Origin of the sequence: Saccharothrix violaceirubra (genome assembly GCF_014203755.1) — a bacterium.
GTDB lineage: Bacteria > Actinomycetota > Actinomycetes > Mycobacteriales > Pseudonocardiaceae > Actinosynnema > Actinosynnema violaceirubrum.
Window position 1 is genome coordinate 56,402 of the sequence record NZ_JACHJS010000001.1, and the last position, 226,657, is coordinate 283,058.

The 226,657-nt window shown below is 70.6% G+C and carries 232 protein-coding genes, 7 tRNA genes, 1 pseudogene and 1 CRISPR repeat array (1 of these 241 only partly in view); of the genes and pseudogenes, 167 read left to right on the plus strand and 73 right to left on the minus strand.

Annotated elements, in window-relative coordinates; all coding sequences use genetic code 11:
• Positions 1-73: 73 nt before the first annotated feature.
• From F4559_RS34675 to F4559_RS00305, 6 genes are all read left to right on the plus strand, one after another.
• On the plus strand, positions 74-322 hold the full coding sequence (locus tag F4559_RS34675) for a hypothetical protein (protein WP_246445023.1): 249 nt from the start codon (positions 74-76) through the stop codon (positions 320-322).
• A 213-nt stretch (positions 323-535) separates the two neighbouring features.
• Positions 536-608: transfer RNA gene (locus F4559_RS00285), tRNA-Glu, on the plus strand.
• A gap of 22 nt (positions 609-630) precedes the next feature.
• Positions 631-704 (plus strand) — tRNA-Asp (locus F4559_RS00290).
• Between the two features lie 35 nt (positions 705-739).
• Positions 740-816: transfer RNA gene (locus tag F4559_RS00295), tRNA-Phe, on the plus strand.
• Positions 817-1,035: 219 nt separating this feature from the next.
• On the plus strand, positions 1,036-1,248 hold the full coding sequence (locus F4559_RS00300) for a helix-turn-helix domain-containing protein (RefSeq protein WP_184665588.1): 213 nt from the start codon (positions 1,036-1,038) through the stop codon (positions 1,246-1,248).
• Positions 1,245-1,778 (plus strand): Clp protease N-terminal domain-containing protein, encoded by a 534-nt coding sequence (locus F4559_RS00305; RefSeq protein WP_184665589.1) that lies wholly within the window; start codon positions 1,245-1,247, stop codon positions 1,776-1,778. The genes F4559_RS00300 and F4559_RS00305 overlap by 4 nt, the downstream gene beginning before the upstream one ends.
• Here F4559_RS00305 and yczE read toward each other — a convergent pair.
• The gene (yczE, locus tag F4559_RS00310; protein WP_184665590.1) at positions 1,747-2,376 is read right to left on the minus strand and encodes a membrane protein YczE; all 630 of its coding nucleotides are present in this window, start codon (positions 2,374-2,376) and stop codon (positions 1,747-1,749) included. The genes F4559_RS00305 and yczE overlap by 32 nt on opposite strands.
• A gap of 61 nt (positions 2,377-2,437) precedes the next feature.
• On the opposite strand from yczE, the gene yczR reads away from it, so the two are divergent.
• Positions 2,438-3,901, plus strand: coding sequence for a MocR-like transcription factor YczR (yczR, locus tag F4559_RS00315; protein ID WP_184665591.1), 1,464 nt, complete (start codon positions 2,438-2,440; stop codon positions 3,899-3,901).
• A gap of 242 nt (positions 3,902-4,143) precedes the next feature.
• Here yczR and F4559_RS00320 read toward each other — a convergent pair whose 3' ends face one another.
• The 7 genes from F4559_RS00320 to F4559_RS00350 all read right to left on the minus strand — a co-directional run bounded on the left by F4559_RS00320 (position 4,144) and on the right by F4559_RS00350 (position 12,358).
• On the minus strand, positions 4,144-4,923 hold the full coding sequence (locus F4559_RS00320) for a hypothetical protein (RefSeq protein WP_184665592.1): 780 nt from the start codon (positions 4,921-4,923) through the stop codon (positions 4,144-4,146).
• Positions 4,924-5,400: 477 nt separating this feature from the next.
• The gene (locus tag F4559_RS00325) at positions 5,401-5,772 is read right to left on the minus strand and encodes a hypothetical protein (RefSeq protein ID WP_184665593.1); all 372 of its coding nucleotides are present in this window, start codon (positions 5,770-5,772) and stop codon (positions 5,401-5,403) included.
• Positions 5,769-6,320 carry an RNA polymerase sigma factor gene (locus tag F4559_RS00330; RefSeq protein ID WP_184665594.1) on the minus strand — a complete coding sequence of 184 codons (552 nt, stop codon included), beginning with the start codon at positions 6,318-6,320 and terminating at the stop codon, positions 5,769-5,771. The genes F4559_RS00325 and F4559_RS00330 overlap by 4 nt, the downstream gene beginning before the upstream one ends.
• 233 nt (positions 6,321-6,553) lie before the next feature.
• The gene (locus tag F4559_RS00335) at positions 6,554-8,734 is read right to left on the minus strand and encodes an FtsX-like permease family protein (RefSeq protein ID WP_184665595.1); all 2,181 of its coding nucleotides are present in this window, start codon (positions 8,732-8,734) and stop codon (positions 6,554-6,556) included.
• A gap of 161 nt (positions 8,735-8,895) precedes the next feature.
• The gene (locus F4559_RS00340; RefSeq protein ID WP_184665596.1) at positions 8,896-11,163 is read right to left on the minus strand and encodes an FtsX-like permease family protein; all 2,268 of its coding nucleotides are present in this window, start codon (positions 11,161-11,163) and stop codon (positions 8,896-8,898) included.
• Positions 11,160-11,837, minus strand: coding sequence for an ABC transporter ATP-binding protein (locus F4559_RS00345; protein WP_184665597.1), 678 nt, complete (start codon positions 11,835-11,837; stop codon positions 11,160-11,162). Before F4559_RS00345 ends, F4559_RS00340 begins: the two co-directional genes overlap by 4 nt.
• Positions 11,834-12,358 carry a PadR family transcriptional regulator gene (locus F4559_RS00350; protein WP_184665598.1) on the minus strand — a complete coding sequence of 175 codons (525 nt, stop codon included), beginning with the start codon at positions 12,356-12,358 and terminating at the stop codon, positions 11,834-11,836. The genes F4559_RS00345 and F4559_RS00350 overlap by 4 nt, the downstream gene beginning before the upstream one ends.
• A gap of 140 nt (positions 12,359-12,498) precedes the next feature.
• On the opposite strand from F4559_RS00350, the gene F4559_RS00355 reads away from it, so the two are divergent.
• Complete coding sequence (locus tag F4559_RS00355; protein ID WP_184665599.1) at positions 12,499-13,035, plus strand: CGNR zinc finger domain-containing protein; 537 nt, start codon at positions 12,499-12,501, stop codon at positions 13,033-13,035.
• Between the two features lie 9 nt (positions 13,036-13,044).
• Here the strand turns inward: F4559_RS00355 and F4559_RS00360 are convergent, their stop codons facing one another.
• A complete protein-coding gene (locus F4559_RS00360; RefSeq protein ID WP_376774613.1) occupies positions 13,045-14,301 on the minus strand; it encodes a DUF445 domain-containing protein in 1,257 nt (418 codons plus the stop codon).
• A gap of 29 nt (positions 14,302-14,330) precedes the next feature.
• Between F4559_RS00360 and F4559_RS00365 the strand changes: the two genes are divergently transcribed.
• Positions 14,331-15,500: a pyridoxal phosphate-dependent aminotransferase gene (locus F4559_RS00365; protein ID WP_184665600.1), complete on the plus strand. Its 1,170-nt coding sequence runs from the start codon at positions 14,331-14,333 to the stop codon at positions 15,498-15,500.
• Here F4559_RS00365 and F4559_RS00370 read toward each other — a convergent pair.
• Positions 15,480-17,405 carry an NACHT domain-containing protein gene (locus F4559_RS00370; RefSeq protein WP_312865410.1) on the minus strand — a complete coding sequence of 642 codons (1,926 nt, stop codon included), beginning with the start codon at positions 17,403-17,405 and terminating at the stop codon, positions 15,480-15,482. The two genes, F4559_RS00365 and F4559_RS00370, sit on opposite strands and share 21 nt — an antisense overlap.
• A gap of 73 nt (positions 17,406-17,478) precedes the next feature.
• Here F4559_RS00370 and F4559_RS00375 point away from each other — a divergent pair, with 73 nt between their 5' ends.
• Positions 17,479-17,829, plus strand: a complete 351-nt coding sequence (locus tag F4559_RS00375) for a TFIIB-type zinc ribbon-containing protein (RefSeq protein ID WP_184665602.1) — start codon at positions 17,479-17,481, stop codon at positions 17,827-17,829.
• Positions 17,830-17,835: 6 nt separating this feature from the next.
• Here the strand turns inward: F4559_RS00375 and F4559_RS00380 are convergent, their stop codons facing one another.
• Positions 17,836-18,939 carry a methyltransferase domain-containing protein gene (locus tag F4559_RS00380; protein WP_184665603.1) on the minus strand — a complete coding sequence of 368 codons (1,104 nt, stop codon included), beginning with the start codon at positions 18,937-18,939 and terminating at the stop codon, positions 17,836-17,838.
• 101 nt (positions 18,940-19,040) lie between these two features.
• Between F4559_RS00380 and F4559_RS00385 the strand changes: the two genes are divergently transcribed.
• From F4559_RS00385 to F4559_RS00400, 4 genes are all read left to right on the plus strand, one after another.
• Complete coding sequence (locus tag F4559_RS00385) at positions 19,041-19,403, plus strand: helix-turn-helix domain-containing protein (RefSeq protein WP_184665604.1); 363 nt, start codon at positions 19,041-19,043, stop codon at positions 19,401-19,403.
• Between the two features lie 5 nt (positions 19,404-19,408).
• Positions 19,409-19,981: a hypothetical protein gene (locus F4559_RS00390; RefSeq protein WP_184665605.1), complete on the plus strand. Its 573-nt coding sequence runs from the start codon at positions 19,409-19,411 to the stop codon at positions 19,979-19,981.
• Positions 19,982-20,242: 261 nt separating this feature from the next.
• The gene (locus tag F4559_RS00395) at positions 20,243-20,521 is read left to right on the plus strand and encodes a DUF2516 family protein (RefSeq protein WP_281386463.1); all 279 of its coding nucleotides are present in this window, start codon (positions 20,243-20,245) and stop codon (positions 20,519-20,521) included.
• Positions 20,518-21,198, plus strand: coding sequence for an alpha/beta fold hydrolase (locus F4559_RS00400; RefSeq protein WP_184665606.1), 681 nt, complete (start codon positions 20,518-20,520; stop codon positions 21,196-21,198). Before F4559_RS00395 ends, F4559_RS00400 begins: the two co-directional genes overlap by 4 nt.
• A gap of 38 nt (positions 21,199-21,236) precedes the next feature.
• Here the strand turns inward: F4559_RS00400 and F4559_RS00405 are convergent, their stop codons facing one another.
• Positions 21,237-21,995 carry a MerR family transcriptional regulator gene (locus tag F4559_RS00405; RefSeq protein ID WP_184665607.1) on the minus strand — a complete coding sequence of 253 codons (759 nt, stop codon included), beginning with the start codon at positions 21,993-21,995 and terminating at the stop codon, positions 21,237-21,239.
• Between the two features lie 67 nt (positions 21,996-22,062).
• Between F4559_RS00405 and F4559_RS00410 the strand changes: the two genes are divergently transcribed.
• Entirely contained in the window at positions 22,063-22,611 is a 549-nt protein-coding gene (locus tag F4559_RS00410; protein ID WP_376774614.1) for a YbaK/EbsC family protein, read from the plus strand.
• Between the two features lie 4 nt (positions 22,612-22,615).
• Here F4559_RS00410 and F4559_RS00415 read toward each other — a convergent pair whose 3' ends face one another.
• From F4559_RS00415 to F4559_RS00445, 7 genes are all read right to left on the minus strand, one after another.
• Entirely contained in the window at positions 22,616-23,167 is a 552-nt protein-coding gene (locus F4559_RS00415) for an Imm1 family immunity protein (RefSeq protein ID WP_184665609.1), read from the minus strand.
• 492 nt (positions 23,168-23,659) lie between these two features.
• Entirely contained in the window at positions 23,660-24,727 is a 1,068-nt protein-coding gene (locus F4559_RS00420) for an LOG family protein (RefSeq protein ID WP_184665610.1), read from the minus strand.
• Positions 24,728-24,756: 29 nt separating this feature from the next.
• Positions 24,757-25,653: a hypothetical protein gene (locus F4559_RS00425; protein ID WP_184665611.1), complete on the minus strand. Its 897-nt coding sequence runs from the start codon at positions 25,651-25,653 to the stop codon at positions 24,757-24,759.
• A gap of 82 nt (positions 25,654-25,735) precedes the next feature.
• Positions 25,736-26,611 carry a formyltetrahydrofolate deformylase gene (gene purU / locus F4559_RS00430; protein ID WP_184665612.1) on the minus strand — a complete coding sequence of 292 codons (876 nt, stop codon included), beginning with the start codon at positions 26,609-26,611 and terminating at the stop codon, positions 25,736-25,738.
• Positions 26,612-26,629: 18 nt separating this feature from the next.
• Positions 26,630-27,361, minus strand: coding sequence for a maleylpyruvate isomerase family mycothiol-dependent enzyme (locus F4559_RS00435; protein WP_312865411.1), 732 nt, complete (start codon positions 27,359-27,361; stop codon positions 26,630-26,632).
• A 10-nt stretch (positions 27,362-27,371) separates the two neighbouring features.
• Positions 27,372-28,178: a class I SAM-dependent methyltransferase gene (locus F4559_RS00440; RefSeq protein WP_184665614.1), complete on the minus strand. Its 807-nt coding sequence runs from the start codon at positions 28,176-28,178 to the stop codon at positions 27,372-27,374.
• Positions 28,178-28,672, minus strand: a complete 495-nt coding sequence (locus F4559_RS00445; protein ID WP_184665615.1) for a DUF2505 domain-containing protein — start codon at positions 28,670-28,672, stop codon at positions 28,178-28,180. Before F4559_RS00445 ends, F4559_RS00440 begins: the two co-directional genes overlap by 1 nt.
• On the opposite strand from F4559_RS00445, the gene F4559_RS00450 reads away from it, so the two are divergent.
• Together F4559_RS00450 and F4559_RS00455 are read left to right on the plus strand one after the other, a co-directional pair.
• Positions 28,671-29,774 (plus strand): UDP-N-acetylmuramate dehydrogenase, encoded by a 1,104-nt coding sequence (locus F4559_RS00450; RefSeq protein WP_246445029.1) that lies wholly within the window; start codon positions 28,671-28,673, stop codon positions 29,772-29,774. The two genes, F4559_RS00445 and F4559_RS00450, sit on opposite strands and share 2 nt — an antisense overlap.
• A gap of 166 nt (positions 29,775-29,940) precedes the next feature.
• Positions 29,941-30,927 carry a chymotrypsin family serine protease gene (locus tag F4559_RS00455; RefSeq protein WP_184665617.1) on the plus strand — a complete coding sequence of 329 codons (987 nt, stop codon included), beginning with the start codon at positions 29,941-29,943 and terminating at the stop codon, positions 30,925-30,927.
• On the opposite strand, the gene F4559_RS00460 is transcribed toward F4559_RS00455, so the two are convergent.
• Positions 30,878-31,615: an SDR family NAD(P)-dependent oxidoreductase gene (locus F4559_RS00460; RefSeq protein WP_184665618.1), complete on the minus strand. Its 738-nt coding sequence runs from the start codon at positions 31,613-31,615 to the stop codon at positions 30,878-30,880. The genes F4559_RS00455 and F4559_RS00460 overlap by 50 nt on opposite strands.
• Positions 31,616-31,697: 82 nt before the next feature.
• Here F4559_RS00460 and F4559_RS00465 point away from each other — a divergent pair, with 82 nt between their 5' ends.
• The 5 genes from F4559_RS00465 (at position 31,698) to F4559_RS00485 (ending at position 37,482) form a co-directional block, all read left to right on the plus strand.
• Positions 31,698-32,843, plus strand: coding sequence for a L,D-transpeptidase (locus F4559_RS00465; RefSeq protein ID WP_184665619.1), 1,146 nt, complete (start codon positions 31,698-31,700; stop codon positions 32,841-32,843).
• Positions 32,844-32,953: 110 nt separating this feature from the next.
• On the plus strand, positions 32,954-34,207 hold the full coding sequence (gene mshA, locus F4559_RS00470; protein WP_184665620.1) for a D-inositol-3-phosphate glycosyltransferase: 1,254 nt from the start codon (positions 32,954-32,956) through the stop codon (positions 34,205-34,207).
• The gene (locus F4559_RS00475) at positions 34,204-34,683 is read left to right on the plus strand and encodes a type III secretion system chaperone family protein (RefSeq protein WP_184665621.1); all 480 of its coding nucleotides are present in this window, start codon (positions 34,204-34,206) and stop codon (positions 34,681-34,683) included. The genes mshA and F4559_RS00475 overlap by 4 nt, the downstream gene beginning before the upstream one ends.
• Positions 34,684-34,752: 69 nt before the next feature.
• Positions 34,753-35,625: a DUF4349 domain-containing protein gene (locus tag F4559_RS00480; protein ID WP_184665622.1), complete on the plus strand. Its 873-nt coding sequence runs from the start codon at positions 34,753-34,755 to the stop codon at positions 35,623-35,625.
• A 360-nt stretch (positions 35,626-35,985) separates the two neighbouring features.
• The gene (locus F4559_RS00485; RefSeq protein WP_184665623.1) at positions 35,986-37,482 is read left to right on the plus strand and encodes an AMP-binding protein; all 1,497 of its coding nucleotides are present in this window, start codon (positions 35,986-35,988) and stop codon (positions 37,480-37,482) included.
• Positions 37,483-37,512: 30 nt separating this feature from the next.
• Here F4559_RS00485 and F4559_RS00490 read toward each other — a convergent pair whose 3' ends face one another.
• The 3 genes from F4559_RS00490 to F4559_RS00500 all read right to left on the minus strand — a co-directional run bounded on the left by F4559_RS00490 (position 37,513) and on the right by F4559_RS00500 (position 38,967).
• Complete coding sequence (locus tag F4559_RS00490; RefSeq protein ID WP_184665624.1) at positions 37,513-37,899, minus strand: PIN-like domain-containing protein; 387 nt, start codon at positions 37,897-37,899, stop codon at positions 37,513-37,515.
• Positions 37,889-38,539 (minus strand): DUF433 domain-containing protein, encoded by a 651-nt coding sequence (locus F4559_RS00495; RefSeq protein WP_184665625.1) that lies wholly within the window; start codon positions 38,537-38,539, stop codon positions 37,889-37,891. Before F4559_RS00495 ends, F4559_RS00490 begins: the two co-directional genes overlap by 11 nt.
• A 98-nt stretch (positions 38,540-38,637) precedes the next feature.
• A complete protein-coding gene (locus tag F4559_RS00500) occupies positions 38,638-38,967 on the minus strand; it encodes a hypothetical protein (RefSeq protein WP_184665626.1) in 330 nt (109 codons plus the stop codon).
• 250 nt (positions 38,968-39,217) lie between these two features.
• Here F4559_RS00500 and F4559_RS00505 point away from each other — a divergent pair, with 250 nt between their 5' ends.
• On the plus strand, positions 39,218-40,585 hold the full coding sequence (locus F4559_RS00505) for a helix-turn-helix domain-containing protein (protein ID WP_184665627.1): 1,368 nt from the start codon (positions 39,218-39,220) through the stop codon (positions 40,583-40,585).
• Positions 40,586-40,657: 72 nt separating this feature from the next.
• A CRISPR array of direct repeats spans positions 40,658-41,847; the repeat unit is 28 nt; unit sequence GTCCTCCCCGCGCATGCGGGGGTGTTCC.
• A 207-nt stretch (positions 41,848-42,054) separates the two neighbouring features.
• On the plus strand, positions 42,055-42,495 hold the full coding sequence (locus tag F4559_RS00510; protein WP_184665628.1) for an Imm1 family immunity protein: 441 nt from the start codon (positions 42,055-42,057) through the stop codon (positions 42,493-42,495).
• Positions 42,496-42,533: 38 nt separating this feature from the next.
• On the opposite strand, the gene F4559_RS00515 is transcribed toward F4559_RS00510, so the two are convergent.
• Positions 42,534-43,361, minus strand: a complete 828-nt coding sequence (locus F4559_RS00515; protein WP_312865412.1) for an alpha/beta fold hydrolase — start codon at positions 43,359-43,361, stop codon at positions 42,534-42,536.
• Between the two features lie 44 nt (positions 43,362-43,405).
• Between F4559_RS00515 and F4559_RS00520 the strand changes: the two genes are divergently transcribed.
• The 14 genes from F4559_RS00520 to F4559_RS00585 all read left to right on the plus strand — a co-directional run bounded on the left by F4559_RS00520 (position 43,406) and on the right by F4559_RS00585 (position 55,135).
• Entirely contained in the window at positions 43,406-43,603 is a 198-nt protein-coding gene (locus F4559_RS00520) for a hypothetical protein (protein WP_184665630.1), read from the plus strand.
• 103 nt (positions 43,604-43,706) lie between these two features.
• Positions 43,707-44,453, plus strand: a complete 747-nt coding sequence (locus F4559_RS00525; protein WP_184665631.1) for a phosphoglyceromutase — start codon at positions 43,707-43,709, stop codon at positions 44,451-44,453.
• Positions 44,454-44,768: 315 nt separating this feature from the next.
• The gene (locus F4559_RS00530; RefSeq protein ID WP_312865413.1) at positions 44,769-45,944 is read left to right on the plus strand and encodes a sensor histidine kinase; all 1,176 of its coding nucleotides are present in this window, start codon (positions 44,769-44,771) and stop codon (positions 45,942-45,944) included.
• Positions 45,941-46,621 (plus strand): response regulator, encoded by a 681-nt coding sequence (locus F4559_RS00535; RefSeq protein ID WP_184665632.1) that lies wholly within the window; start codon positions 45,941-45,943, stop codon positions 46,619-46,621. Before F4559_RS00530 ends, F4559_RS00535 begins: the two co-directional genes overlap by 4 nt.
• A gap of 26 nt (positions 46,622-46,647) precedes the next feature.
• On the plus strand, positions 46,648-47,658 hold the full coding sequence (locus tag F4559_RS00540; protein WP_184665633.1) for a Ppx/GppA phosphatase family protein: 1,011 nt from the start codon (positions 46,648-46,650) through the stop codon (positions 47,656-47,658).
• The gene (locus F4559_RS00545; RefSeq protein ID WP_184665634.1) at positions 47,658-49,082 is read left to right on the plus strand and encodes an Rv0497 family membrane protein; all 1,425 of its coding nucleotides are present in this window, start codon (positions 47,658-47,660) and stop codon (positions 49,080-49,082) included. The genes F4559_RS00540 and F4559_RS00545 overlap by 1 nt, the downstream gene beginning before the upstream one ends.
• Positions 49,079-49,867 carry a sugar phosphate isomerase/epimerase family protein gene (locus F4559_RS00550; protein WP_184665635.1) on the plus strand — a complete coding sequence of 263 codons (789 nt, stop codon included), beginning with the start codon at positions 49,079-49,081 and terminating at the stop codon, positions 49,865-49,867. The genes F4559_RS00545 and F4559_RS00550 overlap by 4 nt, the downstream gene beginning before the upstream one ends.
• A gap of 38 nt (positions 49,868-49,905) precedes the next feature.
• Positions 49,906-50,502, plus strand: coding sequence for a hypothetical protein (locus F4559_RS00555; RefSeq protein WP_184665636.1), 597 nt, complete (start codon positions 49,906-49,908; stop codon positions 50,500-50,502).
• The gene (locus F4559_RS00560) at positions 50,499-51,308 is read left to right on the plus strand and encodes a thioesterase family protein (protein WP_184665637.1); all 810 of its coding nucleotides are present in this window, start codon (positions 50,499-50,501) and stop codon (positions 51,306-51,308) included. Before F4559_RS00555 ends, F4559_RS00560 begins: the two co-directional genes overlap by 4 nt.
• 486 nt (positions 51,309-51,794) lie before the next feature.
• Positions 51,795-52,607 carry a pyrroline-5-carboxylate reductase gene (gene proC, locus F4559_RS00565; RefSeq protein WP_184665638.1) on the plus strand — a complete coding sequence of 271 codons (813 nt, stop codon included), beginning with the start codon at positions 51,795-51,797 and terminating at the stop codon, positions 52,605-52,607.
• A 116-nt stretch (positions 52,608-52,723) separates the two neighbouring features.
• Positions 52,724-52,933 (plus strand): helix-turn-helix domain-containing protein, encoded by a 210-nt coding sequence (locus F4559_RS00570; protein ID WP_221447104.1) that lies wholly within the window; start codon positions 52,724-52,726, stop codon positions 52,931-52,933.
• Between the two features lie 126 nt (positions 52,934-53,059).
• On the plus strand, positions 53,060-53,161 hold the full coding sequence (locus F4559_RS00575; protein WP_015105422.1) for a 30S ribosomal protein bS22: 102 nt from the start codon (positions 53,060-53,062) through the stop codon (positions 53,159-53,161).
• 79 nt (positions 53,162-53,240) lie between these two features.
• The gene (locus F4559_RS36165; RefSeq protein WP_184665639.1) at positions 53,241-54,290 is read left to right on the plus strand and encodes an NAD-dependent epimerase/dehydratase family protein; all 1,050 of its coding nucleotides are present in this window, start codon (positions 53,241-53,243) and stop codon (positions 54,288-54,290) included.
• Positions 54,266-55,135 (plus strand): lysophospholipid acyltransferase family protein, encoded by an 870-nt coding sequence (locus F4559_RS00585; RefSeq protein ID WP_312865414.1) that lies wholly within the window; start codon positions 54,266-54,268, stop codon positions 55,133-55,135. Before F4559_RS36165 ends, F4559_RS00585 begins: the two co-directional genes overlap by 25 nt.
• A gap of 104 nt (positions 55,136-55,239) precedes the next feature.
• Here the strand turns inward: F4559_RS00585 and F4559_RS00590 are convergent, their stop codons facing one another.
• The 3 genes from F4559_RS00590 to F4559_RS00600 form a co-directional block, all read right to left on the minus strand.
• A complete protein-coding gene (locus tag F4559_RS00590) occupies positions 55,240-56,124 on the minus strand; it encodes an HAD family hydrolase (protein ID WP_184665640.1) in 885 nt (294 codons plus the stop codon).
• Positions 56,125-56,165: 41 nt separating this feature from the next.
• Positions 56,166-57,536, minus strand: a complete 1,371-nt coding sequence (locus F4559_RS00595; protein WP_184665641.1) for a DUF5667 domain-containing protein — start codon at positions 57,534-57,536, stop codon at positions 56,166-56,168.
• Positions 57,537-57,606: 70 nt separating this feature from the next.
• Positions 57,607-58,263 (minus strand): sigma-70 family RNA polymerase sigma factor, encoded by a 657-nt coding sequence (locus F4559_RS00600; RefSeq protein ID WP_184665642.1) that lies wholly within the window; start codon positions 58,261-58,263, stop codon positions 57,607-57,609.
• A 136-nt stretch (positions 58,264-58,399) separates the two neighbouring features.
• Between F4559_RS00600 and F4559_RS00605 the strand changes: the two genes are divergently transcribed.
• The 21 genes from F4559_RS00605 to F4559_RS00705 all read left to right on the plus strand — a co-directional run bounded on the left by F4559_RS00605 (position 58,400) and on the right by F4559_RS00705 (position 78,091).
• Positions 58,400-59,839, plus strand: coding sequence for a class I adenylate-forming enzyme family protein (locus F4559_RS00605; protein ID WP_184665643.1), 1,440 nt, complete (start codon positions 58,400-58,402; stop codon positions 59,837-59,839).
• 8 nt (positions 59,840-59,847) lie between these two features.
• Complete coding sequence (locus F4559_RS00610) at positions 59,848-60,084, plus strand: glutaredoxin family protein (RefSeq protein WP_184665644.1); 237 nt, start codon at positions 59,848-59,850, stop codon at positions 60,082-60,084.
• A gap of 74 nt (positions 60,085-60,158) precedes the next feature.
• On the plus strand, positions 60,159-61,643 hold the full coding sequence (locus F4559_RS00615; protein ID WP_184665645.1) for a molybdopterin-dependent oxidoreductase: 1,485 nt from the start codon (positions 60,159-60,161) through the stop codon (positions 61,641-61,643).
• 75 nt (positions 61,644-61,718) lie between these two features.
• Positions 61,719-62,369, plus strand: a complete 651-nt coding sequence (locus F4559_RS00620) for a fasciclin domain-containing protein (protein ID WP_376774615.1) — start codon at positions 61,719-61,721, stop codon at positions 62,367-62,369.
• A gap of 242 nt (positions 62,370-62,611) precedes the next feature.
• Positions 62,612-63,382: a redox-sensing transcriptional repressor Rex gene (locus F4559_RS00625; RefSeq protein WP_184665646.1), complete on the plus strand. Its 771-nt coding sequence runs from the start codon at positions 62,612-62,614 to the stop codon at positions 63,380-63,382.
• A 34-nt stretch (positions 63,383-63,416) separates the two neighbouring features.
• Positions 63,417-64,739, plus strand: a complete 1,323-nt coding sequence (locus F4559_RS00630; RefSeq protein ID WP_184665647.1) for a glutamyl-tRNA reductase — start codon at positions 63,417-63,419, stop codon at positions 64,737-64,739.
• The gene (gene hemC / locus F4559_RS00635; RefSeq protein ID WP_184665648.1) at positions 64,736-65,677 is read left to right on the plus strand and encodes a hydroxymethylbilane synthase; all 942 of its coding nucleotides are present in this window, start codon (positions 64,736-64,738) and stop codon (positions 65,675-65,677) included. The genes F4559_RS00630 and hemC overlap by 4 nt, the downstream gene beginning before the upstream one ends.
• Positions 65,678-65,691: 14 nt before the next feature.
• Complete coding sequence (locus F4559_RS00640) at positions 65,692-67,224, plus strand: bifunctional uroporphyrinogen-III C-methyltransferase/uroporphyrinogen-III synthase (RefSeq protein ID WP_184665649.1); 1,533 nt, start codon at positions 65,692-65,694, stop codon at positions 67,222-67,224.
• 54 nt (positions 67,225-67,278) lie between these two features.
• The gene (gene hemB / locus F4559_RS00645) at positions 67,279-68,256 is read left to right on the plus strand and encodes a porphobilinogen synthase (protein ID WP_184665650.1); all 978 of its coding nucleotides are present in this window, start codon (positions 67,279-67,281) and stop codon (positions 68,254-68,256) included.
• The gene (locus F4559_RS00650) at positions 68,253-68,750 is read left to right on the plus strand and encodes a hypothetical protein (RefSeq protein WP_184665651.1); all 498 of its coding nucleotides are present in this window, start codon (positions 68,253-68,255) and stop codon (positions 68,748-68,750) included. Before hemB ends, F4559_RS00650 begins: the two co-directional genes overlap by 4 nt.
• 39 nt (positions 68,751-68,789) lie before the next feature.
• Positions 68,790-69,254 (plus strand): hypothetical protein, encoded by a 465-nt coding sequence (locus F4559_RS00655; protein ID WP_184665652.1) that lies wholly within the window; start codon positions 68,790-68,792, stop codon positions 69,252-69,254.
• 176 nt (positions 69,255-69,430) lie between these two features.
• On the plus strand, positions 69,431-69,871 hold the full coding sequence (locus F4559_RS00660; protein WP_184665653.1) for a hypothetical protein: 441 nt from the start codon (positions 69,431-69,433) through the stop codon (positions 69,869-69,871).
• Positions 69,872-70,309: a transport-regulating membrane protein Mce1N gene (gene mce1N / locus F4559_RS00665; RefSeq protein ID WP_184665654.1), complete on the plus strand. Its 438-nt coding sequence runs from the start codon at positions 69,872-69,874 to the stop codon at positions 70,307-70,309.
• 13 nt (positions 70,310-70,322) lie between these two features.
• A complete protein-coding gene (locus F4559_RS00670; RefSeq protein WP_184665655.1) occupies positions 70,323-70,625 on the plus strand; it encodes a hypothetical protein in 303 nt (100 codons plus the stop codon).
• Between the two features lie 10 nt (positions 70,626-70,635).
• The gene (hemL, locus tag F4559_RS00675) at positions 70,636-71,925 is read left to right on the plus strand and encodes a glutamate-1-semialdehyde 2,1-aminomutase (protein ID WP_312865415.1); all 1,290 of its coding nucleotides are present in this window, start codon (positions 70,636-70,638) and stop codon (positions 71,923-71,925) included.
• The gene (locus F4559_RS00680) at positions 71,922-72,551 is read left to right on the plus strand and encodes a histidine phosphatase family protein (RefSeq protein WP_184665657.1); all 630 of its coding nucleotides are present in this window, start codon (positions 71,922-71,924) and stop codon (positions 72,549-72,551) included. The genes hemL and F4559_RS00680 overlap by 4 nt, the downstream gene beginning before the upstream one ends.
• On the plus strand, positions 72,548-73,120 hold the full coding sequence (locus F4559_RS00685; protein ID WP_184665658.1) for a TlpA disulfide reductase family protein: 573 nt from the start codon (positions 72,548-72,550) through the stop codon (positions 73,118-73,120). The genes F4559_RS00680 and F4559_RS00685 overlap by 4 nt, the downstream gene beginning before the upstream one ends.
• A gap of 64 nt (positions 73,121-73,184) precedes the next feature.
• Positions 73,185-73,964 (plus strand): cytochrome c biogenesis CcdA family protein, encoded by a 780-nt coding sequence (locus tag F4559_RS00690; protein WP_184665659.1) that lies wholly within the window; start codon positions 73,185-73,187, stop codon positions 73,962-73,964.
• Positions 73,965-74,029: 65 nt separating this feature from the next.
• Positions 74,030-75,517: a cytochrome c biogenesis protein ResB gene (resB, locus tag F4559_RS00695; protein ID WP_184675321.1), complete on the plus strand. Its 1,488-nt coding sequence runs from the start codon at positions 74,030-74,032 to the stop codon at positions 75,515-75,517.
• Positions 75,517-76,461 carry a c-type cytochrome biogenesis protein CcsB gene (gene ccsB, locus F4559_RS00700; RefSeq protein WP_184665660.1) on the plus strand — a complete coding sequence of 315 codons (945 nt, stop codon included), beginning with the start codon at positions 75,517-75,519 and terminating at the stop codon, positions 76,459-76,461. Before resB ends, ccsB begins: the two co-directional genes overlap by 1 nt.
• 160 nt (positions 76,462-76,621) lie before the next feature.
• Positions 76,622-78,091 (plus strand): MinD/ParA family ATP-binding protein, encoded by a 1,470-nt coding sequence (locus F4559_RS00705; RefSeq protein WP_425567944.1) that lies wholly within the window; start codon positions 76,622-76,624, stop codon positions 78,089-78,091.
• 40 nt (positions 78,092-78,131) lie between these two features.
• On the opposite strand, the gene F4559_RS00710 is transcribed toward F4559_RS00705, so the two are convergent.
• On the minus strand, positions 78,132-78,326 hold the full coding sequence (locus F4559_RS00710; RefSeq protein WP_184676536.1) for a hypothetical protein: 195 nt from the start codon (positions 78,324-78,326) through the stop codon (positions 78,132-78,134).
• Positions 78,327-78,357: 31 nt separating this feature from the next.
• The gene (locus F4559_RS00715) at positions 78,358-78,576 is read right to left on the minus strand and encodes a BldC family transcriptional regulator (protein WP_312865416.1); all 219 of its coding nucleotides are present in this window, start codon (positions 78,574-78,576) and stop codon (positions 78,358-78,360) included.
• A gap of 148 nt (positions 78,577-78,724) precedes the next feature.
• On the opposite strand from F4559_RS00715, the gene F4559_RS00720 reads away from it, so the two are divergent.
• Both F4559_RS00720 and F4559_RS00725 read left to right on the plus strand, forming a co-directional pair.
• A complete protein-coding gene (locus F4559_RS00720; protein ID WP_184665663.1) occupies positions 78,725-79,186 on the plus strand; it encodes an Lrp/AsnC family transcriptional regulator in 462 nt (153 codons plus the stop codon).
• Between the two features lie 11 nt (positions 79,187-79,197).
• Positions 79,198-79,455 carry a DUF4229 domain-containing protein gene (locus F4559_RS00725; RefSeq protein ID WP_312865417.1) on the plus strand — a complete coding sequence of 86 codons (258 nt, stop codon included), beginning with the start codon at positions 79,198-79,200 and terminating at the stop codon, positions 79,453-79,455.
• A gap of 186 nt (positions 79,456-79,641) precedes the next feature.
• On the opposite strand, the gene F4559_RS00730 is transcribed toward F4559_RS00725, so the two are convergent.
• On the minus strand, positions 79,642-80,634 hold the full coding sequence (locus tag F4559_RS00730; protein ID WP_184665664.1) for an ADP-ribosylglycohydrolase family protein: 993 nt from the start codon (positions 80,632-80,634) through the stop codon (positions 79,642-79,644).
• Positions 80,635-80,658: 24 nt separating this feature from the next.
• Here F4559_RS00730 and cds1 point away from each other — a divergent pair, with 24 nt between their 5' ends.
• Complete coding sequence (cds1, locus tag F4559_RS00735; protein WP_312865418.1) at positions 80,659-81,753, plus strand: L-cysteine desulfhydrase Cds1; 1,095 nt, start codon at positions 80,659-80,661, stop codon at positions 81,751-81,753.
• 83 nt (positions 81,754-81,836) lie between these two features.
• Positions 81,837-82,235: a hypothetical protein gene (locus tag F4559_RS00740; protein WP_184665665.1), complete on the plus strand. Its 399-nt coding sequence runs from the start codon at positions 81,837-81,839 to the stop codon at positions 82,233-82,235.
• A gap of 24 nt (positions 82,236-82,259) precedes the next feature.
• Here F4559_RS00740 and F4559_RS00745 read toward each other — a convergent pair.
• The 5 genes and pseudogenes from F4559_RS00745 to F4559_RS00765 all read right to left on the minus strand — a co-directional run bounded on the left by F4559_RS00745 (position 82,260) and on the right by F4559_RS00765 (position 87,032).
• Positions 82,260-83,281: pseudogene (locus tag F4559_RS00745) on the minus strand (IS5 family transposase).
• Positions 83,282-83,347: 66 nt separating this feature from the next.
• Positions 83,348-84,220, minus strand: a complete 873-nt coding sequence (locus F4559_RS00750) for a 1,4-dihydroxy-2-naphthoate polyprenyltransferase (RefSeq protein ID WP_184665666.1) — start codon at positions 84,218-84,220, stop codon at positions 83,348-83,350.
• A gap of 46 nt (positions 84,221-84,266) precedes the next feature.
• Positions 84,267-85,022 (minus strand): DUF8814 domain-containing protein, encoded by a 756-nt coding sequence (locus F4559_RS00755; protein ID WP_184665667.1) that lies wholly within the window; start codon positions 85,020-85,022, stop codon positions 84,267-84,269.
• A gap of 61 nt (positions 85,023-85,083) precedes the next feature.
• Entirely contained in the window at positions 85,084-86,121 is a 1,038-nt protein-coding gene (gene menE, locus F4559_RS00760; protein WP_184665668.1) for an o-succinylbenzoate--CoA ligase, read from the minus strand.
• Positions 86,121-87,032 (minus strand): 1,4-dihydroxy-2-naphthoyl-CoA synthase, encoded by a 912-nt coding sequence (locus tag F4559_RS00765; RefSeq protein WP_184665669.1) that lies wholly within the window; start codon positions 87,030-87,032, stop codon positions 86,121-86,123. The genes menE and F4559_RS00765 overlap by 1 nt, the downstream gene beginning before the upstream one ends.
• A 74-nt stretch (positions 87,033-87,106) precedes the next feature.
• On the opposite strand from F4559_RS00765, the gene menD reads away from it, so the two are divergent.
• The 3 genes from menD (at position 87,107) to F4559_RS00780 (ending at position 91,106) form a co-directional block, all read left to right on the plus strand.
• Complete coding sequence (menD, locus tag F4559_RS00770) at positions 87,107-88,732, plus strand: 2-succinyl-5-enolpyruvyl-6-hydroxy-3-cyclohexene-1-carboxylic-acid synthase (protein WP_184665670.1); 1,626 nt, start codon at positions 87,107-87,109, stop codon at positions 88,730-88,732.
• A 57-nt stretch (positions 88,733-88,789) separates the two neighbouring features.
• Positions 88,790-90,280: a M1 family metallopeptidase gene (locus F4559_RS00775; RefSeq protein ID WP_184665671.1), complete on the plus strand. Its 1,491-nt coding sequence runs from the start codon at positions 88,790-88,792 to the stop codon at positions 90,278-90,280.
• A gap of 73 nt (positions 90,281-90,353) precedes the next feature.
• A complete protein-coding gene (locus F4559_RS00780) occupies positions 90,354-91,106 on the plus strand; it encodes an NAD(P)-binding domain-containing protein (protein ID WP_184665672.1) in 753 nt (250 codons plus the stop codon).
• On the opposite strand, the gene F4559_RS00785 is transcribed toward F4559_RS00780, so the two are convergent.
• Positions 91,103-92,323 (minus strand): isochorismate synthase, encoded by a 1,221-nt coding sequence (locus tag F4559_RS00785; RefSeq protein WP_184665673.1) that lies wholly within the window; start codon positions 92,321-92,323, stop codon positions 91,103-91,105. The two genes, F4559_RS00780 and F4559_RS00785, sit on opposite strands and share 4 nt — an antisense overlap.
• Before the next feature lie 63 nt (positions 92,324-92,386).
• Between F4559_RS00785 and F4559_RS00790 the strand changes: the two genes are divergently transcribed.
• The 6 genes from F4559_RS00790 to F4559_RS00815 are packed head-to-tail and all read left to right on the plus strand — an operon-like array spanning position 92,387 to position 96,378.
• Entirely contained in the window at positions 92,387-92,821 is a 435-nt protein-coding gene (locus F4559_RS00790; RefSeq protein ID WP_312865419.1) for a DUF3592 domain-containing protein, read from the plus strand.
• 42 nt (positions 92,822-92,863) lie between these two features.
• Entirely contained in the window at positions 92,864-93,787 is a 924-nt protein-coding gene (gene paaA / locus F4559_RS00795) for a 1,2-phenylacetyl-CoA epoxidase subunit PaaA (RefSeq protein ID WP_184665675.1), read from the plus strand.
• A complete protein-coding gene (gene paaB / locus F4559_RS00800) occupies positions 93,784-94,068 on the plus strand; it encodes a 1,2-phenylacetyl-CoA epoxidase subunit PaaB (protein WP_184665676.1) in 285 nt (94 codons plus the stop codon). The genes paaA and paaB overlap by 4 nt, the downstream gene beginning before the upstream one ends.
• On the plus strand, positions 94,065-94,916 hold the full coding sequence (gene paaC, locus F4559_RS00805) for a 1,2-phenylacetyl-CoA epoxidase subunit PaaC (protein WP_184665677.1): 852 nt from the start codon (positions 94,065-94,067) through the stop codon (positions 94,914-94,916). Before paaB ends, paaC begins: the two co-directional genes overlap by 4 nt.
• Positions 94,910-95,386 carry a 1,2-phenylacetyl-CoA epoxidase subunit PaaD gene (gene paaD, locus F4559_RS00810; protein ID WP_184665678.1) on the plus strand — a complete coding sequence of 159 codons (477 nt, stop codon included), beginning with the start codon at positions 94,910-94,912 and terminating at the stop codon, positions 95,384-95,386. Before paaC ends, paaD begins: the two co-directional genes overlap by 7 nt.
• A complete protein-coding gene (locus F4559_RS00815; protein ID WP_184665679.1) occupies positions 95,386-96,378 on the plus strand; it encodes a 2Fe-2S iron-sulfur cluster-binding protein in 993 nt (330 codons plus the stop codon). The genes paaD and F4559_RS00815 overlap by 1 nt, the downstream gene beginning before the upstream one ends.
• Here F4559_RS00815 and F4559_RS00820 read toward each other — a convergent pair.
• Complete coding sequence (locus F4559_RS00820; protein ID WP_184665680.1) at positions 96,375-96,899, minus strand: hypothetical protein; 525 nt, start codon at positions 96,897-96,899, stop codon at positions 96,375-96,377. The genes F4559_RS00815 and F4559_RS00820 overlap by 4 nt on opposite strands.
• A 347-nt stretch (positions 96,900-97,246) precedes the next feature.
• On the opposite strand from F4559_RS00820, the gene F4559_RS00825 reads away from it, so the two are divergent.
• On the plus strand, positions 97,247-97,561 hold the full coding sequence (locus F4559_RS00825) for a hypothetical protein (protein WP_184665681.1): 315 nt from the start codon (positions 97,247-97,249) through the stop codon (positions 97,559-97,561).
• A gap of 113 nt (positions 97,562-97,674) precedes the next feature.
• Here F4559_RS00825 and F4559_RS00830 read toward each other — a convergent pair whose 3' ends face one another.
• Complete coding sequence (locus F4559_RS00830; RefSeq protein WP_184665682.1) at positions 97,675-98,499, minus strand: inositol monophosphatase family protein; 825 nt, start codon at positions 98,497-98,499, stop codon at positions 97,675-97,677.
• Between the two features lie 155 nt (positions 98,500-98,654).
• On the opposite strand from F4559_RS00830, the gene F4559_RS00835 reads away from it, so the two are divergent.
• The 20 genes from F4559_RS00835 to F4559_RS00930 all read left to right on the plus strand — a co-directional run bounded on the left by F4559_RS00835 (position 98,655) and on the right by F4559_RS00930 (position 120,048).
• The gene (locus tag F4559_RS00835; RefSeq protein WP_312865420.1) at positions 98,655-99,758 is read left to right on the plus strand and encodes a glycosyltransferase family 4 protein; all 1,104 of its coding nucleotides are present in this window, start codon (positions 98,655-98,657) and stop codon (positions 99,756-99,758) included.
• A complete protein-coding gene (locus F4559_RS00840; protein WP_184665684.1) occupies positions 99,755-100,861 on the plus strand; it encodes a glycosyltransferase in 1,107 nt (368 codons plus the stop codon). The genes F4559_RS00835 and F4559_RS00840 overlap by 4 nt, the downstream gene beginning before the upstream one ends.
• Positions 100,862-100,871: 10 nt before the next feature.
• Positions 100,872-101,561, plus strand: a complete 690-nt coding sequence (locus tag F4559_RS00845; protein ID WP_184665685.1) for a demethylmenaquinone methyltransferase — start codon at positions 100,872-100,874, stop codon at positions 101,559-101,561.
• 66 nt (positions 101,562-101,627) lie between these two features.
• Complete coding sequence (locus F4559_RS00850; RefSeq protein ID WP_184665686.1) at positions 101,628-102,908, plus strand: geranylgeranyl reductase family protein; 1,281 nt, start codon at positions 101,628-101,630, stop codon at positions 102,906-102,908.
• A gap of 349 nt (positions 102,909-103,257) precedes the next feature.
• On the plus strand, positions 103,258-103,623 hold the full coding sequence (locus F4559_RS00855) for an NADH-quinone oxidoreductase subunit A (protein ID WP_184665687.1): 366 nt from the start codon (positions 103,258-103,260) through the stop codon (positions 103,621-103,623).
• 12 nt (positions 103,624-103,635) lie between these two features.
• A complete protein-coding gene (locus F4559_RS00860; protein ID WP_184665688.1) occupies positions 103,636-104,184 on the plus strand; it encodes a NuoB/complex I 20 kDa subunit family protein in 549 nt (182 codons plus the stop codon).
• 6 nt (positions 104,185-104,190) lie between these two features.
• A complete protein-coding gene (locus F4559_RS00865; RefSeq protein ID WP_184665689.1) occupies positions 104,191-104,931 on the plus strand; it encodes an NADH-quinone oxidoreductase subunit C in 741 nt (246 codons plus the stop codon).
• Positions 104,928-106,298 carry an NADH-quinone oxidoreductase subunit D gene (locus F4559_RS00870; RefSeq protein ID WP_184665690.1) on the plus strand — a complete coding sequence of 457 codons (1,371 nt, stop codon included), beginning with the start codon at positions 104,928-104,930 and terminating at the stop codon, positions 106,296-106,298. The genes F4559_RS00865 and F4559_RS00870 overlap by 4 nt, the downstream gene beginning before the upstream one ends.
• Positions 106,295-107,032, plus strand: coding sequence for an NADH-quinone oxidoreductase subunit NuoE (gene nuoE, locus F4559_RS00875; RefSeq protein ID WP_184665691.1), 738 nt, complete (start codon positions 106,295-106,297; stop codon positions 107,030-107,032). The genes F4559_RS00870 and nuoE overlap by 4 nt, the downstream gene beginning before the upstream one ends.
• Positions 107,033-107,045: 13 nt before the next feature.
• Positions 107,046-108,341, plus strand: a complete 1,296-nt coding sequence (gene nuoF / locus F4559_RS00880) for an NADH-quinone oxidoreductase subunit NuoF (protein ID WP_184665692.1) — start codon at positions 107,046-107,048, stop codon at positions 108,339-108,341.
• Positions 108,338-110,815 carry an NADH-quinone oxidoreductase subunit G gene (locus F4559_RS00885; RefSeq protein WP_184665693.1) on the plus strand — a complete coding sequence of 826 codons (2,478 nt, stop codon included), beginning with the start codon at positions 108,338-108,340 and terminating at the stop codon, positions 110,813-110,815. The genes nuoF and F4559_RS00885 overlap by 4 nt, the downstream gene beginning before the upstream one ends.
• Positions 110,812-112,125, plus strand: a complete 1,314-nt coding sequence (gene nuoH, locus F4559_RS00890; protein ID WP_184665694.1) for an NADH-quinone oxidoreductase subunit NuoH — start codon at positions 110,812-110,814, stop codon at positions 112,123-112,125. The genes F4559_RS00885 and nuoH overlap by 4 nt, the downstream gene beginning before the upstream one ends.
• The gene (gene nuoI, locus F4559_RS00895; protein WP_184665695.1) at positions 112,112-112,633 is read left to right on the plus strand and encodes an NADH-quinone oxidoreductase subunit NuoI; all 522 of its coding nucleotides are present in this window, start codon (positions 112,112-112,114) and stop codon (positions 112,631-112,633) included. Before nuoH ends, nuoI begins: the two co-directional genes overlap by 14 nt.
• On the plus strand, positions 112,630-113,463 hold the full coding sequence (locus tag F4559_RS00900) for an NADH-quinone oxidoreductase subunit J (RefSeq protein WP_312865421.1): 834 nt from the start codon (positions 112,630-112,632) through the stop codon (positions 113,461-113,463). The genes nuoI and F4559_RS00900 overlap by 4 nt, the downstream gene beginning before the upstream one ends.
• Positions 113,460-113,618: a hypothetical protein gene (locus F4559_RS00905; protein WP_184665696.1), complete on the plus strand. Its 159-nt coding sequence runs from the start codon at positions 113,460-113,462 to the stop codon at positions 113,616-113,618. The genes F4559_RS00900 and F4559_RS00905 overlap by 4 nt, the downstream gene beginning before the upstream one ends.
• Positions 113,615-113,914, plus strand: a complete 300-nt coding sequence (gene nuoK / locus F4559_RS00910; RefSeq protein ID WP_184665697.1) for an NADH-quinone oxidoreductase subunit NuoK — start codon at positions 113,615-113,617, stop codon at positions 113,912-113,914. Before F4559_RS00905 ends, nuoK begins: the two co-directional genes overlap by 4 nt.
• A 10-nt stretch (positions 113,915-113,924) precedes the next feature.
• Entirely contained in the window at positions 113,925-115,859 is a 1,935-nt protein-coding gene (gene nuoL, locus F4559_RS00915) for an NADH-quinone oxidoreductase subunit L (protein ID WP_376774616.1), read from the plus strand.
• Positions 115,860-115,893: 34 nt separating this feature from the next.
• Positions 115,894-117,453: an NADH-quinone oxidoreductase subunit M gene (locus tag F4559_RS00920; RefSeq protein ID WP_184665698.1), complete on the plus strand. Its 1,560-nt coding sequence runs from the start codon at positions 115,894-115,896 to the stop codon at positions 117,451-117,453.
• Position 117,454: 1 nt separating this feature from the next.
• Positions 117,455-119,026, plus strand: a complete 1,572-nt coding sequence (gene nuoN, locus F4559_RS00925) for an NADH-quinone oxidoreductase subunit NuoN (RefSeq protein ID WP_184665699.1) — start codon at positions 117,455-117,457, stop codon at positions 119,024-119,026.
• Positions 118,996-120,048, plus strand: a complete 1,053-nt coding sequence (locus tag F4559_RS00930; protein ID WP_184675331.1) for a polyprenyl synthetase family protein — start codon at positions 118,996-118,998, stop codon at positions 120,046-120,048. The genes nuoN and F4559_RS00930 overlap by 31 nt, the downstream gene beginning before the upstream one ends.
• 192 nt (positions 120,049-120,240) lie before the next feature.
• On the opposite strand, the gene F4559_RS00935 is transcribed toward F4559_RS00930, so the two are convergent.
• Positions 120,241-121,851: a sunset domain-containing protein gene (locus F4559_RS00935; protein ID WP_184665700.1), complete on the minus strand. Its 1,611-nt coding sequence runs from the start codon at positions 121,849-121,851 to the stop codon at positions 120,241-120,243.
• Between the two features lie 130 nt (positions 121,852-121,981).
• Here F4559_RS00935 and rarD point away from each other — a divergent pair, with 130 nt between their 5' ends.
• Positions 121,982-122,902, plus strand: coding sequence for an EamA family transporter RarD (rarD, locus tag F4559_RS00940; RefSeq protein ID WP_184665701.1), 921 nt, complete (start codon positions 121,982-121,984; stop codon positions 122,900-122,902).
• Positions 122,903-122,949: 47 nt separating this feature from the next.
• Here the strand turns inward: rarD and F4559_RS00945 are convergent, their stop codons facing one another.
• From F4559_RS00945 to F4559_RS00960, 4 genes are all read right to left on the minus strand, one after another.
• The gene (locus F4559_RS00945; RefSeq protein ID WP_184665702.1) at positions 122,950-123,999 is read right to left on the minus strand and encodes a 2-oxoacid:ferredoxin oxidoreductase subunit beta; all 1,050 of its coding nucleotides are present in this window, start codon (positions 123,997-123,999) and stop codon (positions 122,950-122,952) included.
• Positions 123,996-125,882 carry a 2-oxoacid:acceptor oxidoreductase subunit alpha gene (locus tag F4559_RS00950; protein ID WP_184665703.1) on the minus strand — a complete coding sequence of 629 codons (1,887 nt, stop codon included), beginning with the start codon at positions 125,880-125,882 and terminating at the stop codon, positions 123,996-123,998. The genes F4559_RS00945 and F4559_RS00950 overlap by 4 nt, the downstream gene beginning before the upstream one ends.
• Positions 125,883-126,053: 171 nt before the next feature.
• Positions 126,054-126,803, minus strand: a complete 750-nt coding sequence (locus F4559_RS00955; RefSeq protein WP_184665704.1) for an enoyl-CoA hydratase — start codon at positions 126,801-126,803, stop codon at positions 126,054-126,056.
• Positions 126,804-126,813: 10 nt separating this feature from the next.
• Positions 126,814-127,254, minus strand: a complete 441-nt coding sequence (locus tag F4559_RS00960) for an Lrp/AsnC family transcriptional regulator (RefSeq protein ID WP_184665705.1) — start codon at positions 127,252-127,254, stop codon at positions 126,814-126,816.
• 75 nt (positions 127,255-127,329) lie between these two features.
• On the opposite strand from F4559_RS00960, the gene ddaH reads away from it, so the two are divergent.
• Positions 127,330-128,199, plus strand: coding sequence for a dimethylargininase (gene ddaH, locus F4559_RS00965; RefSeq protein ID WP_184665706.1), 870 nt, complete (start codon positions 127,330-127,332; stop codon positions 128,197-128,199).
• 4 nt (positions 128,200-128,203) lie between these two features.
• Here ddaH and F4559_RS00970 read toward each other — a convergent pair whose 3' ends face one another.
• From F4559_RS00970 to F4559_RS01000, 7 genes are all read right to left on the minus strand, one after another.
• Entirely contained in the window at positions 128,204-128,431 is a 228-nt protein-coding gene (locus tag F4559_RS00970; RefSeq protein ID WP_312865423.1) for a transcriptional regulator, read from the minus strand.
• Positions 128,428-128,784 carry a hypothetical protein gene (locus tag F4559_RS00975; RefSeq protein ID WP_184665707.1) on the minus strand — a complete coding sequence of 119 codons (357 nt, stop codon included), beginning with the start codon at positions 128,782-128,784 and terminating at the stop codon, positions 128,428-128,430. The genes F4559_RS00970 and F4559_RS00975 overlap by 4 nt, the downstream gene beginning before the upstream one ends.
• A gap of 119 nt (positions 128,785-128,903) precedes the next feature.
• A complete protein-coding gene (locus F4559_RS00980) occupies positions 128,904-129,668 on the minus strand; it encodes a GntR family transcriptional regulator (RefSeq protein WP_184665708.1) in 765 nt (254 codons plus the stop codon).
• A gap of 196 nt (positions 129,669-129,864) precedes the next feature.
• Positions 129,865-130,362 carry a GNAT family N-acetyltransferase gene (locus F4559_RS00985; protein ID WP_184675335.1) on the minus strand — a complete coding sequence of 166 codons (498 nt, stop codon included), beginning with the start codon at positions 130,360-130,362 and terminating at the stop codon, positions 129,865-129,867.
• Positions 130,362-130,631, minus strand: coding sequence for a type II toxin-antitoxin system TacA family antitoxin (locus F4559_RS00990; protein ID WP_184665709.1), 270 nt, complete (start codon positions 130,629-130,631; stop codon positions 130,362-130,364). The genes F4559_RS00985 and F4559_RS00990 overlap by 1 nt, the downstream gene beginning before the upstream one ends.
• 180 nt (positions 130,632-130,811) lie before the next feature.
• Positions 130,812-131,147 (minus strand): hypothetical protein, encoded by a 336-nt coding sequence (locus F4559_RS00995; protein ID WP_184665710.1) that lies wholly within the window; start codon positions 131,145-131,147, stop codon positions 130,812-130,814.
• The gene (locus tag F4559_RS01000; RefSeq protein ID WP_184665711.1) at positions 131,144-131,665 is read right to left on the minus strand and encodes a DUF6232 family protein; all 522 of its coding nucleotides are present in this window, start codon (positions 131,663-131,665) and stop codon (positions 131,144-131,146) included. Before F4559_RS01000 ends, F4559_RS00995 begins: the two co-directional genes overlap by 4 nt.
• 253 nt (positions 131,666-131,918) lie before the next feature.
• Between F4559_RS01000 and F4559_RS01005 the strand changes: the two genes are divergently transcribed.
• Positions 131,919-132,056 carry a hypothetical protein gene (locus F4559_RS01005; RefSeq protein WP_184665712.1) on the plus strand — a complete coding sequence of 46 codons (138 nt, stop codon included), beginning with the start codon at positions 131,919-131,921 and terminating at the stop codon, positions 132,054-132,056.
• Here F4559_RS01005 and F4559_RS01010 read toward each other — a convergent pair.
• Positions 132,053-133,093 carry a LysR family transcriptional regulator gene (locus F4559_RS01010; RefSeq protein ID WP_184665713.1) on the minus strand — a complete coding sequence of 347 codons (1,041 nt, stop codon included), beginning with the start codon at positions 133,091-133,093 and terminating at the stop codon, positions 132,053-132,055. The genes F4559_RS01005 and F4559_RS01010 overlap by 4 nt on opposite strands.
• A gap of 245 nt (positions 133,094-133,338) precedes the next feature.
• Between F4559_RS01010 and F4559_RS01015 the strand changes: the two genes are divergently transcribed.
• From F4559_RS01015 to htpX, 4 genes are read left to right on the plus strand one after another with little or no spacing between them, the layout of a single operon-like run.
• Positions 133,339-133,752: an NADH-quinone oxidoreductase subunit B gene (locus tag F4559_RS01015; RefSeq protein WP_184665714.1), complete on the plus strand. Its 414-nt coding sequence runs from the start codon at positions 133,339-133,341 to the stop codon at positions 133,750-133,752.
• Entirely contained in the window at positions 133,749-134,294 is a 546-nt protein-coding gene (locus F4559_RS01020) for an NADH-quinone oxidoreductase subunit C (protein WP_184665715.1), read from the plus strand. The genes F4559_RS01015 and F4559_RS01020 overlap by 4 nt, the downstream gene beginning before the upstream one ends.
• Positions 134,291-134,764, plus strand: coding sequence for a 4Fe-4S binding protein (locus F4559_RS01025; RefSeq protein WP_312865424.1), 474 nt, complete (start codon positions 134,291-134,293; stop codon positions 134,762-134,764). Before F4559_RS01020 ends, F4559_RS01025 begins: the two co-directional genes overlap by 4 nt.
• 18 nt (positions 134,765-134,782) lie before the next feature.
• A complete protein-coding gene (gene htpX, locus F4559_RS01030) occupies positions 134,783-135,649 on the plus strand; it encodes a zinc metalloprotease HtpX (RefSeq protein ID WP_184665716.1) in 867 nt (288 codons plus the stop codon).
• On the opposite strand, the gene rfbA is transcribed toward htpX, so the two are convergent.
• Both rfbA and F4559_RS01040 read right to left on the minus strand, forming a co-directional pair.
• Positions 135,646-136,518 carry a glucose-1-phosphate thymidylyltransferase RfbA gene (gene rfbA / locus F4559_RS01035; RefSeq protein ID WP_184665717.1) on the minus strand — a complete coding sequence of 291 codons (873 nt, stop codon included), beginning with the start codon at positions 136,516-136,518 and terminating at the stop codon, positions 135,646-135,648. The genes htpX and rfbA overlap by 4 nt on opposite strands.
• Positions 136,515-137,006, minus strand: a complete 492-nt coding sequence (locus F4559_RS01040; RefSeq protein WP_184665718.1) for a YajQ family cyclic di-GMP-binding protein — start codon at positions 137,004-137,006, stop codon at positions 136,515-136,517. The genes rfbA and F4559_RS01040 overlap by 4 nt, the downstream gene beginning before the upstream one ends.
• 124 nt (positions 137,007-137,130) lie before the next feature.
• On the opposite strand from F4559_RS01040, the gene F4559_RS01045 reads away from it, so the two are divergent.
• Positions 137,131-137,212: transfer RNA gene (locus F4559_RS01045), tRNA-Tyr, on the plus strand.
• 70 nt (positions 137,213-137,282) lie between these two features.
• Here F4559_RS01045 and F4559_RS01050 read toward each other — a convergent pair.
• Both F4559_RS01050 and F4559_RS01055 read right to left on the minus strand, forming a co-directional pair.
• Positions 137,283-137,579 (minus strand): hypothetical protein, encoded by a 297-nt coding sequence (locus F4559_RS01050; RefSeq protein ID WP_184665719.1) that lies wholly within the window; start codon positions 137,577-137,579, stop codon positions 137,283-137,285.
• A gap of 253 nt (positions 137,580-137,832) precedes the next feature.
• On the minus strand, positions 137,833-138,069 hold the full coding sequence (locus F4559_RS01055; protein ID WP_184665720.1) for a hypothetical protein: 237 nt from the start codon (positions 138,067-138,069) through the stop codon (positions 137,833-137,835).
• 483 nt (positions 138,070-138,552) lie between these two features.
• Between F4559_RS01055 and F4559_RS01060 the strand changes: the two genes are divergently transcribed.
• The 6 genes from F4559_RS01060 (at position 138,553) to F4559_RS01085 (ending at position 142,870) form a co-directional block, all read left to right on the plus strand.
• On the plus strand, positions 138,553-141,165 hold the full coding sequence (locus F4559_RS01060; RefSeq protein ID WP_184665721.1) for a putative bifunctional diguanylate cyclase/phosphodiesterase: 2,613 nt from the start codon (positions 138,553-138,555) through the stop codon (positions 141,163-141,165).
• A gap of 72 nt (positions 141,166-141,237) precedes the next feature.
• Positions 141,238-141,313, plus strand: a tRNA-Thr gene (locus F4559_RS01065).
• Positions 141,314-141,355: 42 nt separating this feature from the next.
• Positions 141,356-141,428: transfer RNA gene (locus tag F4559_RS01070), tRNA-Met, on the plus strand.
• Between the two features lie 286 nt (positions 141,429-141,714).
• The gene (gene rpmG / locus F4559_RS01075; RefSeq protein ID WP_015805323.1) at positions 141,715-141,879 is read left to right on the plus strand and encodes a 50S ribosomal protein L33; all 165 of its coding nucleotides are present in this window, start codon (positions 141,715-141,717) and stop codon (positions 141,877-141,879) included.
• Between the two features lie 122 nt (positions 141,880-142,001).
• On the plus strand, positions 142,002-142,448 hold the full coding sequence (locus F4559_RS01080) for a MaoC family dehydratase N-terminal domain-containing protein (protein ID WP_184665722.1): 447 nt from the start codon (positions 142,002-142,004) through the stop codon (positions 142,446-142,448).
• The gene (locus F4559_RS01085; protein WP_184665723.1) at positions 142,448-142,870 is read left to right on the plus strand and encodes a MaoC family dehydratase; all 423 of its coding nucleotides are present in this window, start codon (positions 142,448-142,450) and stop codon (positions 142,868-142,870) included. Before F4559_RS01080 ends, F4559_RS01085 begins: the two co-directional genes overlap by 1 nt.
• Here the strand turns inward: F4559_RS01085 and F4559_RS01090 are convergent.
• Both F4559_RS01090 and F4559_RS01095 read right to left on the minus strand, forming a co-directional pair.
• Positions 142,867-143,301, minus strand: a complete 435-nt coding sequence (locus F4559_RS01090; protein ID WP_184665724.1) for an MmpS family transport accessory protein — start codon at positions 143,299-143,301, stop codon at positions 142,867-142,869. The genes F4559_RS01085 and F4559_RS01090 overlap by 4 nt on opposite strands.
• Positions 143,302-143,518: 217 nt before the next feature.
• Positions 143,519-144,760, minus strand: coding sequence for a pyridoxal phosphate-dependent aminotransferase (locus tag F4559_RS01095; RefSeq protein ID WP_184665725.1), 1,242 nt, complete (start codon positions 144,758-144,760; stop codon positions 143,519-143,521).
• A gap of 200 nt (positions 144,761-144,960) precedes the next feature.
• On the opposite strand from F4559_RS01095, the gene F4559_RS01100 reads away from it, so the two are divergent.
• The 5 genes from F4559_RS01100 (at position 144,961) to rplA (ending at position 147,859) form a co-directional block, all read left to right on the plus strand.
• Positions 144,961-145,033 (plus strand) — tRNA-Trp (locus F4559_RS01100).
• Between the two features lie 32 nt (positions 145,034-145,065).
• Complete coding sequence (gene secE / locus F4559_RS01105) at positions 145,066-145,479, plus strand: preprotein translocase subunit SecE (RefSeq protein WP_184665726.1); 414 nt, start codon at positions 145,066-145,068, stop codon at positions 145,477-145,479.
• Between the two features lie 67 nt (positions 145,480-145,546).
• A complete protein-coding gene (gene nusG, locus F4559_RS01110) occupies positions 145,547-146,314 on the plus strand; it encodes a transcription termination/antitermination protein NusG (protein WP_184665727.1) in 768 nt (255 codons plus the stop codon).
• Between the two features lie 169 nt (positions 146,315-146,483).
• The gene (gene rplK / locus F4559_RS01115; RefSeq protein WP_184665728.1) at positions 146,484-146,918 is read left to right on the plus strand and encodes a 50S ribosomal protein L11; all 435 of its coding nucleotides are present in this window, start codon (positions 146,484-146,486) and stop codon (positions 146,916-146,918) included.
• Between the two features lie 224 nt (positions 146,919-147,142).
• The gene (rplA, locus tag F4559_RS01120; protein WP_184665729.1) at positions 147,143-147,859 is read left to right on the plus strand and encodes a 50S ribosomal protein L1; all 717 of its coding nucleotides are present in this window, start codon (positions 147,143-147,145) and stop codon (positions 147,857-147,859) included.
• A 53-nt stretch (positions 147,860-147,912) separates the two neighbouring features.
• On the opposite strand, the gene F4559_RS01125 is transcribed toward rplA, so the two are convergent.
• Positions 147,913-148,665, minus strand: a complete 753-nt coding sequence (locus F4559_RS01125; RefSeq protein ID WP_184665730.1) for a hypothetical protein — start codon at positions 148,663-148,665, stop codon at positions 147,913-147,915.
• 262 nt (positions 148,666-148,927) lie between these two features.
• On the opposite strand from F4559_RS01125, the gene rplJ reads away from it, so the two are divergent.
• The 4 genes from rplJ to F4559_RS01145 all read left to right on the plus strand — a co-directional run bounded on the left by rplJ (position 148,928) and on the right by F4559_RS01145 (position 157,904).
• Positions 148,928-149,473, plus strand: a complete 546-nt coding sequence (gene rplJ, locus F4559_RS01130; protein WP_184665731.1) for a 50S ribosomal protein L10 — start codon at positions 148,928-148,930, stop codon at positions 149,471-149,473.
• Between the two features lie 55 nt (positions 149,474-149,528).
• On the plus strand, positions 149,529-149,918 hold the full coding sequence (gene rplL, locus F4559_RS01135) for a 50S ribosomal protein L7/L12 (protein WP_184665732.1): 390 nt from the start codon (positions 149,529-149,531) through the stop codon (positions 149,916-149,918).
• Positions 149,919-150,415: 497 nt separating this feature from the next.
• The gene (gene rpoB, locus F4559_RS01140; RefSeq protein WP_184665733.1) at positions 150,416-153,898 is read left to right on the plus strand and encodes a DNA-directed RNA polymerase subunit beta; all 3,483 of its coding nucleotides are present in this window, start codon (positions 150,416-150,418) and stop codon (positions 153,896-153,898) included.
• A gap of 109 nt (positions 153,899-154,007) precedes the next feature.
• The gene (locus tag F4559_RS01145) at positions 154,008-157,904 is read left to right on the plus strand and encodes a DNA-directed RNA polymerase subunit beta' (protein ID WP_184665734.1); all 3,897 of its coding nucleotides are present in this window, start codon (positions 154,008-154,010) and stop codon (positions 157,902-157,904) included.
• Between the two features lie 207 nt (positions 157,905-158,111).
• Here F4559_RS01145 and F4559_RS01150 read toward each other — a convergent pair whose 3' ends face one another.
• The 9 genes from F4559_RS01150 to F4559_RS01190 form a co-directional block, all read right to left on the minus strand.
• Positions 158,112-158,429, minus strand: a complete 318-nt coding sequence (locus F4559_RS01150; protein WP_184665735.1) for a hypothetical protein — start codon at positions 158,427-158,429, stop codon at positions 158,112-158,114.
• 104 nt (positions 158,430-158,533) lie between these two features.
• Complete coding sequence (locus F4559_RS01155; protein WP_184665736.1) at positions 158,534-158,989, minus strand: hypothetical protein; 456 nt, start codon at positions 158,987-158,989, stop codon at positions 158,534-158,536.
• A gap of 94 nt (positions 158,990-159,083) precedes the next feature.
• Positions 159,084-159,374: a TFIIB-type zinc ribbon-containing protein gene (locus tag F4559_RS01160; RefSeq protein ID WP_184665737.1), complete on the minus strand. Its 291-nt coding sequence runs from the start codon at positions 159,372-159,374 to the stop codon at positions 159,084-159,086.
• A 38-nt stretch (positions 159,375-159,412) separates the two neighbouring features.
• Positions 159,413-160,261: a phosphotransferase family protein gene (locus F4559_RS01165; protein ID WP_312865425.1), complete on the minus strand. Its 849-nt coding sequence runs from the start codon at positions 160,259-160,261 to the stop codon at positions 159,413-159,415.
• Between the two features lie 2 nt (positions 160,262-160,263).
• Complete coding sequence (locus F4559_RS01170) at positions 160,264-161,859, minus strand: hypothetical protein (RefSeq protein WP_184665738.1); 1,596 nt, start codon at positions 161,857-161,859, stop codon at positions 160,264-160,266.
• Entirely contained in the window at positions 161,856-162,401 is a 546-nt protein-coding gene (locus tag F4559_RS01175; protein ID WP_184665739.1) for a hypothetical protein, read from the minus strand. The genes F4559_RS01170 and F4559_RS01175 overlap by 4 nt, the downstream gene beginning before the upstream one ends.
• Positions 162,398-167,470, minus strand: coding sequence for a WXG100-like domain-containing protein (locus tag F4559_RS01180; protein WP_184665740.1), 5,073 nt, complete (start codon positions 167,468-167,470; stop codon positions 162,398-162,400). The genes F4559_RS01175 and F4559_RS01180 overlap by 4 nt, the downstream gene beginning before the upstream one ends.
• Positions 167,470-167,787, minus strand: a complete 318-nt coding sequence (locus tag F4559_RS01185) for a WXG100 family type VII secretion target (RefSeq protein ID WP_184665741.1) — start codon at positions 167,785-167,787, stop codon at positions 167,470-167,472. Before F4559_RS01185 ends, F4559_RS01180 begins: the two co-directional genes overlap by 1 nt.
• Positions 167,784-168,341: a YbaB/EbfC family nucleoid-associated protein gene (locus tag F4559_RS01190; protein ID WP_184665742.1), complete on the minus strand. Its 558-nt coding sequence runs from the start codon at positions 168,339-168,341 to the stop codon at positions 167,784-167,786. Before F4559_RS01190 ends, F4559_RS01185 begins: the two co-directional genes overlap by 4 nt.
• Positions 168,342-168,850: 509 nt before the next feature.
• Here F4559_RS01190 and rpsL point away from each other — a divergent pair.
• From rpsL to truA, 37 genes are all read left to right on the plus strand, one after another.
• A complete protein-coding gene (gene rpsL, locus F4559_RS01195; RefSeq protein ID WP_030473471.1) occupies positions 168,851-169,225 on the plus strand; it encodes a 30S ribosomal protein S12 in 375 nt (124 codons plus the stop codon).
• Entirely contained in the window at positions 169,225-169,695 is a 471-nt protein-coding gene (rpsG, locus tag F4559_RS01200) for a 30S ribosomal protein S7 (protein ID WP_073885923.1), read from the plus strand. The genes rpsL and rpsG overlap by 1 nt, the downstream gene beginning before the upstream one ends.
• A gap of 92 nt (positions 169,696-169,787) precedes the next feature.
• The gene (gene fusA / locus F4559_RS01205; RefSeq protein ID WP_184665743.1) at positions 169,788-171,890 is read left to right on the plus strand and encodes an elongation factor G; all 2,103 of its coding nucleotides are present in this window, start codon (positions 169,788-169,790) and stop codon (positions 171,888-171,890) included.
• Between the two features lie 139 nt (positions 171,891-172,029).
• On the plus strand, positions 172,030-173,223 hold the full coding sequence (gene tuf / locus F4559_RS01210) for an elongation factor Tu (protein WP_184665744.1): 1,194 nt from the start codon (positions 172,030-172,032) through the stop codon (positions 173,221-173,223).
• Between the two features lie 321 nt (positions 173,224-173,544).
• Positions 173,545-173,850, plus strand: coding sequence for a 30S ribosomal protein S10 (gene rpsJ / locus F4559_RS01215; protein ID WP_003938093.1), 306 nt, complete (start codon positions 173,545-173,547; stop codon positions 173,848-173,850).
• Positions 173,851-173,901: 51 nt separating this feature from the next.
• On the plus strand, positions 173,902-174,552 hold the full coding sequence (gene rplC / locus F4559_RS01220) for a 50S ribosomal protein L3 (protein ID WP_184665745.1): 651 nt from the start codon (positions 173,902-173,904) through the stop codon (positions 174,550-174,552).
• Positions 174,553-174,554: 2 nt separating this feature from the next.
• The gene (gene rplD, locus F4559_RS01225; protein WP_184665746.1) at positions 174,555-175,244 is read left to right on the plus strand and encodes a 50S ribosomal protein L4; all 690 of its coding nucleotides are present in this window, start codon (positions 174,555-174,557) and stop codon (positions 175,242-175,244) included.
• The gene (gene rplW / locus F4559_RS01230; RefSeq protein WP_184665747.1) at positions 175,241-175,540 is read left to right on the plus strand and encodes a 50S ribosomal protein L23; all 300 of its coding nucleotides are present in this window, start codon (positions 175,241-175,243) and stop codon (positions 175,538-175,540) included. The genes rplD and rplW overlap by 4 nt, the downstream gene beginning before the upstream one ends.
• A gap of 22 nt (positions 175,541-175,562) precedes the next feature.
• Entirely contained in the window at positions 175,563-176,396 is an 834-nt protein-coding gene (gene rplB, locus F4559_RS01235; RefSeq protein ID WP_184665748.1) for a 50S ribosomal protein L2, read from the plus strand.
• Between the two features lie 18 nt (positions 176,397-176,414).
• A complete protein-coding gene (gene rpsS / locus F4559_RS01240) occupies positions 176,415-176,696 on the plus strand; it encodes a 30S ribosomal protein S19 (protein ID WP_121009855.1) in 282 nt (93 codons plus the stop codon).
• Between the two features lie 35 nt (positions 176,697-176,731).
• Positions 176,732-177,133, plus strand: a complete 402-nt coding sequence (gene rplV / locus F4559_RS01245) for a 50S ribosomal protein L22 (RefSeq protein ID WP_184665749.1) — start codon at positions 176,732-176,734, stop codon at positions 177,131-177,133.
• The gene (gene rpsC / locus F4559_RS01250; protein WP_184665750.1) at positions 177,133-177,951 is read left to right on the plus strand and encodes a 30S ribosomal protein S3; all 819 of its coding nucleotides are present in this window, start codon (positions 177,133-177,135) and stop codon (positions 177,949-177,951) included. The genes rplV and rpsC overlap by 1 nt, the downstream gene beginning before the upstream one ends.
• A gap of 3 nt (positions 177,952-177,954) precedes the next feature.
• On the plus strand, positions 177,955-178,374 hold the full coding sequence (gene rplP, locus F4559_RS01255) for a 50S ribosomal protein L16 (RefSeq protein WP_184665751.1): 420 nt from the start codon (positions 177,955-177,957) through the stop codon (positions 178,372-178,374).
• Positions 178,374-178,619 carry a 50S ribosomal protein L29 gene (gene rpmC / locus F4559_RS01260; RefSeq protein WP_184665752.1) on the plus strand — a complete coding sequence of 82 codons (246 nt, stop codon included), beginning with the start codon at positions 178,374-178,376 and terminating at the stop codon, positions 178,617-178,619. Before rplP ends, rpmC begins: the two co-directional genes overlap by 1 nt.
• A complete protein-coding gene (gene rpsQ / locus F4559_RS01265; protein WP_184665753.1) occupies positions 178,616-178,900 on the plus strand; it encodes a 30S ribosomal protein S17 in 285 nt (94 codons plus the stop codon). The genes rpmC and rpsQ overlap by 4 nt, the downstream gene beginning before the upstream one ends.
• An 86-nt stretch (positions 178,901-178,986) precedes the next feature.
• Positions 178,987-179,355 (plus strand): 50S ribosomal protein L14, encoded by a 369-nt coding sequence (gene rplN, locus F4559_RS01270; protein WP_015805282.1) that lies wholly within the window; start codon positions 178,987-178,989, stop codon positions 179,353-179,355.
• A gap of 2 nt (positions 179,356-179,357) precedes the next feature.
• Positions 179,358-179,672 (plus strand): 50S ribosomal protein L24, encoded by a 315-nt coding sequence (gene rplX / locus F4559_RS01275; RefSeq protein ID WP_184665754.1) that lies wholly within the window; start codon positions 179,358-179,360, stop codon positions 179,670-179,672.
• Positions 179,672-180,235, plus strand: a complete 564-nt coding sequence (gene rplE, locus F4559_RS01280; RefSeq protein ID WP_184665755.1) for a 50S ribosomal protein L5 — start codon at positions 179,672-179,674, stop codon at positions 180,233-180,235. The genes rplX and rplE overlap by 1 nt, the downstream gene beginning before the upstream one ends.
• Before the next feature lies 1 nt (position 180,236).
• The gene (locus F4559_RS01285; protein ID WP_053715226.1) at positions 180,237-180,422 is read left to right on the plus strand and encodes a type Z 30S ribosomal protein S14; all 186 of its coding nucleotides are present in this window, start codon (positions 180,237-180,239) and stop codon (positions 180,420-180,422) included.
• Positions 180,423-180,542: 120 nt separating this feature from the next.
• Positions 180,543-180,941: a 30S ribosomal protein S8 gene (gene rpsH, locus F4559_RS01290; RefSeq protein ID WP_184665756.1), complete on the plus strand. Its 399-nt coding sequence runs from the start codon at positions 180,543-180,545 to the stop codon at positions 180,939-180,941.
• An 18-nt stretch (positions 180,942-180,959) separates the two neighbouring features.
• Entirely contained in the window at positions 180,960-181,499 is a 540-nt protein-coding gene (gene rplF / locus F4559_RS01295; protein ID WP_184665757.1) for a 50S ribosomal protein L6, read from the plus strand.
• A gap of 1 nt (position 181,500) precedes the next feature.
• Entirely contained in the window at positions 181,501-181,899 is a 399-nt protein-coding gene (rplR, locus tag F4559_RS01300) for a 50S ribosomal protein L18 (RefSeq protein WP_221447110.1), read from the plus strand.
• 35 nt (positions 181,900-181,934) lie between these two features.
• A complete protein-coding gene (gene rpsE, locus F4559_RS01305; protein WP_121224926.1) occupies positions 181,935-182,540 on the plus strand; it encodes a 30S ribosomal protein S5 in 606 nt (201 codons plus the stop codon).
• A gap of 2 nt (positions 182,541-182,542) precedes the next feature.
• On the plus strand, positions 182,543-182,728 hold the full coding sequence (gene rpmD, locus F4559_RS01310) for a 50S ribosomal protein L30 (RefSeq protein ID WP_184665758.1): 186 nt from the start codon (positions 182,543-182,545) through the stop codon (positions 182,726-182,728).
• A complete protein-coding gene (rplO, locus tag F4559_RS01315; RefSeq protein ID WP_184665759.1) occupies positions 182,725-183,168 on the plus strand; it encodes a 50S ribosomal protein L15 in 444 nt (147 codons plus the stop codon). The genes rpmD and rplO overlap by 4 nt, the downstream gene beginning before the upstream one ends.
• A gap of 543 nt (positions 183,169-183,711) precedes the next feature.
• Positions 183,712-185,022: a preprotein translocase subunit SecY gene (gene secY / locus F4559_RS01320; protein WP_184665760.1), complete on the plus strand. Its 1,311-nt coding sequence runs from the start codon at positions 183,712-183,714 to the stop codon at positions 185,020-185,022.
• Positions 185,022-185,573 carry an adenylate kinase gene (locus tag F4559_RS01325; protein ID WP_184665761.1) on the plus strand — a complete coding sequence of 184 codons (552 nt, stop codon included), beginning with the start codon at positions 185,022-185,024 and terminating at the stop codon, positions 185,571-185,573. Before secY ends, F4559_RS01325 begins: the two co-directional genes overlap by 1 nt.
• Positions 185,574-185,626: 53 nt before the next feature.
• Positions 185,627-186,400, plus strand: a complete 774-nt coding sequence (gene map / locus F4559_RS01330) for a type I methionyl aminopeptidase (RefSeq protein WP_184675341.1) — start codon at positions 185,627-185,629, stop codon at positions 186,398-186,400.
• Positions 186,401-186,482: 82 nt separating this feature from the next.
• Positions 186,483-186,926 carry a DUF1707 SHOCT-like domain-containing protein gene (locus F4559_RS01335; RefSeq protein ID WP_184665762.1) on the plus strand — a complete coding sequence of 148 codons (444 nt, stop codon included), beginning with the start codon at positions 186,483-186,485 and terminating at the stop codon, positions 186,924-186,926.
• A gap of 189 nt (positions 186,927-187,115) precedes the next feature.
• Positions 187,116-187,337 (plus strand): translation initiation factor IF-1, encoded by a 222-nt coding sequence (infA, locus tag F4559_RS01340; protein ID WP_005166804.1) that lies wholly within the window; start codon positions 187,116-187,118, stop codon positions 187,335-187,337.
• A 22-nt stretch (positions 187,338-187,359) separates the two neighbouring features.
• Positions 187,360-187,473 (plus strand): 50S ribosomal protein L36, encoded by a 114-nt coding sequence (gene rpmJ, locus F4559_RS01345; RefSeq protein ID WP_010148647.1) that lies wholly within the window; start codon positions 187,360-187,362, stop codon positions 187,471-187,473.
• 208 nt (positions 187,474-187,681) lie between these two features.
• Positions 187,682-188,062, plus strand: coding sequence for a 30S ribosomal protein S13 (gene rpsM, locus F4559_RS01350; RefSeq protein ID WP_184665763.1), 381 nt, complete (start codon positions 187,682-187,684; stop codon positions 188,060-188,062).
• Between the two features lie 33 nt (positions 188,063-188,095).
• Complete coding sequence (gene rpsK, locus F4559_RS01355) at positions 188,096-188,503, plus strand: 30S ribosomal protein S11 (RefSeq protein ID WP_184665764.1); 408 nt, start codon at positions 188,096-188,098, stop codon at positions 188,501-188,503.
• Between the two features lie 20 nt (positions 188,504-188,523).
• Positions 188,524-189,129 carry a 30S ribosomal protein S4 gene (gene rpsD, locus F4559_RS01360; RefSeq protein ID WP_184665765.1) on the plus strand — a complete coding sequence of 202 codons (606 nt, stop codon included), beginning with the start codon at positions 188,524-188,526 and terminating at the stop codon, positions 189,127-189,129.
• Between the two features lie 145 nt (positions 189,130-189,274).
• Positions 189,275-190,327 (plus strand): DNA-directed RNA polymerase subunit alpha, encoded by a 1,053-nt coding sequence (locus tag F4559_RS01365; RefSeq protein WP_184665766.1) that lies wholly within the window; start codon positions 189,275-189,277, stop codon positions 190,325-190,327.
• Positions 190,328-190,384: 57 nt separating this feature from the next.
• Complete coding sequence (rplQ, locus tag F4559_RS01370) at positions 190,385-190,912, plus strand: 50S ribosomal protein L17 (protein WP_184665767.1); 528 nt, start codon at positions 190,385-190,387, stop codon at positions 190,910-190,912.
• 65 nt (positions 190,913-190,977) lie between these two features.
• The gene (gene truA / locus F4559_RS01375; protein WP_184665768.1) at positions 190,978-191,769 is read left to right on the plus strand and encodes a tRNA pseudouridine(38-40) synthase TruA; all 792 of its coding nucleotides are present in this window, start codon (positions 190,978-190,980) and stop codon (positions 191,767-191,769) included.
• 115 nt (positions 191,770-191,884) lie between these two features.
• On the opposite strand, the gene F4559_RS35735 is transcribed toward truA, so the two are convergent.
• Positions 191,885-193,003, minus strand: a complete 1,119-nt coding sequence (locus F4559_RS35735; protein WP_184665769.1) for a lytic transglycosylase domain-containing protein — start codon at positions 193,001-193,003, stop codon at positions 191,885-191,887.
• A gap of 311 nt (positions 193,004-193,314) precedes the next feature.
• Here F4559_RS35735 and F4559_RS01385 point away from each other — a divergent pair, with 311 nt between their 5' ends.
• Complete coding sequence (locus F4559_RS01385; RefSeq protein WP_184665770.1) at positions 193,315-200,793, plus strand: SdrD B-like domain-containing protein; 7,479 nt, start codon at positions 193,315-193,317, stop codon at positions 200,791-200,793.
• Positions 200,794-200,848: 55 nt separating this feature from the next.
• On the opposite strand, the gene F4559_RS01390 is transcribed toward F4559_RS01385, so the two are convergent.
• The 3 genes from F4559_RS01390 to eccE form a co-directional block, all read right to left on the minus strand.
• Positions 200,849-202,324 (minus strand): S8 family peptidase, encoded by a 1,476-nt coding sequence (locus tag F4559_RS01390; protein ID WP_184665771.1) that lies wholly within the window; start codon positions 202,322-202,324, stop codon positions 200,849-200,851.
• A gap of 589 nt (positions 202,325-202,913) precedes the next feature.
• Positions 202,914-203,642 carry a hypothetical protein gene (locus F4559_RS01395; protein WP_184665772.1) on the minus strand — a complete coding sequence of 243 codons (729 nt, stop codon included), beginning with the start codon at positions 203,640-203,642 and terminating at the stop codon, positions 202,914-202,916.
• Positions 203,639-204,973: a type VII secretion protein EccE gene (gene eccE / locus F4559_RS01400; protein ID WP_184665773.1), complete on the minus strand. Its 1,335-nt coding sequence runs from the start codon at positions 204,971-204,973 to the stop codon at positions 203,639-203,641. The genes F4559_RS01395 and eccE overlap by 4 nt, the downstream gene beginning before the upstream one ends.
• Before the next feature lie 131 nt (positions 204,974-205,104).
• On the opposite strand from eccE, the gene eccB reads away from it, so the two are divergent.
• The 3 genes from eccB to F4559_RS01415 all read left to right on the plus strand — a co-directional run bounded on the left by eccB (position 205,105) and on the right by F4559_RS01415 (position 208,285).
• On the plus strand, positions 205,105-206,733 hold the full coding sequence (eccB, locus tag F4559_RS01405) for a type VII secretion protein EccB (protein WP_184665774.1): 1,629 nt from the start codon (positions 205,105-205,107) through the stop codon (positions 206,731-206,733).
• Positions 206,734-206,894: 161 nt separating this feature from the next.
• On the plus strand, positions 206,895-207,215 hold the full coding sequence (locus tag F4559_RS01410; RefSeq protein WP_184665775.1) for a hypothetical protein: 321 nt from the start codon (positions 206,895-206,897) through the stop codon (positions 207,213-207,215).
• Positions 207,212-208,285: a WXG100 family type VII secretion target gene (locus F4559_RS01415; protein ID WP_312865426.1), complete on the plus strand. Its 1,074-nt coding sequence runs from the start codon at positions 207,212-207,214 to the stop codon at positions 208,283-208,285. The genes F4559_RS01410 and F4559_RS01415 overlap by 4 nt, the downstream gene beginning before the upstream one ends.
• A gap of 177 nt (positions 208,286-208,462) precedes the next feature.
• Here the strand turns inward: F4559_RS01415 and mycP are convergent, their stop codons facing one another.
• The gene (gene mycP, locus F4559_RS01420) at positions 208,463-209,890 is read right to left on the minus strand and encodes a type VII secretion-associated serine protease mycosin (RefSeq protein ID WP_184665776.1); all 1,428 of its coding nucleotides are present in this window, start codon (positions 209,888-209,890) and stop codon (positions 208,463-208,465) included.
• A gap of 7 nt (positions 209,891-209,897) precedes the next feature.
• Positions 209,898-211,292 (minus strand): type VII secretion integral membrane protein EccD, encoded by a 1,395-nt coding sequence (eccD, locus tag F4559_RS01425; protein WP_184665777.1) that lies wholly within the window; start codon positions 211,290-211,292, stop codon positions 209,898-209,900.
• A 249-nt stretch (positions 211,293-211,541) separates the two neighbouring features.
• Here eccD and eccCa point away from each other — a divergent pair, with 249 nt between their 5' ends.
• From eccCa to F4559_RS01475, 10 genes are all read left to right on the plus strand, one after another.
• Positions 211,542-215,540 (plus strand): type VII secretion protein EccCa, encoded by a 3,999-nt coding sequence (gene eccCa, locus F4559_RS01430; protein ID WP_184665778.1) that lies wholly within the window; start codon positions 211,542-211,544, stop codon positions 215,538-215,540.
• Between the two features lie 887 nt (positions 215,541-216,427).
• Positions 216,428-219,271, plus strand: coding sequence for an AfsR/SARP family transcriptional regulator (locus F4559_RS01435; protein WP_184665779.1), 2,844 nt, complete (start codon positions 216,428-216,430; stop codon positions 219,269-219,271).
• Positions 219,272-219,334: 63 nt separating this feature from the next.
• A complete protein-coding gene (locus tag F4559_RS01440) occupies positions 219,335-221,119 on the plus strand; it encodes a type VII secretion-associated protein (RefSeq protein WP_221447112.1) in 1,785 nt (594 codons plus the stop codon).
• Between the two features lie 535 nt (positions 221,120-221,654).
• Complete coding sequence (locus tag F4559_RS01445; RefSeq protein ID WP_184665780.1) at positions 221,655-221,969, plus strand: WXG100 family type VII secretion target; 315 nt, start codon at positions 221,655-221,657, stop codon at positions 221,967-221,969.
• 59 nt (positions 221,970-222,028) lie between these two features.
• On the plus strand, positions 222,029-222,316 hold the full coding sequence (locus F4559_RS01450) for a WXG100 family type VII secretion target (RefSeq protein ID WP_184665781.1): 288 nt from the start codon (positions 222,029-222,031) through the stop codon (positions 222,314-222,316).
• A gap of 262 nt (positions 222,317-222,578) precedes the next feature.
• On the plus strand, positions 222,579-223,022 hold the full coding sequence (gene rplM, locus F4559_RS01455; RefSeq protein WP_184665782.1) for a 50S ribosomal protein L13: 444 nt from the start codon (positions 222,579-222,581) through the stop codon (positions 223,020-223,022).
• Positions 223,019-223,666, plus strand: coding sequence for a 30S ribosomal protein S9 (rpsI, locus tag F4559_RS35740; protein WP_312865427.1), 648 nt, complete (start codon positions 223,019-223,021; stop codon positions 223,664-223,666). The genes rplM and rpsI overlap by 4 nt, the downstream gene beginning before the upstream one ends.
• A 123-nt stretch (positions 223,667-223,789) precedes the next feature.
• A complete protein-coding gene (gene glmM / locus F4559_RS01465; protein ID WP_184675349.1) occupies positions 223,790-225,127 on the plus strand; it encodes a phosphoglucosamine mutase in 1,338 nt (445 codons plus the stop codon).
• Between the two features lie 127 nt (positions 225,128-225,254).
• Complete coding sequence (locus F4559_RS01470; RefSeq protein ID WP_184665783.1) at positions 225,255-225,548, plus strand: WXG100 family type VII secretion target; 294 nt, start codon at positions 225,255-225,257, stop codon at positions 225,546-225,548.
• A gap of 4 nt (positions 225,549-225,552) precedes the next feature.
• Positions 225,553-226,657 carry the beginning of a hypothetical protein gene (locus F4559_RS01475; RefSeq protein ID WP_184676539.1) on the plus strand. It continues 1,709 nt past the right edge of the window, so only the first 1,105 of its 2,814 coding nucleotides appear in the window; it begins with the start codon at positions 225,553-225,555; the stop codon falls past the right edge of the window.

A 226,657-nucleotide genomic window follows, 5' to 3' on the forward strand; every position in this document is an offset into this window, starting at 1 on the left:
TCACTCTGCGGGGGGCTGCGGCGGTTCGAGCGGCTCGCTTAGCCTCGCGCCAACCTCAAGTCGGGGAGGCGTCATGAGCGGGTCGATCGAAGTACGTCAGTTCCTGTGGAACCAGGACGACACGATGTCGAGGCCGGGAGCCGGAGGAGTGCCCGCACCGCGCAGCGGTGCGGAGCCGTCGCGGGTCTCCGACGACCAGGTCCACCGGGCGCGCTTGTCGGTCGCGCGGGGCGCCACGAGCGCCGAGGACTGCCGGTTGTTGCTCGACATGCTGGGGCTGTCACCGGGTGAGGACGGGGGCTCACCGCCCGTTCAGCGGTAACGAACCGTGCCGGGGCGTGCGTTCTCTGGGGGCGCGCGTCCCGGCGTCGACCACCTCCCCGCCTGGTCGAGTCTGGAAATCGCAGGTCAAAGAGTTGTCCGACCCCCGTTTTGGAAGTGCGGGCGGTCATGTCCTATGCTTACGATGCTTCCACCGGACAGCGTGGAGGGCCTGGGAAGATGGTGGCCCACAAGGGCTGGTCGGTCGGAACGGGTCCCCATCGTCTAGCGGCCTAGGACCCCGCCCTTTCAAGGCGGTAGCGCGGGTTCGAATCCCGTTGGGGGCACGTAGTACAGTAAGAGAAGCAAGGCCCAGTGGCGCAGTTGGTTAGCGCGTCGCCCTGTCACGGCGAAGGTCGCGGGTTCGAGTCCCGTCTGGGTCGCAAGGCAGTTCGGCTCCACGGCCGGGCCGCTACCTGGCCAGGTAGCTCAGTTGGTACGAGCGACCGCCTGAAAAGCGGTAGGTCGGCGGTTCGACCCCGCCCCTGGCCACCAATCCACCGAAAGCCCCGATTCCTCTGAGTCGGGGCTTTCGTGCATTCGCGGACAAATACCTCCACTGTGACGAGGCTCATCTTTCCTCGCACACATTTCGCGAGTCCTCCGCTCGGACACCCCGGAACACGCACTCAGGCACCCCGAAACACGCGTTCGCGCGCCCCTTGGCGTCAACCGAGGTTGACAAGTGGCGCACTGTCAACCAAAGTTGACGGCATGACTGAGGCGACGGCATTGGCCTCGGCGGCGGGAGACCGGGACCCGCGCGTCGGGCTGCGAGCGGTCAGCGCGTTGCGCAGGCTGCTCGAACAGCTCGAAGCGGTCCAGGTGCGCAACGCCCGCTTGTCGGGGTGGTCCTGGCAGGAGATCGCGGCCGAACTGGGGGTCAGCCGGCAGGCGGTCCACAAGAAGCACGGGGGCGGACGATGATCGGGGAGCGGTTGACCAAGGACGCGCGCAAAGCCGTGCGCGACGCGCTCGACGAGGCCCGTCGGGCGCGGGCGTCGTCGATCGAGCCGGAACACCTGCTGCTGGCGCTGCTCGACGACCCGGTGCTGACCTCGTTCCAGGTGGTCCGCGCGGACGTCGAGGCGGCGTTCGCGGCGGCCCGGCGCAAAGGCGGGCTGAGCGCCGCGGACACGGAAGCGTTGCGGGGCTTGGGAATCGACGTCGACCGGATCGTGGCGTCCGTCGAGCAGACCATGGGCGAGGGCGCGTTGGCCGTCGGACCGCCGAGGCGTCGGCGGTGGCCGCGCGGCAGCCTGCCGTTCGCGGCCGGCGCGCGGGACGTGCTGGAACGCGCGTTGCGGGAGGCCCGGGACCTGGGCCAGCGCCCGTTGCGCAGCGAGCACCTCCTGCTGTCCCTGCTCGCCGGTGGCGGGCTGGTCGAGGAGGTGCTCGCGGAACGCGGCGTGACCTACGGCGGGATCAGGCGTCTGGTGTCGACTCGACCCACGTGACCAGGGGCAGGAACGCCTGGGTCAGCGGGCCGATCGTCACCGCGTACAGGACGGTGCCGAGGCCGATCGTGCCGCCGAGCAGCCAGCCGATCGCCAGCACGGTCACCTCGACCACCGTCCTGACCAGGCGCAACGAGATCCCGGTCCGCCGGCAGAAACCGGTCGTGAGCCCGTCGCGCGGACCGGGCCCGAGCCGGGCGCCGATGTAGACGGCGGCGGCCAGGCCGTTGAGCACGATGCCCGTGACCAGGAAGACGGCGCGGAGCACGATGCCCTCGGGTGTCGGCAGGACCATGAGTGTGACGTCGACCGCGACACCGATCACGAGCACGTTGGCGACCGTGCCGACGCCCGGTCTCTGCCGCAACGGGATCCAGCACAGCAGCACGACGACGCCGACCAGGGCGGTGATCGTGCCGAAGCTCAGGCCGGTGAGCTTGGTGAGGCCCTCGTGCAGCACGTCCCACGGGTCCAGGCCCAGGGTCGCGCGGATCTGGAGTGCCATGCACGCGCCGTAGAGCCACAGGCCCGCGATGAGTTGGGGCAGTCGGCGGACGGGGCGGACGGTGACGGGAACCTGGGTGAGGGCTGCGAGCATGTGGCCATGTTCTGTGGCCATTGGCCTTGTTTTCCAGAGCCAATGTTCAATAATTGGCCTTATGAACATGGATGTCCCACCTGGTGGACGTATATCCGGGTTCCGGTTGGCCCAGCTCCTCGGGGAGTGGCGGCGTAGGGGCGCACGGCAGGGCTCGGCGGACCTGGCCGCCGCGATCCGCATGCTCGTGCTCGACGGCCGCCTGCCCGCCGGCACCCGGCTGCCCGCCGAACGGGAGCTGGCCGAGGCGCTGCCGGTCAGCCGCACGATGATCACCGCCGCGCTCGACCACCTGCGGTCCGAAGGGCTGGTCGCGTCACGGCGCGGCGCGGGGACGTGGATCAGCCTCCCGTCCGGCGGGTCCCTCGGCGGCGTGCCGGACACCCCGCTGGTCGGCACGTCCATGGTCGACCTGGCCCGCGCCGCGCCGCCCGCGCTGCCCGGCCTGCTGGCCGCGTTCGACGCCGTGCGGGTCCGGCTGCCCGAGCAGCTGGCCGACCACGGGTACTACGAACACGGCTGGCCCGAGCTGCGCCGGCAGATCGCCCTGCGGTACGAGGCACGCGGCGTGCCCACGTCACCGGACCAGATCGTGATCACCAGCGGCGCCCAGCACGCGCTGGCGATGACGTTGCGGCTGTTCACCGGCCCCGGCGACCGGGTCCTGGTCGAGCAGCCCACCTACCCGAACGCCCTGGACGCGATCAAGGCCGTGTCCGCGATCCCCGTGCCGGTCGCGATGACCGCCGGCGGCTGGGACCTGACGGGCCTGGCCGCGGCCCTGCGCCAGGCCGCGCCGCGCATGGCCTACCTCGTACCGGACTTCCAGAACCCGACCGCGCACCGGATGTCCGCCGAGGCACGGGCGCGGCTCGCGGACATCGCCCGGCGGGCCCGCACCCCGTTGGTGATCGACGAGACGAGCGTCGAACTGGACCTCGACGGCGACCCGCTCGACGGGCCACCGCCGATGGCCGCGTTCGGCGACGAACTGGTCGTGACGATCGGCTCGGCCAGCAAGTCCCACTGGGGCGGGCTGCGGACCGGGTGGATCCGCGCGTCGACCGAGATCGTCCACCGGCTCGTGTCGTCGCGGACGGCGCTCGACCTGGGCTCGGCCCTGGTCGACCAGATGGTCCTGGCCGAGATGATCGCAGACCCGGCGCACAGCCTGAGATCCCGGCGGGCCCTGCTGGCGGTCCAGCGCGACGCGCTGCTGGACGGGATTCGCGAGCACTGCCCCGGGTGGCGGTTCGACGTGCCGTCCGGCGGCCTGAGCGTGTGGTGCGAACTCGACGCGCCCGTGAGCACCAGGATCGCGGTGGTGGCGCAGAACCACGGAATCCGCCTGGCGCCCGGGTCGCGGTTCGGGGTGCACGGCGGGTTCGAGCGGTGGTTGCGGCTGCCGTTCGTGCTGTCGCCGGAGCTGCTCCGCGACGCCGCCCGTCGGTTGGGGCTGGTGGCCGCCTCCGTGTCGGGTCTCGCCGTGCCGACCGACCCGCCGGCCGACGTCCCCGTGGCGTGATCACGGGTGGACCTGCGGCGGGGGACGCTCCAGGGAAGGACGTCCCCCGCCGCAGGCTCCCGTGGCGGTCCCGGCCGGCACAGGGGCAGCGTGACGGCGGGACCTTGCCCGTTCCTGCCGGGGCGCGGTCGGCAGGACGGGAGTCCTGAGAGGGTGTACGGGGTGGTGGGGCAAATCGACTACGACTGACCGAAGGTGCGAGACCGGAACGTTCCCGGGGCACACGGGTGCCGTGCGGCGGGTCAGTCGGGCGAGGCGCTCGGCAGGCCCTGGGTCCGGCCGGCGGACGGCCAGTCCTCGCGGCGTTCGACGCGCCACGACGGGACCGGCCGGAGGGGGAACTGGTTGGCCACCACGGCGGACACGCCGGCGCGGTGGCTGTTCGACGTGTCCTGGGCACCGGCCGACGTGCCGCACGTGGGCGTGCCGGGGGACTGCTTCGGAGCGGGCGCGGGTGCCGGTGCTTCCGGCTTGTGCCACGTCACGTCGACGACCTGGACGGGTGAGGGTTCGGGAGCGGCCTCGGGGAGGGGTTCGGTCTCGGTCGGGGGCGTCCACGCGTACCCGGGTGGCGTGGGGGGTGCCTCGACGACCGGTGCGGTCTCGGGGGGCGGCGGCGGGGCCTCGTGCTGCTCGACCACGGGCGCCGGCGGCGCGGCGGGCGTGGGAGTCGGCACGGTGTTCGACACCGAACCCGTCAGCGTGGTCGGCGTCGTGCTCGTGGTCGAGCCCGAGTAGTCGGCTTCGGACTGCCGGTCGTCCTTCGTGGTGGACGCGGTGCCGGCGGTGGACGTCGACTGCGCCGGCGCCTTGTTCTCGACCAGGCCGGTGAGCAGGGTGACGTTGGCCGCGTGCTGCTGCTCCATCACCTGGAGCACGGTCTCGCGGGTCGTGGCACCGTCCTCCTCGGACGCTCCCGCGACGCCGTGGCCCAACAGCCACGCCACGGTCGCGACACCGCCCACCGCGAGCGTCCTGAGCAGCAGCGATCCACCGCGGCGGACGGAGTCCGGCACTGCCACGGGATCATCACCACCGTTCCGGTTTCGCGAACGCGGACAAGCCGTCCGAAGGTCGGCGTCGGGCTATGTGTAGCACCGAGCCCGGCGTTTTCGCACTGTTCGGCGACGAACCCACTCGGAAGGGCGGTCGTGTGCGGCTGTCCGGGTTGCCGGCCGGCCGGTCGGACACCGTCAGTCGTGTTCAGCGCATCGGGTGACGATCGCTCGCGTCCACTCCGGACCGCCGCCAGGGTGTCCGGAGTGGACGTCCACGACGGCGGTCCGCTGGCTGATCCGGCCGCGCGACGACGGTCCGACCGGTCGTCGGCGGTGCGTCGAGGGCCTCGCGCGGCTGTCGGGGATCTAGTTCTTCCGGGTGAATCGCGGGACGGCCGGAACGACGCGTCGACCGCACTCCGCGGGCTGCGTCGGTGGGTCGACCGAGTGGATGAACGTGGTGACGACACGTAGGGACGCGGGCTCGATCCGGGTCGGTTTTCACGCGATGAACCACGGCGTGGCGACGTCGTCCACCACGGCCTTGACCGGGCCGCGCGGCACGGGGTCGACGTGGAACCAGCCGTCGACGACCGGCACGGTGCGCGTGCGGCCGGGGTGGTGCAGGACGGCGTGGGTGCCGGTCGTGACCAGGCCGGTGAGCGCGAAACCGCCGCGGGTCGGGTCGAGGTGCAGGTCGAGGCCTGCGAAGCGCAGGGTCCGGGCGCCGTGGCGGGTGGAGTCGTGCCACAGGGTCGCCGCGTGTTCGTCGTGGCGTGCGCGCAACGCCTGCGTGGCCCGGAGCGCCAAGTCGCGTGGCATGGGGTCGACCTGGTCGAGCAGGGCGGCGAGCGCCGCGAGGAGGTCGGTCACCGGGCCGCCTCGGGCGTGATGCGTCGACGCAACACCTGGAGGCACCGGCCGCGGGTGGGGCCCAGGCTGCCGGGCGGGATGCCGACGGCGGTCGCGACCTGGGTGAACGTGAGGTCGGGTGCGTAGGCGACCAGGCGCAGGATCTCGCGGCAGCGGTCCGTGAGCGAGGTGAAGGCGTGCCAGAGCAGGCGGCCGGTGTCGGTGTCGATCGCGGCTTCTTCGGGCGACGGGCGGTCGTCGCGGGGATTCCAGTCGTCGAGGGGTTCTTCCTTGCCGCGTAGGCGCAACACGCGCAGGGCTTCGCGGCGTGCGGTCGTGACGAGCCACGCGCCGAGGCGGTCGGGGTGGTCGATGCGGGTGAGGTGCTCGGACAGCAGGAGCCAGGTGGTCTGGCTGACGTCGGCGGCGTCGTGGGGCGTGAGGCGGAGCGATCGGGGGACCGACCAGACCAGGCGGCCGTAACGGTGGACGAGCACGGTCCAGGCTCGTTGGTCGCCTTGTCGGGCAAGGGTCAGCAGTTCTTCGTTGGGCGCGTTCTCCATGTCCATGTGAGAAAGATTCGTCTTCGTCGGCTCCCGGGTCCGCCGGAACCGGTGAACGCGGGAACCGGTCGCGAGGTGCGGTAGTCCCAGCGGATTCGGCGCTTGGACGCAACGGTTCGGGTGCCCCGTCGTCCGGCTCGCGGTGCCGGAACGCACAACTCGTGGTGTCGGAACGCACATTTCGCGGTGTCCGAACGTATAACTCGCGCGGCAGGGGTGCCTGGGTGGAGGACTCGCGGCTATTCGGTGCGGAGGGTGGTGGGGTGCGTGACGGTGCGCAGGGCCGGGAGGGTGGTCAGGGAAGCGGTCAGCACCACGGCCGCCGCGGCGCCCACCGTCGTCGCGAGGTCCGCCCAGTCGACGTGGAACCGGTCGGCCGGGACGATCAGCCACGCGGTGACCAGGCCGACCGGCACGGCCAGGGCCAGGGCCGCCGCGGCGGGAATCGTCGACTGCCACCACCGCGCGCCGACCAGCACCCGCCGGGGCACGCCGTTGGCCGCCAGCACGGCGACCGGCCGTCGTTGTTCCCACGCCTGGTCCACGGCCGCGGCCACCAGTCCGATCATGGCCAGCAGGGTGAGCAGCACCGAGCCGCCGATCACGCCCCCGCGCAGGGACGTGAACAGCTCCACCTGACCCGCCTCGACGGCGACGTCCGGCTCCACCGCGCGGTCCACGCGCCCGGTCGCGGCGAGCAGCCGGTCGCCGAAAGCCGGCTCGGGGCTGCCGCGCACCACCAGGCGCACCGGCGGCAGCGACGCCAGGAGCGGATCGGTGCCGGTCGCCACGGTGAGCGCGCCCCAGCCCCTGACCCGCCCGCCGAGGTCGCGGTACGGCGGCACGGTCCACGGTTTGCCGTCCAACGTCGTCCTTGTCCCGGCGTCGGGCAGGCCGACGCCGGTCCGGTACGCCGCGCCGGGCACGCAGTCGGACACGCCGAGGCGTTCGGCGATCTCCACGCAGTCCGAGCTGACCACCTCGAACCCGCTGCCGGTCCGCGCCGAGCGCACCTCGCTGACCCGCCGGACACCGCCGACCAGGGAGACGGCCTCCTCCAACGACCGCACCGGCGTGTGGTCGGACATGCCGAGCACCCAGCGGTCCGGCGCGTCGCGGGGCACGGTGGTCTCGGTGATCCGGGCGGCGACGCCGAGCAGCACCTGGAGGGCCAGCGAACCGGCCAGCACCACCGCCACGCCGGCCAGCACGCGGGGCGTGCCCACGTCGGACCGCAGTCCGCGCAACGCCAGCATCACCGCGATCCGGTCCGGGTCGAAGCGCCGGGCCACCACGCCGACCAGCCACGGCAGCACGGCGCCCGTGCCGGCCAGCACCAGCGCGACGCCCAAGGCCAGACCCGTCGCCACGACCGGGTCGGCCAGCGCCTCCGAGTACGTGCCCACCCACGAGATCGTGACCAGCAGCGCGGCGCCGACGCCGAGCAGCGCGAACCGCCACCACGGCCGCCGCGCCGGCACCTCGGCCGTCGGGTCGAGTCCCAGGGGGCCGACCTCGAGTCGGCGTGACGCGGCCAACGACGCCGCGACCGCGGTCACCGGCACGCCGACGGCGATCAACGTGGCCACCAGCGGGTCGGGCACGAGATCGGTCGGGAAGAAGCCGACGCCCTCCACCTCGATGAAGCGCGTGAGCGGACGTGCCGCGAAGAACAGCGCCACACCGACCAGCAGGCCCAGCACCGAACCGGCCAGGGTCCCGCCGCCCGCGATCCACCGCGCCTGCGCGCGCGTGGCGCCGACCAGGCGGATCGCGGCCAGCCGCCGGCCCCGCCCGGACGCGCCGAGCCGCGTGGCCACCAGCGTGAAGATCCCCAACGGCACCAGCAGGGCGCCGATCGCCGCGATGGTCAGCACCCGGTACGCGGGCAGCAGGGTGGCCGGTACGCCGGCGCCGCCGAACCCGCCGACGGGTCGGGCGTCCGCCCGCAGCGACTCGGGCAGTCCGGCGTAGAACAGCAGCGACTTCGGCCGGGGCAGGCCGACGTCCCCGATCACGCCGACGACGCGTTCGGGGAACCTGGCCCGCAGCGAGTCGTCGCCCATGAGGTCGAGCAGTTCGGGCGACACCAGCACCTCGCCCGGTCCGGGCAGTCGCGCGACGCCCGGCGGCGGCGTGCCCTGCCCGGCGAACTCGGTGCCGGTGATCACCCGGCCCCGCCACGTCACGGTCACCTGTCGGGCGAGCAGGTCCGACGAGATCGCGGTCTCCGGCGTCGCGTCCCGTACCCGCAGGGACTTCGCCTCGCGGGCCGGGCCGATCGACGCGGCGAGCAGCAGTACCGCGACGCCCAACCCGATCGCCACGGCGGTGAGCGCCAACCTGGCCCACGACGTCCGGCCACCCCCGACGGACAGTCGGACGCCGAGGACCAGGTCGTCCACCCACCTCGTCGGCACGCGACGGGGTGTGGGAGCGGGGTGGAGCGAAGTGCGCAGCATGCGGGACCGTCCCGATCAACGAGGACGGCAGCCGCGCGGGACCCCCACCCCTTGTGTGCAATCTTCTCGCACAGACATGACGCACAGGAACCGGTTGGTGTTGTCCGCGCGCCGCCGATTCATTCGGCCCGCAGGCCCAGCGCCCCCGTCGCCCGGTTCAGCGCGGGCAGCGTCGCCGCCGTCACGCCGAGCACGACCACGACCGACGCGGCGGACAGCAGGCCGACACCGGCCCAGTCCAGTGCGAACGGCTCGTCGATGATTCCCAGCAGCAGGGCGGAGACCCCGCTGCCGACCCCGATGCCGACCAGCAGGGCGGGCACGAGCGGCAGGGCGTTCTGCACCAGCAACGACCGGGCCAGGACCGCCTTCGGGACGCCGCTCGCGGCGAGCACGGCCAGCGGGCGGCGGCGTTCGCGCAGCTGCTCGGCGGACTGCACGAGCAGACTGGCGCCCGCGAGCAGCAGGGTCAGGATCGAACCGGCGAGCAGCGCGCGCTGCAGACCGGCGAACCTGTCCTCGCGTGCCGACCGGCCCGTCTCGCCGGTGTACCCGACGGCGACCCGCCACTCGAGCGGCGCGGCGGTGTTGCGGATCTCGTCGATCAGGCCCGGCTTGGCGGGGTCGACCTCGGCCAGCAGCCTGAGGCCGCCGTCGTTCGGCACGGTGAGGCCGTCGAGGGCGCCGAGTGTGATGAACAGCCCGTCCCGGGCGGGGGAGCCGTCCGGAAGTCGGACGACCTCGTAGTCGGGCACCCGCCAGGACTGCCCGTCCAGGTCGAGGGTGGTGCCGGGCCGGGGCACTGGGCGGGAGGCCTCACCCGCGTAGCGGACGTCGTAGACGCGGCCGTCGACACAGGACGGCAGTGCGGTCCGGCGGAGCAGGCCCTCGCAGTCGCCGACGATCGCCGGCACGGTCTTCTCCGAACCCTCGTCGAACTGGATGTTCCTCGCCGATTCGACCGAGCGGACGCCGTCGAGCCGCGGCAGTTCCGCGGCCAGCCGGTCGGTGGCGGCGGGGTCGCCGGGCTCGATGTAGACGGTCACCGCGCCCTGGTCGGTGGTCGGCGGCGGGGACGTGACCACGCGGCTCGCCGTGCCGATCAGCATCGACTGGAGCGCGACCACGCCGGCCAGCACGACCGCCACGCCGCCGACCACGCGTGCGGCCGTCCCGCTGTCGAGTTGGAGCCGTCGCACGGCCAGTTGCCACGCGGGCGGACCGCCGCTGACCTTGAGCACCATCCGCTCGATCACCCACGCGAGCACCAGCGGACCGCCGATGAGCATCCCGGAGATCCCCAGGAGCAGCGCCATGGTGGAGACCGTGCCGTCGTCTTCCGCGAGCAGGCCGGTCTGGGTCGCCAGCAGCGCCACCCCGAGGGCGATGGGCAGGAGCCGCCACCACAGCCGCTTGCGCGCGGGAGTGCCGCGGCGGACCACGCCCAGCGGCTCGACGACCGTACGGCGCATGGCGACCAGCGCCGTCACGACGGCCGCCGCGGGCACGCCGAGCACGACCGGGACGACGAGCCACGGCGACGGCCACAGGTCGGAGGCGAACACGGTCAGGCCGAGCAGATCGATCTTCTCGACGACCGTGCGGCTGAGCAGGAAGAACCCGAAGCCCGCCACCAGGCCGCCCAACGAGCCGACGAGCGTCTCGCCGGCGGCGATCATCCTGGTCCGGTGGGCGGCGGTGCCGATCAGCCGCAACGCGGCCAGGCGCCGGTCGCGGTCGGCGCCGCCGGTCCGGGCCGCGGTCGCGACGAACACCAGCACCGGCGCCAGCAGCACGACCAGCCCGACCACGACCAGCATGGTCAGGATCGGGTCCGGACTCGCCGGTTCCTCTTCGCGCCCGCCGAAGCCGTGGAACGCGTTGTACTTGTCGTCCGGCACGCTCGCGCTGCCGGCGACGAACCTGAGGTCGTCGGGTGCGACCACGCCCGCCTCGCCGAGCGTGCCGACGACCTTCTGGGGGAACCGCGGGCGCAGCTCGGCGCCTTCGGGCGAGGCGAGCAGGTCGGCGAGCGCGGGCGACAGGTAGATCTCGCCGTCGCGCGGCAGCGCGGGCACGCCGGGTGGCAGGGCAGGGTCGCCCTCGCCCGGACGGACGAAGCGCCCGACGACCGCCTGCGACCGGTAGTCGGTGTTCCAGTCGACGAAGTAGATCCGGGGCGGTTCGTCCGCCTTCACGTACGGGAAGTTGTCCGAGGCCCGCTGCTCGCGGGCCTGGACGGCGGTCGGCAGCGAGGCGCCGACCAGGAGCAGGCCCACGCCGATGCCGATGCCGAGCGCGGTCAGGCCCATCCGCCACCACGAGGTGCGTCCGCCGGAGAGCGAGAGGCGTGCGCCCAGCAGCAGGTCGGACAGCGCGCGCTTCATCGGACGATCTCGACTTCGCGTGATCGCCCGTCGCGCACGACCACCTCGCGGTCGGAGTAGGCGGCGACGCGGGCCTCGTGGGTCACCAGGACGACGGCGGCGTCGGTCTCGCGCGCGGCCGTGACGAGCAGGCGCAGCACGCGTTCGCCGTTGAGGGAGTCCAGCGCGCCGGTCGGTTCGTCGGCGAACACCACGCGCGGGCCGGTGACCAGCGCGCGGGCCACCGCGACCCGTTGGCCCTGGCCGCCGGAGGTCTCGCCGGGTCGTTTCGCGGCGACATCGGCGACCTCCAGGCGTTCGAGCCATTCGGTGGCGCGGGCCTGCGCCTCGCGCCGCTTGAGGCCACTGAGGCGCAACGGGAGGGCGACGTTCTCCAGGCAGCTCAGTTCGGGCACGAGCTGGCCGAACTGGAACACGAACCCGAAGTCGGTGCGGCGCAGTTCGCTGCGTTTGGCGTCGGGCATCGAGCTGAGTTCGACGTCGCGGTAGCGGACCGTGCCCGCGTCGGGCTTGAGGATGCCCGCGAGGCAGTGCAGCAGCGTCGACTTGCCGGAGCCGGACGGCCCCATGATCGCGACGATCTCGCCCGCGTCGACCCTGAGCCCGGCGCCGTCGAGCGCCGGGGTGGGGCCGAACGCCTTGCGCAGCTTGACGGCTTCGAGCAGTGCGGTCACGGGTTCACCTTCTCGCGCAGGTCGCCGAGGCGGGCGGCGGTCAGTTCCAGCCAGCGCAGGTCGGCTTCGAGGTGGAACAGGGCGTGGTCGCAGATGAGCTGGTCGGCCAGGTCGCCGGCGGCTTTGCGCCGGGTCAGCTCGCGCATGGCGGCCAGGTGCGCGGAGCGCTGGAGGTCGAGTACGTCGTCGGCCGGCCGTCCGGACAGCAGGGCGAGCACGACCTTGGTGTAGAGCGTGTTCTGGAGGTACGGCTCTGGTGGTTCGGGCGTGGCCAGCCACTGTTCGACGTCGGTCACGCCGGCGTCGGTGATCGAGTAGCGCTTGCGGTCCGGTCCGTCGCCGGCCTCGACGCCCGCTTCCTCGACGAGTCCGTTGCGCAGCAGTCGGGACAGGGTGGTGTAGACCTGCCCGTAGTGCAGGGGACGGTCCTGACCGAAGCGAGCGTCGTAGGCGCGCTTGAGGTCGTAGCCGTGCCGCGGACCGCCTTCCAGCAGGCCGAGGAGTGTGTGACCGATGGACATGGCGCCACTATAACCACGGTGTATACACATGGCGAATAGCCGGACTGTCCGACGGCTGAACGGGCGAATGGCGTAACCAGTGAAAAGCACTTGACGGTTACTTCGCCACATGGGCACCTGCCGGCGCCTACAGTGGAGGAGTGACTGGTCTGGCAGCCGGCTGGGACCACGCGGCTTTCGCGCACGGTCGAGCCGGCGATGCGGAACACGATGTGGAGCTGCTGCTCGCTTTCCTGAACACCCGAGATCTCGAACTCGGCACCGACGTGCTCGACGACGTCGCGACGTGGCGGGCGTGGGTCACCGAGCGCGGACTGGGCCGGGTCGGCGACCTGGCCGAAGCCCTGAGCGTCCGCGACTCGCTGCGGTCCTCACTCGGTGAACGTCGGGCCGAACCCGGACCGCCACCCACGGCGGGACTCATCCGCGTGGACCTGAGCCACGGCGTGCCGACGATGTCCAGCGCGGACGCCGTCGGCGCCGTCCTGGGCGCGGCGGCGCGGCTCGCGGTCCTCGGCTCGTGGGAGCGGTTCAAGATCTGTCAGGCCGACGGCTGTCGTCGGGCCTTCTTCGACCGCTCGCGCAACCGGTCGCGAACCTGGTGCTCCATGCAGGTGTGCGGCAACCGCGAGAAGGCCCGCAACTGGCGGGAACGCCGTGCGCTCAGCGTGACCTGAGCGCGGGCGTCACACGACGAGCTGCCCGAGGGTGTAGATCACGAGTCCGGCGAGCGCGCCGACCACGGTGCCGTTGATCCGGATGAACTGGAGATCGCGCCCGACCTGCAACTCGATCTTGCGGGACGTCTCCTCGGCGTCCCAGCGCTCGACCGTGTCCGTGATCAGCGTGGTGATCTCGTCGCGGTAGTTCGTCACGACGTGCGCGGCGGCACCCTCCAGCCACCCGTCCACCTTGGTGCGCATCGCCTCGTCCGACCCGAGCCGCGCGCCGAACGACAGCAGGCCGTCGCGGACCCGTTTCCGCAGTTCGGACGACGGGTCCTCGGCGGCCGTCAGCAGCATGCCCTTGGCCGTGCCCCACGCCGAACCGATCACCTGCCGCACGGCCGGGTGGTCGACGACCTGCTGCTTGACCTGGTCGGCGCGCGCCATCGTGGCCGGGTCGGTCTGGAGGTCGCCGGAGAACTCCACCAGGAACTGGTCCAAGGCCTGCCGCATCGGGTGGTTCACGTCCGTCTTGACCGCCCACGCGAAGTTCAGCAGCTCGGCGTAGACCTTGTCGCCCAGCATGGAGTCCACGAACCGGGGCGACCACGTCGGCGCGCGGTCGGACACCACGTTCATGACCTTGTCGTGGTTGTCCCGCACCCAGTCGTAGGCGCGGTCGCACATCAGGTCCACGAGCTTGTGGTGCGCGCCGTCGGTCAGCACCTGCCCCAGCAGGCGGCCCAGCGGCGGGCCCCACTGCTGCTCGGTCAGCCGCCGCACGACCGCGTGCTCGACCACGGCCTGCACGTCGTCGTCACGCAGCACGGTCACCGCGCCCTTGATCACGTTCGACAGCTCGGCCGTGACGCGCTCGGCGTGCGCCTCGTCGGACAGCCACTCGCCCACCCGCCGGGCGATGCCCACCCGCCGCAGCTTGTCCCGCACCACGGCCTCGGACAGGAAGTTCGTGCCCACGAACGACCCGAGCGCGTCGCCGAACGCCTTCTTGCGGGTCGGGATGATCGCCGTGTGCGGGATCGGCAGGCCCAACGGCCGGCGGAACAGCGCCGTCACCGCGAACCAGTCGGCCAGCGCGCCGACCATGCCCGCCTCGGCGGCGGCCCGCACGTACCCGACCCAGGCCGGTCCGCCCTCCTCGAACAGCAGCGCCCCGAGGAAGATCGCGGACGCGGCGAGGAAGAACCCGGTCGCGACCAGCTTCATCCTGCGCAGATCCCGACGCTTGAGCTGGTCGGCGGCCGTCAGTTGCTCCACGGGGTCATTGTCCGTGAAGATCTGGGCTTGTGCGGGTACCAGCGCTAGTCACCAGGTTGCGGCCGTTCTCGTCGACGATCTTCGCGGAGATGACCGCGCTCGCGACCCGGCACGGTGCCGTGAACCTCGGCCAGGGCTTCCCGGACACCGACGGCCCGGTCTCCATGCTCGACGCGGCCAAGACGGCGATCGACTCGGGCGTCAACCAGTACCCGCCCGGTCCCGGCGTCCCCGAGCTGCGCCAGGCGATCGCCGAGCACCGCTCGCGGTACGGCACGGAGTACGACCCGGACACGGAAGTGCTGGTCACGGTAGGTGCGACCGAGGCGATCGCGGCGTCGCTGCTCGGCCTGGTCGAGCCCGGCGACGAGGTCGTGCTGATCGAGCCGTACTACGACTCGTACGCGGCGTCGGTCGCGTTGGCCGGTGCGACGCGGCGCACGGTCGGTCTCGTCGAGGACGCGTCGGGGCGGCTCGGGCTCGATGTGGCCGCGTTGACGGCCGCGATCGGACCCCGCACGCGGGCGTTGCTGGTCAACACGCCGCACAACCCGACCGGCACCGTGTTCACGCGAAGCGAACTCGACGCGATCGCGCGGCTGGCCGTCGAGCACGACCTCGTGGTGATCACCGACGAGGTGTACGAGCACCTGGTGTTCGACGACGCGTCGCACGTCCCGCTGGCCGCGTTGCCCGGCATGCGCGAGCGGACCGTGACGATCTCCAGCGCGGGCAAGACGTTCAACGTCACCGGCTGGAAGATCGGCTGGGCGTGCGCGCCGGCCGAGCTGCTCGGCGCGGTGCGCGCGGCCAAGCAGTTCCTCACGTTCGTGGGCGGAGCGCCGTTCCAGCCGGCCGTGGCGCACGCGTTGCGCACGGAGCTGGAGTGGGTCGAGAAGCTGCGGATCTCGTTGCAGGACAAGCGGTCCAGGCTCGCGGACGGGCTGCGCGCCGCCGGGTTCGAGGTGCGCTCCAGCGAGGGCACGTACTTCATCACGGCCGACGTGCGCCCGCTCGGCTTCACCGACGGCGCGGACTTCTGCCGTGCCCTGCCCGAACGGGCGGGCGTCGCGGCCGTGCCCGTGCAGGTGTTCACCGACCACCCCGAGCAGTGGAAGCACCTGGTCAGGTTCGCGTTCTGCAAGCGCGACGAGGTGCTCGACGAGGCGATCCGGCGGCTACGCGGGCTGTCCGGCTGACGTCCTCGGCCCGGCCAGCCGGTCCTGCACCAGGGCGTGGCGGAACTGGTAGCACGCGCCGGACTGGCGCAGCACGCCCAGCTTGCGGGCGTCGTCGAGGAACACCATCAGCTCCCACGGCACCTTGCGGCGCAACGCCAGCCACACGCGTGCCACCGTGAACCACCACCACCGCAGGTGCAGCACGGACAACGCGAACCCGAGCAGCAACCCGCACGCCAGGCCGAGACCGACCATGCCCGACTGGTGCGCGCCGAACACCAGCCCGCCGGCCGTGCCGAACGTGACCGACAGGACCAGCGAACCGGTCAGCACCGCGATCCGGTCGCGCGCCATCGTCCACTTCGGACTCGACGGGTGGGTCAGCTCGGCGTTGTCGGCCAACGCGAACCGCAGCGCGCTGGCCACGGCCAGGCCCAGGCCCACGACGAGGCCCGCCGACGGGCCGTACAGCGCGCCGAACACCAGGCCGACGGCCAACCCGAGTACGCCGCTGACCACCACCAGGCTGCGCCAGATCCCCGGTTTCGGCTTCGGCGACCGACGTCCGGAGGCGCGCAGCGCGGCGACCGCGACCGCGATCCCGGCCGCCAGTCCCGTGATCGGCGCGAGCTTCGGCGTGCTCGCGTACGCCATGAGCCACGCCACGCCGAAACCGCCGATCGTGCCCAGGACCAGCGCGCCCAGGACGGCCAGCCACTGCCGGCCCACCGACCGGCGCAGCTCCCACCAGGCCAGCTCGCGGACGCCCCGGCCGTGGAGTTCGCGGGCCAGGAACGTGAGCCAGCGGTGCGCGTCCGCACGGGACCACACCTGGCTGGCCCGGGCGTGGTGGGCCACGGCCCGGTCGCCGAACGCGGTCGTGACCAGCATGTCCACCAGGTGGTCCTCGACGGACGCGCGGTCGGGGAACCGGGCGCGGTCGAGCAGTTCGCTCGGCTCGCCGTCCGCGTAGACGGTGCCCGCGAGCCACACCGCCAGCGGCGTGGACAGGGCGTCGGCGAGCCGGTCGTCCGGCTCGGCGCGCAGGTGCAGGAAGATCGGCTCCCAGCGGGCGGCGATCACCGGGTCGGCGTGGGCGCGCAGGTAGCCCGCGATCTCCTCGTGGTCGAGCGGGTGGAGTTCGACCACGCCCGCGCCGGGCACGTGGCAGCCCGCGAACCCGTCCGTCCGGGACGTCAGGACCAGCGGCGTGGACGGGGGGAACGCGCGGTTGATCCGCTCCAGCGCGCCGGGGTGGCGGGCCACCTGGTCGAAGCCGTCGAGGATCGGCAGGACCAGGCGTTGTTCGACGAGGAGTTCGGCCGCGTAGCTGCCGTACAGCTCGGTGTTGCGCAGCGCCGGGTGGTCCTCGTAGAGGCGGCGGGTCAACCACGTGCGGACGTCCTCGACGTCCGGGTCCCACGTGGACAGCGGCAGGAGGATCGGGACCGGACCGGCGGTGTGCCGGTCGAGCAGGCCGAGCGTGAGCATCAACGCGGTCGTGCTCTTGCCCGCGCCGGGCTCGCCGAGCAGGACCAGGCGGTGGTCGGGTTGGCGTTCGAACGCGCCGACCACGGCGTCGCCGCGGCCCGGCGGCGCACTGCCGTCCGGCGAACTCCAGTGCAGGTCGAGCGGCGCGTCGTCGAGTCCGCGCGACCGGCTCTCCTCGATCCACTGGGCCTTGAGCGCCACGACCAGGTCGCGGGCCGCCGCCGCGAGCTGGTCCCCGGTGGACAGGCCCGCCGCCCGGCGTCGGTGCACCCACGGGTCGAGCGCGGCGAGCAGCAGCAGGAACCCGGCCGCGACGGCGACCAGCCACAGGTCCGGGTCGATGCCGTAGTCGGTGACGAACAGGCCCGCCGCCGTGAGCAGGGCGGCGAGCACGCAGCCGACGAGGACGGCTCGCTGACGCAATCTCGACACCCCGGCATCATGTCCCACCTGTCACCATCGGTGGCGAGGCGGTCACCCCTGTGGCGTGCGTACTCTCGATGACGTGATCTGCCCCAAGTGTTCGGACCTCATGAAGACGATCACTCGCGGTGCCGTCCACATCGAGCAGTGCGAGAACTGCAAGGGCGTGTTCCTCGACGGTGGCGAGTTGGATCAGATCGTGGCCGCGGAACGTGACCACTACGCGTCGCCGCCACCGTCGGTCGGGTCGGCGCCGGTCGGGTCGCCGGTGGGTTCGCCGGTCGGGTCGCCGCCGCCCTATCAGCCGCCGCCTCCGTACCAGCCGCCGCCCGGTACGGTGCCCGGTCCGCCGCCACCGCCCTCGCCGGGGTACTACGACTACGGCCACCACCAGCGGCGTCGGCGCAGTTTCCTGGAGGAGCTGTTCGACTGATCGGGGTCAGGCCGGCCACGTGCGGCCGGTCGGCGGGTGCGTGAAGTACGCCTCGGTGGGTGTGGCCGTGTAGGTGAACGCGGCACGGCGGGGGCGGCGGTACGAAAGCCACGTGCGGTAGGCGGCTTCGACTTCGTCCCACAGGCGGCGGTCGCCGGACTGGGCGACGCCGGCGCCGTTCTGGCGTGCCCACGAGCCGTCCGGCGCGACCAGGCGGACCGGATCCAGCCCCGCGACCACGCCGGGCAGGCACACTCCCGCGAAGAACTCGAACCCGGCGGTGGGGTCGACGACCGTGGAACCGGGCAGTTCGGTGAGGCGGACGTCCCCGCCCTCCCGTGCCTCGGCGAGCAGGGCGTCGGCCCAGGTCGGGGTGTGGGCGCGCAGGGGCATGAAGCGGCCGTCGTCGGCAAGGACCGGTCCGGTGCCCACGCCGTCGTGGACGGCCAGGCGGACCAGGCCGGCGCCGAGCGAGCGGTTGAGGGTCGTGACCACGACACCGCCGGGGGCGGCCTGGGCCAGCCATGCGGGTGGGACGCGGTCGACCGCGCATGTGCCGAGGATGTGGGTGTAAGGCGCGTCGGGCGGGTGACCCTGTTCGCCGTCGCCGAGCACGCATCGGGGTGCGTGGCCCGCCAGTGCGAGTGATTCGGTGGCGTGGGTGAGAACTTCGGGGTCGACGTCCACCGATGTCACGGCCTTGTCGTCGAGCGCCTGGGCGAGCAGGGCCGCGTTGTAGCCCGTGCCGGTGCCGATCTCCAGCACGCGGGCGCCCGGTTCGGGGGCCAGTGCCTCCAGCATGATCGCCATGATCACGGGCATCGAGGACGAGCTGGTGGGGGTGCCGCGCGCCCGGTGCGCTTGCCAGGCGGTGGTCGTGCCGCCGAGCTGGGTCACGAGGACGTTGTCGGCGTAGACCAGGTCGAGGTGGTCGGGGTGCTCGTCGGTGACCGCCGACCACGAGCCGTCGTCGTGGCGGACGAAGAACGCGCGCAGGAAGACGTGCCTCGGGACCTGGCGAAACGCGTCGACCCAGCGGGGTGTGCGCAGGGCGCCGACGGAGACGAGGTGGTCGACCAGCTCGTGCCGCAGGCGGGTGGCGCGGTCCATCGCCACACGGTAGCGCTGTGCGCGGGCACACGTCCGCTCCGCTAGCAGAGTGCTTGCAGGAGCTAGCATCCGCGCGTACCGTCGGAAGTGGAGGTGCCGCGGTGGACAAGTCGATCGACGAGGCGGTCGCCGACATCGGCGACTACATCCGCCGTCAGCGCAACACGGCGAAGATCTCGCTGCGGCAGCTGGCGAAACTCGCCGGCGTCTCGAACCCGTACCTAAGCCAGATCGAACGAGGGCTGCGCAAACCCAGCGCGGAGATCCTCAAGCAGATCGCCAAGGGGCTGCGGATCTCCGCCGAGGCGTTGTACGTCGAGGCGGGAATCCTCCAGGAACGCGCCGGAGGCGCCCTGGCCGACGCCATCGTCGCGGCCCCCGACCTGACCGAGCGGCAGAAACAGGTGCTGCTCGACGTCTACGAGTCTTTCCGGCGGGAGAACACCGCCGGTCCGGAGGAGTGATCTTCATGTCGAAGCTGCCCAACGCGGAAGAACTGCGCAAGGCCGGCGAGCAGGTCGCCGCCGCGGCACGGACCCCGTTGCTCGCCGCCCTGGGCGCGGGTGACCTGGCCGCCAAGGCCGTGATCGACGCTTTGGGGAAGGCGCGTGAGCGGGTGGAGTCCACCCAGGCCACCGACCTGCGCGACAAGTTCGACCCGGCGGAGTTGCGCAAGGTCGTGGACGCCTACACCCAGTCGGCGGTGAACCTGTTCCAGTTCCTGGCCGAGCAGGGGGAACAGACTTTGGAGAAGTTGAAGAACCGGCCTGAGCTGCAGAAGGCGATCAGCCAGGTCGAGGAGGTGGTGGGGACGGTGCAGAAGCGCACCGAGGAGGCCGCTTCCGAGGCTCGTGACCTGGCCGACGACGTGCTCGGCAAGGTGACGCGGCGTACTCGGGAGGCCGGGGAGAAGGTGGCCGACGACGTGGACACCGTGTCCGAGCGGGTGGCGGAGGCTGTGGTGGACGCCGGGGGTGAGGTGGCCGAGGAGGTGCGTACCACTGCTCGGCGGGCTACCCGGTCGCGTAAGGCTGCCGAGTAGGCGGGTTGTGTGTCCTCCACCCGGACACCCCGAAACACGCGCTCAGGCACCCCCGATCGGGTGTCAAGGCCCTCGCCAACGCGCGAGTTATACATTCGGACACCGCGAGTTGTGCGTTCAGGCACCGTGAAATGTGCGTTCAGGCACCATGAGCCGAGGTGCTCGGCGGGTTGCTTCGGCTGTACCGGGTCGGCTTGGCGCACGTAGGCTTGGCCTGTGCTGTCCATCCATCTACCACCGTTCTCACCCCTCTACCTCGACCTGTGGGTGTTGCTGATCTTGCAGTCGGTGGCGCTGGTCATGGGTCTGTTCGCGTTCGGCCACGCGCTGACGCAGCGGGCGGAGGCGTTCCAGGCCGCGGAGCGGATGACCAAGCCTGCCTGGCTGGGCATCACCGGCGGCGGCACGTTCGCGCTGATCCTCTTCGAGCTGCTCGGCGCCGGCAGCATCTTCTGGGTTGCCGGGTTCGTCGCGGTGTCGGTCTACCTCGTGGACGTTCGTCCTCGGCTGATCGAGATCCAACGCGGCCCGAGGTGGTGACCTACCGGAGCCACGGCTCCGGGGCGCCGGTCACTCTCATCGGGCACGGTCTGGGCGCCACGCCCGGCGAGGCCCGCATTCCCGCGTCCGGAGTACGCGGCACGCGGGTCGTCGTCACGCTGCCCGGGCACGGGGACGAGCCGGACGCCCCCGACGACTACTGGAACTACTCGCGCATTGCCGCCGACCTGCGTGAAGTCGCCCGTGAGGTGGGTGCCACGCGGGCCATCGGCGTGTCGTTGACCGCCGCTGCCCTGGTCGCGTTGCTCGCCGCGGAACCCGACGCGTTCGAACGGGTCGCCCTGCTGCTGCCCGCCGTGTTGGACGAGCCGCGTCCCCGGTTGTCCCGCGAGTCGATGATCACGTCGGTGGACGGGCCGGCCGACTACTTCGAGCAGCGGCGTTGGGCGTTCCGGCGGCTCGACGGGGCATTGGCCGCGTTGCCCGGACAGGTCGCGGTCACCGATCTTTCGCCGTTGAGGCGGGTTGTGGCGCCTGTGCTCGTGGTCGGCGCGGAGAACGATCCGCTGCACCCGGTGACCGTCGCGGCCCGGACCGCCGCGGCGTTCCCGAACGGGCGGCTGGAGATCGTTCCGTCGTGGCCGGACGCGCGACCGAGCGTGCGCGGGTGGTTGGCCGACCTGGTGTCGGACCGCCCGGTGCCCAGCCCGAGGTGACCGGTGTGGTCGGGGTCCATGGCCCCCGACCACACCGGTCAGAGGCGGGTCTGCGCGTAGACCGCGATGGCGTCGCGGACGTACTCGGCGAAACCCTCGGCGTGCGCGTCGAACTGGACCTTGAAGTCCTCGGCGTCGACGTAGAGCTGCCCGAGCCCGGTGTAGGACTCGCGGTTGGGCGTCCAGCTCCGCAGGATCCACCGGTAGTGGCGGTCGGTCACGTCCTGCACGCGCTGGTCGTCGGGTGCGACACCCGCGTCGAACGCGGCGGCGAACGCCTTGCCGATCTCTTCCCACTCGGCCATGAAGTCCGCGGCGTCGGCCTTGGACCAGCCCTTCATGCGGGCCTTGCTGTCCTCGATGTGCTCGGTGACGCCCTCGCCGTAGCGCTCGACGAGGTCGGCCTCGTAGCGGGCTTGGCGCTCGGCGTCGAAGCCCTCGAAAAGTTCTTCCATCTTCACCTCGGGTCCTCCTTCCAGTTCGGCGATCGTCTTGGCGACGGAGCGGGCGAGCGTGGCCAGGCGTTCCCGCTCGGCGCGGATCTGGCGCTCGTGGTGGCGCAGCACGTCGACCGCCCGATGCCGGCCGGCGAGCACCTCCGCGACGGTGTCGAGCGCCAGACCGAGGTCCCGCAGCAACAGGATCTGCTGCAACCTCAGCACTTGCTCACGCTCGTAGTAGCGGTAGCCGTTGTCGCCGGTCCACGCGGGCGTGAGCAGTCCGATCGAGTCGTAATGCCGCAACGTCCGCGAGGTCACCTTGGACATCCGTGCCACCTGTGCGATCGACCAGGCCATGTCCCGTCCCTCCCGTGCTCACCACGGTAGAGGTTGACGTAACGTCAAGGTCAAGCCGGCCGGCAGGATGGGGTGGATGTGGACGATCGCCGGAACCCTGAACCCCGTACCCGCCCCCGACCGGCCGGACCTCGTCGCGCCGCCGGTTGCCGCCCTGTTGGGCGCGTTCCCCGATGCCGCCCGGTTGGGTGTCGCCGAAATCGACCCGACGCTGGCCGACACGGCCGAGTTCTGCGCCCACTACGGGTCGCCTTTGGAGGCGTCCGCGAACTGCGTGATCGTCGCGGGACGGCGTGGAGACGTGACGCGTTACGCGGCTTGCGTCGTGCTGGCCACCACGCGTGCCGACGTGAACGGCGTGGTGCGTCGACTGCTCGACGCGCGTAAGGCGTCGTTCGCGCCCATGGACGACGCGGTCTCCCTGACGGGCATGGAGTACGGCGGCATCACGCCCGTCGGCCTGCCCGCGGAATGGCCGATCCTGCTGTCGCCCGAGGTGGCCGCCGCGCCGGAACTGGTGATCGGCAGCGGCATCCGCGGCAGCAAACTCCTCGTGCCCGGCGAGGTGCTGGCCAAACTGCCGGGCGCCCAGGTGGTGGAGGATTTGGCGCGGTAGGTGTTCAGAGTGTGACGTGGAGGTCGGCGAAGTCCTCGGGGATGGTCCCGTCGTGGTGCATGTAGGCGGCGAGGACTTCGCGCACGATGGCGAGCGGGACCTCGTGCCGTCGCGGGATCGGTTCGCCGTGTCCCTGGAAGTCGTACGTGGTTTCGCCGACGGCGTCGGCATCGCCGACGGTGCGGATGGACGTCCGACTGCCGATCCGCACATAGGCCCGTTCGGCACCGATCCCGGCGTTCAAGGACGGATGCCCGTACGGATCGCCGGCCACGTACATGCTTACGATCGAGGGGCACGGTTGGGTCGCGGATTTCGCGCTCACCCTGTCCACCAAGGCCGCCGGCTCCGCCTCGGTGCCGACGATGATCGCCGGGTCGCCTGGGCCGAAGTCGTTCTCGGGCATCTGGTCGTACCAGACCTCCAGCGTTGCCACGGCGCGCGCATCCCTCCGGTAAAGGTCTTCTGGTATCTCGGTCCGTAGACCCTGAGAGTGGACCCCGAGGTGATCGGAGGTCCGGGCGCGGGGAAGTCGATGGCTCGCAACATCCGCCACGCGTCCTGTCCCACTCCGGACCGCACTGTCGCCGGCAACTCCTTGCGAAGGTTCTCGATGTGTTCCGGTGAACCGCCTTTCGGCGACTGGCCCGGTAGTGGACCGTGCTCCGGGGTAAGTGGAATTCCCGCCCGATCGGTGTATTCGCGGATCGCGGCGAGTCGTGCGCCGATGCCGGTCGGCGGGTCGGTGATCCCGTCGACCACCGTGTCGAACCGCGCATGGGTCTGGGCGAAGTCCGCCTGGTCCGATCCCGCCCCGGCCGCGCTGATCAGGTCCTGGGCGTCCTTGGCGGGGTCAGCCGCGTGGTGTGCGGCACGGATGGCCTCGCCGAGTCGTGCCGCCGCGTTGACGAGGTGTTGTCCGACTTCTCGCAGTGAGGCCATCACGCTCCCCTCGGTCCACCGATGGTCGCACTGATCGGTGGCGACGTTCGGTGGAGCGCGGGGGCCTGGCGGGGCGCGGCGATTCCGTCGTGTAGCCGGTGAATGCTCAGCCGGCGGCGTAATCGCTCAAAAACTCGGTCGCCTCGGCGATGTCGTCGGTCACGAGAATCCAGCGCTCCGCCTCACGCCCGCGCGCCAGGTGCCGCACCAACGGTGCCGCCGGGATCTCCGTCGTCCAGAACTCCCGGCCCAAGAAGATCATCGGGGCCGGTGGGCCCACGGACGCGTAATGGTTCTGCGTGTAGTCCTGGAAGACTTCCTGCACCGTGCCGGCGCTGCCCGGCGTGTACACGATCCCCCCGGTCGCCACGGTGAGCAGGCCCTCTTCCCGCACCGAGTTGGCGAAGTACTTCGCGTGCAGTTCGCACGCCGGGTTCGGGGGTTCGTGACCGTAGAACCAGGTCGGGATGCCGATGGTGCGTGGACCATCCGTCTTCGGCAGTTCCGGGAACGCCGCCAGCCACCGGCCGATCGACTCGGGCGAGTCGCCGAACTTCGGCGCCTTCGCCAGTTCCTTCAGGACGATCTCGTCCACGCCCACCCGCACGCCCAGCGGCACGGCCTCCATGGCGCCCGGACCGCCTCCGGTCAGGACCGTGAAGCCCGCCCGGCCCAGGGCGTCGCCCAGTTCGACGGCACGCCGGTAGCCGGCGGTGTCACGCCCCAGGGCGTGACCTCCCATGACGGCCACCGGCGCACCGGTCAGGACCTCGTTCAACGCCTCGGTGATGGCGTGGTCGTGCAATCGTTCGGCCAACGCGTGCAACGGGTCCGGGTGGTGTCCCTGCTGCCTGCTGTGCCGGTAGACCCGGGCGTCCGGCGTGTCCGCGTAGGACTCCGGCCGGTCGGGGTCGAAGTCCGCGAACAGTTCGGCCGGGGTGTACAGGTGCGAGCGGTAGACCTCGTACGGGAGGTCCGGGATGTGCGGGAAGACCAGGGCGCCCGCCGCGTCGGCCCGGCGCTGTGTCGCCGGGGACAGCACGCAGCCGAGGAACAGGGCGCCGTCGAGCGGCACGCGCAGGTCGACGGCGGTCAGGTCGAGGCCGGTCAGCACGGCGCCACGCAGGTCCGCGGCGGCACGTGCCCCCTCGACGGTTCTGATCTCGGTGCGCACGTCCGCAGCCTACGTCCGCCGGCCGGACGTCAGGAGAAGAACAGGGATTTCGGCAGGAAGCCCACCGTGCCCAGGTCCGCCACGTCCTCGCTCACGACGACCGAACGCCCCTTGCACTTCGGCTCGGACCACAGCTTCACCGAGCCCGCTGTGGACAGCGACCGGAACTCGCCGCGCACGTCCTGGCACCCCGGACCGGCGATGCCGGTGGCGAAGTTGTTCCCGCTGGTGTCGTCGAAGTTCTTGCCGGTGAACAGCGTGACGGAGGTCGCGGGCTTCGCGGCCGGGTCGGGGGCCGGCGCGGGCCGGTCGGCCGGCGTACCCGCCTTGCGACCGTCGGGCGTGACGCCGAACCACGTGCCGCCGACGCCCTGGCCGAGCGTGTCGCCGGGTTTGGTGTCCTTGGCGAACCGGTAGACCGGCCACCCCTTGATCGTGAGCTGGGTGCGGCCGTCGTCGCGGCGGACGGAACCGACGTCGGCCTTGCGCACACCGGCCACGAACACCTTGCCCCCCTTGGCGATCGTGACCGGCGGCCACGTCTTCGCGCAGTCGCCCGAGCACGTGGACCGCGAGGGGCTCGCGGAGTCCTTGTCGAAGCGGTAGAGGGTCAGGCCGGCGCCGTTGACGACGACGGGGTCCAGGTCGCCGGCGCGCGACGCCCGCAGCTGGACCCACTTGTCGCGCACGTCCTGCGACGCGTCCGGGGGTGCGAGGTCGCCGGTCGTCTCGTCGGCCTTGTTGGAACGCGCGGTGCCGGCCAGGAACGAGACCTCGGACGGGTCGCCCTGCGGCTGCTGCTCGGCGGCGGGCGCGGGGGCGGGGGCCGGTGCGGGAGCCGGTTCGGCGGCGGGCTGCCCGCCGCACGCGGTCAGCGTGAACGCTGTCACGAGGGCGGCAAGGGACGCGACATGCTTGCGACGCATGGGGATTCTCCGGATTCGGAAAGCGGATCGGGCGTGACGCACCAAGGCACGTACGCCACGCCCGATCGGTTCACCGGAGTCCTCAGAAGATGACGGTCTGGTTCCCGTGCACCAGCACCCGGTCCTCCAGGTGCCAGCGCAACCCCCTGGCCAACACGACCTTCTCGATGTCCCGCCCCTTGCGGACCATGTCGCCGATCGAGTCCTTGTGGTCGACCCGGATCACGTCCTGCTCGACGATCGGCCCCTGGTCGAGGTCGGCCGTCACGTAGTGGCAGGTCGCGCCGACCAGCTTCACGCCCCGGCTGTGCGCCTGGTGGTACGGCCGGGCGCCGATGAACGACGGCAGGAAGCTGTGGTGGATGTTCAGCGCGCGTCCCGACCAGTCCGCGCACAGCTCGGGCGGCAGGATCTGCATGAACCTGGCCAGCACGACGGCGTGCGGCTTGTGCACGTCGACGAGCTGGCGCAACTGGGCGAACGCGGCCTGCTTGCCGTCCGGGTCGTTGGCCGGGAAGGGCACGTGGTGGAACGGGATGCCGTGCGCCCGCGTGATGCCCGCCAGGTCCGGGTGGTTGCCGATCACCGACGCCACGTCGACGTCGAGTTCGCGGGACGCCACCCGGCCCAGCAGGTCGTACAGGCAGTGCCCTTCCTTGGACACCAGCAGCACGACGCGGCGCCGTTCGCCGGTGTCGGTGACCCGCCAGTTGGCGTTGGCGCCCAGTTCGCGGGCGATCGCGCCGAACCGTTCGCGCAGCTCCTCCACTCCGAAGGGCAGCGAGTCCGCGCGCACCTCCTGGCGGGTGAAGAACCAGTTGGTGACCGGGTCGGTGTGGTAGGCGGCCTCGACGATCCAGCCGCCGTACTCGGTCAGGAACGAGGAGATCCTGGCCACGATGCCGGTCCGGTCCGGGCAGCCGAAGGTGATCACGTAGCGACGTTCTGGCGAAGGCACCCGCCGAGTATCCAGGATCTACGGCCGGGGAAGGCCGTCGAAGAGCCGTCGGTCACCCGACACGATGGCGCCGCCCGGTCGACCCCAGACCGCCCGGTACACCGCGTCGGCGGTGCCCGCGACCGTGGCGTCCGCGTCGGTGCCCGAACCGGTGACGGCGTGCACGGACGGCTTCCGGTCCGGTCCGACCACGACCTCCCAGGTGCGGCCGGCGTCGGCCGCGTGCAGGAGCACCCGGCCCTCGACCTCGATCGGGATCCGCTCGGCCGCGAGCGGCAGGATCCAGGTGAGGTACTCGTCCACGCCGTCGGCCGCGAATTCCGGGTCGAACAGCAGCGCCGGGGCTTCGGCGTCCCGCGCGGACAACGCGTCCAGATGGTGGATGCCGGTCTCGTGCGCCTGCCGCCGCGCCCACACGCCGGACTTCTTCTCCGGCACGAACGTCCACGCGGGCGCGTCCGGCCCGAGCCGCTCCAGGGTGTCCGCCAGTTCGGCGAACTTCCCCTCCCACCACGGCACGAGGTCGTCCCACGCGTCCGGCCGGTCCGGGATCGCGGGCCAGGCGCCGTCCGGCGGCGTCGACAGCGCGGTCAACGCCCACGAGTGCGTGCCGGCGAGATGCTTCACGAGGTCGAATACCGTCCACTGAGGACAGTTGGGCACGGGTGCGACCGGGTCGTTCGTCACGAGTGCCGCGTGTGCCGCCGTGTACTGGGTCTTCAGATGTGCCACGTAATCCGCGTGTTCCACTCGTCCCAGCCTAGGGACGGACGGCATCCCACCGCAGCGTGAATTCACCGAGTCGCCACCGCTTCCGGTCGTCGAGCAGCGGCCAGCCGCGTCCGGCGAGCGACCGCACGGCCTCGACCCAGCGCGCACGCGGCCCGAACGGTGCGAAAGGCGCTGCCGCGGCCCAACAAGCGTCCAGGTCGAGGAGCAACGCGTGCACGCGTTCACCCGGGACGTTGCGGTGGATCAGCGCTTTGGGCAGCCGTTCGGCCAGATCCCCCGGCGTTTCCAGGTCGGCGGGCAGGCACGACAACGTGAACGTCTGCGGTCCGTCCGAGGTCACGGTCACCCAAGAGCACCGTCGGCCGATCTCGTCGCACGTGCCCTCGACCAGCACGCCGCCGGGCGCGAGCCGGGACACCATGGTCGTCCACGCCTGCGTCGCCTGCTCCTCGGTGTACTGCCGCAGCACGTTGAACGCCCGCAGCACGTGGGGTCGCCGTCCGGCCAGCTCGAACCCGCCGCGTCGGAAGTCCAGCCGGGGCGGGTCGGCCGCGAGCCGGCCCGCCTCGACGCGCTCGGCGTCCAGTTCCAGCCCGAGCACGCGCAGGTCCGGGTTGAGCGGTCGGAGCCGGTGCGCCAGTTCGACCGTGGTGATCGGCGACGAGCCGTAGCCGAGGTCGACGACGAGCGGTTCGGCCGTGTCCCGCAGCAGGTCGCGGAAGCGGTGCGCCACGAACCGGTCCACGCGGCGCAGCCGGTTGGGGTTGGTGGTGCCCCGGGTCGGCAGCCCGAGCGCGCGGGCGCGGCCGGCCGCCAGCCGGGGAGTGCGTGCCATCAGGACCGGCGGTCGAGCCAGCCGTCGGTGAACGCGGTCTCGCGGTCGAGCAGCTCCACGACCTGGTCGGCGATCAACGACTCCAGCTTGCCGCCCAGCAGCGGGATGGACACCTTCACCTGGCCGGTCAGGGCGAGCTTCGTTCCGGTGCCGTCTTCCGACAGCGTGATCGTGCCGTCCACCTGGCCGGGCACACCGCCGACGGTGACCTCGACCGTCCCGGTGCGACCGGCGGCGGTCCACGCCTCGGCGCGGTCGATCACCAGGTCGCCGCCGAGCACGCCGCGCGCCACCGACGGGAGCTTCGACGCGTCCACGCCCTGGCGCAGCCGGTAGGACGTGGTGGCGCCGTCCGACGTGAACGCCAGCACCTCGCCGCCCTTGCCGCCCAACGCGCCCAGCCGGTCGCGCAGGTGGCCTTCGTCGACCAGCGCGGAGTACACCTCCCCGACGGGGTGTGCGAACGACGTCAGGTGCTCGATGCGGCGTGCCATGTCGCGGAGGCTACCGTTGACGGCCGTGACCACCCCGCTGTCCGGCACCGGAGTGCCCTTGTCGCAGTGCACGACGCTCCGACTCGGCGGCCCGGCGACCCGCTTCGTCCGCGCGACCGCGGCGGCCGATCTCGTCGAGGCCGTCCGCGATCTCGACGCGTCCGGCGACCCGCTGCTGCTCATCGGCGGCGGCTCCAACCTGGTCGTCGCCGACGAGGGTTTCGCGGGCACCGCCGTGCAGGTCGGCACGCTCGGTCGTCGGCTCGATCCGCTGGGCGACGGCCTGGTGCAGCTCACCGTCGAGGCGGGCGAGGTGTGGGACGACGTCGTGGCCGAGGCCGTCGCACAGGGACTGGGCGGACTGGAGTGCCTGTCGGGCATCCCCGGCCTGGTCGGCGCGACGCCGGTGCAGAACGTCGGCGCGTACGGCGTGGAGATCTCGCAGGTGCTGGACTCGGTCGACCTGCTGGACCGGCGGACCGGACGGGTGCACCAGTTGCCCGCGTCCGCGTTGGGCCTGGCCTACCGCACGTCGGTGTTGAAGGGCACGGACGCCGCGGTCGTGCTGCGCGCCCGGTACACGTTGACCTCCGGCGGCCTGTCCGCGCCGATCCGCTACGCCGAACTGGCCCGCGTGCTCGGTGTCGGCGCGGGCGACCGGGTGCCGGCGGACGCCGCGCGGAAGGCCGTGCTGGAACTGCGGCGCGGCAAGGGGATGGTGCTCGACCCGACCGACCACGACACGTGGAGCGCGGGCTCGTTCTTCACCAACCCGCTGCTCGACGACTCCACGTTCACCGGCGTGCTGATCCGGATCGCCGAACGCCTCGGCGCGGACGTCGACGTGCCCTCGTACCCGGCGGGTCCGGGGTACCGCAAGCTGTCGGCCGCGTGGCTGATCGAGCGCGCCGGGTTCGCCAAGGGGTACCGGGGCCACCGGGTCGCACTGTCCACCCGCCACACGCTCGCGCTGACCAACCGGGGCGGCGCGTCGACGCGTGATCTCCTCGGGCTGGCAAGGGAGGTGCGCGACGGCGTGCGCGCGGCTTTCGGCGTCGAACTCACGCCCGAACCGGTGCTTGTGGGCTGCGACCTGGGTTGACCGTCCGATACCGCCGCGTCGACCGCGGTTCGCCCGACGGCCACTACGGGGCCGACGACCCGTTTTCGGCGCGCGCAAGAGCCTGACCGGCCGAACGGGTGACTCCCTGTGACGAAGCCTCACGCCACGCGTTTCATGGAGGTAGGGGTATCTCCGGGAGGCCGTCATGGACCATCTGGACATCGTGCGGGCCGCGGTCAGGCCGGTCAAGAAGCTGGTCGAGGGCGACTTCCTGGCCCGCCCCGGGGTCGTCGGCGTCGACATCGGGCACAAGGTCGTGCGCGGGCGGCGTACGGGACGCCTGGCGATCGTGGTGTACGTGCGGCGCAAGCGCCCTTCGGGGCACCTGACGATCCCGTCCGATGTGCTCGGTGTGCTGACCGACGTCGTGCAGGACACGTTCGTGCCGCACCACACCGTGGCCCGGCCGGAGGGCGTGAGCGGCGCCGAACGGCACGAGCTGCTCCAGGGCGGGATCGGCGTCGGGCCGTGCCGGGCCGTGCGGCTGGTGCCGCCGGACGTGCCGTCGATCGGCGACTACCTGGTGGCCGGGACCATGGGCGCGTTCGTCACGCCGAGGGACAAGCGCAGCGTGATGGGCCTGACCGCGTTCCACGTGGCCTGTGTGGACGACGCCTGGGCGATCGGCGACCCCATGGTCCACCCTTCCCGAGTGGACGGCGGCCATCCGGTGCGCGACCGGTTCGGGACTCTCGCGCGCTGCGCGCTGAGCGGCCGGGTCGACGCCGCCGCGATCCAGCTCACCACGCCGCACTGGCGGGCGGAGGTCGTGGGCGCCGGGCCGATCGACGGCCACGCCGCGGCACACGAGCACCAGCGCGTGCGCAAACGGGGGCGCACCACCGCGCTCACCGCCGGCGAAGTCGCCTCCACCGACGCGGTGATCACGCTGGACTTCGGCCAGGGGCTGGGCGTGCGCACGTTGCGCGACCAGATCAGGGTCGAGGGCCCCTTCGGCGACCACGGCGATTCGGGCGCCGTGCTGCTCGACGACGCCAACCGCGTGGTCGGGCTCTACTGCGGCGGCAGCGCGCTGCGCGCGTTCGCCAACCCGATCGGACCGGTCCTCGACCAGCTCGACGTCAGCCTGCTCGGTGGATCCGTGCCGCCGCAGCCTGGTCACGCGGCTTGAGGTCGATCCGGTCCAGGTTCACGTGCGAGGGCCTGGTGACGGCGAACGCGATCACGTCCGCCACGTCGTCGGCGGTCAACGGCGTCAGGCCCCGGTACACCGCGTCCGCGCGGTCCGCGTCCCCCTCGAAGCGGTTGAGCGAGAAGTCCGTTTCCACCATGCCGGGCAGCACCTCGGTGAACCGCACCGGCTGCCCGAGCAGTTCCCCGCGCAACGTCCGGTGCAGCGCCGACTGGGCGTGCTTGGCCGAGGTGTAGCCGGAGCCGTTGTCGTACGCCTCGACGGCCGCGACCGACGTGACGGTGACGACGTGCCCGTCACCGGAGGCGATCAGGGCGGGCAGCAGACCCTTGGTGATCCGCAACGTGCCGAGCACGTTGGTCTCCCACATCCACCGCCAGTTGTCCTCGTCGGCCTGGTCGACGCGTTCGAGTCCGCGCGCGCCGCCCGCGTTGTTCACGAGCACGCGCACCTGGTCCGGCACGGCCGCGAGGAACGCGGCGACGGAGTCCGCGTCGGTGACGTCGAGCGCCAGCGCGGTACCCCCGATCTCGTCCGCGATAGCCTCGAGGAGGTCCAGCCGACGGGCGCCGAGCACCACGTGGAAGCCCTCCGCCGCGAGCCGGCGGGCGGTGGCCTCGCCGATGCCCGCGCTCGCTCCGGTCACGATCGCGACAGGTCGGTTCACACCGGCGATCCTAGGGTTGTGACGGGTATCACCCGCACCGCGAGGTCCGGTGGCACGTCCTTTGCGGCAGGAGGTCGAAATCGTGCTCAGGAAGTTGACGGCGCTGCTCCTCGGCGGTGCCCTGCTGGTCGGTTGCTCGTCCGGGACCGAGCAGGGGACGCCGAAGTCCGAGGGCAAGGACGCCGCACCGGTGGCCAAGTTCGTCGCGGAACCCGCGTCCGGCGCCGCGGACGTGCCCGTGACCACACCGGTGAAGGTGACGGTCTCCGACGGCACGATCGACCAGGTCACGCTGACCAACCCCGAGGGCGCGGCGGTGGCGGGCAAGCTGGCCGACGACAAGAAGTCGTGGCAGACCACCGAACCCCTCGGCTTCGGCAAGGCGTACACGTACGCGGGCAAGGCCACCGGCACCGACGGCAAGTCCGTCGAGCTGACCGGGTCGTTCACGACCTCCACCCCGACGAGCCAGGTCCGCGCCACCCTGTTCCCCGGCGACGACCAGCAGGTCGGCGTCGCCGTGCCGATCATGGTCAAACTCGACCAGGAGCCCGCGGACCGGGCGACCGTGGAGAAGGCGCTGATCGTCACCAACTCGGCCGGGATCAAGGGCAGCTGGGCGTGGCTGAGCGGTACCGAGGTCCACTACCGGCCGGAGAAGTACTGGCCCGCCGACACCAAGATCCACGTCGAGGCGAAGCTGTACGGCGTCGACTACGGCAACGGCGCGGTCGGCCGCGCGGACGTGACCAGCGACTTCACCATCGGCCGCAACCAGGTCGTCAAGATCGACACCCCGACGCACCAGCTCGTCGTGCAGCGCGACGGCCAGACCGTGGCCACCTACCCGGCGTCGTTCGGCAAGGACGACGACGCGGAGCTGACCACGCCCAACGGCACGTTCGTGGTCATGCAGAAGGACCCGCAGTTCAGCTTCGACAACCCGCGTTACGGCTACACCAACGTGCTCAAGAAGTGGGCCGTCCGGTTCTCCAACCACGGCGAGTTCATCCACGAGAACAACGACAACGCGGCCAACATCGGCAAGGTCAACTCGTCCCACGGGTGCGCCAACCTGCTCGAAGCCGACGCCAAGGCGTACTACGACAGCGCGCTGGTCGGCGACCCGGTCGAGGTCACCGGCTCGATCACCACGCTGCCCGCCCAGTTCGACTGGTACGACTGGCAGATCCCGTGGTCCCAGTGGGTGACGATGTCGGCCCTGTAACACGTCCGACGTTGTGACGTTCGCGGTTATCGGACGTTCACGGGAAGGTACGTGCGGGTAGGGCTGTTGAGTGACGGCGTGAACACCACTCACGTCGCCGGGGTCCACCGGTGAAGCGCGTCGCGATCCTGTCGGTGCACACGTCGCCGCTGGAGCAGCCCGGCACCGGTGACGCGGGCGGCATGAACGTGTACATCGTGCAGACCGCGACCCGGATGGCGCGGCTCGGCGTCCAAGTGGAGATCTTCACCCGGGCCACGTCGTCGGACCTGCCACCGGTCGCGGAACTCGCGCCGGGCGTGAAGGTGCGCCACGTCGTGGCCGGGCCGTTCGAAGGCCTGGACAAGAACGAGCTGCCCGGCCAGCTCTGCGCGTTCACGGCCGGCGTGCTGCGGGCCGAGGCCCGGCACGAACCCGGCTACTACGACGTCGTGCACTCGCACTACTGGCTGTCCGGCCAGGTCGGGTGGCTCGCGCGAGAGCGCTGGGCCGTGCCGCTCGTGCACACCGCGCACACCCTGGCCAAGGTCAAGAACCAGGCGCTGGCCGCGTGCGACGCGCCCGAACCCCGGACCAGGGTGATCGGCGAGGAGCAGGTCGTCGCCGAGGCGGACCGGCTCGTCGCCAACACCGACGTGGAGGCCGCCGAGCTGGTCGACCTGTACACGGCCGACCCGGCGAAGGTGCTGGTCGTGCCGCCGGGCGTCGACCTGGAGCGGTTCGTGCCCGGCGACCGGGCCGCCGACCGGGCCGCGCTGGGGCTGCCCGCCGACGCCGTCGTGCTCACGTTCGTGGGCCGCATCCAGCCGTTGAAGTCGCCCGACATGCTGATCCGGGCCGCCGCCGAGATGGTGGTGCGCGACCCGGGCCTGCGGTCGCGGCTGGTCGTGCTCGTCGTGGGCGGGCCGTCCGGTACGGGCATGAAGATGCTCGACGAGCTGCGCGATCTCGCCGCCGGCCTGGGCGTCGCGGACCTCGTGCGGTTCATGCCCCCGCAGAGCGGTGCGGCGCTCGCCCGGGTGTTCAGGGCGTCGGACGTGGTGGGCGTGCCCAGCCACAACGAGTCGTTCGGGCTCGTGGCGCTGGAGGCGCAGGCGTGCGGCACGCCCGTCGTGGCGTCGGCCGTCGGCGGCCTGCCCGTGGCCGTGCGGGACGGGGTGTCCGGCGCACTGGTCGCCGGGCACGAACCCACCGCGTGGGCGCGTGCGCTCGAAGCGATCGCGTTGAACCCCGCCTACCGTGGTGAACTGGCGGGCAACGCCGTCGAGCACGCGCACCGGTTCTCGTGGGAACGCACCACGCGGTCCCTGCTCGACGGCTACGAGCAGGCCCGTGACACGTTCCGCGAGGAGGTGTTCGCTTGACCGTCTCCGTGATCAGGTCGGCGTTGGACGAACGCGGACTGGACTACGAGGAGCCCGAACCCGGGCGGTTCTTCGTGACCCTGCCCGGCACGCACAAGCAGCGGACCAACTGCTGGCTGGTGGTCGGGCGGCACGCCCTGCTCGTGGAGGCGTTCGTGTGCCGCCGGCCCGACGAGGCGTTCGAGGACGTGTACCGGTTCCTGTTGCGGCGCAACGCGAAGCTGTACGGCGTGCACTACACGATCGACCAGGCCGGCGACATCCACCTGATCGGCCGAATCGGGCTGCACGCCGTGACACCCGACGAACTCGACCGCGTGCTCGGGCAGGTGCTGGAGGCGGCGGACGGCGACTTCGACACGTTGCTGGAGATCGGCTTCGCGGGCGCGATCCGGCGCGAGTGGGCCTGGCGGGTGTCGCGCGGCGAGTCGGTGGCCAACCTCCAGGCGTTCCGGCACCTGGTGACTGAATCGTGATCACACGCTGAGCAACTGCTCTTCGGTGCTCCTCCGTCCAACGAGTGAACTCGGAACTCGGGAGGGGCAATGCGAAGACTGGTCGCGGCGGGGTTCTTGGTCATGGCGACACTGGTCGCGGGGTGCTCGACGGACCTCCAGTCGGCGTCCGCCCCGGCCGTGGACGCGGCGTCACCGCCCGAACCGAATGCCGGCCAGGCCAAGGGGGAGGGCCAACCGGAACCGGCGCAGCAGCCCGCGGAACGGCAGGTCGTGCGCACCGCGGAGATCGACCTGCGCACGTCCGACGTGCCCGGGACCCTCGGCCGGGTCAAGGAGGTCGCCACCCGGTCCGAGGGGTTCGTGGCCACCGAGACCTCCCGTGAGTCGTCCGGGTCGCTCACCCTGCGCGTGCCCGCGGCCAAACTGGACGCGGTGCTCAAGGCGTTCGGCGACCTGCCCGACGTGAAGGTCGGCCGGCGCGAGGTCCGGTCCGAGGACGTGACCGGGCAGTTGATCGACGTGGACACCCGCACCGCGAACCAGCGGGCCAGCGTCGAGCGGCTGCGGGCGTTGCTCGACCGGGCCGGCACGACCGCCGAGATCGCCCAGATCGAGGGCGAACTGACCCGGCGGCAGACCGACCTTGAGTCGTCCTTGCGGCGGCAGGAGGCGTTGCGCGACCAGGTCGCGCTGTCGACCGTGCAGGTGGGCGTGACGAGGTCGGACTCGTCTGTCCCGGTCGCGGAGGAGGACGCGGGCTTCCTGGACGGACTGGCCGGCGGCTGGGGCGCGTTGCGCGACACCGTGGCGTGGCTGCTGATGGCGTTGGGCGCGGCACTGCCGTGGCTGGCCGCGCTCGGCATCGTCCTGTTCCTGGGCGCCCGGATCCGGCGTTGGTGGCGCAACCTCGGGCAGACGCCCGCACCGGCCGGTGCGGTGGTGGAGACCGAGGAGAAGTGAGGCGCGGGGCGGCTTGGGAGAGAGGGGGAGTCAATGCTCAAGCCGCCCCGCGTCGGTTTTCCCGCCTCTTGGGGACGCGGGCGGGGGGAGCCCGGCATCCGGAGCGGGCCCGCGGTTCGACGGGGGGATTGCGACCGCGGGACATGCCCGCCGGGACGTGTGGAGTGCGTGGGAGCCGACCCGACGAGCCCTGTCAACTTGGCAGATCGCCGCCGATTACCACAAGGTTTTGCGCTACTCCATTCGTGTGCACTTGGTGATTGGTGGTAACGCCGAGGTCGCGACGCGCGAACGGCTTGACCACGGTTGCCGGCGGCACCACGATGACCGGATCGCCGCCGCCGGATAGTGAGGCCACGTATGGTCTTCCGCAGTCCGTTCCCCGATGTCGCCGTACCGGACGTCACCCTCCACGACTTCCTGTTCCGCGACCGCACTTCGACCCGGGTCGCCCTGGTCGACGGAGTGGGCGGGCGGTCCCTCACCTACGCGGAGTTGGCCGAGGCGGTCGAGCGGCTCGCTTTCCTGCTCGTGTCGCGGGGAATCGGACGCGGTGACGTGGTGGGCATTCTTGCGCCGAACGACCCGTATTACGCGGTGGTGTTCCACGGCATTCTGCGGGCCGGTGCCACCGCGACCACGATCAACACCCTGTACACGGACGCGGACGTCGCTTTCCAATTGCGTGACGCGGGCGTGAAACTCCTTTTCTCGGCGCGTCCGGTGGATTTCCCGGACACGATCCCGTTCTCGGACCTGCCGGAACTCCTGATGCCCGGTGCCGCGCCGGAGGTCCCGGTGTCGCCCGACGACGTGGCCGTGCTGCCGTACTCGTCGGGCACCACGGGCCGGGCCAAGGGCGTGATGCTGACCCACCGGAACCTGGTGGCGAACATCGTGCAGTGCGGGCCGTTGTTGAAGGTGGAGTCCGACAGCCGGATCCTGGCCGTGCTGCCGTTCTTCCACATCTACGGCATGCAGGTGCTGATGAACCTCGGCCTGCACATGGGTGCGACCGTCGTGACGCTGCCGAAGTTCGACCTGGCGGAATTCCTGCGCGTGATCCAGGACCACCGGACCGACCGCGTGTACATCGCGCCGCCGGTGGCCGTGGCGTTGGCCAAACACCCACTGGTCGACCAGTACGACCTGTCGGCCGTCGACACGGTGTTCTCGGGCGCGGCACCGTTGGACGTCGAACTGGCCGAAGCCGTGGCCCGACGCCTGGACTGCCACGTGCGGCAGGGCTACGGGATGACGGAAATGAGCCCGGTGAGCCACGCCATCCCGGACGGGCGCGACGACATCCCGGTGGGGACGGTCGGGTTCATCGCACCGAACATGGAATGCCGCTTCGTCGACCCGGCCTCCGGCGCGGATGTCGGCGTCGGGGAACGCGGCGAACTCTGGTGCCGCGGCCCGAACGTGATGAAGGGGTATCTGAACGACCCGGAGGCCACGGCCGTGACCCTGGACTCCGAGGGTTGGCTGCACACGGGTGATGTGGCGGTGATCGACTCCGCGGGTGCGGTGACCATCGTCGACCGCGTGAAAGAGTTGATCAAGTACAAGGGCTACCAGGTCCCGCCGGCGGAACTGGAGGCTCTGTTGCTGACCCATCCGGCGGTCGTGGACGCGGCGGTCGTCGGCGTGCAGGTGGCCGACGTCGGCGAGGTGCCGAAGGCTTTCGTGGTGCGGGCGGACAATTCCTTGACGGAGGCCGACGTGATCGCCTTCGTGGCCGAGCACGTTGCCCCGTACAAGAAGGTCCGTCAGGTCGAGTTCATTTCCGCGATCCCGAAGTCCGCGTCCGGGAAGATCCTGCGGAAGGACCTCCGGGGTCGGGACGTCGTCTGACCCGCTGCCGGCGTCCAGCCCGGGACGAGTTCAGGGCCAGGTGCGTCGGATTCCGTCGGAACCCACCGCGTAGGCCGCCGGTCCGCCACGGTGGGCCGCGCGGTAGATGCGCTGCTGCGCATCGTGGAAACGTCGGACCATCTCGGCGCGGACCAGCCGTTGGTTGTCGAGGTAGAAAAGCACGGCCGCGTGGACCTCCAGAGGTGCACGTTCGGCCTCGCGTCCTTTGATACGGCCGTCCTTGCACAACGGACTCCAGCCGTGCTCAAGTCCGTAGGCGAGCCAGACCTCGTCGCTGATGTGCTGGGCGTCGTTCGGAAAGTGCTCTGCGGCGCGGTGGACCATCCAGCCCAATGCGGTCAGACTTTCCGCGACGCCACGTCCCAAGCCCCGGTCGAGGAAGAACTCAGGCCGCATTGGCGACCCGGCAGATGGACTCCACCTGCTCTCGTGTCATGTCGTACTCGTACGCGACGTCGTCCAAGCTCTCACCGGCTCGCCAGAGGTCGACCACCGCGTGGACGGGCACCTTGGTGGACTCCACCACCGGTGTGCCCCAGCCGAACTGGGGGTCGATGATCACCGGCGCGACATCGGGGTACTGGCGCAGTCGGAGTCGAGCGGGGAAATCATCCCCGTTCTCCCAGGTGATGAACTTCAGGTAGTCGTCGATCACTTCTCGTATCGGGCGTTGCCCGTCCCCCGCCCGTGCGAGCTGATCGTCGGCGTAGTGGATGAAAATGTCGATGCCGTCGGTCGCTATACGTCTCGTGGCAAGGCCGTACGGTGTGCCGAATTCCCTGCGGACCGCGGCGGCGGTATCCCGGATCTTGGCTTTGGTGAGGCCGAGTGCGCGAAGCGAGCGGAGGACGTACGCTTCGACGACGGCGACGAATGGAACTGACGGCCGCCCGCGTTTCGCCTCGTTCACCTGATGGACGAGTGGAGACCCATTGGCCTGCTCGTGCAGCCAGTAGTACATGGTCGTGTGAGGGATCTGGAGATGCCGTGCGGCTTCTTTGGGGGTCATCAGCGGGTCGGTGAACCTGTCGACCATGCGTCCTCCCTGTTCCCGTCCACGATCCCACATGCTTTCCGGTCGGAACAGTAGCCCATTCGACACGAGTTGCCCTCGACGCGCGCCGAGGAGATGTGTCACCACCAGGCGGATCCTTCTTCGGGGTGGTCGAAGCCGTCGATGTCGCTCAGTCGTTCGTTGACGGCGGGCAGCCAGACCACGGTGGCCGTGAGGTGCTCCTCGGGTGCCGTGAAGGCGCGGGTGATGCTTTCGGTGTCGCGGAGACTCAGGTGCAGGCTGCCCTCGGTGGAGACGGCTTCGACGTGGCCCGGGAACGCCATGCCCCAGGCGGCGATCCGGCCGTCGGCGTGGTCGCCGTAGATCTGCACTACCGCGAACAGCCGGGGTGCGGTGTCGCGGACCATTCCGTCGACCACTTCGGCGAACCGTTCCTTGATGTCGCTCATGCGCAACGCCTTTCCGTTGTCGTTTCGCCGGTCAATCTGTTCGTCGGGATCGACGGTGTCCATACCGGTCGGCGATGGGGTATCGGGTTCGCCGTTATTGGTGGTGCTGCGGCTACACTCTGTTCAAGGCTCGGAAAGGTCGACTATGCGAAACCGCCGCTGTCGCGTGTGCTCAACCCGGCTGGCCGCCGACAACAAAGGCTACGAGTGTTCGCGTTGTGCTGCCGGTTTCGTGTCGGGTGCGCCGGTCGTGCCCGCCGATTTCTGGCTGCGCCCCGCACTCGCGGATGCGTTGCATTCACGCAACATAGGCCGGGTGTTCCTGGCCTATCGCAAGTCCTGGAATCCCTGGATCTCCCAGACCCGGCTCGCCGAATGGCTGGACCTGACCCAGGGCCGCATCAGCGAACTGGAACGGTCCCGCCGGGCGGTCACGGACCTCGACCGGCTGGAGCGGTGGTGCGACGTGCTGCGCGTACCGCCCCGGCTGCGGTGGTTCGCGAGTCGGTCCGACACGGCCAATTCCGGCCCGGAGTACGCCGAGGGTCTCCCCGCTACCGTGGCCGTGGTGGCCGTTTTGGGGAGGCAGGACATGGAGCGCAGGGCGTTCCTGGCCGGGGCGCTGTTCAGCGTCGCCGCGTCCGTGGGGCCGAGCCGCGACTGGCTGGTGGCGACCCTCGACGGGACCGGTGCGGGACGGTCTGTCGGAGGTGAGCAGGTCGCCGAGATCCGGCGGACGTTCGCCGTGTTCCAGGAGCTGGACGTGATGCGCGGGGGCGGGCACGCGCGTGAGCAACTGTCGAAGTACCTGACCTCCCAGGTCGTGCCGTTGTTGAGGGAGAACGACCCGGCTTCGGACAGCGGGCGTGCTTTGTTCGAGGCGGCGGCCGAGCAGTTGTACCTGTTGGGGTGGATGGGGTTCGACAACGGTGAGCATTCGTCGGCGCAGCGGTACCTGGTGCAGGCCCTGAGGTTGGCCGAGGCCGCCGGCAGTCCTGAGTTGGGGGCGCACGTGCTGGCCGGCTTGTCGGATCAGGCGACGTTGACCGGGCACCCGGACCACGGCGTGCAGTTGGCGCGGGCGGGCAGAGTCGGTTTGGCGCAAGGACATTCGAACGCGTGCGCGGCCAGGTTGTGGGCGTTGCAGGCCAAAGCCGAAGGTGCGATGGGCGACGCGGGCGCGGTGGTCCGCAGCGTGGGCCAGGCTGAAGCCGCCTTCGGCAACATCGACTTGGACGACGAACCCGAATGGGCGAGGTTCATCGACGCCGCATACGTGAACGGCGAGTTCGCCCACGCCTTCCGCGATCTGGCCTGCCCCGAGGAAGCCACCCGATACGCGACGGTGTCCGCCACCGAATCCGAACGCCTCAACCGCGCCCGCCGGGGAGCCATGGCCCAGGCCACTTTGGCACGGGCGGCTTTGGACAGCCACGACCTGGAAGCCGCCGCTACCGCCGGAAGCACCGCCGTGAAACTCGCCGCGACCGTGACGTCGACCCGCTCGACAGCCGCGATCCACGACCTCCGAACCCGTTTGATGCCGCATCGGGCCGCACGCGTGGTCCGGGAGTTCTTCAGCCTGTCGACGGCGCTGCTGCCCGCCGCAGGGGTCTGAGCAGGATTCCGAGACTCGGGTGAACCGAATGAAAATCGGGCTGTCGGCCACTAGAGTCCCTGGTCAGCAAGTGTCCTCCCCGCGCATGCGGGGGTGTTCCCGGGGTTGTCCACAGGTGCGGGGGGCGTTTGACGTCCTCCCCGCGCATGCGGGGGTGTTCCCGCGACAACCGGCCCGTCGGCCCACGTGCCGGTGTCCTCCCCGCGCATGCGGGGGTGTTCCCACGGTCGTCATCGTGGGCCTGGCCCTCGGTGTGTCCTCCCCGCGCATGCGGGGGTGTTCCGGAGGTGCGAACAATGGCGGCTAGGAAGACCACGGTCCTCCCCGCGCATGCGGGGGTGTTCCCCGGCATGCTCGCGGACCACCGACCGAGCGCTAGGTCCTCCCCGCGCATGCGGGGGTGTTCCGAGTGCGAGCTGGACGGCTGCGGCCGGCCACGAGTCCTCCCCGCGCATGCGGGGGTGTTCCCACGCGGGTCGCCGCGTCGGAACCGCGTTTCGTGTCCTCCCCGCGCATGCGGGGGTGTTCCTCCGTTGACGCCGATCGACGCGACCAGGTCCTCGTCCTCCCCGCGCATGCGGGGGTGTTCCCATCCGCAACACTCGGCACCACCAGCACCACCCGTCCTCCCCGCGCATGCGGGGGTGTTCCCGCGATCTGGGTTCCGACGTTCACCGTGCACCGGTCCTCCCCGCGCATGCGGGGGTGTTCCGAAGCCGGCCACGCGCTGCGTCGTGGCGACGGTGTCCTCCCCGCGCATGCGGGGGTGTTCCCGTCGTCGCCGAGCAGAGCCGCCAAGCGCGGCCGTCCTCCCCGCGCATGCGGGGGTGTTCCCGGACCCTGACACCCTTCGCACGTCCCGACCGGGTCCTCCCCGCGCATGCGGGGGTGTTCCGACCACCAACGGCCAACCCTCGCGCCGAACCCCGTCCTCCCCGCGCATGCGGGGGTGTTCCCCGCGCGCAACTCGCCCCGCACTACGCGACCGCGTCCTCCCCGCGCATGCGGGGGTGTTCCCCCGCCCCGCGCACCGAAGGCCGGGCGTCGCGGGTCCTCCCCGCGCATGCGGGGGTGTTCCGAGTTGGTGCCCACCCACGCCTCGCGGCTGGCTGTCCTCCCCGCACACGCGGGGGTGTTCCGCGGCAGCCGACCTCGACCGCCACATCCAGGAGAGTCCTCCCCGCACACGCGGGGGTGTTCCGTGGAAGAGCGCCGGACGTCGCGTCGGCGGTCCGTCCTCCCCGCACACGCGGGGGTGTTCCTCGGTCGGTGAAGGCTTCGGTCTCCTCGCGGTGGTCTTCCCTGCACAGGCGATGGTGTTCTGACCTGCGTGTTCGCATAGACGGGCGTCCGTGCGACGCGAGCCGGTGGTCGTGTAACCGTGTGCTGCGGGTCGTGCTCGCACCCGGCCAACGGCTGACCGTGCACTGGCCTGGCGGATCACGGACCTACATCGGACGAGAGGAGCGGTGACTGTGGGATACGTGCTCGACGTCGCCTACCGACACGGCCAACCCGTGACCCACCTACGCACGGACGCCGACGTCGACGCGTTCGTCGACCTGCTGCTCGACCCCGACCTCGACCCGCGCTACCGCGCGGCCACCGCCTACGCGGTCGATGAACGGACTGACACCGAAGGCCTCAAGCACGAACTGCTCATCGGCGTGAATCCCGCGACCGGACGTGGCGCGGTGCGCTATACCGGGGACGAGGGCACCTGGTACATCGCCGGCGGCGACGTCGACCCCGTCGGTGCCGTGGTGTTCCCCTATTTCGGCGTCCCGGCCGAGTTTCCCGCCGACGCCGAGGTCCCGGTCGACCTCGTCCGTCGTGCCCTGCGCGGTCTGCTCGCCGGCTGCGGGGCGCGACCCGAGGCCGACGGTCTGGTCTGGGTCGAGACGGACTGAAATGCAGCCAGAGGAACGCGGGGGCGTCTTCGAAGCTGCTACGCCGGGTCCAGGAAGGCGCCTACGGCAGCCTCGAACTCGTCCGGCACCTCCAGCCAAGGGATGTGGCCCGCGTCCTCCAGCACGACCCGCTTTGCCGACGGCAAGGTCTCGAACAACGAGTCCACCGACCACCGTGGCCGCAGGTCCTGGGCGCCATCGATGATCAGGGTCGGGACCTCCAACTGTCGGCACTCCGTGAAAGCCGAGGGCCACGTTTCCTTGCCCAGCACGGCATTGCACTCGTAGTTGATCTCGAACCAAGGGTTCGCCATGCGTTCCGCGTAGCCCCTCGCCTTCGACCGGTCCGCGAAGTCGGCTGACCACTGCAGCACGGCGAGTTCCCGTTCTTCATCCTCGGTCCGACGGCGTGACCTCAATTCCCGCCACCGTTCCCACTCGTCCCCCAGTCGCGCGGTGAAGTTCGCCCTGAACTCCTCCTCCCACCCCTCGTCCAACCCCGTGCCCGACACGTACACCAGCTTCTCGACCCGGTCCGGGTGGGCCACCGCGTACCTCAACGCCAAAGTCGCGCCCCACGAGTGGCCCAGCAGGGACACCCGCGCAAGCCCGTAGCGCCTGCGTACGGCGTCCAAGTCCGCGATCATCCGCTCGACCGTGTACGGGCCCCGGCGTTCCGACCTTCCGCCTCCGCGCTGGTCCCAGCGGATCGCCGGCATTCGGAGGTCCCCGAACATGTCCCACAGGCCCGGTCCGCCGTGGCAGAGGATCAAGGGGCCGCTTCCCGTCGTCCACAGCCGGCAGTCATCCACATGATCGAGTATCACCTGGACGAGTGGCTCGGCTGGCCTTTCGACACCAGGCACAAGAGCATTCGCGTGCCAATCCCCGATTCAAGCGGAGTTGTTCCATGCGCATTCTTGGCAAGGTCGCGCTCGCCCTCGGCATGCCGGCCGTCGCCCTTCTCGCCGCCTCGCCCGCCGCCAGTGCGGCCGACGAGTCCGCCCACGGCGGCGCCGGCCTCCTGTTCCGGGACGTCGTCGAGGTCCACGACAGCCTCATCAAGGCCGAGGTGCTGCCGATCCACACCGGCGGGGCGCTCAACTGAAGTCGTGGGGCCGGTCCGGACAGTGGGCCGGCCCTACAACGATTCAGTCGGCATGAGCAGGGACACGTCCGCTCCTCTCACCCCATCTGGCAGGCTGACGGCCATGGCTGTGGGAACCCTGGTGCTGCTCCGTCACGGCGAGAGCGTGTGGAACGCCGAGAACCTCTTCACGGGCTGGGTGGACGTCGCCCTCTCCGAGAAGGGCGTCGGCGAGGCGAAGCGTGGCGGCGTCCTCCTCCGCGACGCCGGACTGCTGCCGGACGTGCTGCACACGTCCCTGCTACGCCGCGCGATCCATACCGCGAACCTCGCCCTCGACGCCGCCGACCGCCACTGGATTCCGGTCAAGCGGGACTGGCGGCTCAACGAGCGCCACTACGGCGCTCTCCAGGGCAAGAACAAGAAGCAGACCCTCGCGGAGTTCGGCGAAGAGCAGTTCCAGCTCTGGCGCCGGTCCTACGACACGCCCCCGCCGGTGATCGAGCGCGGCTCCGAGTTCAGCCAGGACGCCGACCCGCGCTACGCGGGCCTGGGCGACGACCTGCCGCTGACCGAATGCCTGCTCGACGTCGTCAAGCGCATCCTCCCGTACTGGGACGAGGAGATCGTCCCCGACCTGCGCGCGGGCAAGACCGTCCTCGTCGCGGCGCACGGCAACTCGCTGCGCGCCCTCGTCAAGCACCTCGACGGGATCTCCGACACGGACATCGCCGGTCTGAACATCCCCACCGGCATCCCGCTGCGCTACGACCTCGACGACGACCTGAAGCCCACCAACCCGGGCGGCACCTACCTCGACCCGGACGCGGCGGCCGACGCGATCAAGGCCGTGGCCAACCAGGGTCGCTAGGACCGGTCGGAACGGGGCGGTACGCGCACGCGTACCGCCCCGTTCCCGTCTCCGCAACCCGCCAGTATGGACATAACGGGCATACGTCTACCGACAGTGGTAGTGGTCCACCACACGTCCACGGCAAGTCCTCCGCATGTCACCTGGAAGAGACCCAGGCTGCGGCCGTCCGAACAGGACATGGCGGGTTTGGACACGACTGGGTGAACTGCAAACGGCGTACGAGAAAACATCGGAGCCAGACGGTGTCGGCGGCGTCACGAACCACGCCTGTGGTCTAGGCCGGACCCCGTCTGAGCTGCTTACGATGCGCTCGTGACCGCAACGGGTTACCTCGTCCTGTCGATCGGCGCTCTGCTGATCGGCGGCGGGGCTTTTCTCGCGGGGCGGGCCACCGCCCGCCCCAGGACCGAACGCCCGGCCGGCCTGACCGTGGCCGACCTGATGGGCATGGTCGTCCAATCCGCCCATGACGGGATCGTCGTCCTCAACGGTTTCGGCGACGTCGTCCTGCACAACCCGCGTGCCGCCGACCTCGGCGTGGTGCGCAACAACCGCGTGGACGACCGCGCCCGCCGGGCCGCCGAACTCGCCCGCGAGACGCACGAGGTCGTCCCCGTCGACCTGTCCTCACTGGAGGTCAAGGGCCGCCAGCCCGAGGCCGTCCACGCGCAGGTCAAGGTCCTCGTGGACGGGTTCGTCGTCGTGCACGCCTCCGACGAGTCCGACGCCGTGCGGCTGGAGGCCACCCGGCGCGACTTCGTGGCCAACGTCAGCCACGAGCTGAAGACACCGGTGGGCGCCCTCGCCCTGCTCGCCGAGGCCGTCCTCGACGCCTCCGACGACCAGGAGGAGGTCCGGCGGTTCAGCGCCAAGATCATGCAGGAGGCCACCCGCCTGGGCACCCTGGTCACCGAGTTGATCGCGCTGTCGCGGCTGCAGGGCGCCGAGAAGCTGCCCGAGCTGAACCGGGTGGACGTCGACGTCGTGATCAGCGAGGCGCTGGGCCGCTCGCGCCTGGCCGCCGAGGCCGTCGACATCGAGATCACCACCGACGACCCCTCCGGCCTCGGCGTCGAGGGCGACCGCACGCTGCTGGTCACCGCGTTGAGCAACCTGCTCGACAACGCTGTCGCCTACTCGCCGCCGGGCAGTCCCGTGTCGGTCAGCCGCCGCGAGGTGGCGGGTTTCGTCGAGATCGCCGTCACCGACCGGGGCATCGGCATCGCCGAGGACCAGCAGACCCGCGTGTTCGAGCGGTTCTACCGCGTGGACAAGGCGCGGTCGCGGGCCAACGGCGGCACCGGGCTCGGGCTCGCGATCGTCAAGCACATCGCCGCGAACCACGGCGGCGAGGTGAAGCTGTGGAGCCTGCCGGGCACCGGCTCGACCTTCACGCTGCGCATCCCGGCGCACCAGACCGGGGAAGGCCATACCGCCGACCCGTCCCCATCGGAACTCGCCACGACGCGACTCGGAGGAGAGCTGTGACCAGGGTGCTCATCGTTGAGGACGAGGAGTCCTTCGCCGATCCGCTCGCCTTCCTGCTGCGCAAGGAGGGCTTCACCGCCGCCCTCGCCGGCACCGGCCAGGAGGCACTGGAGGAGTTCGACCGCAACGGCGCCGACATCGTGCTCCTCGACCTCATGCTGCCCGGCATGAGCGGCACGGACGTGTGCAAGCAGTTGCGCCAGCGCTCAGCCGTCCCGGTGATCATGGTGACCGCGCGGGACAGCGAGATCGACAAGGTCGTGGGCCTCGAACTGGGCGCCGACGACTACGTGACGAAGCCCTACTCGGCGCGCGAGCTGATCGCCCGCATCCGCGCCGTGCTGCGCCGGGGCGGCGAGTCCGAGGAGCTGCTGCCCCAGGTGCTCGAGGCCGGACCCGTCCGGATGGACGTCGAACGGCACGTCGTGACGGTCGACGGCGGCGAGGTCAGCCTGCCGCTCAAGGAGTTCGACCTCCTGGAGTACCTGCTGCGCAACGTCGGCCGCGTGCTGACCCGCGGCCAGCTCATCGACCGGGTGTGGGGCGCGGACTACGTCGGGGACACCAAGACCCTGGACGTGCACGTCAAACGCCTGCGTTCGAAGATCGAACCGGACCCGTCCGCGCCCCGCCACCTGGTGACGGTGCGTGGTTTGGGTTACAAGTTCGAGAGCTGACCCCGTCGCCGGGTACGGTGCACCGCGTGCGCCTCGGGGTGCTTGACGTCGGGTCCAACACCGTCCACCTCTTGGTGGTGGACGCTCATCGTGGTGCCCACCCGACGCCCATGAGTTCGGAGAAGGCCGTCCTGCGGCTGGCCGAGCAGCTCGACGACGCCGGAATGCTCACGCGCGACGGTGCGGACCAGCTCGTCCGCACCGTCGCCGCGATGAAGGCGACCGCCGTGCAGCTCGGCTGCGCCGACCTGATGGCGTTCGCGACGTCGGCCGTGCGCGAGGCGGCCAACTCCGCGGAGGTCCTGGACCGGGTCCGCGCCGAGACCGGCGTCGACCTCAAGGTCCTCTCCGGCGCCGACGAGGCCCGGTACACGTTCCTCGCGGTCCGCCGCTGGTACGGGTGGTCCGCCGGGCGGCTGCTGAGCCTGGACATCGGCGGCGGCTCGCTGGAACTGGCCGTCGGCCAGGACGAGGAGCCCGAGGAGGCGATCTCGGTCCCCCTGGGCGCCGGCCGCCTCACCCGCACCCGCTTCCACCACGACCCGCCGACCAGGGCCGAGGTCCGCGAGACCACCGAGTGGCTCGCCGAGCAGCTCGCACCCGTGGCGAAGAAGCTGCTCAAGGGCGGCACCCCGGACCGGGTCGTGGCCACGTCCAAGACGTTCCGCACGCTGGCCAGGCTCACCGGCGCGGCGCCGTCCTCGGCCGGACCGCGGGCACGACGCGTGCTCACCGACGCCGGCCTGCGCCAGCTGATCGCGTTCATCTCCCGGATGAACGCGGCCGACCTCGCCGAACTGGAGGGCGTGAGCCCCAGTCGATCCCACCAATTGGTCGCCGGTGCCCTGGTCGCGGAGGCGTCCATGCGGGCGCTCTCGCTCCACGAGTTGGAGATTTGTCCCTGGGCCCTGCGGGAAGGTGTCATCCTTCGTCGGCTGGACCACACTAATGGATCGGACCAGGAGACCCCCCCGGCTCGCGCCCGGCGGTCGGGTGAGACTGGACGGAACGGCCGCCACGGGGCACGGTGGAGTTGATGAGTCGAGAGAGCGAGTCGGAGCAGACCACGCGTACCGTCGCGGAGTTGCTCGCCCAGTACGGCGGCGCCTCCGGTGACGCACAGCCGCGTCGACGACGGCGCCGTGCCGCCGAGGACGCGTCGGACACCGCTCCACAGTCGATCATCGACCGGGTCAACTCCGACAGTGGGCGGCTGCTGCCGATCCGCGACGAGCCGCCGCCGGCCGCCACTCCGCCGCCGGTCGCACCGCCTCCGATCACGCCGCCACCGGCCGCGCCACCGCCACCTCCGGCATCGAAACGCGGCCGGTCCTCCCCGCCGCGCCGACCCGAACCCGAACGCACCACCTACGCACCGCCCGTGCGGACCGACCCGGCGCCGACCTCCCGGATGGACCCGGTCGACCTGCCGCGCCGCACCGGCGAACCGCAGCGCCACGAACCGCAGCGCCACGACCCGTTCGGTGCCGAGACCTTCGCGGGCGGCGACCCGTTCGACGGCCCCGAGACCGGCCCGTCCCGGCGGGCCGAACCCGGCGCCGCGCGGCCGTTCGGCGGCCCGGAGACCTCGTCCTCGCGCCTGGACCCGATGGTCGGCCCGGAAGCGAGTTCGCCGCGCCTGGACCGGCGTGCGGAGACGTCCTCGTCCCGGCTGGACCCGGTCCGGCGTGCGGAGACGTCCTCGTCCCGGCTGGACCCGGTCCGGCGTGCGGAGACCTCGTCGTCCCGGCTCGACCCGTTCGCCGGGGCGCCCCGGCGCGGCGTGCCCGAGGACGCGGCCGAGCGGACCAGCGTCGTGCCGCCGATCGTCGACGACTTCGAACCCCCGCGCCGACCCGGTCCGCCGCCGCTTCCCGCGCGCGAGCCCGTGACCGAGGTCATGCCCCGCATCGACGAGCGGCCCGACCTGCCCCTGGAGGCCCGGCCGACCGAGTCCGTGCTGATCGTCCCGCCCGCGCCGGCGCGCATGCCCGACCCGATCCCCGGCCAGTCGCCCGAGGACTGGTTCGGCGACGACGAGCCGCAGCCGCGCCGCGAGGGGATCGAGCAGGAGGGCACCCAGTTCCACCCGTACGTCGACCTTGACGAGGAGGACGACCGCGGCCCCGCCGGGCTCGACGACGAGAAGCCCGCCGGGCTCGCGGACGACGACGAGGAGGACGCGCCCGCCCGCCGCTCGCCCGGCAAGGAATGGGCGCTCATGATCGGCCAGCTCGCGATCGGCATCGTCGGCGGCGCGGCCCTGTGGCTCGGCTTCAGCTTCCTCTGGCGGACGCTCGCGCCGGCCGCCCTGGTCGTCGCACTGGCCGTCACCGTCGGACTCGTCCTGATGGTGCGCAAGATCCGCCGCGCGGACGACCTCCAGACCACGGTGCTCGCCGTGCTGGTCGGCCTGATCGTCACGGTCTCACCGGCGGCCATGCTGCTGGTGAAATCTTGATCCCGGTCGGACTCTCCACCGCGGCCGTGTGGCCGCAACCCGCCGGTGCCGCGTTCGAGGCCGCCGCCGAACTCGGCTACGACGGCGTCGAGGTCATGGTCTGGGCCGACCCGATCAGCCAGGACGTGCGCGCCCTGCAACGGCTGTCGAACCGCAGCGGCATGCCCGTGCTCGCCGTGCACGCGCCGTGCCTGCTGATCAGCCAGCGCATCTGGTCGCCCGACCCGGTCGAACGGCTGCGCCGCAGCGTTCGCGCCGCCGGTGAACTGGGTGCGCGCACCGTCGTGCTGCACCCGCCGTTCATCTGGCAGCGCCGCTACGCCGAAGGCTTCGCCGAGCTGGTCGCGGGCCTGGAGGACGAGAGCGGGATCGCGATCGCGGTCGAGAACATGTTCCCCGTGCGGCGTGGTCTGGGACGTGGTCGTGCCGTGCAGGTCACGGCGTTCCGGCCGTCGATCGACCCGACCGACGTCGGCCACCGCAACTACACGCTCGACCTGTCGCACGCGTCCGCCGCCGGCATGGACGCCCTGGAGCTGTACAAGCGCATGGGCGACGGGCTGACCCACGTGCACCTCGCGGACGGCAGCGGACTGCCGAAGGACGAACACCTCGTGCCCGGCCGGGGCAGCCAGCCGTGCGCCGCGCTGTGCGAATCGCTGGCCGGGTCGGGATTCGCAGGCCAGGTCGTGTTGGAGGTCAACACGCGCCGGGCGCGCACCGCCGCCGCGCGCCGCGAACTGCTCGCCGAGTCACTCCGGTTCGCCCGCCGCCACCTCGGCTGAGACGGCCTTCCAGTCGATCACCGGTTAGGGTCACGACCGTGCACCCGCTCGCCGCCGCGGTCCGTCGCCTCACCCTGCCCGTCGTCCGGCGCTTCACCGCCGGACGGACCGTCTCCGATGCCGTCGACGCGGCGGAAACCCTGGTGGACCAGGGGTTTCGGGTGACATTGGCCGGTGGGGGTGTCGACGGGGAGTCGTACCTGCGGCTGGTGGAGGAACTGGCGGCCGGGGGGCTGCTGGAGGACACCGACCTCGAACCCGAGGTGGACGCCGACCGGGTGCGGGCCTTGGGTGCCCGTGTGGTGCGGCGGGTACCGGCGTCGGACCGGTTGGCTGTCGAGTCCGACCGTGTGCACTTGGCGGAACGTGGGCCTTCCCATGCGGCCAAGCTCGACTACGTGCGGTGCGTGAACGCCTTGCTGGCGGCGCCCGGTGAGCCGGTCTTCTCCACCGGGGACCGGCGCTTGGTGGAGATCATCGGTGAGCGTGCCCGGTGGTACGACCGGCCGCCGGGGTCGTTCGAGTACGAGGTGCCGTTGGGGGCGCGTGGGCGGCACGCGTTGTCGGCGTTGGGGCACACGGTGCGGGTACGGGTGCCCTTCGGGCCCCGCTGGTACGCCGTCGGTCGCCGATGAACGCCGGATTCTCCGCCGCGAGCGCGGTCCGGTCGCTCGGGGACGGGACGTACACGGCTTCGTTGCCTGTCGAGTGGACCGTGGGGCCCAAGCCGCACGGTGGGTTTCTGCTCGCGGTGCTCGCGCGTGCCGCTGTGCATGCCGTGGGGTCGCGAGTCGCCTCCGACGAATTGGCGCCCCTGGTCGTCTCCGGGCAGTTCTTGCGGTCGCCCGAGGTGGGGCCGGTGTTGGTGCGGACGGACGTGCGACGGGTCGGGCGGACCGCGAGCGTGGTCAACGCCGTTCTCGAGCAGCGTGGTCGGTCCTGTGTCGAGGTGAGCGTGACCGTGGGGGTGCTGCCTTCTTCCGTGCCCGAGTATTCGGCTCTGCCCGAGATGGAGGGGGAGCCGCCGGCGGATGCGGTGGATCTGGCTTCGTCGACCCCGCGTGGGGTGTTCAACCTGTCTTCCGTGTGCGATGTGCGGCTTGATCCCCGTACGGCCGGATTCCTGTTCGGGCGGGTGGGGGATCCGTTGGAGTTGACGTTGTGGGCCCGGCCTCGGGGGGAGCGGCCCGATCCCTACTTCGCTTTGGTGGTCGGGGACATCTCGATGCCGGTGACGTTCAACCTGGGACGATTCGGGTGGTCGCCTACGGTGCAGCTCACGGCTTTGGTGCGGGGGGTGCCGGCGGTGGGTTGGTTGCGGGCCCGGTTCTCTTGTTCTTCCGTGGCGGGGCGGTGGTTCGACGAGGACGCGGTCATTCTCGACTCTTCCGGGGCTCTGGTGTGTCAGGCCCGTCAGTTGGCCTTGACCCCTGCCGACTGACCCGCGAGTCCTCCACTCGGACACTCCGAAACACGCACTCAGGCACCTTCGTCCGGGTGATCCCGCCCCTCTACCGCGCGAGTTATACGTTCGGACACCGCGAGTTGTGCACTCAGGCACCCCGAGTTGTGCGTTCGGGCACCGAAAGGTGGGCGGCTCGCGTTCGGGGCTTGGACCGGCGGGTGGTGGTTGGTCCGGGGCTGTTTGCCGGTGTGCGGTGGGTGTCGTTCGGGGTTGGTTCGGGGAAGCGTGAAGGGCGACGCTCGCCGCTGGGCAGACCACCAGAAAGGGGCACTCAGGGGGACTTCGCCTCCGACTGCTGCCGTCGTGGGTCGCTTGCCTTCCTCTTCGCGAACGCGCGAGTCCGCCACTCGGACACCCCGAAACACGCACTCGGGCACCTTCGATCGGGTGGTGGTTGTGGTTGCTTGTGCAACTGCGGGAGTGGTCCGAACGGGGGCGTGTGGGGCGTAGGAGGATTGGGCCATGACGACGATCGCGGTGCTTGGGGCTGGGAAGATCGGTGAGGCGTTGTTGTCCGGGTTGCTCGACGGGGGGCGGCCTGCCGGTGACCTGTTGTTCACCGAGAAGCATGCGAAGCGGTCCGCCGAGTTGACCGGGCGGTACGGGGTCGAAGGGGTTTCCGTCGGGGAGGCGGCCAAGCGGGCCGACGTGTTGGTCGTCGCGGTCAAGCCGCAGGACATCGAGCCCTTGTTGGATCAGCTTGTCGGGGATCTCGCGCCCGGGACGTTGGTCGTGTCGCTGTGCGCCGGGTTGCCCACCGCGCTCTTCGAACGTCGTCTACCCGCCGGTACGCCGGTCGTCCGGGTCATGCCGAACACCCCGATGCTGGTCGGCGAGGCGATGAGCGCGATCTCCGCCGGTCGGCACGCCGGGGAGGAGCACCTCGACCTCGTCGAGGAGCTGCTCGGCACGGTGGGCAAGGTCGTGCGGGTGCCCGAGTCCCAGCAGGACGCGGTCACGGCACTGTCCGGCTCGGGGCCCGCGTACTTCTTCTACCTGGTCGAAGCCATGATCGACGCCGGGATCCTGCTCGGCATCCCGCGTGAACTCGCCGGCAGTCTGATCATCCAGTCCGCGGTGGGTGCGGCGACCATGCTCGCCGAGGGCGGGCAGCACCCGGTCATCCTGCGCGAAGCCGTCACGTCGCCCGCCGGCACCACGATCATGGCCATCCGCGAACTGGAGAAGCACGGCGTGCGCGCGGCGTTGCTGGCCGCTATCGAAGCCGCTCGCGACCGGTCCGTCGAGCTGGGCAACGCGCACGAGAAGGGCTGATCGCGCCATTGGCCGTCGCACCAGCCCCACCCGTCCCGTTACCCTCAGGGCAGCACGTGCGTGTCGAACCGTCGGTGGGGAAGCCGACGGCACGACGCGTGTCGAAGGACGCGGTGATGTCGATGACTGCGGAGGAGAAGCCGATCGTCGGGGTGAAGTTCCTGACGGTCGCCGAGGTCGCGCTGGTGATGCGCGTGTCGAAGATGACGGTCTACCGGCTCGTGCACTCGGGCGAACTGCCCGCCGTGCGGGTCGGCAAGTCGTTCCGGGTCCCGGAGAAGGCGGTGCACGACTACCTGCGCAACGCCTACTTCGACGCCGGGTGAGAGCGGTGCGTGGCCAGCGGGTAAAGTGGTAGGCCGTTCGTGCCTGCTGGTCGGCGTGCCCCGTTGACGGGTGTCTCCACCGGCGCATGGAGACCCACCAAGACGTCTAGTAGTTAAGGAACCCGCATGGGCTCGGTCATCAAGAAGCGCCGCAAGCGCATGTCGAAGAAGAAGCACCGCAAGCTTCTGCGCAAGACTCGGGTGCAGCGCAGGAAGCGCGGCAAGTAGACCTCTGCGGGTTTCCGGTGCCGCCCGCGTTCGCCCTCCGGGGAGGAACGCGGGCGGTCCCGTCCGTAGCATCGTGGTGATGGCGCCCAAGGTCGTTCTCGTCACCGGATGCAGCCGCTTCCTCGGCGGCCACCTCGCCGCGCGCCTCGCGGCGGATCCCGCCGTCGACCGGGTGCTGGCCGTCGACACCGAACAGCCCTCGCGCGATCTGCGCCGACGGATGGGCCGCGCCGAGTTCGTGCGCGCCGACATCCGCAACCCCCTCATCGCCAAGGTCGTCGCCACCGCCCAGGTGGACACCGTCGTGCACGCCTCCGTCACGGCGAACCCCGCCGGGCCGACCGGGCGGACCGCGATGAAGGAGATGAACGTCCTCGGCACGATGCAGCTCCTCGCCGCCTGCCAGCAGTCGCCCCACGTGCGCAAACTCGTCGTCAAGTCGACCACGGCCGTGTACGGCGCGTCATCGCGTGACCCGGCCGTGTTCACTGAGGAGATGGGTCCCAAGGACCTCCCGTCACGCGGGTACGCCAAGGACGCCGTCGAGGTCGAAGGTTTCGTGCGCTCGTTCTCCCGCCGCCGGCCCGACGTGGACGTGACCGTGCTGCGGTTCGCCAACTTCATCGGCCCACGCATCGACACCGTTCTGACCAGGTACTTCGCCCTGCCGGTCGTGCCGACCGTGCTCGGCTACGACGCGCGCGTGCAACTTCTGCACGCCGAGGACGCGCTGGCCGTGCTCGACCGCGCGGTCCGCCACGACCTGCCCGGCGTGTTCAACGTCGGCGGGGACGGGGTGCTGATGCTCTCCCAGGCCATCCGCCGCGCGGGCCGGGTCAACCTGCCCGTGCCGAGCCCGGCCGTGCCGCTGACCGGACGCGTGTTCCGGGGCGCGCGGCTCGTCGACTTCTCACCCGACCAGATGCGGTTCCTCAACTGGGGCCGGGTCGTGGACACCACGCCGCTCAAGGAGCGGTTCGGGTTCACGCCCCGGTGGACCACGCTCCAAGCGTTCGACGACTACGTCAGCGGTCGCGGCCTGCGGCCGGTCGTGGACCGCGACCTGGTGGCCTCCGTGGAGCACCGTGCGCTGGATCTGGTCTCGTGGCTGCGCGGGGACGGGCGATGAGCGGGGACTGGGAGCGGCGGCTGGCCGACCTGTTCGCGTTCGCGCGCCGGCGGCTGGAGGGCGAGTACGAGATCGACGAGTTCGGCTTCGACCGCGACCTCACCGCGAACGTGCTGATGCCGCCGTTGAAACCGCTGTACGAGAAGTGGTTCCGGGTCGAGACGATCGGGCTGCACCACGTACCGGCCGAAGGCGGGGCGCTGCTCGTGGCCAACCACTCGGGCACGTTGCCGCTGGACGCCCTGATGACCGCGTACGGCGTGCACGTCGACCACCCCGCGCACCGGCACCTGCGCATGCTCGGCGCCGACCTGGTGTTCCGCACGCCCGTGCTCGGCGCGTTGGCGCGCAAGTCCGGGCAGACGCTGGCGTGCCACCCGGACGCGGAACGGCTCCTGCGCTCCGGAGAACTGGTGGGCGTGTGGCCGGAGGGGTTCAAGGGCATCGGCAAGCCGTTCAAGGACCGGTACAAGCTCCAGCGGTTCGGGCGCGGCGGGTTCGTGTCGGCGGCGTTGAAGGCCGGGGTGCCGATCGTGCCGTGCGCGATCGTGGGCGCGGAGGAGATCTACCCGAAGATCGGGGATATCAAGCCGTTGGCCAGGCTGTTCGGGTTCCCCTACTTCCCGGTGACGCCGACGTTCCCGTGGCTGGGGCCGTTGGGCGCGGTGCCGTTGCCGTCGAAGTGGTACATCGAGTTCGGCGAGCCGATCCGGACGGACGGGCACGGTGAGCACGCGGCGGACGACCCGATGCTCGTGTTCAACCTGACCGACCAGGTGCGGGAGACCATCCAGCAGACCCTGTACCGGCTGCTCACGCAGCGGCGCAACGTGTTCCTGGGCTGAGAGCGCATTCCGTGCTGCCCGAGTGCGTATTTCGCGGTGCCTGAGTGCGTGTTTCGTACTGTCCGAGTGCGTGTTTCAGGGTGCCTGAGCGGAGGACTCGCGGGTCACTGGCGGCGGCGGTAGGCGAGGCCGGCGGCCACGGCCACGGCGCCGGCGCCCAGCACCGACGGGACGCCGATCTTGGCCGCCTTGCGGCCGGTGCGGAAGTCGCGGATCTCCCACGCCCGTTTGCGGGCCACCTCGCGCAGGCCCGAGTCCGGGTTGACCGCCACCGCCGTGCCCACGACCGACAGCATGGGCACGTCGTTGACCGAGTCCGAGTACGCGGTGCAGCGCCGCAGGTCCAGGCCTTCCTTCGCGGCCAGCGCGCGGACCGCGTGCGCCTTGGCCCGGCCGTGCAGCAGGTCGCCGACGAGCTTGCCGGTGTAGATGCCGTCCTCGGACTCGGACACGGTGCCCAGCGCGCCGGTCAGCCCCAGCCTGCGGGCGATGATCCGGGCCAGCTCCACCGGGGTGGCGGTGACCAGCCACACCCGCTGGCCCGCGTCCAGGTGCATCTTCGCCAGGGCCTGGGTGCCGGTCCAGATCTTGTCGGCCATCAGCTCGTCGTAGATCTCCTCGCCGAGCGCGACGAGTTCGGCCACCGACCGGCCGGCCACGAACGACAACGCCTGCTCACGGGACGCCTTGACGCTCTGCGGGTCCTCCCGGCCGCCGACCCGGAACTTGATCTGCTGCCAGGCGAACCCCATCAGGTCGGAGTTCTTGAAGTACTTGCGCGCGGCCAGGCCGCGGGCGAAGTGGAAGATCGACGCGCCCATCATCATGGTGTTGTCCACGTCGAAGAACGCCGCCGCGGTCAGGTCCGTCGCAGCCGCCGTCTCCAGGCCGGGACCGACGGCGAGCGCGGCCTCGGCCGAGGCCTGACCGGCCAGTTCGGCGAGCCGTTCGCGCTCTGCCGTGCCTTCCACCACCCGCCTCCTCACCACGTCGACGCCTCCCGTTGATCCGATGGGGTCAAGGGTAGCGATCAGCCGCTGAGACCGGGCAGCGGCAACGGAAGCGGCAGCGTCAAGGGCAGGCCGGACGTCGTCGGCACGGTCGTCGCGGGCGGCACGGGCAACTGCGCGGAGGGCACGCCGGGACCGCCGGTCACCGTGCCGGCGGGCGGTGCGGCGGTGCCGCCGGGAGTCGTGGCCGTGACGGCGCCGCCCGGAGTGGTCGGCGCGGGCTGTCCGGGAGTGGTCGGGTTCTGCCGGGTGCCGGGCGTGCACGCTTCGGCGGCCGGGAGCGGACCGACCTCGTCGACCCCGCCCGACGTGATCACCGCGCAGCCGACGCGGGTGGCCAGGTCAGCGGCCCGCCGCGCGATCCGGCCGAGCAGGTCCAGCGACGCGTCCGCGCGCGACCCGGCCTCGGCCGGCAGGTCCGGGCGCAGCCGGGCCAGCCGGTCGGCCTGCGCGTTCGCCCACTCGGTCAACGCGGTGAGCGTGCTCGGGTCGGTGGTCGCGGCCAGGGACCGTGCGCCCGCCGCCGCGTCGGAGTCGAAGTCGGTCAGCGCGGTGAGATAACCGCCGAGCGGCCCGCCGCCGTCCGGGTTGCGGTCGGTGAGCGTGGTCAGCTCGTCGACGCGCGCGGTCGCGAACTCCAGGCGTTTGTAGCCCTTGTCCTCCTCGTCGAAGGTCAGGCCGAGGGACGCCGATTCGGCGGTGCGCTTGAAGCCGTAGAGCGCGTCGCCGGGCAGCGCGTCGCGGCTGAGGAGAAGGCTCGTGCCCGCGAGCGAGAGGACGAGCAGCAACCCGGCCGCGGCGGCGACCGCGATCCGGCCACGCGTCCCGGCGCGGGAGCGGCGGCGGTCAAGCCGGGTGGGAGGGGGTGGCGTCGGCTCCCGGTTCCCCTGGGGCGCGGTCGGGTCGGAGTCGCGGAGGCCGGTCGGGTCGGCGGAGTGCGTGCGGGGTCGGGGTACCGGGGTGGGGTGGCGGGTGTCGTTGCCGGCCGCCGTCGGGTTGGTCACCATCGGGTCGGCGGCGGCTTGGACCGCCGTGCCCGGTGCGTCGCCCCGGGGCGCAGGCTCGGAGATCGCGTCGGTGTCGGGCGGGTTGCCGCCGGCGGGGGTACTGCCGGAAGAAGGGCTGCCGGCGTCCGGCGTCGTCAGGTCCGGGGTGGTCAGGCCGGTCAGGATGCGGGCACGCATGCGGGAACGGGCGGCCTCGTCGGGGCCGGGGGTGGTGGGGTCCAGGGCCGCGGCCAAGGCTGCGGAGTCCCGCAATCCGGCCACGACGGCGAGTTCGGCCGCGAACGGCGACCCGGGGTCCACCTCGCCGGGCTGTGCGTCGACGGCGCGGGCGAATCGCTCGCGCTCCCTGCGACGCCCAAGAGGCGTGATCCCTCTGCCCACCATTTCCGCAACCGTCCCGCCGGGTTCCTGCACCGGTAACGACCCGATGTCGACCCGGGTTACGCGCCGGTCCTCACCGCAGCCACGACGGCAGCATCCTCGCCAATCGGCGCACCGCACGGTGTTGCAGGGCCTTGATGGCGCCTTCGTTGCGTCCCATCCTCGCGGCCGTTTCGGCTACGGACAAGCCCTGGATGAAACGGAGGGTGATGCATTCCCGCTGGTCGGCACCCAATTGGGCGACGCAGCGGTGCAGTTCGGCGTTGGCCGCGTCGGTCAACACCTCCTGTTCGGGACCGTCCGCGACCTCGCGGTTGTCCGCCAGTTCCGCGGTGGTGACCTCCAGTCGGTACCGGCTGGACTTCACGTGGTCGAACACGATGTTGCGGGCGATCGTCACGAACCACGCGCCCACGTCACGGCCCTGGTAGCTGATCGACCCGATGCCCCGCAGCGCGCGCAGGAACGTCTCGCTGGTCACGTCCTCCGCCAGCGTGCGGTCACCCACCCGGAACAGCACGTATCGGTAGACGATGTCCACGTACCGGTCGTAGAGCACGCCGAACGCGTCCGTGTCGCCCTTCTGAGCGGCACGGACGAGGTCCCACGGCTCCTCGGCCGCGTCGGTGTCCACGCTCTCGATCGTGCTGGCCCGCCCTCCCGTGCTCCAAAGCGTACGGAGCGTCCGGTTCGGTCGGGAGGCGCCCTCGGAGGCCGCCTGTGCGGTCATCTGCCCGAGACATCCCTACGGCTTGCTACTCCCGGGTAGGGGTCGCCTGGTCGCCCGTGGTGCAAATGCGCTGCGTGACGACGGCGACACGTGGAAGACTGCGGACGAGGTCCGTCGTGGTCCCCAGGAGGTCGCCTTGACCACTCCCGCACGCAACGTCGCCGACCTGGTCCGCGGTGCCGCACACCGTGGACCCAAGCACGTCGCACTGGTCGATGTCACGAGTGGCCTCTCGCTCACGTGGAGCGAGATCGACGCGCTCGCCGACGCCGAGGCGCACCGCCTGGTCGCGGCGGGCGTCGAACCCGGCGACCGGGTGCTGGTGCGCCTGCCCACCGGACCGGCGTTCGCGGTCGCGGTGTTCGGTGCGTTGCGCGCGGGCGCGGTGCTCGTACCCGTGGGACCGAACCACCCCGAGGCCGAGACCCGCCGCGCGCTCGCGGACAGCGGCGCCCGGCTCGTCGTCGACGCCGGGCACCCGCCCGCCGACGCGCCCGGCGAGCCGTTCGAGACCCGGGGCGGCGGCGAGGACCTGGCCGTGCTCGCCTACACGTCGGGCACGTCCGGCGTGCCGCGCGGCGCGATGCTGACCCACCGCGCGCTGCTGGCCAACATCACGCAGTGCGCGACGCTGCGCCCGGCACCGGTCACGGCCGGGGACCGCGTGCTGCTGGCGTTGCCGCTGTTCCACGTCTACGGCCTGGGCCCCGGCCTGTTCCAGGTCGCCGGCGCGGGTGCCACGGCCGTGCTGCTCGAACGCTTCGACGCGGACAGCGCGCTGACCGCGATCGCCGAGCACCGGGTGACCACCGTCGTCGGCGTTCCCCCGATGTACCAGGCGATCCTGGCCGAACCGGTCGAGCGGCTGCGCACCGACCTGGCCACGGTCCGCCTGTTCACCTCCGGCGCCGCGCCGCTCTCGCCCGGTCTGCTCGTCGAGCTGTGGCAGGCGGTCGGCCTGCCCGTGTTCGAGGGCTACGGCCTGACCGAGACCGGCCCGGTGCTCACGACCACGCTCGGCGGCGCACCCAAGCCCGGCTCGGTCGGCCGGCCGCTGCCCGGTGTGGACGTGCGCCTGGTCGACTCGGACGGCCGCCCGATCGGCGAGGACGACGAGAACGGCACGGGCCTGGTCGCCGCCCGCGGCGACAACCTGTTCAGCGGTTACTGGCCCGACGGCGTGGACGGCCCGGACGCCGACGGCTGGTTCCGCACCGGCGACGTCGGCTACCTCGACGGCGAGGGCGACCTGCACCTCGTGGACCGCGCGGGCGATCTGATCATCGTCAACGGCTTCAACGTCTACCCGCACGAGGTCGAACGCGTGCTCTGCCAGCTCGACGGCGTCGTGGAGGCGGCGGCGGTCGGCGTGCGGGACGAGCGGACCGGCGAGACGGTCAAGGCCGTGCTCGTGCCCGCCGAAGGCGTGACGCTGACCGAGGACGCGGTCAAGGAGCACTGCGCGACGCGGCTGGCCAAGTTCAAGGTGCCGACCGTGGTCGAGTTCGCCACCGCGCTGCCGCACTCGCCGACCGGCAAGCTGGCCCGCTCACGCCTGCGGCTGCCGCTGGGATGATGGCCGCCATGAGCCATCGCGTCACCCTGCTCGGCCGCGTCGACTGCCACGCCTGCGACCAGGCCAAGGCCGATCTGGACCGGATCTGCGGCGAACTCGGCGTGCCGTGGGAGGTGGTCGACGTCGACACCGACCGTGAACTGCGTGCCGAGTACGGCGACCGCGTGCCGGTGATCCTCGTCGACGGAGACGAGCACGGGTACTGGTCGGTCGAAGAGGACCGGTTGCGCGCCGCGCTGCGCTGAAACGCCGACACCGGTCACCCGATCCACCCGCGTCGACAGGCGAACCGGACCGGGCCCGGTGTCGAATCCCCGGTATGAAGCGTTGGACCGCCGCACTGATCGGTGTCCTGGCCGTCGCCGCCGCGCTCGCCGCCGGACACCTCGTCGCGGGTCTGGTCGGCACGGGCGCGTCGCCGTACCTGGCCGTCGGCAACACCGCGATCGATTTCACGCCGTCGTTCCTGAAGGACTTCGCCGTCCGCACGTTCGGCACCTACGACAAGCTCGTCCTGCTGCTGGGCATGGCCCTGGTGATCGCGGGTCTGGCCGTGCTCGCCGGACTGCTGTCCCGGCGGTCGCCGTTGCCGGGCACGGTGTTCGCCGTGGTGCTCGGGCTGGTGGGCGTCGGCGCCGTGCTCTACCGGCCGGACACGGACGCGTTGGGCGTGCTCGCGCCGATCGCGAGCCTGGCGGTCGGGGTCGCGGTGTTCCGGTGGCTGCACCGCACCGGACCGCTCGACGGTCCGGGCCGGCGTAACTTCCTGCTGGTCGCGGGCGCGGCCGTGCTCGCGGCGGGTGCGGGCCGGCTGCTCGGCGACCGCGTCGACGTCGAGGAGTCGCGGCGCGCGGTCGGCGACCTGACGCCCCGCACGAAGGCGCCGGCCATCCCGGTCGACGCGGATTTCCAGGGCGAGGGCACGCCGTCGTTCATCACGTCGAACGCCGACTTCTACCGCGTGGACACGGCGTTGACCGTGCCACGCGTGCGGGCCGAGGACTGGAGCCTGCGCGTGCACGGCCTGGTCGACCGCGAGCTGAACCTGCGCTTCGAGGACCTGCGCCGCCGTGACCTGGTCGAGCGCACGATCACCATGACGTGCGTGTCCAACGAGGTCGGTGGGCCGTACACGTCCACCGCGAACTTCGTGGGCGTGCCGTTGCGGGACGTGCTGCTGGAGGCGGGGGTGAAGCCCGGTGCCGACCAGTTGTTCTCCACGAGCGTCGACGGCTGGACGGCGGGCAGCCCGATCGACGTCGTGCTGGAGGAGGAGCGCGGCGCGCTGATCGCGTTGGGCATGAACGGCGAACCGCTGCCGCCCGAGCACGGCTTCCCGGCGCGGTTGGTCGTGCCCGGCCTCTACGGCTACGTGTCCGCGACCAAGTGGGTCGTCGACCTGGAGATCACCACATTCGCGGCGAAAAAAGCCTATTGGCTGAACCGGGGTTGGGGTGAGCGCGGGCCGATCAAGCCCATGTCGCGCATCGACCGGCCGCTGGGGCTGTCGACGGTGAAGGGGTCGAAGGTCGTGGTCACGGGTGTCGCGTGGGCGCAACCCGTGGGCGTGGCCAAGGTCGAGTTGCGGGTCGACGGCGGGCCGTGGCAGCAGACCACGCTGGCCGCCCATGTGAACGCGGTGACGTGGCGGATGTGGCGGATCGCGCTCGATCTCCCCAACGGGGGACACACGGTCGAAGTGCGCGCTACGGACAAGAACGGTTTCACCCAGCCCCAGGAGCGGGTCGAGCCCATTCCGGATGGCGCGACCGGGTGGCACTCGATTTTCTTCACCGTTGAGTAGAACCGGATCGGGCGCTGCTTCGAACGTCTTAGTGACCACCGAAGCCGGTTAAGAAATCTTGAGGAGTGATCCGCAGTGCGGAAGACCATGATCGCCGCCGTCGCCGCCCTGGCCGCCGCGTCCCTCACGCTGACCGCGTGCAGCTCGGACGACACGGCCTCGACGTCGTCGAGCACCACGTCGGCCGCGGCGGGGACGTCGTCGACCGCGATGGCCGCGTCGGACGGCGTCACCAAGACGTCGGACGTGTTCGGCCCCGGATGTGCGAGCGTCCCGCAGGACCCGTCGAACAAGGGCTCGCTGGAGGGCATGGTGACCGACCCGGTCGCCACGGCCGCGAGCAACAACCCGCTGCTCACGAAGCTCGTCGCGGCCGTCAAGGCGGCGAACCTGGTCGACACGCTCAACTCGCAGGCGTCGCTGACCGTGTTCGCGCCCGCCGACCCCGCGTTCGCCGAGCTTGGCGACGCCAAGTTCGCCGAGCTGGCCGCCGACCCGGCCGCGCTGGGCAAGATCCTCCAGTACCACGTCGTGGCCAAGCGCTACGACGCCGCCGGTCTCAAGGCCGCCGGCACCGTGAAGTCCCTCACCAACCAGGAGCTGAAGATCGCGGGCTCGGGCGACTCGCTGACCGTCGACGGCGCGCCCGTGCTGTGCGGCAACATCCCGACCAAGAACGCCACCGTGTTCGTCATCGGCAAGGTGCTCACGCCGCCCGCCGCCTGATCCGCTCCCCGTTTTCACCTGAAGGTGGGTCGTCCCCGCGTATCCGCGCCGGGGGGCGGCCCACCTTTCGTGTGGGGGGTTCGAACATGGGGGAGCACTGCATCGTTCATGCAGGTGCACGTGCACGCGAGGGCTGTCGGCGCCGACTTTGTGCATGCGTTCACAAGCGGTACGGTGGAATCATCACTCCGCTGGTGAAGGTGCCCGGCGGGTCAGTGCGTCCGACGTCGAGGAGTACCAGCGTGGCGGCTCAGCGGGGCGAAGGTGACGAGGTCGTGACCAGCCCGGCGACGACCACACCCGAGCCGGCCGCCGACGTCCGCGAACGCGCCCGCGCCATACCCGAGGCGGCCGTCGCGCGACTCGCGGTCTACCTGCGGGTGCTGTCCGGACTCGGCGACCAGGGCGTGACGACCATCTCCAGCGAGGAGCTGGCGGGCGCGGCCGGGGTCAACTCGGCGAAGCTGCGCAAGGACCTGTCCTACATCGGCTCGTACGGCACGCGGGGCGTCGGCTACGACGTCGAGGTCCTCGTCGGCCACATCGAGCGCATCCTCGGACTGACGCGCAAGCACTCCGTCGCGGTCGTCGGGATCGGTAATCTTGGTCACGCGCTGGCCAATTACGGCGGCTTCGGCAGCCGGGGTTTCCCGGTCGCCGCGCTGTTCGACATCGACGACGACCTCACCGGTGTGCCGGTAGGCGGCATCCCGGTGCACCACATCGACGACATCGTGACCGTCTGCACCGAGCGCGAGATCTCCATCGGCGTCATCGCCACGCCGCCGCAGGCGGCCCAGGCCGTCTGCGACCGTTTGGTATCCGCCGGAGTCCAGTGCATCCTGAACTTCGCACCCGTCGTCCTCCAAGTGCCGGACAACGTCGAGGTGCGGAAGGTCGACCTGGCGGTCGAGATGCAGATCCTGTCGTTCCACGTCGCGAGGCGGGCCGACGAGGCCGCCGGGGACGTGGTCAACGGCGTCGGTGTGGACGGGGTGGTGATTCGCCCGTGATCGTGCGGGTTGTGATTCGGGACGCGGTGACGGCATGAGCGTGCTCGTCGTCGGTCTGTCCCACCGCACCACGCCGGTACCCGTGCTGGAGCGCGCCGCCATCGCGGACGCCGACCTGGGCAAGGTCCTCGACCAGCTCATCAAGGCGCCGAGCGTGTCCGAGGCCGTGCTCCTGTCGACCTGCAACCGGGTCGAGGTCTACGCCGTCGTCGAGACGTTCCACGGCGGCATGAACGAGGTCGTCGAGGTGCTCGCCCGGCAGGCCGGCGCCGAGCCCCCCGACCTCTTCGAACACCTGTACGTGCACTACTCGGCGGCGGCCGTCGAGCACCTGTTCTCCGTCGCGGGCGGCCTGGACTCCATGGTCGTCGGCGAGTCCCAGATCCTCGGCCAGCTCCGCGCCGCGTACGGCGCCGCGGACCGGGTCGGTGCGGTCGGACGCACGCTGCACGAACTCGTGCAGCAGGCGCTGCGGGCCGGCAAGCGGGTGCACAGCGAGACCGGCATCGACCAGTCCGGCGCGAGCGTCGTCTCCGAGGCGCTCGACGACGCGGCGACCGTGCTCGGCGGGCTCGCCGGCCGTTCGGCGCTGATCGTCGGCGCGGGCGCCATGGGCGGGCTGGCAGCCGCCCACCTGCGCCGGGCCGGCATCGGCGAGGTCGTCGTCGCCAACCGCACCGCCGCCAACGGCGCCCGGCTGGCCGCCGCGCTGGTCGCGGACGGCATCACGGCCCGCTCCAGTGGTCTGGACGACCTGGTCACCCAGGTGGCCCGCGCCGACGTGCTGTTCGCGTGCACCGGCTCGGTGGACACCGTCGTCGGCGCCGAGCACATCGGCGACCGCGAACCCGGGCGTCCGCTGGTCGTCTGCGACCTCGGCCTGCCCAAGGACGTCGACCCCGCCGCCGCGCTGCTGGCCGGCGTGCGCGTGGTCGACCTGGAGACCCTGCAGCGCAGGCTGTCCGACGCCCCGACCGGGCAGGACGCCCTGCGCGCCGCGGAGATCGTGGCCGAGGAGGTCCGGGCCTACCTGGCCGGGCAGCGCTCGGCCGGCGTCACGCCGACCGTCACGGCACTGCGCAAACGCGCCGCCGAGGTGGTCGACGCCGAACTGCTCCGGCTCGACTCCCGGCTGCCCGCCCTGGACGGCACCGTGCGCGCGGAACTGGCCAAGACCGTGCGCCGGGTCGTCGACAAGCTCCTGCACACGCCGACCGTCCGGGTCAAGGAACTGGCGGCGGCGCCCGGCGGCGACGGCTACGCCGACGCGCTGCGCGAGCTGTTCGGCCTCGACCCGCAGATGCCCTCGGCGGTCAGCTCCCCCCACACGACGCGACCCAAAGGTGAACCGCGGTGAACCGCACCCTGAGGATCGGCACGCGCGGCAGTGCGCTCGCACTCGCGCAGACCGGTCACGTGGCCGACGCGTTGCGCGCGGCCGGCGCCGAGATCGAGATCGTCACGGTCTCCACGCCCGGCGACCGCTCGTCCGCGCCCATCGCCGAGATCGGGATCGGGGTGTTCACCTCGGCCCTGCGCGACGCGCTGGCCGACGGCGAGGTCGACATCGCCGTCCACTCCTACAAGGACCTGCCGACGGCACCGGACCCGCGGCTGTCGCTCGCGGCCGTGCCGCCGCGCGAGGACCCGCGCGACGCGCTCGTCGCCCGCGACGGGTTGACGCTGGGCGAACTGCCCGCCGGCGCCAAGGTCGGCACGGGTTCGCCCCGTCGGGCCGCGCAGCTCGAAGCGCTCGGCCTCGGCCTCGACGTGGTGCCGTTGCGCGGCAACGTCGATTCGCGCATCCGCCGCGTGGCCGACGGCGAACTGGACGCCGTCGTGCTCGCCCGCGCGGGCATCTTCCGTCTCGGCCGCACCGCCGAGATCACCGAGACCCTGGAGCCGATCCAGATGCTCCCGGCGCCCGCACAGGGCGCGCTGGCGGTGGAATGCCGGGTCGACGACGTCGACACCGAGCACCTGCTCCAGTCCACTCTGGACGATTCGGCCAGTCGGGCCGCTGTCGCCGCCGAGCGCGCCATGCTGGCCGCGCTCGAAGCGGGGTGCAGCGCGCCGGTCGGCGCACTGGCCGATGTGGTGGAAGACCTCGACGACAACGGCGCGGTGGTCCTGCGCCTGTCGTTGCGCGGGGTCGTGGCCGCGGCGGACGGCGACCTTTTCCGCGCGTCCGCCACCGGTGACTTGACCGCAGCAGAGGAACTCGGCCGCGCGCTGGCCGCCGAGTTGCTCGACCTCTCCGGCAGTGCCGCAGTGCGGCCGGCGGGGCGTAGTTGATGGGGAGTGCCCAGATGAACCGCGCACGCAAGACCCCCGGACGAGTCGCGTTCGTCGGCTCCGGCCCGGGAGACACCGGGTTGCTCACGGTTCGAGCCCGCGACCTGCTCGCCAAGGCCGACCTGGTGGTGACGGACCCGGACGTGCCCTCCGACGTGGTGGCGCTCGTACCGTCCGGAGTGGAGGTCAGGCCCGCCGTCGGCGACCCCGCCGACGTCGCCAAGGACCTGGTCGCCGAGGCGAAGAACGGCAGCGCGGTGGTCCGGTTGGTCGCCGGCGACCCGCTGACGCTCGATTCCGTGGTGAAGGAGGCCAACGCGGTCTCCAAGACCACGATCGCGTTCGACGTGGTGCCCGGCGTCCCGGCGGGCACGGCCGTGCCCGCCTACGCCGGCGTCGCGCTCGGCGCCGTGCACACCGAGGCCGACGTCCGCGGCGTGGAGGACTGGGCCGGCCTGGCCGCCGCGCCCGGCACGCTCGTGCTGCACGCCACCGGCAGCCACCTCGCCGAGGCGGCGTCGTCGTTGGTGGAGAACGGCCTCGCGCCGCAGACCCCGGTCGCGGTGACGGTCGACGGCACCGGCTTCGGGCAGCGGACCGTGGACACCACGCTGGCCTCGCTCGCGGCCGACGCGGGCGAGTTGGCCGGACCGCTCGTGGTCACGGTCGGCAGCGCGGTCGCCAACCGCACCAGGCTGTCCTGGTGGGAGTCCCGCGCCCTGTACGGCTGGCGGGTGCTCGTGCCGCGCACCAAGGAGCAGGCGGGCGCGATGAGCGACCGGCTGCACGCGCACGGCGCGATCCCCGTGGAGGTGCCGACCATCTCGGTCGAGCCGCCGCGCAGCCCGGCGCAGATGGAGCGTTCGGTCAAGGGCCTGGTCGACGGCCGCTACCAGTGGGTGGTGTTCACGTCGACCAACGCCGTCCGTGCGGTGTGGGAGAAGTTCCGCGAGTTCGGGTTGGACGCCCGCGCGTTCTCCGGCGTGAAGATCGCCTGCGTCGGCGAGGCCACGGCGGCGAAGGTGCGCGGCTTCGGCATCATCCCCGAACTGGTCCCGTCCGGCGAGCAGTCGTCCGAGGGCCTGCTGGCGGACTTCCCGCCGTACGACGACATCCTCGACCCGGTGGACCGCGTGCTGCTGCCCCGGGCCGACATCGCCACCGAGACGCTCGCGGCGGGTCTGCGCGAACGCGGCTGGGAGATCGACGACGTGACCGCGTACCGCACGGTCCGCGCCGCTCCGCCGCCCGCCGACACCCGCGAGATGATCAAGTCGGGCGGGTTCGACGCGGTGTGCTTCACCTCGTCGTCCACGGTCCGCAACCTGGTCGGCATCGCGGGCAAGCCGCACGCCCGCACGCTCGTGGCGTGCATCGGCCCGCAGACGGCCGAGACCGCCCGCGAGTTCGGCCTCCGGGTCGACGTGCAGCCCGAGGACGCCAACGTGCCCGCGCTGGTCGACGCGCTGGCGCAGCACGCGGCCCGGCTGCGCGCGGAGGGCGCGTTGCCCCCGCCGCGCAAGACCAAGCGTTTGCGTCGTTCGTGAACTGATCGGGGCCGCTGCGAGGCGGCCCCGATCTCGTTTCCCAGGGAGTTGGACGTGTTCCCCGCACACCGCCCACGCCGGTTGCGCACCACGGCCGCGTTGCGCCGCCTCGTCAGCGAGACGACCGTCCGGCCGCGCCAGCTCGTGCTGCCGATGTTCGTCAAGGAGGGCGCGTCGGCGCCCGTGGAGATCAAGAGCATGCCGGGCGTGCTCCAGCACACCCGCGATTCGCTGCGCAAGGCCGCCGTCGAGGCGGTTCGGGCGGGCGTCGGCGGGCTGATGCTGTTCGGCGTCCCGGCCGAGCGGGACGCGGTCGGCTCCGGCGCGACCGACCCGGACGGCATCCTCAACGTGGCGTTGGAGGACCTGCGCGCCGAACTCGGCGACGACACGGTGCTGATGTCCGACTGCTGCCTCGACGAGTTCACCGACCACGGCCACTGCGGCGTGCTCACGCCGACCGGCCAGGTGGACAACGACGCCACGTTGGAGGTCTACGGCGAGATGGCCGTCGCGCAGGCGCGCGCGGGCGCCCACGTCGTCGGGCCGAGCGGGATGATGGACGGGCAGATCGGCTTCATCCGGTCCGCCCTGGACGAAGCCGGGTTCGCCGACACCGGGATCCTGGCCTACTCGGCCAAGTACGCGTCGGCGTTGTACGGGCCGTTCCGCGACGCGGTCGAGTCGCAGCTCCAAGGCGACCGCAAGACCTACCAGCAGGACCCGGCCAACGGGCGCGAGGCGTTGCGCGAGGTCGAGTTGGACCTCGCCGAGGGCGCGGACATGGTCATGGTCAAGCCCGCCCTGCCGTACCTGGACGTGCTGGCCGAGGTGGCGCGACTGTCCACTGTGCCGGTCGCGGCGTACCAGATCTCCGGCGAGTACGCGATGGTCGAGGCCGCCGCCGCGAACGGCTGGATCGACCGGCGGAGGACCGTGCTGGAGACGTTGACGTCGATCCGCCGCGCCGGTGCGGACATCGTGCTGACGTACTGGGCGGCCGAGGCCGCCGGCTGGCTGGACCGGGAATGACCCCGCCCAGGGTCCTGGAGATCTCGCGGCTGCTGTGGGTGGCCAGCGCGCTGGTCGGGATGCTGCGGTTCGTCGTGCAGCTCGCGGACCGGGACATGCTGATCGACGAGCTGCTGCGGCAGAACCCCGGCCTCGGCCAGGACGAGATCGACCTGACCGTCAACGGCAGCATCGTGGTCGGCCTGCTGTTCGGTGGCCTGCTGGTGCTCGTGTACGCGTTGCTGTCCAGGCGGATGCTCTCCGGGCGCAACTGGGCGCGTGTCGTGCTGACGGTGTTCGGTGCGATCGGCGTCTTCGTCGGGCTGGGGCGGTCCCTGTTGGTGGTGAGCGGTGCCGCCGCTGCCGCCGGGGTGGCGGTGACCGCCGTGGACGTGGTCGCCGGGTTGGTGACGGCGGCGCTCGACGGCACGGCCGCGGTGCTGATGTACCGGAGTGCTTCGTCGGCGTACTTCGCCGCGGTGACGCGCGCACGTGCCGTCGGCGGCGTGGTCTGAGGTGGACACGATCCGGTCGGCCGATCTAGCGTCAGCGCCGTGACCAGCACCGAGGATTCCTCGCCCGCCACGCTGCCCGTGCCGACCGAGGTGCGCGCCGCGTACTGGATCTGGATCGTCGTCGCGGTGGTGTCGGGGGCGAGCGCGCTGTTCCTGCCCACCCAGCGGGCCGTGCTGGAGCAGGCGATCCGCGAGTCCGACTTCGGCCGGACGCTGACGCCGGAGCAGCTCGACGTCGTCGTGACGACGAACATCGTCGTGCCGGTCGTGTTCTACCTGCTGATCGCGGTGCTCGGGGCGTTCTTCGCCTTCCAGGCCCGGCGTGGGCGCAACTGGGCCCGGATCTCGCTGGCGGCGTTGACCGTGCTGTCGATCCTGTACGTGTTCGGCAACCGGTCGGTGATCGGGCTGGCGGTGACGTTCCTCGCGGTGGTGGCCGTGGTGCTGCTGTTCATGGGCAAGCCGAACGCGTTCTACCTCGCGCACAAGCGCCCGAAGTTCTGATCCTCGGGATTCCGCGCGCCCGGTGAGGCACAGTGGACGCATGACCGCTGTCGGTCGGGGCTGTGCCGTCTGCCTGGTTGCCGCTGGTGGGCCGGACTGCTCGTCCTGGTGACGATCGCGGCCGTCGTGCCGATGTTCTCCCGGGAGACCGGTCTCTACCTGAACGCGGAGGGGCGATGACGACACCGGGTGGGATGCGCGGGATCGACCAGAACCTGGCGCCCGTGCCGCGCCGGCCGGCGATGATCCACCTGGCGTTCGCGCTGTGGCTGGCGACCGCCCTGCTGTGGCCGCTGGGCACGGTGCTCATCGTGGTCGCCGAGCCCGGCTTCGACCCCGTCGGACTGGCGATGCCGCTCTTCGCCTCGGTGTGCGTCGCCGTGGCGATCGGGTGGGGTGCGTTCCTGGTCCGGGCGGGCAGCCGGTCCGGGCGGATCGGGGTCAGCCTGGGTGTGCTCCTGCTCGGCTTCATCCTCGTCGGGCAGATCGTCGGCGCCGCGCGCGGCGACTCCGTCGCGGTCGAGTGGATCGTGCTGCCGACCCGGCTGCTGCTGTCGATCGCGGCCGTCGTGGCGAGCTTCGGTCCCGGCACGCGCGACTGGTACCGGGAGGCGTGAGTGGAGCAGCCGACCCTGTACGCGGAGTCCGGCGGTTCGTGGTGGCCGGTACTGGTGGCACCGGCGCTGACCCTGCTCGGGGTGCTCGTCGACGCGCTGTCCGACGGCCTGGCGAACGTGACCCTGTGGCTGTTCGTCGGCCTGGCCCTGCTGCTCGCGACGGCGGTGTGGGTCAACGGGCGGCGACGGGCCAGGGCCGTGCGGCTCACGCCCAAGGCACTGCACCTCGGGCGTGAGGAGCTGTCGGTGGCCGAGATCGCGTCGGCGGTCGCCGAACCACGTGCGGGCGCACGCGTGCTCGGCGGCGGGTGGGCGTTGCCCCGAGGGGTGACCGAGGTGCCGTTGCGGCTGACCGACGGCACGGTGGTCAGCGCGTGGGCCGCCGATCCGGCCGGGCTCCAGGCCGCACTCGTCAAGCTGCTCGCGCTCCGGGCGTGAGATGCTGGCCGGCGTGACGACCGTCGAACCCGCTCTGCACCAACCGAAGCGGACGCTGATCGCGGGCGCCGAGGTGATCGTCGTCGTACTGCTCGGCTTCGCCGTCGTCTGGTGCTGGCAGCGTGGCGTGCGGCACCTGAGCTTCCCGGTCGCCGACCACGCGCCGCTGGAGTCGACGCGCTACCTGGGCAACTGGATCGGCGCCGCAATCGCGCTGTCCACGGTCGCGGGCGTGCTCGTGCTCGATGCCGTGCGGCAGACCGTGCTCGGCGTGCGCACCCGTGGTCGGAGGAAGGCCGAACCGGCAGACATGTGAGACTGGCTCCGTGACAGCGACGCGATCCCAGGCTCTGTTCGAGCGCGCGGCTGAGGCGATCCCCGGCGGCGTGAACTCGCCGGTCCGGGCCTTCCACTCGGTCGGCGGAACGCCCCGGTTCATGGTCCGCGGCGACGGTCCCCACCTGTGGGACGCCGACGGGAACCGGTACGTCGACCTCGTGGCCTCGTGGGGGCCGATGATCCTCGGGCACGCGCACCCCGACGTCGTCGAGGCGGTCCGCGCGGCGGCCGGGAACGGCCTGTCGTTCGGCACGCCCACCGAGGGCGAGATCGACCTGGCCGAGGAGATCATCGCCCGGGTCGCGCCGGTCGAGCGCGTCCGCCTGGTCAACTCGGGCACCGAGGCCACGATGAGCGCCATCCGGTTGGCCCGGGGCTTCACCGGGCGCCGCAAGGTGATCAAGTTCGCGGGCTGCTACCACGGCCACGTCGACGCGCTGCTCGCCCAGGCCGGCTCCGGCGTCGCCACGCTCGGACTGCCCACGTCGCCCGGTGTCACCGGCGCCCAGGCCGCCGACACGATCGTGTTGCCCTACAACGACGTCGAGGCCGTGCGGCAGGCGTTCGCGGAGAACGCGGGCGAGATCGCCTGCGTGATCACCGAGGCCGCCGCCGGCAACATGGGAGCGGTCGCACCGAAGTACAACGCCGAGCTGCGCGAGGTCGCGCACGAGCACGGCGCGCTGCTGGTCATGGACGAGGTCATGACCGGGTTCCGGGTCTCGCGGTCGGGCTGGTTCGGCCTGGAGGCCGTGCCCGGCGACCTGTACACGTTCGGCAAGGTCATGTCCGGCGGTCTGCCCGCCGCCGCGTTCGGCGGGCGCGCGGACGTCATGGCCCGCCTCGCGCCGGCCGGTCCCGTCTACCAGGCGGGCACGCTGTCCGGTAACCCCGTCGCCGTCGCGGCCGGGCTCGCCACGTTGCGCGCGGCCGACGACGAGGTCTACCGCAAGCTCGACGCCAACGCGTCCCGACTCGGCGCGCTGTTCACCGCCGCGCTCACCGAAGCGGGTGTCGCGCACCGCGTGCAGTTCGCGGGCAACCTGGTCAGCGTGTTCTTCACCGACGACGAGGTCGTCGACTACGCGGGGGCCCAGGCCGCGCAGACCTGGCGCTTCCCGCCGTTCTTCCACGCCCTGCTCGACCGGGGCGTGTACCCGCCGCCGAGCGCGTTCGAGGCGTGGTTCGTCAACGCGGCCATGACCGACGAGGACTTCGCGCTGATCGCCGACGCCCTCCCGCACGCCGCCCGTGCCGCAGCGGAGGCCCGTCCGTGACCCGTACCGTCGTCCACCTGCTCCGTCACGGCGAGGTGCACAACCCGACCGGCATCCTCTACGGCCGCCTGCCCGGCTTCCGGCTGTCCGACCGGGGCCGCCGCCAGGCGCTGACCGTCGCGGAGCACCTGCGCGACCACGACATCGCGCACGTCGTGGCGTCCCCGCTCGACCGCGCCCAGCAGACCGCCGCGCCGATCGCCGACTCGCACCGGCTGGAACTGGCCACCGACGACCGGCTGATCGAGGCCGACAACCGGTTCGAGGGCCTGAAGGTCGCGGTCGGCGACGGCGCGCTGCGCTCGCCCAAGCACTGGCCCAAGCTGGTCAACCCGTTCAAGCCGTCGTGGGGCGAGCCCTACCTGGAGATCGCGCACCGCATGTACGGCGCCGTGCAGCGGGCACGTCTGGCCGCCGAGGGCCACGAAGCCGTGTGCGTGTCGCACCAGTTGCCGATCTGGACGCTGCGCCGGTTCGTCGAGGGCCGCCGCATGTGGCACGACCCGCGTCGGCGCGAGTGCTCGCTCGCGTCGCTGACCAGCCTGGTCTTCCAGGGCGAAGAGCTGGTGCGCGTGGTCTACACCGAACCCGTCGGCGCGACCAACCCGAGGGTGACGGGCGCGTGAGGAGACTCCTGCCCGTCCTGCTCCTGCTGCTCACGACGGCGTGCGCCACCGGCGACGACGCCGTGGTCGCGGGCGCCGAGTTCCAGTTCGTCGCGCCCGACGGCCAGGTGCGGCTGCGCTACGAGGGCGACGAGCGCAAGCCGATCAAGGGATTGAGCGGCCCGAGCCTGATGGAGGAGGGCCGCACGATCTCGCTCTCGGACTACGAGGGCAAGGTCGTCGTGGTCAACATCTGGGGCGCGTGGTGCCCGCCGTGCCGCACCGAGGCGCCCGAGATGCAGAAGGTGCAGGACGAGACGGGCCCGCTGGGCGTGCAGGTGCTCGGCCTGGACGTGAAGGAGCCCTCGCCCGAACCGGGCCGCGACTTCATCCGCAACCGGAAGCTGACCTACCCGTCGATCTACGACGAGTCGGGCCGCACGCTGCTGGCGTTCCGGGGCTACCCGCCCAACGTCGTGCCGTCCACGATCGTGCTCGACAAGCGGCACCGGGTCGCGGCCGTGTTCCTGGAGGGCCTGATCGCGACGGACCTGGTTCCGCTGGTCAAGGAACTGGCCGCCGAGCAGTGAGCACGGTCTCTCCAAGCACCCCTCGGTCACGGGCCCTCAGGTCCGGCTACCTACCCTGTCGTCCGTGAACCCGATCACCGACCTGGCCGTCAACGGCCCGCTGGTGCTCGCCACCGGGCTGGCCCTGGTCGCCGGGATCGTGTCGTTCGCGTCGCCGTGCGTCGTGCCGCTGGTGCCCGGCTACCTCGCCTACCTGGCGGGGCTGGTCGGTGCCGAGGCGCCGGCCGTGCGCGCGGACGAGGACGCCAAGAAGGGCCGGTTCCGGGTCGCGGGCGCGGCTTTGCTGTTCGTCCTCGGATTCACGGTCGTCTTCTCGCTCGCGTCGTTCGCCGTGCTCGGCGCGACCGACGTGCTGTGGTTCAACGAGGACGTGTTCCAGCGGGTCGGCGGCGTGATCACGATCGCCATGGGCCTGGTGTTCATCGGTCTGATCCCGGCGTTGCAGAAGGACGTGCGGCTGCACCGCCGGCCGCGCGCCGGGCTGCTCGGCGCGCCGCTGCTGGGCGGTGTGTTCGCGCTGGGCTGGACGCCGTGCGTCGGCCCGACGCTGGCCGGGGTGCTCGCGTTGGCGCGCAGCACCGAGGTCGGTTCGGCCACCACGCGCGGCGCCGTGCTCGTGCTCGCGTACTGCCTGGGCCTGGGACTGCCGTTCGTGCTGATCGCGCTGGGCGCGCGGTGGGCCGTGCGGGTCACGGGGTGGCTGCGCAAGCACACCCGGCACGTGCAGATCTTCGGCGGCGTGCTGCTGATCCTGGTCGGCATCGCGCTGGTGACGGGCGTGTGGGGCGAATTCGTGGGCTGGCTGCGCGACGCCGTGGTCAACGACCTGAAGCTGCCGTTGTAGTGGCCACCCGGAACCTCGCCGCCGGTCTGGCGTTCCTGCGCAACACGTGGCGCGGTCTCACGGCCATGCGCACCGCGTTGACGCTGCTGTTCCTGCTCGCGCTCGGCGCCATGCCCGGCGCCCTGCTGCCGCAGCGGTCGCTCAACGCGCAGAAGGTCACCGAGCACATCGCGGCGAACGGCTGGTGGGGACGCTTCCTCGACGACCTCCAGTTCTACGACGTGTACGCGAGCTTCTGGTTCTCGGCCGTGTACGTGCTGCTGTTCGTGTCGCTGGTCGGCTGCCTCGTGCCGCGCATGTGGGAGTACTTCAAGCAGATGCGGGCCAAGCCCGTGCTGACCCCGCGCAACCTGTCCCGGCTGCCGCACCACGCCACCGCGGACACGGTGGAGGACGTGGCCGAGGTCCTGGCCCGTGCCCGCAAGCGGTTGCGCGGCTGGCGGCAGGTCGAACGCGAGGAGGCCGACGGCGCCCGCTCGATCAGCGCCGAGCGCGGCTACCTGCGCGAGACCGGCAACCTGGTCTTCCACTTCGCGCTGCTGGGCCTGCTGATCGCGTTCGCGCTGGGCAAGATGTTCGGCTACGAGGGCCAGGTCATCGTGCAGGCGAACGGCGGCCAGTTCTGCAACTCCGGCGTGTTCAACTACGACACGTTCCGGCCCGGCCTGCGGGTCGACGGCACGGACCTGTCGCCGTTCTGCGTGAAAGTCGACAAGTTCACCGCGAGCTACCTGCACAACGGCCAGGCCGACAAGTTCCTCGCCGACATCGGCTACCAGACCGGCGACGACCTGGAGACGAACACCTGGCGGCCGTACCCGCTCCAGGTCAACAGCCCGCTGCGCACCGCGGGCGACCGCGTCTACCTGCTCGGCCACGGGTACACGCCGCTGTTCACCGTCACCTTCCCCAACGGGGAGACGCGCACGGGCGCGACCCAGTGGCGGCCGGTGAACACGGTGACGCTGGCGTCCGAGGGCGCGACCAAGTTCGACCCGCCCGACACCCCCGACGCCGAGCAGCGGCGGCGCTCCCAGTTGGCGATCACCGGGCTGCTCGCGCCGACGGCCGCGTTCCGGGGTGAACTGCTCGACTCGATGTTCCCCGAGGCCCGCGACCCGGCCGTGGCGATCGACGTCTACCGGGGCGACCTGGGCACCGACTCGGGGCGCGGGCAGTCGATCTTCTCCATCGACCAGCAGATGGTCACCGACGGCAAGCTCGCCAAGGTCGCCCGGCAGAACCTGCGCCAGGGCGAGTCGCTGACGCTGGACGACGGCACGGTCATCCGCTTCGACGGCGTGCGCGACTGGGTGTCGTTGCAGATCTCCCACGACCCGACGCAGGCGTGGGTGCTGGCGTTCTCGGTGCTGGTCATCGTGGGTCTGGCGACCTCGCTGAGCATCAAGCGCCGCCGGGTGTGGGTACGCGCGGCACCCGGACCGGACGGGCGTACGGTAATCGAGGTCGGCGGGCTCGCCCGGACCGATCAGGCGGGGTACGGCGAGGAGTTCACGCCGTTGTCCCGGGACCTGCTCAAGGAGGACGGCTGATGCCGGTCAACAGCACACTGGCGACGTTCAGCGACTGGACTTACGGCGCGACCGTGGTCGTCTACTGGTTCGCCGTCATCCTCTACCTGTGCGAGCTGGCGTTCGGCCGGACCAAGGCCGAGGTCCGCGAGCGCGAGATGGCGATCGCCGGCGGCAGCCGCGAGGACGGCACGTGGACGCCGGGCCTCGTCGTCGAGGCGCCCCGGCGGTCGCGTGCGGAGAAGCTCGGCCGCATGGGCATGGCGCTGACCTACCTCGGCGCGTTCCTGCACCTGTCCGCCCTGGTGCTGCGCGGTGTCGCGACCTCGCGTGCGCCGTGGGGCAACATGTACGAGTACGTGGCGTTGCTGACCCTGGCCGCGGTGATCGGCTGGATCGTGCTGATGCGCATGTTCCCGGTGCGCAAGCTCGGCGGGTTCGTGCTCGTGCCGATCGTGACGTTGATGTTCCTCGGCGGCACCGTGCTGTACGCCGACGCCGCGCCCGTGCCGCCGCCGCTGCGCTCGTACTGGCTCGTGGTGCACGTTTCGGTGATCTCGGTGTCGTCCGGGCTGTTCCTGCTGCCCGGTGTGGCGAGCGTGCTCTACCTGCTCAAGAACAGCGGTCGGGCGCGATTCTCCCGACTGCCCGACGCCGACGTGCTCGACCGGCTCGCGTACCGCAGCACGGTGTTCGCGTTCCCGCTCTTCACGATCGGGATCATCTGCGGCGCGATCTGGGCCGAGGCCGCGTGGGGCCGTTTCTGGGGTTGGGACCCGAAGGAGACGGTGTCGTTCGTGGCGTGGGTCGTCTACGCGGCGTACCTGCACGCACGGGCGACCGCCGGCTGGCGCGGAAAGCCGGCCGCATGGGTGAACACCGTCGGCTTCGCGCTCACTGTTTTCAACCTTTTCTTCATCAACCTGGTCACGACCGGATTGCATTCGTACGCCGGAGTGAGCTGATCCGCACCCACTGTCGTGGAACCGCTCGGCGCCCACTACCGTCGGAAACGTGGGGCCGGGGAGGTCCCGATCAGAATCGCGCCCAGGGAGGACCCCAGCGGTGACCGGTCGCTACGAGAATCCTGAACCGTCGTGGCAACCGCCGGCCGGTGCCGAGGGTGTGAACGAGAACCGGAACGTCGACCCGCGGACGGTGTACCTGGACCCGCTGCCCGTCGAGGGCTCGCCGGCCGGGTTCCCGACCGCCGGTGGCGCCTACCCCGCGGCCGGCCAGGCCGACCCGCAGCAGGTCGCCGGCACGTCGGGCGCCTACCCGGTGGCGGGCCAGAACGGTCCGAACCAGGCGGGCGGCGGCGCTTCGGGCGCCTACCCCGTCGCGGGCCAGAGCGGTCCGCACCCGGTGGGCGGCGGCCCGTCGGGCGCGTACCCGGTGGCGGGTCAGAGCGGTCCGTACCAGGTGGGCGGCGGCCCGTCGGGCGCGTACCCGGTGGCGGGTCAGAGCGGTCCGTACCAGGTCGGCGGTGGTGCTTCGGGCGCCTACCCGGTCGCCGGGCAGAGCGGTTCCCACCCCGTCGCGGGGCAGAGCGGGCCGTACGCGGTGGGCGGGCAGTCCGGCCCCCACCCGGCCCAGCAGCACCAGCACCAGCAGTCCTACCCCGGCGGGTTCCCGAACAACTTCCCGCAGAGCGTCCAGCCGCAGCGCCCGCCCACCACCGCGCACGACGTGTCGTCCCAGCAGTTGATCAAGAAGTCGAAGCGCCCGCCGCAGTCCGGGTGGCGCAAGGCGGTCCACTCGATCACCGGCGGCCTGGTCAACCTCGGCGAGAGCCCGGCCGACCTGCGTCGGCGCGAGCTGATCTCGCGGATCAACCAGCCGCTGCGCGGGTGCTACAAGATCGCGATGCTCAGCCTCAAGGGCGGCGTCGGCAAGACCACGACCACGACCACGCTCGGCTCGACGTTCTCGTCGTTGCGCGGCGACCGGGTCATCGCCGTGGACGCCAACCCCGACCGCGGCACGCTCGCGCTCAAGGTGCCGCGCGAGACCACGGCGACCGTCCGCCACCTGATCCGGGACGCTTCGCGGATCACCAAGTACAGCGACGTGCGCGCGTACACGTCCCAGTCGCCCAGCCGGCTGGAGGTGCTGGCGTCCGAACAGGACCCGGCGGCCTCGGAGGCGTTCAGCGACCAGGACTACCTGCGCACGGTCGGCCTGCTCGAACTCTTCTACAACATCGTCCTGACCGACTGCGGCACCGGCCTGATGCACTCGGCCATGCGCGGCGTGCTCGACCAGGCGAACTCGCTGGTGCTGGTCTCGTCCGGCTCGGTCGACGGCGCGCAGACCTCGGCGGCCACGCTGGACTGGCTGGAGGCCCACGGGTACCGGGACCTGGTCGCGCGGTCCGTCGCGGTGATCAACTCGGTGCGGCCCGGATCGGGCAAGGTCGACCTGGACAAGTTGTCCGCGCACTTCGCGCAGCGGTGCCGGGCGGTCGTGCGCATCCCGTTCGACGCGCACCTGGAGGAGGGCGCCGAGATCGAGCTGGACAAGCTCGCCCCGGACACCCGCCTCGCGTTGCTCGAACTGGCGGCGACCGTCGCCGACGACTTCCCGAACCACTGACCGTCGTGGTGGGGACGTCCCGCGTCCCCACCACCCGGTGTCACTCCTCGTCCGGCTTCTTCCGGCTCTGCTCACCGAGCTTGCGCAGGAACTCCGGGTCGTCGTCGGGCGCGACGAAACGGGTGGGGGCGGTCTCGACCCGATCGGGTCCGAACGCACGCCACAGCAGCACGGCGATGGTGAGCGCACCGATCACCGCGAGCAGGTAGAGCATGGTCGCCACCTCCTTTGCCACGAGATTACCCGCGTCAACGAGGTGTACGGGCCTACTGCCGGACGGGTTCGGTCGCCTCCGTCGTCAACTGCGACAACAGCGCCTGGACCTCGGATTCCCGGAAGCGGCGGTGGCCGCCTGGCGTGCGGATCGACCCGATGCGGCCGGCGGTGGCCCAGCGCGTCACCGTCTTGGGATCGACGCGGAACAGGTTGGCGACCTCGCCGGGCGTCAGCAGTCGTTCCCCGGCGTGATGCTGGATCGCTGTCACGGTGTCCTCCCCGATCGCGAACAGACGTACCGGACGCATGGTGGCATCCCACCCGTCGGGTACTCGAACGCTTGCCTGATGGTAAAGAGGTAGTAAGGGGCAAATCGCGCGGTTCGGACATCGCGGTGGTGGGGATTAAAGTGGCGCGGTGGACGCTCTTGATCGGCAGATCATCGCCGCGCTCCGGGAGAACGGACGCGCCACCTACGCCGACCTGGGCCGCAAGGTCGGGTTGTCGGCTTCGGCCGTGCACGAGCGCGTGGGCAAGCTCGAAGCCACCGGCGTCATCGTCGGCTATCACGCGGTGGTCGACCCCAGCGCCGTCGGCCTGGGGGTGACCGCCCTGGTCGGGGTGCACCCGACCGACACGGCCGACGACGACGAGGTGGCCGACTCGCTGGGCGAACTCGTCGAGGTGGAGTCGTGCTACCGGGTCGCCGGCGACGAGTCGTTCATCGTGAAGGTGCGGGTGGCGACCGTGGACGACCTCGAACGGGCCCTGGGCCGGTTGCGCCGCATCCCGGGCGTGGCGCGCACGCGGACGACCGTGGTGCTGTCGACCCGGTTCGAGGGGCGTCCTAACAACACCGGCACGGAGGACGGCGCGTAGCCTGGGTAGCCGTGCACCTCGGACGTGATGTGACGCTCTACGTCGGCGCTCGGCTGAGCATGGTCGCGGTGGTGACCCTGGTGTTGCTGATGCTCAACGTGCCGCTGCTGGTGGCGCTGGCGGTGGGGGTCGTCGTGGCCCTGCCCCTGTCGTTGTTCCTGTTCAAGGGACTGCGGGAACGGGTGGCCGCCGGTCTGGCCGTGAAGCAGGACCGGCGCCGCACCGAACGCGAGAAGCTCCGCGCCGAACTGCGCGGCGACACCGCCTGATCGCGAGTCCTCCACCCGGACACCCCGAAACACGCACTCAGGCACCCTGAGCCGCGAGTTATGCACTCAGGCACCGCGAGTCGTGCGTTCAGGCACCCTGAGCCGTGCGTCCAGGTGCCCTGAACCGTGTTCGGGCACCACGACCGACACCGCTGATGCCGTCGGGATGCCGCCGGCCCGCTGCCCTCAGCCCCGCACCAACGTCAACGCGGCCACGGCCCGACGCGCCGACTCGGCGATGGCGTCCCGCAGCTCCAACCGCTCGAGCCAGTGGCGCGGGATGGCCTGCTCCCCGGCCACGGCCCCGAGGATGTTGCCCGCGATCACCCCGGTCGAGTCGCTGTCCCCGGAGTGGTTCACGGCCAAAAGCAAAGCGTCCCCCAAGTCCCGGGCCGCCAACGCCGCGTGCAGGCCGATCGCCAACGCCTCCTCGCCGACCCAGCCGCCGCCGAAGTTCTGCTCGATGAACTCCGGCGAAGGCCTGGTCCCGGCCAGGTTCACGGCCCGGTCCAGCAGCACGAGCTGCTCCTCGTGGTCGGGCCGCAGGACCAGTTCCGCACGGGCCGTCGCCACGGCTTCCCGAAGCTGCCGTCCGGCCAGCAACTGCTGCACGATCACCGCCAGCACCCCCGCCGACAGGTACCCGCTCGGGTGACCGTGGGTCAGCGCCCCGGTCGCCGCCGCCAGCGCGAACACCTGCGCCGGGTCGTCGGACCACAGCGCCACGGGTGCCGCCCGCATCACCGCGCCGCACCCCTTGGAGTCGTTCAACGGGTTCGTGATGGTCCCGGCCTTGCCCGAGCGCAACGCCACCAGGCACGTGTTGCCCGGCGCGCGCAGGTCGTGGATGTCCTCGTGGTCGAGCAGCCACCCGTCCTTGGGCACGTTCGCGGCGGGCCCCTGGATGCCCTGCGTGGACAGCCACCGCAGGTACGCGGCGTGCACGGACTCGACCGGGTTCAGGCCGCGTTCCCGGGCCAGGACCAGACCCTCCAGGGTGAACAGGGCCATCTGGGTGTCGTCGGTGATCGCGCCGAGCTTGCCGTACGCGGGCGCGTAGTCGGTGAGCCCGGAGGGCCCGTACCTGGCACGGATCTTGTCGATCGACTCGAACTCGATCGAGGCGCCGAGGGCGTCCCCGACCGCACCTGCCAGCAAAGATCCGGAGAATGAAGTCACGGACAAGAAGTTATCGTGCGAGCCGTGACCGCTTACGTCGATCGTTGCAGTTCGCGCACCCGCGAATGGGTGTGCGAAGCCGTCCGGATCATCGAGGCCGACGCGAACCGCAGCGCGGACACGCACCTGCTGCACTTCCCGCTCCCGGCGGAGTGGGGGATCGACCTGTACCTCAAGGACGAGTCGACGCACCCGACCGGTTCGCTCAAGCACCGGCTCGCCCGCAGCCTCTTCCTGCACGCCATCTGCAACGGCTGGGTCGTCGGCGGCACGCCGGTCATCGAGGCGTCGTCGGGCTCGACGGCCGTCTCCGAGGCGTACTTCGCCCGCCTGCTCGGCCTGCCGTTCATCGCGGTCATGCCCCGGTCGACCAGCCGGGAGAAGGTGGCGCTGATCGAGCGGCAGGGCGGCCGATGTCATTTCGTCGACGACCCGCGCGCGATCTACGACGAGTCCCGCCGGCTCGCGACCGAGTTGAACGGTCACTTCATGGACCAGTTCACCTACGCCGAGCGCGCCACGGACTGGCGCGGCAACAACAACATCGCCGAGTCGATCTTCGATCAGATGGGCCTGGAGTCCGCGCCCGAGCCCGAGTGGGTCGTGGTCGGCGCGGGCACGGGCGGCACGAGCGCGACCATCGGCCGCTACGTCCACTACCGCAAGCTGCGCACCCGGCTGGCCGTGGTCGACCCCGAGCACTCGGTCTTCTTCGACGCCTGGTGCTCGAACGACACCGACCTCGTCGGCACGCGGGGTTCGGGGATCGAGGGCATCGGCCGCCCGCGCGTCGAGCCGTCGTTCGTGCCGCAGGTGATCGACCGGATGTTCAAGGTGCCCGACGCCGCGTCGATCGCGACCGTGCGGCACGTCGAGGAGGTGCTCGGCCGCCGCGTGGGCGGGTCGACCGGCACGAACCTGTGGGGCGCGTTCCAGCTCATCGCGGAGATGCGGGCGTCACGTCAGCGCGGCAGCCTCGTGACCCTGCTGTGCGACGGCGGCGAGCGTTACGCCAACACGTACTACGACGACGACTGGGTGGCGGCACAGGGTTTCGACCTGTCGCCGTACCTGGCGACCCTGGTCCGGTTCCGCTCTTCGGGTGTCTGGGCGACGTGACCGGGAAATCCGGTGGAACGCCGGGCACCCCGGGCGCGTCGCAGCGTGACGGGTCCGTGTGTCGTCCGGTCGGAGGTGTGGGGATGGGGCACGCGTGGCGCACGCCGGAGGTGCGCACGGCCGAGGAGGTGCTCGGCAGGACGATCGCCGAGGCCGACCGGTCGATGCGGGAGGCGGCGAAGGTCCGGCCCGGCCGCGAGCCGTCGGCTGAGGACGTCCGCCGGGTCATGGCCTACGCCAAGTCGCCCGACGCGTCGCCGGAACTCCAGGCGGTGCAGCGCCGGGTGGCGCGGGGCGATCTGAGTTGGCGGCAGATACTGCTCGGCGAGGCTTCGGGCGATCGCGGTGTGCGGGCGGCATTGGAGGCCGAACGGACCACGCTGGCGGCGTTGTGCCGGGGCGAGGACCCGAGGCCGGCGCCGCGGCGCCCGGTCCGTACCGAGGACGACGAGCCGACGAGCTTCACCGAGGACGCGTGGTGAGCTAGGAGCTGTTTGGGGTTGGGATCATGTGGTTGGGGTAAGGGTCTTCAACCACACGATGGCTCCTCGTAGATGCAGTCCGGCCTCGTAGCTTTGTGGTGTCTTGTCGTAGCGGGTGGCCAGTCCGCGCCATGTCTTGATCTTCTGGAAGAGGCGTTCGACGGTGTTGCGCCGCCGGTAGCGCACGGGATCGAAGGACACAGGCCGCCCGCCGGCGGAGCCCTTGTTCCTGCGGTTGGCCCGCTGGTCGGTCTTCTCCGGGATCACAGCCGTGATCCGGCGGCGGCGTAGGTAGGCCCGGTTGGCTTTGGAGGAGTACGCCTTGTCCGCGGCCACCGCGTCCGGACGGGTGCGCGGCCTTCCGACCGGGCCGGGAACCCGGATCCGGTCCAGCACCGTCCGGAATTGCGGGCTGTCCCCGGCCTGGCCAGGGGTGAGCACGAACGCCAACGGCAGCCCGGCGGCGTCGACCGCGGTGTGGACCTTGCTGCTCAGCCCGCCCCGGGACCGGCCGAGCCCGGCCGCCGCAGCCCGCGCCTTCCGACGGCGCCTACGGGCGGCACGGTCCCGACCGGCAGATGTGCCCGCGTCGGTCGTGTCCGGCGCGGACCGCGACGCACCACCCGCAGCACGCTCCGCTGGACGGGCAACGGAGCCCCTTTTTCCCCGGTCAACGCCTGTTCCAGCGCGTCAAGGGTCTCCCCGGTCACCGCGAGTCCGGCCGATTCGTGGTGTGCCCGCACGATCGTGGAGTCCACGCTCACCAGTTCCAGGTCGACCTGTCCGCGGGAGGCGGCCTCGGCGATCAGCGCCTCCATCAGCGTCTGGAACACTCCGGTCTTCGCCCAGGTGTTGAACCGGGAGTAGACGGTGGACCAGGGACCGTACCGTTCGGGCACGTCACGCCAGCCTGACCCGGTGCGGAACCGCCACAGGATCCCGTTGAACTGCTCCCGCACCCGACGTGGCAACGGCCCGGTGGCCGCCACCGGCATATGCGGCTCGATCAACGCCCACTCGGCATCGGTCAGATCAAAACGCGCCACATCCGTGTTCTACCAGCCCAACCAGCACACCACCGGGCCCACCTAGATCCGAACTTCAAACAGCTCCTAGGACGCGAACAGGGCCACCGTGACCGTCACGCCCCACACGAGCATGGCCAGTCCGGTGTCCCGCAGTACGGGGATCAGCGCGAGACCCGTCGCGCCGCCCGCGACCCGCCGCACGCCCGGGATCACCAGCGGCACGGCGAGGAAGCCGACGAGCGTCCACGGCACGACGACCGACAGTGCGATCGTCACCGGGAACGGCAGGGTCACCAGCGTCAGGTAGAGCCGCCGCGCGCCCGCGTCGCCCAGTCGGTTGGCCAGGGTCCGCTTGCCCGCCTCCAGGTCGGTGGGGATGTCGCGCAGGCTGTTCGCGATCATGACGCCGGTGGAGAACGCGCCCATCGCGACCGCGCCGGCCACGCCGACCCAACCGATCCGCCCGGACTGCACGTACAGGGTGCCCAGCACGGCCGCCGGTCCGAAGAACACGAACACCGCGAACTCGCCGAGACCCGAGTAGCCGTACGGCTTGCGCCCGCCGGTGTAGAACCACGCCCCGGCCAGGCACACCGCGCCGAACGCGATCATCCAGTACCGGCCGGTCGACAGGACCAGCACGAGTCCGACCACGGCCGCGAGGCCCAACGCGGCGAACGCGGCGTTGCGCACCGCCACCGGCTCGGCCGCACCGGACCCGACCAGCCGGAACGGCCCCACCCGGTGCTCGTCGGTGCCCCGGATGCCGTCGGAGTAGTCGTTGGCGAAGTTCACGCCGACCTGGAGCGACACCGACACCACGAGCGCGAGTGCCGACCAGAGCGCGGAGAACGCGCCGAGGTGGTGGGCCGCGCCCGCGCCGACCAGCACGGGCGCGATCGAGTTCGGCAGTGTGCGGGGTCGGGTGCCCGAGATCCACTGTGCGGCTGTGGCCATGCCGGACATCCTCCCCACCGGGCGACGGGCGGGGACGGGCGGGTGGTCAGCAGGCGTTCACGGTGGGCGCGTCGACCAGGTAGGTCCTGCTGACGAACATGCCCGACGCGATCCGGTACCAGATCGCGGACGTGCCCTGCGCGCCGGTGATCTTCTGGCCGGTGGTCTGGCATTCCAGGCGCAGCTGCGCGTAGTTGGCGGCGAGACCGACCTGGGACGCGGTGACCGAGGGCGCGGACCGCACGTTGAGCGGGCCGCCCTCCGTGCGCACGTAGGCGACCGGGGCGGTGCCGGTCCACTCGAAGGTCACGGTCACCCACGCGTTGTCGGTGAGCTTGAGGCCGTCCCAGAACACGCCGTCGGCGAGGTCGATCCCGGCCGGGTTGGACACCGTGCGGCCGAACTGGTCTTTGCCGCCGTTGTACTTGTCCTGGTAGGCGGCCTGCGCCTCGGGCTTGCCCTGGGGCAGGCCGGTCCACGTCTGCCGGGTCGCGTTCCAGTAGTCGTCCTTGGTGTTCCACGGGCCGACGTCCCACACCGGCGCCCACTCGCAACGACCGTTGGACGCGCACACCTTGACGCTGTACGTGCCGGTGCCCTTGGGCGACAGGCCCAGGCGCGACGGCAGCGCCACGAAGTGGTCCCGGTCGGTGATCACGTGCCCGTTCGCGGTCGTGCCGCCGACCAGGCCCTCGCGCGTGGCGAACACCCGGTACTCCAGGCCGGCCGAAGGCGCGGCCGTCGCCGGCACCGCGAGGGCGATCATCAGGACCAACGCGGCGAGCGGTGCGAAGCGGCGCATGGGACGACTCCTCCGGTGCGGGATCTCTTCGGAGAAATCGACCGGCGGTGCACCGACCTGCCTACTCGAAGGTGTGAGCCACCGCCGTCCGGTCGACCTTGCCCGGACCACGCAGCGGCAGGGCGTCCGCGAACGCCACCCGCTTGGGCACCGCGAACCGGCCGACCTCGGCGCGCACGGCCGCGGCCAGCCCCTCGACCGCCGGCGGGTCCGCCGGGTCGACCGCCACGACGACCGCCACGACGACCTGACCCCATTCCGCGTCCGGCACGCCCACCACGCACGCCTCCAGCACGCCGGGCCGGGCCGCGAGCACCCGTTCCACCGCGGCCGGGTCGACCTTCTCGCCGCCCGTGACGATCACGTCGTCGGCCCGGCCCAGCACCCGCAACACGCCGTCGTCGAGCACGCCGAGGTCGTCCGTGCGGAACCACTCGCCGAACCGCTCACCACCCCGGTAGCCCAGCGCCAGCGTCGGACCGGCCAGCTCGACCCGGCCGTCCACGATCCGCACCCGCACACCGTCCAGCGGCACGCCGTCGTACACGCACCCGCCGGCCGTCTCGCTCATCCCGTACGTGGTCACCAGTCGCACGCCCAGCTCACGGCCGCGCGCCAGCAGGTGCGGCGGCGTGGCCGCGCCGCCGACGAGCACCGCGTCGAACCCGCGCACCGCCGCCAGCCCCGGACCGTCGGCCGCGATCAGCCGGGCCAACTGCGTGGGCACCAGCGCGGTGTAGTGCGGACCCGGCTCGGCGAGCACGGGACGTGCGGCGGCGGCGAACCCCGAGGCGCGGAACCCGGCCGACAGGTCCGTGCGCCCCGGCTCGGTGCCGGCCACGACCGACCGGACCAGCACCTGCACGCCCGCGATGTGCGTGGGCGGCAACGCGAGCAGCCACGTGCCCGGCCCGCCCAGCCGCGCGTGCGTGGCCTCGGCGGACACGACCAGCGCCTCCGCCGACAGCAGCACGGTCTTGGGTCCGCCGGTCGACCCGGACGTGGGCACGGCCAGCAGCGCGTCCGCCTCCCAGCCCGGCCCGCCGTCGGTCAGCAGGCCGGGGTCGAGCACGTCGGCGAGCGCGTCCCGCAGCTTCATCAGTAGTGGTACGGGTAGTCGGACCAGTCGGGCGCGCGCTTCTCCAGGAACGCGTCGCGGCCCTCCACGGCCTCGTCGGTCATGTACGCCAAGCGCGTGGTCTCGCCCGCGAAGAGCTGCTGGCCGACGAGCCCGTCGTCGATCAGGTTGAACGCGTACTTCAGCATCCGCTGCGCGGTCGGCGACTTGCCGTTGATCTCGCGCGCCCACTCCAGCGCGGTCGCCTCCAACTCGGCGTGCGGCACGACCGCGTTGACCGCGCCCATCCGGAACATGTCGTCGGCACTGTAGGTGCGGCCCAGGAAGAAGATCTCGCGGGCGAACTTCTGGCCCACCTGACGGGCCAGGTACGCCGAGCCGTAGCCCGCGTCGAAGCTGCCGACGTCCGCGTCGGTCTGCTTGAACTTGGCGTGCTCGGCGCTGGCCAACGTCAGGTCGCACGTCACGTGCAGGCTGTGCCCGCCGCCGGCCGCCCAGCCGGGCACGACCGCGATCACGACCTTGGGCATGAACCGGATCAGCCGCTGCACCTCCAGGATGTGCAGCCGGCCCGCGCGCGCCGGGTCGACCGTGTCGGCGGTCTCGCCCTCCGCGTACTGGTAGCCGCTGCGCCCGCGGATCCGCTGGTCGCCGCCGGAGCAGAACGCCCAGCCGCCGTCCCTCGCGGACGGGCCGTTGCCGGTGATCAGCACCGTGCCGACGTCGGACGACATCCGCGCGTGGTCGAGCGCCCGGTACAGCTCGTCGACCGTGTGCGGGCGGAACGCGTTGCGCACCTCCGGCCGGTCGAACGCGATGCGCACCGTGCCCTGGTCCACCGCCCGGTGGTAGGTGATGTCGGTGAAGTCGAAGCCCTCGACCCGCTTCCAGCGCGTGGGGTCGAACAGCTCGGAAACGCTCTGGTCTGCCACTCCGCGACTGTATGCCCGGCCACCGCTCTCAGCTTCGGCCGGGGCCGCCCGCCACGCTGGGCGACAATGGGCCGGTGAACCCGTCCACCGCGCAGGCCGAGGTGCTTGTCGACGAACTGATCCGCAACGGCGTGAGGCACGTGGTGCTCAGCCCCGGATCGCGCAACGCACCCCTGTCGTTCGCCCTGGAACGAGCCGCGTCCGCCGGGCGCCTCGCCTTGCACGTGCGCATCGACGAGCGCTCCGCCGGGTTCCTGGCGCTGGGCCTGGCCCGCGGCGGCGGCGAGGTCACGGCCGTGACCTGCACGTCCGGCACGGCGGTTGCCAACCTGCACCCGGCCGTGCTCGAAGCGCGGTACGCGGGCGTGCCGCTGATCGCGCTGACCGCGGACCGGCCGGTCGAGTTGTACCGGACCGGCGCCAGCCAGACCGTGGACCAGCACGGGCTGTTCGGCCTGGACACGCTCCAGTTCCCGATCGCCGAGCGGCGGGCCGGGCAGAACGGGCTGTGGCGGTCGCTGGTGTGCCGGGCCGTGGCGACCGCGCGTGATGGCGGGCCGGTGCACGTGAACGTGCCGTTCCGGGAACCGCTCGTGCCGGACGGGTCGGCGTGGGACCTCGAAGACCTGGACGGCCGACCGTTCGACCAGCCGTGGACGCGGGTGGCGCCGCGCACCACCACGTCCGTGCACAGCGCCGACCACCTCGGGCCGCGCACGCTGGTGATCGTGGGCGACGGCGCCGACCCGGCGGTCCTCGACCTCGCCGAGCGGGCCGGGTGGCCGGTCGTCGCCGAGCCGACCGCGTGCGGGCTGCGGCACGGGTCGTTGCTGCTCAACGCCGACACGCTGCCGCCCGAACTGACCCCGGACGCGGTGGTCGTCGCCGGGCGGGCGACGTTGTCGCGCGGCGTGCTCGCGGTGATCGGGCTCGCGCGCGTCGTGCACGCGGTCAGCGCGCACCCCGAGTGGCCGGACCCGCGGTTCGCGGTGACGCACACGTCCACACACCTGGTGCTGGGCGAGCACGAGGTGGACCCGGAGTGGCTGACCGCGTGGCAGCACGCGGACAAGGCGGCGGCGGACGTGGTGTCCGAACTGCTCGCCGCGCAGCCGTGGCCGACCGGGCTGCACGTGGCACGCGACCTGCTGCGCAGCCTGCCGTCCGGGACGAACCTGTTCCTCGGCTCGTCGAACCCCGTGCGGGACGTGGACCTGGTGGCCGTGCCGCGCCCGGACGTGACCGTGCACGCGAACCGGGGCGTGGCGGGCATCGACGGCAGCGTGTCCACGGCGGCGGGCATCGCGTTGAGCGCGGGTCCGACCGTGGCGCTGCTCGGCGACCTGACGTTCCTGCACGACTCGGGCGGGCTGCTGGTCGGGCCGCTGGAGGAGCGGCCGGACCTGACCGTGGTCGTGCTCAACGACGACGGCGGCGGGATCTTCACCCTCCTGGAGCAGGGTGCGCCCGAGCACGCGGCTGGTTTCGAACGCGTCTTCGGCACCCCGCACGGCGTGGACCTGGCGCACCTGTGTGCCGCCCACCACGTTCCGCACGTACTCGTGGGAAGTCCGGACGAATTGAGACGCGAGGTGTCGTCCGTTCGCGGGGTGAAAGTCGTGGAAATCCGGGCGGAACGGGCGGAATTGCGCGAACTCCATGCCCGGCTCAAGGGTGCCGTGTCAATGGGGTTCCAATAGTCAGGAGCCTGCGCTTGGGGGTACAGCGCGTGGTGCCGCGTCGATAGCTTCAGCCGCATGTCCCTTCGAGCGAAGCTCACCATCGGCACCGCCACCGCGGCGTCACTGTTGTTGCTCGCCGGAACCGCGTCCGCCGCGACACCGGGCGCACCGGGTATCGGCGACCCGTACTACCCGAACGCGGGCAACGGCGGCTACGACGTTTCGCACTACGACGTCAGACTCAACTACCGGCCCTCCGACGACAACCTTTCCGGAACCACCACGATCACCGCGAAGGCCACCCAGGACCTGACCGGGTTCAACCTGGACTTCGTGCTGAACGTGAGTTCCGTGCGGGTCAACAACCGCGTCGCGTCCTTCAAGACCGAGAAGGGCGAATTGGTCGTCGACCCGAAGGCGACCCTGCGCAAGGGCGCCGACCTGACGATCGTCGTGACCTATTCGGACGCGCCCTCGAAGCGTTCGGTGGACGGCTACACGGCCTGGCGCCGCACGGCCGACGGCGCGCTGGCGATCGACGAGCCGGACGCCGCCCCGTGGTGGTACCCGAGCAACAACCACCCGACGGACAAGGCGACGTTCGACGTGTCGGTGTCCGTGCCGGACGGCTTGGAGGTGGTTTCCAACGGCACGTTCGCGGGCACGGTCAAGCAGATCAACGGCTGGACCCGGTGGCGCTGGCGCAGTGTGAAGCCGCAGGCCACGTACCTGACGTTCGTGGCGATCGGCCAGTTCGAGGTGCGCCACCAGGTCGCGCCCAACGGGCAGCCGTTCGTCACCGCGTACTCGTTGAGCAGCGACAGCGCCGACGACGAGGCGGCCAAGGCCAGCGTCGAGCGCACGCCCGAGATCGTCGAGTTCCTTGAGGGCAGCTTCGGGCCCTATCCGTTCGAGGCGCAGGGCGGCGTCGTGACGCCGGGCATCAACTTCGCGCTGGAGAACCAGACGCGGTCGACCTACGGCACCGCCTTCTTCCGGCGTGGCGCGAACACCTACGTCGTGGCGCACGAGAACGCCCACCAGTGGTGGGGCGACTCGGTGTCCGTGCACGCGTGGCGCAACATCTGGCTGAACGAGGGGTTCGCCAGCTACGCGGAATTCCTGTGGTCGGAGTACATCGGCGAGGGAACGGCTCAGGAGAACGCGCAGTTCACCTACGACCTGTACCCGGCCGACAGCCCGTTCTGGCAGGTGCTGCCCGGTGACCCGGGTGCCGACAAGCAGTTCGACGGCGCGGTTTACGACCGCGGCGCGTTGGCCGTGCACGCGTTGCGCGTGGCAGTCGGCGACCAGCACTTCTTCGAGATCCTGAAGACCTGGCTGGCCAAGAAGAAGTACGGCGACGCGACCATCGAGGAATTCGTGGCGCACGCCGAGAAGATTTCCGGCAAGCCGCTCGTCGAGCTTTTCCAGACCTGGTTGTTCACCAAGGGCAAGCCGGCCGCCGCGCCGGGCGGCCAGGTCGGCATCGCGGCGAAGTCCGTCGCCAAGCCGAAGTCGTTCGACCAGATCCGTGAGACCCACCGGATCCTGTCGCAGTCGTAATCCGCGTGGAATGACGCCACCCCGTCCGGGAAGATCGCCGGACGGGGTGGTTTCCGCGTTCGGGAGGCGTGTGATGGGTGGGTACGGGTTCGTCGGCACGGGTGCGATCACGGCGGCGGTCGTCGAGGGTCTGGGCGGCGGGGAGATCCACCTGTCGCCGCGTGGCCGCGAGGTCGGGCGCGTGCTGGCCGACCGGTTCCCCGGCGTCCGGGTGTGCGCGACCAACCAGGAGGTGCTCGACCGCGCGGACGTCGTCGTGCTCGCCGTCCGCCCGCCGGTGGCCCCCGACGTGCTGCCCGGCCTGGAGTTCCGGCCCGACCACGTCGTGGTCAGCGCGATCGCCGGCCTGGAGATCGCCCGGTTGCGGGACTGGACCGGGCCGGTGGCCGCGATCGTCCGGTCGATCCCGCTGCCCGGTGCCGCCCGCGGCCGCAGCCTCACCGCCCTGTACCCCGACCACCCGGTGGCCCGGGACCTGTTCGAGCGGGTGGGCGGCGTGGTCGTGCCGGAGGAGGAGCGGACGCTGGACGCGTTCAGCACGGTGACCGGGACCTTCGCCGCCTACCTCGAGTACCTGACGACGATCACGCGCTGGCTCGCCGACCAGGGGGTGGCGGCCGGTACCGCGAGCGCGTACCTCCGCCACATCCACGGCACGCTCGGCGAGTCGCTGCCGGCCGCGGAGTCCCTGACCGCCCTGTCCGCCGAGTTCACCACGCCGGGCGGGCTCAACGAGCGGTTCGCGACCACGCTGCGCGCGGCGGGTGTGCCGGACACCGTCCGCCGGACCCTGGACGAACTCCTGGCCGGGCTGCGCGACCGCTAGGAGAGGGCCTCGCGCAGCGGGCGCATCTTGGCGTGCGCCTCGCGGACCTCGGTGTCGGGGTCGGAGGAGGCGACCAGGCCGCAGCCGGCGAACAGGCGGGCGGTGCGGCCCTCGACGTCGGCGCAGCGCAGCGCGATGCCCAGTTCGCCGTCGCCGCTGCCGTCGATCCAGCCCACCGGACCGGCGTAGCGACCGCGGTCCATCCGCTCCAGGTCGGCGATCATGGCCAGAGCGGCGGCGCGGGGCGTGCCGCCCACGGCGGCGGTCGGGTGCACGGCCGCGCCCAGGCCCAGCAGCGAGGGCGAGTCGCGCAGCGTGCCGACGACGTCGCTGGACAGGTGCGACACGTTGGGCAGGTGCAGTACGGCCGGCCCGTCCACCGACAGCGAGGAGCAGTACGGCCGCAACGCGTCGGCCAGGGATCGCACGGCGTACCGGTGCTCGTCCAGGTCCTTCTCCGACGTCAGCAGCGCCGAGGCGAGTTCGGCGTCGGACAGCCCGTCACGCGGCCAGGTCGTGCCGGCCAGCACCCGGGAGTCCACCACCTGGCCGGTGCGGCGCAGCAGCAGTTCGGGGGTCGCGCCGATCAGGCCGTCGACCGCGTAGGCCCAGCAGTCGGGGTAGCGGCGGGCCAGGACCGACAGCAGGTGGCGCTGGTCGATGTCCTCGTCGGCCACGGCCAGCAGGTCGTGGGCGAGCACGACCTTGGCCGCCTCGCCCGCCCGCATCCGGTCCACCGCCGTGCGGACCGCCTCGCGGTACGCCGGGACCGGCAGTCGGCCGTCGAGGTACCGCACTCCGGTCGGCCGCCGAACAGCCGTCACGGGCAGTTCCGGGTCGGTGCCGATCGTGGTCACCCACGAGTGGTTCCCACGCCGGCCGACGATCACCTCGGGCACGATCAGCACCGAGCGGTCCTCGTCGCCGAACGCCAGCGAGACGAACGCCACCGGCCCGCTGCCGGGCACGCCCACCTCGTCCACCACGTCCAGCGACGCCGTGAACTCCGCCCACCACCGGTCGGCCAGCGCGAACCGGTCCGGCCCGGAGATCTCGAACCGGGCGGCCTCACCCCATCCGACCAGGCCCGATCCGTTCCGCACCCAGGCCAGCGCGCCGATGGGCGCGGGCAGCGCGGCGAGGAGTCCGGTGTCCCCGGCACGCCTGGTCAGGACGCCGAGCCGGGTTCCGGTCCGCGAGGCAGGGGCAGTCGTCACGCAGTCGAGGGTATGGAGTCGACCCTGAGATTCCCCGCCCGCCCGGCCCTAGACTCCTGCGCTGTGGTGGACGACGCAGTGGTGACCCGTGCTCGCCCGAAGGGACGACTCCTCGTCGGCCGGGCCCTGCTCGTCCTCGGGCTGCTCGTGACGCTGATCGGGCTCGTGCTGGTGGGCGCGTGCTTCAAGGACGACCTGGCGATCGAGAAACGCACAGGTCATGTGACGGCCGAGGTGGTCTCGGTCTCGTTCCAGCGCACGGTCGTCCGGTTCGCGACGCCCGACGGCGCGGTGTACAGCCCGTCGCAGGGCGTGCTCTACCCGGACGGCCTCGAACCCGGGCAGCTCGTCCGCGTCGAGTACGACACCGCGAACCCGGAGCTGGCCCGTGTGCAGGGCCGCACGTACACGCTCGCGTTGCTGCCAGTGGGCACGTTCCTGCTCGCCGTGTGGGCCGTGCTCGCGGTGCCGGTCTGGTGGCTTCGCCGACGCGTGTGACACCTCTCCCCGAAAATGGGCTTCGTATGTAACATCGGTCGCATGGACCTCGAAGCCCGGTTCGAGCGCACGATCGCGTCCGAGCAGCGCGTCGAGCCCCGGGACTGGATGCCCGAGGGCTACCGGAAGACGCTGGTCAGGCAGATCGCCCAGCACGCGCACTCCGAGATCATCGGCATGCAGCCCGAGGGGAACTGGATCACCCGCGCGCCGTCGCTGCGCCGCAAGGCGATCCTGCTCGCCAAGGTCCAGGACGAGGCCGGCCACGGGCTCTACCTGTACGCCGCCACCGAGACCCTCGGCGCCGACCGCGCCGACCTCACCGAGAAGCTGATCACCGGTCGGCAGAAGTACTCGTCGATCTTCAACTACCCCACGCCCTCGTACGCCGACGTCGGCGTGATCGGCTGGCTGGTCGACGGCGCCGCGATCTGCAACCAGGTCCCGCTGTGCCGCACCTCCTACGGCCCGTACGCGCGGGCCATGATCCGCATCTGCAAGGAGGAGTCCTTCCATCAGCGCCAGGGCTACGAGCTGCTGCTGACGATGATGGCCGGCACCGACGCCCAGCGCGCCATGGTCCAGGAGTCCGTCGACCGCTTCTGGTGGCCCGCGCTGATGATGTTCGGCCCGCCCGACGCCGAGAGCACCAACTCCGAGCAGTCGCTGGCGTGGCGGATCAAACGCGACACCAACGACGAGCTGCGCCAGAAGTTCGTGGACATGACCGTGCCGCAGGCCGAGAAGCTCGGCGTGACGCTGCCCGATCCGGAGCTGCGCTGGAACGCCGAACGCGGCCACCACGACTTCGGGCAGCCCGACTGGGACGAGTTCTGGCAGGTCGTGAAGGGCAACGGACCGGCCGGCGCCCAACGCCTCGCCCACCGGCGCAAGGCGCACGAAGACGGCGAGTGGGTGCGTGAGGCCGCACGTGTGCACTCGGAGAAGAAGCGGGGTGTCGAATGAGCGCGTCGTGGCCGCTGTGGGAGGTCTTCGTCCGGGGCAAGCGCGGGCTCAACCACGTGCACGTCGGCTCGCTGCACGCGCCCGACGCCGAGATGGCCGTGCGCAACGCCCGTGACGTCTACACCCGGCGCAACGAGGGCGTGTCGATCTGGGTCGTGCCCGCCGCCGCGATCACCGCGTCGTCGCCGGACGAGAAGGACCCGTTCTTCGCGCCCAGCGGCGACAAGGTCTACCGGCACCCGACGTTCTACGAGATCCCCGAGGACGTGCCGCACCTGTGAACGCCTACGAGGACCTTCTCGACCACGAGGACGCGCACTGGGCGTTCGGCACCGGGTTCGCCGATCCGCTGACGGGTGTGGACCGCGCCGTTCCATCCGATGTGGACGGACTGTTCGAGGGTTGCCTGGCGTTGGGCGACGACGCGCTGGTGCTGGCCCAGAGGTTGGCGCAGTGGTGCTCGCGGGCGCCCGAGCTGGAGGAGGACGTGGCGCTGGCCAACATCGCGCTCGACCTGCTCGGCCAGGCCCGGCTGCTGCTGACCCGCGCGGGCGAGGTCGAGGGCGCGGGGCGGGGCGAGGACGCGCTGGCCTACCTGCGCGACGAGCGCGAGTTCCGCAACGTGCACCTGGTCGAGATCGAGTGCGGGCCGCTGGTCGGCGGTGACTTCGCCACGACGATCGCGCGGTTGCTGGTGTTCTCGTCGTGGCGGCTGGCCGTGTTCACGCGACTGTGCGGGCACGCCGATCCGGTGTTGGCGGCGATCGCGGCCAAGGGCGTGAAGGAGTTGGCGTACCACCGGGACCACGCGGCGCAGTGGGTCGTCCGGCTGGGTGACGGCACGGAGGAGTCGCATCGGCGGATGACGGCCGGGTTCGAGCGGGTGTGGCCTTACGTGCCGGAGCTGTTCGATGCCGACCCGATGGTCGACATGGCCGACGTGCGGTCCGAAGTGGACAGTGTGGTGGACGCGGTGTTCGGGGCGGCCGGGCTCGAACGGCCCTCGGTCGGACCCGCCTCGCGCGTGAACGGACGGGCCGGACGCGCGGGCGTGCACACCGAGGCCATGGGCTACCTGCTCGCCGAGATGCAGTACGTGCACCGGTCGTTGCCGGGTGCGCGATGGTGACCGCGTACGAGGTCGCGTCGGCCGTGCGGGACCCGGAGCTGCCGGTGCTGACGCTGGCCGAGCTGGGCGTGCTGCGGGACGTGACCGAGGAGGACGGGCGGGTCCGGGTGACGATCACGCCCACCTACTCGGGGTGCCCGGCGGTGGCCGAGATGGGCGCCGACCTGCGGCGGTCGCTGCTGGCTGCCGGGTACGGCGAGGTCGAGGTGCGAACCGTGCTGGCGCCGGCGTGGACCACGGACTGGATCACCGCCGACGGGCGGCGCAAGCTGGCCGAGGCGGGGATCGCGCCGCCCGGTCGGGTCGGGCCGGTGGTGTTGAACCTGGTGCCGCCGACGCGTCGCGTCGCCTGTCCCCGGTGCGGCTCTTCGTCCACCCGTGAGCTGTCCCGGTTCGGGTCCACGGCGTGCAAGGCGTTGTGGCGGTGTTCGGATTGCGCCGAGCCCTTCGAGTACCTCAAGGAGCTGTGATGCGGTTCCACAAGCTTCCGATCGTGTCGGTGGACCGGTTGTGCGCGGATGCCGTGGCGGTGACGTTCGACGCCGACTTCGGGTTCCTGGCCGGGCAGCACGTGACGTTGCGGCTGGGCGAGGAGCGGCGGCAGTACTCGATCTGCGCCGCGGTCGGCTCGCCGTTGCGCATCGGGGTGCGGTGGGTGGACGGCGGCGTGTTCTCCACGTACCTGGTCGATCAGGCCCGGCCCGGGGACGTGATGGAGGTGTCCGAGCCGCAGGGGAAGTTCACGCCCGCGCGGCGGGGGCACCACGGGTTGATCGTGGCCGGGTCCGGGATCACGCCCGCGTTGTCGATCGCGGCGACCGAGCTGGCGGCGGGGTCGCGGGTCACCCTGCTGTACGGGAACCGGCGTACGGACACGGTGATGTTCGTCGACGAGTTGGCGGATCTGAAGGACCGGTACCCGACGCGGTTCCAGTTGGTGCACGTGCTGTCCCGTGAGCCGCGTGACGTGGAGTTGTTCACCGGGCGGTTGGACGCGGTGAAGCTGCGGGAGCTGTTCTCGACCGTGGTGCCGGCCGCGGACATTGACGAGTGGTGGTTGTGCGGGCCGTACGAAATGGTGCGGGCCGCCCGTGAGGTGTTGGGCGACCGGGTGCCCGTGCACCACGAGCTGTTCTACGTCGACGAGCCGCCGCCTCCGGTGCGGCGGGTGGCGGAGCCGGTCGAGGGCGGGGTCGGGACGGTGGTCCTGGACGGGCGGACGACCTCGGTGCCGCTGCCCGCCGGGGTGTCGATCCTGGACGCGGCCCAGCGGGTGCGCGCGGACCTGCCGTTCGCGTGCAAGGGCGGGGTTTGTGGCACCTGCCGGGCGCGGGTCGTGGCCGGGCGGGTGGAGATGCGGCGCAACTACGCGTTGGACGAGGACGAGGTGGCGGCCGGGTTCGTGCTGACGTGCCAGGCTGTGGCGTGCACGCCTGCCGTGACGGTGGACTACGACGCTTAAGGGCGTGGTTCGAGCACGGCGATGCGGGTGACGTCCTCGAGCAGGCGGTCGTCGGGCTGCCCGGTCAGGGGTTCGGCCTCGGCGGTGACGGTCGTGGTGCCGTTGATCGTCGAGTCGTAGTGGTGGGCGGTGAAGCGGACGTCCGCGATGCCGATCGTCGCGCCCGGCAGCGGGGACACGTCGCCGGTGCCGTGGATGTCCTCGATCCGCTTGAACTCCCGGGCGCCGGCGCGCGTGCCGTACTCGACCCAGGCGATGTGGACGACGATCGTGGTGCCCTTGTCGTCGGCCAGGGTCATCAGGGTCCGGCTGAGCGAGACGCAGGGCATGGTGGCCATGAGCTGGTTGACCTCGCCGAACGTGTGGGGTGGGCACGCGGGGTCGTGGTGCGAGGCCTTCCGGACGATCTTGAGGCCGAGGCCCTGCCAGGCGTCGTCCACCGATCCGGGTTGGCTGTTGCCGGTGCCGACGGCGACCGCGCCGACCACTGCCGCGGTGGCTATCACGCCGAGGAGTTTCACGGGCCCACCTCCTCCCGGCTCGTTCCCCGTGGAGCGATGGTCCCAAACCAGGGGCCTGCCGGCACGTGGTCGGGACCTATTGACGGAATTCGCCCGAATACGCCGGTCCGGGATCGGGTTGGGATCATCCCGCCATGTCCTGGCACAGTTTCCTCGACGAATCCCGTCGAGGGCCGGTTTACCTGCTCGCCGTGGTCACCATTCGCTCAGGTCGTCTCGCCACGACCCGGACGGCACTGCGGTCGTTGGTGAAACCTGGTCAACGCCGCCTCCATTTTGCCTAGGAGGGCGATGCCCGGCGGCGGGAGGCGATCGCGCGGCTGTCCGGCCTGGACCTGAGCGGCAGGGTGTGGCTGTGTCGGGAGTCCGACGACCTCGTCGCCCGCCGGGCGTGCCTGACCGCGGTCGTCCGGACCGTGCTCGACCTGGGTGTCGTCCGGTTGTCGCTGGAGAGCGCCCAGCACCAGGACGCCCGCGACCGCCGGACCATCGCCGCGGTCGTCGGCAAGGCCGCCGATTTCGGTTACGACCATTTCCGGTCGTCGGAAGAGCCTCTGCTGTGGGCCGCCGACGCGTTGGCGTGGTGTTTCGGCGCGGGAGGCGAATGGAGGCGTCGGGTGGAACCCTTTGTCGACGAAGTGTTCCACCTCGACGCCCCGTGAAGATCGCGACGCCCGGCAACCAACCGTCCGGATGGTGAACCGGGCTCACTTCCGACCCCTATTGGGGAAGGCGACGACCGGATTCTACGAGCAGGACCCGAACCCGGGCAACCTCACCGCACCATCGACGACTGCCACCAGCCGAGGACCTCCTCCGCCGAGTCGGGCATCGCGACCAGCAGGCCGTCGACCGGCAGCGACACGTCGTCGCCCCGGCGGTCCAGGACCGTGGCACCCGACTCGACCGCCAGCGCCACCGCGCCGGCGACGTCCCACTCGTGGTAGCTGTCCAGTACCGCCGCCGCCGCGTGGCCCAACGCCACCTGCGCCACGGCCAAGGCCTTCGAACCCAGCATCCGCACACCCGTACCGGCCGACGCCGCCCGCGTGATGAAGTCGCCCATGCCCGGCCACGGGCCGGTGCGGGTCAGTTCCGTGCACACGATCGGGCTCACCGGCTGTTCACCCAACCGCACCGGGCGGCCGTTGGCGCGCATTCCTCTTCCCCGGGCCGCCGCGTAGATCTGAGCCCGGTACGGATCGGCGACCACGCCGACCACCGGTCCCCACCGGTCGACCAGGGCCAGGCTGTACGCGCACCACGGCATGCCCGCCACGTAGTTCGCGGTGCCGTCCACCGGGTCGACGACCCAGCGGTACTCGGCGTCGCTCACCGTGTGCGCGTCGGTGTCCTCGCAGAACACGGGGATGTCCGGGAACTCCGAGGCCAGGACCCTGCGCGTGTGCCTTTCGAGGGTCCGGTCCGTATCCGTCACCCAGTCGAACGGGTACGGGTCGTCGTCGGGACGGGCGCCCCGTCCGGCCGTGGCCACGATGACGTCGGACGCGTCGTTGGCCAGGCGCCCCGCGATCTCCAGCGCTATCGACACCAGGCCGGGGTCGACGGGCTGCGCGGGTCGGGACGGCAAGACGGTCATGCCGCACTAGTTTCACCGCACCGGGTGTCCGCGAGCCGTCTACGAGGTGAAGCGGCGACGATCTCCCGCCCAACGTCAACCGCGACGCGAGGAGTTCGACGGAGGTTCCGCAATCCGTCACGCCCCCGTGTCCTTCGCACCGCAAGGTGATCCAGGTGCGCGTAGCGATCGTCACCGAGAGCTTCCTGCCCCAGGTCAACGGCGTCACGAACTCCGTGCTGCGGGTGCTGGAGCACCTCGCCGCCCGGGGGCACAAAGCCCTGGTCGTGGCACCGGGCGCCGGTGACGACCGCCACGGCGACACGCCCGTGGTCCGCGTGCCCGCCGTGGACCTGCCCAGGTTCAGCTCGCTGCCGGTGGGCGTGCCCACCCGCCGCGTGCTCACCGCGCTGGAGATGTGGCGTCCCGACGTGGTCCACCTGGCCAGCCCGTTCATCGTCGGCGCCAAGGGCCTGTCGGCCGCGCGCCGCCTGGGCGTGCCGACGGTCGCGGTCTACCAGACCGACGTGGCCGGGTTCGCCGGTCACTACGGCCTGGGCCTCACCGCCCGCGCCGCCTGGCGGTGGACGCGCAGGCTGCACAGCCAGGCCGACCGCACGCTCGCCCCGTCGTCGTGGGCGGTCGACGCCCTGCGCGACCACGGCGTCCCGCGCGTGCACCGCTGGGGGAGGGGCGTGGACGTCGAGCTGTTCCACCCTGGTCGACGGGACGACGCCCTGCGCCGGAGCCTCGCGCCGGACGGGGAACTCCTCGTCGGCTACGTGGGCCGGCTGTCGCCGGAGAAGCAGGTGCACCGGCTCGCCGTGCTGCGCGACATCCCCGGCGTGAAGCTGGTCGTCGTGGGCGAAGGACCGGAGGAAGGGGCCCTGCGCCGGGAACTGCCCGACGCGGCGTTCCTCGGTTTCCGGGCCGGCCGGGATCTCGCCGCCGCCTACGCGAGCCTCGACGTGTTCGTCCACACCGGACCGCACGAGACGTTCTGCCAGGCCGTGCAGGAGGCCATGGCCAGCGGTCTGCCCGTGGTGGCGCCGGACGCCGGCGGTCCGCGCGACCTCGTCCACCCCGACACCGGCCACCTGGTCACGACCGACGCCGGGCTGCGCGCCGCCGTGACCGGCCTCAAGGACCCGCTGCACCGCCGCCGGCTCGGCCAGGCCGCCCGCCGCCGGGTCCGGGGCCGCACGTGGTCGGCCGTGTGCGACGAGCTGCTCGACCACTACGCCGCCGTCCTGGACCTGCCCGAACGCCGGGCCGCATGAGGATCGTGCAGCTCGCCAACTTCTACGGCCCGCGTTCGGGTGGCCTGCGCACCGCCCTGCACCACCTGGGCGCGGGCTACGCGGCCGGTGGGCACGAGGTCACGCTGGTCGTCCCCGGCCCGGCGCACGCCGACGAACGCCTCGGCCGGGTCCGCCGGATCACGCTGCCGGCACCGCGCCTGCCCGGCACCGGCGGCTACCGGGCCGTCGACCCGTGGCGGGTGCGGCGGCTGCTGGACCACCTGCGCCCGGATCGCCTGGAGGTGTCCGACCGGCTGACCCTGCGCGGCATGGGGCACTGGGCGGCGGACAACGGCGTGCCCAGCGTCGTGATCTCCCACGAACGCCTCGACCGGCTGCTGGAGCAGTTCCTCTTCCCCGCGGCGCTGGCCAGGCGGGGCGCGGACTGGGCCAACGCCCGGATGGCCGCCTCCTACGACACGGTCGTCTGCACGACCGGGTTCGCGAAGGAGGAGTTCGACCGGATCGGCGCGCGCAACGTCGCCCGCGTGCCGCTGGGCGTCGACCTGAGGACGTTCACGCCGACCCGGCACGACCGCGCCCTGAAGGCCGAGCTGGCCCGGGGCGCCGACGCCCTGCTGGTCCACTGCGGCCGGCTCTCGCCCGAGAAGCACGTCGAACGCAGCGTCGACACGGCGGCGGCCCTGCACGAGGCGGGGCACGACGTCCGCCTGGTGATCGCCGGCGACGGTCCGCGCCGGGAGGCGTTGGAGAGGCGGGCCGCCGGCCTGCCGGTGACGTTCCTCGGTTTCGTCGGCGAGCGCACGGCCGTCGCGACCCTGCTGGCCAGCGCGGACGTGTCGCTGGCGCCCGGACCGCACGAGACGTTCGGCCTGGCCGCGCTGGAGGCGCTGGCCTCGGGCACTCCGGTGGTCGTCTCGGCCAGCTCCGCGCTCAAGGAGATCGTCCGGCCGGGCTGCGGCGTGGCCGTGCCCGACCACGCGCCGGCGTTCGCGGGCGCGGTGAACGCCCTGCTGGACGACCCCGAGCCCGCCCGGCGGCTGGCCGCGCGGACCCGGGCCGAGGAGTACCCCTGGCAGGCGGCGGTGGACGGGATGCTGGCCGCGCTGCGCGTCACTTAGTCTCTAGGCCATGGCGCGTGCAGGTCTGGACAAGAACCCCCGCGAGGTCGCCGAGATGTTCGACGGCGTGGCCCAGGGCTACGACCGCACGAACTCGGTCATGACGCTGGGCTTCGACCGCCGGTGGCGCGAGTGGAGCCGCCGGGTGCTCGACGCCCGCGCGGGCGAGAAGGTCCTGGACCTGGCCGCCGGCACGGCCGTGTCCACGGTGGAGTTCGCCGCCCAGGGCGCGTGGTGCGTGGCCGCCGACTTCTCCCTGGGCATGCTCCGGGGAGGCGGGCACCGGCCGGTGCCCAAGGTCGCCGCGGACGCCCTGAACCTGCCGTTCGCCGACGACGCGTTCGACGCCGTGACGGTGTCGTTCGGCCTGCGCAACTTCAACGACACGGAAGCCGCCCTGAAGGAGATGTCCCGGGTCGTGCGGCCGGGTGGCCGGCTGATGATCTGCGAGGCGAGCACGCCGGTGTTCGGGCCGTTCCGCTGGGTCTACAAGAAGCACCTGCTCAAGATCCTGCCGTTCGTCGCGAAGTTCGTCTCGTCCAACCCCGAGGCGTACCACTACCTGGCCGAGTCGATGCGGGAGTGGCCCGACCAGCGCACACTCGCGGAGAAGATCGCGCGGTCGGGCTGGGAGGACGTCGCCTGGTTCAACCTGACCGGCGGTCTCGTGGCCCTGCACCGGGCGACCAAACCGCTCTGAGCGGACCTTCAGGAGCCCGCAAGTAGACTCGGACCGGCTTTGTGAACTCAGGCACAAGGAGCGGTCATGACGACTCCCCGCAGGCGACAAGCGACCGATGACGCCGATGTCATCGTGGTCGGGGCAGGGCCTGCCGGGTCGACCGCGGCCACGTACCTGGCGCGTGCCGGGCTGGACGTCCTCCTGCTGGAGAAGAGCGTCTTCCCGCGCGAGAAGGTGTGCGGCGACGGGCTCACGCCCCGCGGCGTCAAGCAGCTCATCGACCTGGGCATCGACACCCGCGAGGAAGCCGGGTGGCTGCACAACCGCGGCCTGCGCGTCGTGGGCGGCGGCGTGACCCTGGAGCTGGACTGGCCGGACCTGTCGACGTTCCCGCCCTACGGCGTGGTCCGCCCGCGGCAGGACTTCGACGAGCTGCTCGCGAACACCGCGAAGCAGGCCGGCGCCCGGCTCGTCGAGCACACCACGGTCACCGGCGCGATCGTCCACAACGGACGCGTCGTGGGCGTGGAGGGCAAGCAGGGCAAGGAGAAGGCGCCGGTCTCGTACCGGGCGCCGCTCGTGCTGGGCTGCGACGGCGTGAGCGCGCGGCTGGCGCTGTCCGTGGGCATCCAGAAGGACGACGCCAAGCCGATGGGCGTGGCCGTGCGGCGGTACTACGACAGCCCGCGCACGAAGGACGACTTCCTGGAGTCGCACCTGGAGTTGTGGGACCGCGCGAACGACGTGCTCCTGCCCGGCTACGGCTGGATCTTCGGCATGGGCGACGGCACGGTGAACGTCGGCCTGGGCATCCTCAGCACGTCCAAGGCGTACGGCACGACCGACTACCGGGCGTTGTTGCGCTCGTGGCTGGACGGCACGCCCGAGGAGTGGGGTTTCCGCGAGGAGAACGCCACGGGCCGGATCGGCGGTGCCGCGCTGCCCATGGGCCTGAACCGCAAACCCCATTACCGCAACGGTTTGCTGCTCGTGGGCGACGCGGGCGGCATGGTCAACCCGTTCAACGGCGAGGGCATCGGGTACGCCATGGAGTCGGCGCGGATCGCGGCCGAGTCCGTCGTGCAGGCCCTGGCCCGGCCGGAGGGTCCGAGCCGGGAGCGCGCGCTGCACGCGTACCCGGTCCGCATCGAGCAGGCGCTGGGCAGCTACTACCGCCTGGGCAACGTGTTCTCGAAGCTCATCGGGAACCCGACGGTCATGCGCACGGCGACCAAGTACGGGTTGCCGCGCAAGACGCTGATGAAGCTGGTGCTGAAGCTTCTCGCCGGTCTCTACGACCCCAAGGACGGCGATTCTTTCGACCGTCTCATCACGGCGGCCACGAAACTCACTCCAACGGCGTAATCGCCGGGCACAAACGGACGCGGCATCGGCTACAAGTCGGTGCCGTTTCGTTTTGGTGTGGCCCCGTTCACTCGGGGTTCCGCAAAGCGTCGCCCGGATGGGGATATTCGCTGGTCAGAGGCATTGTGGGGGTGCCGTCAACGCCACACTGTGACGTTCTACACTGGCCCCCGGGTCTTGTGAATCACTTCACAACCGGCTGTGATGCCTTGTGAAGTGTTTCACAAGCGACCCGCGGAACGTTAGGTACGCCTAACTTCCGTGGGCCGGTCGAACACCCCTTAGGGTGCGAAACGCCTCGGCCGTACACCACCACGTGCGGCCGAACGCGAGGAAAGGACGACGGAGAGTGCTGCAGCCCTACCTCCCCCTCGTATTGATGTTCGCCCTCGCCGCGGCGTTCGCCCTGTTCTCGGTGACGGCCGCGCCCTACATCGGCCCCCGCCGCTACAACAAGGCGAAGCTCGACGCCTACGAGTGCGGCATCGAGCCGAGCCCGCAGCCCGTGGTCGGCGGTGGCCGCATGCCGGTCGCGTACTACCTCACCGCGATGCTGTTCATCCTGTTCGACATCGAAATGGTGTTCCTCTACCCGTTCGCGGTGTCCGCGGACCGGCTGGGCCTGTTCGGCCTGGTGGAGATCGCCCTGTTCGTCGCCACGGTCGGGTTCGCGTACGCCTACGTCTGGCGGCGCGGCGGCCTCGACTGGAACTGAGGGGGAAGACCCGTGGGTCTCGAAGAGAAGCTCCCGAACGGCATCCTGCTCGCCAGCGTGGAGAAGCTGGTCAACTGGACCCGCAAGTCCTCGCTGTGGCCGGCGACGTTCGGCCTCGCGTGCTGCGCGATCGAGATGATGACCACCGGCGGTCCGCGCTACGACCTCGCGCGGTTCGGCATGGAGGTCTTCCGCGCCTCGCCGCGCCAGGCCGACCTGATGATCGTGGCGGGCCGGGTGACCAACAAGATGGCGCCGGTGCTGCGCCAGATCTACGACCAGATGCCCGAGCCCCGCTGGGTGCTGGCCATGGGCGTGTGCGCGTCCAGCGGCGGCATGTTCAACAACTACGCGGTCGTGCAGGGCGTGGACCACGTCGTCCCGGTCGACATGTACCTGCCGGGCTGCCCGCCCCGACCGGAGATGCTGATCGACGCGATCCTCAAGATCCACGCGAAGATCATGGACGAGCCCCTCGGGCCGACCAGGGCCGCGCTGCTCGCCGAGAGCGGCAAGACGACGGACCTGATCCCGTCCTCCCAGCGCTTTGCGAAGAAGTGAGCACCGATGGCTGACGAGAAGAACCCCGAGGCCCTGTCCTCGGCGGACCTGACCCCCGCCGAGGCCGCCGAACACCAGGCGCACGGCGGCGTCGTCGCCGGTCGCGCCCGCCAGGGCATGTTCGGCATCTCCGGTTCCGGCGACACCTCGGGCTTCGGCGGCCTGCGGCTGCCCGCGCACGTCGCGGCCCGGTCCGAGCGGCCCTACGGCGGCTGGTTCGACGAGGTCGCGGACGAGCTGGCCGCCGCGATCCGGGAGAAGGGCCTGCCCGACGACACCGTCCAGCAGGTCACCGTCGCCCACGGCGAGATCACGTTCTACCTGCGCCGCGAACACCTGGTCGACACCGCCCGCATCCTGCGCGACGACCCGGCCCTGCGGTTCGAGCTGTGCAGCTCGGTGTCCGGTGTGGACTACGGCGCCGACGCGCCGCAGCGGCTGCACTCGGTCTACCACCTGACCTCCATGACCTACCGCCGGCGCATCCGCCTCGAGGTCGCGGTGGACGTCGACGACGCGCGCATCCCCAGCGTGGTCTCCGTCTACCCGACGGCCGACTGGCAGGAGCGCGAGGCGTGGGACATGTTCGGGATCGTCTACGAAGGACACCCGGGCCTGACCCGAATCCTCATGCCGGACGACTGGGACGGCCACCCGCAGCGCAAGGACTACCCGCTCGGCGGCATCCCGGTGGAGTACAAGGGCGCGGAGATCCCCCCGCCGGACCAGAGGCGGTCTTACTCATGACTGAGCAGCGAGTTTCCGACTACACCACGGGCACCGACACCAGCGCCGAGGGTCGGGCGAGCGACGCGTACGCCGGGTCGCGCCAGACCACCGAGGGCACCGTCTACACGGTCACCGGTGGCGACTGGGACGACGTGCTCGCGGACGCCGCGGGCGAAGAGCGCATCGTCATGAACCTCGGCCCGCAGCACCCGTCCACGCACGGCGTGCTGCGGCTGGTGCTGGAGCTGGAGGGCGAGACCGTCACCCAGGCCCGCAGCGTCATCGGCTACCTGCACACCGGCATCGAGAAGAACGTCGAGTACCGGAACTGGACCCAGGGCGTCACGTTCGTGACGCGCACGGACTACCTCGCGCCGCTGCACCACGAGACCGCGTACTGCCTGGCCGTGGAGAAGCTGCTGGGCGTCGAGGTCCCGTACCGCGCCCAGGTCGCCCGTGTGATCCTCATGGAGCTGAACCGGATCAGCTCCCACCTGGTCGCGCTGGCCACCGGCGGCATGGAGCTGGGCGCGCTCACCGGCATGACGGCGGGCTTCCGCGAACGCGAGGAGGTCCTGCACCTGCTCGAGTTCCTGACCGGTCTGCGGATGAACCACGCGTACATCCGGCCCGGCGGCCTCGCCCAGGACTTCCCGCAGGGCGCCGAGAACCGCATCCGCGAGTTCCTCAAGGTCATGGACTCCCGCCTGCCCGACTACGACAAGCTGCTCACCGGCCAGCCGATCTGGCGCAACCGGTTGCAGGGCATCGGCTACCTGCCCGTCGACGCGTGCCTCGCGCTGGGCATCACCGGTCCGATCCTGCGGTCGGCCGGCCTGCCCTGGGACCTGCGCAAGATCGAGCCGTACTCGGGCTACGAGCACTACAAGTTCGACGTGCCGACCTCGAACGAGGCCGACTCGTTCGCCCGCTACCGGCTGCGGGTCGAGGAGATGCACCAGTCCCTCAAGATCATCAAGCAGGGCGTGGACTTCCTCCAGCCCGGCCCGGTCATGGTCGAGGACGCCAAGATCGCCTGGCCCGCGCAGCTCACCATCGGCGCCGACGGCATGGGCAACTCCCTGGAGCACGTCCGCAAGATCATGGGCCAGTCCATGGAGTCCCTGATCCACCACTTCAAGCTGGTGACCGAGGGCTTCCAGGTGCCGGCCGGTCAGGTGTACGTGCCGGTCGAGTCGCCGCGCGGCGAACTGGGCTACCACGTGGTCTCCGACGGCGGTACGCGCCCGCTGCGCGTCCACATGCGTGAACCCAGTTTCGTGAACCTCCAGTCGATGCCCGCGATGTGCGAGGGCAGCATGGTCGCCGACGTCATCGCGTCCGTGGCCTCCATCGACCCGGTGATGGGCGGTTGTGACCGATGACCCAGACGCAAGAGCCCGTGATCTTCGACCAGGGCACCGTCGACCGCGCGAACGCGCTCGTCGCCCGCTACCCGGTGCCGCGCTCGGCGTTGCTGCCGATGCTGCACCTGGTGCAGTCGGTCGAGGGGTACGTGAGCCAGGCGGGCATCGCGTTCTGCGCGGAACGCCTCGACCTGACCACCGCCGAGGTCAGCGCGGTCGCGACCTTCTACACCATGTACAAGCGCCGCCCGTGCGGCGAGCACCTGGTGAGCGTCTGCACGAACACGCTGTGCGCGGCGCTCGGCGGTGACGCCATCTACGCGAAGCTGCGCGAGCACCTCGGTTCCGAGGGTCGCCCGCTGGGCCACGAGGAGACCTCGGGCGAGCCGGGCACGCCGGGCTCGATCACGTTGGAGCACGCCGAGTGCCTCGCCGCGTGCGACCTCGGTCCCGTGCTCCAGGTGAACTACGAGTTCTACGACAACCAGACGCCGGAGAAGGCGCTGGAACTGGTGCAGCGGCTCCAGACCGGCGAGAAGCCCGCGCCCACGCGCGGCGCGGCGCTGACCGACTTCCGCCAGGCCGAACTCCAGCTCGCCGGCTTCTTCGAGGGCCGCGACGCCGCCGACCTCGACGGGCCGTCGGCCGCACCCGAGACCGTGCGCGGGGCGAAGATCGCCGCCGACCGCGGCTTCACCGCGCCCGCGATGCCGGACAACGCGGAGTTCCCGCCGCTGCCGGAAAAGAAGTAGGGGGAGGCACGCAGTGGTCGACCAACTCACGCCCGTCCTCACCAAGCGCTGGCTGTCGCCGCGCTCGTGGACGCTGAAGACCTACGAGCAGCTCGAGGGCTACACGGCGCTGCGCAAGGCGCTGACCGCCCACCCGGACCAGCTCATCCAGCAGTGCAAGGACTCCGGCCTGCGCGGTCGCGGCGGCGCCGGCTTCCCGACCGGGCTCAAGTGGGGCTTCATCCCGCAGAACGACGGCAAGCCGCACTACCTCGTCATCAACGCCGACGAGGGCGAGCCGGGCACCTGCAAGGACGTCCCGCTGATGATGGCGGACCCGCACTCGCTCATCGAGGGCATCATCATCACCTCGTACGCGATCCGCGCGAACTTCGCCGCGATCTACGTGCGCGGCGAGGTGCTGCACTGCATCCGCCGCCTCAACGCGGCCGTGCGCGAGGCGTACGAGGCGGGCTACCTGGGCAAGGACATCCTGGGTTCCGGGTTCGACCTCGACCTCGTCGTGCACGCCGGCGCCGGCGCGTACATCTGCGGCGAGGAGACGGCCCTGCTCGACTCCCTGGAGGGTCGGCGCGGCCAGCCCCGGCTCAAGCCCCCCTTCCCGGCGACCTCGGGGCTCTACGCGTCGCCCACTGTGGTGAACAACGTCGAGACGATCGCGTCGGTTCCCTACATCGTCAACGGCGGCGCGGACTGGTTCCGGTCGATGGGCCGCGAGCGCTCGCCCGGCCCGAAGATCTACTCGCTGTCGGGCCACGTGGAGCGCCCCGGCCAGTACGAGGCCCCGATGGGCATCACGCTGCGCGAGCTGCTCGACCTCGCGGGCGGCATGAAGGACGGCATCCCGCTGAAGTTCTGGACGCCGGGCGGCTCGTCCACCCCGCTGTTCACCGCCGAGCACCTCGATGTCCCCCTGGACTTCGAGGGCGCGGCGGAGGCCGGGTCCATGCTGGGCACGACCGCGTTGCAGATCTTCAACACCACGGTGTCCGTGCCGTGGGCGGTCATGAAGTGGACCGAGTTCTACAAGCACGAGTCGTGCGGCAAGTGCACGCCGTGCCGCGAGGGCACGTACTGGCTGGTCCAGATCCTCCAGCGGATGGTGCGCGGCGAGGGCACGGCGGGCGACATCGACACGCTGCTCGACGTCTGCGACAACATCCTCGGCCGGTCGTTCTGCGCGCTCGGCGACGGTGCGGTCAGCCCGATCACCAGTGGCATCAAGTACTTCAAGCAGGAGTTCCTCGACCTGTGCGACCGGAATTCGGCCGCCCGGTACGAGGAGACGTTGGCAGGAGCAGGCGCATGACGATCGCCCCTGACAAGAGCACCGAGCTGGTCGTGCCGGAAGGCCACGTCAAGCTCGTGATCGACGGCCTGGAAGTGGTGGCGCCCAAGGGCGAACTGCTCATCCGCACGGCCGAGCGCCTGGGCATCGTGGTGCCCCGCTTCTGCGACCACCCGCTGCTCGACCCGGCCGGCGCCTGCCGGCAGTGCCTGGTCGAGGTGGAGATGGGCGGGCGGCCCATGCCCAAGCCGCAGGCGTCCTGCACGATGACGGTCGCCGACGGCATGGTCGTGAAGACCCAGCTCTCCTCGCCGGTCGCGGACAAGGCGCAGCAGGGCGTGATGGAGCTGCTGCTCATCAACCACCCGCTGGACTGCCCGATCTGCGACAAGGGTGGCGAGTGCCCGTTGCAGAACCAGGCCATGAAGCACGGCCGCGCGGACTCCCGCTTCCACGAGCACAAGCGGACGTTCCCCAAGCCGATCGCGGTCAGCGCCCAGGTGCTGCTCGACCGCGAGCGCTGCGTGCTGTGCCAGCGGTGCACCCGGTTCTCCAAGGAGATCGCGGGTGACCACCACTTCCTGGACCTGCTCGAACGCGGCGCCCAGCAGCAGATCGGCACGGCCGAGACCGCCCGCATCGAGGGTGCCGAGGCCGACCGCAACCAGTCGTACTTCTCCGGCAACACCATCCAGATCTGCCCGGTCGGCGCGCTGACCAGCGCGGCCTACCGGTTCCGCGCCCGGCCGTTCGACCTGGTCTCCACGCCGGGCGTGTGCGAGCACTGCTCGTCGGGCTGCGCCGAGCGCACCGACTGGCGGCGCGGCAAGGTGCAGCGCAAGCTCGCCGCCGACGACCCCGAGGTGAACGAGGAGTGGCTCTGCGACAAGGGCCGGTTCGCGTTCCGCCACGTCACGTCGACCGACCGGATCACCCGGCCGCTCATCCGCGACGAGGCCACGGGCGAGCTGCGCGACGCGTCGTGGACCGAGGCGCTGCGGCACGCGGCCGAGGGCCTGGCCAAGGCCCGTGACGGCAAGGGCGTCGGCGTGCTGGCGGGCGGCCGGTTGACGGTCGAGGACGCGTACGCGTACTCGAAGTTCGCCCGGATCGCGGTGCGCACCAACGACGTCGACTTCCGCGCCCGGCCGCACTCCGACGAGGAGACGGCGTTCCTCACCGCCGAGGTACTGGGCCGCACGCCCGAGACCGGCGGCGTGACCTTCCGGGGCATCGAGCAGGCGCCGGCCGCGCTGCTGGTGGCGTTCGAGCCCGAGGAGGAGGCGCCGATCGTCTTCCTGCGGCTGCGCAAGGCCGCGCGCCGCAACCGGACCCGCGTCTACCACGTCGGCCAGTTCACGACCCCGGCCGTGGAGAAGACGTTCGGCACGCTGCTGGCCTGCGTGCCCGGCGGCGAGCCGGCCGCGCTCAACGCACTGCCCGAGCACGCCTCGGACGTCGTCGAGGACCTGGCCAAGCCCGGCTCGGTGATCCTGGTCGGCGAACGTGCCGCCGAGGTGCCGGGCCTGTTCTCGGCGGTCTCCGCGCTGGCCGCGCGCACCGGCGCCCGCGTCGCGTGGATCCCGCGCCGGGCGGGCGAACGCGGTGCCCTGGAAGCGGGTCTGCTGCCCACGCTGCTGCCCGGCGGTCGCCTGGTGACCGACGCGGACGCGCGGGCGCACGTCGAGCGCACGTGGGGCCTGGCCGAGGGTGCGCTGCCCGCGACCCCCGGCCGCGACTCCACCGGCATCCTCACCACCGCGGCGAGCGGCGGCCTGGACGCCCTCGTGGTCGGCGGCGTCGACCCGTACGACCTGCCGGACCCCGGTCTGGCGCTGCGCGCCCTGGAGCTGGCCGGGTTCGTGGTCAGCCTGGAGCAGCGGCACAGCGCGGTCACCGAGCACGCCGACGTGGTGCTGCCGGTCGCGCCGGCCGTCGAGAAGGCGGGCTCGTTCCTCAACTGGGAGGGCCGCCGCCGGACGTTCGGCACCACGCTGGAGGGCACGGGCACGCTGCCCGACAGCCGCGTGCTCGACACGCTGGCCGTCGAGATGGACGCGGACCTGTTCACCCAGACCCCGGCCGCCGCGTGGGCGGACTTCGAGCGGCTGGGCTCGGCGCCCGCCGCCGCGACCGCGCCGAGCGTGGTCGCGCCGCTGCCGACCCCGCCCCGCGCGGGTCAGGCGGTGCTCGCCACGTGGCGCCGGCTGCTGGACAACGGGACGCTCCAGGCCGACGAGCCGCACCTGGCGGCCACCGCCCGCGCGCTCGTCGCCAAGCTGTCGGTCGCGACCGCCGAGCACCTCGGCGTCGAACTCGGCGGCGACATCGTCGTCTCGACCGACCGGGGCGGGGTGACGCTGCCGGTGGAGGCGGCCGACCTGCCCGACGGCGTCGTGTGGCTGCCCGCAAACTCGGGCGAGGTCACCGTACGGCGCACCCTCGTCGCCGGCCACGGATCAGTGGTGGCCGTCTCCCGCGGAGGCAACGCATGAACACCGCGCAGCTCCTCGCCGACGACCCGTTGTGGCTGATCATCGTCAAGGTGGTCGGGATCTTCGCGTTCCTCGTGGTCATGACCCTGTTCATGATCAACTGGGAGCGCAAGGTCGTCGCGCGCATGCAGCAGCGGCCCGGACCCAACCGGGTCGGTCCCGGCGGCTGGCTCCAGTCGCTCGCGGACGGCCTGAAACTGGCGTTCAAGGAGGACATCCGCCCTGTCCTGGCGGACAAGTGGGTGTTCTTCCTCGCGCCGGTGATCTCCTGCATCCCCGCGTTCGTCGCCTTCTCGGTGATCCCGCTGGGCGGCAAGGTCACGATCTTCGGCGAGGAGACCGCGCTCCAGCTCGTCGACCTGCCGGTCGGCGTCCTGGTCGTGCTCGCCTGCTCCTCGCTGGGCGTCTACGGCATCGTGCTGTCGGGCTGGGCCTCCGGCTCGCCCTACCCGCTGCTGGGCGCGCTGCGCTCGGCCGCGCAGGTGATCTCCTACGAGATCGCCATGGGCCTGTCGATCGTCGCGGTCGTCATGCACTCGCACTCGCTGTCCACCTCGGACATCGTGAAGTCGCAGGGCAGCGGCTGGTACTTCTACCTGCTGCCGGTCAGCTTCGTGATCTACGTGATCTCCATGGTCGGCGAGACCAACCGCGCGCCGTTCGACCTGCCCGAGGCCGAGTCCGAGCTGGTCGGCGGCTTCCACACCGAGTACAGCTCGCTGAAGTTCGCGCTGTTCTTCCTCGCCGAGTACGTGAACATGGTGACCGTCTCGGCGCTGGCGACCACGCTGTTCCTCGGCGGCTACCGGTTCCCGTTCGTCGGCGACGACCACCTGCTCAACAGCGGCTGGTTCGGCCTGCTGTGGTTCGTGGTCAAGACGCTCGGGTTCCTGTTCCTGTTCATCTGGCTGCGCGGCACGCTGCCCCGCCTGCGCTACGACCAGTTCATGCGTCTGGGCTGGAAGTTCCTGGTCCCGATCGCGCTGGTCTGGTTCGTGGCCGTGGCGTTCGCCCGCTACGTGCGCCGGGAGATCGAGCAGGGCGCCTTGGAGACGAGCACCGCACTGGTCGTGATCGGCGTCGTGCTGGTCGCCGTGCTGCTGATCGCCTTCATGCTGCCGGACCGCCGGGCCCGCGTGGACCCGAACGCGGTGCCGGTGACCGGGGGCGGCTACCCCCTCCCGCCGCTGGACCTCGAAGTGCCGAAGTCGCCGCCGCGTCGCCGCCAGGTGCCCGTCGCGCAGCTACCGGCGAAGGAGAACACCGCGGTCACCGTGTCTGCAAAGGAGGTCGGCAATGGGGATGCTTGATCCCGTCAAGGGCTTCGGCGTGACCTTCGGGACGATGTTCAAGAAGGTCGTCACCGAGGAGTACCCCGAGGTCCAGAAGGTCACCGCACCCCGGTTCCACGGCCGCCACCAGCTCAACCGGCACCCGGACGGCCTGGAGAAGTGCGTCGGCTGCGAGCTGTGCGCGTGGGCGTGCCCGGCGGACGCGATCTTCGTGGAGGGCGGCGACAACACCGAGGACGAGCGCTACTCGCCCGGTGAGCGCTACGGCGCCGACTACCAGATCAACTACCTGCGGTGCATCGGCTGCGGCCTGTGCATCGAGGCGTGTCCGACCCGCTCGCTCACCATGACCAACGAGTTCGAGCTGGCCGACGACAACCGGCAGAAGCTGATCTTCACCAAGGAGGACCTGCTCGCGCCCCTGCTGCCCGGCATGCAGCAGCCGCCGCACAAGATGCTGCTGGGCGAGAACGAGCAGGACTACTACGTGAACGGCCCGGCCCTGGCGAAGGAGGCCGGCCAGTGATCGGCGCCCTCCTCGCCCAGATCGAAGAGCCCGTGCAGCAGGCGGTCGACACCGTCACCACCGGCGAGGCCGTCGCGTTCTGGGTGCTCGGCCCGCTGGCCCTGGCCGGCGCGCTGGGCATGCTCTTCGCCCGCAACGCCGTGCACTCGGCGCTGTGGCTGGTGCTCACCATGCTCAGCCTCGGCGTGCTCTACATGGTCCAGCAGGCGCCGTTCCTCGGCTTCGTGCAGATCATCGTCTACACCGGCGCGATCATGATGCTGTTCCTGTTCGTGCTCATGCTCGTGGGCCGGGACAGCTCCGACTCGGTCGTGGAAGTGCTGCGCGGACAGCGGTTCGCCGCGACCGTCCTGGGTATCGGCTTCGCCGGCCTTGTCGTCGGCTCGCTCGCCCGCGCGCTCACCGACGTGAAGCCGGTCGGCCTGGCGCAGCCCAACGCCGAGGGCGGCAACGTCGCCTCGATCGGCGAGCAGCTGTTCACCACCTACCTGTTCCCGTTCGAGCTGACCTCCGCGCTGCTGATCACGGCGGCGGTCGGCGCGATGGTGCTGGCCTTCACGTCCAAGTCCGGCGAGACCAAGAAGACCCAGCGCGAACTGGTCGAGGAGCGCTTCCGCGGCGACCGCGTCGGCTCGCTGCCCGGCCCCGGCGTGTTCGCCACGGCCAACTCGGTCGCGACGCCCGCCCTGCTGCCCGACGGCTCGGTCGCGCAGGAGTCGCTGTCCGCGCTGATCGAGACGACCGCGAAGGAGACCCTCGCCGACGACGTCGCCGAGGTCGCCGGCACCGGGCACCAGCCCGACGCGCACGCCCTGAAGGGGGAGTCGTGACCCCGCCGTCCGCGCTGCCCGGACGCACGCCGTCCGCGCCGCCCTCGTCGATCGGGCGACTGCCCGTCCGGGTCTCCCGCCGCGCGCCGTTCGCCTCCGCGTGGACCGCCCTCGTGGTGCCGGACCCGCGCGTGTCCAAGGGAGCGTCGTCATGACCCCTACGTACTACCTGCTGCTGTCCGCGCTGCTGTTCAGCCTCGGCGCGGTCGGCGTGCTGGTGCGGCGCAACGCCATCGTCGTGTTCATGTGCGTCGAGCTGATGCTCAACGCGGTGAACCTCAGCCTGGTCACGTTCGCCCGGATCAACGGGCAACTCGACGGCCAGGTGATGGCGTTCTTCGTGATGGTCGTCGCGGCGGCCGAGGTCGTCGTCGGCCTGACGATCATCATGGCGATCTTCAAGACGCGTCGCTCGGCCTCCGTCGACGACACCAACCTGCTGAAGTACTGAGAGGTCACCGGTGACGGAACCTGTTGCCGCCAGCGGGATCGGCGGTCTCGCCTGGCTGTTGCTCGCACTGCCCGCGTTCGGCGCGGCCGTGCTGCTGCTCGGTGGCAAGCGCACCGACAAGTGGGGTCACCTGCTCGGCACCGCGACGGTCGTCGGCGCGTTCGCGTACGGCCTGGTGCTGTTCTTCGACACCCTGGGCCTGGACCCCGAGAAGCGGACGTCCGAGCTGCACCTGTTCGACTGGGTGCCGGTCGAGGCGTTGGACGTGGAGTTCGGGCTGCGCCTGGACCCGCTGTCGCTGACGTTCGTGCTGCTGATCACCGGCGTCGGGTCGCTGATCCACGTCTACTCGATCGGCTACATGGCCCACGAGGCCGGGCGGCGCAGGTTCTTCGCCTACCTGAACCTCTTCGTCGCGGCGATGCTCCTGCTGGTGCTGGGCAACGGGTTCGTGACGCTCTACTTCGGCTGGGAGGGCGTCGGTCTCGCGTCCTACCTGCTCATCGGCTGGTACCAGTACAAGCCGGAGGCCGCGTCCGCGGCGAAGAAGGCGTTCCTGATGAACCGGGTCGGCGACCTGGGTCTGGCGATCGCGATCTTCATCCTGTTCAAGGAGCTGGGCACGACCCAGTACACCGAGGTGTTCGCCCGGGTCGGCGAGCTGTCCGCCGCCGAGGTCACGGCGGTGACGCTGCTGCTCCTGCTCGGCGCGTGCGGCAAGTCCGGCCAGTTCCCGCTCCAGGCGTGGCTCCCGGACGCCATGGCCGGTCCCACGCCGGTGTCCGCGCTCATCCACGCGGCCACGATGGTCACCGCCGGCGTCTACCTGATCGCCCGCTCGAACCCGCTCTACAACCTCAGCGCGGACGGCCGCCTGGTCGTCATGTGCATCGGCGGGTTCACGCTGCTGATCGGCTGCCTCATCGGCTGCGCCTACGACGACTTCAAGAAGGTGCTGGCCTACTCGACGGTCAGCCAGATCGGCTACATGATCCTGGCCGTCGGCCTCGGACCGGTCGGCTACGCGCTGGGCATCATGCACCTGCTCACGCACGGCTTCTTCAAGGCCGGGCTGTTCCTCGGCGCCGGTTCGGTCATGCACGGCATGAACGACGAGGGCGACATCCGGCGGATGGGCGGCCTGGCCCGCAAGATGCCGATCACCTTCGTCACGTGGACGCTGGGCTACCTGGCCCTGATCGGCTTCCCGTTCCTGTCCGGCTACTTCTCCAAGGACGCCATCATCGCGGCGGCGTTCTCCGAGCACGGCTGGCGCGGCTGGGTGTTCGGCGGCGTGGCGGCCCTGGGCGCGGCCATCACCGCGTTCTACATGACCCGCCTGCTGATCCTGGTCTTCCTGGGCAAGGCCCGCTGGACGGACCTGAAGTCGGCCGACGGTCGCGACTACCACCCGCACGAGTCCCCGGCGTCGATGACCGTGCCGATGATCGTGCTGGCGTTCGGCTCGGTGGCCGCGGGCTTCCTGTTCTCCACCGGCGACAACCTCGCCGGCTGGCTGGAGCCCTCGCTCGGCGCGCTCCAGGAGCAGCACGGCGTGCTCGACCACACCGCGGTCAACTTCCTCGTGCTCGGCCTGTCCGCGCTCGGTGTCGTCGTCGCCTGGCTGGTCTTCGGCCGCCGGCCGCAGCCGGTGCAGCGCCCGCTGCGGGTGTCGTTCCCGGTCCGCGCCGCGCGCGCCGACCTGTACGGCAACGCGCTCAACGAGGTCCTGTTCGCGCGGCCCGGCACGTGGCTCACCCGCGCGCTGGTGTTCGTGGACAACAAGGGCGTCGACGGTCTGGTGAACGGCACGGCGGCCCTGCTCGGCGGCAGCTCCGGCCGCCTGCGCAGGCTCCAGACCGGGTTCGTGCGCTCCTACGCGCTCTCGATGCTGCTCGGCACGATCTTCGTGCTCGGCGCCCTGCTGGCGGTGAGGTTCTCGTGACCACCGCCGGACTGTTCCCCGCGGAGGCGGCGAAATGAACTGGACCCTGATCGTGCTCCTGGTGCTGCCGCTCGTCGGCAGCGTCGTGGTGGGGCTGCTGCGGCGCAACGACGCGGTCGCCAAGGCGATCGCGCTCACGGTGGCGCTGCTCGAACTCGTCGTCGCCGGGTTCGCCTGGGTCGGCTACGACCCCGACGGTGCCCGGCTGCAGCTGACGTCGTCGGCGGACTGGATCCCGAAGTTCGGCGTGCACCTGTCGTTCGGCGTCGACGGCATCGCGCTGGTGATGATCGCGCTGATCGCAGTGCTGGTGCCGATCGTCATCGGCGGCTCGTGGGCCGACCGGCTGCCCGAGGGCCGCAGTGCCGGCGGGTTCTTCGCGCTGCTGCTGGCGATGGAGACCGGCATGGTCGGCGTCTTCGCCGCCACCGACGTCTTCCTGTTCTACGTGTTCTTCGAGGCCGTGCTGGTCCCGATGTACTTCGTGATCGGCCGGTTCGGCGGGCCCAACCGCCAGTACGCGGCGATGAAGTTCTTCCTGTACTCGCTGCTCGGCGGCCTGGTCATGCTGGCTTCGGTGATCGGCGTGTACGTGGCCGCCGCCGACAAGCTCGGCGCGGGCACGTTCGACTGGGCCACGCTGGTCACGGTCACCCGTGACCTGCCGCTGGAGCACCAGATCTGGCTGTTCCTGGGCTTCTTCGTGGCGTTCGCGATCAAGGCGCCGCTCGTGCCGCTGCACACGTGGCTGCCCGACGCCGGCGCCGAGGCGCCGGTCGGCGCGGGCGTGCTGCTGGTCGGCATCCTGGACAAGATCGGCACGTTCGGGTTCCTGCGCTACTGCCTGCCGCTGTTCCCCTTGGCCAGCAAGGAACTCACGCCGGTGGTCATGGTGCTCGCGGTCGCGGGCATCCTGTACGGCTCGCTGCTCGCCGTCGGCCAGTCCGACCTCAAGCGGTTCGTGGCGTACACGTCGATCGCGCACTTCGGCTTCATCGCGCTGGGCATCTTCGCGTTCAGCTCGCAGGCCGGCACCGGTGCCGTGCTCTACATGGTCAACCACGGCATCTCGACCGGCATGCTCTTCCTGGTCGTGGGCATGGTCATGGCCCGCGGCGGCTCCCGTCTGATCGACGACTACGGCGGCATGGCCAAGCTGACGCCGGTCCTCGGCGGCCTGTTCTTCCTGGCCGGCCTGTCCTCGCTGGCGCTGCCCGGCACGAACTCGTTCGTGAGCGAGTTCCTGGTGCTGATCGGCTCGTACCCGAACCAGCCCGTGTACACGATCCTGGCGGCCGTCGGCATGGTCCTGGCCGCGCTGTACGTCCTCTGGCTCTACCAGCGGGTGTTCCAGGGGCCGGTGCGCGGCACCGCGCTCGTCGGCGCGACCGGTGGGCCCGGTGCGGTGGTCGATCCGGAGAAGGCGACGATCGCCGACCTCGGCAAGCGCGAGATCGCCGTGCTGGCACCCCTGGTGGTGCTGGTCGTGCTGCTCGGCTTCTACCCGAAGCCGGTGCTGGATGTGATCACGCCGTCCGTCGGGGCGACGCTCACCGAGGTCGGCGTGGTCGACCCAGTGCAGGAAGGCAAGTGACGTGCTGACGTTCCTGGCACAGCAGGGGCAGGAGTTGCAGGCCCCGCCGATCGACTACGGCGCCGTCTCACCGATTCTCATCGTGCTCGGCGCGGCGTGCCTGAGCGTGCTGGTCGAGGCGTTCCTGCCCAAGGCCCAGCGGTGGAGCAGCCAGGTCGTGCTGACCCTGCTCACGCTGGCCCTCGCGGCGACCGGGCTCATCGCGTACGCGAACTCGGGCTCGGCGCCCAAGGAGGGCAAGCTGACGTTCGCCGGCGCCATCGCCGTCGACCAGCCCGTGCTGTTCCTGTGGGGGACGTTGCTGCTGCTCGGGTTCGGCGCGGTCCTGCTCATCGCGGACCGCTCGGTCGAGCCCGGCGGCGCGTTCGTCGCCGAGGCGTCGGTGCTGCCCGGCACCATCAAGGACCGGGCGCAGGCCAACCGGCTGGGCATGCAGACCGAGGTGTTCCCGCTGACGCTGTTCGCGCTCGGCGGCATGATGGTCTTCGTCGCGGCCAACGACCTGCTGACGATGTTCATCGCGCTGGAAGTGCTGTCCCTGCCGCTGTACCTGATGTGCGGCCTGGCCCGCCGTCGCCGCCTGCTCTCGCAGGAGGCCGCGGTGAAGTACTTCCTGCTCGGCGCGTTCGCGTCCGCGTTCTTCCTCTACGGCGTGGCCCTGCTCTACGGCTACGCGGGCTCGGTCAAGCTCGCCGACATCGCCACCGCGACCGCCGGCACCGACCGGTCCGACACGCTGCTGTACGCGGGCTTCGGCCTGCTGGTGGTGGGTCTGCTGTTCAAGGCGTCCGTCGGCCCGTTCCACGCGTGGACCCCGGACGTCTACCAGGGTTCGCCGACGCCGATCACCGCGTTCATGGGCGCGTGCACCAAGGTCGCCGCGTTCGGCGGCATCCTGCGCGTGCTGTTCGTGGCGTTCGAGAAGTCGAGCTGGGAGTGGAACTACGTCCTGTGGGGCGTGGCCATCGTGTCGATGGTGATCGGTGCCGTGCTCGGCCTGACCCAGACCGACGTGAAGCGCATGATCGCGTACTCGTCGGTGGCGCACGCGGGCTTCCTGCTCGTCGGGTCGATCTCGCTGTCGGCCGAGGGCCTGTCCGGCACGATGTTCTACCTGCTGGCGTACGGCTTCACGACGATCGCCGCGTTCGGCGTGGTGTCGTTGGTGCGCAACGCGGACGGCGAGGCGACGCACCTGTCGCAGTGGGCCGGCTTGGCGAAGCGCTCGCCGGTCACCGCGCACGTGTTCACGTTCCTGCTGCTCGCCCTGGCCGGTATTCCGCTGACCAGCGGGTTCATCGGCAAGTTCGTCGTGTTCGCGGCGGCGTTGCAGAGCGGCATGGCGCCGCTGGTCGTGGTCGCGCTGGTGGCCTCGGCCGTCGCCGCGTTCTTCTACCTGCGGGTGATCGTGCTGATGTACTTCAGCGAGCCGGCGGCCGACGGTCCCACGGTGAGCGTCCCGGGTGCCTTCACCACGGTGGCGATCACCCTGGGTGCCGCGATCACGCTGGTGCTGGGCGTGTGGCCCGCGTTCGCCCTCGAATGGGCGGGTGCCGGCGGGTTCGCCTTCTAGTGGTACGTAGGCTCACGGGCGTGACCAGTAGCGAGCAGGCGGGGGCGGGGTTCCGGTTCGCGGACCCCGTGCTCGCGGACGTGGTGCAGGGCGGCCTGACCGAGGTGGAGGAGCTGCTGCGCAAAGTCGTGCAGAGCGAGTTCCACCCGGTCATGGAGACCGCACTGCACCTGGTTGAGGCGGGCGGCAAGAGAATCCGGCCGCTGTTCACGATCCTGTCCGCCCAGTTCGGGTCGACGTGGGATCGCGAGAGCGTCGTCAAGGCCGCCGCGGTGGTCGAGCTGACCCACCTGGCCACGCTGTACCACGACGACGTGATGGACGAGGCGACGATGCGGCGGGGCGCCGCGTCGGCCAATGCCAAGTGGGACAACAGCATCGCGATCCTCACCGGCGACTACCTGTTCGCGCACGCGTCCGCTCTGGTCGCGGACCTGGGCACCGCCGCCGCCCGGATCATCGCGGAGACGTTCTCCGAGCTGGTGACCGGGCAGATGCGCGAGACCGTGGGGCCGCGGCCCGGCGAGGACCCGGTCGAGCACTACCTGACGACGATCGCGGAGAAGACCGGGTCGCTGATCGCGACGGCCGCGCGGTTCGGGGCGATGTTCTCGGACGCCTCTCCCGCGCAGGTCGCCGCGTTGCAGGCGTACGGGGACGTCATCGGGGCGGCGTTCCAGATCTCCGACGACGTCATCGACATCGCCTCGCCGTCGTCCGAGTCGGGGAAGACGCCCGGTACGGACCTGCGGGAGGGCGTGAAGACCCTGCCGATGCTGTACGCGTTGGCGGACGAGCCTTCCTCCCGGTTGGCTTCTCTTCTTGCCGGGCCGATCGCGTCGGACGAGCTGGTGGTCGAGGCCCTGGAGTTGTTGCGGTCGTCTTCGGGGTTGGTGCGGGCTCGGGCCACTTTGGACGAGTACGCGGCACGGGCGCGGGCTCATCTCGACGCCCTGCCCGCCGGTACGGCCCGGGACGCTCTGGCTTCCGTCAGCGACTACGTGGTCACCCGCACGCGCTGACTTCCGCCCGCCCCCAAACCGGACCGCCAGTCAGCTTCACCCCCGCAAACGCGCGAGTCATGCGTTCAGACACTACGAAATGTGCACTCGTGCACCCCTCAGTCCGCGAGTCCTCCACTCGGACCCCCTGAAATACGCACTCAGGCACCCCGAACGTGTATCCCGGGGTGCCTGAGTGGTCTTCGAGAGCCCTCACGGGGACTGGCGGAAGCCTGCCTTCACCGCGTCGGCGACCGTGCGGAACCAGACGTCGGCACGGGTGTCGCGGAAGTTCGCGCTTTCCGCCGTGAAGTAGCGGCGGCCGGTCAGCGTGGCCTTCACCTCGAACTCCGGCGCGGGGGCCTTGCCGTCCGAGCGCGGCAGGACGGAGCCCGGACCGAACGGCGAACGCGGGTTGAAGCCCTCCGGCTGCTGGTAACGGGCCGACGGGGTGGCCGGCTCCGCACCGGTGCTCGGGCTGAACCCCACGGGCCGGGGGCGTTGCGGCAACGCGTTGTTGCCGGTCGCCGGACGCGTGGGCAGCGGCTGCTCCGGGGTGCCCATCGACGCGAGCAGCTCCGGTGCCAGGGTCGGCACGAACGGCTGGTCGATGACCGGCTTCGACGACGCCGGCCTGGGGGTCTCCAGCTCCTTGCCGTCCTCCGGGTCGGTCAGCGGCTCGAACAGCGAACGCGGGCGCGCGGGCTCGTCCGGCTCCGCCGCGGTGGGCGCGAACGGCTCGAAGGTCTCCTTCGGCGCGGCGAACGGGTCGAACTTCGGCGGCTCGGGCGCGGGCGGGAGCGGCTCGTAGTCGTCCGGGTCCGGCTCGGTGAACGGGTCGAAGGCGGTCGGTTCCTCGGAACCCGGCTCGCTGAACGGTCGGTACGACTCGGGCTCGACCGGCTGGGACACCTCGGGCTGCTCCTCCTCGTCGACGACCGGCTCCAGGAAGGTGGTCTCCTCGGCCGGGGTCTCCTCGGCGACGACCGGCTCGGGTTCCTCGACGACCTCGAACGTCGTCGTCTCCTCGGCCGCCACCGGCTCGAAGCGGCCGGTCATGTCGTGCTCGGGCCACGCCTGGCCGTCGTCCTCCGCCGGTCGGGAGTCGACTTCGGCGATCGCCTGGGCCAACGCCGTGGCCGGGATCAACGTGGTGGCCTCGGCGGCGGACGGGCGCTCCGGCTCGTCCTCCTCGTCCCGGTGCGGACCGGCGACGGGCTCGGGCGCGTCGTCGGCGTACATGCCGTCCCACGGCTCGATCAACGCCGTCCGCTCGGTGCCCTCCTCCAGCCGGCGCAGCTCGTCGACGGGCTCGTGGTCCCGCACCGGCGGCGTCTCCGGGAACACCCGGATCGGCTCGGACAACGGCACGAGGCCCTGGTCGAGCGCGTCCTCGTAGGCACGGCGGCTGTCCGGGTCCACGGGGTCGAGCGGTGCCTCCACCGCCGGGTCGAACGGCGTGCGCACGATCTCGTCCGGCTCGGACTGCGGGTAGGACGGCTCGGACTGCGGGTAGGACTGCGGGTAGGCCGGCTCGGCGCGGTCGTCCGCCAGCTCCGGGTGGTCCTCGAAGCGGCGCTCGTCCTCGGCCACGTGCCGCGGCTGCTCGACACCCACGGGCACGGGCCAGTCGTCGAAGTCGTCACGCGCCGCCGGCGGCGGTGCCTGCGGGGTCCGTGAGCGCAGCGCCTGGACCTCCTGCTTGAGGGGCCGGACCAGGACCAGCCAGGTGAGCAGGACACCCGCCACGAACGACAGCAGGCTCCACAGCCACACCTGCCCGAATATCCACACGGGAAGACCCTCCCACTGCCGCTCGACCACCCGACACGTCCGCGTCGCAGCGCGGAGCGCTGCAAAACTACCCCGACGGTCCAACCTCGGGGTGGTTGCCCGGCCCACGGTCGGGCAAAACCGGCTGACCTGCTCAAACGTGCGGCGTACAGTGACGTTCGTGCCGCCGTTGACCAGTTCTCCCGCTGTTTCGTCAACTGTTGACCAAACGAAACGCGGCATCGCCTACAGCGCCGGCGCCTACGTGCTCTGGGGCGTGGTCCCGGCGTTCTGGCCGTTGCTCGTCCCCGCCGCGCCGACGGAGATCCTCGCGCACCGCATCGTCTGGTCGTTGGTCGTCATGGCCGCGATCACGACCGCGGTGCGCGGCTGGCGGGTGCTACGCGCGCTGCCGGCGAAGGGCTGGCTGCTGGTGACGGCCGCGTCCGCGCTGATCGCGGTCAACTGGGGCGTCTACATCCACGCGGTCAACACCGGCCACGTCGTCGAGTCCGCCCTGGGCTACTTCATCAACCCGCTGGTCAGCGTCCTGCTCGGCGTCCTGGTGCTGCGCGAACGCCTGCGCCTGCCACAGTACGCCGCGATCGCCGTCGCGGTGGCGGCCGTGGTCGTGCTGGCCGTGGACTACGGCCGGCTGCCGTGGATCTCGCTGGTGCTCGCCGGGTCGTTCGGCGTCTACGGCCTGATCAAGAAGACGATCGAACTCGACGCCCGGTCCAGCCTCATGGCCGAGAGCATCGTGCTCGCGCCGATCGCGCTCGGCTACCTGGTCGTGTCCCCGGGCGGCACGTTCACCGGCCACGGCTTCGGCCACGCGGCGCTGCTGGCGTCGGCGGGCGTGGTGACCGCGATCCCGTTGCTGCTGTTCGGCGCGGGCGCGAAGCTCGTGCCGCTGGTCACGATGGGCATGCTCCAGTACCTGGCGCCCATCCTCCAGTTCTCGTGGGGCGTGTTCGTGATGCACGAGCCCATGCCGCCGTCCCGCTGGTTCGGGTTCGCCCTGGTGTGGGTGGCGTTGGCGGTGTTCACGTTCGACGCCGTGCGCCGGGGCCGGCGCCGGATCGTCGCGCCCGTGGAATGAGGAACGGCCGCGACCCCTCGGGGTCGCGGCCGTCCTGGTGAGAGGTCTCAGCCCACCACGGTCCAGGTGTCCTTGCCGCGCAGCAGCCCGGCCAGGTCCGCCTTCTTCTCCGCCTGCGCCTGCTCGACCTGCGCACGGGCCGCGTCGTCGTACGTGGCACGCCGCGCGCTGCGGAACACGCCGGTGACGGTGTGCTGGAGGTCCTGCGTCGACAGCCGCGACAGCGCGAACGCCAGGTTCAGGTCCTCGGCGTCGTGCACGACCACGTCCTGCGGCGCGACCTCGGACGTCTTGGCCACGGCCAGCCCGAAGCCCTCGCGCACGACCGCGTACTCGCCGTCCTTGCCGAACGTGATGGGCCGCCCGTGGACCACGTCGATGATCCGGCGGGCCGCCTCGTCGGCGTCCTTGAGCACATCGAACGCGCCGTCGTTGAAGATCGGGCAGTTCTGGTAGATCTCGACCAGCGCCGAACCCCGGTGCTCGGCCGCCTGCCGCAGCACCTCGGTCAGGCCCTTGCGGTCGGAGTCGACCGCGCGCCCGACGAACGTGGCCTCGGCGCCCAGCGCCAGCGACACCGGGTTGAACGGGTGGTCCAGCGACCCGACCGGCGTCGACTTGGTGATCTTGCCTTCCTCGGAGGTCGGCGAGTACTGGCCCTTGGTCAGGCCGTAGATCCGGTTGTTGAACAGCAGGATCTTGAGGTTGACGTTGCGCCGCAGCGTGTGGATCAGGTGGTTGCCGCCGATGGACAGCGCGTCGCCGTCACCGGTCACCACCCACACCGACAGGTCCGGCCGGGCGACCGCGAGACCGGTCGCGATGGCCGGCGCACGACCGTGGATGGAGTGCATGCCGTAGGTGTTCATGTAGTACGGGAAGCGGGACGAGCACCCGATGCCCGAGATGAACACGATGTTCTCGCGCTTGAGCCCCAACGTCGGCAGGAACGACTGCACGGCGTTGAGCACGACGTAGTCGCCGCAGCCGGGACACCAGCGGACCTCCTGGTCCGACTTGTAGTCCTTGGCCTTCTGCGGCTCGTCGGCCGCGGGGACACCGGCCAGGCCCGGCAACCCCAGGTCGATGGCGGTCATGCGGAGACTCCCTTGATGACGTCGGCGAGCACGTCCTGAAGCTCTTCGGCCTTGAACGGCAGGCCCTGCACCTTCGTGTAGCTGACGGCGTCGACGAGGTAGCGCGCCCTCAACAACAACGCCAGCTGGCCCAGGTTCATTTCGGGCACGATCACGCGCTCGTACCGCGACAGCACGTCGCCGAGGTTGCGCGGGAACGGGTTGAGGTGCCGCAGGTGCGCGTGCGCCACGGGCATGCCGAGCTTGCGCACGCGGCGGGCGGCGGCGCCGATCGGGCCGTACGACGAGCCCCAGCCGACGACCAGCACCCGGGCTTCCCCGGACGGGTCGTCCACCTCGACGTCGGGCACCTCGATGCCGTCGATCTTGCGCTGGCGCAGCCGGACCATGTGGTCGTGGTTGGCCGGGTCGTAGGAGATGTTGCCGTGGCCGTCGGCCTTCTCCAGACCGCCGATGCGGTGCTGGAGACCGGCCGTGCCGGGCACCGCCCACGCGCGGGCCAGCGTCTCCGGGTCGCGCAGGTACGGCCAGAACTCGCCGGAGCCGTCCGGCGCGTTCGGCTCGGTGGCGAACGGCGTGCGCAGGTCGGGCAGCTTGTCGACGTCCGGGATCAGCCACGGCTCGGAGCCGTTGGCGATCGCGCCGTCGGACAGCAGCAGCACGGGCGTGCGGTACTTCAGGGCGATGCGCACGGCGTCGAGCGCGGCGTCGAAGCAGTCCGCGGGCGAGCGCGGCGCCACGATCGGCACGGGCGACTCGCCGTTGCGGCCGAACATCGCCTGGAGCAGGTCGGCCTGCTCGGTCTTGGTGGGCAGACCCGTGGACGGGCCGCCGCGCTGCACGTCGATCACGACCAGTGGCAGCTCGGTCATCACGGCCAGGCCGATGGTCTCGGACTTGAGCGCGATGCCCGGACCGGACGTGGACGTCACGCCGAGTGCGCCGCCGTACGAGGCGCCGAGCGCCGCGCCGATGCCCGCGATCTCGTCCTCGGCCTGGAGCGTGGTGATGCCGAAGTGCTTGTGCTTGGACAGCTCGTGCAGGATGTCGGAGGCGGGCGTGATCGGGTACGTGCCGAGCACGACCGGCAGACCGGACTGCTGACCGGCCGCCACGATGCCGTAGGCGGTGGCCGTGTTGCCGGTGATCTGGCGGTAGGTGCCGACGTCGAGCTTGGCCGGCGCGACCTCGTAGGTGACCGCGAACGACTCGGTGGTCTCGCCGTAGTTCCAGCCCGCGCGGAACGCGAGCACGTTGGCCTCGGCGATGTCGGGCTTCTTGGCGAACTTCTCGCGCAGGAAGCGTTCCGTGCCCTCGGTCGGCCGGTGGTACATCCAGGACAGCAGGCCCAGGGCGAACATGTTCTTCGCCCGTTCCGCGTCCTTCTTGCCCAGGCCGGTGTTCTCCAGGGCGCCGATGGTCAGCGTGGCCATCGCGACCTTGTGGACCTGGTAGGCCTCCAGCGAGTCGTCCTCCAGCGGGTCGGTCTCGTAACCGACCTTGACCAGGTTGCGCTTGGTGAACTCGTCGGTGTTCACGATCAGCATCCCGCCGTGCGGCAGGTCGCCGATGTTGGCCTTGAGCGCGGCCGGGTTCATGGCGACGAGCACGTCGGGCCGGTCGCCGGGCGTGAGGATGTCGTAGTCCGCGAAGTGCAGCTGGAAGCTGGAGACGCCCGGCAGCGTGCCCTGTGGCGCCCGGATCTCGGCGGGGAAGTTCGGCAGGGTCGCGAGGTCGTTGCCGAACGCGGCGGCCTCCGAGGTGAAGCGGTCGCCCGTGAGCTGCATGCCGTCACCCGAGTCGCCCGCGAAACGGATGACGACCCGGTCCAGCTTGCGGACCTCGGTGCCACCCGGCACGGCGTTACCAACGTCGGTAGTCATTCCTACGTCGATCCCTCTCTTACGCCTTCGAGAAGCCTGTGCCCCTCGGGCCCCATTGCCGAGGGTAGCCGGGCCTGTCCATCGGCCGGTCTTCGCCGTACCACTGTGCGGGACGATTCGTTCCACTTGTTGTCCCAGGCGGCACGGTTCGGCCACCGGGAGTGCGGTGGGTCACGTCCGGGCGGTGATCCGGGCCTTCAACCGGGCCAGCTTCTCCTGGAACTCCGGGGTCCCGATCGAGGCGGCCTGGGGGACCAGCTCGGTCGCCACCGCGGTCGCGTGGTCGGCGGTCGCGGCCGTCTTCCGCATGGTCGCCTTGATGGCGAGCACCAGGTCCCGCGAAGCTTCGGCCGAAGACGCCGCCAGCGCGACGGCCGCCGCGACCGGGTCGTCCGCCCGTTCGTAGGCGAGGCCCCTGGCGACGGCCTCGTCGGCGTCGAGGATCCGACCGAACAACGTCATCGCGGTCGCCGTCTGCGTGCCGACGAGGCGTTGGAGCATCCACGTCATGCCGCCGCCGGGGTGGATGCCGAGTTGGAGGAACCGCGCGTCGAACCGCGCCCCGGGGCCGACCACGCGGACGTCGCACGCGAGCGCGAGGTTGAGGCCCGCGCCCACGGCCGCGCCGCCCACCGCCGCGATCGTCGGCAACGAGCAGGCCGCCACCGCGAGGAACCCCGCGTAGATGCGCTTGAGCCCTTCTTCGCGCGCCTCGCCGAGCGCGGTCAGGTCGGCGCCCGCGCAGAACGCCGGTGGCGTACCCGTGACGACGACGGCGTGCACGTTCGTGTCCGCCTCGCAGGCGTGGACGGCCTCGGCCAGCCCGGCGGACAGGTCCAGGGTCAGCGCGTTGCGCCGATCCGGGTCGTGCACGGTGACGACCGCAACGCGGCCGTGGTGTTCGATGAGAACCTCGCCCATGAAACGGACTTTAAGGCGCCGGAGGCCGGTCCAGGAGCCGCGAAAGCACGACGGTGGACACCGTGCGGTCGATGATCTCTACGGCCCGCAGCCGTTCGAGTGCGGTTTCCAGGTGGTGGATGTTCGCGGCGCGCAGGTGGACGATCGCGTCGGCCGCGCCGGACACGGTGTAGGCGGCCATGACCTCGGCCAGGGGTTCGAGGCGTTGGCGGATGTCCTGGGGTGTGACGTTGCCCCGGCAGTGCACCTCGACGAACGCCTCCGTGCCCCAGCCGAGCTGTTCGGGGTCGACGACGGCCGTGAAGCCGCGCAACACACCGGTGTCCAGCAGCCGGTCCACCCGGCGCTTCACCGCGGGCGCGGAGAGGCCCACTTCCTTGCCGATGTCGGCGTAGCTGGAGCGTGCGTTGGCCATGAGGCACGAAATGATTCGCTGGTCAATCGAGTCCACACGCAACATTCTGCCCTACAAGACGCAACATGGCGGCGTTGTTCGATGGTCGGACCCTGACTTACATTTCGATCCATGACCTCGGTATCTCTCCTGGGTGGCGCCGACGCCGCACCGATCGTGCTCGACGCGACGCCCGCCCGCGTGCCGACGACCCGGCGCTACCTGATGTGCGAACCGCGCCACTTCACGGTCGAGTACGCGATCAACCCGTGGATGGACCCGACGCGGCCGACGGACACCTCGTTGGCCGTGGCGCAGTGGACGGCGCTGAAGGAGACCTACGAGCGCCTGGGCCACCAGGTCGAGGTCATCGAGCCCGCACCCGGCCTGCCCGACATGGTGTTCTCGGCGAATTCGGGCACGGTGATCGACGGCCGGGTCCTGGGCGCGAAGTTCCGCGCCCCCGAGCGTGCCGCCGAAGCCGACCACTTCCGCCGCTGGTTCCTGGCGAACGGCTACCAGGACGTGGTCATGCCGGAGATCACGAACGAGGCGGAAGGCGACTTCACCTGGACCGGGAAGTACCTGCTGGCCGGCACGGGCTTCCGCACCGACCCCCGTGCGCACGCGGAGGCCCAGGAGGTCCTTGGCGTCCCGGTCATCTCCCTGAACCTCGTGGACCCGCGCTACTACCACCTGGACGTGGCGCTGTTCGTGCTGACCGAGGACTTGGTGGCCTACTACCCGGACGCGTTCTCCGTCGGTTCGCAGGAGGTGCTGCGCAGGCTCTACCCGGACGCCATCCTCGCCACCGCGTCGGACGCCGCGTGCCTGGGCCTGAACGCGGTCTCCGACGGTCGGCACGTGGTGCTGCCGGTGGAGGCGACCGCGTTGGGCGAGCAGGTGGCGGCACGCGGCTTCGAGCCCGTCTACGTGGACATCTCGGAACTGCGCGCCTCCGGTGGCGGACCCAAGTGCTGCACGATGGAGCTGCGGGGCTGAGCTTTCAGGGGCGGACGATCTCGAAGAGGTCGTCGAAGTCCAGCGGTGACAGGGCGGTGAGCGCACCGGCGACGAAGGCCGCTCCGGGGTTGAGTTCGCCGGTGCGTACACGGGTGACGGTGGTGCGGTTGACGCCCATGGCCTTCGACAGGACGTAGTCGGATCGGAAACCGGCCAAGAGCATGGCTTTGGCGAACGGGATCGTGCGGAGTCGGATGGTGTAGCCGGTCACCACCACGTGCCGTTCTCGTCCTCTTCCGGCTGGTCGACGGCGGGCTCGTCGAGGCGGGAGTTGAACGCCGGCAGCCACACGACGGACGCGGACAGGTCTTCGTGCTGCGCGGTGAACGCGGGCACGGTGCTGTCCGCGTCACGGACCCGCATGCGCATGCCGCCGTCGGTCGTGACCACTTCGGCGTGCTCGGGGAAAGCCATGCCCCAGGCGGCGACGCGTCCGTCGAGTCGGTCGCCGCGTACCTGGACGACGGCGAACAGCCGCGGCGCGAAGTCGGTCACCATCCCGTCCACCACCTCGGCGAACCCGTCGCGACTGAAGATCTTTTCGAGATCCAGGACGTCGGTCATGCCGGCACCTCCGATTAATCTGTACAGAACTTATGGGGTGCAGTAGATCGTGGACCGGCCTCGGAGGCAAGCTATTCTGTACAGAAGTTGCGGCTGCAAATCCGAATGGGTGACGGCGGTCAGCCCTGCGAGTCGAACTTGTACTCGAGCACGTACGAAGCGCCGTCGAGCACCATCACCGTGACCTCGACCGGAACGTCGTCGGCGGCGTGGGCGTACCGCACGATCTCCACGACGGGCGTTCCCTGGGCGAGTTCGAGGTCGACCCGCTCCTCTTCGCGGGGCATCCGGGCACGAAGTTCCTCGCGGAACCGGACCGGTGGGTGACCGAGTTCCGCGAGCCGGGCGTACGCACCGCCCTCGCCTGTGTCCTCGCGGGTGATCGCGGAGTCTTTGACCAGGTGTTCGGGGTAGTAGGAGGTCGCCAACTGGACCGGCTTGCCCTCGACCAGGTAGCGCCGCCGCCGGACCACCGCCAGCCCGTCCGCCGTCAGGCCGAGCGCGTCGGCGATCGGCGTGACCGGGCGCTCGGCGGCCACGGTCGGCTCACTTACGTAAGGCCGTTGGGAGACATCGGTGCCCCAGATCGACTCGCCACCACCCCACACCGACGACCGCAACCGGTCCGGCGTGACCCGGCGGATCCGCTTGAAGTCGCGGACGTAGGTGCCCGATCCCCGCCGCGCGACGATCAATCCCTCGTTCTTCAGCAGGTCCAACGCCCGCCGGGCAGTGGGCTGCTCGACCCCGTACTCCGCCGTGATCTCGTTCTCGCCTGGTACCCGATCGCCGGGTCCGAGCCGGTCGGGGCCGTCGGAGTCGATGCGCGCCCGCAACGCGTCCGCGATCTCCCGATAGCCGTACCGGTCCGACCTCGCAGCCATCGACCGCACCTCCATGGCACTCCGGTCCTGTTCGGTCCCGAAGTTACCCCGGCGCCGTGCTCGGCCGTTCGACCTGGTGTCGATCGATGAAGCCGAAGGGGCAATTGCCCGGCCGCAAATCGGGTCGACGGTCTCGGCGCCACGCGGCGGACGCCACATCGGCCGCGATTCCGTCAATTACCTGGAATCGGCAAGGTCAGCCCAGAGCCTGTCGCACCGTCGAGACCTTGATGACCAGCCTGCGCGGATTGCCGGCCACGGATTTGAAGTCGTATTTCCGGTAGAACTCGACCGCCCGGTCGTCGATGGCGTCGACCACGATCAGCCTGCCCGACGCCAACTCCGCGGCTTCGACGATGCGGGTCAGCGCGTCGTGGAGCAATTCGGCTCCATGGCCTTGGCCGTGCAGTGACCGGTCAAGCGCCAATTTGGCCAGCAGGTACGCCGGAACCGGGGCGCTGAGGCCACCCGCCTGCGCGGAGGTCAGTCCCTCTCCGGCCACCAGATGCGGCGTGATGGCGTAGTACGCCACCACCGTGTCGCTGCCGATGGGGGTCCAGACGAAGGTTTTGGCGGTTCCGCGCTTGGCCGCGTCGACCGCCTGAGTGGCGAGCCAGCCGTTCAGTGCGGGGGTGCCGCAGTCGAACGTCGTCAACTCGTGCTCTTCACCCAGCGGGGAAGAGGCCCAGTCCATCACTTGCGCACATACCCCCGGTGAACCGAGTTGAGCTTTGCCAGGCCGGGAGCCTCGTCCGCCACGTCGAGAGCCGACATGAGGGAATCGAACTGCTCGGCGGACATGATTGTGACATCCGCACGCGCGAGCACCTTGTCCGCCGCGTCCATCGCGGCGTCCACCACGAACGCACTGGTCGATTTCCTGCTCAACTCGGCCGCGCGTTCGATCCGGCCCTTTTGGTCTTGATCGAGCCGGAAGTCCAGGCGGGCTTCCTTGGTCGACATGTCACACCTCCCCGTCGGTGCTCGTCCATCGGCACCCGACACCCTCCTACTGTACGGCGTTTGTACGGAGGCGGCGAGAGGGTTCTGCCGGAGTCGGCCGGGCCGCGAGCCCCGCCGTCGTGGGCGGTGCGAACGTGGCCGTCGGTCGACGACCACCGCTTGAGGGCGTTCTGCCGCAGGTCACTGGTGCCCGATCAACGTCCGGAACGCCATCCAGAGGTGCTCGCCGCCCGCCCCCAGGATCAACTGCCCCGCGGTCGCCGCCACGTGCCGCCCGGCGGCCAACGCGGGCGCCGAGTGCGGGTTGCCGTGCTGCGCGGCATTCGCCAACAGGGCCAGGCTCCGGTCGAACTCCGCTGCCTCGTCCGGCCGGAGCATCAGGTTCCGCCGGTGGCGCGAGACGATCTCGACGACGTCCAGCAAGGTGCGCGCCGGGGACGGCGGCGTGGGGTCGGTTCCGTAGTTGTTCTGCGTGGCGTGGGAATTTTCGCCGTATTGGTTGATGTAGTTGTTCACCGGTCACCCCCGAGGTTGTTCTGCGTCGCCACGGCTCCGGCACCGTATTGGTTGATCACGTTGTTGATCGTGCGCTGGAACGACGCGTGCGGGTCGTTGATCGCGTCCACGATCGACGTCGTCAACTCGCGCATCGCCGCACCGTCCCGACTCGCCAACGCGTCCGCCGAACCCGCCGCCGTCTGGAGTACCAGCCGGTACAGGGGTCGTGACAGCAGTTTGACGAGCAGCCGCACGGTCACGCCCAGGCCGATCACCACGGCCACCAACCCGCCCAACTCGCCCAGGCTGTAGGAACCGTTGCCGACCCCGATCGTGGTCGACGCGCCGATGAACCCCATGACCAGCACGAACGCCGCGCACCACGCCACGGCCTTGGACCACTCCCACAAGGCCGTCGAGCGCCGGTACCGGACCTCCTTCAGGTCCGCCATCGTGATGTTGGGCAGTGGATAGGCCCGACTCCCTATCCACAGGATGCGGTTGCGCACCGCTATGTCGATCACATCCCGTGCCACTGAAGATTCCCCCTGCGATGCGAGCGGTTGCACGGCGAAGTCATCGTGCGCCGAAAGGGTTAATCGGGCAATGCGCCTTCCGGTTTGACCGGGAATGCGTCGGATAGGTGTGAAATCCACGTCCGCCGGCCGTCCGCAACCCCTCCCGTGCCGTGGGACTCGTGTCACCCGGAGGGCTGAGCGCACTAGCGGTGCGGCGACCGGTGATGTTCCGATCAACCTCATCCGCCTTCGAGCACGTAGGGAGCGCGCCATGAACGACGTCGACAAGCGTCCGCAGCCGAGGCCGGAGCACGACGAGGCGGAACGGCCCAAGACCGAGGCACCGAAGCGGCTCAGCGGCTTGGAGTGGCTGGTCAAGCAGGCCAAGAAACGGACCGCCAAGAGCTAGTCCGGCACCTCGCGCTGGAACGCCGCCCACAGCAGGTTGAGCGGGTGGTCGGCGGGGAACTTCGCCCGCTCGTCGGTGCGGGCGAAGACCCCGACCAGGCGTTCCAGCCGAGGCTTGCGGTCGTTGGTCAGCTCGACCACCCGCAGGCCCGACCCCTCGCGCAGTTCGTTGTTCGCCGCCACGACGCCCAGCCCCGACGTGACGATCATGCAGCCCGACACGAGCCCCGACCGCAGCAGCGACATGCCGTACTGGATCTCGTCGATCTCGGCCGCGATGTCCAGCTCGTTGCGGTAGTCCGGCCCGAACCAGCCGCGCAGGAACTCGGCGATCAGCCCGTCACCGGGCACGACCAGCGGCAGCCCCGGCAGGTCGCCGGTGCCCACGCTCGCACCCAGCCGGTGCTCCGGCAGGTTCGTCAGCAGCGCCAGCCCGCCCCGCCGCCACTCGATCACGTCGAACTCGTCGAACCCGGCACCCGCGCCGTCGGCCGGCGTCACGACGCTGCCGCAGACGATGTCGACCTCCTTGCTCTCCAGGCTCGACCAGATGTCCTTCGTCCGGATGTGCACGACCTTCAGCTCGACGTCACGCCGCCGGAAGTCCTCGGCCACGTGGTGCCACGCCTTGGCCAGCGAGTCGAGCATGAACCGCGTCGTGCCGACGGTCAGCGTCGTGCCGAGCTTGCGCCGGCACTCGTGAATGGAATCCAACCAACTGCCCAACGTGGTGCGCGCCAATTCGACCAGCGCTTCCCCGGTGGGTGTGATGAGTACGTCTTTTCCCCGGCCCTGCTTGACGACGAGCGGTTCGCCGCACAACTGCTTGAAGTTCCGGTTCAGCGTGTCGAGCTGCTTCTGCACGCTCGATTGCTCACGTCCCAGCGCCCGCGCCGCACGCAGGGCCGACCGCGTCTCGTACACCGTGATCAAGGTCCTGAGCTGGTCGAACGTGGTGTCCATCAGTACCGGTGACGCGTGCAGCAACCGGCTGAGCTGGTTGCCCGCGGGCAGGAGCAACCGGGCGGACGTGGACATGGAGTCCCTTCTGGTCGGGGTGTTGATGTTCTACCGATTAGTTGTACTGAACTTGGCCACAGTTCATGTCGAAATTATCCGAAGATCTTGGACATTCGGTCTGGACAGGTATACGCGAGTCGTAAGAGACTTTGTCGGCAACCAGGTGCGCGTGCACGTGGGAGCAATCGTCAGGGGGGTTTAGGGGGGTTGGGGACCCGCCGGGTGGGAGCCCGGCGGGTCCCCACGTATTAACCTCACCCGACGTGACGGTTTCCACGCTGGACTGGGGCACGACGTACCGGATCACGGTGCTCGACCTGGGACTCGCCTGCTGCGGCGTCGAGGTGATGGCCGCGTTGGAGGGTGACCACGACCTGGCCGCGTTGGGCGTGCGTCCGGTGCACGACGCGGGGGAGGCCCACGTGCTCGTCGTCTCCGGCACGGTCACCGATGCCATGTTGCCCGCCGTGATCGCGACGTATCAAGAACTGCCCGAGCCCCGGTACGTCCTGTCCGTCGGCGCGTGCAGCAACACCGGCGGTCCGTACTGGGACTCCTACAGCGTCACCAAGGGCATCGACCAGGTGCTGCCCGTGCACGTCGCCGTCCCCGGCTGCCCGCCGCGCCCCGAGGCCCTGCTCGACGGCCTCGCCGCCCTGCACCGGCTGGTCTCGTGACCACCTCCGACGCGGACCTCGTCCCGGGCGCCGTCGTGAAGACCGCGTTCGGGCAGACCACCGCGCACGTCGAACCCGACACGTGGCACGCGTCCGCCGCGACGTTGCACGCCGCCGGCTTCGCGCTGTTCGACTGGCTCGGCGTCGAGGACGCGGGCCGCCCCGGTGCGAGCGGCACGGCACACGCCGTCCTCCTGCACGTGATCAACCCCGACACCCGGCGCGGCGTCCTGTTGCGCACCGTGCTCACCGGCACGCTGCCCAGCGTCGCCGACCTGTGGCCCGGCGCCGCGTGGCACGAGCGCGAGGCCGCCGAGATGTTCGGCCTCGCCCTCGACCGGCCCGCCGAACGCCTCCTGCTCGCCGACTCGTTCGCCGGCCACCCGCTGCGCAAGGACTTCGTGCTCGCCGCACGCGTCGTCCGTCCCTGGCCGGGACGACTCGAACCGGGCGAGGACGGCACGTCCGCGCCCAGCCGCCGCCGGACCGCACCACCCGGCGTTCCGGACCCGTCCTGGGGTCCGAGGAGGGAGGACCGGTGACCACCGCACCCCGCACGCGCGGCGTCATCGCGCTGCTGGAGGCCAACTGCACCGTGTGCATGATCTGCGCGCGCGAGTGCCCCGACTGGTGCATCCACATCGACTCGCACACCGAGACCGAGCAGCAGTCCGGCACGGCCCGGCCCCGCGCGCGCAACGTGCTCGACCGGTTCGCCATCGACTACGGCCAGTGCCTGTACTGCGGCATCTGCGTCGAGGCTTGCCCGTTCGACGCGCTGCACTGGGCGCCCGACTTCTCCTACCCGGGAACGGGCACCACCGACGGCGACGGTGCGGTGGCCGAACTCGTCCACGAGCGCGACGTCCTGGCCACCTGGGTCGCGCACGTGCCGCCGCCGCCACCGCTGGACCCGGCCGCCGAACCGGCGCCGGAGACCGCCACCGGACGCCCGGGACGACCCGGTACCGGAACCACCCGCCCGGCCGGGGCGTTGAGGGGGAGGACGTAGGACACCGCGGAGGGCACCGTGTACAAGCACTGCAACGGCGTGAGAACCGTGCTGCTGCTGGGTGCGCTCAGTGCGCTGATCGTCGTGGTCGGCGGGCTGTTCGGCACCACCGCGCTGGTCGTCGGCCTGGTGGTGGCGGTGGGCGTGGACCTGTACGCCTACTTCAACTCCGACAAACTCGCCCTGCGTGCGCTGAACGCCCGGCCCGTGTCGGAGGTCGAACAGCCGGTCGTGTACCGGATCGTGCGCGAACTCGCCCACGCCGCACGGCAGCCGATGCCGCGGCTGTACGTCAGCCACACCGCCGCGCCCAACGCGTTCGCCACCGGTCGCAACCCGCGCAACGCCGCGATCTGCTGCACCACGGGAATCCTGGAACTGCTCGACGAACGTGAGCTGCGGGCCGTTCTCGGGCACGAACTGTCGCATGTGTACAACCGCGACATCCTCGTGTCGTGCACGGCCGGTGCCCTGGCGGGCGCGGTGAGCGCTCTCGCCGGCCTGGCGCTGTTCGCGGGCGTGTTCGACGAGGACGGCAGCGAGGACCGGGCGAACCCGTTCGCCGTGTTGCTGGCGGCCGTGCTCGGCCCGGTCGCGGCGGGCATCGTGCGGCTGGCCGTCAGCCGGTCGCGCGAGTACCAGGCCGACGCGGCCGGCGCGGAACTCACCGGCGACCCGCTCGCGCTCGCGTCGGCGTTGCGCAAGATCGCGGACGGCACGCGCGCGGCACCGCTGGCCGCCGAGCCCGCGGTCGTGGCGCAGTCGCATCTGCTGATCGCGAGTCCGTTCCGGCCGGACGAGCAGCGCGCCCGGCTGTTCGCGACGCACCCGCCGATCGCCGACCGGGTGCGCCGCCTGGAGGAGATGGCGCGTCGGACGCCTTAGAGGCCTTCGCTCGCCACGGCCATCACGTACTGGCCGTAGCCCGACTTGGCGAGCTTCTCGCCCAACGCGTAGCACTCGGCCGCGGTGATGAAGCCCATGCGCAACGCGATCTCTTCGAGACACGCGATGCGCACGCCCTGCCGGTGCTCCAGCACCTGCACGAACTGGCCCGCTTCGAGCAGCGAGTCGTGCGTGCCCGTGTCCAGCCACGCGAAACCGCGGCCGAGGTCGACCAGGTTGGCCTTGCCCTCGCGCAGGTACGCGAGGTTCACGTCGGTGATCTCCAGCTCGCCGCGGGCCGACGGCTTGAGGTTTCGCGCGATCTCGACGACGTCGTTGTCGTAGAAGTACAGGCCGGTGATCGCCTTGTTGGACTTGGGCGTCGCCGGCTTCTCCTCGATGGAGACCAGCCGGCCGGAGTCGTCGACCTCGCCGACGCCGTAGCGCTCGGGGTCCTTGACCGGGTAGCCGAACAGCACGCAGCCGTCGAGCGACCGGGCGTTGGACTGGAGGACCTTCGAGAAGCCCTGGCCGTAGAAGATGTTGTCGCCCAGCACGAGCGACACGTCGTCGTCGCCGACGAAGTCCGCGCCGATGACGAACGCCTCGGCCAGCCCGTTGGGGTGGGCCTGCTCGGCGTAGGAGATCGAGAGCCCGAACTGCGCGCCGTCGCCGAGCAGCCGGCGGAACAGCGGCAGGTCCGTGGGCGTGGAGATCAGCAGGACCTCGCGCACGCCCGCCAGCATCAGCACCGACAGCGGGTAGTACACCATCGGCTTGTCGTAGACGGGCAGGAGCTGCTTGGACACGGCCTGCGTGATCGGGTGCAGCCGCGTCCCGCTGCCGCCCGCGAGGACGATGCCCTTCATCGGTAGTTGGTGAACTGGAGGGCGATTCCGAAGTCGGAGTTCTTCAACAGGGCGATGACGTCCTGGAGGTGGTCCTTCTTCTTGCCCGAGATCCGCAGCTGGTCGCCCTGGATCTGTGCCTGCACACCCTTGGGCGCCTCGTCGCGCACCTTCTTGGCGATCTCCTTCGCCTTCTCGCTCGAGATGCCCTGCACGAGCGAGCCCGTGACCTTGAACACCTTTCCGGAGATCGCGGGATCGCCGACCTCGAACGCCTTCATCGAGATGCCGCGCTTGACCAGCTTCTCCTGGAAGACGTCGACGGCGGCGCGGCACCGTTCCTCGGTCTCGGCCTGGAAGGCGATCGCCTCCTCGCCGGCCCAGGCGACCTGCGCGCCCGTGTTGCGGAAGTCGAAGCGCGTGCCCAGCTCCTTGGACGCCTGGTTGAGCGCGTTGTCGACCTCCTGCCGGTCGACCTTGCTCACCACGTCGAACGACGGGTCTGCCACGAGCGCGATACCTCCGCGTAGACGGGTCTGCGAACCGCGGAAAGCCTACCGGGGATACCCCGTTGCGAGGCCCCTGGAGGGGCTATGTATCGTTCTGTCCGCACCCCGGCGCACGCCGGGACGCGGCGGGTTGCCCGAGCGGCCAATGGGAGCGGACTGTAAATCCGTCGGCTTAGCCTACGTAGGTTCGAATCCTACACCCGCCACACCAGGGAAAAGCCCCTGTGACCAGCGAGAACGGGTCACAGGGGCTTTCTCGTGCCCGGCCTTGGGTCGTCAGCACGTGTAGACGGACGTACACGACGACTCGCCGCCGACCGCCATCAACACGATCACCGCCCCGGTGATGAGGGTCGGCACGATCACCGCGGTCCAGATCAGGATGCGGCGGATCGAGTGCAGAACCATCACGCCTTCCGCGATGCCCTGCGCGATCGCCTCGTCGGTGGTGGCCTGCTCGTCGATGCGTTGCACGGTCCGTCGGGCGAAACCTGTCTCCCAGGAAGGGCCGAGTAGCGCTGCCTCCGACTTTCCAACGGTGACCTCGAATTTCCGGTCCGGCGTCGTGGTCATCTGCCCTCCAGCACGCTGTGGCGGTGTGAAGGTGTTCGTCGGGCCGTCGCGACCTGTTACGGCCCGTGGGGGCTTTTGTTTTCCGGCAATGGGAAGACCCCCGCGATCTGGTCGGTCGCGGGGGTCTTCGTCGTTCCGCCCGGGAGGAGGGGTGGGCGGTCCGTGGTGGAGGGGCCGACGCGCAAGCGCTTCCTCCCGCTTGCGTGCCGGCCCCGGTTCGGAGCATAACCCATGTCGAACACTTGTTCGAGGGTTACGCGATGGCGGCGTGGCCCAGGTCCGTCAGCTCGGCCCCGACTCGGACGCCGAACCGCGCGTGGGTGCGCAGCAGGCCCGCGTTCACGAGTTCGTGGGTCACCGTCTGGTCGCAGCACGGCAGGCCGTCCACGTACAGATCCGGTTCACGTCCACCCGACAGCTCGCCCCGCCCGGCCGCGACAGCGCGCAGCATGGCCTTGGCCCGTCCGGACAATTCGACCGCCGTCGTCATGACGACCCCCTTGCTTCGAGACACCCCTTGCTCTGGAGGAGGCGTCGGCTGATGTTCGGGTACACCGGGTCTCGTGGTTCACCCTGCCGGACCACGGTGGAGTCCGGCCGGCACGCGGCGGTCGGTGCGGTACGCCCCCATACGGACCCCGGCGGAGCGGCTTGCGGGAAATCCACGAGCGCGTTCATCCGTTCGTGAGTCCTGGATCGGGTGACCCGTCCGGGGCTGTCCGGAGCCCGCTGAACGTCCGGCGTCGCTGGGAAGAACACTCGCAAACGCTTCCGTCCACCCTGTCCACGGGCGCGGACGGACTGTCACTTGTTGTGGCAATTGGTGGGTCGACCTGCCATTTCATCGCCCGACCGGGGTACATTGACAACCCTTGAGGGGTCTCGGTGGGTGTTCGGGACCCCTCAGTCACGCCAGGAGAGCGGAGGCCGGCGACCCGGCCTGCGGTGCCCCGCGGCCGACGAGGGAGGCTGGATGTCCGACCACGCGTCGGCAGCGGCGTCGAGCACGCCGACCCGGTCGACGAACCGCGCGTTCAGCGCGTTCGCCGTCCTGCTCCTCATCGCGGGCGTCGCGGCGGCCTACGCCGTCGGCGACTGGCTGCGCGAGGACGCCCTGGACCTCGACCGCCTCTTCTGGGTCGGCCCGCTGCTCGTGGTCGGGTTCCTCCTGGCCGAACAGCTCGCGATCAACGTCGACGTGCGCAGCGGCGACGCGTGGACGATCTCCTTCACCGAGATCCCGCTGGTCCTGGGCCTGCTTGTGGCACCGTTCGAGGTCGTGCTCGCCGCGCACGTGGTCGCGGGCGTCGGCACGCTGCTGGCCCGCCGGGTGCTCGACCGCGCGGTCTACAACGCCGGCCTCATGTTCATGGAGATCGCTGTCGCCTTCGCGGTCGCGAAAAGCGTCGAGGACTTCCTCGGCGGACGCGGCCCGATGTGGGCGGGCGCCTTCGTCGGCACGATCGCCGTCCCGCTGCTGGCCAGCCTGCTCGGCCTGACCGCGTTGCGGTTGCTGGGCAACGGCATGCGCGTCGGCCCCAGCGTGCGACTGGTCCTCCAGACCCTGGTCGTCGCGCTGCTCAACACGTCCGCCGGCCTGGTCGGCTACGAGATCGCCACCCGCGCGCCGTGGGGCGGCCTGCTGATCCTGCTCGTCTTCGCCGGCATCACGGCGATCTACCTCGCGTACTCGGCCCTGCTGCGCGAACAGCGGGACCTGGAGGCGCTCGGCGAGGTCTCGCTGCGCGTCGCGCGGTCCGGCCGGCACGCCACCGGCCCGCGCGGTCCGGGTTCGGGCAACGCCGTCGACGACGGCCGGGCCGAGGACGACGAGTGGCAGTCGATCGCCGAACGCATCCGCGACCAGCTCGACGCCGGTCGCGTCGTGTTGCGCCTGCGCACCGATCCCCAGACGCCCATGCGCACGCTCGTCGTCGGCGAACCGCTCCCGCCCGGCCTGCGTCGCGAGGACCCGCGCCTGCTGCGCGAGGACGCGCTCCTCCAACTGCCCGGCACCGAGGTCCGGTACTTCCGGGTCGGCGAGGGCGGCGACGACGTCACCGACGCCCTCGGCCGGCGCGAGGCGCAGGAGGCGCTCGTCGTCCCGTTGCGCGCGGGCACGCAACTGCTCGGCGTGGTCGAGGCGCACGACCGGCTCAGCCGCTGGCGCGGCTTCGGCAAGGCCGACATCCAGCTCCTGCGCACACTCGCCAGCCACCTTTCCACGGCCGTGGACAACCGCCGCCTGCTCGCCCGGCTGCGCCACGACGCCTACCACGACCCGCTGACCGGCCTGCTCAACCGGCCCGGCCTGCGCGAGGCGACCGGCGAACCCATGCGCCAGGCGGACCTCGCCGTCGTCGTCCGCGTCGACCTCGACGTGCTGTCGACGGTGTCCGACGCGCTCGGCCAGGTCTGGGGCAACCAGATGCTCGTCACCGCCGGCCGCCGGCTGCGCGACGAACTCGGCCCCGAGGTGCCACTGGCCCGGCTCGAAGGCGGCTCGTTCGCCGCCCTGCTGCTCGACCGCACCGCCGAGCGCATCGAGGAGATCGCCGAACGCCTGCGCAACGCGCTGTCCGTGCCCTACCCGGTCGAGCGGTTCACGGTCGAGGCGAGCGCCGTCGTCGGCTGGGCGTCCACCGCCGACTGCGAGGTCGAGGACCCCGACGCCGACGCCCTGCTCCAGCGCGCCGACGTCGCCGTGAGCGCGACCAACGAGAACAACCCGCTGCGCGCCTACGCGCCCAGCATGGGCCAGATGTTCCTGCGCCGCTTCCAACTGGTCACCCAGTTCCGGTCGGCAGTCGAGAACGGCCAGATCTCCGTGCACTACCAGCCCAAGGTCGCGCTGCCCAGCCGCCAGGTCGTCGGCGCCGAGGCCCTCGTGCGCTGGAAGCACCCCGAGTTCGGCCGCGTCGACCCGGACGAGTTCGTGCCCGCCGTCGAGGCCACCGGCCTGGTCGACGTGCTCACCGACTTCGTCATGGACAAGGCCATGGAACGGGTCCGGCTCTGGCTCGACCGGGACCTGCGCATGTCCGTCGCGGTCAACCTGTCGGTGCGCACGCTCGCCGACGAGGAGTTCCCCGACCGCGTCGGCCGTGCCCTGGTCCGCCACGGCGTGCCGCCCGAGCTGCTCACGTTCGAGCTGACCGAGTCCGGTGTCATGGCCGACCCGGAACGCGCGCTGCCCGTGCTGCGCAGGCTGCACACGATGGGCGTAGTGCTCGCGGTCGACGACTTCGGCACGGGCTACTCGTCGCTGGCCTACCTGCGGCAGCTCCCGGTGGACGAGGTCAAGATCGACAAGAGCTTCGTCCTGGGCATGGGCACCGACCTCGGCGACATGGCCGTCGTCCGCTCGATCGTGGAACTGGGCCACTCGTTGGGGCTCACCGTGGTCGCCGAGGGTGTCGAGGACGACGCCGCCCGCGACCAACTGGTCGGCATGGGCTGCGACGTCGCGCAGGGCTACCTGATCTCCAGGCCGCTGTCCGAGGACCGCTTCGAAGCGTGGTTGCGAGCGCGAACCGTGCAGGTCAGGGGAGCGCGCGATGAGACGGTGCTCACGTTGGTCCACTGACCCCGGACCCCGATTTCGCTCTCGCGGTGATGTTGTGTAGAGTTCACCTCGCTCCGCAAGGGTAAGAGCAAGGCCCCTTTAGCTCAGTCGGCAGAGCGTCTCCATGGTAAGGAGAAGGTCTACGGTTCGATTCCGTAAAGGGGCTCCAACGACTGGCCGCGGTGCACCAGCATCGCGGCCGTGTTGTTGAAGCGGTGTAGCTCAGTTGGTAGAGCAAGCGGCTCATAATCGCTGTGTCGCCGGTTCAAGTCCGGCCACCGCTACGCGAATGGGTGACCCATGTCCACGGAGAGCGTGGACCTGGTTCGCTTCGCATCACACTGGGGGCGCGGCCCCCAGACCCCGCCCAGGGAGGGCTTCGCCCCCCTGGACCCCCTTCCCGTTGAGGTTCGTTCCAGCCCGGGGTGGGTCATGGGTGGGGTTTTTGTGTGTGGTGTGGGGGTTCGTGTGTTGTTGTGTGTGTGTTGTGTGTGTTGTGTGTGTCAGCCCGCCAGGCGGTAAGCCCGTGCTGGGGTTCGGGGATCGTGTGCTCTAGGAAGGCAAGGAAACGTGGCTGCGACCGACGTTCGGCCGAAGATCACCCTCGCGTGCGAGGAGTGCAAGCACCGTAACTACATCACGCGGAAGAACCGGCGCAACGACCCGGACCGCCTGGAGATCAAGAAGTTCTGCCCGAACTGCAAGACGCACAAGGCGCACAAGGAGACCCGCTGAGGGTTTCGCGTCGCCGGTGGCGTACGCGAGCTTGAGTGTGTGTGGGGCCCGTCCTGGGGAACCGGGGCGGGCCCTTTCGTGTGTGTTGAGGGAAGAGGGAGGGGGTCGCGTAGCCTGCTGCGGTGGCTCTCGACCAGTCCTTTGTCGGACGTTCCTATCCGCCGTCGTTCGTGTACGAGGTGGGGCGCGAGAAGATCCGTGAGTTCGCCGATGCGCTTGGCGACGGCAGTCCGGTGTACAGGGAGGTGGAGGCCGCGCGGGCGGCCGGGTACAAGGACGTGATCGCGCCGCCCACGTTCGCGATCATCGTGTCGCTCATGGCCAACGACCTGTTGGTGTCCGACCCGGAGTTGGGGTTGGACTACAGCCGGGTGGTGCACGGCGACCAGTCGTTCGAACACCACCGGCCGATCACGGCCGGCGATCGGCTCGAAGTGGTGCTGCACGTGGACGGCATCACGTCGCGCATGGGCAACGACATGTTGACCGTGCGCGCGGAGATCAGTGCCGAAGGCGAAGCCGTCGTGACCGGGCGGTGCACGCTCGTCGTCCGTGGGGAAGGTGCGTGATGGGCGTTCGTGCCGCCGACATCGCAGTCGGGGATTCGTTGCCGCCGTTGACGTTGCGCATCACGCGGGCCGACCTGGTGCGGTACGCGGGCGCCTCCGGCGACCTCAACCCGATCCACTGGAGCGAGCGGTTCGCGGTCGGGGTCGGGCTGCCCGGCGTCATCGCGCACGGCATGTTGACCATGGGCATGGCCGCCCGGATCGTCACCGAGTGGACCGGCGACCCCGGTGCCGTGCTGGAGTACGGGGTGCGCTTCGGGCGGCCCGTGCCGGTGCCCGACGACGACCTGGGCGCGCTCGTGGAGGTCACCGCCAAGGTGACCAAGGTGCTCGACGACGGGACGTTCAAGGTCAACGTCACGGCCGCGTTCGAGGGCAAGTCGGTGCTGGGCGGCGCTTCCGCCCGCGTGCGGCTGGCCTAGAAGCGCAGTTCGCCGCCCGGGTACCACGTGCCGCGGAAGAAGTCGTCGCCGTGGAAACCGTCGCACAGGGCGCTGGTGAACGGTCCGGTCGCGGTGGCGGAGCGGCGTTCGACACCGTCGACGCCGACCTCGCACGCGACCGAACCGCCGCCCGCGCCCATCTGCACCGACAGCACGCCGTCGCGCACCTCGTCGTGGACGGTCAACTCCTTGCGCCACGGGAACGACGTCAGCTCCTCGCGCGCGGTGCCCGCCTCGGTGAACGTCGAGTAGACGACCACCGCGCTCTTCGCCTCGCCGGTCACCTCGTAGACGACGACCGAGGGCTCCTCGGGCGCGGAGGTCGAGGCGACCGCCGCCAGTCCGGTGACCACGAGCACGGCCGCGCCCGCCATCAAGAGCCAGTTCCGGCGCTTGGCCGACTCGGTCATGCTGATGCTCCTCGGGTGAAGATCCATTCGGCTGAATGGAGCATCGGCATGTCTGCGTTCCGGGTTACCCCTTTCACTCTTGAAGGGGGTCTTCCGATGGATTGGATGGCGACGGACCGACGACGAGGTGCTGTCGGCCACAAGCCTTCGGGGGTCGCCGGAACGACGAAGGGCGCCCCGGCAGGGCGCCCTTCGTGACGGAACGGGGAGCGGTGTGTCAGCCGATCTCGCCGAGGAGGTCGGCCAAGCGGGTGATCCCGGTCTTCAGGTCGTCGTCGCCCAGGGCGTACGACAGGCGCAGGTAGCCCGGCGTGCCGAACGCCTCGCCCGGCACGACCGCGACCTCGGCGTGCTCCAGGATCAGCGCGGCGAGCTGCACGGTGTCGGTGATCGTGGTGCCGCGCAGCTCCTTGCCGATCAGCGCCTTCACCGACGGGTACACGTAGAACGCGCCCTTCGGGGTCGGGCACTCCACGCCCGGGATCGCCGACAGCAGTTCGACGATCGTGCGTCGGCGGCGGTCGAACGCCACGCGCATCTCGTGCACGGCCTCCAGCGAACCGGACACGGCCTCCAGTGCGGCGCGCTGCGACACGTTGGCCACGTTGGAGGTCAGGTGCGACTGGAGGTTCGCCGCGGCCTTCACGACGTCGGCCGGACCGATCAGCCAGCCCACGCGCCAGCCGGTCATCGCGTAGGTCTTGGCCACGCCGTTGAGCACGATCGTCCGGTCCGCGATCGCGGGCACGGCGACGGGCAGCGACACGGCTTCGGTGCCGTCGTAGACCAGGTGCTCGTAGATCTCGTCGGTGATCACCCACAGGCCGTGCTCGACGGCCCACTCGCCGATCGCGACGAGCTGCTCGCGGCTGTACACCGAACCGGTCGGGTTGGACGGCGAGCACAGCAGCAGCACCTTGGTGCGCGGCGTGCGCGCGGCTTCGAGCTGCTCGACGGTCACCAGGTAGTCGGTCGACTCGTCGGCCGTGACCTGGACCGGCACGCCGCCGGCGAGCGTGATCGCCTCGGGGTAGGTGGTCCAGAACGGCGCGGGCAGCAGCACCTCGTCGCCGGGGTCGACGATCGTCGCGAACGCCTGGTAGACGGCCTGCTTGCCGCCGTTGGTCACGAGGACCTGCGACGCGTCCACCTCGTAGCCGGAGTCGCGCCTGGTCTTCTCGGCGATGGCGGCGCGCAGCTCGGGCAGGCCGGCCGCGGGCGTGTAGCGGTGGTTGCGGGGGTCGGCGCAGGCGGCCTGCGCGGCGGCGACGATCGCCTCGGGCGTCGGGAAGTCGGGTTCGCCGGCGCCGAAGCCGATCACCGGTCGGCCGGCCGCCTTGAGCGCCTTCGCCTTCGCGTCGACCGCGAGGGTGGCGGACTCGGCGATGCCGCCGATCCGCTTCGAGATCCTCGGGTGTGCGGAGGTGCCGGTACCGGTGGTCGTGTCGGACGTAGCCATGGCCCAATCGTGGCAGACCGCAGGGTGTGATCCACCCCGGGTACCCCCTGTCTGACCAGCCCGGTTGGGAAGGCGGGTGGACCGTGCCGTATGCTTCTGTTCTCGGAACGTCCGGACACCGCCTCACGGGCCACGTGAGGAGAGTCGAGGACGGCTCCGGCCAGGTGCAGGCGTCCCCACCGGGACCGTCTGTGCGCCAAAGGGGTGTAGCTCAACTGGCAGAGCAGCGGTCTCCAAAACCGCAGGTTGCAGGTTCAAGTCCTGTCGCCCCTGCGTCGAAACGCGATGGTTGAGCGGAGGACGGCATGAGCGAGGGCCGCGAGCAGGACCAGCCGGACGAGCGCGAGAGCGTGAACCGGCCGTCCACCGCCGCAGCACGGCGCGAGCGTCGCGGTACCGCCCGTCCGGCGGGCCGCAAGGACTCCGCCGCTCGGCCGTCCGAGGCGGGCGAGGTCGCCAAGGCCGACTCCGTCACCGAGGACAAGAAGGGCCGCCCGACCCGGAACCGGGACGGGCAGGAAAAGCGTCCGGGACTGTTCAAGCGGTTCGGCCGCTTCGTCCGTGAGGTCGTCAGCGAGCTGCGGAAGGTCATCTGGCCGACCCGCAAGCAGATGGTCACCTACACCTCGGTCGTGCTCGTCTTCGTGGCCTTCATGGTCGCGCTGGTGTACGGCTTGGACGCGGGCTTCACGGCGGTCGTGTTCCAGGTGTTCGGCTGAGCCGGACGTCCCGGCGGCCCGTCGCGGTGGCCGGACACGTGACGCACGAAAGGAAGCGAGACCCACAGTGACCTCCGACAACGGCGTTGACACCCGCGAGTTGGCCGACCTCACCGACGAACGGGACCTCGGGGCCACCGAGGCGGACGTCGACCAGGCCGACGAGGCGGCGGAGGACACCGAGGAACCCGCTCCGGCTTCCACGCAGTCCGTCGACCTCGACGAGGAGCCCATCGACGCCGCCGCCGAGATGCGCGAGGCCCTGCGCCGCGCGCCCGGCGACTGGTACGTCGTGCACTCGTACGCGGGCTACGAGAACAAGGTCAAGGCGAACCTGGAGACGCGGATCCAGACGCTCGACATGGAGGACTACATCTTCCAGGTCGAGGTGCCGACCGAGGAAGTCACCGAGATCAAGAACGGCCAGCGCAAGCAGGTGCAGCGCAAGGTGCTGCCCGGCTACATCCTGGTCCGCATGGAGCTGAACGACCCGTCGTGGAGCGCGGTGCGCAACACCCCGGGCGTGACCGGGTTCGTGGGCGCGACCTCCAAGCCGTCGCCGCTGACGATCGACGACGTGCTGAAGTTCCTCCTGCCGCAGGGCGAGCAGAAGCCCGCCGCGGGCAAGAAGGCCACGTCGACGCCGGTGAAGACCGCCGTCGAGGTCGACTTCGAGGTCGGCGAGTCGGTCACGGTCATGGACGGTCCGTTCGCCACGCTGCCCGCGACGATCAGCGAGGTCAACGCGGACGGCCAGAAGCTGAAGGTCCTGGTGTCGATCTTCGGCCGCGAGACGCCGGTCGAACTGTCGTTCAGCCAGGTCTCCAAGATCTGACGCGTTCGGGGGCACCCCGCCGGCGCGGGGTATCCTCGACTGTCGTGCAGAACCACCCCGCTCGCGCGGGGTGGTTTCCCGCTGTCAGCGGGACTGGTATCCCGCGCGAGCGGGGCCGTCGGACCGCCGCGGCCGGCAGGGTCGCGCGCCGGAACAAGAGAGTACGGAAATGCCTCCCAAGAAGAAGAAGCTCGCAGCGATCATCAAGCTGCAGATCAAGGCCGGTGCGGCGAACCCCGCCCCGCCGGTCGGCCCCGCGCTGGGTCAGCACGGCGTCAACATCATGGAGTTCTGCAAGCAGTACAACGCGGCGACCGAGTCGCAGCGCGGCACCGTGGTGCCGGTCGAGATCTCCGTGTACGAAGACCGGTCGTTCGACTTCAAGCTGAAGACGCCGCCGGCCGCGAAGCTGATCCTCAAGGCCGCGGGCGTGGAGAAGGGCTCCGGCGAGCCCCACCGCGTCAAGGTCGCCAAGATCACCCAGGACCAGGTCCGCGAGATCGCCACCGCCAAGATGGTCGACCTGAACGCGAACGACGTCGACCAGGCCGCCAAGATCATCGCCGGCACCGCCCGCTCCATGGGCATCACCATCGAGGGCTGACCGCCGCACCGCGTCTTCACCACTGCTCGGGGCCATCCCCAGCCGTGAGGTCGCCGTTGCCGTCTGGACTGAGTCATTTCGATCCGCCCGAAGGGCCGATCGAAATCACGAGGGAAGACGGCGACTCCAGGGCGACCGAACCGCCCCGACGAAGTCGGGGCTATCGAACACAGTGGGAGAGCTGAGCGCAGCTCGCACCACGACTGTTGCTTAAGGACAGAAGCATGAAGCGCAGCAAGGCGTACAAGAACGCCGCCGAGCTGGTGGACCGGGAGCGGCTGTACTCGCCGCTGGAGGCCGCCAAGCTCGCCAAGGACACGTCCAAGGTCAAGCTGGACGCGACCGTCGAGGTCGCCATCCGGCTCGGCGTGGACCCCCGCAAGGCCGACCAGATGGTCCGCGGCACCGTGAACCTGCCGCACGGTACGGGCAAGACCGCCCGCGTGATCGTCTTCGCGACGGGCGACAAGGCCGCCGAGGCCGAGGCCGCCGGTGCGGACGCGGTCGGCTCCGAGGACCTCATCGAGCGCATCCAGGGCGGGTGGCTCGACTTCGACGCCGCGATCGCGACGCCGGACCAGATGGCCAAGGTCGGCCGCATCGCCCGCATCCTCGGCCCGCGTGGCCTGATGCCGAACCCGAAGACCGGCACCGTGACCCCCGAGGTCTCGAAGGCCGTGACGGACATCAAGGGCGGTAAGATCAACTTCCGCGTGGACAAGCAGGCCAACCTGCACCTCGTCATCGGCAAGGTGTCGTTCGACGCCGAGAAGCTGGTCGAGAACTACGCCGCCGCGCTCGACGAGATCCTGCGCGCGAAGCCGTCCGCCGCCAAGGGCCGGTACCTGAAGAAGGTCACCGTCTCCACGACGATGGGCCCCGGCATCCCGGTCGACCCGAACCGCACGCGCAACCTGCTGGCCGACGAGGCCGCGGTCTGACGTCCGCGAGTCCGTCGAAGTGCCCCCGGCCCACGCCGGGGGCACTTCGCGTTTCAGCCCGTCGCGCAGTCGGCGGGTTCGGCCTCGTACCCGCTGATCACCCACGTGTTGTTGACCTGCCGGGTCAGCACGAACCGGCCGAGCCGCGGCCCGCCGGTGACCTGGAGCGCGCACGAGCTGACCTCGACGCCGGCGCCCTTCGGCGTGCCGCGCATCTCCGCGGGGAAGCCGACCTGCCGGTAGTCGGCCTCGTTGGTGACCTGCTTGTTCAACGCGTGCACGGCGGCGGCGCAGTCCTGTGCGCCGAACGCGTCCGCGAAGGACTTCTCCGCCCTGTCCTCGCTGAAAAGCGCGCACGCCCGCCCGGCGTCGTCGGTGATCACGTGCTTGTAGAACATCGCCACCGTGCCCTGGATGCCCCAGGGCGTCTGCGGTGCGATGACGTTGCCCTTGTCGCCGCCGCTGTCCACGGCGACGTCGCCGACGTCGTCCGTGCCGAAGAACCGCTCGTAGAAGTACGAGAGCACCAGCAGCACCAGGACGAGGGAGACCAGCCGCCGGAACAGCCTGCTGCCCACGAGGACACGCCACAGGGGCTTGCCCGGTGCCTTGGCGGGCTTCGGGTCCGGCGGGAGCGGCACGGGTGGCTGCGCGCCCGCCGGCTGGGAACTCGGCGGCAGGGCGTGTTGCCCCTGCGCCTGCTGGAAGCGCTGGAACTCCTGGAACCGTTGGAATTCCTGGAACTGCCTGAGCTGTTCCGGGTCGATGTCCGGCTGCTGCGGGCTCCGGGGCGGCTCGTCGGTCACAGGTCACATCATGCCGAATTTGGTCGTGGCTCCGGCCCTTTGCTACGGTTGGCGCGTTCCACCGAAGACCGTCGGTCTTCGTCGATCCCCTGGGATCGGCGAACGAAGGCTCCGCGAGCACGCGGGCGGCCCGCGCAGGAGGACGAGGAAGCAAGGCGGGTTCCGATCCGCTTTCGACGCCCCGTGCCGATCGCGCAGGGGCGTTTTTTCGTGCCTCCGGGCGGCCGGCGTGTTGTCACCCCAGCCCAGAGAGGAGGCGATCATGGCGAAGCCCACCAAGGTTTCGGCCGTCGCCGAGCTGTCGGACAAGTTCCGCGGTAGCTCGGCCGCTGTCGTGACCGAATACCGTGGCCTCTCCATGGCGCAGCTCACCACGCTGCGTCGCGCTCTCGGCGCGGGCACCACGTACACCGTCGCGAAGAACACGCTGGTCAAGCTGGCCGCCAAGGACGCGGGCGTCGAGGGCCTCGAGGCCCTGCTCGTCGGTCCGACGGCCATCGCTTTCGTCGAGGGCGAGCCCGTCGACGCGGCGAAGGCCCTGCGCGACTTCGCGAAGGACAACAAGGCCCTGGTCATCAAGGGCGGCTACATGGACGGCCGCCCGCTCAGCGTCGACGAGGTCACCGCGATCGCGGACCTCGAGACGCGCGAGGTGCTGCTCGCCAAGCTGGCGGGCGCGATGAAGGGGAACCTGGCCAAGGCCGCGGGTCTGTTCAACGCCCCGGCTTCCCAGGTCGCCCGCCTGGCCGCTGCCCTTCAGGAGAAGAAGGCGGCCGAATCGCCCGCCGACGCTCCCGCCGAAAGCTGATCACCGAACCCACGCGTCCGGCTTTCGGGCGTCGCACTAGAAAGGACCGCCGACCATGGCGAAGCTCAGCACCGAAGAGCTGCTCGACGCGTTCAAGGAAATGACGCTGCTCGAGCTGTCGGCCTTCGTGAAGCAGTTCGAGGAGACCTTCGAGGTCACCGCCGCCGCTCCGGTCGCCGTCGCGGCCGTCGCGGGCACGGGCGCCACCGCCGCCCCCGCCGAGGAGGAGAAGGACGAGTTCACCGTCGTCCTGGAGTCCGCCGGCGACAAGAAGATCCAGGTCATCAAGGTCGTCCGCGAGGTCGTCTCGGGCCTGGGCCTGAAGGAGGCCAAGGAGCTGGTCGAGTCCGCTCCGAAGCCGCTGCTGGAGAACGTGGCCAAGGACGTGGCGGACGCCGCCAAGGAGAAGCTCGAGGCCGCGGGCGCCAAGATCTCGCTCAAGTGATCTTGCGTTTCGACGCCTGAACGGGGCGGACATCCTCACGGATGTCCGCCCCGTTCGTTTTTGTGGCCGAACGCGCGATATCACCCGACCGACGTACATCAAGTGATGTCAGTCACATTTTCCGGGCCGCATGGTGGCGGTTTCGGACAGTTCCCTCGATCGAGTCCGCATCCCCGTCAAAGAGTCGCCGTTGCTCACTTCGAGGTGTTTGCGCAGGTCAAGCCCGCCACGCGGAGTAAACGCGCACTGCGCCACAGGGGTGATCGCCGCGTGGCATCTTGACTGCGGGCGTCGGCGGGGTCACTCTGTCGTTGAACACGAGAAAGGTCCTTCCAGGTGCCTCTCGACAGTTGGCGTGCGCGTAGCTAGACTGCCCCTTTGCGCTGCCCTCTTTCCGTTTGCCCTTCGCCGAGAGCTGGATTGCCGGGCATCGCCGCACCCTTGACAGCCGTGCTAGTCCGCTGCTAGTCGGCTAACTGTCCCTGGAAGGACGCATCTTGGCGATCTCTCGCGCGACCAAGGCCACTGCTGCGACCAACTCCACGTCGGGGATCCCCGGAGCGCCGAAGCGGGTCTCGTTCGCGAAGATTCACGAGCCGCTCCAGACGCCCAACCTGCTGGACCTCCAGATCCAGTCCTTCGAATGGCTCACCGGCGACGAGGCGTGGTTCCAGCGTCGCGTCGACGCCGGCGACGAGGCGCCGACGGGCGGCCTCGAAGAGGTGCTGAACGAGATCTCGCCGATCGAGGACTTCTCGGGCTCGATGTCCCTTTCCTTCTCCGACCCGCGCTTCGACGAGGTCAAGGCCTCGACCGAGGAGTGCAAGGACAAGGACATGACGTACGCGGCCCCGCTGTTCGTCACCGCGGAGTTCACCAACCACACGACCGGCGAGATCAAGTCGCAGACCGTGTTCATGGGCGACTTCCCGATGATGACGGACAAGGGCACGTTCATCATCAACGGCACCGAGCGCGTCGTGGTGTCCCAGCTCGTCCGGTCGCCCGGCGTCTACTTCGACACGGCGATCGACAAGACGACCGACAAGGACGTGTTCAGCGTCAAGATCATCCCGTCGCGGGGTGCCTGGCTGGAGTTCGACGTCGACAAGCGCGACACCGTCGGTGTCCGCATCGACCGCAAGCGCCGCCAGCCCGTCACGGTGCTGCTCAAGGCCCTCGGCTGGAGCACCGAGCAGATCCGCGAGCGCTTCTCCTTCAGTGAGACCCTGCTGACCACCCTGGAGAAGGACCACACCGCGGGCACCGACGAAGCGTTGCTCGACATCTACCGCAAGCTGCGTCCGGGCGAGCCGCCCACGAAGGAGTCGGCGCAGGCCCTGCTGGAGAACCTGTTCTTCAAGGACAAGCGCTACGACCTGGCCAAGGTGGGTCGCTACAAGGTCAACAAGAAGCTCGGCCTCGCCGCCCCGATCGCCACCGGCGTGCTGACCGAGGACGACATCGTCACGACCATCGAGTACCTGGTCCGCCTGCACGCGGGCGAGACCTCGATGCAGCCGGGCGAGACCGAGGTGCCGGTCGAGGTCGACGACATCGACCACTTCGGCAACCGCCGCCTGCGCACCGTCGGCGAGCTGATCCAGAACCAGATCCGGGTGGGCCTGTCGCGCATGGAGCGCGTCGTGCGCGAGCGCATGACGACCCAGGACGTCGAGGCCATCACGCCGCAGACCCTGATCAACATCCGCCCGGTCGTGGCGGCGATCAAGGAGTTCTTCGGCACCTCCCAGCTCTCGCAGTTCATGGACCAGATCAACCCGCTGGCGGGTCTGACCCACAAGCGCCGCCTCTCGGCGCTGGGCCCGGGCGGTCTGTCCCGTGAGCGCGCCGGCATGGAGGTCCGCGACGTCCACCCGTCGCACTACGGCCGCATGTGCCCGATCGAGACGCCCGAAGGCCCGAACATCGGCCTCATCGGTTCGCTGTCTTCGTTCGCGCGGGTCAACCCGTTCGGCTTCATCGAGACGCCGTACCGCAAGGTCGTCGACGGCCGGGTCACCGACCAGATCGACTACCTGACGGCCGACGAGGAAGACCGGTACGTCAAGGCGCAGGCCAACGCGAAGATCGACGACGAGGGCAACTTCGTCGAGGACCGCGTCCTGGTCCGCAAGAAGGGCGGCGAGGTCGAGTTCATCGACCCGGCCGACGTCGACTACATGGACGTCTCGCCGCGCCAGATGGTGTCCGCGGCGACCGCGCTCATCCCGTTCCTCGAGCACGACGACGCCAACCGCGCCCTCATGGGCGCGAACATGCAGCGCCAGGCCGTCCCGCTGCTGCGCAGCGAGTCGCCGCTCGTCGGCACCGGCATGGAGTCGCGCGTCGCGGTCGACGCGGGCGACGTGATCGTGGCCAAGAAGCCCGGTGTGGTCGAGGAGGTCTCCGCCGACTACATCACGGTCATGGCCGACGACGCCTCGCGCCAGACCTACGCGCTGCACAAGTTCCGCCGGTCCAACCAGGGCTCGTGCATCAACCAGAAGCCCATCGTGAACGAGGGCGACCGGGTCGAGCACGGTCAGGTCATCGCCGACGGTCCGTGCACCGAGAACGGCGAGATGGCCCTGGGCAAGAACATGCTCGTGGCGATCATGCCGTGGGAAGGCCACAACTACGAGGACGCGATCATCCTCTCCCAGCGGATCGTGCAGGACGACGTCCTGACCTCGATCCACATCGAGGAGCACGAGATCGACGCCCGCGACACCAAGCTGGGCGCCGAGGAGATCACCCGGGACATCCCGAACGTCTCCGAGGAGGTCCTGGCCGACCTCGACGAGCGCGGCATCATCCGCATCGGCGCCGAGGTCCAGCCCGGCGACATCCTCGTCGGCAAGGTCACGCCCAAGGGCGAGACCGAGCTGACCCCCGAGGAGCGCCTGCTGCGCGCGATCTTCGGCGAGAAGGCGCGCGAGGTGCGCGACACGTCGCTGAAGGTGCCCCACGGCGAGTACGGCAAGGTCATCGGCATCCGCGTGTTCAGCCGCGAGGACGACGACGAGCTGCCCCCGGGCGTGAACGAGCTGGTCCGCGTCTACGTGGCCCAGAAGCGCAAGATCCAGGACGGCGACAAGCTCGCCGGCCGCCACGGCAACAAGGGCGTCATCGGCAAGATCCTCCCGGTCGAGGACATGCCCTTCCTGGAGGACGGCACGCCGGTCGACATCGTGCTCAACACGCACGGTGTGCCGCGTCGTATGAACATCGGCCAGGTCCTGGAGACCCACCTCGGGTGGATCGCCAAGCAGGGCTGGTCGCTCGAAGGGGACGAGTCCTGGGCGCAGAACCTGCCCGAGGACCTGCTCCACGTCGAGCCGGGCACCAAGACGGCGACGCCGGTGTTCGACGGTGCGCGCGAGGACGAGCTGATGGGCCTGCTGGGCTCGACGCTGCCCAACCGCGACGGCGAGCGCATGGTGAAGCAGAACGGCAAGGCGACGCTGCTCGACGGGCGTTCCGGCGAGCCGTTCCCGTTCCCGGTGTCCGTCGGCTACATGTACATCCTCAAGCTCGGCCACCTCGTGGACGACAAGATCCACGCCCGGTCGACCGGCCCGTACTCGATGATCACCCAGCAGCCGCTCGGCGGTAAGGCCCAGTTCGGTGGCCAGCGCTTCGGTGAGATGGAGTGCTGGGCGATGCAGGCCTACGGAGCGGCCTACACGCTCCAGGAGCTGCTCACCATCAAGTCCGACGACGTGCTCGGCCGCGTGAAGGTGTACGAGGCCATCGTCAAGGGCGAGAACATCCCGGAACCCGGTATCCCGGAGTCCTTCAAGGTGTTGTTGAAGGAGCTTCAGTCGCTGTGCCTCAACGTCGAGGTGCTGTCCTCGGACGGCGCCGCGATCGAGATGCGCGACGGCGACGACGAGGACCTGGAGCGGGCGGCGGCGAACCTCGGCATCAACCTGTCGCGGTCCGAGTCCCCCTCCGTCGACGACGTCGTCAACTGACCTCGCCGGTCACCGGGGACGCCCCCTACCGCGTCCCCGGTGACCGAACCACCGGCTCCGCCACACCGCCTTCCTGGGCGACCGATCCAAAAAGGGGAAGAGAGTAGACGTGCTCGACGTCAACTTCTTCGACGAGCTCCGCATCGGTCTCGCGACCGCGGACGACATCCGGCAGTGGTCCTACGGCGAGGTCAAGAAGCCCGAGACCATCAACTACCGCACGCTCAAGCCGGAGAAGGACGGCTTGTTCTGCGAGAAGATCTTCGGTCCCACGCGGGACTGGGAGTGCTACTGCGGCAAGTACAAGCGCGTGCGCTTCAAGGGCATCATCTGTGAGCGCTGTGGCGTCGAGGTGACCCGCGCGAAGGTCCGCCGCGAGCGCATGGGCCACATCGAACTGGCCGCGCCCGTCACGCACATCTGGTACTTCAAGGGCGTCCCGAGCCGGTTGGGCTACCTGCTCGACCTGGCCCCCAAGGACCTCGAGAAGATCATCTACTTCGCCGCCTACGTGATCGTGGGCGTCAACGCCGAGCTGCGCCACAACGACCTGCCGACGCTGGAAAGCGAGATGCAGGTCGAGCGCAAGCGCGTCGAGAACCGGCGGGACGCCGACGTCGAGGCCCGCGCGCAGAAGCTGGAAGCCGACCTGGCCGAGCTGGAGGCCGAGGGCGCCAAGTCCGACGTCCGCCGCAAGGTCAAGGAGGGCGGCGAGCGCGAGATGCGCCAGCTGCGCGACCGCGCGCAGCGCGAGCTGGACCGGCTCGACGAGATCTGGTCCACGTTCACCAAGCTGGACAAGGCCCAGCTGATCGCGGACGAGCTGCTCTACCGCGAGCTGTACGACCGCTACGGCGACTACTTCACCGGTGCCATGGGCGCCGAGGCGATCCAGCGGTTGCTGGGCGACTACGACGTGGACGCCGAGGCCGACAACCTGCGCGAGACCATCCGCAGCGGCAAGGGCCAGAAGAAGCTGCGCGCGCTCAAGCGGCTGAAGGTCGTGGCCGCGTTCCAGGCCACGCGCAACAACCCGCAGGGCATGGTCCTGGACTGCGTCCCGGTCATCCCGCCGGACCTGCGCCCGATGGTGCAGCTCGACGGTGGCCGCTTCGCGACGTCCGACCTGAACGACCTGTACCGCCGCGTGATCAACCGGAACAACCGCCTCAAGCGACTGATCGACCTCGGCGCACCCGAGATCATCGTCAACAACGAGAAGCGGATGCTCCAGGAGGCCGTCGACGCGCTGTTCGACAACGGCCGCCGCGGTCGTCCGGTCACCGGTCCGGGCAACCGGCCGCTCAAGTCGCTGTCCGACCTGCTCAAGGGCAAGCAGGGCCGGTTCCGCCAGAACCTGCTCGGCAAGCGCGTCGACTACTCGGGCCGTTCGGTCATCGTGGTCGGCCCGCAGCTCAAGCTGCACCAGTGCGGTCTGCCCAAGCAGATGGCGCTGGAGCTGTTCAAGCCGTTCGTCATGAAGCGGCTCGTGGACCTCAACCACGCGCAGAACATCAAGTCCGCCAAGCGGATGGTCGAGCGTGCGCGCCCGGCCGTGTGGGACGTGCTCGAAGAGGTCATCACCGAGCACCCCGTGCTGCTCAACCGCGCGCCCACGCTGCACCGCCTCGGCATCCAGGCGTTCGAGCCGCAGCTGGTCGAGGGCAAGGCCATCCAGCTCCACCCGCTGGTCTGTGAGGCGTTCAACGCCGACTTCGACGGTGACCAGATGGCCGTCCACCTGCCGCTGTCCGCCGAGGCCCAGGCCGAGGCGCGCGTGCTGATGCTGTCGTCGAACAACATCCTCTCGCCCGCGTCGGGCAAGCCGCTGGCCATGCCGCGTCTGGACATGGTGACCGGCCTGTACCACCTGACCCGGCACAAGGAGGACGACCTCGGCGAGGGCCTGGCGTTCTCCTCGCCGGCCGAGGCGCAGATGGCGTACGACCGCAAGGTGCTGGGTCTGCAGGCCATGGCCAAGATCCGCATCTCGGACAAGAACCCGCCGAAGGGCCAGGAGCCGGAGGGCTGGGAGCCCGGTCAGCCGTGGCTGGCGCACACCACGCTCGGCCGCGTGCTGTTCAACGAGATCCTGCCGCAGGACTACCCGTTCCTGAACGAGGTCATGCCCAAGAAGCGGCAGGCCACGGTCATCAACGACCTCGCCGAGCGGTACCCGATGGTCACCGTCGCCCGGACGCTGGACAAGCTGAAGGACGCGGGCTTCCACTGGGCCACCCGGTCGGGCGTCACGGTCGCGATCTCGGACGTCCTCGTGCCCGAGGCCAAGCAGGGCATCCTGGACGAGCACGAGAAGCTCGCCGACGCGGTGGAGAAGCGCTACCAGCGCGGTCAGCTCTCCTACACCGAGCGCAACAGCGAGCTGGTCAAGGTGTGGACCAAGGCGACGGAAGAGGTCGCCGAGGTCATGGAGGCCAACTTCCCCGAGGACAACTCGATCCGCATGATCGTGAAGTCCGGCGCGGCGGGCAACATGACCCAGGTCCGCTCGCTGGCCGGCATGCGTGGTCTGGTGACCAACCCGAAGGGCGAGTACATCCCGCGTCCGATCAAGAACTCGTTCCGCGAGGGCTTGTCGGTGCTGGAGTACTTCATCGCGACCCACGGTGCCCGCAAGGGTCTGGCCGACACCGCGCTGCGCACCGCCGACTCGGGTTACCTGACCCGTCGTCTGGTGGACGTGTCGCAGGACGTGATCATCCGCGAGATCGACTGCAACACGACCCGCGGCGTGAACATGACCGTCGGCGAGCGCCTGGGCGACAAGGTGGGCCTGCACGAGTTCGCGCAGACCTCGGTCTACGCGCGGACCATCGCGGAGGACATCACCGACGCCGACGGCAACGTGGTGCTCAACCGCGGTGACGACCTCGGCGACCCGGCGTTGCAGACGCTGATCAACGCGGGCGTCGTCCGGGTGAAGGTCCGCTCGGTGCTGACCTGCGAGTCCGCGGTCGGCGTGTGCGCGTCCTGCTATGGCCGTTCGATGGCGACCGGCAAGCTGGTCGACGTCGGCGAGGCCGTCGGCATCGTCGCCGCCCAGTCGATCGGTGAGCCCGGCACGCAGCTGACGATGCGTACGTTCCACCAGGGTGGTGTGGCCGGTGACGACATCACCACCGGTCTGCCCCGTGTGCAGGAGCTGTTCGAGGCCCGCGTCCCCAAGGGCAAGGCCCCGATCGCCGACGTCGACGGCCGCGTCCGCATCGAGGACGGCGACCGCTTCTGGAAGATCACCCTCATCCCGGACGACGGGTCCGAGGAGATCATCTTCGAGAAGCTGTCGAAGCGTCAGCGCCTGGCCAACACCCCGACCGGCCCGTTGCAGGACGGCGACCACGTGGCCGTCGGCCAGCAGCTGCTGGAAGGCACGCCGGACCCGCACGAGGTGCTGCGCGTCATGGGCCCGCGCGAGGCCCAGCTGCACCTGGTCCAGGAAGTGCAGAAGGTGTACCGCGCCCAGGGTGTGGCCATCCACGACAAGCACATCGAGGTCATCGTGCGGCAGATGCTGCGCCGCGTGACGATCATCGACTCGGGCGCGACGGAGTTCCTGCCGGGCTCGCTGGTCGAGCGGTCGGACTTCGAGTCGGGCAACCGCCAGGTCGTCGCCGAGGGCGGCGAGCCGGCCGCCGGCCGTCCGGTCCTGATGGGCATCACGAAGGCGTCGCTGGCCACCGACTCGTGGCTGTCGGCAGCGTCCTTCCAGGAGACCACGCGAGTCCTGACCGACGCCGCCATCAACGGCCGGTCGGACAAGCTGATCGGCCTGAAGGAGAACGTGATCATCGGCAAGCTGATCCCGGCCGGCACCGGCATCAACCGGTACCGGAACATCCAGGTCCAGCCCACCGAGGAAGCCCGCGCGGCGGCCTACGCCATCCCGAGCTACGACGACGGCTACTACACGCCCGACGTCTTCGGCACGGGCACCGGCGCAGCCGTCCCGCTGGACGACTACGACTTCGGCCGCGACTACCGCTGACCGAAGTCGACAGAAGCACAAAGGGAATGGCCCCCGGCAGACCGCCGGGGGCCATTCCCTTTCTACCGCCGCGTTCGGCAACCACGAGCCACAACGAAAGCCGGGGGCGCAAGCCCAGACGGAGAACCGAGCACTTACCTTCTCTTTGGCGGCCTGCCAAGCGGCGAGCGTCGCTTCAAGCTCTTCGCTCTCGATCTTTCGAAGACTTCACGACCGCCGACGAGCTTTACCCAACGCCCGAGCCTTGGCCACCAGGTCGTCCACAAGATCCGCGTCGGCGAGTGGGGGTACACCGTCCGCACAGCAGGGCGGCTTCGTCCGCCGCTCGTCCAACCGAGGCGCCACCCCGGCCAACTCGTACAACGCGTCGTAAAGATTCCGCCCGGGATCATCGTCATGCCGACCGACCAGCAACACCCACGCCGTGTCGACAGACGGAAAAGCCACCACGACCCGATCGGCCCCGCGCAGGTGCTTCACGCACAACCGCGACAACGGCTCGGGCCCGGTGACCCGGTACCCCATCGCGGCGCAGCCGGAATGGGACAGTTCATCGAGGAACCGTTCATATGCCTGCCGTGCAGGCCCGCGTAATCCGGCGGCTTGCAACGAGGCCACCGGCGTTTCGACTACTTCGACCAACCTGTGCGGACCACGCGTCCTTCACCGCGGTTCATCTGGGCGATGCTCTCGACCAGGTCCGGCCGCTCGACCAGCGCGGCGTCGCTCAACCTGCGGTGCACCTCGTCCAGCAGTCCCCGCGTCTTCCCGGCCCGCCGCAGTTCGGCCACGACGTGCATGACCTCGTGCAGGCGGACGGCGTCCAACAGCATCCGGGGCGATTCGCTGTGCACGGCGAGCACTCCCTCGCGTGCCCAGGCTTTGACCGTCTTCTCGGTCAGGTCGAGCAGTTCGCCCGCCACGACCGGCCGGACGGGTGGTGCCGAGGACAGCACCCGCTCGACCACGTCGGTCAGCTTGGAGCGCCGCTCGTCGTCGGCGGACAGCGTGAACGCGACCTCTTCGATGTCCTCGACCTGCGCGAACAGGTCCCGGATCAGCGCGGCCTCGGTGGCGACGGACATGACGGCTCCCTCCGTTCACTACCGATTATCACGCCTTTTCTCGGTAGTGACAACCCGGTGGCCCCGCCCTGCGGCGAGGCCACCCCGGCGGGGATCAGGAGGAGAAGAACAGTCCCGCGAGCCCGTGGTGCTTCCGGTGGCCGTACCCGTGCCCGTAGCCACCGTGACCCCAGGCGGGCTGGGTCTGCACGTAGTGGACCTGCGGAGCGGGCGCGTGCGCCGCCGGCGGCGGGGGCGGCGGGGTGTGCGTCTGGGCCTCCAGGCGCGTGATGGCTTCCAGCTCGCCGTAGTCCAGGAAGACGCCCCGGCAGCCGTCGCACTGCTCGATGTGCACACCCATCCGGTCGTAGGTGCGCATGTTCGCATGGCACTTGGGACACTGCATCGTGTGAGCCTCCTGCTCTCGGTGCTGTACCCGCGATATTAGCCGCGAGCCATGGGTACATGCGTGGAGACGATCCGGGCGCAAGCATCCATCAGGGCACTTTGCGCCGACTCCAAACGCTTGCCGTCACGCTCCGCAGCGGTGAGCGCACGTGCCGCCATCTGGATCACCAACGCCCGCGCCGGCACCTCCAGCGCCGCCCAAGGGTCGTCCCGCCGCACGGCCGTACCGCCGGCGTCCAGGTAGGCGTCGAGCAGCCGCGCCCACGTCACGTCGTCGAGCACGCCCGCCAGCAGCAACGCCGCCGGGCGGGCCAGGTCCCACGCCGGGTCGCCGAACCCCAGGTCGTCCAGGTCGATCAACCACCACCCGTCCCGCCACAGCAACTGGCCCAGGTGCCAGTCGCCGTGGACGAGCGTCGACCCGGACGGCCCCCGCTCGGGCAGGGTCGCGAACGCCCGCTCGACGAGCGCCGCGCCGTCGACGTGCGTCGGCATGTCCCGCACGGCACGCACCATCCGCGCCCACGCCGTGGCCTCGGGGCTCCCGGCCGGCGCCGGCACGCGGTGCAGCTCGGCCAACAGCCGTCCCGCGACTTCCATCGGCAACGACTCGGGCTCGCCCTGCGGCACCGGCCGCCCGTAAGGCCACGACGTCACCACCCGGTCGCCGACCACGACCGGCGGACCCAGCGGCGGCAGCAACACCCGGCCCAGCCGCTCGGCCACGGCCAAACGCAGTGTCAACGCGTCCAGGTCCGTGCCCGGCTCGTGCGCCTTCAGCACGACGTCGCCCACCCGCACGACCACCACCGGGCCGCGCACGGCCAACACCTCGTGCGCACCGCCAGCGGCGAGCGCGACCATCCCCGCGACCAGGTCGTCCACGGTCACAGTGAATCACCGGGACCGCCGGTCTCCACCGGCTCCCGCAACGCCTCCGAGTAGCTGTAGAAGAAGCCGATCAGGTAGGTCGCCGCGTCGCCCGGGTTGTCGAAGCTGCCGGAGAACCGCCTTTCGCCCCGGAACGACCAGAACACCACGAAGTAGTCGCCCTCCCGCACCAGGCACAGTGCACCGTCCACTTCGGAGCCGATCGAGTACGCCGACGGTGCCAGCCCAAGGAACCGTGCGACGCTCGCCGCGGACCCGTAAGCCTGCTCGACCTCGGCCGCCAGACCCGGCTCGACGTCCTCGGCCGTCCCGCCCTGGTACTGCCGGGTCACCAACGACGTGGCACGGGCGAGCAGCGCCGTCGGCAGCCGCGTGGTCCCCGAGTAGCGCACGTGCCGGATGTGCGCGAGGAAGTTGTTGTCCGGCGCGATGTCGTAGTGCTCCAGGTAGTGGGTGACCGACTCCGACCACACCCAGCGGCCGTCGGTCAGGTAGGTCATCGGCACGCGCTGCTCGCGTTCCGGGTGCATCAGGTCGGGGGCGTGCCCCCGACCCGCCAGCACCACGACGCCGCCGCGCAGGAAGCCGAGCAGGAGCTGCTTCTCGTCGGCGTTCACCGGCTGGCGGTGGAACACCGGCGTGTCGCCCTCGACCACCGCGTCGAACGTGCGTGCCGACGTCAGGTCGGACGAGAGCGCGGGCTGCCACGGGTCGAGCCTGCCCGTCCCGGCGCCGACCTCCAGGTCGAGCAGTTCCGCCGCCGCGCGCACCAGCCAGTCCGGCGTGTCGCCCAGGGCACGCGGGAAACGCAGCAGTTCCTGCCGTGCGTACCCGAAGTCCGGCTCGTCGTGGGGGCGGAAGTAGAACGGGCGCCACGGCGGTTCCGTCTTCCGGTCGTAGGCCACCCGGGGCGTGCCGTCACGCTCGACCACGTAGTCCGCGCGGTACCAGGCACCGGACGGGCCGTAGGTGGCCGTGCGCAGCCGGGTGAAGCCCTGGCCCACCATCGGCCGCGGCGACCAGTGCACGACGCCGGCGGTGGTCGTCGCGGACGCGGTGAGCAACTGCCAGGCACCCAGCGCCCACACCTCGACGTCGATCCTGGTCCAGCCTTCGGGTGCGTCCTCGGCGAGCGCCCGCGTGATCTCGTCGAGGTACCGGCCCTCGGCCTCGGACACGTCCGGCACCGGGTACGCGGGCGGCAGGTACAGGAACGGCGCCGGCTGGTAGTCCGGCGCCGGCAGCACCTCGTACCGCACCTGGAACAGGCTTGCGCACTCCGTCACGGGCACGACCTCGACCGCGTCGGGTGCGTACGTGTCCCCGGCATGCCGCCAGCCGCCCGGCACCACGGCCGCGGTGCCGTCGTCCCGGACCTCCACCAGCGTGGCGAACCGGTTACCGACCCGCACTCCGGGTCGGAGCTGGAACGACGACTCAGCCCCGTTGTGGAGCAGGGTCGTCGCGTCCTCGTCGGCCACCACGACGACCTCGCCGAACGGTCCGACCAGGTACTCCGCGACCGGGTACAGCCGGTCGGCCCAGACGACGTACCCGGTCGGGTCCGTCCGCTCGGGGAAGATCGCCTTCACTGCCGGGTTCCTTCGTTCAGGGCGTCCATTTCGGCGCGGAACTCGAAGCCGGGGTTCTCGACCGGCGGCAGGAACCGCGTCCCGTGCACGCGGTACCGGCCGTACTCGTCGAGCCTCAGGGTGATCAGCATGGGGAAGGCCCGCAGGACGTGCGCCGCCGGGAACCCCTCGTCGAACAGCAGCAGACCCCGCCGCTCCGGCGGCAGCGACCGCAGGCCGTTGCGATGCCGGGTGATGTCGACGTGCAGGCCGTGCCGGTGGTGGCCCTCGTAGAGGTGCTCGACGACGGTGCGGGATTTCGAGTCCTGGGCGACCTGCGGGCAGCCGGGTGCCGGCGTCCCGAGCAGGGCGACCTCGATGGCGGTGTGGAACAGGACGAAGTCGTCGTCGCCCTCGACGCCCGGGAAGTCCTCGTCGACCGGCGGGATGGGGCCGTGCGCCGGGAAACCGTTCGCGAAGACGTCGTCCGGCTCGCGGGGATCACGGCGGAACAGCGCCTTCTCCGGGCGGAGGTAGGCCGCTTCGAGCCTGATGGAGATCATGCCGGACGCTCCGGTGTGCCAGGGCGCCCGGTTCGCGCGCCGATGAAGTTCGGGTTCTCGATCGCGGGCTGGAATTTCGTGCCGACCTCTTTCAGGAGGCCGTCCGGACCCTTCCGGTAGGTCACGTGCACCGGGAACACCCGTGCGACGTACTTGAAGTCGATCCCACCGGGGAACACCACTTCGCTTTCCTGGTGATTCGACGTGGTGTCGCCGGCCATCCGGCGCGTGGCGTCGACGTCGATGCCGTGCGGATGATAAGCCTCGTAAACGTATTCGAGGCGCACCTCGAAGCCCTCTTCCTCTCCTCCCGAGATCAACTCGGCGTCCTTCTGGGAATCGCGGGCGACCAGGTCCTCCAGGCTCTTGGTGAACGAGGTGAAGCCCGAGTTCCTCGTGGCACCGAGCACGTGCGCGTCGATGTTCAAGTCGGTCCCGTGCGGCAGCAGGCCGCCGTCGGCGATGACCTTGGCGAACGAACGCCCGTCCCGGCGGTACACCGCGTTCTCCGGTGCGGTCCAGTCCGGTTGGTCGCGCCAGACCGGCCGCACCCCGTGGTTGTCCGCCGCGAGTCCCTCGGCGATGGTGTCCCGGCCCATCGCGGGGGCGTCGTGCATGCCCTGCGTCGGAAGGGTGACGCTCAGCGGCAGGTGGTCGGGCAGCGGCAGGTCCGGGTCGAAGTCGGGGAACGGCACGGAGGACGACCCGCGCATCTCGACGTACACGGCCAGCTTGTCCAGGTAGAGCTCGTCGATCGGGACCGGGCGCGGCGGCAGCTGGACGAACCGGCCGTCGGAGGCGACCACGCTGGAGGTGTTCTCCTCGCGTGCGGTGGCCTCGTCGACCCCGCGTTCGGCCATGTAGTGCCGGACTGCCTGGTCGCGTAGGGCGATCTCCGCCTTCGACAGGTCCCCGGTCAGCTGTTGCTGCCGGGTGTGGACCCATTCGAGCCCGTCGTCGGTGACCTTCCTCGGTGTGCCGGCCGGGGTGACCCGGGCCGGTTCGGCCGCGACCGGAGCCGTGGGCTGGTTCCACTGCCGTGCCGTGTTCGCGGGGTCGGGCCGGCCGGCCTGAGGTTGTGGGTGGGTCGGCTGTTGTGGTTGCCCGTGGAACGGCTGTGGTTGTCGGAACTGCTGTTGCCCGTCAGGCGGTTGTGGCGCGAGAGGTTGCCGCGGCGGCGGTGCGGGGTCCGGTGCGCGGAACGGTTGCCTCTGGGGAGGTTGCTGCACCGGTGGCCGGTGGCGGCCCTGCGGGAAGGCCGGTTGCCCGTGCCCCTGTCGCGGGTCCGGCGTCCACCCCCGACCCGGAGGCGGCTGCCGGTTGCCCTGCGGGTACGTGGCCTGCTGCGGCGAGGGCCGGGGTGGCTGCCGACGGTTGTCGTGGCGGTCCTGGCCGGGACGGGCCTGGTGGCCGCGGCCGTCGGGCGGGGACAGGGGGCGGTACGACGACTGTCCGGCGTTCGGATCGGGACGCCGGTTGGCCGGTGACGGGACCTGCTGCCCGGTGTTCGGGGCTGTGCCGCCTCCGGACATCCCGTGCGCACGGCCCTGGCCGAAGCCGCGAGCGGGGTCGAAGCCTTGGCCCGGATTCGTCCTGTACGCGGGGTTGTGGGCCTGGTTCGTGCCGTGGCCGGGGTTGTGGGTTCGGCTCGGATTCGTGCCGTAGCCCTGGTCGTGGTGCCGGGCCGGGCCGGGGCCGAAGCCGGTGTCGGGTGCGCCGCCGGTGCGCGGGCCGAAGCCCGGCGGTGGTGCGAAGCCGGAGTCGTGGCCGGGAGGCGGACCGATGCGGGGACCGGGAGGCGGACCGATGCGGGGACCGGACCCGAAACCGGGGTGACCGGTGGGGGCGGGCAGGGCGCGCGGATCGGGACCGTGGTTCCACCCCGCCGGGTTCTGCCAGTCCTGGTCGTGCCACGGCGGCCTGTTCTGGTGCCGGTCCGCTCCCTGGTGGGGCATCGGCTGGAACGCGTTGGGGGCGTTGTGGGTGCCGTTGCCCCACACGGGCATGAACGGTTCGCCACGTCGCCAGGCTCGGGGTTTGTCGTCGGGCACCTTGTCGCCCCAGGTGGGGGTGTGGCCCGGTGGCGTCGGTTCGCCGTGCGGGGTCGAGGTGCCGTCGGGGCGGAACGTGGACCACGCGCCGTCGGGCGGCCAGCCCGGGGTGAAGTCGCCCGCCCGGTGGTCGAACGAGGCCGACGAGGCGAACACGTTGCCCGACTCGTCGACCCAGGCGTCCCGGTTCGGTGCCACGACGTCGACGCCGAGTTCCCGGGCGAGCCGGGCCGCGAACCCGTCCCCGTTCGCCCCGGTCTGGCAGGACACGAGGCGGATGGGCTTGGTCCCGTCCCAGTCGCCGCTCGACCTGATGATCGCGGCGAGCTGCTCCGGGGTCAGGTCGTGCTCGCCGACGCGCACCCGGCCGGAACTGCCGTGCAGGTCGACGGTGTACCGGTCGGGGTCGGGTGCCACCTGCTGCGCGGAGCGCTTCACGGACAGGTTGGCGTTGTCGTACAAGGAAAGTCCGGCCGGGCTGAACGACACCGCCCGCGACAGGTGCCCGAGTCCGTCGGGCAGCGGGACCGGGCGGTTCAACCGCTTGATCTCGTCGAGGAACGCCTGCGCCTTGGCCTCGGCGGACAGCGGCGCCTCGGTGGGCACCGCGTTCCGGGCGGGACGCGCGTCGACCTCGGGCGGCTGCCACGGCCGCCCCGGCTCGCCGCGGTGCTCGGCCGTCGAGGGCCGGGTCGCACCGGGCAGAGCGGTGTCGGGACGGGTGGGTTGCCGCTGCGCGGCGTCGGGTTGCGCGGCCCGGTGCGACGCGGCGTCGGGCCGGGTTCGCGGTGCCGCGTCGGAGTGGGCCGCCGGTGGTCCGTCGGGTCCGATGCCCGGTGTCGCGGGCCGGTTCCCGGGGACGGGCCGTGCGGGCGGCGGCGTGCCGGGTCGGGCGTTCGCCGGCAACCCGGTCGACGCCGGACGCGGGCCGGTGTCGGTCCTGGCGGGCAAGGCGTTCGGGCCGGGACGGGCGGCGTTCGGCGCGGTCCGGTGTCCGGCTGCCGGGGGAGTGTGTGCCGGAGCGGTGCGTCCGGGTGCGTCGGGCGTCGCGGGCCCGGGGCGGCCGGTCGGGGTCGGCGGGCCCGTCGGGGGCATGGGCCGCGGTGCCGGCGTGGACAGCGGACGGGGCGGGTGTGCGTGGTCGGGTGGGACCGGCCGCATGCCCGGTTGGCCACCCGGGGTGGGTCCGCCGGTCGGTGTGCCGTGCCCGGTCGGTTGACCGGTCGTCGGGGTGATCGGGGGCGCGGTCGCCGTGCTGCCCTGGGCGCGGGTCTCGTGCCGTGCGTCCGGCTGGGCGTGACCCGACGGCGAGGAGTGCGCACTGTTCGGTGTCGTGCCGGTGGACTGCGGACCGGGCGTCGTGCCGGGAGTGTGGGGACCCGCCGGTGGCGCCGCGTGCTGGGCGTGCGTGCTCGGCTGCTGGGGCGGCGCGGAGGGCGGTGCCTGTGGTGTCGCGGTGTGCGCCGCCGCCGCGGACGACGTCGCCTGTTGAGCCGGCGGGTGCGGGCTCGCCTGAGCCGGCGGCGTCGCCTGGTGGGCCGGTGCCGGCGAGCTCGCCTGGTGGGCCGGGGCGTGCGGCGTGGAGGTGGGCGACGCCGCCTGCTGTGCCGGGGCGTGCGAACCGGCCTGCGGTGCCGTGGTGGGCGGTGTCGGACCGGCCTGGTGCGCCGGAGCCTGCGTGTGGCTGCCCGGTGACGCGGACGTCGGCCCGGTCGGCACGCCCCGGTTGGGCGTCGACGCCCCCGGTTGCGCCGCACCGGGGGAAGCCTGGCCCGGGGGAGCCGAGCGCTCCGACGCGCGATCCTGGGGCGGCCCCGAGGGCGCGACGGTCGAGGTCGACGGCGGCGCGACCCCTCCGGGCATCCCGGCGGACCGGTCGGGCGCGGTGAACGCCGACGCGGCCGTCCGGGTGGGCCCGTCCGCCTCCTGCGCCGACGACCCCGGCTGTCCCGGCGTCCCGGGAAGCGACGGCGTGGGCACGTCGGCGGTCGGCGCCGCGTAGGAGGCCGAGGTCGTGTCGGACGGGCGTACCGGCCGCGGCACGTCCGCAGTGGACGACGACGCGGGCGACGCCGACAAGTCCGGTGTGGACGAAAGGTCCGGCACGTCGACCCGCATGCCGTCCAGGTGCGCCTTGGTACCGCCCACCGCGCCGCCGACACCGCCCGACACCGTGCCCTGCACGACGTCCTCGAGCTTGAGCCCCTCCTCGCTCATCAGCCCTTCGGCCACCGACGACAGCCCACCGGTCACGGCCTCCTCGCCGGCGTTGCGCGCCACCGACTTGGCCAGGCCGTCACCGACACCGTCGCCGAGGGCCTTCCCCATGCCCTCGGCGACGCCCGCGCCGATGACGCCGGAGATCGCACCCGACTTGGCCGCGTCCAGCGTCAGCTTCGTGTCGACGGACTCGCGCGTGCCCTTCATGATCTGGAACGCCTGCACGCCCAGGTCGGTCGCGACCGACGTCACGACCTCCATGCCGACGTTCATCGCGATCCGCCCGATCAGCCGCCGTCCCATGTTCTGCATCAGGGACTGCACGAGCCTGCGGTAGATCATCTGCACGGCCGCGCGCGTGGCCAGCTGCGCCGGGACGATGCCCGCGGTGGACGCGCCGAACGTGGCGACGGCCGACGCGATCATGATCGCGATCTGGATGGCCAGCAGCGCGATCGCCACGTACGTCGAGAGCTTGGCGTACTCGATCTGCATCGCGCAGTTCCGGCACGCCTTGGCCAGCTCCTCCGAGACGTGCTTCATCTTCGGCAGGGTGGCGTCCTCACCCTGTGAGACCTTGGCCCAGTACTCCTCGAACGCCTTGGCCGCGGCACCGTCCATGTGGGACATGGCCTGCTTGGCGGCGGCGTCCGCGTCGCGCAACGTCGTCTCGATGTCCTGTGCCGAGCGTTCCCACGCGTCGGCGAGCAGGGCCACCTTCGTCTCGTCGCCCTCGGGCCAGTCGCCGCCGGCGATCCACGCGAGCCAGTGCAGCTCGGCGGGCAGTTCCATGCCCATCAGGCGTCCAGGCCGTCGAGTGCGGCGGCGTTGCCCCCGTCGAGGGTCCGCATGGACTCGGCCTGGTCGACCAGGTTCTTCGCGATCGCCTGGAGCGCCTCGGCGATCTTGTGCATGGCCTCTTCCATGTTCCCGGACGCCGGCACGTAGTCCTTGGCGAACGCCTGGCCGGACTCGTCGCCGCCCCAGCACGCGCCCTGGGCCTGCAACGCCCGCGTGAGCGCCTCGGCCCGTTCGACCATGTCCTCGCCGACGTGACCGAGCTTCTCGGCACTCGCGACGACCTGGTCGACCTCGATCCTGGTCAGGCCGGTCACCAGCGGTCACCCCGCTTGAGGATCGAGCCGTCGCCGAAGTCCTCGTCCGGTTCGTCCGACCGCACGACGGGCCGGCGCGCGGGAGCGTCGTCGCGCAGCACGGAACCGCCGTACTCCTCGGCGGCGGGCACGGGTTCGTCGCGGCTCGCGACCCGGAACATGTCCCGCAGGGACGGTGCGCCGGGTACGAGGTCGGGCAGGTCGACCATGGTCTCGTCGGAGGTGAGCGGCGTCATCCGGGCGCTCACGCGTTCCCGCACGCCACCCGCCGCCTCGCGGACCACCTGCGTGATCACCCGCGCGAGCTGTTCGGGCGTCGTCCGCTCGAACGCGCGCGACGACAGGTCGAGCCGGTCGAGCAGCCCGGTGGAGTCGACCCGCGCCGTCACGGTGCCGTCGGCCGACGACGCCTCGCCCGCCATGCCCGCGATCTCCTCCTGCGCCTCGCGCAGCCCGTCGGTGCGTTCGCGGAGGTCGCGCATGAGGCCGTCGACGGTGTCGCGGAGCCGCGCGTTGCGTGCGGCCAGGGCGTCGGTGTCGTCCCAGTCGGACATCAACGGTCGGTACCTCCGTGCTCACTCAGGGGAATGGCCTGGAACGTAACGAGGTTTTCCGCACCTGTACGGCGAACGGCCGGATTCGCGCAGTGGCCTGCGTCATTCCCCCGGCGGTGACGGGAACCGGACCGGGTGACACCCGGTCGCGTGGATCTGGGCGAATCCGGCGCCGCGGAACGGTGTCGTGCGCGGCCTCCGCGCCGGCTCGTCCGATCTTGCGAACGCCCTGCCAGGGCACCCCGCATCCGTTTTGACCCTTGGGATCGGGGAGGGGTATCTTTGGTACTCGTGCCCGACCCATGTCGGGCCGCTCCGCGTGCCTACGCGCCAGTTGTGCTGGACAGCCGGCCGCGGTGACCTCCACTCGCAGGGGCGTCCTGGGTCGTCGCCTGCGGACCTGGGAGAGCGGGCGACACGCCCGACCTCGGGTGCAGAGAGGGACCAGGTAAACAGTGCCCGAAGGTCGGTCGACCGGCGGGTACTCCACAGGAAGAAGCAGTCGGCGAATGCCAACGATCCAGCAGTTGGTCCGCAAGGGCCGGCAGGACAAGGTCGCGAAGCAGAAGACCGCGGCCCTCAAGGGCAGCCCGCAGCGGCGCGGCGTGTGCACCCGCGTCTACACGACCACGCCCAAGAAGCCGAACTCGGCGCTCCGCAAGGTCGCCCGCGTGAAGCTGACGAGCGGCATCGAGGTCACCGCGTACATCCCGGGTGAGGGCCACAACCTCCAGGAGCACTCGATGGTGCTCGTGCGCGGCGGTCGTGTGAAGGACCTCCCCGGTGTCCGGTACAAGATCATTCGCGGTTCGCTCGACACGCAGGGCGTGAAGAACCGCAAGCAGGCTCGCAGCCGCTACGGCGCGAAGAAGGAGAAGAGCTGATGCCCCGCAAGGGACCGGCCCCGAAGCGGCCGCTGATCTCCGACCCGGTCTACAGCTCTCCGCTGGTGACCCAGCTCATCAACAAGGTGCTGGTCGACGGCAAGCGCTCCGTGGCCGAGCGGATCGTGTACGGCGCCCTTGAGGGCGCCCGCGAGAAGACCGGCACCGACCCGGTCGTCACGCTCAAGCGTGCGCTCGACAACGTGAAGCCCGCCCTCGAGGTCAAGAGCCGCCGCGTCGGTGGTGCGACCTACCAGGTGCCCGTCGAGGTGAAGCCCGGTCGCTCGACCACGCTCGCCCTGCGCTGGCTGATCACCTTCTCCCGGCAGCGCCGTGAGAAGACCATGATCGAGCGCCTGATGAACGAGCTGCTCGACGCGAGCAACGGCCTGGGCGCGAGCGTCAAGCGCCGCGAGGACACGCACAAGATGGCCGAGTCGAACAAGGCCTTCGCCCACTACCGCTGGTGACGTGGTGCCGGGTGGTCCGCCCCGAGCGGACCGCCCGGCCCTCCCAGCCCTAGTGAGCCTGCCACCAGAGCTCAAGACAGGGGAAGACACCCGTGGCACAGGACGTGCTCACCGACCTGGCCAAGGTCCGCAACATCGGGATCATGGCCCACATCGACGCGGGCAAGACCACGACGACCGAGCGGATCCTGTTCTACACCGGGATCAGCTACAAGATCGGCGAGGTCCACGACGGCGCGGCCGTGATGGACTGGATGGAGCAGGAGCAGGAGCGCGGCATCACGATCACGTCGGCCGCGACGACCTGCTTCTGGAAGAACCACCAGATCAACATCATCGACACGCCCGGCCACGTCGACTTCACCGTCGAGGTCGAGCGCAACCTGCGCGTGCTCGACGGTGCCGTTGCCGTCTTCGACGGCAAGGAGGGCGTCGAGCCCCAGTCCGAGCAGGTCTGGCGCCAGGCCACCAAGTACGACGTCCCGCGCATCTGCTTCGTCAACAAGATGGACAAGCTCGGCGCGGACTTCTACTTCACGGTGAAGACGATCTCCGACCGCCTGGGCGCGAAGCCGCTGCCGATCCAGATCCCGATCGGGTCGGAGAGCGACTTCATCGGCGTCGTCGACCTGGTCGAGATGCGTGCGCTGACCTGGCGTGGCGAGGTCCAGAAGGGCGAGGACTACGCCATCGAGGAGATCCCCGCGGACCTCCTGGACAAGGCGCAGGAGTACCGCGAGGCGCTGGTCGAGGCCGTGGCCGAGACCGACGACGAGCTGATGGAGTCCTACCTCGCGGGCGAGGAGATCACCGTCGCCCAGATCAAGGCGGGCATCCGCAAGATCGTGGCCGAGGGCTCCGCGTACCCGGTGCTGTGCGGTTCCGCGTTCAAGAACAAGGGCGTGCAGCCCATGCTCGACGCGGTCATCGACTACCTGCCGGCACCGCTGGACCTCCCGCCGGTCGAGGGCACGCTGCAGGACGGCGAGACGCCGGCCTTCCGCAAGCCGTCCACCGACGAGCCGTTCTCCGCGCTGGCGTTCAAGATCGCCGTGCACCCGTTCTTCGGCAAGCTGACCTACATCCGGGTCTACTCCGGCCGGGTCGCGACCTCGACGCAGGTCATCAACTCCACGAAGGACCGCAAGGAGCGCATCGGGAAGATCTTCCAGATGCACTCCAACAAGGAGAACCCGGTCGACGAGGCCATCGCGGGCCACATCTACGCCGTGATCGGTCTGAAGGACACCACGACCGGTGAGACCCTGTCGGACCCGCAGCACCCCATCGTGCTGGAGTCGATGACCTTCCCCGAGCCGGTCATCGAGGTGGCGATCGAGCCCAAGACGAAGGCCGACCAGGAGAAGCTGGGCACCGCGATCCAGAAGCTGGCCGAGGAGGACCCGACCTTCCGGGTCAAGCTCGACCAGGAGACCGGCCAGACCATCATCGCCGGCATGGGCGAGCTCCACCTGGACATCCTGGTGGACCGCATGCGCCGCGAGTTCAAGGTCGAGGCCAACATCGGCAAGCCGCAGGTGGCGTACCGGGAGACCATCCGCCGCAAGGTGGAGAAGTACTCCTACACCCACAAGAAGCAGACCGGTGGCTCCGGCCAGTTCGCGAAGGTCCTCATCGACCTGGAGCCGCTGGAGAAGCAGGAAGACGGCGCGCTCTACGAGTTCGTCAACGCCGTCACCGGCGGTCGCGTCCCGCGCGAGTACATCCCGTCGGTCGACGCCGGTGCGCAGGACGCCATGCAGTACGGCGTGCTCGCGGGCTACCCGCTCGTCGGCATCAAGGTGACGCTGCTCGACGGCGCCTACCACGAGGTCGACTCGTCGGAAATGGCCTTCAAGATCGCCGGTTCGATGGCGCTCAAGGAAGCCGCCCGCAAGGCCGACCCGGCTCTGCTGGAGCCGCTCATGGCGGTCGAGGTCACCACGCCCGAGGAGTACATGGGCGACGTGATCGGCGACTTGAACTCCCGCCGTGGCCAGATCCAGGCCATGGAGGAGCGCAGCGGTACCCGTGTCGTCAAGGCGCTGGTCCCGCTGTCGGAGATGTTCGGGTACGTGGGCGACCTGCGGTCGAAGACCCAGGGTCGCGCCAACTACTCGATGACGTTCGACTCCTACGCCGAAGTTCCCACGAACGTGGCCAAGGAGATCATCGCGAAGGCGACGGGCGAGTAACCCGGACCGGAGCACCGCAGCACCACGCGGGCTCCCCGGGTTGTGAGTCCCTGGGGTCCGCAAAACCCTGACGTGACGCCCGGCGGGCAAGGCAATCCACCCGCCGGGCACAGCAATAGAAGTCCAGGAGGACAATCCAGTGGCGAAGGCGAAGTTCGAGCGGACGAAGCCGCACGTCAACATCGGCACCATCGGTCACATCGACCACGGCAAGACGACGCTGACCGCGGCGATCTCCAAGGTCCTGCACGACAAGTACCCGGACCTCAACCCCTTCACGCCGTTCGACCAGATCGACAAGGCGCCGGAGGAGAAGCAGCGCGGCATCACGATCTCGATCGCGCACATCGAGTACCAGACCGACAAGCGCCACTACGCGCATGTCGACTGCCCCGGTCACGCCGACTACATCAAGAACATGATCACCGGTGCGGCGCAGATGGACGGCGCCATCCTGGTGGTCGCGGCGACCGACGGCCCGATGCCGCAGACCAAGGAGCACGTCCTCCTGGCCCGCCAGGTCGGCGTCCCCTACATCGTGGTGGCCCTGAACAAGGCCGACATGGTGGACGACGAGGAGATCCTGGAGCTCGTCGAGCTCGAGGTCCGCGAGCTGCTCTCCGAGTACGAGTTCCCGGGCGACGACCTGCCGGTCGTGCGCGTCTCGGCGCTGAAGGCGCTCGAGGGCGACGCCGAGTGGGGCGAGAAGCTCATCGGCCTCATGGACGCCGTGGACGAGAACATCCCGGAGCCGGAGCGCGAGGTCGACCGCCCGTTCCTGATGCCGGTCGAGGACGTCTTCACGATCACCGGTCGTGGCACCGTCGTGACCGGTCGTATCGAGCGCGGCATCGTCAAGGTCAACGAAGAGGTCGAGATCGTCGGCATCAAGGAGACCTCGAAGAAGACCACGGTCACCTCGATCGAGATGTTCAAGAAGTTCCTCGACGAGGGCCAGGCCGGCGACAACGCCGCCCTGCTGCTGCGCGGCGTGAAGCGCGAGGAGGTGGAGCGCGGCATGGTGATCGTGAAGCCGGGCACCACGACCCCGCACACCGAGTTCGACGCGCAGGTCTACATCCTGTCGAAGGACGAGGGTGGCCGCCACACGCCGTTCTTCAACAACTACCGTCCGCAGTTCTACTTCCGGACGACCGACGTGACCGGCGTCGTGACCCTCCCCGAGGGCACCGAGATGGTCATGCCGGGCGACACCACGACCATGGCCGTGAAGCTGATCCAGCCGATCGCCATGGACGAGGGCCTGCGGTTCGCCATCCGCGAGGGTGGCCGCACCGTCGGCGCCGGCTCGGTCACCAAGATCATCAAGTGACCCGGCGCTAGAACTCCACCCCCGATTTGGCCCCGCGCACGTCGTGTGCGACCATTGACGGGTTGCTCGTCGGGGCGGCCGGATTCATCGAATACGGCCGCCCCGTCACGAGCGGGGTTATCAGTACGACAATCCCACAGGTTTCATCAGTGGGACCGGTCTGAGCAGAGGGCGCGACACGCCCGACCGCGTGGACCGGGCACCGTGACACCGCGCAGGTGTCAGTCCTGAATAGGGGGCGGAGCGCGCCGGAGGTCCCGTGACCTCGTGAAAGGTGCCCGCGCCGCAGCGGTACTAGAAGCAGAGGAACGGCAAGCCATCATGGCGGGACAGAAGATCCGCATCCGGCTCAAGGCCTACGACCACGAGGCGATCGACGCGTCCGCGCGCAAGATCGTCGAGACCGTGACGCGCACCGGCGCTCGGGTCGTCGGGCCTGTGCCGCTGCCCACTGAGAAGAACGTGTACTGCGTCATCCGCTCGCCGCACAAGTACAAGGACTCGCGCGAGCACTTCGAGATGCGCACGCACAAGCGCCTGATCGACATCCTCGACCCGACGCCGAAGACGGTGGACGCGCTCATGCGCATCGACCTGCCGGCGAGCGTCGACGTCAACATCCAGTAAGCGTGGACGCGGCAGTGTTGATCCCATTTGGGGCGGAGAGTAACGAGAACCATGTCTGACAGGCAGGTCAAGGGCCTCCTGGGCACCAAGCTCGGCATGACGCAGGTCTTCGACGAGAACAACCGGATCGTCCCGGTGACCGTCGTCAAGGCCGAGCCGAACGTGGTCACCCAGATTCGGACCCAGGAGAACGACGGCTACTCGGCAGTCCAGTTGGCCTTCGGCGCGATCGACCCGCGCAAGGTCAACAAGCCCGTCGCGGGCCACTTCGCCAAGGCGGGCGTCACGCCCCGTCGACACCTGGCGGAGCTGCGCACCACGGACGCCTCCGAGTACCAGGTCGGCCAGGAGATCACCGCAGAGGTGTTCGAGGCCGGCGCGGTTGTCGACATCGTCGGCACCTCCAAGGGCAAGGGCACCGCGGGTGTCATGAAGCGCCACGGCTTCGCCGGTCTCGGCTCGAGCCACGGCACCCAGCGCAAGCACCGCTCGCCGGGTTCCATCGGCGGCTGCGCCACGCCCGGCCGCGTGTTCAAGGGTCTGCGCATGGCGGGCCGCATGGGCCACGCGCGCGTGACCACCCAGAACCTCAAGGTGCACAAGGTCGACGTCGAGTCCGGCCTGCTGCTCATCAAGGGCGCGGTGCCCGGTCCCAAGGGCGGCACCGTGTTCATCAAGACCGCTGCGAAGGGTGGTGCCTGATCATGACGTCGGTCGAGATCCGCACCCCGGACGGCAAGAGCGACGGTTCCGTCGAGCTGCCCTCCGCCATCTTCGACGCCAAGGCGAACATCGCGCTGCTGCACCAGGTCGTCGTGGCCCAGCAGGCCGCCGCGCGCCAGGGCACGCACAAGGTGAAGACCCGCGGCGAGGTGTCCGGTGGCGGTAAGAAGCCGTACCGCCAGAAGGGCACCGGCCGCGCCCGCCAGGGCTCGACCCGTGCGCCGCAGTTCGCCGGCGGTGGCGTCGTGCACGGCCCCGTGCCGCGCGACTACAGCCAGCGCACCCCCAAGAAGATGAAGGCCGCCGCCCTGCGTGGCGCCCTCTCCGACCGGGCGCGTGCCGGCCAGGTCCACGTCGTGAGCGAGTTTCTCGCGGGTGACGCCACCCCGTCGACGAAGACCGCCCGCAAGATCCTGGACTCGGTCACCGAGGCTCGCCGGGTGCTGGTCGTGCTGCTGGAGAGCGAAGAGGCGTCGTGGGTCAGCCTGCGCAACCTCCCGCACGTGCACCTGATCACGCCGGGTCAGCTGAACACCTACGACGTGCTCGTCAACGACGACGTGGTGTTCACGAAGGACGCTCTGGACGTGTTCCTCGCGAGCAAGGCCCAGCAGGGCAAGGGCTCGGCCGAGGCGGTCGCCGGTTCGTCCGAAGTGGAGGACGACAAGTGATCCCCGACCACCGGGACATCCTGCTCGCGCCGGTCATCTCCGAGAAGTCCTACGGGCTGCTCGAGGAGAACAAGTACACCTTCGTGGTGGCTCCCGGCTCGAACAAGACCCAGATCAAGATTGCCGTGGAGAAGGTCTTCGGCGTCAAGGTCGTCAGCGTCAACACGATCAACCGTCAGGGCAAGCGCAAGCGGACCAAGACGGGCTACGGCAAGCGCAAGGACACCAAGCGCGCCATCGTGACGCTGTCCGCCGAGAGCAAGCCGATCGAGATCTTCGGCGGCCCGGCCGCCTGATGACGACGAGGACTGCGTAGAGATGGGCATTCGCAAGTACAAGCCGACGACCCCGGGTCGTCGCGGTGCGAGCGTCTCCGACTTCGCCGAGATCACTCGGTCGACGCCGGAGAAGTCGCTGATCCGTCCGCTGCACGGCCGCGGTGGCCGCAACGCGTCGGGCAAGATCACGACGCGGCACAAGGGCGGCGGCCACAAGCGGGCCTACCGTCTGATCGACTTCCGCCGCACCGACAAGGACGGCATCCCGGCCAAGGTCGCGCACATCGAGTACGACCCCAACCGGACCGCGCGCATCGCGCTGCTGCACTACGTCGACGGCGAGAAGCGCTACATCATCGCCCCGGCGAAGCTCCAGCAGGGCGACGTCGTGGAGAACGGCCCCAAGGCCGACATCAAGCCGGGCAACAACCTGCCGCTGCGCAACATCCCGGTCGGCACGGTCGTGCACGCGATCGAGCTGCGCCCCGGTGGCGGCGCCAAGATCGCCCGGTCGGCCGGTGCGAGCGTCCAGCTCGTCGCCAAGGACGGCCCGTACGCCCAGCTGCGGATGCCTTCGGGCGAGGTCCGCAACGTGGACGTGCGCTGCCGCGCCACGGTCGGCGAGGTCGGCAACGCGGAGCACCAGAACATCAACTGGGGCAAGGCCGGCCGCATGCGCTGGAAGGGCAAGAAGCCCACGGTGCGTGGTGTCGCCATGAACCCGGTCGACCACCCGCACGGTGGTGGTGAGGGCAAGACCTCCGGTGGTCGCCACCCGGTGAACCCGGCCGGTAAGCCCGAAGGCCGTACCCGCCGCCGCAAGGCAAGCGACAGGCTCATCGTCCGGCGTCGTCGCACCGGCAAGAAGCGCTGAGCAGGGAGGGAGTGAAGGATGCCACGCAGCCTTAAGAAGGGCCCCTTCGTGGACGACCACCTGCTCAAGAAGGTGGACGTCCTCAACGAGTCGGGCAAGAAGACCGTCATCAAGACCTGGTCCCGCCGGTCGACGATCATCCCCGACATGTTGGGCCACACGATCGCGGTGCACGACGGCCGCAAGCACGTGCCGGTGTTCGTGACGGAGTCGATGGTCGGGCACAAGCTCGGCGAGTTCGCGCCGACGCGCACCTTCAAGGGCCACATCAAGGACGACCGGAAGTCGCGCCGCCGCTAGGCGACGAACTAGAGGAAGAGCAAGGGGAAGCAGCGATGAACGCCCGTAACGACGCCACCGCGCAGGAGTTCCCGCGCGCCGTGGCTCGGGCTCGCTACGTCCGCGACACGCCGATGAAGGTGCGCCGCGTCGTCGAGCTCATCAGGGGTCGTAGCGCCAGCGAGGCCCTGGCCGTGCTCCAGTTCGCTCCGCAGGCGGCAAGCGAGCCGGTCCGCAAGGTGCTCGCGAGCGCCGTGGCCAACGCCGAGAACAACCTGTCCCTGGACCCCGACACCCTGTGGGTGTCGAAGGTCTACGTGGACGAGGGTCCGACCCTCAAGCGGTTCCGCCCGCGCGCCCAGGGCCGCGCCTACCGGATCCGCAAGCGGACGAGCCACATCACCGTCGAGGTGGAGAGCCGTCCCAAGAAGACCAGCGCGAAGGGGAGTGCTCGGTAGTGGGTCAGAAGATCAACCCGCACGGCTTCCGGCTGGGGATCACCACCGACTGGAAGTCCCGCTGGTACGCCGACAAGCAGTACGCCGAGTACGTGGCCGAGGACGTCAAGATCCGCAAGCTGCTCTCGCGCGGCATGGAGCGTGCCGGCATCTCCAAGGTGGAGATCGAGCGCACCCGTGACCGGGTCCGCGTCGACATCCACACCGCCCGGCCGGGCATCGTCATCGGTCGCCGCGGCGCCGAGGCGGACCGCATCCGCGGCGAGCTGGAGAAGCTCACCAAGAAGCAGGTCCAGCTCAACATCCTCGAGGTGAAGAGCCCGGAGTCGGACGCGCAGCTCGTGGCGCAGGGCGTCGCCGAGCAGCTGTCCAACCGCGTGGCGTTCCGCCGCGCGATGCGCAAGGCGATCCAGTCGGCCATGCGCTCGCCGCAGGTCAAGGGCATCCGCGTGCAGTGCGGCGGCCGTCTCGGCGGCGCCGAGATGTCCCGCTCCGAGCACTACCGCGACGGTCGGGTCCCGCTGCACACGCTGCGCGCGGACATCGACTACGGCTTCTTCGAGGCCCGCACCACCTTCGGCCGCATCGGCGTGAAGGTGTGGATCTACAAGGGCGACATCGTCGGTGGCCTCAGCGCCAAGCGCGAGCGTGACGCGGCCCCGGCCGCCGACCGCGCGCCGCGTCGTGACCGCGGCGACCGCCCGAACCGGGCGCGTCGTTCGGGCGCCAGCGGCACCACCGCCACCAGCACCGAGGCCGGCCGCGCCGCCGCCGACGCGCAGGCGGACGCTCCGGCAGCAGAGAAGACGGAGGGCTGAGTCTTGCTGATCCCGCGCAGGCTCAAGCACCGCAAGCAGCACCACCCCGGTCGGTCCGGTGCTGCCAAGGGCGGTACGCGTGTCACGTTCGGCGAGTTCGGCATCCAGGCGCTGGAGCCGGCCTACGTGACCAACCGGCAGATCGAGTCCGCCCGTATCGCCATCACGCGGCACATCCGCCGTGGTGGCAAGGTCTGGATCAACATCTTCCCGGACCGCCCGCTCACCAAGAAGCCCGCCGAGACCCGCATGGGTTCCGGTAAGGGTTCGCCGGAGTGGTGGGTGGCCAACGTCAAGCCGGGTCGGGTGCTCTTCGAGATGAGCTTCCCGAACGAGGCTGTGGCCCGCGAGGCGCTTCGTCGCGCGATCCACAAGCTCCCGATGAAGTGCCGCATCGTTACGCGTGAGGGTGGTGATTTCTGATGGCAGCGGGTACCGCCGCTTCCGAGCTGCGCGAGCTGACCGAAGAGGAGCTGGTGCTGCGTCTGCGGGAAGCGAAGGAGGAGCTCTTCAACCTCCGCTTCCAGATGGCCACCGGTCAGCTCGACAACAACCGTCGCCTGCGCACGGTCCGGCACGAGATCGCCCGGATCTACACCGTGATGCGGGAACGGGAGCTGGGTCTCTCCGCTTCCCCGGACGGTTCCACTGGTGAGGGTGCGGCATGAGCGAGAACAACGAAGTGACGACGACCGAGGTCCGCGGCGAGCGCAAGGTCCGCGAGGGCCTCGTCGTGTCCGACAAGATGGACAAGACGATCGTGGTCGCGGTCGAGGACCGCAAGAAGCACCGCCGGTACTCCAAGGTCATGCGCTCCACCACCAAGGTGAAGGCGCACGACGAGCAGAACGCCGCCGGCATCGGCGACCGCGTGCTGCTGATGGAGACCCGGCCGCTGTCCGCCACCAAGCGCTGGCGGCTCGTCGAGATCCTCGAGAAGGCCAAGTAAGTCCCTCCGGGGATTCGGGCACAGTAGACAGACCGAGCCCGTCGGGTCGGAAATCCGGCGGGCCAGGAATGGTCAGGAGTAGGTAAGTGATCCAGCAGGAGTCGCGGCTCCGCGTCGCCGACAACACCGGTGCGAAGGAAATCCTTTGCATCCGTGTTCTCGGCGGCTCCGGCCGCCGCTACGCGGGCATCGGGGACATCATCGTCGCCACGGTGAAGCAGGCCATCCCCGGCGCCGGTGTGAAGAAGGGTGACGTCGTCAAGGCGGTCGTCGTCCGCACCGTCAAGGAGAAGCGCCGTCCCGACGGCTCTTACATCCGGTTCGACGAGAACGCCGCCGTGCTCATCAAGAACGACAACGAGCCGCGTGGCACCCGCATCTTCGGCCCGGTCGGCCGCGAGCTGCGCGACAAGAAGTTCATGAAGATCATCTCGTTGGCGCCGGAGGTGCTCTGACCATGAAGGTGAAGAAGGGCGACACGGTCGTCGTCATCGCCGGCAAGGACAAGGGCGCCCGGGGCAAGGTCATCCAGGCCTACCCGACGCAGAACCGGGTCCTGGTCGAGGGCGTCAACCGGATCAAGAAGCACACCCGGATCACGCAGACCCAGCGCGGCGCACAGTCGGGCGGCATCGTGACCCAGGAAGCGCCCATCCACGTGTCGAACGTGATGGTGGTCGACTCCGACGGCAAGCCGTCCCGCGTGGGCTACCGGACGAACGACGAGGGCAAGCGGGTCCGCATTTCCCGTCGTAACGGGAAGGACATCTGATGACCACCGCAGAGAAGACCACCCCGCGGCTCAAGACCCGCTACCGCGAGGAGATCGTGGCCGAGCTGCGCAAGCAGTTCGAGTACGCGAACGTGATGCAGATCCCCGGCGTCGTGAAGGTCGTCGTCAACATGGGCGTCGGCGACGCCGCCCGTGACGGCAAGCTGATCGAAGGCGCCGTCCGGGACCTCTCGATCATCACCGGCCAGCGTCCCGAGGTCCGCAAGGCCCGCAAGTCCATCGCGCAGTTCAAGCTCCGCGAGGGCATGCCGATCGGTGCGCGCGTGACGCTGCGCGGCGACCGCATGTGGGAGTTCCTGGACCGGCTGCTGAACATCGCACTGCCCCGTATCCGCGACTTCCGCGGCCTGTCGGGCAAGCAGTTCGACGGCAACGGCAACTACACGTTCGGTCTGAACGAGCAGTCGATGTTCCACGAGATCGACCCGGACGCCATCGACCGCCCGCGCGGCATGGACATCACGGTCGTCACCACCGCCACCAACGACGAGGAGGGCCGGGCGCTGCTCAAGCACCTGGGCTTCCCCTTCCGGGAGAACTGAGATGGCCAAGAAGGCTCTGATCAACAAGGCCGCGGCCAAGCCGAAGTTCAAGGTGCGGGGCTACACCCGGTGCCAGCGCTGCGGCCGACCGCACTCGGTGTTCCGCAAGTTCGGCCTGTGCCGGATCTGCCTCCGCGAGATGGCCCACCGGGGCGAGCTGCCCGGCGTGAGCAAGTCCAGCTGGTAAGTCCGGCTCGGCGGCAGGTTTTTTCGAAATCCACTTCGCTGTAGGCCCCGCCACGACCAGTCCGCTCCGGACTCGGACCCTGGCCGGCGAACCGCAGCGAGAAAGGTTGACCAGGTCACCATGACGATGACCGACCCGATCGCAGACATGCTCACCCGTCTGCGCAACGCGAATTCGGCGTACCACGACAAGGTCGTGATGCCGCACTCGAAGCTGAAGGCGAACATCGCCGAGATCCTCAAGCGCGAGGGCTACATCGCGAGCTACCGCGACGAGGACGGCGACGTCGCCAAGCAGCTCGTGATCGAGCTGAAGTACGGCCCGAACCGTGAGCGCAGCATCGCGGGTCTGCGCCGGGTGTCCAAGCCCGGTCTGCGCGTTTACGCGAAGTCGACCAACCTGCCGAAGGTTCTCGGCGGTCTTGGCGTCGCGATCATCTCGACCTCCGGCGGTCTGCTGACCGACCGTCAGGCGAACAAGCAGGGCGTGGGCGGCGAAGTCCTCGCCTACGTCTGGTAACGGAAGGGGGACAACAGCATGTCGCGCATCGGAAAGCTGCCGATCACCGTCCCCTCCGGGGTCGACGTCAAGATCGAGGGCCAGGAGGTGAGCATCAAGGGTCCGAAGGGCACCTTGGAGCTGACCATCGCCGAGCCGATCTTCCTGGAGCGGGCCGAGGACGGCACGCTCGAGGTCAAGCGCCCGAACGACGAGCGTCGCAGCCGCTCGCTGCACGGCCTGTCGCGCACCCTGGTGCAGAACATGGTCGTCGGCGTGACCCAGGGCTACGAGAAGAAGATGGAAATCCACGGCGTCGGCTACCGCGTCGCGCTGAAGGGTTCCGACCTGGAATTCGCGCTGGGTTACAGCCACCCGGTGAAGGTCGAGGCCCCGGAGGGCATCACCTTCGCGGTGGAGACCCCGACCCGGTTCTCGGTCTCCGGCATCGACAAGCAGCTCGTCGGCGAGATCGCCGCGAACATCCGCAAGCTGCGCAAGCCCGACCCGTACAAGGGCAAGGGCGTGCGTTACGCGGGCGAGAAGATCCGCCGCAAGGTCGGAAAGACGGGTAAGTGACATGAGCGAGACCGCAACGAAGCGCAAGCCGGTGGGCACGGACATCTCGACCACCCGACGCATCGCCAAGACCCGCCGTCACTTCCGGCTCCGCAAGAAGGTCAGCGGTACGCCGGCACGCCCGCGTCTGGTCGTGCACCGGTCGTCGAAGCACATCACCGTGCAGATCATCGACGACCTGGCGGGCCACACCCTGGCCGCCGCCTCCTCGGTCGAGGCGGACGTCCGTGCGGTGGACGGCGACAAGAAGGCGAAGGCCGCCAAGGTCGGTCAGCTCGCCGCCGCCCGTGCCAAGGACGCCGGGATCAGCAAGGTCGTGTTCGACCGCGGCGGCAACGCCTACCACGGTCGGATCGCGGCTCTGGCGGACGCGGCCCGCGAGGCCGGGCTGGAGTTCTGACAAATGATCATCACTGGAATTGAGAGGGACGCCTGATGCCAGGACGCACGCGTCGCGAAGGCGGCGGGGGCGAGCGCGGAGAGCGTCGCGACCGTCGTGACGGCGGCCGCGGCGGCGCGGCCCAGGAGAAGACCCCGCACCTGGAGCGCGTGGTTGCGATCAACCGCGTCTCCAAGGTCGTCAAGGGTGGTCGTCGCTTCAGCTTCACCGCGCTGGTCGTCGTCGGCGACGGCGACGGCATGGTCGGTGTCGGCTACGGCAAGGCCAAGGAAGTGCCGGCGGCGATCGCCAAGGGTGTGGAGGAGGCGAAGAAGAACTTCTTCCGCGTCCCCCGCATCGCGGGCACGATCCCTCACCCGGTCCAGGGCGAGAAGGCGGCCGGTGTCGTGCTGCTGCGTCCGGCTTCGGCCGGTACCGGTGTCATCGCCGGTGGCGCGGTCCGCGCGGTGCTGGAGTGCGCCGGTGTCCACGACGTGCTGTCCAAGTCGCTCGGCTCGGACAACGCGATCAACATCGTGCACGCCACCGTGGAGGCCCTGAAGGGTCTCCAGCGTCCCGAGGAGGTGGCGGCCCGTCGCGGTCTGCCGCTGGAGGACGTCGCCCCGGCCGGCATGCTGCGCGCCCGCGCAGGGGCGGTGTGACCATGGCCCAGCTCAAGGTGACCCAGGTCCGCAGCAGCATCGGTACCAAGCACAACCACCGTGAGTCCCTCCGGACCCTCGGGTTGCGCAAGATCCGCCAGTCGGTGGTCCGCGAGGACTCGCCGCAGGTGCGCGGTTTGATCCACACCGTGCGTCACCTGGTGGTCGTCGAGGAGGTCCAGTCGTGACCATCAAGATCCACGACCTTCGTCCGGCTCCGGGCGCCAAGCGGGCCAAGATCCGCGTCGGCCGCGGTGAGGGCTCGAAGGGCAAGACCGCCGGTCGCGGTACGAAGGGCACCGGGGCGCGCAAGAACGTCTCGCCGCGCTTCGAGGGTGGCCAGATGCCGCTGCACATGCGGCTGCCGAAGCTCAAGGGCTTCCGCAACCCGTTCCGCACCGAGTACCAGGTCGTCAACGTCTCCGACATCGCCCGGGTGTTCCCGGAGGGTGGCCGGGTCGACGTGGACGCGCTGGTGGACGCCGGCCTCGTGCGCAAGAACGAGCTGGTGAAGGTGCTGGGCGACGGCGACCTCGACGGCGTCAAGCTCGACGTCGTGGCGCACAAGTTCTCGCGCTCCGCGGTCGAGAAGATCACGGCGGCGAGCGGCACCACCACGGTGCTCTGAACGCCGCATGAACCGTGAACGGCCCCCGGGACTCCCGGGGGCCGTTCGCATTACCGACCCCGGTCTCGTTCGCTCACGGCGCAAATACGTCGGTCACCCGTACCGGCGTCACCCGCGGGTGTTCTCGGGGTCGCTATGGCGTCGGTGGATCAGGGTGTCGGGCGAGCACCGGAAATGCTCGTCACCGCCTTTCCGGCGGTATTGACGAGCCCCTCCGGCAGGGGTCGGCGCGGGCTCGGGCGTACCGGCCCGGTACGCCCGCGACCTGCCCGGGTACGGTCGAACTTGATCCATTCGGAGGCTTGCGGGCCGAAGGTTCCGATCAAGTGCGAAGTGTGAACGCCGACTGGCTACGGCGATCGGCCCGGTGGCTGTTAAAGTCGCGGGCTGAACCCGGATGTCGTCCGGGTCGGTCGCGGCTATCGCCACGTCCGCCGCTCGTCGGCGACAGCCCGACGGCAACCAGCAGGACTGTGCCGGCAACACGGTCGGTACCGCAGGAGATGCCGACCCCGATGGGCGGCAACGCTGATGGAGGTTCGCGTGCTCGGCGCATTCCGCTCGGCTCTCGCGACGCCGGACCTACGAAAGAAGATCCTCTTCACGTTGGGGATCGTCGTCGTGTACCGGTTGGGCGCGACCCTGCCCGCGCCGGGTGTCTCCTTCAAGAACGTGAAACAGTGCGTCGAGCAGGTGGACCAGCAGGGGATCTACTCCCTGATCAACCTGTTCAGCGGCGGCGCGCTGCTCAACTTGTCGATCTTCGCGCTGGGCATCATGCCCTACATCACCGCCAGCATCATCATCCAGCTGCTCACCGTCGTCATCCCGCGGTTCGAGCAGTTGAAGAAGGAAGGCCAGGCGGGCCAGGGCAAGCTCACGCAGTACACCCGGTACCTGACGATCGCGCTGGCCGTGCTCCAGTCCACGGGCATCATCGCCCTGGCCGTGCGCGACCAGCTGTTCCAGGACTGCCAGGTGCCGGTCATCCCGGACGAGAGCATCTTCTCGCTGTGCGTGCTGGTCGTGACGATGACCGCGGGCACCAGCGTGATCATGTGGCTCGGTGAGATCATCACCGAGAAGGGCATCGGCAACGGCATGTCGTTGCTGATCTTCACCGGCATCGCCGCCCGCATCCCGGCCGAGGGCCAGATCATCCTCAGCCGCGGCGGTCTCACCTTCTTCCTGGTCCTCGTGGCGGCGCTGCTGATCATTGCCAGCGTCATCTACGTCGAGCAGGCCCAGCGCCGGATCCCGGTGCAGTACGCGAAGCGCATGATCGGCCGCCGGATGTACGGCGGCACGTCGACCTACCTGCCGCTGAAGGTGAACCAGGCCGGTGTCATCCCGGTCATCTTCGCCTCGTCGCTGCTGTACCTGCCGGACCTGATCTCCCGGTTGACCGCCTCGAACGACGGGTCGGCGCCGGGCTGGTGGCAGACGTTCGTGCAGACGTACCTGGTCAGCCAGTCCAACCCCGTGCACATGGGGCTGTACTTCCTGCTGATCGTCTTCTTCACCTACTTCTACGTGGGCATCACGTTCAACCCGGACGAGCGTGCCGACGAGATGAAGAAGTTCGGTGGGTTCATCCCGGGTATCCGCCCCGGCCGGCCCACCGCCGAATACCTCCGCTTCGTCCTGGGGCGGATCACGCTGCCTGGCTCGCTCTACCTGGGCATCGTCGCCATCCTGCCGAACCTGTTCCTCGACCTGACCGGTCAGGGCCAGAACCAGAACTTCCCGTTCGGCGGTACCGCGGTGCTGATCATGGTCGGTGTCGGACTCGACACCGTGAAGCAGATCGAAAGCCAGCTCATGCAGCGCAATTACGAAGGGTTCCTCCGCTAGTGCGACTCGTTCTCGTCGGCCCGCCCGGAGCGGGCAAGGGCACCCAGGCCGGACTGCTCAAGAGCAAGCTCGGCGTGCCGCACATCTCCACCGGGGACCTCTTCCGCGCGCACATCGGCGAGCAGACGGACCTCGGCCGGGAGGTGCAGCAGTACCTCGACTCCGGTCGTCTCGTCCCCGACGAGGTGACCAACGAGATGGTGCGCGCCCGGCTCGCCGAGCCCGACGCCGCCGCCGGCTTCCTGCTCGACGGCTTCCCGCGCAACGTGGCCCAGGCGGGTGTCCTCGACGAGATCCTGGCCTCCGGCGGCCACAAGCTCGACGCCGTCGTGGAGTTCCGCATCGACGAGGAACTCGTCGTCGAGCGGCTGCTCGCCCGCGGGCGCACCGACGACAAGGAGGACGTGATCCGGCACCGGCAGGAGGTCTACCGCACGGAGACCGCGCCGCTGCTGGACCACTACTCCGGCATCCTGGTCACCGTCGACGCGGTGGGTGGGATCGACGAGATCAGCGAACGCGCGCTGGCCGCGCTTCGCGGCCCGAAGTGACCGGTGGACTCTTCGATGTCCTGCGCCGCGCGTTGCCGGGCGGTCGCGACCGCATGATCGAGATCAAGAGCCGCGGCCAGCTCGAGGCGATGCGCGCCTCGGGACTGGTCGTGGCGCGTACGTTGGCGGCCCTCGTCGGGCACGCCAAGGTCGGGGTCAGCACGGCCGAACTGGACGAGCTGGCCGAGACCACCATCCGCGAGGCGGGCGCCATCCCGTCGTTCAAGGGCTACCACGGGTTCCCGGCGAGCATCTGCGCCAGCGTGAACGAACAGGTGGTCCACGGCATCCCCAGTCGTACCCAGGTCCTCGCCGAGGGCGACCTGATCTCGATCGACTGCGGTGCCATCCTCGACGGCTGGCACGGCGACTCGGCCGTGACGGTCGAGATCGGCCAGGTCACCGAGGCCGAGCGCAGACTGTCCGAGGCCACCAGGCTGTCGATGCTCGCGGGCATCGCCGCGGCCGTGCCCGGCGGGCGCCTGAGCGACATCTCCTTCGCCATCGGCAACGAGACCGTGCGCGTCGGCCGTGAGCACGGCGTCACCTACGGCATCGTCGACGGCTACGGCGGCCACGGCATCGGTTCGAAGATGCACATGGACCCGTTCCTGCCCAACCGGGGCAAGCCCGGCAAGGGGCCCCGGCTCAAGGTCGGCATGGCCATCGCCATCGAGCCGATGCTGACCCTGGGCACCGAGCGCACCGTCGAACTCGACGACGGCTGGACCGTGATCACCGAGGACGGGTCGCGCGCGGCGCACTGGGAGCACAGCGTCGCCATCACCGACGACGGTCCGTGGGTGCTCACCGCGCCCGAGGAGTAGGGGCGACCCTGATGTCGTCACCCGGGGATTTGCGGGGGTTGGCCCCATGGTCGACGACGTCCGGCGACGGGACGATGAGCGCGTGAGCCAGCCTGTGCGCCCCGAGGACATCAGGGTTTCAGACGCCGAGCGCGAGGTGGTCGTGCGCCGCCTGCACACCGCGCACACCGACGGCAGCCTCGACCTGGCCGAGTTCGACGCCCGGGTGGTGAGCGCGTGGAACGCCAAGACCCGCGGGGACCTGCTGGTGCTCGTCGCCGACCTGCCCGAGGACGCCACGCGGGCCATGCCCGTCGTGCCGCTGGTCCCCCCGCCGCCGGTCCCGGCGCGCAAGAGCGGCGGACAGCGGGCGTTGCGGGCCCTGACCACCGTGTGGCTGAGCGTCAGCGCGTTCAACTTCGCGATCTGGCTGCTGGTGAGCCTGCTCGGCGGCGAGGGCTTCGTGCATCCGTGGTTCCTGTGGGTGGCCGTGCCGTGGGGTTCGGTCCTGGGCGTCGTCTGGCTGGCCACCGGCAAAACCCGCTGACCGGCGGATTTGGGCGTACTCCCAGGTCCGCGTAGTATGGACGGGTGGCGCACACGTCGCGCCGGTTCCGTCATGCCCGTGTCGGTGGCTTCCACTCGCGGGTGGACCGGGTTCGCAAGGGCCTGAGGAGTCGGGGTGTCGTGTGCCTCGCGACCGAAGCAACACCCACCGTCACGAAACGCGGAGGACATGGGCAAGAAGGACGGGGCCATTGAGGTCGAGGGCCGCGTAGTCGAGCCGCTCCCCAACGCGATGTTCCGCGTCGAGTTGGAGAACGGGCACAAGGTCCTGGCTCACATCAGCGGCAAGATGCGCCAGCACTACATCCGTATCCTCCCCGAGGACCGGGTTGTCGTGGAGCTCTCGCCCTACGACCTGTCCCGAGGGCGCATCGTCTACCGCTACAAGTGACCTCTGACGCAGGAGCTCAGGCGTGAAGGTCCAGCCGAGCGTCAAGAAGATCTGCGACAAGTGCAAGGTGATCCGCCGTCACGGTCGGGTCATGGTGATCTGCGAGAACCTGCGCCACAAGCAGCGCCAGGGCTGAGCGAGCACATCGCACTCGTCGAGTCTTCCGACGCGACACGAATAGAACTCCCCGCACCTGCGTGCACACCGTGCACGCGCACCCCCGGACTCCAGGCCGGGGCCGGGACGCCGATCGCGAGAGCGGTCGGAACTGACACAGCGAGTCAGTCCCGGAATCGGACGGGGAGCAGACCTGGAGCGACATCATTGTGAGGAGCTAGCGCCGTATGGCACGACTCGCTGGCGTAGACCTCCCCCGCGAGAAGCGGTTGGAGATCGCGCTCACCTACATCTTCGGCATCGGCCGTACGCGGTCGAAGGAAGTGCTGAAGGCGACCGAGATCTCGCCCGACGTCCGGGTCAAGGACCTTGGTGACGACGACCTGACGAAGCTCCGCGAGTTCATCGAGAGCAACTTCAAGGTCGAGGGTGACCTCCGCCGCGAGGTCGCGGCCGACATCCGCCGCAAGATGGAGATCGGCTGCTACGAGGGCCTGCGCCACCGTCGCAACCTGCCCGTCCGCGGGCAGCGCACCAAGACGAACGCGCGCACTCGCAAGGGTCCGAAGAAGACCGTTGCGGGCAAGAAGAAGGCCGGCAAGAAGTAAGACCTCGCGTACCTAACAGGAGATCACCAAGACATGCCACCCAAGTCCCGTCAGGGCGCCGGGGTCAAGAAGGTCCGGCGCAAGGAAAAGAAGAACGTCTCGCACGGCCAGGCCCACATCAAGAGCACGTTCAACAACACCATCGTGTCCATCACGGACCCGCTGGGCAACGTGATCAGCTGGGCTTCCGCCGGCCACGTCGGCTTCAAGGGCTCCCGCAAGTCGACCCCGTTCGCCGCCCAGATGGCAGCCGAGAACGCCGCGCGCAAGGCCGCCGAGCACGGCATGCGCAAGGTGGACGTGTTCGTGAAGGGTCCCGGCTCCGGCCGTGAGACCGCGATCCGTTCCCTCCAGGCCGCCGGCCTGGAAGTCGGCACCATCCAGGACGTGACCCCGCAGCCCCACAACGGCTGCCGCCCGCCCAAGCGGCGCCGGGTCTGAGGCACGGGGAGGAGTAACAGATGGCTCGCTACACCGGACCGGCAACGCGTATCTCGCGCCGGCTCAAGGTCGACCTCGTCGGTGGGGACCAGGCGTTCGAGCGCCGTCCCTACCCGCCCGGCCAGCACGGCCGCGGCCGGGTCAAGGAGTCCGAGTACCTGCTTCAGCTCCAGGAGAAGCAGAAGGCCCGCTACACGTACGGCGTGCTGGAGAAGCAGTTCCGCCGCTACTACGAGGAAGCGGTCCGCCGCACCGGCAAGACCGGTGAGAACCTGCTCCAGATCCTGGAGTCGCGGTTGGACAACGTGGTGTACCGCTCGGGTCTCGCGCGTACCCGCCGTCAGGCCCGCCAGCTGGTCAGCCACGGTCACTTCATCGTGAACGGCCACAAGGTCAACATCCCGAGCTTCCGGGTGTCGAAGTTCGACATCATCGACGTCAAGCCGAAGTCGCTGCCGACGCTGCCCTTCGAGGCCGCGCGTGCCTCGTTCGGCGACCGGCCGATCCCGGCCTGGCTCCAGGTCGTGCCGTCTTCGCTGCGCATCCTGGTGCACCAGCTCCCGGAGCGGGCGCAGATCGACACGCCCGTCACCGAGCAGCTCATCGTCGAGCTCTACTCGAAGTGATCCTCCCGGGGGGACCGCCGCGGCGGTCCCCCCGGTCGGGTCCCGCGGCGGCACGGAATGGTGTGCCGCACGCGTTCGCCGGTCTCCGCGACCGGCTCTCCCGACGTCATATGGCGGTCGTCGGGTTGGAGAGAGGAAGAACCCAGTGCTGATTTCCCAGCGCCCCTCGCTCAGCGAGGACGCGGTCAACGAGACCCGCTCCCGGTTCGTCATCGAGCCGCTGGAGCCGGGCTTCGGCTACACCCTCGGCAACTCCATCCGCCGGACCCTCCTGTCGTCCATCCCGGGCGCGGCGGTGACCAGCATCCGCATCGACGGCGTGCTGCACGAGTTCACCACCGTTCCGGGCGTCAAGGAGGACGTCACCGACATCATCCTCAACCTCAAGGAGCTGGTCGTCAGCTCCGAGGAGGACGAGCCGGTGACCATGTACCTGCGCAAGCAGGGACCCGGTGCGGTGACCGCCGGCGACATCGTGCCCCCGGCCGGTGTCACCGTGCACAACCCCGACCTGCACATCGCGACCCTGAACGGCAAGGGCAAGCTGGAGATCGAGCTCGTCGTCGAGCGCGGTCGCGGCTACGTCCCCGCCGTCCAGAACAAGCAGGCCGGTGCCGAGATCGGCCGCATCCCCGTCGACTCGATCTACTCGCCCGTCATGAAGGTGACCTACAAGGTCGAGGCCACCCGTGTCGAGCAGCGGACCGACTTCGACAAGCTGATCCTCGACGTCGAGACCAAGCCCTCCATCACGCCGCGCGACGCCGTCGCGTCCGCGGGCAAGACGCTGGTGGAGCTGTTCGGTCTCGCGCGCGAGCTGAATGTCGACGCCGAGGGCATCGAGATCGGACCGTCGCCCGCCGAGGCCGACACCATCGCGGCGTTCGCGATGCCGATCGAGGACCTGGACCTCACCGTCCGGTCCTACAACTGCCTCAAGCGCGAGGGCATCCACACCGTGGGTGAACTCGTGTCGCGCAGCGAGGCGGACCTGCTGGACATCCGCAACTTCGGTGCGAAGTCGATCGACGAGGTCAAGATGAAGCTCGTCGGGCTCGGCCTCGCGCTCAAGGACAGCCCCCCTGGGTTCGACCCGTCGGCCGCCGCGTCCGACTACCCCACCGAGGGTTGGGGCGTGGACACCTCCGTGGACACGCACGACGACGGCCAGGACTACGCGGAGACCGAGCAGCTCTGAGGCCGTCAGCGGCCGGGCCGGAGCAGAGGATCAGGAAAGAATCCGAGGAGCAAGTCGATGCCCACCCCCACGAAGGGCCGCCGACTCGGCGGTTCCCCGGCCCACGAGCGGCTGCTGCTGGCCAACCTGGCCACCTCGCTGTTCACCCACGGCCGGATCACCACGACCGAGGCCAAGGCCAAGCGCCTGCGCCCGTACGCCGAGAAGCTGATCACGAAGGCGAAGATCGGCGACCTGCACAACCGTCGCGAGATCCTCAAGGTCATCCGTGACAAGGACATCGTGCACAAGCTGTTCGCCGAGATCGGCCCGCAGTTCGCGGACCGGGCCGGCGGTTACACCCGCATCACCAAGACGCTGCCGCGCAAGGGCGACAACGCCCCCATGGCCGTGATCGAGCTGGTGCAGGAGAAGACCGTCACCTCCGAGGCCGAGCGTGCCCGCAAGACCAAGTTCGCCAAGGACGAGGCGCCCAAGGCCGCCGTCGTCGAGGAGAACGAGGTCGAGGCGACCGAGGCTGAGTCGACCGAGGCTGAGGCCGAGGCCGTCGAGGTCAAGGACGAAGACAAGAAGGACGAGTCCTGACGGACGAGATTCTTCCCGCCGAGCCCGTTGTCCCCACTGGGGGCGACGGGCTCGGCGGCGTTCGTGTGCGGTTCGACCTGGCTTATGACGGGACCGGGTTCTCGGGGTGGGCTCGGCAGCCTGGGCGGCGGACCGTGTGCGGGGTGCTGGAGGACACGTTGTCCAAGGTGCTGCGCGAGGACGTGAACCTGACCGTGGCCGGGCGGACCGATGCCGGTGTGCACGCCGCCGGGCAGGTCGCGCACGCGGATCTGCCCGGCGGTGTCGATGTGCCGGGGCTGCCCAAGCGGTTGGCGCGTGCGTTGCCGGACGATGTGCGGGTGTTCGCGGCGCGGGTGGTGCCGGGTGAGTTCGATGCGCGGTTCTCGGCCTTGCGGAGGCACTACGAGTACCGGGTGACGGATGCGGATTCGGGGGCGCACCCGTTGCGGCGGTTGGACACCCTGGCGTGGCCGCGTCCGCTGGATCTCGACGCGTTGAACGCGGCGTCGGCGTTGTTGTTGGGGGAGCGGGATTTCTGCGCGTTCTGCCGGCGGCGTGAGGGTGCTACGACGATCCGTGAGTTGCAGCGGTTGGAGTGGTCACGGGATGGGGACGTGTTGACCGCTTTCGTGTCTGCGGATGCGTTTTGCCACTCGATGGTGCGGAGTCTGGTGGGGGCTTTGCTTGCCGTCGGTGAGGGGCGCAAGCCGGTCGAGTGGCCTGCTTCGCTGTTGTCTTTGAGTGCGCGGGCCAGTGGGGTGACGGTGGCTCCGCCGCACGGGTTGGCTCTGGTGCGGGTGGACTACCCGGAGGATGCCTCGCTTGCCGCTCGGGCTTTGGTCACGCGCAACGTCCGGGTTTCTCCCGGGACGTAGAGCTTTCCCGCACTCGCGAGTTGTGCGTTCGGACACCGCGAGTTGTGCGTTCAGGCACCGTGAAGCCGCGCCCGCCTCCACGGGGAGACGGGCGCGGGTGTCGTGTGTGCCCGGGTCAGCGGCGACGGCCGCAGAGGCGGGCGATGATCGTGGCCGCGAAGGGGCTGTGCTCCAGCTTGGCGACCAGTTCCGCGTAGTCGCGGTGTGCGCAGTCCTCGGCGGTGATGAGGGATGCGGCCTGCTCCGCCGGCTCCGTTGTCGTGGGTGCCTGGCTCTCCGACGGCGGTGGCGGGGGTTCGGTCGGGGTCGGGGTGGGCCCGACCGGTTCCGTTGTCGACGGGTCCGTCGTGGTCGGGGGCGTGGTGGCCGCCGACGGGTCCACCGTGGTCGGGTCGGTCGGTTCCGCCGTGGTGGTGGGCTCCGTGGTCGGGGTGGGTTCGGGGGTCTCGGTCGGAGGTTTCTCCTCTTCACCGGGTGCCAAGGGTGTGACCTCGACCGTGCCGTCCGAGTACGTGCGCATCCAGCTCTCGACCAGTTCCACGTACGTCTTGGAGTGGTTGTACCGGTACAGGGCGGCGTCCAGGTCGGATTGCCGTTCCAGGTCGAAGTCGCCCGAGCACAGGTAACGGCCTGCCGCCACGGCCGAGTCGACGATGTTGTGCGGGCTGGTCACGCCGTCGCCGTTGCCGTCCACCCCGTAACGCCGCCAGGTGCCGGGGATGAACTGCATCGGGCCGACCGCGCGGTCCCACGTCGGGTCGTCGTCGTGTTCGCCGCCGTCGGTGTCGTGGATGGCCGCGTACGCGCCGCCGTCGAGCACCGGGCCGAGGATGTGCGGGCGGGCCTCGCCGTCCGGGGTCGCCCGGCCGCCCCTGGCGTGACCGGATTCGACCTGGCCCACGCCCGCGAGGTGGTACCACCGCAGGTGGCAGCCCGGGTGTGACTCGGCGAGTGCCTTTTCCGCCGTGCGGTACGCGGCGAGGACGTTCGACGGGATGCCGTGGTCGGCCGGTGCCGGCAGGGGCAGGGCCGACTCCTCGGGTTCGGGTGGTGCGGGTGGCGGGCCGACGTCCCTGATCACGTCGTTCGGCGTGTCGTCCGCGGCACGGGGCTTGGCCGACGTCCGGTACTCGACGGCCCGCACGGGTTCGACCCGCGGCGGTGCGGCGGTCGGCACGGTGGCCACGGAGCCCGGTGCGGCGGTGAGCAGGGCGCACACGACCGCGGCGATCACGGTGAGCGCTGCTCGTCTGCGGTGGACGGTGGAGCGGAATCGTGAACGCACGGTGTCCCCAACGGCTAGGTGGTGAACGCGGTCCCCGTCGACTTCTAGCACGGCCGTCGGACCCATTAGCGGGGTCGGTGCGGGAAGTTCCCTCGAAAGAATGGCCGGTGATGATCACATAATCGACACTCCGGTCCTGACCTACCTCGATGCGGTGAAAACCCGCTCGTGCGAATGCGCTGCCGGCGGAATGGGATGAGGGTTCCCTCGGGTTCGTCCCGCCTTTCCTGATCGACAGCAGCCTCGAAGGGGGCCACGCCGTGGCACGTTCCAGGTTCTCCCGTCGAATAGCCGCGGCACTCGTGTCCGCCGGTGTGGTCGCGTGTTCGGTGGTGGTCTCCGCGCCGACCGCGAACGCGGCGGTCGTCCGACCGTTCACCCTCAATTTCAACGAGGAGGTGTACGGCGACTTCATCGAGGTCGGCAACACGGTCACCACGTGCCCCTCCGGCGCCGATCCGATCGACCCCCTGACGGCCGAGCCGCACGAGAACTGCGACACCGCCCAGGGCGGCACGCTCCCCAACGCCAACGCCGGCAACGACGCGTACTACATGCGCTGGTACGACGTCGACGGCCAGGGCAACACGGTCAACTCGACGCGGGCCTCGATCACGATCCCGCCCGGTGCGCGGGTCGACTACGCCCGGCTGAACTGGGCCGGCGACACCGGCACCATCCGCCTGGCCGACGGCACGGTCTCCCCCACGCCGGGGTGCAGCACCCGCCAGTTCCTCGGCGGCGCGGGCACGTCGAACCTGCCCTCGGGCACCCCCGAGTCCACGTCCGTGCGGGTCACCATCGGCGGCGGCACCCAGACGTCCTACGCGCCGCAGGTGATCAGCCGCGACGCGCTGGCCAACGTGCCCAACAGCCAGCCCCAGTTCTACTCGGCGTACGCGAACGTCACGAGCCAGTTCGCCGCCGCGCCGACCGGTTCGGCCCAGACCATCACGGTCGGCAACATCTGGACCCCCGAGGGCTTCGGCTGCTTCGGCGGTTGGTCGCTGGTCCTGGTCTACGCCTATGACCAGCCCGATGCCACCTACGCGCCGACCAAGCGGGAGATCTTCCTCTACGACGGCCACGTGCGGCAGTCGTCGGCGGACCCGGCGACCACGACCACGGTGTCCGGCTTCCGCGTGGCGGCCAACGGCGTGCGCGCCGGCCTGACCGCGTTCGAGGGCGACGCCAACATCACCGGCGACCAGTTCTCGATCAACGGAACGGCGGTCACGGAACCACTGCCGGGCGGCTCGGACACGAACTACTTCGTGTCGAACTCGAACGGCGACACGACACCCTCGACGGTCAACAACCTGAGCGTCGACGCCAAGGAATTCCCCACGACCCTGCTGCCCGTGGGTTCGACGTCGGCGACACTCACGTTCAGTACCAGCGGCGACACGTACATGGCGACGAACCTGGTGCTCTCCGTACCGATCCCGTCGGTGAGCCTGAAGAAGGTCGTCACGTCCGCGACCACGGTCCGACCCGGCGACACGGTGAACTACGAGATCACGGTGGTCGCGCCGGGTAGTTCGAACGCGGTCGGCGTGAGCGTCGCCGACCCGCTGGCCTCCGGCTGCAACCGGGCCATCGGCAACCTGACCGCCGGTACCCCGTACGTCTACACCTGCTCGGGACCCGCGCCCGACGACGACTTCACGAACGTCGCGACCGCCTCGGGTCTCAGCGACTTCGGTGATCCGGTGACCGGCAGCGGCCAGGCGGCCGTCACGGTGATCAACCCCGAGTTGACGATCACCAAGGTGCCGGACCAGTCGACGTACACCACCGGCCAGACGATCACCTTCACGATCACGGTGACCAACACCGGCAACTCGGCGTTGACCAACGTCAGCGTCGCGGACCCGGGCGTGCCGTCCTGCGCCTCGCTGCCGCAACCGCTGGCCGAAGGCGGCTCGTTCACCTACACGTGCACGGCGACCGCGCCGCTGGCCAGCGACACCAACACCGCGACCGTCACGGGCACGGACGCCCTCAACGGACCGGTGACCGCGTCGGCCACGGCCAGCGCGCCCACGCCGAGCGTCGTCACCGGCCGCGTGTTCAGCGACCGCAACAACAACGGCGTGTTCGAGAGCGGCCAGGGCGACACCGGCATCCTCGGCGTGCCGGTCCGCCTGCTCGGCTCGACCACGGCGGGCGTCCCGGTCGACACGACCGTGAACACGATCGCGAACGGCACGTACACCTTCACCAACGTCGTCGCCGGTACGTACTCGATCATCGAGTCCACCCAGCCGGTGGACTTCGACGACGGCATCGACACGCCGGGCACCAGTTCGTCGCCCAGCTCGAACGACCGGTTCACCCTGGTCAAGGCCGGCGGCGTGGACAGCACGGGCAACAACTTCGCCGAACGTCCCACGTCGAGCCTGTCCGGTTCGGTCTACGAGGACACCAACGGCAACGGATCGCGTGACGGCGGCGAGCCCGGTCTGTACGGCGTGGCCGTCAGCCTGTTCGGCACCGACAGCGCGGGCAACAGCGTCTCGTTCGCCACGTCGACCGTCAGCGACGGCCTGTACTCGTTCCAGGGCCTGCGGCCGGGCAGCTACCTGCTCGCCGAGGAGACCCAGCCGGCCTCCTACGCCGACGGCGCCGAGGAGGCGGGCACGGCGGGTGGTGTGCCCAACGGCGGCGACGCGATCATCAACATCAACCTGGACCCCCGCACCGACGGGACCGGGTACACGTTCGGCGAGTACGTCGGCGCCACGCTGACCGGTCGGGTGTTCGACGACGGCGGCAACGGCATCCCGAACGTGCAGATCAACATCGCCGGACCGGGTGCGTTCACGACCACGACGGGACCCGACGGCACCTACTCGTTCTCGAACCTGCCCCCGGGCACGTACACGGTGACCGAGGTCCAGCCGGTCGGGTACGGCGACGGCGCCGAGACCGCGGGCACCGCCGGCGGCATCCCGGGTCCGATCGCGACCGACCAGATCACCAACATCGTGCTGCCGTCGCGGGCGACCGCCTCCGGCTACACGTTCGCGGAGGACCGCGGTTCGCTGGCCGGCACCGTGTACGAGGACATCGACAACGACGGCGTCAAGGACATCGGCGAGAACGGTCTGTCGGGCGTGTTCGTGACGCTGACCGGCACCGACTACCTCGGCCGTGGCGTGAACATCAACACGCTCACCGCCGCGAACGGCACGTACTCGTTCGCCAACCTGGTGGGCGGCTCGTACACGCTGACCGAGGTCCAGCCGGGCGCGTTCGCCGACGGCAAGGAGACGATCGGCAACTCGGGCGGTGTGCTCAGCCCGCCGAACTCGATCACCACGATCCCGTTGGCCGGCGGGTTCGACGCCACCGGCTACCTGTTCGGCGAGTTCGTGGCCGCGACGCTGTCCGGTCGGGTGGTCGACGACGCCGGCACCGGCATCGCCGGTGTGGTGATCTCGGCCACGAACGGCGACGGCACGGTCACCGCGACCACCATCGCGGACGGCACGTACTCGTTCCCGTCGCTGCCGCCGGGCACGTACACGATCACCGAGGCGCAGCCCACGGGCTACGGCGACAGTACGGACACCGTCGGCTCGGCCGGCGGTACCTACTCGGCACCGGACTCGTTCGTCGGCGTGGTCCTGCCGTCCGCGACGACCGCGACCGGCTACGAGTTCACGGAGGACCGGGCCTCGCTGGCCGGCACCGTGTACGAGGATCTGAACGGCAACGGCACCAAGCAGCCGTTGGAGCCGGGCATCGCCGGCGTGACGGTCGCGTTGACCGGTCTGGACGCGCTGAGCGCGCCGGTCTCGCTGACCACGACCACGGGCTCGGACGGCACGTTCCTGTTCGAGGGTCTGCTCGGCGGCACCTACACGCTGACCGAGACGACGCCGGCCACCTACGCCGACGGCATCGACGTGCCGGGCAGCGCGGGCGGTACGGCCAACCCGCCGGACTCCATCGTCACCATCCCGCTCGGCGGCGGTGTCGAGGGTGACGGCTACCTGTTCGCCGAGTACAAGGGCGTCGGGCTGTCCGGTTCGGTCGTGAACGACCAGGGCAACGGCATCGCGGGCGTCACGCTCACGCTGACCGGTCCCGGCGGTCCGTACACGCAGGTGACCGCCAACGACGGCACCTACGCGTTCACCAACCTGCCGCCCGGCACGTACACGCTCGTCGAGACGCAGCCCCTGGGCTACGCCGACGGCACCGAGACGGTCGGCACGGCCGGCGGCACCGCGACCGACAACCAGATCGCGGGCATCGTGATCCCGTCGGGCGGCTCGGCGACGGGCTACCAGTTCGCCGAGGACCGCGGTTCGCTGTCCGGCACGGTGTACGAGGACGCGGACGGCAGCGGCACCAAGCAGCCGCTCGAACCGGGCATCGCCGGCGTCACCGTGACGCTGACCGGTCTGGACGCCGCGAGCAACTCGGTCTCGCTGACCACCACCACGGGCTCGGACGGCACGTACACGTTCACCGGCCTGCTCGGCGGCACGTACACGGTCACCGAGACGACGCCGGCGACGTACACCGACGGCATCGACGTGGTCGGCTCGGCGGGCGGCACGCTCGAACCGCCGGACTCGATCGTGTCGATCGGGCTCGACCCGGGCGAGGACGCCACCGGCTACCTGTTCGGCGACTACAAGGGCGCGTCGTTGGCCGGTTCGGTCCTCGACGACGGCGGCAACGGCATCTCCGGTGTCACGGTGACGCTGACCGGCCCCGGTGGTCCGTTCACCGCGACCACCGACTCGTCCGGCACGTTCTCGTTCACCGGCCTGGCGCCGGGCACGTACGCGCTGTCCGAGGCCCAGCCGACCGGCTACGGCGACGGCGCGGAGACCGCGGGCACCGCGGGCGGCACGACCTCGGACAACCTGATCTCCGCCATCGTGCTGACCTCCGGCACGGCGGCGACCGGGTACTCGTTCGCCGAGGACCGCGGCTCGCTGGCGGGTTCGGTGTTCGAGGACCAGAACGGCAACGGCTCCCGCCAGATCGGTGAACCGGGCATCGAGAACGTGACGGTGACGCTCACCGGCACGGCGGTCGGCGGTGCGTCCGTCAGCCTGACGACGACCACGGCCGTCGACGGCGGGTACGTCTTCGAGAACCTGGTCGGCGGCACGTACACCGTCGCCGAGCCGACCCAGCCGACGGGCTACCTCGACGGCGTCGACACGGCCGGCACCTCGGGCGGCACGGCGACCCCGCCGGACTCGATCGTGAACCTCACGCTCGCGGGCGGGGCGGACGCGACCGGGTACCTGTTCTCCGAGTACGTGGGCACGTCGATCAGTGGGTACGTGCTCGACGACGCCGAGGACGGCGTGGCCGGTGTGACGATCACGCTGACCGGTCCCGGCGGGCCGTTCACGGTCCAGACCGGCAGCGACGGTCTGTGGGCGTTCCTCGGTCTCGCGCCGGGCACGTACACGGTCACCGAGACCCAGCCGCTCGGGTACCTGGACGGTCCGGACACGGCCGGCACCGCCGGCGGCACGCCGGGGTCCGACGCGTTCACCGGGATCGTGCTGGTCTCCGGCCAGGTCGCGACGGGCTACACGTTCACCGAGGACCGGGGCTCGATCGCGGGCATCGTGTTCGACGACCTCGACGGCGACGGCGTGCTCGACCTCGGCGAGGTCGGCATCCCCGGCGTGACGCTCACGTTGACCGGTACCGACGACGCCAGTGGTGCGGTCACGCTGACCGCGGTCACCGACAGCGGCGGCAACTACACCTTCGACGTCATCGGCGGCACGTACGCGATCACCGAGACGCAGCCGACGGCCTTCGTCGACGGCACGGAGACCGCGGGCACGGCCGGCGGCGAGATCGAACCGCCCGACTCGATCGTGGCCATCGACCTCGATCCGGGCGAGGACGCCACCGGTTACCTGTTCGCCGACCTGAAGGGCGCGTCCGTCAGCGGCTACGTGCTCGACCAGAACGGCGACGGCATCGCGGGCGTCACGATCACGCTGGTCGGTCCGACGGCCGGGGCGAGCGTCCCGCCGCCGTCGCAGACGACGGTGACGAACTCTGAGGGCTTCTTCCAGTTCCTGGGCCTCAAGCCGGGCAGCTACTCGCTCATCGAGAGCCAGCCGCCGGGTTACCAGGACGGTGGCGACCAGGCCGGCGACGGCGGCGGTTCCGCGGGCAACGACACGATCACCGACATCGAACTCAGCCCCGGCCAGGAGGCCCAGGACTACGAGTTCGCCGAGGTGTCGGGGTCGATCGCGGGCACCGTGTTCGTCGACAAGGACGACGACGGCGTCCTCGACCCGGGCGAGGTCGGCATCGAGGGCGTGCAGCTCGCGCTGCTGCCCGACGGCAACCCGCCGGTCACGCTCACGACCACCGACCAGGACGGCAACTTCGTCTTCACCAACCTGGCGGCGGGCGAGTACACCATCGCCGAGAACCAGCCCACCGGGTACGGGCAGGGCCAGGTCGTCGTCGGTACCGGCGGCGGCACGGTGGAGGGCGACGTCATCGAGGGCATCGTGGTGCCCACCGGTCAGGCCGTGACGGAATACCTGTTCGCGGAGCTGGCGGGCACGATCAGCGGTGTCGTCTGGGAGGACGACAACGGCGACGGCGAACTCGCCGGCGAACCCGGCCGGCTCGCGGGCGTGACGATCGTGCTCCAGGACGACGAGGGCACGGAGATCGCCACCACCGTGACGGACGTCAACGGCGGCTACTCGTTCCCGAACCTGATCGCCGGTGACTACACCGTCGTGGAGGAGCAGCCGGACGGCTACGGGTCGACCACGCCGAACTCGGTCGACGTGACGATCACCGACGACACCGGTGCGACGGTGGACTTCGGCGACCAGCAGGGTTCCATCGGTGACTTCGTCTGGGACGACACCGACCGCGACGGTGTCCAGGACGCGGGCGAGCCCGGCATCCCGGACATCACCGTCGAGCTGCTCAGCCAGACCGACGAGGTGCTCAAGACCGCGATCACCGACGAGAACGGCCACTACCGGTTCGTCGGCATCGAGGCCGGGCTGTACGGGATCCACGTGGTCGCGCCGGCCGGGTGGACGTTCACCACGCCGGGCGTCGGCGACGACGCGACCAACTCCGACGTCGGCCGGGAGACCGGTCTCGCGGAGCCGATCCAGATCACGCTGACCGGCGACGACATCACCCAGAACGCGAACGTGGACGCGGGCCTCGTGCCGGTCGCGGTCGACCTCGCGGTGGAGTTGACGGTCGACCCGGAGACGTCCTGGGTCGGTGGTTGGGTCACCTTCGCCGGTCGGGTCGGCAACGCCGGCACGGTCACCATCGCCGGTTCCCGGACCGTGATCACGGTCCCGGTCCAGCTCGGGATCGTGGAGATCACCGGTGACGGGTGGACGTGCGGCGTCGCGGGTCAGGTCGTCACCTGCACCAACGACGCGGTGCTCGAACCCGGGCACGTGACGCCGTTCGTTCTGGTCAAGACGGCCGTGATGAGCACGTTCACGGACGTGGCCGCGACCGCGGCGGTGACGCTGATCAACGGCGAGGCGGACGAGAACCCGCTCAACGACACGGCGACCGTGACCGTGTCCGCGACGGAGGAGCAGCCGCCTCCGCCGCCGGTGCAGCCCGGACCTCCGCTGGCCTGGACCGGTGTGTCCGGTGTCCTGCCGCTGCTGTTCCTCGGCCTGGGCATCCTGGTCGTCGGTGCGGTGACGGTGCGGATGACCACGCGCAAGCGGTAGTCCGCGAGTGACCGGGCGGCCCCGCCATCCACGTGGATGGCGGGGCCGCTCGTCGTCAGGGGTCGAGCGTCCAGGATTCGAGGGTGCCCGCGTCCTGGGCGACGTGGTCGACGACGCGTAACCGCCACGTGCCGGTGGCGTTCTCCGTGGAGACGTCGACGCGGTAGAGGTCGTCCACGTCGTCGCGGGCGTCCGTGCCGGCCGGGGCCTTCAGCAGGCGGGTCGTGCCGCTCGGGGTGACCAGCGTGATCGACAGGTCGCCGCGGTAGGGGTGCCGGATCCTGACCCTGATCGTGGTGCGGGGGCTTGCCTTGCCCGTGCAGGTCGTGGTGATCGTGCCGGTCGCCGTGCCGGGGTCGGGGATCGGGTGCGCGGTGGTGTCCGCGACGGGTTGGCAGCCGGACGGGTCGGGATCCGGTGCGGCGGTCACGCGCAGCAGGCGGTTGGGCGAGCCCGTGCCCGCGTCGGCGACCCGGTTCGGCGACGACGCGGCGACGAGGGCGTCGCGGACCTCCTGCGGGCGGGCCGTCGGATCGCCGGACAGGTAGAGCGCGGCGGCCCCGACCACGTGCGGGGTGGCCATCGACGTGCCGTTGAGGACGTGGGCCTCGGTGTTGGAGCCGCCGATCCACGCCGACGTGATGGCACTGCCCGGCGCGAACACGTCCAGGCACGTGCCGACGTTGGAGTAGGACGCGCGGGTGTCGTCCTTCGTGGTGGCGCCGACCGTGATCGCCTCCTGGGTGCGGGCGGGCGACCGGGTGCAGGCGTCGGAGCCGTTGTCGTTGCCCGCCGCGACGCCGTAGGTGATGCCCGAGGCGATGGAGGCGCGCACGGCCCGGTCGAGCGTCTCGTCGGCCCGGCCGCCGAGGCTCATGTTGGCGACGGCGGGTTTGACGGCGTTGCCCGTGACCCAGTCGATGCCCGCCATGACGCCGGCGAGCGTGCCTTCGCCTTCGCAGTCAAGGACGCGCACGGCGACCAGGTGGACCTTCTTGGCGACGCCGTACTCCTTGCCGCCCAGGGTGCCCGCGACGTGCGTGCCGTGGCCGTCGCAGTCGGTGGCGTCGTTGTCGTCGTCGACCATGTCGTAGCCGTGGGCGGCCCGGCCGCCGAAGTCGGCGTGGTCGACCTGGATGCCCGTGTCGATCACGTAGGCGGTGACCCCTTCACCGCCGTTGGGGTAGGTGTAGGAGCCGTCGAGCGGGGGCGCGGGTTGGTCGATGCGGTCCAGGCCCCAGGAGGGGACGGGGGACTGGGTGTCCTGTTTGGTGAGGACGACGTCTTGGCGGATGTAGGCGACTTCGGGGTCCTGGGCCAGTTTCCGGGCTTGGTCCTGGGACAGGTGTGCGGAAAAGCCTTTCAGCGCGTGGGTGTAGGTGTGGTCGGGTTTCGCTTCGTGCTTCCGGGTGATCGCGTCGGGGTCGGCGTCGTCGGTGAGGACCACGACGTAGTCGTCCGTCGGGTCGGCTTGAACGGGGGACGCGATGGCCAGGGCCAGGGCCGCGGTGGTCCACAAGGCGTTCTTCATGGTGCCGTCCTTCCTGGGTACCGGTCTCGTCCTAGCCGGCCTTCCCGGTCGGGCGCAACGGCTTCTCCCGGTAGCAGCCGGACGGCCGCACCCCTTCGCCGCTTTCGCGAGTCATCCGTTCGGACACCGCGAAATACGCACTCGGGCACCTTCTTTCGTGTGGGTTTCGGGGGAGGGGGTGGAGTTGTCCACAGGCTGGGGCTTGTGTCCGCTCTCATCCGGGTGATGCCGGTAGAATGGGTGCGGGGCGCTCCCCCTGAGGAGGGTGGGGGCATGTACACCTGAGGCTGTTCGCGGAAATGCGAAATTTGGGCCGGTGGTTGGTGGGGTGTTTTGGGTGTTCTGGCTTTCGGGTGTCGTCGTTGGGCGTTGACGGAAGCGTTCAAGAGCGTCGCTCGCCGCTCGGGCCGACCACCGGAAAGGGGCTGTCGTATCCCTCCCCGCATGGCCTGCCAGAGGCGACCACACGCGTCAAGGGCCCCAGATTTCGCGTCGTGTGCTTGTTTGCGTTGTTCTGGGGCCCTTGACCCGTGCAGTAGGGCTGCGCCCAGGTGCCGGCGGGGTGTGCGCGTGTCTTGGTGGTCGGCGGTCAGTCGCCGCGGCGGACGGCGCCCAGGATCTGCTTTTCGCCTGGGGTTGTCACCAGGCGTAGTGGTTGCCAGAGGTTTACGCCGAAGGCGATCACCTGGTCGTCCTTCAGCGTGGTCAGCTGGTGCACCAAGGGGGGCGGTAGGCGCCAGATCTGTGCTGCCAGCTGCGCTTGGCCGATGGGTAGGCGTTGGATCAGCACGAGGTCTGCCGACGTCAACGTCGACGACGCCTGGGGGTGCAAGTAGGGCAGGACGTACATGGTCGTCTGCCACGGTGCGCGTGGCGGGAAGAGTTCCTGGGGGACGTGGCCGCCGTCGTGGACCACCAGCAGTGGGCTGTCCTCGGACGGGCGGGGGAGTTCCACCGGATTGAGCAGGCGCAGTTGCACGGCGGGGGACGGGCGGCCGTCCGGCGTGGTTCCCGCTGCCCTGACGACGGGTTGCCAGACCTGGGCCCGGCCCGTCGCGATGGTCACCCACGCGCCGGTCGCCATGGCGCGCAACGTGATCTGGCGGGCCAGGTACAGCCCGCCCACCACGACCATGCGGGTCGGGGTCGAGCGCAGGACCGACACGGTCAGGGGTTCGCCCTTGGCGCCTGAACCCAGGACCATGCCGCCGCGGTCGCCGGGTGGGCTCACGACGTCGAGCAGTTTCGGGTCGACCAGGAATTCCGGGGCCACGCCGCGGTCCTGGCCACGCGTGTCCAGCAGCCGGCTGTTGCTCACGCGACGCCTCCCAGCGGCAGTGTCGAGGCCAGACCCGAGACCTGGAGTCCGTTCAACGGGGTCAGCTTGATGTCGAGCTTGCCCGCCAACGCCTTCAGGCGGTCGTCCGCCTTGTCCAGTTCGCTCGGCGTGCGGGCGCTCACCCGCACGATGCCGCGCAGGCCCACCTTGCCCTGCTCGCTGCTCGGCGAGATCGACATCGTCAGCGTCGACGACAGCGCGCGCACGCCGGTCAACGCGTTGAGGTTGTTGCGCATGCCCTTCGCGGGCCAGCCGGTGATCGCGTAGCTGGCGTGGCCGACGCCACCCGCCGTCACGCCCGACCACTTCTCGCGCAGCGACACCGATTTGTCCGAACCGGCCACGGAGTTCAGTTCCGCCGCCGAGATGCCCGCGCGCAGCAGCTCGTCCGAGTCCAACGGGCGGATCGTGACGCCGGTCGACTCCAGTGCGTTGCGGATGCGCGACAACGCGCCGATCAGCGCGCGGTGTGCGCCCACGACGCCGCCGCCGCGCTCGCGAATGGCCGCCGCACAACGCTTCGGGTCCAGGCGGACCGCGATCCAGGTCGTGCGCCGGGCCGCCGCGGGCAGCGGGCCGAGGACTTCGAGGTACGAGTGCAGCGCCGGGGAGTTCACCGGCAGCAGCGCCGAACCCGGATAGCAGTGCCAGATCACCGAGATCGCGTCCAGCACCACGCCCCGGTCCTCGAGGCACGGTGCGAGCGCGCCCAACGGCAGCGCGGGCGCGCTGCCCACGGCCGTGATCAGACCGGGCGCCGGGTCGACCAGCAGCACGGCGGTCCACGCGCCCTGGTGCCAGGCCATGCCCAGCGGACGGCGCTCGTGGTCGACGCCCTTGGCCACCACCAGGTCCGGCACGGCCAGCCGCAGCAGGGCCACGCGCGGGTCGTCCGGTCCGATGACCGACGTCTCCTCTTCGGACGGTGCCTTCTGTTCGACCGGGCCGTCACGCCGGACCGTGCGGCCGTGGCCGCGGAAGGTGTAGCGGGTCACGAGACCGATCCACTGGGTCAGCCAACGGCCGCGCGACCGCGTGAACGCCAGGATCAGTGCCACCAGGACGATGCCGCCCGCCGTGTACAGCAGGGCGGGCGCGATGCGGTCACCGGTCGTGCCGACGGCGAGCAGGATCAGGCCGATGGCGACGCCGACCTCGAGGACGACCAGGTTGGCGACCGGGAGCGAGCCCAGACTGGCACCGGCCGTGCGCCGGCGGGCCCGCAGCACGGCGGCGCGCACGGCACCGCCCGCGGCCTGTGCACGGGCGGCAGGGTTGGGCGTTCCCGGATGTGGGGTGGACACGGACATCCGCTCTGGTTCTCTTTCCCGTCGGCGTTCGCCGGGCGGGTCCGATCGGGTCTGACCAACCCGCACACGGACCACCCGCCGTCCGGCTATCGTGCAGACCGTACCGCGACTGGGAGAGCAGCGAGCCGAGAATGGCATCAACACCCACCACGAAGTCACAGGTCCAGGCGTACCGCTTCGTGTTGCGCCGGATGCAGTCCGCGTTGGTGCGCCGGGACGCCGTCATGCTCCACGACCCGATGCGCACGCACTCGCGCGCGACGGCGGTCGGCGTGATCCTCGGCGTCATCGGTCTGATCGGTTTCCTGGTGTTCGGGTTCTTCTCCCCCGACCCCAGGCTCGACGACGAGACCCAGATCGCGATCAGCAAGGAGACCGGGCAGGTGTACGTGGTTCGCAAGAACCCGACCCAGCTCATCCCCATGACCAACCTGGCCTCGGCCCGGTTGCTGCTGCTCGCCCAGGCCAACCCGGACAAGGCGCAGGCCGCCGGTGGCGGTGACGCGCCCGCCGGCCAGTTGGGCGCCGCGCCCGGCGTCCAGGGCGGCGACCCGAAGCTGGTCAGCGAGAAGGCGTTGGCGAAGCTGCCCAAGGGCCGGCTCACCGGCATCCCGGACGGGCCGGACATGCTGCCGACCAAGGTCGAGGACCGCATCGGCGCCGAGTGGTCGGTGTGCGACACGCTCGACCTCGACGAGTCGCTCAACGACCAGGCCACCGGCAAGTTCCAGACGACCGTGTTCGCGGGCGTCGGCGCGGGCGGTTCCCCGTTGGACGGCAACAAGGCGTTGCTGGTGCGGGCGAACACCGACGACAAGCAGGCGTACCTGATCTACAAGGCGCCGGTGGACTCGAAGATCACGTCGACGTCGACCGTGCGGGCCAAGGTGGACCTGAGCAAGAACGAGGTCGTGACCGCGCTGAACCTGCGGGGCAAGAAGGTCCGCGCGATCAGCTCCGGCGTGCTCAACGCCATTCCCGAGGCCAGGCCGCTGGTCGCGCCGACCATCGACGGGCGCGGTGCGGCGGCGACGTACATCACCGGCGTGAACCTCAAGGTCGGCGACGTGATCGAGGTCGCGCGCACCGGTTCCGACTCGGTGTTCTACGTGGTGCTCAAGGACGGTCTCCAGGAGATCAGCCGGGCGTCGGGCGACCTCATCCGCGCCGCCTACGCCCAGGGCGCCGAGCCCAAGAAGGTCGACATCGCGCGCATCCCGGACAAGAAGCCGGCCGAACGCCTCGACCTGCTCGACTACCCGAGCGAGGTGCCCGACGTGCTCGACCCGAACCAGAACAACCGGGTCGTGTGCCTGGGCTGGCGGGCCGAGAACCCCCAGGCGGACAACCGCTCGCAGCACACGCAGGTCACCATCGCGCCGTCGCTGCCGATGCCGTCCGGTGCGATGGCCGTCGACGTCAACCAGGTCGGCGCGACCGGCGAGGTCGTCGGCCAGTTCGTGATGGCGCCGGGCAAGGCCGCGGTCGTGCGGTCGTCGACGTCCACCCAGGACTTCCGCTCCGGCCCGATCCACCTGATCACCGGACGCGGCGTGAAGTACGGCGTCCCGGACACGCTGACGGCGGGTGCCCTGGGTCTGGGCACCGAGTTCGTGCCCGGACCCGAGTCGATCCTGCGGCTGCTGCCCAACGGCCCGCAGCTCAACCGCAACGACGCGTCCCGCAGCTGGGACTCGATCCCGGTGCCCAAGAACGCGGGTCTGTTGCCCGAGCAGCAGCAGGCCAAGCAAGGCGGCTGAGCAGGCGCGGGCGAGCAAGGCGGCCGAGCGGGGCGACCGGGCAGGTTGCCGAGCCGGTCCGCTGAGCGGGATGGGGCGCCGGTCGGTCAGGTGGGCGGCTGAGCCGGGTCGGCGGAACCGTGCCGGTTCCGCTCGCGTCGGTCCGGGTCAGGGAGGTTTCGGTGGACGGACGGATTTCGGTCGACGCGCGGTGGCTCGAGCTGTACGCCGAGCGCGTCGACGAGGCGGCGGCCGGGTTGTCCGAGGCGCGGGCCCGGCTGCGGGTCGCGCCGCCCCGGTCGCGGAGCTTCGGCGAGTTGGGGCGGACCGTGCGGTCGTCGGACGCCTACCGGCGTGCGGCCGAGCTGCTCGACGGTCAACTGGACCGGGCGTGTGAGGTGCTGACGTCGGCCGCACGCGGCCTGCACGCCGTGGCCGACCACTACGGCAGCCAGGACGACGACGCGGTCGCCGCGATCAAGCGCGCCGGTCAGGGGCGGTGACCGTGCGGCAGGGCAAGGACGGGCGGCAGCTCGCCGCCGAGATCGGCCCGGAACTGGACTACCTCTCGGGGATCAGCCGCAGGCTGGGTGTGCGCGACCTCGTCGCCGACTACTTCACGCCGGTCGTCGGGCAGTGGAACGACCTGCACGAGGAAGCCGAGCGGTGGCGTGCGGCCGGGTTGGCGGCCGAGCACGTCACGCGCGACCTGACCGGGCCGCTGGGCCGGTTGGACTCGGCGTGGCAGGGGCGTGACGCGGACTCGTTCGTCGAGCACATGCGGACCGTGGGGTTGGCCGGTCACGACCTGTCCGACGCGATGCACGCCATGGCCGACGCGTTGGACGAGACCGCCGAGGGCATCCGGGGCATCGTCGAGGACATGTCGCGGCTGTTCGCGGACGCGGCGGACGTGGTGTCGACGGCGGCGTCCCTGCCCCTGGACGGGGATCGGCGCGTGATCGAGGTCCTGGACGACCTGCACGACCCGGCCCGTGAGCTGCACGAGTCGGTGCGCGACGTGCTGGAGGCGTTCGCCCGGCTGTGCGATGGCATGTCCGGCGAGTCGGGGTTCGCCGAGGTCCGCATGTCCCACCACTACCCGGAGAAGGACTGGGCGCCGGTGCTGCCCGCGAAGCCGGAGTCGGGTGGGACGGCTGTGGCAGGTGAGGCGAAGGCGGCGGCGACCGCCGCGGCGGGTGCCCTGTCGGGGTCGGTCGGTGGTTCGTCGGCCACGGTGGGCGGCGGTGTTCCCGGAGGTGCTGTGGGTGGTGGTGTGGCCTCGTCGGCGGACGCTCCTCAGCCGTTGGAGCAGGGTGGTGCCACGGCCGTGGCCGAACCCCGTCCCGAGCAGCCGCGGCCGGCCGTGGCCGCCGCCGGTGCGCCGGCCCCGACCACGGCCGCGACGGGCGGCATGGGCATGGGCATGGGCGGCGGCATGATAGGTGCCGGCGCCGGCGGTCAGCAGGGCGGGGACAAGGAACACAAGTCCAAGTACGCCCTCTCCGGCACCTCCGAGGCCCTGCTGGGCAAGCCGAAGAAGACGGCCCCGCCGGTCCTGGGCGACGACTGACCCGCGAGTTATACGTTCGGACACCACGAGTTATACGTTCGGACACCGCGAAATGTGCGTTCAGGCGCTGCGAGTTGTGCGTTCGGGTAGCGGAAGTCCTGCGGTCGGACACTGTGGAAAAGCGTTCGGGCACCTGCGTCGCAGGTGCCCGAACGTGGTCGTTCCCGATCCGGGGATCTAGGGCGACGCGCGGCGCGGGGTGGCGGCGCGGTTGCGGTTGCGGTTCACGGTGTGGACGACGAACAGGGTCAGCAGCAGCAGTCCCACGCCGGCGCCCGTACCGGCCAGCGCCACGATCATGGGCGTACGGTTCGGCGGGTCGAGCGGGTCCAGGTTGGTGATCATCTGGTCCGGGTCGGCCGGCTTGGCGTCGGTGCGCTCCATCGGCAGCTCGGCCGTCAGGGCGGCCACCGGGTTGACCATGCCGGCACCGATCTTGTGGTCGCGTCCGCCCGGGTTGCCGGGGTGCTGGGCCGTCGCCTTGATCCGGTCCATCACCTGGTGCGCGGTCAACTTCGGGAAACGCTCACGGACCAGCGCGGCGACACCGGCGACGTAAGGCGACGCGAAGCTCGTGCCCTGGATGCGGATCAACGCGCCGCGCTCGTCCACGTTCGCGTTGGTCAGCCCCGCACCGGCCGGGTCCAGCGTGGTGATCTCCTCGCCGGGCGCGGCGACGCTGACCCACGGGCCCCACACGGTGAACGACGACGGCTGGCCTTCGCGGTTCATCGACGCCACGGACAGCACGTCATTGGCGTACCACGGCGGCGACGCCACCACGTTGACGACGCTCGAGTCCTGGTTGTCGTTCTGGATGTTGCAGCTGGGGTCGTTGGAGTTGTAGTTGCCCGCCGCCGTGACGATGACGACGTCCTTCACGTTCACCGCGTAGTCGATCGCGGCCTGGAGCTGGCGCTCCTGCGTGCTCGGTTCGCGCGGCTTCTCGCACGCGGTCAGCGAGATGTTGATGACGCCGACACCCGCCTCGGCGGCCATCACGATCGCCTGGGCCAGCGTCTGCACGCGGCCCGCCGACGGGCGGCTGTTCGCCTTGTTCGCCTTGTCCTCGTACGTGTAGTACGAGCTGGTCTGCCGGAACGACAGCACCTTCACGTCCGGTGCCGCGCCGACGAAGCCCGTGTCCTCGTCCCGCGACGCCGCCGCCACGCCCGCGACCTCGGTGCCGTGGCCGTCGCAGTCGACGGTGCCGCCCTCGTTGGCCACGTAGTCGCCGCCGCCGGTGACCCGGCCCGCGAGCCGGGGGTGGGACGCGTTCACGCCGGTGTCGATGATCGCCAGCGTCACGCCCTTGCCGGTCGCGAAGCGGTGCGCCTCCTCCAGCCGCAGCTGCATCTGCCCCCACGGCTTCTGGGGCAGCGGCCGGTCCTTGGTGTCCGACGTGATGCAGGTCTTCTTCTTCTCGTACGGGACGTCCGGCGCGGGCTTGGCGGCCGGGGGCCGCAGGCCCGGTTCGAGCTTGGGCGGCACCGAGTTCACGCCGGGACGCGTGGTCGTGGTCGGCTGCGCCTGTGCGAGCGGCGTCGTCACCAGGGTCAACGCGACCGCGGCGGCGGCCGTCAGCTTCTTCGTCGTCCGGTGCACGGCGGCCTCAGGCGGGGATGAGCTGACGCATGGCCATGTACAGGTTCAGCACGGCGAGCGCGAGCGGCAGCACGGCGGCGATCAGGATCGCCTCCAGCACGTCGACCGTGCGGCGCAGCACCGGCGAGAACTTCTGGCCCGGCACGATCACGCCCAGCACCAGACCGACCGCGCCCACCACCAGCAACGAGCCGAACACGTACAGCAGCCGGTGGTCGGGCGTGGACTCCACGAGCCAGCCGATCAGCACGCCGGTGCCGGTCAGCATGCCGGACACCAGCAGCGCCACGGCCTGCGCGCCGTTGGCGTACGCCCGACCACGCAACATCAGCACCAGGGTCACGACGATGGCCAGCAGCGGGCCCCACATCGTGCCGTCGGTGGCCGCGATGATCGAGAACAGCGCGGCGACCGCGCCGCAGCCGATGATCATGCCGGTGAGGTACTCGTGCGCGTTGGCGGTGCGCCGTTCGATCACCGCGTACTCCGGGAAGCCGGTGTCCTCCTTGAGGTCCTCGGCACTGCCCGGCACGGTCGGCAGCGGCAGCTTCGCGAGCTGGATCGTCAGCCGCGGCAACATCGACAACGCGGCCAGCGACACGGCCGCGGTGCCCGCCGCGATGCCCTGGACCGTCTCGTCGACGAACAGTCCGACGAGGAACGCCAGGCCGCTGAGCGCGCCGGCGGTCGCGGCGGCGATGAAGACCGTGATCCCCTTGCCGATCAAGAGGATCGCGGCCGAGGAGACGATCAGCACGAGCACGCTGGCCAGCAGCAGGTTCGGCCGGTCGACCTGGCCGGGCACGGTGTAGAGGCCGGCGACGTAGGCCATGGGCAGCCCACCCGACGCGGCGATCAGCACGCCGGTGCCGGTCGCGTTGTAGGCCCGGGACACGACCGAACCGGCCGCGAGCGCCAGGACCGCGGCGACGCCCGCGCAGATCGCGGGCACCAGGCTGCCGCCGCCGGCCAGCGGCCCGGCCAGCAGCACCGCGATCGCGGACGTGATCAACGCCAGCGCGCCCGCGAGGTGGCCGTAGCGGCGCGCGGTCTCCTTCGTCCACGGGCGGAAGCTGTCCGGATCGGACTCGGCGATCGCGTCGACCACGTCGTCGTAGAGCGGGGGCGGGGGGTTCTCGTTGCGTTTGCGCAACTGGAGCAGCTCGCCGTCCACGACGCCGAGCGACGCCAGCGTCCGGCTCGGGTCGAGCGGGCTGTCGCCGAGCTTGGCCAGGGCCCAGCCGCCGTGCCGGACGCCACCGTCCGGAGTGGCCTCCTTGGCCATGTTCAGCAGCATGGGAAGCAGGTCCGCCACCGCCACGTCGGCGGGCAGCGCGACGTCGATACGCGTTCGCGGCGCAACCACCGTGACCCGGCTGAACACCGTCGTACCGGTCGCCACCAGCGCCCCCTAAGTCCTGATGAGTGTGTGCTGTGGACGGCGAAGACCCTATTGCTTGCTCACTGCCTGTCCACCGGGCCGCCCCAGTATGAACCGATCGGGGACCCGAACAGGTGCGTTCCGGGTAACACGTGCACCCCCGATTTTTCCGGACCCACCGTCGCACCGACGCCGGATGCGCCATAGTGTCGTTCGCGACCAGGCCGCGGCCGGGCGTTCGATCGACGAGTGTGAAGAGGTGCCAGTCAGGTGAGCACGTTGCAGTTCAAGCGGACGGCACGCCTCGCCGCCCCTCGTCCGCCGGGCGGCGAAGTCCACCTCGAACCCCCGCCCGAGGTACCCCGCGTCATCCCCGGCAACATCATGATGAAGGCGTTGCCGGCGGTCATGATCGTGTCATCCGTCGGGATGATGGTCTTGATGTTCAGCTACAGCAACAAGAACCCGGCCGCGATGATCATGCCCGGCATGATGATGATCTCGACCATCGGCATGATGGCCGGCGGCATGGGCGGTGGCAAAGGCCAGAAGAAGGCCGAGATGAACGAGGACCGCAAGGACTACCTGCGGTACCTCGGCCAGATGCGCGACCGTGCCCGCGAGTCCGCCGACGAGCAGCGCGCCGAACGCGAGTGGGTCCACCCCGACCCGCAGATGCTGTGGTCGCTGGCCACCACCCGGCGCATGTGGGAACGCCGCCAGAACGACCCCGACTTCTGCCACCTGCGCGCGGGCCGCGGCTCGCAGCGCCTGGCCACCCGGCTCGTGCCGCCGCAGACCGGACCGGTCGAGGAACTGGAGCCCATCGCGACGTTGGCGCTGCGCCGGTTCGTGCGCGCCCACTCGCTCGTGCCCGAACTCCCGATCTCCATCGCGCTGCGCGGGTTCGCCGCCGTCGGCCTGCTCGGCGAGATCGAGGAACGCCGCGGCCTCGCCCGCGCCCTCATCGCCCAGATGGCCACCTTCCACTCGCCCGACGACCTGCTCATCGCCGTGGTCTCCACCGGCCAGGCCAAGCAGCACTGGGAGTGGGCGAAGTGGCTGCCGCACGTGCAGCACCCGTCCATCGTCGACGGCATCGGCCAGCTCCGGATGATGGCCGGCTCCCTGGCCGAGGCCGAGCAGATGCTCGACGAGCAGCTCCGCGACCGCCAGCGGTTCACCCGCAACGCGCCGCCGCCGTCCGACCAGCCGCACGTCGTGATCGTGATCGACGACGGCGACGTCACCCGCGAGGAGCAGATCCTCCTGGAGGAGGGCCTGGTCGGCGTCACGCTGCTCGACCTGTCCGAATCCCTGGGCAACCTCACCGCCCGACGCGGCCTGCGCCTGGTGATCGAGGACGGCCGGCTCGGCGCGCGCAGCGCCGGCGGCGTCGAGTGGTTCGGCGCACCCGACTGGCTCAGCGTGGTCGAGGTCGAGGCGCTGGCCCGCCGGCTGTCGCCGTACCGGGTCGGCGGCGTCGACACGGGCGGCTCGGACGAGGACCCGCTGTCGTCCAACCCGGCCCTGCTGGAACTGCTCGGCATCCCCGGCGACCCGATGACGTTCGACATCCAGCAGGCGTGGCGGCCACGCCCGGTGCGCGACCGCTACCGCGTGCCGTTCGGCATCGGCGAGTTCGGCCAGCCGGTGGAACTGGACATCAAGGAAGCCGCGATGGAGGGCATGGGCCCGCACGGCCTGTGCGTCGGCGCCACCGGTTCCGGCAAGTCCGAGTTCCTGCGCACGCTCGTGCTCGGCCTGCTGGCCACGCACTCGTCGTCGTCGCTCAACATGATCCTCGTCGACTTCAAGGGTGGCGCGACGTTCCTCGGCCTGGACTCCGCGCCGCACGTCGCCGCCACGATCACCAACCTCGCCGGCGACCTGACGCTGGTCGACCGCATGAAGGACGCGATCGCGGGCGAGGTCGCCCGGCGCCAGGAGATCCTGGCCAAGGGCAACTACAAGAACGTCTGGGACTACGAGAAGGCCCGGGAGAACGGCGCCCCGATCGAACCCCTGCCGGCGTTGTTCATCTGCATCGACGAGTTCTCCGAGATGCTCACCGCCAAGCCCGACTTCATCGAGATCTTCCTCCAGATCGGCCGCGTCGGCCGGTCGCTCCAGATGCACATGCTGCTCGCCTCGCAGCGCCTGGAGGAGGGCAAGCTGCGCGGTCTGGACACGTACCTGTCGTACCGGATCGGTCTGAAGACGTTCTCCGCCGCCGAGTCGCGCGCGGCCATCGGCGTGCCCGACGCGTACGAACTGCCGCCCATCCCCGGCTCCGGCTACCTGGGCGTGCAGGGTTCGCCGCTGACCCGGTTCAAGGCGCTGTACGTGTCCGGTCCGTACCGGCCCGCCGGGTTGCAGCCCGCCGGTCCGTCGGTCGCGGTCGCGGGCAACAAGCTGCCCAAGTTCTTCGTGCCCGAGTACGTCGAGATCCCCAAGGAACCGGTCCGCCCGGCCGAGCCGGTCCAGCAGCAGAAGAAGAAAGAGGAGAGCCTCGAACCCTCCGAGCTGGAGGTGATCGTCAAGCGGCTGCGCGGCCAGGGGCCCGATCCGCACAAGGTGTGGCTCGACCCGCTGGACAAGCCGCCGTCGCTGGACGGCATGCTGCCGCCGTTGCAGGCCACCGACGACCGGGGCCTGACCGCGCCGGGCTTCTTCGCCAACGGCAAGCTCCAGGTGCAGATCGGCACCGTCGACAAGCCCTTCGAGCAGCGGCGTGACCCGCTGTGGGCGGACTTCTCCGGCGCGGCCGGCCATGGCGCGATCGTGGGTGGTCCGCAGTCGGGCAAGTCGATGGTGCTGCGCACGCTGGTCACGTCCATGGCGTTGACGCACACGCCCGAGGAAGTGCAGTTCTACTGCCTCGACCTCGGCGGCGGCACGCTCGCGTCGTTGGAGAACCTGCCGCACGTCGGCGGGTTCGCGTCGCGGCTCGACGTGGACAAGGCCCGCCGCATGGTGGCCGAGCTGTCCGGGTTGATCACCGAGCGCGAGCAGCGGTTCCGGGCGCAGGGCATCGACTCGATGGTCGAGTTCCGCAACCGCAAGCGGCGCGGCGAGATCCGTGACGACGACTTCGGCGACGCGTTCCTGCTGGTCGACGGCTGGATGAACTTCCGGCAGGAGTTCGAGGTGCTGGAGCCGCAGGTGCAGGCGCTGGCCGCGCAGGGTCTGTCGTACGGCGTGCACGTGGTCGTCACGGCCAACCGGTGGGCCGAGATCCGACCGGCGATGAAGGACCTGCTGGGCACCCGGTTCGAGCTGCGGCTGGGCGACCCGACCGAGTCCGACGTCGACCGCAAGGTGGCGGTGAACGTGCCGGCCGGGCGTCCCGGTCGCGGCCTGTCGCCGCAGAAGCTGCACTTCCTGACCGCGTTGCCGCGCATCGACGCGCAGGAGGACCCGGAGACCGTCGCCCAGGGCGTGCAGGACATGGTCGCCAAGGTGTCCGGTGCCTGGCGTGGCCGCCGTGCGCCGCAGGTCCGCCTGCTGCCCGACCTGCTGCCGCACGCCGACCTGATGAACCGCGTGCAGCAGACCGCGCCCAACCGGGGCCGGCTGGTGCCGATCGGCGTCAACGAGGACGAGTTGGCGCCGGTCTACCTGGACTTCGACGCCGACCCGCACTTCATGTGCCTGGCCGACGGCGAGAGCGGCAAGACGAACCTGCTGCGCACGATCGTGCGGGGCATCATGACGTCGTACACGTCCAGCGAGGCGTTGATCCTGCTGGTCGACTACCGGCGCACGATGCTCGGGTTCATCGACACCGACCACCTGCTGTCGTACGCGGTGTCGTCCGCGGTGCTGGCCGACAACGTCAAGGACGTGCGCACGTCCATGACCGGCCGGCTGCCCGGCCCGGACGTGACGCAGGAGCAGTTGAAGAACCGGTCCTGGTGGAAGGGGCCGGAGCTGTTCGTGATCGTGGACGACTACGACCTGGTGGCTCCGCAGGGCGGGGCGAACCCGTTGCAGCCGCTGGCCGAGTTCATCCCGCAGGCCAAGGACGTGGGGCTGCACATCATCACGGTGCGCCGCATGGGTGGCGCGTCGCGGGCGATGTACGACCCGATCCTGGGCAAGCTGAAGGAGATCTCGGCGCCGATCCTGGTGGGCTCGGGTTCGAAGGAGGAGGGCGCGATCGTGGGCAACCTGAAGCCGTCGCCCCAGCCTCCGGGCCGGGGCACGCTGGTGACCCGCAAGGCGGGCCAGCAGCGCGTCCAGATCGCCTGGATCCAACCCGACTAGCCGCCGCACTCCCGCTACCCGGACAAGGCCCCGCCCCCTCGGCGGGGCCTTTCCTTTCGCGATCCCACCCGCAAACGCGCGAGTTATGCGTTCGGACACCGTGAGTTGTGCATTGGGACACCATGAGTTGTGCGTTCGGACATCGCGAAATGTGCGTTCAGGCACCCGTGAGTCGACTACGAAGCGCCTACTGGCACCACACGTTGTGGATCAGGTGCTGTGGATGAGCCATGCGCTTGAGCGAGGCCAGGTACCCGAGAAACCGGAGAGACCCAAGGGTGAATGGCAAGGCGAATCCGCCGGCGAAGGGGAAGGCCACCCGAAAGAAGGTGTCCGAACGCGTAATTCACGGTGTCCGAACGGAAGACTCGCGGGGTAGGGCTCGCGGCCCGCGAGAGTCGGGAGAGGTCGTCCCGCGGGCCGCGTCACCCTCGGGGCGGGCAACGGTCGACCCCCGACGACCGCTGCGCCCGCCCCGGGACGGACGGCGGTACCCCCCTGGGTCCGTGATCGCCGTTCGTCCGGTGATTCGGGACCGACTCTGCCCGGCGGCTCTCACACTCGGCTCACGTCCGGTGTGGGTGCCGGTGGCGGAACCAAAGCTGGGGGTCTCCGGTTCCACCACCGACGTCGCCGCCGGTTCACCGTGCCGGCTGCCGGGCCATGGGGCCCGAGGTCGAGTGTGGCCGGTAAGGCTCACACACGTGTCACAGCTCCCTCACACGCGAATAGACTGATCGCCGTTTCCTCTGGGGGAGGACGGCGGCCCGGCCCTGCGCCGGACGGCGTCCTCGGTCGTCCCGGTGGGCGGTCGGTGGTCCGGACCACCGTCCCCGCCGGGGCATCAGGCGTCCGCCGGACGTCGGTGACGCGCTTGAGGTGGGGGAATGACACGGTTCAGCGTGCTCGGTCCGTTGGAGGTGTGGCACGACGGCGCCCCGGTACCGGTACCCGCCGGGCGGGCCCGGGTGCTGCTCGCCACCCTCCTCCTGCGCGCCGGGCGGTCCGTGCCCGTCGACGACCTCGTCGCCCGGCTCTGGGACGGTGACGTGCCCAACCCGCACCGGGTCCGGGCGACGCTGCACATGGTCGTCACGCGCCTGCGCCAAGCCCTCGGCCCGGCCAACGTGGTCCGGACCACCACCAACGGCTACCGCGTCGACATCCTTCCCGGCGACCTCGACCTGCACCGCTTCCGCGACCTGTCGGAACGGGGCCGCTACGCCGACGCCTTGGCGCTGTGGCGCGGCACGCCCCTGTCCGACGTCCGCTCGGACCTGCTGCACGCCGAGGACGTCGCACCGCTGCTCGAGGAACGCCTGCTCGTGCTCGAACGCCGCGTCGAGGCCGATCTCGACGCCGGCCGCGCGGGCGGGCTCGTGGCCGAACTGCGCTCGCTGACCCGCGAGAACCCGTTGCGCGAACGGTTCTGGGGCCAGCTCGTGCTCGCCCTCTACCGCTCCGACCAGCAGGCCGAGGCGCTCGCCGCCTACCAGACCGTGCGCGAACTCCTGGCCGACGAACTCGGCGTCGACCCGAGCGAGTACCTGCGCGGCGTGCACCAGTCCGTGCTCAACGGCGACGCCGTGCCGCCCGCGTGGCCGGTGCTCTGCCAGCTCCCGCCGGACAACGTCGACTTCGTCGGCCGCGCGGACCTGGAGGCCGAGGCGACCGAGCTGCTCGCGTGCGACCGGGGCGTGCCGGTCGTGGCGATCACGGGCGCGCCGGGCACCGGCAAGAGCGCGCTCACGGTCCGCATCGCGCACGAGACGCGCGCCAGGTTCCCCGACGGCCAGCTCTTCGTCCGCCTCGACGGCGCCGGCGGCAGCCCGCGCGACCCGGCCGAGGTGCTCGCCGAACTGCTCGCGGCCGTGGGCGTCGACTCGGCCAAGATCCCGGACCGGATCGACGCCCGCGCGGCGGCGTTCCGCGCCCGGATCGCCGACCGGGCGGTGCTCGTGGTGCTCGACGACGCCGCCGGGCTCGACCAGGTCCGCCCGCTGCTGCCCGGCACGCCCGGCTGCGCGGTGCTGATCAGCAGCCGCAACCAGCTCACGGGCCTCCAGGGCGTGCGGGGCGTGCGCATCCGGCCACTGGCGTTCGAACCGGGCCTGGACCTGTTGTCCCGCATGGTCGGCGCGCAGCGGATCGCCGAGGACCGGGTCGCCGCCGCGGCGATCGTGGAGGCGTGCGGCGGTCTGCCGCTGGCGCTGCGGATCGTCGGCGCGCGGCTGGCCGCCCGCCGGTCGCTGCCGCTGGCCAAGATGGCGTCCCGGCTGGCCGACGAACGCCGCCGCCTCGACGAGCTGTCGATCAGCGACCTGGAGGTGCGGGCCGGTCTCGCGCTGAGCTACGCCGCGTTGAGCCAGGACGCCGCGCTCGCGTTCCGCCGCCTCGGGCTGCTCGGCGCGGCCGACATCGCGGCGTGGGTGGTCAAGACGCTGGCCGGGCTCGACGACCCGGACCCGGCGCTGGAGCAGCTCGTGGACGCCAACCTCATCGAGGAGGTCGGCCGCGACGCCACCGGCGAGCCGCGCTACCGCCTGCACGACCTGCTCGCCGTGTACGCGGCGGAGTTGGCCCGCGCGGACGGCGACGAGGTGTGCGACGACGCGTTGCGCGCCTACGCGGACGAGTTGCTCGGCCTGCTCGACCACGTCGTGAAGAGCACGTGGCTGGGCACGGACGAGCTGCCGCTGCTGCCCGTGCCGCCGCCCGCGCTGCTCTCCCAGATCGAGGTGGACCAGCTCGTCGGCGATCCGGCCGAGTGGTACGCCCGCGAGGCGTCGCTCGCCCTGCGCGCGGTCGAGCTGTGCGCCACGCGGGGCTGGGCGCCGCTGGCCCACCACATCCTCGACCGGCTGCTGGTCGACGACCGCGCGCACCTGGCCGTCGACTCGGCGATCAGGATCTGCGAGGTCGTCGTGGACGCGGCGAGGCGCGACGGCCTCGACCACGTGTACTGGCGTGCCGAGCTGCACTACCTCCAGGAGACGGCCAAGGTCGCGATCGACGGGTCGCTGCTGGGCCGTTACATCGACTGCGTCCGCGCGCTGCACGACCTCGACCGCCCGGCCGAGGAGGCGATCGCACTGGCGTCGCTGGTGCACTTCCGTCGGCTGCACACGGGCGAGCCCGACGTGGCGTCGGCGGAGGCGGCGGTCGAGGCCGCGACCCGGGCGGGCGTGGACAGCGTGCTGATGTCCACGTTGCGCGAGTTCGCCTCGATGCTGGCCGCGTCCGGCCGGTACGCCGAGTCGCTGCCGCACTTCGCCCGCCTGGTCGAGGTGTCCGCGCGCAGCGGCGATCCGGCCGGCGAGGCCCTGGTGCAGTACCGGCTGGGCACGTACGCGATGGCCGAGGGCGACATGGACCGGGCGGTCGAGGCCGCGCAGCGGTCCGTGGAGCTGATGGACCGCACGGACGACGTGCGCGGCCAGGCGTACGTGGGGAGCCTGCTCGGCCGGGTGCTGATCGCGGTGGGCCGGGCGCCGGAGGCGTTGGACCTGCTGGTCTCGGCGCACCGCGAGTTCACCGCGATCGGCGAGGTGCTCGGCATCGCGAACGCGGTGGCGGGCCTGGCCGAGGTGTACCTCGCGCTCGACGACCCGGAGAGCGCGCTGGAGGTCATCGAGCCGTTCCTGCGCGACCACCGCGACGTGGGGCTCGTCGACGTGGACGAGCGCGTGGCCAAGGCGTACCAGGCGGCGACGGGCGCGCTCGGCCGGTAGCGGTCCGGGCACGACGACCGCACGGTCCGGCGTGGTCGGGTATGCATGTGCGGACGAGAGGGGATGGCGGCTGTGGGTCTGAGCGTCGCGGTGGACTTCGGCACCTCCAGCACCTGCGTGGCGATCTCGGTCGACGGTCGGGAGCCGCAGGTGGTGGTGGTCGACGGCCGCCCCCTCGTGCCCTCGGCGGTGTTCGCCGCCGCCGACGGCACGCTGTTCGTCGGGCAGGAGGCCGAACGCCAGGCCGCCGTCGACCCGTCGCGCTACGAGCCGCACCCCAAGCGCCGCGTCGACGAGGGCGAGCTGCTGCTGGGCACGAGCGTGCTGCCGGTCGTGGACGTGGTGCGCGCGGTGCTGCGCCGCGCGGTCGACGAGGCACGGCACGTGGCGGGCGGCGCGCAGGTCGACCTGCTCGTGCTCACGCACCCGGCAGACTGGGGCGCGATCCGCACCCGCGTGCTGCTCCAGGCCGGGCGCGGGCTCGGCCAGGAGATCAGGCTGGTGCCCGAACCCGTGGCCGCGGCGGTGTTCCACTCGGCGACGCACGCCCTGTCCGACGGCGCCGCGCTCGCCGTGCTCGACATCGGCGGCGGCACGGTGGACGCGAGTGTCGTGGTCGCGCGGGGCAAGTCGTTCCGCGTCCTGGCGACGAAGGGCGATCCGGCGTTCGGCGGCGCGGACATCGACCAGGCGTTGCTCGAACACGTCGGTTCGCTGGTCTCGCCCGGCGACCCGGAGGCGTGGCGGCGGTTGGTCGAGGGCCGGGAGTTGGCCGATCGGCGCAAGCGGCGCGTGCTGGGCCAGGACGTGCGCGGTGCCAAGGAGACGTTGTCCCGGCACGCGTACACCGACGTGCCGATGCCGCCGCCGTTCCCGGACGCCCACGTGACCCGGTCCGATCTCGAACGGCTGGTGACCGGGCCGCTGGACCGGGCCGCCGCGCTGGTCGCCACGGCCGTGCGCGAGGCCGGGCTGAGCCCGCGCGGGCTCGCGGGCGTGTTCCTGGTCGGCGGCACGAGCCGGATCCCGTTGGTGGCGCGGCTGGTCCGCGAGCAGACCGGTGTGCTGCCGACGAGCATCGACCAGCCCGAGACGGTCGTGGCGCGGGGCGCGTTGCGCGCGGTCTCGCAGGACCCGTTGCGCACGGGCGCGTTGCCGCCGGGGCCGGACGAGGTCACCCACAAGATCACGCCGGACGACGCGACGCGGCGGATCACCCGGCGGATCGTGCCGCGGCGCCCGCCGTCGGCGCCGTTCCCGCCGGTCGACTTCCCCGCTCCCCGCCCGGCCGCGCCGACGCGGCGGTCACGGGCGCCGTGGTTGATCGGCGGCGCGGTGGCGCTGGTGGTCGTGGTCGGCGGTTCGATCGCGTTGGCGCTCAACCGGGACCGCCTCGGCGGTCCGACGCCGACGTCCGCCGAGGGCCGGGTCGTGGCGCAGTACGACTACCGGTTCACGATGCCGGAGAGCTGGGAGCAGACCGGCAGCGACGCTTCCACCCGGAAGGTGCTGTTCAAGCCGAGGGCGGCGGCCACCGATCTGGAGGTGATCGCCGTGCAGGAGCAGAAGCTGACCTACGACTCGTCGCAGGAGCACGACCGGGCCGTCGGCGAGCTGCGCGCGGAGTACGACCGGGGCTCGAACCTGTCCGGCTTCCAGCCCGCCGCGGACTTCGCCGGCAAGCGGGTGGTCCACTACCGTGAGGCGGCCGGTGCGGCGACCATCGACTGGTACGTGCTGTTCCAGGGCACGGCGCAGGTCAGCGTCGGCTGCAAGTACCCGGCGGACGGCGGCGACCGCGTGCGTCCCGTGTGCGAGCAGGTCGTCCGGACGCTCACCGTCGACTGAAACCTGGGAGTGGCAATGTCGGGTGTCCCGGAACTCGTCGGCCGGTTCCGCGCCGACGTCGGCGCGGCCGTGACCAGGGCCCGCCGCGCGGCCTCCGAAGCCGGCGTGCGGGTGGCCGCGCAACGCGCCGGCAACCGCACGCGGGGTGGTGGCGCGGCGACCTCCGGGGACGTGCGCCGGGTCGCGACCGGATTCCGCGTCGAACGCGGTCTGCCGCTCGGACCGGTGGATCTTCCCGAGTCCGAAGAATCGCGGAAGCAAACGGACACGAATGCAAATGCCGAGCCGCCTTCGAGGTTCCGTTCCGCGCCCGGTCCGCGTGGTCGACTTCCCCGTGAAAGTGGCGATGACGAGGACTTTTCGCAAGCGCGAATCCTCTCCTGAACCACTCGCGAATGCGAACGCGTTTACGAGCGCAACTACTTCGAAGAAAGTCGCGACACCGTGGAACCGGACGTGACAGGGTCTGCGTCGGAAGTGGCGTACCGAGTAAGAACGGGTACGACCTGACTGACCCATGAAGGGGGTTCTCCCAATGGCTGGTGGCTACGGTACCGGTACCGAGGAGCTCGTCGGCGCGGCGACGGACATCGTCAGCACCGACGAGCACGTCCAGGGCATCCTGCGCAGCCTCCGCGGCACGGTCGACACGGTCGGCGCGTCCTGGAAGGGGCAGGCCGCGACCGCGTTCCAGAACCTGATCAACCGGTTCGACGAGGACGCCCGCAAGCTCCAGGAGGCGCTGCGCGCCATCGCCGAGCAGATGAGCGGCAGCGCCGACATCTACCGCCGGCAGGAAGAGGAGCAGAACCAGTCGATGGGTGGCCTGCTCGGCCGCCTGAACGGCTGATCGACCGCTTCAGCTCTGCTCCATCACCAGCCAGGCACTGACTTCCGAAGGGGAGAACAATGAACGAACGCATCGAAGTCAACTTCGGCGAGCTGGCGAACGCCGGCGGCGAGATCGCCTCGCAGGCCAACCAGGTCCAGCAGGCGCTCGACGACCTGAAGCAGCGCCTCGCCCCCGTCATCGCCCAGTGGGACGGTGGCGCGTCGGAGGCCTACCAGCAGGCGCAGAACCAGTGGAACACCTCGGCCGCCGACCTCCAGTCGGTGCTCGCCGCGATCGGTGTGGCCGTGCAGCAGGCGACCGACGCCTACCAGCAGGCCGAGCAGCAGAACACCGTCCGCTGGTGAATCGGGTTCACCCGATCGAAGCGTGACCCGGGCCCCGGCCCCCTTCGTGGGGGTGCCGGGGTCCGTCCGTGTGCGGCGCCGGTCGCCCTAGTGGGGGTCGTTTTGACCCGGCCATGACCCACCCGGTATCTTTCTACGTTGTTGTGCGGTACTCGTGGCGCTGTGCGCGCCTCGTGTTCTGGTCCACTTGCCCACCTGGGGTCTTAAGGTCCTGAGCAACCGCCGCAATGACCCCAGACGCAAGTGACGACGAGGTAGACCCGTGCCCACGTACAGCCCGAAGCCCGGCGAGGTGACCCGAGCCTGGCACGTGATCGACGCCCAGGACGTGGTGCTCGGTCGGCTCGCCACCCAGGCCGCGACGCTGCTGCGCGGCAAGCACAAGCCCACTTACGCCCCGCACGTTGACACCGGCGACTTCGTCGTGATCATCAACGCGGACAAGGTGGCGTTGACCGGCAAGAAGCGTGACCAGGAGTTCGTGTACCGGCACTCCGGTTTCCCGGGCGGTCTGCGCAAGCAGTCCTTCGGCGAGGTGCTCGACACCCGCGCCGACCGGCTGGTCGAGAAGGCGATCAAGGGCATGCTGCCCAAGAACCGCCTCGGCCGCGTGATCGCCGGCAAGCTCAAGGTCTACACGGGACCGAACCACCCGCACGCTGCGCAGCAGCCGCAGCCGTTCGAGATCAAGAAGGTCGCCCAGTGACCGAGCAGCAGACCGAGGACACCGACGTGACGACCCCCGAGGCCGCCGAGTTCGACGAGGCCGTGGAGGCCGTCGAGGCGGGCACCGCAGTCGAGGCCGAAGCCGTTGTCGAGGCTGACGCTGACGCCGAAGCCGTTGTCGAGGCGGACGCCGTCGAGGCCGACGCCGCGGACGAGGCCGACGACGCCGCCGTCGAAGGCGACGCCGAGGAGGAGTCCGCCGCGGCTCCGGTCGTGCGCCACCAGCTCAACGGTGCGCACCACCTGGCGCAGACCGTCGGCCGCCGCAAGGAGGCCATCGTCCGCGTGCGCCTGCTTCCCGGCACCGGCAAGTTCACCCTGAACGGCAAGTCGCTCGAGGCGTACTTCCCGAACAAGGTGCACCAGCAGCTCATCCGCGAGCCGCTGGTCACGACCGAGAAGCCGGAGACGTTCGACGTCGTCGCGAACCTGCGTGGCGGTGGCACCACCGGCCAGGCCGGTGCGCTGCGCCTCGCGATCGCCCGTGCGCTGATCGCCGTCGACTCCGAGGACCGCCCGGTCCTGAAGAAGGCCGGCTTCCTCACCCGCGACCCCCGGGTCAAGGAGCGCAAGAAGTACGGTCTGAAGAAGGCCCGCAAGGCGCCTCAGTACAGCAAGCGCTGACCCTTCGCGGTCGAGCCCGAGCACCACCGCAGCGGGAGCAGCCAGTTCTTCGACGAACTGCTGCTCCCGCTGTGCTTTTCCCCGCCCGAAGATGTGTGGTTGATCACGGAGGCTCAGGCGACCATGGCACGGTTGTTCGGCACCGACGGCGTCCGCGGACGCGCGAACACGACCCTCACCCCGGAACTGGCACTGTCCCTCGCTTCCGCCGCCGCCAGGGTCCTCGCCGAACACGACCGCTCGCACCGGCCGGTCGCCGTCGTCGGCCGCGATCCCCGGGCCAGTGGCGAGATGCTGGAGGCCGCCGTCGTCGCGGGCCTCGCCGCCGCCGGCGCGGACGTGCTGCGGGTCGGCGTGCTGCCCACGCCGGCCGTGGCGTTCCTGGTCGCCGACCTCGGCGCGGACGTCGGCGTGATGATCTCCGCGTCGCACAACCCCATGCCCGACAACGGCATCAAGCTCTTCGCGGCCGGCGGGCACAAGCTGCCCGACGCGGTCGAGGACGAGATCGAGCAGCGCATGGCCGACGCCGACGCGCACCGGCCGACCGGTGCCGATGTCGGCCGCGTCCGCGACATCGCCGACGCCGAACGCCGCTACGTCGACCACCTGCTGTCGGTCACCCCGCACCGCCTCGACGGCATCAAGGTCGTCGTCGACTGCGCCAACGGCGCCGCGTCCGTCGCCGCCCCCGACCTGTACCGCCGCGCCGGCGCCGAGGTCGTGGAGATCCACGCCGCGCCCGACGGCCTCAACATCAACGAGGGCTGCGGCTCGACCCACCTGGACCAGGTGCGTGCCGCTGTCCTCGAACACGGCGCCGACCTCGGCATCGCGCACGACGGCGACGCCGACCGCTGCCTGGCCGTCGACGCGGCGGGCGTGGAGATCGACGGCGACCAGATCATGGCCGTGATCGCGCTGGCCATGCGGGACGCGGGCGAGCTGACCGACGACACGCTCGTGGCGACCGTGATGAGCAACCTCGGCCTGCACCTGGCCATGCGCGAGCACGGCATCACCCTGCGCACCACCGCTGTCGGCGACCGGTACGTGCTGGAGGAGCTGCGGGCCGGCGGGTACGCGCTGGGCGGCGAGCAGTCCGGCCACGTCGTGCTGCCCGCGCACGCCACGACCGGTGACGGCCTGCTGACCGCGTTGCGGCTCATGGCCCGCATGGCCCAGACCGGCAGATCGCTCGCCGACCTCGCGGGCGTGATGAAGCGGCTGCCGCAGGTGCTCGTGAACGTCGTCGTCGCGGACAAGGCGGCGGTGGCCGAGGCGGTCTCGGTGAACGACGCGGTGGCGGCCGTCACGGCGGAACTCGGCGACGAGGGACGCGTGCTGCTGCGCCCTTCCGGGACCGAGCAGTTGGTGCGCGTGATGGTCGAGGCGTCGACCCACGAGATCGCGGAAACGGCGGCGCGGCGACTCGCGGGCGTAGTGTCCTCTGTGCACTGATCGCCGTATTTGCTTAGGCACCGTGAATAGGCGTTCCGCGGTATTTCCCGCCGCCGAGCCGGCACCCTGACCACGGAACCCGAAGACGCTTCGCGGCGTCCGATCGGGGAACGAGGGGAGGCAGGACATGGCCGGCTTCGGCGTCGGACCGGGTGAGTTGCAGAACGTGGCCAAGCAGTACCAGGACCACGGTGCGGACATCATCCAGATGAAGAGCGGGGTGACCCCGGCCGTCGGTGCGGGCCAGGTCGGCCGCAAGTTCCGCGGCGTCGAGACCAAGTACCGGTCCTATTTCGACCGCCTCGGCGCGAGCATGGAGACGTTCGGCACGGAAGCGAACAACGTGGCGCAACGTCTCAACGACGTGGCGAAGTCGTACGAGAGCAACGAATCGGCCACGTCCGGCCAGTTCCAGGGGTGACGTGGTGGCAGACCAGAACGAGATCAAGCAGCTCCTCGACGACCCGAACGTCACGCCGGAGACCAAGAAGCAGTTGGTCCGCGCGCTGGCCGGTTCCGGTGGTTCGGAGGAGGACGTCCGCCGGTACGCCGAGGCGAACGGCGTCGAGGTCCCCGACGACCCGGGCTTCTGGCAGCACGCCGGCGGTGTCCTGCTCGCACCCGTGACCGGCGGCGCCAGCGTCGCCTACAACGTCAACGAGGAGATGGAGCACGGCGCCTGGACGATGGAGGGCGGCGAGGCCGACTCCTTGGTGAACAAGGCCAAGGAGGAGCGCGAACTCGGCAGCACGCAGAAGGTGCTGAACGAGACCGGCGACGTGCCCACGTCCGACGTGCTGCTCGACGCCGGCGCGCCCGGTCTGCGCTTCTTCGAGAAGTTCATCCCGATCTACGCCGAGGCCGCGCCGGTCATCGGGCACAACGGCCAGGCGCCGCAGCTCACGGAGTACATCTACCGGAACTACGACGAGGTCTCCGAGATCGACTTCGCCAAGTTCCGCGAGGACGCCGAGAAGATCAACAAGGCCGCGGCCGACCTCGACAACCACGAGAACGGCCTGGGCACGGCGTGGAACGCGCTCGGCGCCTGGGAGGGCGACGCGGCCAACGCGGCCAACGGCTACAACGGCAAGTTCCTCAACACCGCGGGCACGTTCATCCAGAACACCAAGGGTGCGCCCGGCACGATCACGACCGCTGTGGGCACGATGCAGCAGCAGGTCAAGGAATTCGCCCAGCACGTGCACGACATGTACTCGGAGCAGTGCGGCGGGCTGACCGTCGACCAGGCCAAGGAAGCCATCCGGCAGGCCAAGGGCGACGTCTTCGAGAACGACGGCGGCATCCTCGACTGGCTGGCCGGCGTGCCGGGCTGGTTGACCGGCACGGTCATCGGCGCGATCTGCGGCGGACCGCTGGGCATCCTCGTCGGCATGGGCTGGTCCGACTGGATCACCGACGTCCGCGACCGGATCATCGAGGACGCCAAGAACAAGCTGCGCGGGCTGTGCCAGGAGTTCGACGGCAAGAAGCAGGCGTTCGACGGGTACTGCCAGGCCGTGCAGACCG

What these genes read in the sequence shown, in the direction of transcription:
- F4559_RS34675 (WP_246445023.1), top strand. Translation starts at nt 74, where the DNA reads ATGAGCGGGTCGATCGAAGTACGTCAGTTCCTGTGGAACCAGGACGAC.
- F4559_RS00300 (WP_184665588.1), top strand. Translation starts at nt 1,036, where the DNA reads ATGACTGAGGCGACGGCATTGGCCTCGGCGGCGGGAGACCGGGACCCG.
- F4559_RS00305 (WP_184665589.1), top strand. Translation starts at nt 1,245, where the DNA reads ATGATCGGGGAGCGGTTGACCAAGGACGCGCGCAAAGCCGTGCGCGAC.
- yczE (WP_184665590.1), bottom strand. Translation starts at nt 2,376, where the DNA reads ATGCTCGCAGCCCTCACCCAGGTTCCCGTCACCGTCCGCCCCGTCCGC.
- yczR (WP_184665591.1), top strand. Translation starts at nt 2,438, where the DNA reads ATGAACATGGATGTCCCACCTGGTGGACGTATATCCGGGTTCCGGTTG.
- F4559_RS00330 (WP_184665594.1), bottom strand. Translation starts at nt 6,320, where the DNA reads ATGGACATGGAGAACGCGCCCAACGAAGAACTGCTGACCCTTGCCCGA.
- F4559_RS00340 (WP_184665596.1), bottom strand. Translation starts at nt 11,163, where the DNA reads ATGAAGCGCGCGCTGTCCGACCTGCTGCTGGGCGCACGCCTCTCGCTC.
- F4559_RS00350 (WP_184665598.1), bottom strand. Translation starts at nt 12,358, where the DNA reads ATGTCCATCGGTCACACACTCCTCGGCCTGCTGGAAGGCGGTCCGCGG.
- F4559_RS00380 (WP_184665603.1), bottom strand. Translation starts at nt 18,939, where the DNA reads ATGGACCGCGCCACCCGCCTGCGGCACGAGCTGGTCGACCACCTCGTC.
- F4559_RS00390 (WP_184665605.1), top strand. Translation starts at nt 19,409, where the DNA reads ATGTCGAAGCTGCCCAACGCGGAAGAACTGCGCAAGGCCGGCGAGCAG.
- F4559_RS00405 (WP_184665607.1), bottom strand. Translation starts at nt 21,995, where the DNA reads ATGGCCTGGTCGATCGCACAGGTGGCACGGATGTCCAAGGTGACCTCG.
- F4559_RS00410 (WP_376774614.1), top strand. Translation starts at nt 22,063, where the DNA reads ATGGGGTGGATGTGGACGATCGCCGGAACCCTGAACCCCGTACCCGCC.
- F4559_RS00425 (WP_184665611.1), bottom strand. Translation starts at nt 25,653, where the DNA reads ATGCGTCGCAAGCATGTCGCGTCCCTTGCCGCCCTCGTGACAGCGTTC.
- F4559_RS00440 (WP_184665614.1), bottom strand. Translation starts at nt 28,178, where the DNA reads ATGGCACGCACTCCCCGGCTGGCGGCCGGCCGCGCCCGCGCGCTCGGG.
- F4559_RS00450 (WP_246445029.1), top strand. Translation starts at nt 28,671, where the DNA reads ATGTCGCGGAGGCTACCGTTGACGGCCGTGACCACCCCGCTGTCCGGC.
- F4559_RS00445 (WP_184665615.1), bottom strand. Translation starts at nt 28,672, where the DNA reads ATGGCACGCCGCATCGAGCACCTGACGTCGTTCGCACACCCCGTCGGG.
- F4559_RS00455 (WP_184665617.1), top strand. Translation starts at nt 29,941, where the DNA reads ATGGACCATCTGGACATCGTGCGGGCCGCGGTCAGGCCGGTCAAGAAG.
- F4559_RS00480 (WP_184665622.1), top strand. Translation starts at nt 34,753, where the DNA reads ATGCGAAGACTGGTCGCGGCGGGGTTCTTGGTCATGGCGACACTGGTC.
- F4559_RS00485 (WP_184665623.1), top strand. Translation starts at nt 35,986, where the DNA reads ATGGTCTTCCGCAGTCCGTTCCCCGATGTCGCCGTACCGGACGTCACC.
- F4559_RS00490 (WP_184665624.1), bottom strand. Translation starts at nt 37,899, where the DNA reads ATGCGGCCTGAGTTCTTCCTCGACCGGGGCTTGGGACGTGGCGTCGCG.
- F4559_RS00495 (WP_184665625.1), bottom strand. Translation starts at nt 38,539, where the DNA reads ATGGTCGACAGGTTCACCGACCCGCTGATGACCCCCAAAGAAGCCGCA.
- F4559_RS00500 (WP_184665626.1), bottom strand. Translation starts at nt 38,967, where the DNA reads ATGAGCGACATCAAGGAACGGTTCGCCGAAGTGGTCGACGGAATGGTC.
- F4559_RS00520 (WP_184665630.1), top strand. Translation starts at nt 43,406, where the DNA reads ATGCGCATTCTTGGCAAGGTCGCGCTCGCCCTCGGCATGCCGGCCGTC.
- F4559_RS00525 (WP_184665631.1), top strand. Translation starts at nt 43,707, where the DNA reads ATGGCTGTGGGAACCCTGGTGCTGCTCCGTCACGGCGAGAGCGTGTGG.
- F4559_RS00545 (WP_184665634.1), top strand. Translation starts at nt 47,658, where the DNA reads ATGAGTCGAGAGAGCGAGTCGGAGCAGACCACGCGTACCGTCGCGGAG.
- F4559_RS00560 (WP_184665637.1), top strand. Translation starts at nt 50,499, where the DNA reads ATGAACGCCGGATTCTCCGCCGCGAGCGCGGTCCGGTCGCTCGGGGAC.
- proC (WP_184665638.1), top strand. Translation starts at nt 51,795, where the DNA reads ATGACGACGATCGCGGTGCTTGGGGCTGGGAAGATCGGTGAGGCGTTG.
- F4559_RS00570 (WP_221447104.1), top strand. Translation starts at nt 52,724, where the DNA reads ATGTCGATGACTGCGGAGGAGAAGCCGATCGTCGGGGTGAAGTTCCTG.
- F4559_RS00575 (WP_015105422.1), top strand. Translation starts at nt 53,060, where the DNA reads ATGGGCTCGGTCATCAAGAAGCGCCGCAAGCGCATGTCGAAGAAGAAG.
- F4559_RS36165 (WP_184665639.1), top strand. Translation starts at nt 53,241, where the DNA reads ATGGCGCCCAAGGTCGTTCTCGTCACCGGATGCAGCCGCTTCCTCGGC.
- F4559_RS00595 (WP_184665641.1), bottom strand. Translation starts at nt 57,536, where the DNA reads ATGGTGGGCAGAGGGATCACGCCTCTTGGGCGTCGCAGGGAGCGCGAG.
- F4559_RS00600 (WP_184665642.1), bottom strand. Translation starts at nt 58,263, where the DNA reads ATGACCGCACAGGCGGCCTCCGAGGGCGCCTCCCGACCGAACCGGACG.
- F4559_RS00610 (WP_184665644.1), top strand. Translation starts at nt 59,848, where the DNA reads ATGAGCCATCGCGTCACCCTGCTCGGCCGCGTCGACTGCCACGCCTGC.
- F4559_RS00615 (WP_184665645.1), top strand. Translation starts at nt 60,159, where the DNA reads ATGAAGCGTTGGACCGCCGCACTGATCGGTGTCCTGGCCGTCGCCGCC.
- F4559_RS00630 (WP_184665647.1), top strand. Translation starts at nt 63,417, where the DNA reads ATGAGCGTGCTCGTCGTCGGTCTGTCCCACCGCACCACGCCGGTACCC.
- F4559_RS00640 (WP_184665649.1), top strand. Translation starts at nt 65,692, where the DNA reads ATGAACCGCGCACGCAAGACCCCCGGACGAGTCGCGTTCGTCGGCTCC.
- F4559_RS00650 (WP_184665651.1), top strand. Translation starts at nt 68,253, where the DNA reads ATGACCCCGCCCAGGGTCCTGGAGATCTCGCGGCTGCTGTGGGTGGCC.
- F4559_RS00660 (WP_184665653.1), top strand. Translation starts at nt 69,431, where the DNA reads ATGACGACACCGGGTGGGATGCGCGGGATCGACCAGAACCTGGCGCCC.
- resB (WP_184675321.1), top strand. Translation starts at nt 74,030, where the DNA reads ATGCGCACCGCGTTGACGCTGCTGTTCCTGCTCGCGCTCGGCGCCATG.
- ccsB (WP_184665660.1), top strand. Translation starts at nt 75,517, where the DNA reads ATGCCGGTCAACAGCACACTGGCGACGTTCAGCGACTGGACTTACGGC.
- F4559_RS00740 (WP_184665665.1), top strand. Translation starts at nt 81,837, where the DNA reads ATGGGGCACGCGTGGCGCACGCCGGAGGTGCGCACGGCCGAGGAGGTG.
- F4559_RS00750 (WP_184665666.1), bottom strand. Translation starts at nt 84,220, where the DNA reads ATGGCCACAGCCGCACAGTGGATCTCGGGCACCCGACCCCGCACACTG.
- F4559_RS00755 (WP_184665667.1), bottom strand. Translation starts at nt 85,022, where the DNA reads ATGCGCCGCTTCGCACCGCTCGCCGCGTTGGTCCTGATGATCGCCCTC.
- menE (WP_184665668.1), bottom strand. Translation starts at nt 86,121, where the DNA reads ATGAAGCTGCGGGACGCGCTCGCCGACGTGCTCGACCCCGGCCTGCTG.
- F4559_RS00775 (WP_184665671.1), top strand. Translation starts at nt 88,790, where the DNA reads ATGTCCCTTCGAGCGAAGCTCACCATCGGCACCGCCACCGCGGCGTCA.
- F4559_RS00780 (WP_184665672.1), top strand. Translation starts at nt 90,354, where the DNA reads ATGGGTGGGTACGGGTTCGTCGGCACGGGTGCGATCACGGCGGCGGTC.
- paaA (WP_184665675.1), top strand. Translation starts at nt 92,864, where the DNA reads ATGGACCTCGAAGCCCGGTTCGAGCGCACGATCGCGTCCGAGCAGCGC.
- paaB (WP_184665676.1), top strand. Translation starts at nt 93,784, where the DNA reads ATGAGCGCGTCGTGGCCGCTGTGGGAGGTCTTCGTCCGGGGCAAGCGC.
- paaD (WP_184665678.1), top strand. Translation starts at nt 94,910, where the DNA reads ATGGTGACCGCGTACGAGGTCGCGTCGGCCGTGCGGGACCCGGAGCTG.
- F4559_RS00815 (WP_184665679.1), top strand. Translation starts at nt 95,386, where the DNA reads ATGCGGTTCCACAAGCTTCCGATCGTGTCGGTGGACCGGTTGTGCGCG.
- F4559_RS00830 (WP_184665682.1), bottom strand. Translation starts at nt 98,499, where the DNA reads ATGACCGTCTTGCCGTCCCGACCCGCGCAGCCCGTCGACCCCGGCCTG.
- F4559_RS00840 (WP_184665684.1), top strand. Translation starts at nt 99,755, where the DNA reads ATGAGGATCGTGCAGCTCGCCAACTTCTACGGCCCGCGTTCGGGTGGC.
- F4559_RS00845 (WP_184665685.1), top strand. Translation starts at nt 100,872, where the DNA reads ATGGCGCGTGCAGGTCTGGACAAGAACCCCCGCGAGGTCGCCGAGATG.
- F4559_RS00850 (WP_184665686.1), top strand. Translation starts at nt 101,628, where the DNA reads ATGACGACTCCCCGCAGGCGACAAGCGACCGATGACGCCGATGTCATC.
- F4559_RS00865 (WP_184665689.1), top strand. Translation starts at nt 104,191, where the DNA reads ATGGCTGACGAGAAGAACCCCGAGGCCCTGTCCTCGGCGGACCTGACC.
- F4559_RS00870 (WP_184665690.1), top strand. Translation starts at nt 104,928, where the DNA reads ATGACTGAGCAGCGAGTTTCCGACTACACCACGGGCACCGACACCAGC.
- nuoE (WP_184665691.1), top strand. Translation starts at nt 106,295, where the DNA reads ATGACCCAGACGCAAGAGCCCGTGATCTTCGACCAGGGCACCGTCGAC.
- F4559_RS00885 (WP_184665693.1), top strand. Translation starts at nt 108,338, where the DNA reads ATGACGATCGCCCCTGACAAGAGCACCGAGCTGGTCGTGCCGGAAGGC.
- nuoH (WP_184665694.1), top strand. Translation starts at nt 110,812, where the DNA reads ATGAACACCGCGCAGCTCCTCGCCGACGACCCGTTGTGGCTGATCATC.
- nuoI (WP_184665695.1), top strand. Translation starts at nt 112,112, where the DNA reads ATGGGGATGCTTGATCCCGTCAAGGGCTTCGGCGTGACCTTCGGGACG.
- nuoK (WP_184665697.1), top strand. Translation starts at nt 113,615, where the DNA reads ATGACCCCTACGTACTACCTGCTGCTGTCCGCGCTGCTGTTCAGCCTC.
- F4559_RS00920 (WP_184665698.1), top strand. Translation starts at nt 115,894, where the DNA reads ATGAACTGGACCCTGATCGTGCTCCTGGTGCTGCCGCTCGTCGGCAGC.
- F4559_RS00930 (WP_184675331.1), top strand. Translation starts at nt 118,996, where the DNA reads ATGGGCGGGTGCCGGCGGGTTCGCCTTCTAGTGGTACGTAGGCTCACG.
- F4559_RS00945 (WP_184665702.1), bottom strand. Translation starts at nt 123,999, where the DNA reads ATGACCGCCATCGACCTGGGGTTGCCGGGCCTGGCCGGTGTCCCCGCG.
- F4559_RS00950 (WP_184665703.1), bottom strand. Translation starts at nt 125,882, where the DNA reads ATGACTACCGACGTTGGTAACGCCGTGCCGGGTGGCACCGAGGTCCGC.
- F4559_RS00955 (WP_184665704.1), bottom strand. Translation starts at nt 126,803, where the DNA reads ATGGGCGAGGTTCTCATCGAACACCACGGCCGCGTTGCGGTCGTCACC.
- ddaH (WP_184665706.1), top strand. Translation starts at nt 127,330, where the DNA reads ATGACCTCGGTATCTCTCCTGGGTGGCGCCGACGCCGCACCGATCGTG.
- F4559_RS00975 (WP_184665707.1), bottom strand. Translation starts at nt 128,784, where the DNA reads ATGACCGACGTCCTGGATCTCGAAAAGATCTTCAGTCGCGACGGGTTC.
- F4559_RS00980 (WP_184665708.1), bottom strand. Translation starts at nt 129,668, where the DNA reads ATGGCTGCGAGGTCGGACCGGTACGGCTATCGGGAGATCGCGGACGCG.
- F4559_RS00985 (WP_184675335.1), bottom strand. Translation starts at nt 130,362, where the DNA reads ATGGACTGGGCCTCTTCCCCGCTGGGTGAAGAGCACGAGTTGACGACG.
- F4559_RS00990 (WP_184665709.1), bottom strand. Translation starts at nt 130,631, where the DNA reads ATGTCGACCAAGGAAGCCCGCCTGGACTTCCGGCTCGATCAAGACCAA.
- F4559_RS01005 (WP_184665712.1), top strand. Translation starts at nt 131,919, where the DNA reads ATGAACGACGTCGACAAGCGTCCGCAGCCGAGGCCGGAGCACGACGAG.
- F4559_RS01010 (WP_184665713.1), bottom strand. Translation starts at nt 133,093, where the DNA reads ATGTCCACGTCCGCCCGGTTGCTCCTGCCCGCGGGCAACCAGCTCAGC.
- rfbA (WP_184665717.1), bottom strand. Translation starts at nt 136,518, where the DNA reads ATGAAGGGCATCGTCCTCGCGGGCGGCAGCGGGACGCGGCTGCACCCG.
- F4559_RS01050 (WP_184665719.1), bottom strand. Translation starts at nt 137,579, where the DNA reads ATGACCACGACGCCGGACCGGAAATTCGAGGTCACCGTTGGAAAGTCG.
- F4559_RS01055 (WP_184665720.1), bottom strand. Translation starts at nt 138,069, where the DNA reads ATGACGACGGCGGTCGAATTGTCCGGACGGGCCAAGGCCATGCTGCGC.
- F4559_RS01060 (WP_184665721.1), top strand. Translation starts at nt 138,553, where the DNA reads ATGTCCGACCACGCGTCGGCAGCGGCGTCGAGCACGCCGACCCGGTCG.
- F4559_RS01085 (WP_184665723.1), top strand. Translation starts at nt 142,448, where the DNA reads ATGGGCGTTCGTGCCGCCGACATCGCAGTCGGGGATTCGTTGCCGCCG.
- F4559_RS01090 (WP_184665724.1), bottom strand. Translation starts at nt 143,301, where the DNA reads ATGACCGAGTCGGCCAAGCGCCGGAACTGGCTCTTGATGGCGGGCGCG.
- F4559_RS01095 (WP_184665725.1), bottom strand. Translation starts at nt 144,760, where the DNA reads ATGGCTACGTCCGACACGACCACCGGTACCGGCACCTCCGCACACCCG.
- secE (WP_184665726.1), top strand. Translation starts at nt 145,066, where the DNA reads ATGAGCGAGGGCCGCGAGCAGGACCAGCCGGACGAGCGCGAGAGCGTG.
- rplK (WP_184665728.1), top strand. Translation starts at nt 146,484, where the DNA reads ATGCCTCCCAAGAAGAAGAAGCTCGCAGCGATCATCAAGCTGCAGATC.
- rplA (WP_184665729.1), top strand. Translation starts at nt 147,143, where the DNA reads ATGAAGCGCAGCAAGGCGTACAAGAACGCCGCCGAGCTGGTGGACCGG.
- rplJ (WP_184665731.1), top strand. Translation starts at nt 148,928, where the DNA reads ATGGCGAAGCCCACCAAGGTTTCGGCCGTCGCCGAGCTGTCGGACAAG.
- rplL (WP_184665732.1), top strand. Translation starts at nt 149,529, where the DNA reads ATGGCGAAGCTCAGCACCGAAGAGCTGCTCGACGCGTTCAAGGAAATG.
- F4559_RS01150 (WP_184665735.1), bottom strand. Translation starts at nt 158,429, where the DNA reads ATGGGGTACCGGGTCACCGGGCCCGAGCCGTTGTCGCGGTTGTGCGTG.
- F4559_RS01155 (WP_184665736.1), bottom strand. Translation starts at nt 158,989, where the DNA reads ATGTCCGTCGCCACCGAGGCCGCGCTGATCCGGGACCTGTTCGCGCAG.
- F4559_RS01160 (WP_184665737.1), bottom strand. Translation starts at nt 159,374, where the DNA reads ATGCAGTGTCCCAAGTGCCATGCGAACATGCGCACCTACGACCGGATG.
- F4559_RS01175 (WP_184665739.1), bottom strand. Translation starts at nt 162,401, where the DNA reads ATGATCTCCATCAGGCTCGAAGCGGCCTACCTCCGCCCGGAGAAGGCG.
- F4559_RS01180 (WP_184665740.1), bottom strand. Translation starts at nt 167,470, where the DNA reads ATGGGCATGGAACTGCCCGCCGAGCTGCACTGGCTCGCGTGGATCGCC.
- F4559_RS01190 (WP_184665742.1), bottom strand. Translation starts at nt 168,341, where the DNA reads ATGTCCGACTGGGACGACACCGACGCCCTGGCCGCACGCAACGCGCGG.
- rpsL (WP_030473471.1), top strand. Translation starts at nt 168,851, where the DNA reads ATGCCAACGATCCAGCAGTTGGTCCGCAAGGGCCGGCAGGACAAGGTC.
- rpsG (WP_073885923.1), top strand. Translation starts at nt 169,225, where the DNA reads ATGCCCCGCAAGGGACCGGCCCCGAAGCGGCCGCTGATCTCCGACCCG.
- rpsJ (WP_003938093.1), top strand. Translation starts at nt 173,545, where the DNA reads ATGGCGGGACAGAAGATCCGCATCCGGCTCAAGGCCTACGACCACGAG.
- rplC (WP_184665745.1), top strand. Translation starts at nt 173,902, where the DNA reads ATGTCTGACAGGCAGGTCAAGGGCCTCCTGGGCACCAAGCTCGGCATG.
- rplD (WP_184665746.1), top strand. Translation starts at nt 174,555, where the DNA reads ATGACGTCGGTCGAGATCCGCACCCCGGACGGCAAGAGCGACGGTTCC.
- rplB (WP_184665748.1), top strand. Translation starts at nt 175,563, where the DNA reads ATGGGCATTCGCAAGTACAAGCCGACGACCCCGGGTCGTCGCGGTGCG.
- rpsS (WP_121009855.1), top strand. Translation starts at nt 176,415, where the DNA reads ATGCCACGCAGCCTTAAGAAGGGCCCCTTCGTGGACGACCACCTGCTC.
- rplV (WP_184665749.1), top strand. Translation starts at nt 176,732, where the DNA reads ATGAACGCCCGTAACGACGCCACCGCGCAGGAGTTCCCGCGCGCCGTG.
- rpmC (WP_184665752.1), top strand. Translation starts at nt 178,374, where the DNA reads ATGGCAGCGGGTACCGCCGCTTCCGAGCTGCGCGAGCTGACCGAAGAG.
- rpsQ (WP_184665753.1), top strand. Translation starts at nt 178,616, where the DNA reads ATGAGCGAGAACAACGAAGTGACGACGACCGAGGTCCGCGGCGAGCGC.
- rplX (WP_184665754.1), top strand. Translation starts at nt 179,358, where the DNA reads ATGAAGGTGAAGAAGGGCGACACGGTCGTCGTCATCGCCGGCAAGGAC.
- rplE (WP_184665755.1), top strand. Translation starts at nt 179,672, where the DNA reads ATGACCACCGCAGAGAAGACCACCCCGCGGCTCAAGACCCGCTACCGC.
- F4559_RS01285 (WP_053715226.1), top strand. Translation starts at nt 180,237, where the DNA reads ATGGCCAAGAAGGCTCTGATCAACAAGGCCGCGGCCAAGCCGAAGTTC.
- rpsH (WP_184665756.1), top strand. Translation starts at nt 180,543, where the DNA reads ATGACGATGACCGACCCGATCGCAGACATGCTCACCCGTCTGCGCAAC.
- rplF (WP_184665757.1), top strand. Translation starts at nt 180,960, where the DNA reads ATGTCGCGCATCGGAAAGCTGCCGATCACCGTCCCCTCCGGGGTCGAC.
- rplR (WP_221447110.1), top strand. Translation starts at nt 181,501, where the DNA reads ATGAGCGAGACCGCAACGAAGCGCAAGCCGGTGGGCACGGACATCTCG.
- rpsE (WP_121224926.1), top strand. Translation starts at nt 181,935, where the DNA reads ATGCCAGGACGCACGCGTCGCGAAGGCGGCGGGGGCGAGCGCGGAGAG.
- rpmD (WP_184665758.1), top strand. Translation starts at nt 182,543, where the DNA reads ATGGCCCAGCTCAAGGTGACCCAGGTCCGCAGCAGCATCGGTACCAAG.
- map (WP_184675341.1), top strand. Translation starts at nt 185,627, where the DNA reads ATGATCGAGATCAAGAGCCGCGGCCAGCTCGAGGCGATGCGCGCCTCG.
- infA (WP_005166804.1), top strand. Translation starts at nt 187,116, where the DNA reads ATGGGCAAGAAGGACGGGGCCATTGAGGTCGAGGGCCGCGTAGTCGAG.
- rpsM (WP_184665763.1), top strand. Translation starts at nt 187,682, where the DNA reads ATGGCACGACTCGCTGGCGTAGACCTCCCCCGCGAGAAGCGGTTGGAG.
- rpsK (WP_184665764.1), top strand. Translation starts at nt 188,096, where the DNA reads ATGCCACCCAAGTCCCGTCAGGGCGCCGGGGTCAAGAAGGTCCGGCGC.
- rpsD (WP_184665765.1), top strand. Translation starts at nt 188,524, where the DNA reads ATGGCTCGCTACACCGGACCGGCAACGCGTATCTCGCGCCGGCTCAAG.
- rplQ (WP_184665767.1), top strand. Translation starts at nt 190,385, where the DNA reads ATGCCCACCCCCACGAAGGGCCGCCGACTCGGCGGTTCCCCGGCCCAC.
- F4559_RS01390 (WP_184665771.1), bottom strand. Translation starts at nt 202,324, where the DNA reads ATGAAGAACGCCTTGTGGACCACCGCGGCCCTGGCCCTGGCCATCGCG.
- eccE (WP_184665773.1), bottom strand. Translation starts at nt 204,973, where the DNA reads ATGTCCGTGTCCACCCCACATCCGGGAACGCCCAACCCTGCCGCCCGT.
- eccB (WP_184665774.1), top strand. Translation starts at nt 205,105, where the DNA reads ATGGCATCAACACCCACCACGAAGTCACAGGTCCAGGCGTACCGCTTC.
- F4559_RS01435 (WP_184665779.1), top strand. Translation starts at nt 216,428, where the DNA reads ATGACACGGTTCAGCGTGCTCGGTCCGTTGGAGGTGTGGCACGACGGC.
- F4559_RS01440 (WP_221447112.1), top strand. Translation starts at nt 219,335, where the DNA reads ATGGCGGCTGTGGGTCTGAGCGTCGCGGTGGACTTCGGCACCTCCAGC.
- F4559_RS01445 (WP_184665780.1), top strand. Translation starts at nt 221,655, where the DNA reads ATGGCTGGTGGCTACGGTACCGGTACCGAGGAGCTCGTCGGCGCGGCG.
- F4559_RS01450 (WP_184665781.1), top strand. Translation starts at nt 222,029, where the DNA reads ATGAACGAACGCATCGAAGTCAACTTCGGCGAGCTGGCGAACGCCGGC.
- glmM (WP_184675349.1), top strand. Translation starts at nt 223,790, where the DNA reads ATGGCACGGTTGTTCGGCACCGACGGCGTCCGCGGACGCGCGAACACG.
- F4559_RS01470 (WP_184665783.1), top strand. Translation starts at nt 225,255, where the DNA reads ATGGCCGGCTTCGGCGTCGGACCGGGTGAGTTGCAGAACGTGGCCAAG.